Source organism: Leptolyngbya sp. GGD (assembly GCF_026735145.1).
GTDB classification, from domain to species: Bacteria; Cyanobacteriota; Cyanobacteriia; order Leptolyngbyales; family Leptolyngbyaceae; genus Leptolyngbya; species Leptolyngbya boryana.
The window spans coordinates 1-230686 of sequence record NZ_JAPQKE010000005.1; the positions used below are offsets into that span (position 1 = coordinate 1).

The 230686-nt window shown below is 46.8% G+C and carries 180 protein-coding genes and 2 tRNA genes (1 of these 182 cut by a window edge); 96 read left to right on the plus strand and 86 right to left on the minus strand.

Translation table 11 applies throughout. From position 1 onward, the window contains the following. Positions 1 to 139: 139 nt before the first annotated feature. Positions 140 to 703, plus strand: coding sequence for a Uma2 family endonuclease (locus tag OU814_RS21895; RefSeq protein WP_268242089.1), 564 nt, complete (start codon positions 140 to 142; stop codon positions 701 to 703). Here OU814_RS21895 and OU814_RS21900 read toward each other — a convergent pair. Together OU814_RS21900 and OU814_RS21905 are read right to left on the minus strand one after the other, a co-directional pair. Beyond that, positions 666 to 1802: a sensor histidine kinase gene (locus OU814_RS21900; protein WP_268242090.1), complete on the minus strand. Its 1137-nt coding sequence runs from the start codon at positions 1800 to 1802 to the stop codon at positions 666 to 668. The two genes, OU814_RS21895 and OU814_RS21900, sit on opposite strands and share 38 nt — an antisense overlap. Positions 1803 to 1811: 9 nt before the next feature. Next, positions 1812 to 2519 carry a response regulator transcription factor gene (locus OU814_RS21905; RefSeq protein ID WP_268242091.1) on the minus strand — a complete coding sequence of 236 codons (708 nt, stop codon included), beginning with the start codon at positions 2517 to 2519 and terminating at the stop codon, positions 1812 to 1814. Between the two features lie 280 nt (positions 2520 to 2799). On the opposite strand from OU814_RS21905, the gene OU814_RS21910 reads away from it, so the two are divergent. From OU814_RS21910 to OU814_RS21920, 3 genes are read left to right on the plus strand one after another with little or no spacing between them, the layout of a single operon-like run. After that, a complete protein-coding gene (locus OU814_RS21910) occupies positions 2800 to 3531 on the plus strand; it encodes a hypothetical protein (protein WP_268242092.1) in 732 nt (243 codons plus the stop codon). 59 nt (positions 3532 to 3590) lie between these two features. Continuing rightward, positions 3591 to 3965 (plus strand): hypothetical protein, encoded by a 375-nt coding sequence (locus OU814_RS21915; protein ID WP_268242093.1) that lies wholly within the window; start codon positions 3591 to 3593, stop codon positions 3963 to 3965. After that, positions 3962 to 5758, plus strand: a complete 1797-nt coding sequence (locus OU814_RS21920) for a hypothetical protein (RefSeq protein WP_268242094.1) — start codon at positions 3962 to 3964, stop codon at positions 5756 to 5758. The genes OU814_RS21915 and OU814_RS21920 overlap by 4 nt, the downstream gene beginning before the upstream one ends. Before the next feature lie 236 nt (positions 5759 to 5994). Here OU814_RS21920 and OU814_RS21925 read toward each other — a convergent pair whose 3' ends face one another. Beyond that, entirely contained in the window at positions 5995 to 6417 is a 423-nt protein-coding gene (locus tag OU814_RS21925) for a hypothetical protein (RefSeq protein ID WP_268242095.1), read from the minus strand. 135 nt (positions 6418 to 6552) lie between these two features. Here OU814_RS21925 and OU814_RS21930 point away from each other — a divergent pair, with 135 nt between their 5' ends. Beyond that, positions 6553 to 6804, plus strand: coding sequence for a DNA/RNA non-specific endonuclease (locus tag OU814_RS21930; protein ID WP_026149048.1), 252 nt, complete (start codon positions 6553 to 6555; stop codon positions 6802 to 6804). Positions 6805 to 6927: 123 nt separating this feature from the next. On the opposite strand, the gene OU814_RS21935 is transcribed toward OU814_RS21930, so the two are convergent. After that, the gene (locus OU814_RS21935) at positions 6928 to 7278 is read right to left on the minus strand and encodes a hypothetical protein (protein WP_268242096.1); all 351 of its coding nucleotides are present in this window, start codon (positions 7276 to 7278) and stop codon (positions 6928 to 6930) included. 577 nt (positions 7279 to 7855) lie between these two features. After that, a tRNA-Phe gene (locus OU814_RS21940) sits at positions 7856 to 7928 on the minus strand. A 207-nt stretch (positions 7929 to 8135) separates the two neighbouring features. Here OU814_RS21940 and OU814_RS21945 point away from each other — a divergent pair. Next, positions 8136 to 9131: a vitamin K epoxide reductase family protein gene (locus OU814_RS21945; protein WP_017291482.1), complete on the plus strand. Its 996-nt coding sequence runs from the start codon at positions 8136 to 8138 to the stop codon at positions 9129 to 9131. Here OU814_RS21945 and larE read toward each other — a convergent pair. Continuing rightward, a complete protein-coding gene (gene larE / locus OU814_RS21950; RefSeq protein WP_017291481.1) occupies positions 9109 to 9930 on the minus strand; it encodes an ATP-dependent sacrificial sulfur transferase LarE in 822 nt (273 codons plus the stop codon). The genes OU814_RS21945 and larE overlap by 23 nt on opposite strands. 97 nt (positions 9931 to 10027) lie before the next feature. Then, entirely contained in the window at positions 10028 to 10252 is a 225-nt protein-coding gene (locus tag OU814_RS21955) for a Calvin cycle protein CP12 (protein ID WP_017291480.1), read from the minus strand. Between the two features lie 325 nt (positions 10253 to 10577). Here OU814_RS21955 and OU814_RS21960 point away from each other — a divergent pair, with 325 nt between their 5' ends. Further along, complete coding sequence (locus OU814_RS21960) at positions 10578 to 11837, plus strand: FIST signal transduction protein (protein ID WP_017291478.1); 1260 nt, start codon at positions 10578 to 10580, stop codon at positions 11835 to 11837. Positions 11838 to 11840: 3 nt separating this feature from the next. After that, a complete protein-coding gene (trmB, locus tag OU814_RS21965) occupies positions 11841 to 12473 on the plus strand; it encodes a tRNA (guanosine(46)-N7)-methyltransferase TrmB (RefSeq protein WP_017291477.1) in 633 nt (210 codons plus the stop codon). Positions 12474 to 12630: 157 nt separating this feature from the next. Here the strand turns inward: trmB and psb34 are convergent, their stop codons facing one another. Both psb34 and OU814_RS21975 read right to left on the minus strand, forming a co-directional pair. Next, positions 12631 to 12801, minus strand: coding sequence for a photosystem II assembly protein Psb34 (psb34, locus tag OU814_RS21970; RefSeq protein WP_190652228.1), 171 nt, complete (start codon positions 12799 to 12801; stop codon positions 12631 to 12633). Positions 12802 to 12951: 150 nt separating this feature from the next. Next, positions 12952 to 14016, minus strand: coding sequence for a hypothetical protein (locus OU814_RS21975; protein WP_268242097.1), 1065 nt, complete (start codon positions 14014 to 14016; stop codon positions 12952 to 12954). 354 nt (positions 14017 to 14370) lie between these two features. On the opposite strand from OU814_RS21975, the gene OU814_RS21980 reads away from it, so the two are divergent. The 5 genes from OU814_RS21980 to OU814_RS22000 all read left to right on the plus strand — a co-directional run bounded on the left by OU814_RS21980 (position 14371) and on the right by OU814_RS22000 (position 22960). Next, entirely contained in the window at positions 14371 to 15795 is a 1425-nt protein-coding gene (locus OU814_RS21980) for a GAF domain-containing protein (protein ID WP_268242098.1), read from the plus strand. Continuing rightward, the gene (locus tag OU814_RS21985) at positions 15792 to 16235 is read left to right on the plus strand and encodes a response regulator (RefSeq protein WP_017291473.1); all 444 of its coding nucleotides are present in this window, start codon (positions 15792 to 15794) and stop codon (positions 16233 to 16235) included. The genes OU814_RS21980 and OU814_RS21985 overlap by 4 nt, the downstream gene beginning before the upstream one ends. Before the next feature lie 14 nt (positions 16236 to 16249). Next, the gene (locus OU814_RS21990; protein ID WP_017291472.1) at positions 16250 to 18175 is read left to right on the plus strand and encodes a hybrid sensor histidine kinase/response regulator; all 1926 of its coding nucleotides are present in this window, start codon (positions 16250 to 16252) and stop codon (positions 18173 to 18175) included. Between the two features lie 123 nt (positions 18176 to 18298). Further along, positions 18299 to 20539 carry a hybrid sensor histidine kinase/response regulator gene (locus OU814_RS21995; protein ID WP_268242099.1) on the plus strand — a complete coding sequence of 747 codons (2241 nt, stop codon included), beginning with the start codon at positions 18299 to 18301 and terminating at the stop codon, positions 20537 to 20539. Positions 20540 to 20596: 57 nt separating this feature from the next. Continuing rightward, positions 20597 to 22960 carry a glycoside hydrolase family 65 protein gene (locus OU814_RS22000; protein WP_268242100.1) on the plus strand — a complete coding sequence of 788 codons (2364 nt, stop codon included), beginning with the start codon at positions 20597 to 20599 and terminating at the stop codon, positions 22958 to 22960. A gap of 135 nt (positions 22961 to 23095) precedes the next feature. Here the strand turns inward: OU814_RS22000 and OU814_RS22005 are convergent, their stop codons facing one another. Next, positions 23096 to 24601: an adenylate/guanylate cyclase domain-containing protein gene (locus OU814_RS22005; protein WP_268242101.1), complete on the minus strand. Its 1506-nt coding sequence runs from the start codon at positions 24599 to 24601 to the stop codon at positions 23096 to 23098. Between the two features lie 177 nt (positions 24602 to 24778). Between OU814_RS22005 and OU814_RS22010 the strand changes: the two genes are divergently transcribed. From OU814_RS22010 to OU814_RS22025, 4 genes are all read left to right on the plus strand, one after another. Beyond that, a complete protein-coding gene (locus tag OU814_RS22010) occupies positions 24779 to 28300 on the plus strand; it encodes an NB-ARC domain-containing protein (protein ID WP_268242102.1) in 3522 nt (1173 codons plus the stop codon). Positions 28301 to 28553: 253 nt separating this feature from the next. After that, the gene (locus tag OU814_RS22015) at positions 28554 to 30170 is read left to right on the plus strand and encodes a B12-binding domain-containing radical SAM protein (RefSeq protein ID WP_268242103.1); all 1617 of its coding nucleotides are present in this window, start codon (positions 28554 to 28556) and stop codon (positions 30168 to 30170) included. A 37-nt stretch (positions 30171 to 30207) separates the two neighbouring features. Further along, positions 30208 to 30435, plus strand: a complete 228-nt coding sequence (locus OU814_RS22020) for an addiction module protein (protein WP_268242104.1) — start codon at positions 30208 to 30210, stop codon at positions 30433 to 30435. Beyond that, on the plus strand, positions 30432 to 30740 hold the full coding sequence (locus tag OU814_RS22025) for a type II toxin-antitoxin system RelE/ParE family toxin (RefSeq protein ID WP_268242105.1): 309 nt from the start codon (positions 30432 to 30434) through the stop codon (positions 30738 to 30740). The genes OU814_RS22020 and OU814_RS22025 overlap by 4 nt, the downstream gene beginning before the upstream one ends. A 93-nt stretch (positions 30741 to 30833) precedes the next feature. Here OU814_RS22025 and OU814_RS22030 read toward each other — a convergent pair whose 3' ends face one another. Then, positions 30834 to 31259, minus strand: a complete 426-nt coding sequence (locus tag OU814_RS22030; protein WP_268242106.1) for a type II toxin-antitoxin system VapC family toxin — start codon at positions 31257 to 31259, stop codon at positions 30834 to 30836. Continuing rightward, positions 31249 to 31488, minus strand: a complete 240-nt coding sequence (locus tag OU814_RS22035) for a hypothetical protein (protein ID WP_268242107.1) — start codon at positions 31486 to 31488, stop codon at positions 31249 to 31251. The genes OU814_RS22030 and OU814_RS22035 overlap by 11 nt, the downstream gene beginning before the upstream one ends. Here OU814_RS22035 and OU814_RS22040 point away from each other — a divergent pair. Beyond that, positions 31488 to 31613 carry a hypothetical protein gene (locus OU814_RS22040; RefSeq protein ID WP_268242108.1) on the plus strand — a complete coding sequence of 42 codons (126 nt, stop codon included), beginning with the start codon at positions 31488 to 31490 and terminating at the stop codon, positions 31611 to 31613. The two genes, OU814_RS22035 and OU814_RS22040, sit on opposite strands and share 1 nt — an antisense overlap. 4 nt (positions 31614 to 31617) lie before the next feature. Here OU814_RS22040 and OU814_RS22045 read toward each other — a convergent pair whose 3' ends face one another. The 6 genes from OU814_RS22045 to leuS all read right to left on the minus strand — a co-directional run bounded on the left by OU814_RS22045 (position 31618) and on the right by leuS (position 39951). Next, entirely contained in the window at positions 31618 to 34203 is a 2586-nt protein-coding gene (locus tag OU814_RS22045) for a tetratricopeptide repeat protein (protein ID WP_268242109.1), read from the minus strand. A 2-nt stretch (positions 34204 to 34205) separates the two neighbouring features. Beyond that, positions 34206 to 35807: an AAA-like domain-containing protein gene (locus tag OU814_RS22050; RefSeq protein WP_268242110.1), complete on the minus strand. Its 1602-nt coding sequence runs from the start codon at positions 35805 to 35807 to the stop codon at positions 34206 to 34208. A gap of 81 nt (positions 35808 to 35888) precedes the next feature. Further along, the gene (locus OU814_RS22055; RefSeq protein ID WP_268242111.1) at positions 35889 to 36914 is read right to left on the minus strand and encodes an agmatinase family protein; all 1026 of its coding nucleotides are present in this window, start codon (positions 36912 to 36914) and stop codon (positions 35889 to 35891) included. Positions 36915 to 36917: 3 nt separating this feature from the next. Then, positions 36918 to 37142 (minus strand): type II toxin-antitoxin system HicB family antitoxin, encoded by a 225-nt coding sequence (locus OU814_RS22060; RefSeq protein ID WP_268242112.1) that lies wholly within the window; start codon positions 37140 to 37142, stop codon positions 36918 to 36920. A 65-nt stretch (positions 37143 to 37207) separates the two neighbouring features. Beyond that, positions 37208 to 37363 (minus strand): type II toxin-antitoxin system HicA family toxin, encoded by a 156-nt coding sequence (locus tag OU814_RS22065; protein WP_268242113.1) that lies wholly within the window; start codon positions 37361 to 37363, stop codon positions 37208 to 37210. Positions 37364 to 37383: 20 nt separating this feature from the next. Then, on the minus strand, positions 37384 to 39951 hold the full coding sequence (leuS, locus tag OU814_RS22070; RefSeq protein WP_268242114.1) for a leucine--tRNA ligase: 2568 nt from the start codon (positions 39949 to 39951) through the stop codon (positions 37384 to 37386). 98 nt (positions 39952 to 40049) lie between these two features. On the opposite strand from leuS, the gene OU814_RS22075 reads away from it, so the two are divergent. After that, positions 40050 to 40604, plus strand: coding sequence for an RNA 2'-phosphotransferase (locus OU814_RS22075; protein WP_268242115.1), 555 nt, complete (start codon positions 40050 to 40052; stop codon positions 40602 to 40604). A 7-nt stretch (positions 40605 to 40611) separates the two neighbouring features. Here the strand turns inward: OU814_RS22075 and OU814_RS22080 are convergent, their stop codons facing one another. From OU814_RS22080 to OU814_RS22095, 4 genes are all read right to left on the minus strand, one after another. Then, positions 40612 to 40989 (minus strand): clan AA aspartic protease, encoded by a 378-nt coding sequence (locus OU814_RS22080; protein WP_268242116.1) that lies wholly within the window; start codon positions 40987 to 40989, stop codon positions 40612 to 40614. Continuing rightward, positions 40986 to 41261, minus strand: coding sequence for a hypothetical protein (locus tag OU814_RS22085; RefSeq protein WP_190652247.1), 276 nt, complete (start codon positions 41259 to 41261; stop codon positions 40986 to 40988). The genes OU814_RS22080 and OU814_RS22085 overlap by 4 nt, the downstream gene beginning before the upstream one ends. A 105-nt stretch (positions 41262 to 41366) precedes the next feature. After that, the gene (locus OU814_RS22090) at positions 41367 to 41630 is read right to left on the minus strand and encodes a hypothetical protein (RefSeq protein WP_268242117.1); all 264 of its coding nucleotides are present in this window, start codon (positions 41628 to 41630) and stop codon (positions 41367 to 41369) included. Positions 41631 to 41787: 157 nt separating this feature from the next. Next, entirely contained in the window at positions 41788 to 43416 is a 1629-nt protein-coding gene (locus OU814_RS22095; RefSeq protein WP_268242118.1) for a retron St85 family RNA-directed DNA polymerase, read from the minus strand. A gap of 22 nt (positions 43417 to 43438) precedes the next feature. Here OU814_RS22095 and OU814_RS22100 point away from each other — a divergent pair, with 22 nt between their 5' ends. After that, entirely contained in the window at positions 43439 to 43564 is a 126-nt protein-coding gene (locus OU814_RS22100) for a hypothetical protein (RefSeq protein WP_268242119.1), read from the plus strand. Positions 43565 to 43862: 298 nt separating this feature from the next. Here OU814_RS22100 and OU814_RS22105 read toward each other — a convergent pair whose 3' ends face one another. Next, positions 43863 to 44897, minus strand: a complete 1035-nt coding sequence (locus OU814_RS22105; protein ID WP_242044594.1) for a Rieske 2Fe-2S domain-containing protein — start codon at positions 44895 to 44897, stop codon at positions 43863 to 43865. Positions 44898 to 45013: 116 nt separating this feature from the next. Next, positions 45014 to 46126 (minus strand): threonine synthase, encoded by a 1113-nt coding sequence (gene thrC / locus OU814_RS22110; protein WP_017291455.1) that lies wholly within the window; start codon positions 46124 to 46126, stop codon positions 45014 to 45016. Positions 46127 to 46395: 269 nt separating this feature from the next. Between thrC and trxA the strand changes: the two genes are divergently transcribed. The 4 genes from trxA (at position 46396) to OU814_RS22130 (ending at position 50207) form a co-directional block, all read left to right on the plus strand. Further along, positions 46396 to 46719, plus strand: coding sequence for a thioredoxin (gene trxA / locus OU814_RS22115; protein ID WP_017291454.1), 324 nt, complete (start codon positions 46396 to 46398; stop codon positions 46717 to 46719). Positions 46720 to 46895: 176 nt separating this feature from the next. Then, complete coding sequence (locus OU814_RS22120; protein WP_017291453.1) at positions 46896 to 47990, plus strand: LOG family protein; 1095 nt, start codon at positions 46896 to 46898, stop codon at positions 47988 to 47990. A gap of 164 nt (positions 47991 to 48154) precedes the next feature. Next, positions 48155 to 49033: an SAM-dependent methyltransferase gene (locus tag OU814_RS22125; RefSeq protein WP_268242120.1), complete on the plus strand. Its 879-nt coding sequence runs from the start codon at positions 48155 to 48157 to the stop codon at positions 49031 to 49033. A 4-nt stretch (positions 49034 to 49037) separates the two neighbouring features. Continuing rightward, positions 49038 to 50207, plus strand: a complete 1170-nt coding sequence (locus tag OU814_RS22130) for an MFS transporter (RefSeq protein ID WP_268242121.1) — start codon at positions 49038 to 49040, stop codon at positions 50205 to 50207. 4 nt (positions 50208 to 50211) lie between these two features. On the opposite strand, the gene ggt is transcribed toward OU814_RS22130, so the two are convergent. From ggt to kdpA, 5 genes are all read right to left on the minus strand, one after another. Continuing rightward, complete coding sequence (gene ggt, locus OU814_RS22135; RefSeq protein WP_268242122.1) at positions 50212 to 51903, minus strand: gamma-glutamyltransferase; 1692 nt, start codon at positions 51901 to 51903, stop codon at positions 50212 to 50214. Positions 51904 to 51999: 96 nt separating this feature from the next. Beyond that, positions 52000 to 52650: a K(+)-transporting ATPase subunit C gene (gene kdpC / locus OU814_RS22140; protein ID WP_268242123.1), complete on the minus strand. Its 651-nt coding sequence runs from the start codon at positions 52648 to 52650 to the stop codon at positions 52000 to 52002. Position 52651: 1 nt separating this feature from the next. Then, positions 52652 to 52912 carry a potassium-transporting ATPase subunit F gene (locus tag OU814_RS22145; RefSeq protein ID WP_199329315.1) on the minus strand — a complete coding sequence of 87 codons (261 nt, stop codon included), beginning with the start codon at positions 52910 to 52912 and terminating at the stop codon, positions 52652 to 52654. Between the two features lie 9 nt (positions 52913 to 52921). After that, positions 52922 to 55048 carry a potassium-transporting ATPase subunit KdpB gene (kdpB, locus tag OU814_RS22150; RefSeq protein WP_268242124.1) on the minus strand — a complete coding sequence of 709 codons (2127 nt, stop codon included), beginning with the start codon at positions 55046 to 55048 and terminating at the stop codon, positions 52922 to 52924. Positions 55049 to 55106: 58 nt separating this feature from the next. Further along, entirely contained in the window at positions 55107 to 56843 is a 1737-nt protein-coding gene (gene kdpA, locus OU814_RS22155) for a potassium-transporting ATPase subunit KdpA (protein ID WP_268242125.1), read from the minus strand. Between the two features lie 293 nt (positions 56844 to 57136). Between kdpA and OU814_RS22160 the strand changes: the two genes are divergently transcribed. Next, a complete protein-coding gene (locus tag OU814_RS22160; protein ID WP_268242126.1) occupies positions 57137 to 58234 on the plus strand; it encodes a sensor histidine kinase in 1098 nt (365 codons plus the stop codon). A 1-nt stretch (position 58235) separates the two neighbouring features. Beyond that, positions 58236 to 58922: a response regulator gene (locus OU814_RS22165; protein ID WP_190648702.1), complete on the plus strand. Its 687-nt coding sequence runs from the start codon at positions 58236 to 58238 to the stop codon at positions 58920 to 58922. A 17-nt stretch (positions 58923 to 58939) separates the two neighbouring features. Here the strand turns inward: OU814_RS22165 and cbiB are convergent, their stop codons facing one another. The 6 genes from cbiB to rppA all read right to left on the minus strand — a co-directional run bounded on the left by cbiB (position 58940) and on the right by rppA (position 65564). After that, a complete protein-coding gene (cbiB, locus tag OU814_RS22170) occupies positions 58940 to 59911 on the minus strand; it encodes an adenosylcobinamide-phosphate synthase CbiB (protein ID WP_268242127.1) in 972 nt (323 codons plus the stop codon). Then, the gene (locus tag OU814_RS22175) at positions 59899 to 60456 is read right to left on the minus strand and encodes a molybdenum cofactor guanylyltransferase (protein ID WP_268242128.1); all 558 of its coding nucleotides are present in this window, start codon (positions 60454 to 60456) and stop codon (positions 59899 to 59901) included. The genes cbiB and OU814_RS22175 overlap by 13 nt, the downstream gene beginning before the upstream one ends. After that, on the minus strand, positions 60456 to 61253 hold the full coding sequence (locus OU814_RS22180; protein ID WP_268242129.1) for a hypothetical protein: 798 nt from the start codon (positions 61251 to 61253) through the stop codon (positions 60456 to 60458). The genes OU814_RS22175 and OU814_RS22180 overlap by 1 nt, the downstream gene beginning before the upstream one ends. Positions 61254 to 61375: 122 nt before the next feature. Further along, on the minus strand, positions 61376 to 63319 hold the full coding sequence (locus OU814_RS22185) for an amino acid transporter (protein ID WP_268242130.1): 1944 nt from the start codon (positions 63317 to 63319) through the stop codon (positions 61376 to 61378). Positions 63320 to 63529: 210 nt separating this feature from the next. Further along, positions 63530 to 64861, minus strand: a complete 1332-nt coding sequence (rppB, locus tag OU814_RS22190; protein ID WP_268242131.1) for a two-component system sensor histidine kinase RppB — start codon at positions 64859 to 64861, stop codon at positions 63530 to 63532. A 16-nt stretch (positions 64862 to 64877) separates the two neighbouring features. Further along, entirely contained in the window at positions 64878 to 65564 is a 687-nt protein-coding gene (gene rppA, locus OU814_RS22195) for a two-component system response regulator RppA (RefSeq protein ID WP_017291438.1), read from the minus strand. A gap of 440 nt (positions 65565 to 66004) precedes the next feature. Between rppA and OU814_RS22200 the strand changes: the two genes are divergently transcribed. After that, positions 66005 to 66955: an NAD-dependent epimerase/dehydratase family protein gene (locus OU814_RS22200; protein ID WP_268242132.1), complete on the plus strand. Its 951-nt coding sequence runs from the start codon at positions 66005 to 66007 to the stop codon at positions 66953 to 66955. Positions 66956 to 67079: 124 nt separating this feature from the next. On the opposite strand, the gene OU814_RS22205 is transcribed toward OU814_RS22200, so the two are convergent. Further along, positions 67080 to 67658 carry a Crp/Fnr family transcriptional regulator gene (locus OU814_RS22205; RefSeq protein WP_017291436.1) on the minus strand — a complete coding sequence of 193 codons (579 nt, stop codon included), beginning with the start codon at positions 67656 to 67658 and terminating at the stop codon, positions 67080 to 67082. A 392-nt stretch (positions 67659 to 68050) separates the two neighbouring features. Here OU814_RS22205 and OU814_RS22210 point away from each other — a divergent pair, with 392 nt between their 5' ends. Continuing rightward, entirely contained in the window at positions 68051 to 69160 is a 1110-nt protein-coding gene (locus tag OU814_RS22210; RefSeq protein WP_268242133.1) for a sulfate ABC transporter substrate-binding protein, read from the plus strand. Between the two features lie 265 nt (positions 69161 to 69425). Here the strand turns inward: OU814_RS22210 and OU814_RS22215 are convergent, their stop codons facing one another. Together OU814_RS22215 and OU814_RS22220 are read right to left on the minus strand one after the other, a co-directional pair. Beyond that, a complete protein-coding gene (locus tag OU814_RS22215) occupies positions 69426 to 70427 on the minus strand; it encodes a threo-3-hydroxy-L-aspartate ammonia-lyase (RefSeq protein ID WP_268242134.1) in 1002 nt (333 codons plus the stop codon). Continuing rightward, positions 70427 to 70711, minus strand: a complete 285-nt coding sequence (locus OU814_RS22220) for a small RNA NsiR4-regulated ssr1528 family protein (protein ID WP_017291433.1) — start codon at positions 70709 to 70711, stop codon at positions 70427 to 70429. The genes OU814_RS22215 and OU814_RS22220 overlap by 1 nt, the downstream gene beginning before the upstream one ends. Before the next feature lie 767 nt (positions 70712 to 71478). On the opposite strand from OU814_RS22220, the gene OU814_RS22225 reads away from it, so the two are divergent. Together OU814_RS22225 and OU814_RS22230 are read left to right on the plus strand one after the other, a co-directional pair. Continuing rightward, on the plus strand, positions 71479 to 71883 hold the full coding sequence (locus OU814_RS22225; RefSeq protein WP_017291431.1) for a hypothetical protein: 405 nt from the start codon (positions 71479 to 71481) through the stop codon (positions 71881 to 71883). 287 nt (positions 71884 to 72170) lie between these two features. Continuing rightward, entirely contained in the window at positions 72171 to 81731 is a 9561-nt protein-coding gene (locus tag OU814_RS22230; protein WP_268242135.1) for a Calx-beta domain-containing protein, read from the plus strand. Between the two features lie 509 nt (positions 81732 to 82240). Here the strand turns inward: OU814_RS22230 and psbA are convergent. The 4 genes from psbA to OU814_RS22250 form a co-directional block, all read right to left on the minus strand. Continuing rightward, a complete protein-coding gene (psbA, locus tag OU814_RS22235) occupies positions 82241 to 83323 on the minus strand; it encodes a photosystem II q(b) protein (RefSeq protein ID WP_017288020.1) in 1083 nt (360 codons plus the stop codon). Positions 83324 to 83522: 199 nt separating this feature from the next. Next, positions 83523 to 83825, minus strand: coding sequence for a helix-turn-helix domain-containing protein (locus tag OU814_RS22240; RefSeq protein ID WP_017291428.1), 303 nt, complete (start codon positions 83823 to 83825; stop codon positions 83523 to 83525). A 279-nt stretch (positions 83826 to 84104) separates the two neighbouring features. Next, positions 84105 to 84626, minus strand: a complete 522-nt coding sequence (locus OU814_RS22245; RefSeq protein WP_190652512.1) for a DOMON-like domain-containing protein — start codon at positions 84624 to 84626, stop codon at positions 84105 to 84107. Next, entirely contained in the window at positions 84623 to 85717 is a 1095-nt protein-coding gene (locus tag OU814_RS22250) for a phosphotransferase enzyme family protein (protein WP_268242136.1), read from the minus strand. Before OU814_RS22250 ends, OU814_RS22245 begins: the two co-directional genes overlap by 4 nt. A 37-nt stretch (positions 85718 to 85754) precedes the next feature. Here OU814_RS22250 and glsA point away from each other — a divergent pair, with 37 nt between their 5' ends. Further along, positions 85755 to 86717: a glutaminase A gene (gene glsA, locus OU814_RS22255; RefSeq protein ID WP_017291425.1), complete on the plus strand. Its 963-nt coding sequence runs from the start codon at positions 85755 to 85757 to the stop codon at positions 86715 to 86717. Positions 86718 to 86731: 14 nt separating this feature from the next. On the opposite strand, the gene OU814_RS22260 is transcribed toward glsA, so the two are convergent. Both OU814_RS22260 and OU814_RS22265 read right to left on the minus strand, forming a co-directional pair. Further along, the gene (locus OU814_RS22260; RefSeq protein WP_268242137.1) at positions 86732 to 88393 is read right to left on the minus strand and encodes a glycoside hydrolase family 3 protein; all 1662 of its coding nucleotides are present in this window, start codon (positions 88391 to 88393) and stop codon (positions 86732 to 86734) included. A 128-nt stretch (positions 88394 to 88521) separates the two neighbouring features. Continuing rightward, a complete protein-coding gene (locus tag OU814_RS22265) occupies positions 88522 to 89439 on the minus strand; it encodes a histone deacetylase family protein (protein ID WP_268242138.1) in 918 nt (305 codons plus the stop codon). Between the two features lie 139 nt (positions 89440 to 89578). Between OU814_RS22265 and OU814_RS22270 the strand changes: the two genes are divergently transcribed. Then, positions 89579 to 89905, plus strand: a complete 327-nt coding sequence (locus OU814_RS22270; protein ID WP_017291422.1) for a hypothetical protein — start codon at positions 89579 to 89581, stop codon at positions 89903 to 89905. A gap of 35 nt (positions 89906 to 89940) precedes the next feature. On the opposite strand, the gene OU814_RS22275 is transcribed toward OU814_RS22270, so the two are convergent. Both OU814_RS22275 and clpS read right to left on the minus strand, forming a co-directional pair. Next, positions 89941 to 90228, minus strand: coding sequence for a DUF2103 domain-containing protein (locus tag OU814_RS22275; protein ID WP_268242139.1), 288 nt, complete (start codon positions 90226 to 90228; stop codon positions 89941 to 89943). Then, complete coding sequence (gene clpS / locus OU814_RS22280; protein ID WP_144056301.1) at positions 90225 to 90545, minus strand: ATP-dependent Clp protease adapter ClpS; 321 nt, start codon at positions 90543 to 90545, stop codon at positions 90225 to 90227. The genes OU814_RS22275 and clpS overlap by 4 nt, the downstream gene beginning before the upstream one ends. 146 nt (positions 90546 to 90691) lie before the next feature. Here clpS and OU814_RS22285 point away from each other — a divergent pair, with 146 nt between their 5' ends. Together OU814_RS22285 and OU814_RS22290 are read left to right on the plus strand one after the other, a co-directional pair. Further along, entirely contained in the window at positions 90692 to 91396 is a 705-nt protein-coding gene (locus OU814_RS22285; protein ID WP_268242140.1) for a DUF4230 domain-containing protein, read from the plus strand. 390 nt (positions 91397 to 91786) lie between these two features. Beyond that, the gene (locus OU814_RS22290) at positions 91787 to 91966 is read left to right on the plus strand and encodes a hypothetical protein (RefSeq protein WP_017291418.1); all 180 of its coding nucleotides are present in this window, start codon (positions 91787 to 91789) and stop codon (positions 91964 to 91966) included. An 82-nt stretch (positions 91967 to 92048) separates the two neighbouring features. Here OU814_RS22290 and rlmN read toward each other — a convergent pair whose 3' ends face one another. Then, on the minus strand, positions 92049 to 93065 hold the full coding sequence (gene rlmN / locus OU814_RS22295) for a 23S rRNA (adenine(2503)-C(2))-methyltransferase RlmN (protein ID WP_190652519.1): 1017 nt from the start codon (positions 93063 to 93065) through the stop codon (positions 92049 to 92051). A gap of 617 nt (positions 93066 to 93682) precedes the next feature. Here rlmN and OU814_RS22300 point away from each other — a divergent pair. From OU814_RS22300 to OU814_RS22325, 6 genes are all read left to right on the plus strand, one after another. Beyond that, entirely contained in the window at positions 93683 to 95239 is a 1557-nt protein-coding gene (locus OU814_RS22300; protein ID WP_017291416.1) for a sensor histidine kinase, read from the plus strand. A 157-nt stretch (positions 95240 to 95396) separates the two neighbouring features. Continuing rightward, complete coding sequence (locus OU814_RS22305; RefSeq protein ID WP_017291415.1) at positions 95397 to 96419, plus strand: formamidase; 1023 nt, start codon at positions 95397 to 95399, stop codon at positions 96417 to 96419. 3 nt (positions 96420 to 96422) lie between these two features. Continuing rightward, a complete protein-coding gene (biuH, locus tag OU814_RS22310) occupies positions 96423 to 97103 on the plus strand; it encodes a biuret amidohydrolase (RefSeq protein ID WP_017291414.1) in 681 nt (226 codons plus the stop codon). A 100-nt stretch (positions 97104 to 97203) separates the two neighbouring features. Further along, positions 97204 to 98385: a BMP family ABC transporter substrate-binding protein gene (locus tag OU814_RS22315; RefSeq protein ID WP_017291413.1), complete on the plus strand. Its 1182-nt coding sequence runs from the start codon at positions 97204 to 97206 to the stop codon at positions 98383 to 98385. 171 nt (positions 98386 to 98556) lie between these two features. Next, on the plus strand, positions 98557 to 99381 hold the full coding sequence (locus OU814_RS22320) for a sensor histidine kinase (RefSeq protein ID WP_268242141.1): 825 nt from the start codon (positions 98557 to 98559) through the stop codon (positions 99379 to 99381). A gap of 2 nt (positions 99382 to 99383) precedes the next feature. Beyond that, complete coding sequence (locus tag OU814_RS22325) at positions 99384 to 101027, plus strand: serine/threonine protein kinase (protein ID WP_268242142.1); 1644 nt, start codon at positions 99384 to 99386, stop codon at positions 101025 to 101027. Here the strand turns inward: OU814_RS22325 and OU814_RS22330 are convergent. From OU814_RS22330 to OU814_RS22340, 3 genes are all read right to left on the minus strand, one after another. Further along, positions 101024 to 101707, minus strand: coding sequence for a M15 family metallopeptidase (locus tag OU814_RS22330; RefSeq protein WP_268242143.1), 684 nt, complete (start codon positions 101705 to 101707; stop codon positions 101024 to 101026). The two genes, OU814_RS22325 and OU814_RS22330, sit on opposite strands and share 4 nt — an antisense overlap. Before the next feature lie 135 nt (positions 101708 to 101842). Then, positions 101843 to 103489: a protein kinase domain-containing protein gene (locus tag OU814_RS22335; protein ID WP_268242144.1), complete on the minus strand. Its 1647-nt coding sequence runs from the start codon at positions 103487 to 103489 to the stop codon at positions 101843 to 101845. A 216-nt stretch (positions 103490 to 103705) separates the two neighbouring features. Continuing rightward, a complete protein-coding gene (locus OU814_RS22340; RefSeq protein WP_017291408.1) occupies positions 103706 to 103999 on the minus strand; it encodes a WGxxGxxG family protein in 294 nt (97 codons plus the stop codon). Between the two features lie 244 nt (positions 104000 to 104243). Here OU814_RS22340 and hemE point away from each other — a divergent pair, with 244 nt between their 5' ends. Both hemE and OU814_RS22350 read left to right on the plus strand, forming a co-directional pair. Beyond that, positions 104244 to 105305, plus strand: coding sequence for a uroporphyrinogen decarboxylase (hemE, locus tag OU814_RS22345; protein WP_017291407.1), 1062 nt, complete (start codon positions 104244 to 104246; stop codon positions 105303 to 105305). A 279-nt stretch (positions 105306 to 105584) separates the two neighbouring features. Next, the gene (locus OU814_RS22350; protein WP_017291406.1) at positions 105585 to 106532 is read left to right on the plus strand and encodes an NAD-dependent epimerase/dehydratase family protein; all 948 of its coding nucleotides are present in this window, start codon (positions 105585 to 105587) and stop codon (positions 106530 to 106532) included. A 104-nt stretch (positions 106533 to 106636) separates the two neighbouring features. Here OU814_RS22350 and petL read toward each other — a convergent pair whose 3' ends face one another. Together petL and OU814_RS22360 are read right to left on the minus strand one after the other, a co-directional pair. After that, positions 106637 to 106729, minus strand: coding sequence for a cytochrome b6-f complex subunit PetL (gene petL / locus OU814_RS22355; protein ID WP_017291405.1), 93 nt, complete (start codon positions 106727 to 106729; stop codon positions 106637 to 106639). Between the two features lie 203 nt (positions 106730 to 106932). After that, a complete protein-coding gene (locus OU814_RS22360; RefSeq protein WP_268242145.1) occupies positions 106933 to 109599 on the minus strand; it encodes a DEAD/DEAH box helicase in 2667 nt (888 codons plus the stop codon). 194 nt (positions 109600 to 109793) lie between these two features. On the opposite strand from OU814_RS22360, the gene dnaA reads away from it, so the two are divergent. Next, positions 109794 to 111185 carry a chromosomal replication initiator protein DnaA gene (gene dnaA, locus OU814_RS22365; RefSeq protein WP_026149035.1) on the plus strand — a complete coding sequence of 464 codons (1392 nt, stop codon included), beginning with the start codon at positions 109794 to 109796 and terminating at the stop codon, positions 111183 to 111185. Positions 111186 to 111264: 79 nt separating this feature from the next. Continuing rightward, positions 111265 to 111744, plus strand: a complete 480-nt coding sequence (locus OU814_RS22370; RefSeq protein WP_144056300.1) for a hypothetical protein — start codon at positions 111265 to 111267, stop codon at positions 111742 to 111744. Positions 111745 to 111794: 50 nt separating this feature from the next. On the opposite strand, the gene OU814_RS22375 is transcribed toward OU814_RS22370, so the two are convergent. From OU814_RS22375 to radA, 3 genes are all read right to left on the minus strand, one after another. Next, positions 111795 to 112133: a HepT-like ribonuclease domain-containing protein gene (locus tag OU814_RS22375; protein WP_026149034.1), complete on the minus strand. Its 339-nt coding sequence runs from the start codon at positions 112131 to 112133 to the stop codon at positions 111795 to 111797. Then, positions 112123 to 112413: a nucleotidyltransferase family protein gene (locus OU814_RS22380; RefSeq protein WP_017291400.1), complete on the minus strand. Its 291-nt coding sequence runs from the start codon at positions 112411 to 112413 to the stop codon at positions 112123 to 112125. The genes OU814_RS22375 and OU814_RS22380 overlap by 11 nt, the downstream gene beginning before the upstream one ends. 62 nt (positions 112414 to 112475) lie before the next feature. Continuing rightward, the gene (gene radA, locus OU814_RS22385) at positions 112476 to 113972 is read right to left on the minus strand and encodes a DNA repair protein RadA (RefSeq protein WP_017291399.1); all 1497 of its coding nucleotides are present in this window, start codon (positions 113970 to 113972) and stop codon (positions 112476 to 112478) included. Between the two features lie 173 nt (positions 113973 to 114145). Here radA and rpaB point away from each other — a divergent pair, with 173 nt between their 5' ends. Next, positions 114146 to 114877 carry a response regulator transcription factor RpaB gene (gene rpaB / locus OU814_RS22390; protein WP_017291398.1) on the plus strand — a complete coding sequence of 244 codons (732 nt, stop codon included), beginning with the start codon at positions 114146 to 114148 and terminating at the stop codon, positions 114875 to 114877. A 99-nt stretch (positions 114878 to 114976) separates the two neighbouring features. On the opposite strand, the gene OU814_RS22395 is transcribed toward rpaB, so the two are convergent. Next, positions 114977 to 116194 carry a glycoside hydrolase family 5 protein gene (locus tag OU814_RS22395; RefSeq protein ID WP_268242146.1) on the minus strand — a complete coding sequence of 406 codons (1218 nt, stop codon included), beginning with the start codon at positions 116192 to 116194 and terminating at the stop codon, positions 114977 to 114979. Positions 116195 to 116715: 521 nt separating this feature from the next. Between OU814_RS22395 and OU814_RS22400 the strand changes: the two genes are divergently transcribed. After that, entirely contained in the window at positions 116716 to 117465 is a 750-nt protein-coding gene (locus tag OU814_RS22400; RefSeq protein WP_268242147.1) for a hypothetical protein, read from the plus strand. A gap of 92 nt (positions 117466 to 117557) precedes the next feature. On the opposite strand, the gene OU814_RS22405 is transcribed toward OU814_RS22400, so the two are convergent. Next, positions 117558 to 118253 carry a hypothetical protein gene (locus tag OU814_RS22405; protein WP_268242148.1) on the minus strand — a complete coding sequence of 232 codons (696 nt, stop codon included), beginning with the start codon at positions 118251 to 118253 and terminating at the stop codon, positions 117558 to 117560. A 403-nt stretch (positions 118254 to 118656) separates the two neighbouring features. On the opposite strand from OU814_RS22405, the gene OU814_RS22410 reads away from it, so the two are divergent. Genes OU814_RS22410 through bcsA form a run of 5 tightly spaced genes read left to right on the plus strand, consistent with a single transcriptional unit; the run spans position 118657 to position 128947 of the window. Beyond that, positions 118657 to 120255, plus strand: a complete 1599-nt coding sequence (locus OU814_RS22410) for a hypothetical protein (RefSeq protein WP_268242149.1) — start codon at positions 118657 to 118659, stop codon at positions 120253 to 120255. Positions 120256 to 120267: 12 nt separating this feature from the next. After that, entirely contained in the window at positions 120268 to 122613 is a 2346-nt protein-coding gene (locus tag OU814_RS22415; protein ID WP_268242150.1) for a tetratricopeptide repeat protein, read from the plus strand. 20 nt (positions 122614 to 122633) lie between these two features. Continuing rightward, positions 122634 to 123860, plus strand: coding sequence for a glycosyl hydrolase family 8 (locus OU814_RS22420; RefSeq protein ID WP_268242151.1), 1227 nt, complete (start codon positions 122634 to 122636; stop codon positions 123858 to 123860). Further along, positions 123857 to 126385 carry a cellulose biosynthesis cyclic di-GMP-binding regulatory protein BcsB gene (locus tag OU814_RS22425; RefSeq protein ID WP_268242152.1) on the plus strand — a complete coding sequence of 843 codons (2529 nt, stop codon included), beginning with the start codon at positions 123857 to 123859 and terminating at the stop codon, positions 126383 to 126385. The genes OU814_RS22420 and OU814_RS22425 overlap by 4 nt, the downstream gene beginning before the upstream one ends. 6 nt (positions 126386 to 126391) lie before the next feature. Further along, complete coding sequence (bcsA, locus tag OU814_RS22430) at positions 126392 to 128947, plus strand: UDP-forming cellulose synthase catalytic subunit (RefSeq protein ID WP_268242153.1); 2556 nt, start codon at positions 126392 to 126394, stop codon at positions 128945 to 128947. A gap of 139 nt (positions 128948 to 129086) precedes the next feature. Here bcsA and OU814_RS22435 read toward each other — a convergent pair whose 3' ends face one another. Continuing rightward, positions 129087 to 130262 (minus strand): glycosyltransferase, encoded by a 1176-nt coding sequence (locus tag OU814_RS22435; RefSeq protein ID WP_268242154.1) that lies wholly within the window; start codon positions 130260 to 130262, stop codon positions 129087 to 129089. A gap of 293 nt (positions 130263 to 130555) precedes the next feature. Between OU814_RS22435 and OU814_RS22440 the strand changes: the two genes are divergently transcribed. Further along, positions 130556 to 131293, plus strand: a complete 738-nt coding sequence (locus OU814_RS22440) for a response regulator transcription factor (protein WP_268242155.1) — start codon at positions 130556 to 130558, stop codon at positions 131291 to 131293. Positions 131294 to 131297: 4 nt separating this feature from the next. Here OU814_RS22440 and OU814_RS22445 read toward each other — a convergent pair whose 3' ends face one another. After that, positions 131298 to 131555, minus strand: a complete 258-nt coding sequence (locus OU814_RS22445) for a chlororespiratory reduction protein 7 (protein WP_017291387.1) — start codon at positions 131553 to 131555, stop codon at positions 131298 to 131300. A 113-nt stretch (positions 131556 to 131668) separates the two neighbouring features. On the opposite strand from OU814_RS22445, the gene OU814_RS22450 reads away from it, so the two are divergent. From OU814_RS22450 to OU814_RS22470, 5 genes are all read left to right on the plus strand, one after another. Next, positions 131669 to 132634 carry a YegS/Rv2252/BmrU family lipid kinase gene (locus OU814_RS22450; protein ID WP_268242156.1) on the plus strand — a complete coding sequence of 322 codons (966 nt, stop codon included), beginning with the start codon at positions 131669 to 131671 and terminating at the stop codon, positions 132632 to 132634. Positions 132635 to 132739: 105 nt separating this feature from the next. Next, positions 132740 to 135964, plus strand: coding sequence for a PAS domain-containing hybrid sensor histidine kinase/response regulator (locus OU814_RS22455; RefSeq protein WP_190652536.1), 3225 nt, complete (start codon positions 132740 to 132742; stop codon positions 135962 to 135964). After that, the gene (locus tag OU814_RS22460; protein ID WP_225885669.1) at positions 135961 to 136902 is read left to right on the plus strand and encodes a GGDEF domain-containing response regulator; all 942 of its coding nucleotides are present in this window, start codon (positions 135961 to 135963) and stop codon (positions 136900 to 136902) included. The genes OU814_RS22455 and OU814_RS22460 overlap by 4 nt, the downstream gene beginning before the upstream one ends. Positions 136903 to 137658: 756 nt before the next feature. After that, the gene (locus OU814_RS22465; protein WP_017291383.1) at positions 137659 to 138186 is read left to right on the plus strand and encodes an outer membrane beta-barrel protein; all 528 of its coding nucleotides are present in this window, start codon (positions 137659 to 137661) and stop codon (positions 138184 to 138186) included. 160 nt (positions 138187 to 138346) lie between these two features. Then, on the plus strand, positions 138347 to 139192 hold the full coding sequence (locus OU814_RS22470; RefSeq protein ID WP_017291382.1) for a hypothetical protein: 846 nt from the start codon (positions 138347 to 138349) through the stop codon (positions 139190 to 139192). Between the two features lie 140 nt (positions 139193 to 139332). Here the strand turns inward: OU814_RS22470 and OU814_RS22475 are convergent, their stop codons facing one another. Next, a complete protein-coding gene (locus OU814_RS22475; RefSeq protein WP_026149033.1) occupies positions 139333 to 140406 on the minus strand; it encodes a tetratricopeptide repeat protein in 1074 nt (357 codons plus the stop codon). A gap of 604 nt (positions 140407 to 141010) precedes the next feature. On the opposite strand from OU814_RS22475, the gene OU814_RS22480 reads away from it, so the two are divergent. After that, positions 141011 to 141655, plus strand: coding sequence for a hypothetical protein (locus OU814_RS22480; RefSeq protein ID WP_017291380.1), 645 nt, complete (start codon positions 141011 to 141013; stop codon positions 141653 to 141655). 161 nt (positions 141656 to 141816) lie between these two features. Here OU814_RS22480 and OU814_RS22485 read toward each other — a convergent pair. Then, a tRNA-Arg gene (locus OU814_RS22485) sits at positions 141817 to 141890 on the minus strand. Between the two features lie 38 nt (positions 141891 to 141928). On the opposite strand from OU814_RS22485, the gene moaC reads away from it, so the two are divergent. Further along, positions 141929 to 142435 carry a cyclic pyranopterin monophosphate synthase MoaC gene (moaC, locus tag OU814_RS22490; RefSeq protein ID WP_268242157.1) on the plus strand — a complete coding sequence of 169 codons (507 nt, stop codon included), beginning with the start codon at positions 141929 to 141931 and terminating at the stop codon, positions 142433 to 142435. 132 nt (positions 142436 to 142567) lie between these two features. Further along, positions 142568 to 142732, plus strand: a complete 165-nt coding sequence (locus OU814_RS22495) for a hypothetical protein (RefSeq protein WP_154660841.1) — start codon at positions 142568 to 142570, stop codon at positions 142730 to 142732. 251 nt (positions 142733 to 142983) lie between these two features. On the opposite strand, the gene pirA is transcribed toward OU814_RS22495, so the two are convergent. After that, positions 142984 to 143136: an arginine synthesis PII-interacting regulator PirA gene (gene pirA, locus OU814_RS22500; protein WP_017291378.1), complete on the minus strand. Its 153-nt coding sequence runs from the start codon at positions 143134 to 143136 to the stop codon at positions 142984 to 142986. A gap of 123 nt (positions 143137 to 143259) precedes the next feature. Between pirA and OU814_RS22505 the strand changes: the two genes are divergently transcribed. After that, entirely contained in the window at positions 143260 to 144036 is a 777-nt protein-coding gene (locus tag OU814_RS22505; RefSeq protein WP_268242158.1) for an SAM hydrolase/SAM-dependent halogenase family protein, read from the plus strand. Between the two features lie 88 nt (positions 144037 to 144124). On the opposite strand, the gene OU814_RS22510 is transcribed toward OU814_RS22505, so the two are convergent. Together OU814_RS22510 and OU814_RS22515 are read right to left on the minus strand one after the other, a co-directional pair. Further along, positions 144125 to 144940, minus strand: coding sequence for an inositol monophosphatase family protein (locus OU814_RS22510; RefSeq protein ID WP_268242159.1), 816 nt, complete (start codon positions 144938 to 144940; stop codon positions 144125 to 144127). A gap of 117 nt (positions 144941 to 145057) precedes the next feature. Further along, a complete protein-coding gene (locus OU814_RS22515) occupies positions 145058 to 146920 on the minus strand; it encodes a hypothetical protein (protein ID WP_268242160.1) in 1863 nt (620 codons plus the stop codon). Between the two features lie 224 nt (positions 146921 to 147144). Here OU814_RS22515 and fabG point away from each other — a divergent pair, with 224 nt between their 5' ends. Continuing rightward, positions 147145 to 147885, plus strand: a complete 741-nt coding sequence (gene fabG / locus OU814_RS22520) for a 3-oxoacyl-[acyl-carrier-protein] reductase (protein ID WP_268242161.1) — start codon at positions 147145 to 147147, stop codon at positions 147883 to 147885. Between the two features lie 151 nt (positions 147886 to 148036). Here the strand turns inward: fabG and OU814_RS22525 are convergent, their stop codons facing one another. Together OU814_RS22525 and hisD are read right to left on the minus strand one after the other, a co-directional pair. Then, complete coding sequence (locus OU814_RS22525; protein ID WP_017291372.1) at positions 148037 to 148465, minus strand: universal stress protein; 429 nt, start codon at positions 148463 to 148465, stop codon at positions 148037 to 148039. A gap of 98 nt (positions 148466 to 148563) precedes the next feature. Further along, complete coding sequence (gene hisD, locus OU814_RS22530; protein ID WP_017291371.1) at positions 148564 to 149877, minus strand: histidinol dehydrogenase; 1314 nt, start codon at positions 149875 to 149877, stop codon at positions 148564 to 148566. A gap of 217 nt (positions 149878 to 150094) precedes the next feature. On the opposite strand from hisD, the gene rpsT reads away from it, so the two are divergent. From rpsT to OU814_RS22555, 5 genes are all read left to right on the plus strand, one after another. Then, a complete protein-coding gene (gene rpsT / locus OU814_RS22535; protein WP_017291370.1) occupies positions 150095 to 150394 on the plus strand; it encodes a 30S ribosomal protein S20 in 300 nt (99 codons plus the stop codon). 11 nt (positions 150395 to 150405) lie between these two features. Then, complete coding sequence (locus OU814_RS22540; RefSeq protein ID WP_268242162.1) at positions 150406 to 151212, plus strand: TatD family hydrolase; 807 nt, start codon at positions 150406 to 150408, stop codon at positions 151210 to 151212. 422 nt (positions 151213 to 151634) lie between these two features. Beyond that, the gene (rpoB, locus tag OU814_RS22545) at positions 151635 to 154955 is read left to right on the plus strand and encodes a DNA-directed RNA polymerase subunit beta (RefSeq protein WP_017291368.1); all 3321 of its coding nucleotides are present in this window, start codon (positions 151635 to 151637) and stop codon (positions 154953 to 154955) included. A gap of 123 nt (positions 154956 to 155078) precedes the next feature. Beyond that, the gene (locus tag OU814_RS22550) at positions 155079 to 156944 is read left to right on the plus strand and encodes a DNA-directed RNA polymerase subunit gamma (RefSeq protein ID WP_017291367.1); all 1866 of its coding nucleotides are present in this window, start codon (positions 155079 to 155081) and stop codon (positions 156942 to 156944) included. Positions 156945 to 157048: 104 nt separating this feature from the next. Further along, positions 157049 to 161014, plus strand: coding sequence for a DNA-directed RNA polymerase subunit beta' (locus OU814_RS22555; RefSeq protein ID WP_017291366.1), 3966 nt, complete (start codon positions 157049 to 157051; stop codon positions 161012 to 161014). A 168-nt stretch (positions 161015 to 161182) separates the two neighbouring features. Here OU814_RS22555 and OU814_RS22560 read toward each other — a convergent pair whose 3' ends face one another. Both OU814_RS22560 and OU814_RS22565 read right to left on the minus strand, forming a co-directional pair. Then, the gene (locus tag OU814_RS22560; protein ID WP_017291365.1) at positions 161183 to 161545 is read right to left on the minus strand and encodes a pentapeptide repeat-containing protein; all 363 of its coding nucleotides are present in this window, start codon (positions 161543 to 161545) and stop codon (positions 161183 to 161185) included. Positions 161546 to 161668: 123 nt separating this feature from the next. Next, entirely contained in the window at positions 161669 to 161974 is a 306-nt protein-coding gene (locus OU814_RS22565) for an RNA recognition motif domain-containing protein (RefSeq protein ID WP_017291364.1), read from the minus strand. 268 nt (positions 161975 to 162242) lie between these two features. Between OU814_RS22565 and OU814_RS22570 the strand changes: the two genes are divergently transcribed. After that, positions 162243 to 162542, plus strand: coding sequence for an RNA recognition motif domain-containing protein (locus tag OU814_RS22570; RefSeq protein ID WP_017291363.1), 300 nt, complete (start codon positions 162243 to 162245; stop codon positions 162540 to 162542). Positions 162543 to 162688: 146 nt separating this feature from the next. After that, complete coding sequence (rpsU, locus tag OU814_RS22575; protein ID WP_017291362.1) at positions 162689 to 162877, plus strand: 30S ribosomal protein S21; 189 nt, start codon at positions 162689 to 162691, stop codon at positions 162875 to 162877. A 133-nt stretch (positions 162878 to 163010) separates the two neighbouring features. Here the strand turns inward: rpsU and OU814_RS22580 are convergent, their stop codons facing one another. Further along, complete coding sequence (locus tag OU814_RS22580) at positions 163011 to 164276, minus strand: sensor histidine kinase (protein ID WP_017291361.1); 1266 nt, start codon at positions 164274 to 164276, stop codon at positions 163011 to 163013. Positions 164277 to 164438: 162 nt separating this feature from the next. Between OU814_RS22580 and gloA2 the strand changes: the two genes are divergently transcribed. Next, a complete protein-coding gene (gene gloA2, locus OU814_RS22585) occupies positions 164439 to 164828 on the plus strand; it encodes an SMU1112c/YaeR family gloxylase I-like metalloprotein (RefSeq protein ID WP_017291360.1) in 390 nt (129 codons plus the stop codon). A 94-nt stretch (positions 164829 to 164922) separates the two neighbouring features. Here the strand turns inward: gloA2 and hisIE are convergent, their stop codons facing one another. The 3 genes from hisIE to OU814_RS22600 all read right to left on the minus strand — a co-directional run bounded on the left by hisIE (position 164923) and on the right by OU814_RS22600 (position 166971). After that, entirely contained in the window at positions 164923 to 165567 is a 645-nt protein-coding gene (gene hisIE, locus OU814_RS22590) for a bifunctional phosphoribosyl-AMP cyclohydrolase/phosphoribosyl-ATP diphosphatase HisIE (RefSeq protein ID WP_268242163.1), read from the minus strand. Positions 165568 to 165579: 12 nt separating this feature from the next. After that, positions 165580 to 166491, minus strand: coding sequence for an ROK family protein (locus tag OU814_RS22595; RefSeq protein ID WP_268242164.1), 912 nt, complete (start codon positions 166489 to 166491; stop codon positions 165580 to 165582). Positions 166492 to 166731: 240 nt separating this feature from the next. Further along, entirely contained in the window at positions 166732 to 166971 is a 240-nt protein-coding gene (locus tag OU814_RS22600; protein ID WP_017291356.1) for a hypothetical protein, read from the minus strand. A gap of 132 nt (positions 166972 to 167103) precedes the next feature. On the opposite strand from OU814_RS22600, the gene OU814_RS22605 reads away from it, so the two are divergent. The 3 genes from OU814_RS22605 to OU814_RS22615 all read left to right on the plus strand — a co-directional run bounded on the left by OU814_RS22605 (position 167104) and on the right by OU814_RS22615 (position 170360). Further along, complete coding sequence (locus OU814_RS22605; protein ID WP_268242165.1) at positions 167104 to 169170, plus strand: NAD(P)/FAD-dependent oxidoreductase; 2067 nt, start codon at positions 167104 to 167106, stop codon at positions 169168 to 169170. A gap of 75 nt (positions 169171 to 169245) precedes the next feature. Further along, positions 169246 to 169794, plus strand: a complete 549-nt coding sequence (locus OU814_RS22610; protein ID WP_268242166.1) for a restriction endonuclease — start codon at positions 169246 to 169248, stop codon at positions 169792 to 169794. Then, on the plus strand, positions 169791 to 170360 hold the full coding sequence (locus OU814_RS22615; RefSeq protein WP_017291353.1) for a hypothetical protein: 570 nt from the start codon (positions 169791 to 169793) through the stop codon (positions 170358 to 170360). Before OU814_RS22610 ends, OU814_RS22615 begins: the two co-directional genes overlap by 4 nt. Before the next feature lie 63 nt (positions 170361 to 170423). Here the strand turns inward: OU814_RS22615 and OU814_RS22620 are convergent, their stop codons facing one another. Then, positions 170424 to 171278: a GNAT family N-acetyltransferase gene (locus OU814_RS22620; protein WP_268242167.1), complete on the minus strand. Its 855-nt coding sequence runs from the start codon at positions 171276 to 171278 to the stop codon at positions 170424 to 170426. Between the two features lie 143 nt (positions 171279 to 171421). Here OU814_RS22620 and OU814_RS22625 point away from each other — a divergent pair, with 143 nt between their 5' ends. Further along, a complete protein-coding gene (locus tag OU814_RS22625) occupies positions 171422 to 171775 on the plus strand; it encodes a hypothetical protein (RefSeq protein ID WP_017291351.1) in 354 nt (117 codons plus the stop codon). A 62-nt stretch (positions 171776 to 171837) separates the two neighbouring features. Beyond that, on the plus strand, positions 171838 to 173439 hold the full coding sequence (locus OU814_RS22630; protein ID WP_017291350.1) for an ABC transporter substrate-binding protein: 1602 nt from the start codon (positions 171838 to 171840) through the stop codon (positions 173437 to 173439). 165 nt (positions 173440 to 173604) lie between these two features. Here OU814_RS22630 and OU814_RS22635 read toward each other — a convergent pair whose 3' ends face one another. After that, a complete protein-coding gene (locus tag OU814_RS22635; protein ID WP_268242168.1) occupies positions 173605 to 174588 on the minus strand; it encodes an ABC transporter ATP-binding protein in 984 nt (327 codons plus the stop codon). A 138-nt stretch (positions 174589 to 174726) separates the two neighbouring features. Continuing rightward, entirely contained in the window at positions 174727 to 175146 is a 420-nt protein-coding gene (locus tag OU814_RS22640) for a hypothetical protein (protein ID WP_268242169.1), read from the minus strand. On the opposite strand from OU814_RS22640, the gene OU814_RS22645 reads away from it, so the two are divergent. After that, a complete protein-coding gene (locus OU814_RS22645; RefSeq protein ID WP_268242170.1) occupies positions 175145 to 175804 on the plus strand; it encodes a class I SAM-dependent methyltransferase in 660 nt (219 codons plus the stop codon). The genes OU814_RS22640 and OU814_RS22645 overlap by 2 nt on opposite strands. Before the next feature lie 9 nt (positions 175805 to 175813). Here OU814_RS22645 and OU814_RS22650 read toward each other — a convergent pair whose 3' ends face one another. After that, positions 175814 to 176518, minus strand: a complete 705-nt coding sequence (locus tag OU814_RS22650; RefSeq protein ID WP_268242171.1) for a hypothetical protein — start codon at positions 176516 to 176518, stop codon at positions 175814 to 175816. Between the two features lie 198 nt (positions 176519 to 176716). Here OU814_RS22650 and cbiD point away from each other — a divergent pair, with 198 nt between their 5' ends. The 4 genes from cbiD to OU814_RS22670 all read left to right on the plus strand — a co-directional run bounded on the left by cbiD (position 176717) and on the right by OU814_RS22670 (position 181126). Further along, positions 176717 to 177796 carry a cobalt-precorrin-5B (C(1))-methyltransferase CbiD gene (cbiD, locus tag OU814_RS22655; protein WP_017291345.1) on the plus strand — a complete coding sequence of 360 codons (1080 nt, stop codon included), beginning with the start codon at positions 176717 to 176719 and terminating at the stop codon, positions 177794 to 177796. Between the two features lie 102 nt (positions 177797 to 177898). Further along, positions 177899 to 179524 carry a glutamine-hydrolyzing GMP synthase gene (gene guaA, locus OU814_RS22660; protein ID WP_442786149.1) on the plus strand — a complete coding sequence of 542 codons (1626 nt, stop codon included), beginning with the start codon at positions 177899 to 177901 and terminating at the stop codon, positions 179522 to 179524. A 102-nt stretch (positions 179525 to 179626) separates the two neighbouring features. After that, the gene (locus tag OU814_RS22665) at positions 179627 to 180523 is read left to right on the plus strand and encodes an aspartoacylase (protein ID WP_268242172.1); all 897 of its coding nucleotides are present in this window, start codon (positions 179627 to 179629) and stop codon (positions 180521 to 180523) included. 108 nt (positions 180524 to 180631) lie between these two features. After that, positions 180632 to 181126: a DUF3122 domain-containing protein gene (locus OU814_RS22670; protein WP_268242173.1), complete on the plus strand. Its 495-nt coding sequence runs from the start codon at positions 180632 to 180634 to the stop codon at positions 181124 to 181126. Between the two features lie 87 nt (positions 181127 to 181213). On the opposite strand, the gene OU814_RS22675 is transcribed toward OU814_RS22670, so the two are convergent. After that, entirely contained in the window at positions 181214 to 181687 is a 474-nt protein-coding gene (locus OU814_RS22675; protein ID WP_071596195.1) for an NAD(P)H-quinone oxidoreductase subunit N, read from the minus strand. Between the two features lie 261 nt (positions 181688 to 181948). Here OU814_RS22675 and OU814_RS22680 point away from each other — a divergent pair, with 261 nt between their 5' ends. The 3 genes from OU814_RS22680 to OU814_RS22690 all read left to right on the plus strand — a co-directional run bounded on the left by OU814_RS22680 (position 181949) and on the right by OU814_RS22690 (position 184486). After that, positions 181949 to 183028 (plus strand): MFS transporter, encoded by a 1080-nt coding sequence (locus OU814_RS22680; RefSeq protein WP_144056297.1) that lies wholly within the window; start codon positions 181949 to 181951, stop codon positions 183026 to 183028. 204 nt (positions 183029 to 183232) lie between these two features. Further along, on the plus strand, positions 183233 to 184012 hold the full coding sequence (locus tag OU814_RS22685; RefSeq protein ID WP_017291340.1) for a YoaK family protein: 780 nt from the start codon (positions 183233 to 183235) through the stop codon (positions 184010 to 184012). Positions 184013 to 184030: 18 nt separating this feature from the next. Then, positions 184031 to 184486 carry a hypothetical protein gene (locus OU814_RS22690; protein ID WP_017291339.1) on the plus strand — a complete coding sequence of 152 codons (456 nt, stop codon included), beginning with the start codon at positions 184031 to 184033 and terminating at the stop codon, positions 184484 to 184486. A gap of 75 nt (positions 184487 to 184561) precedes the next feature. Here OU814_RS22690 and OU814_RS22695 read toward each other — a convergent pair whose 3' ends face one another. After that, positions 184562 to 185236 carry a hypothetical protein gene (locus tag OU814_RS22695; RefSeq protein ID WP_017291338.1) on the minus strand — a complete coding sequence of 225 codons (675 nt, stop codon included), beginning with the start codon at positions 185234 to 185236 and terminating at the stop codon, positions 184562 to 184564. Between the two features lie 315 nt (positions 185237 to 185551). Here OU814_RS22695 and hppD point away from each other — a divergent pair, with 315 nt between their 5' ends. The 7 genes from hppD to OU814_RS22730 all read left to right on the plus strand — a co-directional run bounded on the left by hppD (position 185552) and on the right by OU814_RS22730 (position 193215). Then, the gene (gene hppD / locus OU814_RS22700; protein WP_268242174.1) at positions 185552 to 186640 is read left to right on the plus strand and encodes a 4-hydroxyphenylpyruvate dioxygenase; all 1089 of its coding nucleotides are present in this window, start codon (positions 185552 to 185554) and stop codon (positions 186638 to 186640) included. A 61-nt stretch (positions 186641 to 186701) separates the two neighbouring features. Next, the gene (locus tag OU814_RS22705; protein WP_268242175.1) at positions 186702 to 187322 is read left to right on the plus strand and encodes a hypothetical protein; all 621 of its coding nucleotides are present in this window, start codon (positions 186702 to 186704) and stop codon (positions 187320 to 187322) included. Continuing rightward, on the plus strand, positions 187322 to 188983 hold the full coding sequence (locus tag OU814_RS22710) for an asparagine synthetase B family protein (RefSeq protein WP_268242176.1): 1662 nt from the start codon (positions 187322 to 187324) through the stop codon (positions 188981 to 188983). Before OU814_RS22705 ends, OU814_RS22710 begins: the two co-directional genes overlap by 1 nt. Before the next feature lie 281 nt (positions 188984 to 189264). Continuing rightward, positions 189265 to 190398 carry an SGNH/GDSL hydrolase family protein gene (locus OU814_RS22715; RefSeq protein WP_268242177.1) on the plus strand — a complete coding sequence of 378 codons (1134 nt, stop codon included), beginning with the start codon at positions 189265 to 189267 and terminating at the stop codon, positions 190396 to 190398. Positions 190399 to 190427: 29 nt separating this feature from the next. After that, positions 190428 to 191828, plus strand: coding sequence for an MBOAT family O-acyltransferase (locus OU814_RS22720; protein ID WP_268242178.1), 1401 nt, complete (start codon positions 190428 to 190430; stop codon positions 191826 to 191828). A gap of 75 nt (positions 191829 to 191903) precedes the next feature. Beyond that, positions 191904 to 192734 (plus strand): DUF6920 family protein, encoded by an 831-nt coding sequence (locus OU814_RS22725; RefSeq protein ID WP_268242179.1) that lies wholly within the window; start codon positions 191904 to 191906, stop codon positions 192732 to 192734. Between the two features lie 142 nt (positions 192735 to 192876). Next, a complete protein-coding gene (locus OU814_RS22730; protein WP_190652598.1) occupies positions 192877 to 193215 on the plus strand; it encodes a DUF4342 domain-containing protein in 339 nt (112 codons plus the stop codon). Between the two features lie 2 nt (positions 193216 to 193217). Here the strand turns inward: OU814_RS22730 and OU814_RS22735 are convergent, their stop codons facing one another. Continuing rightward, positions 193218 to 194279 carry an ATP-dependent 6-phosphofructokinase gene (locus tag OU814_RS22735; protein ID WP_268242180.1) on the minus strand — a complete coding sequence of 354 codons (1062 nt, stop codon included), beginning with the start codon at positions 194277 to 194279 and terminating at the stop codon, positions 193218 to 193220. 204 nt (positions 194280 to 194483) lie between these two features. Here OU814_RS22735 and glyS point away from each other — a divergent pair, with 204 nt between their 5' ends. Both glyS and OU814_RS22745 read left to right on the plus strand, forming a co-directional pair. Then, positions 194484 to 196622 carry a glycine--tRNA ligase subunit beta gene (gene glyS, locus OU814_RS22740; RefSeq protein WP_268242181.1) on the plus strand — a complete coding sequence of 713 codons (2139 nt, stop codon included), beginning with the start codon at positions 194484 to 194486 and terminating at the stop codon, positions 196620 to 196622. Positions 196623 to 196692: 70 nt separating this feature from the next. Continuing rightward, entirely contained in the window at positions 196693 to 197985 is a 1293-nt protein-coding gene (locus tag OU814_RS22745) for an FAD-dependent oxidoreductase (protein WP_268242182.1), read from the plus strand. Between the two features lie 67 nt (positions 197986 to 198052). Here the strand turns inward: OU814_RS22745 and OU814_RS22750 are convergent, their stop codons facing one another. After that, the gene (locus OU814_RS22750; protein WP_017291327.1) at positions 198053 to 200317 is read right to left on the minus strand and encodes an amylo-alpha-1,6-glucosidase; all 2265 of its coding nucleotides are present in this window, start codon (positions 200315 to 200317) and stop codon (positions 198053 to 198055) included. Positions 200318 to 200728: 411 nt separating this feature from the next. Here OU814_RS22750 and pyk point away from each other — a divergent pair, with 411 nt between their 5' ends. Together pyk and OU814_RS22760 are read left to right on the plus strand one after the other, a co-directional pair. Beyond that, entirely contained in the window at positions 200729 to 202510 is a 1782-nt protein-coding gene (gene pyk, locus OU814_RS22755) for a pyruvate kinase (protein WP_017291326.1), read from the plus strand. Positions 202511 to 202870: 360 nt separating this feature from the next. Then, positions 202871 to 204040 carry an ATP-binding response regulator gene (locus OU814_RS22760; protein WP_268242183.1) on the plus strand — a complete coding sequence of 390 codons (1170 nt, stop codon included), beginning with the start codon at positions 202871 to 202873 and terminating at the stop codon, positions 204038 to 204040. Here OU814_RS22760 and OU814_RS22765 read toward each other — a convergent pair. The 4 genes from OU814_RS22765 to OU814_RS22780 all read right to left on the minus strand — a co-directional run bounded on the left by OU814_RS22765 (position 204029) and on the right by OU814_RS22780 (position 227011). Continuing rightward, the gene (locus tag OU814_RS22765) at positions 204029 to 205195 is read right to left on the minus strand and encodes an Lpg1974 family pore-forming outer membrane protein (RefSeq protein WP_268242184.1); all 1167 of its coding nucleotides are present in this window, start codon (positions 205193 to 205195) and stop codon (positions 204029 to 204031) included. The genes OU814_RS22760 and OU814_RS22765 overlap by 12 nt on opposite strands. 79 nt (positions 205196 to 205274) lie before the next feature. Next, positions 205275 to 223652, minus strand: coding sequence for a DUF4347 domain-containing protein (locus OU814_RS22770; RefSeq protein ID WP_268242185.1), 18378 nt, complete (start codon positions 223650 to 223652; stop codon positions 205275 to 205277). A gap of 390 nt (positions 223653 to 224042) precedes the next feature. Next, positions 224043 to 224864: a peptidylprolyl isomerase gene (locus OU814_RS22775; RefSeq protein WP_268242186.1), complete on the minus strand. Its 822-nt coding sequence runs from the start codon at positions 224862 to 224864 to the stop codon at positions 224043 to 224045. A gap of 239 nt (positions 224865 to 225103) precedes the next feature. Further along, positions 225104 to 227011: an acetate--CoA ligase family protein gene (locus OU814_RS22780; RefSeq protein WP_268242187.1), complete on the minus strand. Its 1908-nt coding sequence runs from the start codon at positions 227009 to 227011 to the stop codon at positions 225104 to 225106. Between the two features lie 143 nt (positions 227012 to 227154). Here OU814_RS22780 and OU814_RS22785 point away from each other — a divergent pair, with 143 nt between their 5' ends. Both OU814_RS22785 and OU814_RS22790 read left to right on the plus strand, forming a co-directional pair. Further along, positions 227155 to 227424: a hypothetical protein gene (locus tag OU814_RS22785; RefSeq protein ID WP_268242188.1), complete on the plus strand. Its 270-nt coding sequence runs from the start codon at positions 227155 to 227157 to the stop codon at positions 227422 to 227424. Between the two features lie 88 nt (positions 227425 to 227512). Beyond that, positions 227513 to 228364 (plus strand): cyanophycinase, encoded by an 852-nt coding sequence (locus OU814_RS22790; RefSeq protein ID WP_017291319.1) that lies wholly within the window; start codon positions 227513 to 227515, stop codon positions 228362 to 228364. Between the two features lie 37 nt (positions 228365 to 228401). On the opposite strand, the gene OU814_RS22795 is transcribed toward OU814_RS22790, so the two are convergent. Next, positions 228402 to 228644, minus strand: a complete 243-nt coding sequence (locus tag OU814_RS22795; protein ID WP_268242189.1) for a hypothetical protein — start codon at positions 228642 to 228644, stop codon at positions 228402 to 228404. Positions 228645 to 228734: 90 nt separating this feature from the next. Next, positions 228735 to 230686: the 3' portion of an ATP-dependent chaperone ClpB gene (clpB, locus tag OU814_RS22800; RefSeq protein ID WP_268242190.1), read on the minus strand. It continues 673 nt past the right edge of the window; only the last 1952 of its 2625 coding nucleotides appear in the window; the start codon falls outside the window, past its right edge — the gene reads right to left on this strand; its stop codon occupies positions 228735 to 228737.

A 230686-nucleotide genomic window follows, 5' to 3' on the forward strand; every position in this document is an offset into this window, starting at 1 on the left:
AAAAAAAGATTGGCTTAAAAGTCACCGAATACCTTTTTCGCAGTGTGCAGTAAGGCTTTATTCAGTTCTCACCGCCTCTAAGTGGTGAGAAAAAGTAGAATGAGTAAACGCGAGGCAAATCTTCACCCGTTCAACTGTCATGGTTCAAACTCCAACTAAATCCCTCACCCTCGAAGAATTTCTGCAACTGCCGGAAACGAAACCCGCTAGCGAATTCATCGACGGTCAGATTATCCAAAAGCCTATGCCTCAAGGAAAACACAGCACTGTTCAAGGCGATTTGGTTTCAGCCATCAACACAGTTCTAAAACCGAACCATATTGCTCGTGCCTATCCTGAGTTGCGCTGCACTTTTGGCGGACGGTCAGTTGTTCCGGATATCGCTGTCTTTATCTGGGAACGCATTCCCCGTGATGAGAACGGCAAAGTCTCGAATACCTTTGCCATCTCACCTGATTGGACGATCGAAATCTTGTCTCCCGATCAAAGCCAAACCAAAGTTGTTCGCAATATTCTCCATTGCCTCGCGAATGGTACTCAAATGGGCTGGTTGATTGATCCGGAAGAAGAGTTGGTGTTTGTCTATTTTGCAGATCGCACCCTTGCCGTTTTTGAAAATGCCAGCGATCTCATTCCAGTGCCTACCTTTGCTGGAGACGTTCATCTTACTGTCGGTCAGCTATTCGAGTGGCTTCAGGAATAGAAGCATGAATTGGTAGGCAAAACTTGAATGCTGTCCCCTGACCTAATTCGCTCTCAACTTCAATTTGTCCTCCCATTGCTTTGACTAATCGTTCGGTGATTGCAAGTCCAATCCCACTTCCCTCTCGGCGTAAGTGTCGAGAATGATCAGACCGCCAGAAACGTTGAAATACATGCGGTAGATCCTTGGCAGCAATGCTGATTCCTGTATCTTTGACCATGATCCAGAGCTTTTCTCGCTCTGCCCAAATCTGAACCGTAACAACCCCTTGAGGGGTGTATGCCAAGGCATTACTGATCAAGTTCATCAGAATTTGCTTAAAGCGATCGCAGTCGGCAAGGATTTTAGGCAAATTGCTAGCACCTGCTAATTTCAGATCACACTCATTTCGCCAGCCTTGAGTGCGAAAGCTAGCAACCACACGTTTAATAATGGGATAAGGATGGAATGGTTCCAAACGTAGTGGTAGATCTCCTGTTTCCATGCTGGATAGAACCCTTAAATCTGCTAGCAGTCGCGTCATACGTTCTGCTTCTTCGTTCAACTGTTGCTTAATTTCCAGAGTTAGCTCGAATTGATCGGATGAATCCAAGAATTCGAGATAGCCTCGAATCACCGTGAGCGGATTTCCCATTTCATGAGCTAAGTCACCGATCAATTCTTGACGACGCTCCTCAACGTCTTGCAATTGATCAGCAATACTATTCAGAGTTAACTCAAGCTGTCGAATTTCTGGAATCTGGCTAGGTGGAATACGAACCGCCCAATCCCCTTCGCTAAACCGTTTTGCAATTCGTTCAATCCTCCGCAATGGTTTCAAAATAGACTGTGTTAGCGATAAGCTCAGCGCACTCACCGTTAGTAGACTGGATGAGAGCGCTAACACTGTTCTATGATCGTTAACTTGTCCAAAGAGTGTCAGGATATTTTGATAGACGGCTAGATTTGGTAGATTTTGAATTGCTTTGTACTGCTCCAGCTTGACCAACCGAGATGGAACTTGTCGTGCTTTATAGCCAAAGGAGATCGTTGTCGTGCAAAGCAATGCTGATACAAACACAAGTACATTGGTAAGGAATAATCTCAGGCGAAGGCTCATGCTAACCCCCTAATCATCTTCAAAACTGTACCCAATCCCAAAATGAGTGCGAATAAAGCGATCTCGGTGATCAGGTGGACTAATCTTGCCGCGCAGTCGTCCGATATAGGTGTCAATCGATCGTTCATCCCCAATGAAGTCAGCTCCTCGCACTGCATCGAGTAGCTCAGAACGGCTCCACACCCGTTTTGGGCGAGATGCCATCAGTGCTAGTAGATCAAATTCAACGGTGGTTAGCACAACTGCTTCAATTTCACCATCATCGAATTTCTGTACCATCACTTCGCGCTTCTCATAGTCAATGACAAAGTGCCGCGTTCCGATCGTACTTTGTTCACCCTGATGGCGCATGATACGTCGCAGCACGGCTCGTAAACGGACGATCAACTCCTGCGGACTGAACGGCTTTGCGATATAGTCATCCGCTCCAGTTGAATATCCTACGATTCGATCTACTTCAGCACTTTTAGCAGTCAGCATGATGATGTAGGGATCTTTTCGCACGAGCTTACTTTGACGAATGCGAGTGCAGACTTCTAGCCCATCTAGCTTAGGTAGGTGAAGGTCTAAAAGCACAACGTCAGGCTGGAGTTCCCGAAACTGACGTAATCCATCTTCTCCATCGTTGGCGATCGCGCAGGTAAATCCTTCGGCTTCTAGAGAAGAACGAACTAGGGAACTCACATTCCGCTCATCTTCGACAATTAAAACTTGCATACAACTTGAAGATTTCTTGTGGTTTGCAGTTGAGAAAATCAATTCACGGTTGTATGCACCCCGTAGTTCTTATTTTGACTGCTTATCAAATTATGGGTAGTGTAAATTGGCAGATTGTCTTTTCTTCAGTACTAAATTACAAACATCCGTAATTCAAGTCACAAATTTTCTCGCTTGCGCCACATGAGCGTCAAATCTGCTGTTTATCTTTCTTCAATCACAACAAGGTTCTTAGAGTGAAACATGGAGCCTTTTAATACTGAAGAAATGAAAGTGATACATGACACAAAGAATTAGAATTATTCATCTTGATGATGACAAAACGCATCTCTGCCAAAAGGTAGAATTTGCTACTCAATCCGATTTGAGACTGTTTCTATCATTACCATTGACACCCACTGACGCAGCACCGCTTATGCCAATAGAAGCCAAAATTCAGGCTCAGCGATCACGGGTTTTACCATTGAATGAAGTTCGCGATCGCATCCGTAGAAGATTGCCTTGGTTCATTGCGGGTAGCATTTTGACACTGAATCTGATGCTCCATGTCCCAACTTTTGTAATCGGATCGCTGATTACCGGAATGACAATCCGAATTCTGAAAGCCATCATTCACAGCAATCCGATTTGTAGAACAGTATGGCAATGGTTACTCAAGAAAGCGCATTTAAGCGAGAGCCAAATTCCTTGGATGGCGGCTGGGTTTGCTGGAGGAGCTTGGTTAAGTCTTGAAATGCCCGCTTCTGCTGCTTTCTTTGTTCAAGCAGAGGACTATCTGAAAAAGATTCTAGCGGTCGGACAGGCTTCCGGTGTAAATACCTTGGTTCCATTACTGTTCGGCACATTGCGCGTCATTTTCATCATCTACATCGGGATTGCTCTAGTGCGGGTGATCAATTCCTTCCGCAACGACGAAGACTGGGTGACAGCCGCTCGGATTCCCCTCATCGTTGTACTTTGCATTGTGATTGGAGATGCGTTGAGTACTTTGATTGTACAAGGTGCTGGCTGATTATCTTGAAATCGAAGGTGGTGCGATCGCATCACCTTTGTTCCTTCTTGGAGCTATTTATGACGACTGAACAAGACAAGAAATCTGACGAATTCATTCCAATTAACCAAATCCTGAATGCCAAACCTCAGCTAGGACCGATTCCAGGAGAACAAGTAATTCCTTGGCTGATTATTACGATCGGTTCCTACATCATTTGCCAAATAATTCTAAGCCTGGATTGGTGGGCAACGGGATTAGTTGGAATTTGGGGATCAGCAACGTGGTGGATTCTGACAGGTAACGAAAGCTGGCGGTTTTTGACCAAATTCTACAGAACTCCCAAATGGACGCGAGGGCATGTATCTCATACCAGTCTATTGATGCAAAGCCTTCTGAATTCTACTCCGCGCAAGCAACGCAGAAAACTTAGAAAACATCGAGTAGAACGATGAAACCAAAAGTTGGAAAGCAACGAGTCACACTCATCGAGAATAATCAAAAGCAGTCTGTGACGCTCAGTGCATTTGAAAACTTCAATGCTCTCGCAGGACTCGCTCAAATTGAACTCAAAGGCAGAAAGGTTGGCGTACAGATTTTGCAAAAAGGCGGAAGATACTGCTTTGTGTTCGGATTTACCTGTACTGGAGTTCACGACACGCTCCGACCCGATCAAATTCCTCCTACCCTCCGTAACTTTGAGGCTGCACTCAAAGAACTCCCGATTGGAGAGAGGATGACGGTTCATCTCTCTAGTTTTACGAGCGATCGCGATCGTCAGAAGAACCTTGATGACTTGTTCAACAAAACGTCCTCTTCCGAATTGCGCCTACTGCTGATGAGCGAGAAAGCTAGAGCGCAAGAATTAAAGCAATCTGGTACTCGTAAGCCAAAGTCTCTCCACATCTACGTCACTTATACAACCGACCCAAATCAGAAAGTAAGTAGTGATACAGATTGGATTGAGAAACTCCTTGCCAAAGGGATAGAAATCTGGGAGGTTTTCAAAGGCGAAGGGGATACTATTTTTCTTCAGCATCTTGAAGCTCTACTGAATCGAGCTTTCACTGAAGGCTATTTGCGCTGGGAGCAATTGCTGAACATCAAAATGGGACTTGATATCAAGCCTATGAGTGTCAAGCAACTTTGGAAGGAACTTTGGTATCGTTTCAACTGGATTGAAGCCCCTCCAGTTCCTCAATATCTGGCTCTAACTGAACAAGGATTGCGCGAAGAAGTGAATAGCGATGTCCATGCTGCTACAGTTCTCATTCAGGGTGAATATGGGCATGAATGCGTTCCTCAGGCTGATCGACAATGGATCAGGGTGAAAGGAAAATATGTCGGTGTATTGGGCTTCAGTGCTAAACCCGCTGGATTCCTGAATCAGCAAGCTCAGCTTGGTTACTTGTGGGAAGCAATTTGTCGTCCTCATATTGTTGATACTGAAATTTGCTGCCAGATTACAGCCCGTGATACAACCCTGCTCAAAACCAATATGCAGCGAATTCTAAAGCAGTCGAATGTTGCATCCCAAGTTGCAGAGCAGGCACGATCGATAGATGTCGCGGCTCAAATCAAAGTTAAACGATCGGTCGATGCTCAGGCAAAGCTCTATGAGGGTTACATTCCGGTCAATATTGCCACCGTCTTCTTGGTTTATCGTGATACAAAGTCTCAACTCGACGAAGCCTGCAAAGCTTTATCTGAGTGCTTTCAGCTTCCGGCTAAAGTCGTGCGCGAGACGGAAATTGCGTGGCGAATCTGGCTTCAGACTTTGCCGACTGCTTGGGAAAAGCTACTGGGTGCGCCCTTCAAACGACAACTCACCTACCTTACAAACGAAGCACCTGGGCTGATTCCGCTAACATTGACAAACCCTGGTAATCAGACTGGGTTTGAGTTGATTGCGGATGAAGGCGGAAGTCCCGTGTTAATCGACTTCATCAAGGAGCATCGCAACATTGCTACGTTTGGAACGATGCGCTCTGGAAAGTCTGCGATCGTTGCTGGAATGATGACCCAGTTTCTAGCAGAGAATCATCCGATCGTCTGTTTGGACTATCCCAAACCTGATGGAACATCCACTTTCACCGACTATGCTGAGTTTCTTAAACCTCGCGCAGCCTACTTTGACATCGGACGTGAAAGTAACAATCTGATGGAAATGCCTGATCTGCGGCATTTATCCGAAGAAGAACAGCAGGAGCTGTACAGTGACTTTTTATATGTCATAGTGACGAATTAGTGTCGTTGAGTTAGTGTCGTTGAGACTGTAAAGCTTGTCTCTTCTGACGTTTAGCGTCCAGTGCAAATTCAGAGAATATAACCTTACCTCCAGCTCAAGACTTGGAAGTTTGTTGGGGCAAGACTATCTCAATGACAAGATTTTGTCTCGATGTCATTTAATTTGGCACTGTACAGCAATTGTCACATTTGTCCCCATAGAAAGTCGATCGACCCCAGTTGCTTGTTGCTATTTAGTTACGAAGGTGGAATACCGAGCAAGTGGTGAATTTTGTTAGCCCTTTGTACATTTGCGGAAATTAGATCAGATGACGATTTAGATAACCCATTGGATAAGCCGATGAGGTTGCTTGCAACTTCTCTGACTTTATCTCCTGAAGGCAGTCGAAACACTTTAGAAGTAAAGGAATAACAAGGAATTAAATACATTTGAGCGTGAAGGCGTGAAGATAGTTTTCGCAAATTTACTGAAGCCAGCTTTTCAACTTCTTCACCAGCCACACCAGGATTCGCATAAATATTTGCGTATTCAATTAATGCAAGGGCAATATCAGCAACAGTCCTTCTAAATTCATGAACTGGCTCTATAAGCAGTTTGAGTACAATTTGCCCTAGTACAAAAGTTGCAACACCAGAAATAATAGTTACAAATACCGTCATCGTTCTTATGTAGAGCGTGTTCCTAGCTGTGCTGGGGTTTCTACCTGTCTAACAGTTATGGACAACGTTCCTGCACAGTTTCAATGCCTCTTTTGTAACCTATTTCTGAACCCCATCCTATAAGCACTGGCACTATTGACGAGATCAGCGACAGATGCGCTAGTTCTCGATCGTTCGGGCATCAAGCCAAAAGACGTGACCGAGAAGGTAAGCCGCACGATCGGTCTTGTTGTCCCTAATCAGCAAGGGGTGAACTTGAAGCCCTGGAAGAAGTATGTAACTTCGGTGGATGAGGTTGAGCGGCTGACTGGGCACGATTTTTTCGGGAACCTGCCTGATGCTGTTCAGGAAGTAATTGAAGGGAAAGTCAACGAAAAGCTAAGTTGAAGGTGAGCAATCATAACTCAAGTGCGAGAAGGGGTTGGAACCAATCGCACTTGAGCCGCCTTCATTTGGGAGTTACTAGATTGAGTTAATCGTCAAGCGCTGCCAACCATTTCGCTCTTAAGGCTATGCTGGAAATCCAGCAGTTGATTTGTGACGTTCGATATTCTCGCTGATTTCTAGAACTGCGTCTCTGTCTTCAGCTTCGACGAAAATTCGCAAGATGAAAAGACCATTTCGTATTGCTTCTGCACCAAATCTTTCTAAAGTGTGATCAGGAGGATGAATCTCCTTCTTTCTAGCGACAATCTTCGTTTTGAGGTGGTAAGTCTTACCCCATACCTCCCAATCGTTGACCCAGACTTCATCACCAACTTGCAAGTTTGGATCGAAATTGTATTTCCCCACACCGAGATAAAACGGTTCTCCATTGGGTTGTGGAAGGCTTGATAAGAGTTCAACTTGGCACAGGAACATTATCAGTGATTCCTCTGAAAAATTATTTTCCGAGTACACTGTAGCAAATCAATACTCGATTGCGGAAAAGTTTTCAAAATTGCTGAATCTCTTGTCCTGTAACGGTTACACTCGTACCCAAATATGGTCAAAAACCAGGGAGTTTAGTAGCTGTACAGTGCCAAATTAAATGACATCGAGACAAAATCTTGTCATTGAGATAGTCTTGCCCCAACAAACTTCCAAGTCTTGAGCTGGAGGTAAGGTTATATTCTCTAAATTTGCACTGGACGCTAAACGTCAGAAGAGACAAGCTTTACAGTCTCAACGACACTAATTCGTCACTATGACATATAAAAAGTCACTTACAACTATAAAAACTTCATTAAATTAAACCCATGTTCTCTCAAGTATGGCACCAACCCAAGATGCTGTCGGTTAAATAGAACATACAAAAAATATTACCTATCTCTATTAAATAACTATAGAAATAGGTAATATTTTCTCACCATGACGAGTGTGCGAGAAAAAGTTATTTGAATGAGTTGAGCTTTAGCTCAGATTCAGCTCATTGCTTTTATCTGAAGGCTAGAACTTATGCCAGGAACGAGACTTGAACTCGTGACACGAGGATTTTCAGTCCTCTGCTCTACCAACTGAGCTATCCCGGCGGGAGCGCGTTTCGGCGCTTAATTAAATTAGCAAAAGAATCGTAACTTTGCAAGCAAATTTCTCAGAAACTTAGAAATGCCGTTTCGCATCATGAAAATAATCGGCTCAAACCCATTCGATTCGGACACAATAAACTACACGTCCGAATCGCACGAGCAGCAGTTACCCTGATAAAGTATGTACCGACTCCCGTTGAAATCAAAATTATGACTCGCCGACGTTCTACCCCTTGGATACACCGTGCCGCTCGCCCGCTGATTGGCGCGATCGCAGGGCTTGGCATTCTCAACACGGGCTATATCACCTTTAACAAATTGTCTAGCGCCACGGTGGCATGTCCGACTAGTGGATGTGAACGGGTGCTGGAAAGCCCCTATGCCGTCTTATTCGGGCTGCCCCTTTCGCTGTATGGATTATTGGCATACATCGGAATGGCAGTACTTGCCTTGGCTCCCTTGCTGGTGAATCCTGAAGAGAAGAAATCGCTCCGCACCAATTTAGAGAATCAAACTTGGCTGCTGCTGTTTGCAGGCGCAACTGCAATGTTGCTGTTTAGCGGCTACCTGATGTACATCATGTTCTCCAAATTTGTGTCGCAGTTTGGAGTTAATGGAATTTGTTATTTCTGTCTGGCTTCAGCCACGTTTGCCACATTGATGTTCGTATTGACGCTGATTGGGCGAGATTGGAACGATCGTGGACAGTTATTTTTCCTGGGCACAATCGTCGCCATGATTACGCTCATTGGCTCGATCGCTTGGGGCGCTTCGATTGGCAGAGGTCCGATCGATGCCGCAACCATTACAGATGCGGCAGGCAATCCTTATTTTGTTGTCAATAACACGTCTGGACAAGCCGAAATTGGATTAGCGAAACACTTGAAGCAAACTGGAGCCACGATGTACGGGGCTTATTGGTGTCCGCATTGCTGTGAACAGAAACAATTCTTTGGCAAAGAAGCCCTCGCAGATTTTCCTTACGTCGAGTGTGCAGAAGGTGGCAAAGAGGCTCAAATTGAGACTTGCCAGAAAGTGTTAGGCGAAGCTGAAAGTCAATTGAATCAGAAACCTGGATACCCAACTTGGCAAATTAATGGCAAATTCTATAGCGGTCGGCAAACTCCTCAGCAGTTAGCCTCTGCGTCTGGATATACCGGACCGCAAGACTTCAAGAATGCATTTAAGGCGTGCGGTCAGCCGTAAATTGCAGAACTTGATTGAGTTTGCCGCTCCGGTAGCCTTCTAAATCGAGGGTGACATATAAAAAGCCCAGAGACTGAAATGCCTCGACCAGCGTTGAAAGATCCGTCTGAACAACGAATTCTTTAACTTGATCGGGCATGACTTCAATCCGAGCCGTGTCACCCTCCGATCGCACTCGAATATTCGACCAGCCCAGTTTTCTTAAATACACTTCAGCCCGTCCAACTCGTTGCAGTTTCGCGATCGTAATTTCCTCACCATAGGGAAACCGTGAACTCAAACAAGGTTGGGCGGGTTTGTCCCAATATGACAATCCGAGATGTTTCGCGATCGCTCGAACTTGAGCTTTTGTGATGCCAATTTCGGCTAAAGGAGATCGTGCGCCTCGCTCTTTTGCAGCTTGAATGCCAGGACGATAATCATGCAAATCATCTGCATTCACACCATCGACCACGTAAGGATAACCCCATTCATGTGCGAGAGGCTTTAATGTATCGTGCAATTCGCTTTTACAGAAATAACAGCGATTGACCGGATTAGAAGCATAATTGGGGTTTTCTAATTCGTGAGTTTGAACGATCTTGTGAGTAATGCCAATCTCAGCAGCTTGAATGCGAGCATCTTCAAGATCTTCGGGCAGGAGAGACGGGGATTCGGCAGTCACAGCAATGGCACGATCGCCCAAAACATCAAAGGCAACTTTTGCCACAAGCGTACTATCGATCCCGCCCGAATACGCGACTAGGGCTTGATCCATCTCGACGAAGAGCGCTTTTAGCAGGTCTAATTTCTCGTACATCTGGGGGCTGAGTTAGGGATACTCTCGTTATGCCACAAAAAAGCAGGCATTGATTGCCTGCTTTACTTTTGAGAATTTGTGAATTCAAGGAATTCGATTAGTCGTCGTACACGCGGCATTCTAGTGCATCAGGATTATCGTCGCAGTATTTTTCAAAGTTGTTCTTGGGCTTGCTGCTTTCGCGCTGGTGAGCCGCTTCAGCCTGTAGTTCTTCGACTACATCCCAAGCCGCCGCACACTCAGCCGAGTTCGCACCGTTGATGTCACACTCTTTGCGAGCATTATCACGCTCGACTTCAATCTGCTTTTCAATATTGCTCATTGTTAGGATCCGTCCTCTTTAATTCAAGTCAAAACAAGCGGGTTAGAGAGAGTAGACGTTAGACCTGGACTGTACTCAGGACAAGTGAGAACGGTTGACAGGACTATCCAGCATTCAAGCTTAGGACAATCAGCTCTTTTTAATCTGCTCACTAGACAACATTCCAGTGAGTGTCCGCTCATGCTTTATGTGCATATATTAACCCGTGTTGTTTCCCCTTGGCGACTCTACCTGAAGTGCGGTCTTCCGATCTGTGAGTCTGATAAGCTGTCAACCGTGTTCTACACTAGAGTCATTGCGACTTTTCTCAGGAGAGCGATCGCGTATGACCGAATCTCTCAAATCATCCATGCGATGGGCAAGCGCCTTGTCAACTCGCCCATTCCTAGAAGCTGCGGTCGAAGAAGTTGTGACTCAAGCACAGGCAACCTTGCAAGCTTCAATTGATTTGGGGATTATTTTTATCTCATCTGCGTTTGCCAGTGAGTACTCTCGATTGTTGCCTTTATTTCGAGAAAAATTGCCGGGTGTGCCGCTGATTGGATGTAGCGGGGGCGGCATTATCGGAATGACACAGCGGGGAAAAGTGCGGGAAGTCGAAGGGGAGCCTTCGCTGAGCTTGATGCTTGGGCATTTACCGAACGTGAAGGTGCAGCCGTTTTACATTTCGGCAGGGGATTTACCGGATTTGGATAGTCCGCCGGATACTTGGACAGATTTAATCGGGGTTCCGACATCAGATTCGCCAAATTTCATCGTGCTCGCAGATTTGCCGCGAGTCAACGATCTACTGCAAGGGTTAGATTTTGCTTATCCTAGTGCGCCGAAAGTCGGCGGGTTGGCAAGTGCGGGAACGTTAGGGGGATCGACCGGATTGTTTGGCGATCGCTTTTATCGAGAAGGCGCGGTTGGAGTTGCGCTGAGCGGCAATATTGTCATGGAAACGATCGTCGCTCAGGGTTGCCGTCCGATTGGTAAACCGTATTGGGTAACCGAAGGCGAGCGCAATGTCTTGCTGGCAATGCAAGAAGACGATGGATCAGGAGTGCCGTCTGATCGCTGTGGTGTGAAGCGATCTCCCTTGGAACAGTTGCAAGAGTTAGTGCAGGGATTGAGCGAAGAAGATCAGCAGCTCGCACAGCAGAATCACATTTTTGTGGGTGTGGCGCAGAACGGATTTAAGCAGACCTTGGAACCTGGGGATTTTTTGATTCGGAATTTATTAGGCGTTGATCCGAGAGTGGGCGCGATCGCAATTGGCGATTTGATTCGTCCCGGTCAACGGATTCAGTTTCACTTGAGAGATGCAGAAACTTCCGCAGAAGATTTGGATTTGTTCCTGCGGCGATATATGCAGACGAGCCAATCTGATCCGAGTCCGACGGGAGCCTTAATGTTTTCGTGTTTGGGACGGGGCGAAGGGCTGTATGGAGAACCGAATTTTGATTCGCAATTGGTGAATGAGTACTTGCAAGAACTGCCGATCGCGGGTTTTTTCTGTAGCGGTGAAATTGGGCCTGTGGGAGGGAGTACATTCTTACATGGCTATACGTCAGTTTTTGGAATTTGTCGGGAGAAGGAATAGACTGTGGCGATCGTTCGAGTTCGAGAGCATGTAAATCCGCTGAGCCGGAGATATCAAACCCCCACGCCTGCGCCAGACTGGAATCAGGTTTTTTCAGATCTGTCGCGCCCTTTGCATTTGGATATTGGCTGTGGGCGAGGGGTGTTTTTGCTGAAAATGGCAGAGCAACACCCGGATTGGAATTATTTGGGGTTAGAGATTCGAGAGCCGATTGTTCAACAAGCCTTAGAGTGGCGAGACGAAGCGGGCTTGAAAAATTTGCATTACATTTTTTGCAATGTGAGTAACTCGCTGCATCCGATGTTGGCATCTTTGCCGACAGGTGTGCTTGCGCGGGTGTCGATTCAGTTTCCTGATCCTTGGTTTAAGCGGAAACACCAAAAGCGTCGAGTTGTACAGCCGGAAATTGTTACAACTTTGGCGGAATTTATGAAGTCGGATACAACCGTGTTTCTGCAATCAGACATCCTGGAAGTTGCGCAGAAAATGGTCGATCGATTTGCAGAGTCACCCAATTTTGTGCGCACCAGTTCAGAGTGGCTCGCTGAGAATCCGTTACCGATTCCAACAGAGCGAGAACTGATGGTGATGTCCTTTGGAGATCCGATCTACCGAGCGATTTTTCGGAAAGTTTGAAGGTCGCAACAAAAAAGCCCTAGCAATTTACTAGGGCTGATTTCAACTTTCCAATGATTGATCCAGAGATTCAGAAGTTGAGGAGAGACAACTTCTGAAAAGTCTTATTGCTCAGTCAGGGATTCAGAAGTTGAGGAGAGACAACTTCTGAAAAGTCTTAGCTTGCAGCAAACGCAGTGAGAAACGTGAAGGCAACGAGTAGGAATGCGATCGCACCTTGAAAAGCGTAGTTCTGCTGTTGCTCAAGAGAAGGAGATTCAGCGAAATACATCACAGGTTCCGAAGCGTAGTTGTTCAAGATTCCGTCTTCATTCCGAGTCGTATACATCGCAGGTTCCTCTTAAGTCAGTGGTTTGTTGCGTTATGTAAATTAATGTAACGTTATGTTTACAAAATGTCAACAAATTTCTGATTTTCTGATACAGAAGCGCGGACTGCGTTTGAGCAGCACTTCCGAATTCAGAATGAGAGACTCTAGCTAGCGTTGCGCAGAAGCAGACAGTTGCGCCCACGCCTGCACCAGGTCTTGTAAAGCTCTTGGAAGATTTTTAATTTCCAGATCGATGTATTGAACAGTAATCCCCATGCCTTTCAGCGTTGTCGTCGGATAGTCTGCCATAGCGGCGCTACTCAAATAACGCAAGCGATGGAAATTGGGCAATCTCTGGGTTTGCATCATTTGCTGAAACTGCTCAACTTGCTGCTGAGAGAGACGCTTGACCACGATCGGACGAGAACGAATATTCGGTCCCATGATCCACTGGGTGATTGCACCATCCTGGGTCAACGTAAGTTGTGTCACTTTGCCAGCCAGATCCCCGCTGACGATCGATTGAAATACAACGTCTTTTTCACTCGGCGATAAGTTCTCTTCTGGAATAAATGAAGGCACTAAACCACCCTGGCTACCGCTTGCTGTGGGATTTTGAGCAATGCGATTGCCGGACTGATCTAAGTGATAGACCCAACTGCGATCGCCGTTTGTCACGATCGCTTGCCATCCAGGTATCGCAATCTTCGTACAGGCTTGTCCTGGTTTGAAAACGCCCATGCAGCCATCCCAAGTTGCGGATCTGACTTCTGCTACTTTTAAACGACGCATCGGTACTCGCACTTGTCTTGAAACCGTTCGGAGCAAGCGTTGGTTGACTGATGCGGGTAAAGTCACTCCTGTTTCAGAGTTGGGTGCTAAGCGAATTGTGTCAGCATTCTTATCCGTTCGATACAGCCAATTTTGCTGCCCGCTGGAGACTTCAATTTGCCAACCTTCAACCAGTGCTTGTAAACAACTTTCCGCCGCACCTCCTAGACCTAGACATCCATCTGTCCAAGTTTGCTGAGAAAAATGCACAACTTGAATCTCGCGCAGCGGAATGTTAAATTGCTGCGCGGCAGCTTGACGGACTTTAAGTTCAACGGATGACGGAAGTGCAGATCGCGGAGTAGTGAGCGCGATCGCAGATGCAGAAGTATGTGCAAATCCAGTTTGCTGAGAGAATCCTATTCCAGTGCTGAACATCAATCCAGACAATGCAAAAGTCATGAAGTGACGCGATAATCTGAACTGTTTTTGTGTCGTGAGTTTCATAAGGATTGAGAACTTGATTAGGGATAAATCTAAGTTAACGAGCCTGATGATGAGACACGATCGCTGTTTCTGAATCTGTTACATCAATCCATGACTTTATATTGATCGGGAACTCCTACGATTTGTATGGTGTCTTAGTGCGATCGCAATTTAAGGTGTAGTCTGTTTGTAGCTCATTGCAATGAGTAGCTCATATTGCTTGCAGTCAGACAGACATCGGGTGAAACGCTGTGTTCAAGCCAAATCCTTAGAGAATAGCCAGACCTCTTACAATACTCTTATCCATCCCGGACTGAGGACAATCGAATCATGGATTCAGAAGTCTTGACAAAACTGAAAAGCTTGTGCCGAGATGAAGCCGCATTTGAGCAACTCCGACAAACCCTCGCTGACAAAATTCAGCCTTTAGAACAGCAGATCAATCAGGCAAATTTTTTAGTTGAGCGGCAGAAGGCTCTGTTTCATGTCATCGCCCGCTTACGCGAACCCCTTGATCTCGAAACAATTTTTCAATCAACCGCAGCCGAAGTCCGGCAACTGCTCGGAGCCGATCGCGTTGGCGTATTTCGCTTCTATCCTGATTGCGGTTGGAATGATGGAGAATTTGTTTCAGAAGATGTTGATCCTGAGTTTTCTTCCGCGATCGCCCAAAAAATCCACGATCACTGCTTCGGCGACCAGTTCGCAGCACATTACCAACAAGGGCGCATCCAAAATGTAACCGACATCGACACAGCAGGATTAAGCGATTGTCATAGACAAATTTTGGCTCAATTTCAAGTGCGAGCCAACCTCGTCGTGCCGCTTCTGCAAGGTCGCAATCTATGGGGATTACTCTGTATTCATCAATGCCGCGCTCCGCGCCAGTGGCAATCGACAGAGATCGAGTTTGTGCAACAAATCGCCAATCACCTCGCAGTTGCCCTGCAACATGCAGAACTGCTGGCAGAATTGCGCGCAGAAGTCACGGAGCGCCAGCAAGCTGAACAACGCGCCCAAAAACTCAACCAAGGGTTACAACAAGCCATTCTTGAACTTAAAGCAGTCAATGCAGAATTAGAAGCCTTTAGCTATTCTGTTTCGCACGATTTGCGCGCCCCTTTACGCAGCATTGATGGCTTCAGTCAGGCATTACTAGAAGATTGCTTCGATCAGCTCGATCCGAGCGGGCAAGATTATTTGCGTCGTATCCGCTCTGCCACTCAGCGCATGGGACACTTGATTGATGATCTCCTGACGCTATCGCGAGTCACTCGCAGTGATATGCGAAAAGACACCCTTGATCTCAGCCAAGTTGCCAGCCGGATCTGCACTCAGTTACAGCAAGCCTCTCCGCAACGACAAATAGAAGTTCAGGTACATCCGGGATTGACCGCTTATGGAGATACCCGTCTGATCCAAGTTGTCTTAGACAATTTATTAAATAATGCTTGGAAATTTACTGAAAAGCAGGCACAAGCCAAAATTGAATTTGGCATGATTCTACAAGACAACGGTATCCCCCTCTACTTTGTCCGAGATAATGGAGTTGGCTTTGACCCAGCGTTTCTTGATAAATTATTTAAGCCGTTTCAGCGGTTACACAGCATGGTTGAATTTCCGGGTAATGGAGTCGGACTCGCGACTGTACAGCGCATCATTCATCGTCATGGCGGTCGCGTCTGGGCAGAAGGGGCCTTAGATCAAGGCGCAACTTTCTATTTCACATTAATAGAGGAGAAACCCAGCGCATGAGTGCGAATAGCAGAGTGATCCTGTTGGTCGAAGATAATCCGGATGACGAAGCTCTAGCAATGCGAGCACTCAAACGGCATCATATCGGTAATGAAATTATTGTCGCAAGAGATGGAGTAGAAGCTTTAGATTATCTGTTTGGAACCGGGCTGTATGCAGGACGGGATATTACATTCAAGCCCTCAGTCGTCCTCCTCGATCTCAAACTTCCTCGAATTGACGGACTGGAAGTTTTACGCCGTCTGCGAGAAAGTGAACCGACCAAATTATTGCCTGTGGTGATCTTAACGACATCGAGTGAAGAACAGGATTTACTCGATAGTTATAGCTTGGGTTGCAATAGCTACATTCGCAAACCAGTTGATTTTCTGCAATTCTCCGAAGCGATTCGGCAATTGGGCATGTACTGGTTACTGATGAATGAACCCCCCCCTGTTTAGAGAGGCGATCGCATATGCATTCTCATCTACAGCTTTTAATTGTTGAAGACTTAGAAGATGATATGCTCCTGATCCTGCGGGAGTTACGACAGGGTGGCTATAGCCTGGATTATGTGCGGGTGGAAACTCCGGAAGCCATGCAAGCCGCGCTCGATCGCGCAACTTGGGATCTGATCATTGCAGACTATACTTTGCCGAAGTTTAGTGCGCCAGAAGCGCTAAAGCTTGTTCAGCGCCAGCAACGAGATTTACCATTCATTATCGTTTCGGGCACGATCGGGGAAGAAATTGCGGTCGCTGCGATGAAAGCAGGCGCACATGACTATATTTTTAAGGGGAACCTAGCACGATTAGTTCCTGCAGTAGAACGGGAATTGCGGGAAGCAAAAGAACGACAAAAGCGGCATCAAGCAGAACTCGCATTGCAAGAAAGTGAGGAAAAAATCCGAGAGCAGGCTGCATTAATTAACATTGCTTCAGATGCAATTTTCGTCTGCGATTTCTCGAATCAAATTACGTTTTGGAATCAAGGAGCAGAACGACTCTATGGATGGAATGCGGTAGAAGTTATCGGCAAAGATGTTCGTACACTTCTCGGACAAGATCTAGAAGAGAGTGAAATGCTCCAAACTGTTTTGGAAAAAGGCGAGTGGCAAGGAGAGTGCCAAAAGCTGAATAAAACAGGTCAAATTGTGATTGTTGCGACTCGCTGTACGCTCGTGCGCGGTGAAGCCGGAGAAGCTCGATCAATTCTGATCGTCGATACCGATATTACGGAAAAAAAGCTGTTAGAAGCTCAATTTTTGCGGGCGCAACGACTCGAAAGTTTAGGCACTTTAGCGAGTGGAATTGCCCATGATTTTAACAATCTTCTGACTCCGATTTTAGCGATCTCACAGCTTCTCCCCCTTAAGCTACCCGATCTTGATGAGCAGAATCACCAACTCTTGCAACTGATTGAAGACAATGTGAAACGTGGTGCCGATTTAGTCAAACAGATTCTGACTTTTGCGCGAGGAGGAGATGGAAAGCGTGTGCCGCTACAAATCCGACATCTGCTTTCGGAAGTGACGCAAATTGTACGTCAGACTTTTCCAAAAGCGATCGAGATTCGGACAATGCTATCGACCGTCGATTTGTGGATCGTTTCTGCCGATTCGACTCAGCTGCATCAGGTCATCATGAATCTCTGTGTCAATGCAAGAGATGCCATGCCCACAGGTGGAACGCTGACCATTGGCGCGGACAATCTTGTGATTGATGAAAGCTACAGACGCATCAACCCAGAAGCTTCTTCGGGTTCCTTTGTCGTATTGACGATCGCAGATACAGGAACTGGAATTCCAGCGGAGTTACTCGAGCGAATTTTTGATCCCTTTTTTACGACAAAAGAAGTTGGGAAAGGAACCGGGTTAGGACTCTCAACCGTATCGGGAATTGTCAGAAATCATGGTGGATTTGTTGAGGTCTATAGTGAGATTGGGAAAGGAACGCAGTTTAAGGTCTTCTTACCTGCAATTCCACAAAAAGTGGATCTAGCAGTAGAAGCAACTGCACATGCCCACGGACAGAACAAGCTGGTTCTGATTGTGGAAGATGAAGCTTCGATTCGGCAAGTCACGCAAACAACTTTAGAACTCTGTCATTACAAAACGCTCGTTGCTAAAGACGGAGTTGAAGCAATTTCTCTCTATGCCCAACACCATCAAAAGATTAGCTTAGTGCTGATGGACATTATGATGCCATCAATGAGCGGATTAACAGCAGTTCGCGCCTTGCAGCAAATTAATCCTGAAGTGAAGGTTGTTGCGATGAGCGGGTTAGCAACAAATTATGAGATTTCTCAAGAGGGTGGGAGTAGCTGTATCAAAGCATTCTTATCTAAACCTTATACTACAAAAGATTTAGTCGATACCTTACAAACAGTTCTTTGCCCATAGCTAAATTTAGACCGATGATCAGATACTAAACTTTAGCAAACTATAATTAAGATCCGTCTCAAGAGATATCCGGTCATCGGCACTTCTCCGTAGAATAGAGCCTGCTCAAAATGTGCCCATTGAATGAACGCTCGACCCTCTAGGCAGTCCTGGCAGCCTCTTTTGCTTGGTGCAGGAATTCTTATTCTGTCCCATTACGCAGCGTTACTGTTTCGTGTACAGCCTGCGGTTTCACTCTGGTTTCCACCTTCAGGGGTTGCAGTGACGCTAGCAATTTGGTTCGGAATGCCTGCTGTGATCCTCACTGGAATTGTTTCAACTCTAGTCGCGCCACTTTGGGGAAATCACGGTTGGAGCCAATTTGCGGGTTTGATAGATGGCGTAGAACCTTTCCTAGCCTGGTGGCTTTATCGGCGGGTTTGGCAGCGATCTCTGTCACTTGATCGCGTAAAAGATGTCAGCGTCTTTGTCTTGAGTGCTCCTACTGTCGCCTGTGCTAGTTCTGCAATCTGTGGAACTTTGACCTTAGCCACGATTGGAAATTTACCTTGGGGGAGGGTTTTAAGCACAATCCCACACTGGTGGTTAGGCAATGCGATCGGAACGATGACCATCGCGCCGCTGGCGATATTGACCTTAAACCCAGTACTGCAACACTGGAGATGGCTTCCAGAGAGCGAACTTCCAGCCAAAAGTGCTTCTGATCCGTGCAACTCTTCTCGCTTTCGAGCCGAGAAAATTGCAATTTTTGGCATGAGTATCGCGATCGCAATGTTGAGTGTCTGGCAAACGAGCCATAACGGATTTGCGTTTCAGCAGTTTGCTTTTCTCAACTTTATTCCAATCCTCTGGACAGCTTTGCGCTTCGGAGCTATTGGCAGTATAGCAACGGCAAGCTTCTGTGTGATTGCTGCTCTACTGAGCTATATCCTGAAGTATCCTAATGCTTTAATCTTACAAAATTTCCCAATTGATCCCGATGTTCTCACCGTTCATAAGCTCAGTTTGCTCACTCAATGCGCGATCGCTTTATTGACTGGAACTGCAATTACTCAGCAAACTCAAACCCAAGTCAAACTCGCAATCTCTCAAGTACAACTTGCAGAATATGCAGCCCGATCGCGTTTAGCTGAGATTTTAGAGCAAACAAATGCCCAATTAAAACAGGCGAATCATGAAAAAGATGAGTTGCTCGTGCGAGAGAAAATGGCGCGATCGCAAGCCGAAGCTGCAAATCAGGTCAAAGATGAATTTTTAGCTATCGTCTCACACGAGCTACGCACTCCACTCAATCCAATTCTCGGTTGGTCGAAGCTATTACAAACCGGAAAGCTCGATCCAGCAACCACCGAGAAAGCATTGGAAACAATTTCCCGAAATGCCAAGCTACAATCCCAGTTAATCGAAGACTTACTTGATGTTTCTCGGATTTTGCGCGGCAAGTTAATTTTGCGAGAAATAGAGCTAGATTTGAGTTTAGTTATTCGATCTGCGATCGAGACAGTTCGCTTATCGGCAGAAGCAAAAGCACTTGCTCTAACTTTCACGCAGACGAATGCAGCGTCCAAAGTTTTAGTTTACGGGGATCCAAATCGATTGCAGCAAGTCATCGTCAATTTGCTGACAAATGCGATTAAGTTCACACCTGAACATGGACAAATCGAAGTTCTCTTAGACTGTACCGCAACCCATGTGCAAATTCGGGTCAGTGATACGGGAAAGGGCATTCACCCAGAGTTTCTCCCTTATGTCTTTGAGCGATTTCGTCAGGAAGACAATGGCACAACTCGCAATTTTGGTGGATTGGGATTAGGACTCGCAATTGTGCGCCATCTCGTCGAGTTGCATCATGGACAAGTCGAAGCGAAAAGTGAAGGACTCGATCAAGGTGCAACATTTGTGATCACACTACCGATCGCAAATGCAAATTCTGAAATGTTGCCCGAACCCATTCCATCCACACCAGAATTCACTCCCGTTTTAGAAGGCAGAAAGATTTTAGTCATTGATGATGAGGCAGATACCAGAGAGCTACTCCAGTTCTTTCTGGAATCCCAGCACGCGATCGTCATCTCTACTGCCTCGGCGCAAGCCGCGATCGCCCAACTGAAACCCTTTCAGCCGGATCTCATCATCAGTGACATCAGTATGCCAGAGATGGATGGCTATCAGTTTATGCGTCAAGTTCGCCAATCTCATCGTATTCCGGCGATTGCCTTAACCGCGAATGTGCGCGAAGAAGATCGGCTTAGCGCGATCGCGGCAGGGTTCGATGCTCATTTAGCAAAACCGATTGTGATCGAAGATCTGTTAACTGAGATTGAGAACCTTCTGGATTCCTTTCATTCTGCCTTTAGAGAGTGACATTCTCACAACACAATTCGTTACACATAGGGTTGTCCAATTTGAAACGATTAACCCATGCTCCAGCGCCAACCCTTTCATCCCCCGACACATATTTATCCCGCCGACGCTTGGAGATGGGTTGAAACAAAGTTCGCCCCTGATTTTTTAGAGCAGATGGAAACTTTGTTTTCGACCGCAAATGGTTACTTAGGAATGCGCGGAACGTGTGATGAAGGTGATCCCGTTTGGCAAAATAGTACCTTAATCAATGGTTTCTATGAAACCTCGCAGATTGAATATGCTGAGGAAGCCTATGGTTATGCAAAAACCGGGCAAACCATCGTCAATGTCGCAGATAGTAAAACCATTAGGCTCTACGTTGATGATGAGCCGTTCTATCTCCCGACTGCCCATTTATCGCAGTATGAACGCGCCTTAGATATGCGATCGGGAACGCTCGATCGCACAATCATTTGGGAAACGTCATCGGGAAAACAAGTGAAGATTCGCTCTCGTCGATTCGCCTCGTTTGAGCATCGCCATCTTGCGGCGATTTCTTACGAAGTGACGGTTCTCAATGCCAATGCCCCGATCGTACTGTCTTCAGAAGTTTGTTATGATCCCACGCCTTCTAGCAATACAAATGATCCTCGCCTCACCAAAGGTTTCAAAGAACGGGTTTTATTACCAGAGCATCACTTCTGCGAGAAGCAGCGCATCTTACTCAGCCATCGCACTCGCAATAGTCAAATGAGTGTCACCTGTGGGATTGATCATATTTTTGAAACGGGATGCTCTTATCTCTATGAAGCACAAGCTTCTGAAGATAAAGGTAAAGTTGTGTTCAGTGTGGATGCTCAAGCAGGTGTACCAATCCGATTGATCAAACTGATTACCTATCACACAGGTCAGCGTGCTTCTGCTCAAGAATTGTGCGATCGCTCAAATCGTGCCCTCGATCGTGCGCTCAGACAAGGCTTTGATCAACTCTTAGCCAGTCAGTATGATTACTTGAATGATTTTTGGCAGCGCAGTGATGTGCAAATCGAAGGACATCCAGATGCACCAGATTCAACCGAGAAAATGCAGCAAGTGCTGCGGTTTAATCTCTTTCACATTTTGCAGGCTTCGGCGCGATCGCAAGATGCTGGAGTTGCGGCGAAGGGGTTAACTAGCCAAGCTTACGAAGGGCATTATTTCTGGGATATGGAAATCTATGTTTTGCCGTTCTTGATCTACACCTCGCCACAGATTGCGAAGAACTTGCTGCGGTTTCGATACAACATGTTGCAGCAAGCGCGATCGCGGGCGAAACAAGTGAGTCAAGCGGGAGCCTTATTTCCTTGGAGAACAATCAATGGTGAAGAAGCATCTGGGAACTATGCAGCCGGAACTGCCCAGTATCACATCAATGCTGACATTATGTATGCGCTGAAGAAGTATATCGAAGCGACTGGAGATGAAGAGTTTCGTTTCCGAGAAGGCGCAGAGATGCTAGTTGAAACAGCACGAATGTGGTATAGCTTAGGGTTCTTTTCACCACGCAAAGGAGATCAATTCTGCATCAATGGTGTGACTGGACCTGATGAGTACAACACTGTGGTCAATAACAATGCCTATACGAATTTGATGGCGCGTGAGAATCTGTGGTATGCCGCTGAAACAATTGAAACGTTGCGAGACAAGAATGCAGAACAATTTCAGGCTTTAGTACATCTAACTCATCTCGATTTGGCTGAAGTAGAGTGTTGGCGAAAGGCTGCTGATCGTATGTATCTGCCTTATGATCAATCGCGAGGAATTCACTTACAGCATGATGGTTTTCTCGATGATGAAGTTTGGGATTTCGAGAATACACCTCCTGACAAATACCCTTTATTGCTGCATTTTCATCCCCTCGTGATCTATCGCCATCAGGTGATCAAACAAGCCGATGTTGTGCTTGCTATGTTTTTACTAGGACACGAATTTTCACAAGAGCAGAAACGCCGCAATTTTGACTATTATGATCCGCTCACAACAGGTGACTCTTCTTTATCAGTCTGTATTCAAAGCATCCTTGCTGCTGAAATTGGATACATGGATGAAGCGATCGAATATGCAGCCTATGCGAGCTTAATGGACTTAGGCAATGTCGCGGGCAATGTGAAAGATGGCTGTCATATTGCAGCAATGGGCGGAACTTGGATGATTCAAGTGTATGGTTTTGCAGGACTCCGCGATGATGACGGGCGACTATCCTTTCATCCTAGGCTGCCGAAGATCATTCAACGCCTGCGATTTCCCCTAACGGTGCGAGGTCAGCGATTATGGGTTGAGATGCATGACAAGACAGCAACTTATCTCCTGCAAAACGGACAGGGATTATCGATCGAGCATCAAGGCAAAGTGCTAGAGCTAAGTGAAGGTCATCCTGTCTCCGTCGAAATTGAAGTTTGAAAACGGTGATAGGGCGGCTCTGTTTGAGTTGTGAATGCTGAAAAGAGTAGGGGGTAGGGAGTAGGAAGTAGAGAGCTACCAAGAAACCAATTCCCTACTCCCCACTCCACAACCAATTCAGGACTACTAAAGTTCTCAAACTATCGGCTTATCTTTGGGAAGAAAGAGATTGTAGCGACCTCTAATCCCATAGACATCATAGATAGTAATCGGGTTCTCAAACCCTTTCGGATGAACCTGTTTCTCGCCCATAATTTGCACATTCTGACCTAAAGCCTGACGGGTCTGCTCAGAAATTAGAATTTGCCCACCTTGGGTATAAGACTCGATCCGATAGGTCAAATTCACAGAACTGCCGACGACTCCATACTTCGTCCGTTTTTCAGACCCAATGTTCCCAACAATGACTTCTCCGGTATTGATACCAATTCCCATTTCTAGCTGAGGTAAATTTAAGGCTTGTAGCTTCTCATTGACCAATCCCATTGTCAGTTGCATCGCGCAGGCACAGGCAACGGCTCGCAGCGCATCATCAGCTTGAGACAGAGGCGCACCAAACAGCACTAAGATGCCATCTCCCATAAATTCATCGATCGTGCCTTGATACTGGTTAATCACTTCTGCCATATCTTCAAGGTACAAATTCAGAATCTCAATCACTTTTTCGGGAGGTAAGCGCTCTGAGAGTGTACTAAAGCCTCGCAGATCAGAAGTCAAAATCGTAATCGTTCGCCGATCCCCACCTAACTTTAGTCCGGTCGGTTGATCGAGTAACGTGCCAACAACCGCATCGCTTAAGTAACGTCCAAAGACTTGACGAATCAGACTATTGCGTTTCTCTAAATCTGTATTTGCCTGAGCGAGATCAAAGGTTCGTTCTCGCACTCGCTGTTCTAGCTCTTTTGCTGTTTGTCGCAATCGTCCTACAACCAAAGTTAAACCCGATAGTCCGATGACCGACATGCTGCCTAGCATCGCAAAGGTTCCTTGCAGATTGCGATTGACTTTCTCGACAAATTGATCCAGCGGTTGGCGAATCTCCCAGACTCCAGCAACATCACCGACTGCCCAATCTTTTTTCGGGCTTTGCTGATGCGTATTGTGGCACTCAACGCAGGTTTGCTTCATGATGCTGGCTTCACCGTAAAACAGGGTGGTATGCCCATCTTTTCGCTCAAATCGCACAAAGGGCGATCGCGGAGTTTTCTGCAAAAATGCGATCGCATCTTTTTCCAATGCATCGGCTTGCCTCGCACCCCGCCACGGAAATGGATACTCGCTGAACAAGCGCACCACCATTTCTGGATTCTTTTCGCTGATTTGATTTCCCAGTTCGAGAGCGAACGTTGAGGGCAAAGGAATACCTCCAGACTGGTTCAGATAAGCATGAGTCACAGTAATGCCTTTCACAGGTTTAGCACGATCAGCAGCAGAATCGCTGTAGAGCGCGATCGCTTGTTGAAAAGACTGGGCATGTAGAGCGGCATTTTGGATTGCTTGGGACTCGATCAAGTTCGTGGACAAGCGAGACATATTTGCCAGCGCGATTCCGGCTCCGAGACAAAGCAGAAGTGCCAAAACCAGCACAATTCGTTTGAGAAGAAATCGAAAAAATCGATTCCAAAGCATTGCCAATATCATGACGGTTGAAGGCGAATGGGCATCTTATACTTAAATTGTTACTGGTTGTGATGTCAGGATTACGGATCACACCAGCAGTTTAAAGAATATCTTGCGAAATGCCGCAACTATTTTGTTTGATTTTTGATGAGAGAGGTCTTAAGTTCATGTCAGGGATAAATTCATCAGTTTGACAGCATGGATATTGACGCAACACTAGCCTTTACTGATCGACTTGTGTTTGAAAAAATTGGCATACATCTGAACGATCTGCAATTGGCAATGCTGCGATCGTCTTGGTCGTGGGAGCGTCAAAGTTATGACCAAATTGCTGATACTTATGGCTATTCAGGAACTTATCTAAAACACGATGTTGGTCCAAAACTTTGGAAATTGTTGTCAGAAGTTCTGGGTGAAAAAGTCAATAAAACCAGTTTTCGAGCCGCGATCGAGCGACGCTTTCAATCTCAAGAACAGAGACAACCAGTCATTAGCAAACAAATCATTCAAGCTCAAGATTGGGGCGATGCTGTCGATGTGAGTTTTTTTTGTGGGCGAGAGCATGAGCTATCTCAGTTACAGCAGTGGATTTGTGAGGATCAATGCCGCTTGATCTCGATTGTTGGGATCGGCGGGATGGGTAAAACTTTGCTCTCGGTGAAGCTTGCAAAACAGCTCCAAAACCAGTTCGACTGGATTATTTGGCGATCGCTCAGAAATGCTCCATCTGTGCAGGAATTGCTGCTAGACGTGATTCAGGTGTTATCTAGTGAAGCAATTTCTAATCAGCGAGATGTGACGATTTCTCGATTATTGCAAGAAATGCGATCGCGACGCTGTTTGCTCGTACTGGACAATGTTGAAACCGTTCTGCAAGGGAATCAGTATCGCAGTGGCTATGAGCAATATGGAGAATTGTTTCGGCAGCTTGGAGAAACGATTCATCAGAGTTGTAGTGTGCTGACGAGCCGCGAGAAACCTTATGAAATTGGTATGCTAGAAGGCAATGTGCTACCTGTGCGATCGCTGATGTTGCGCGGCTTAACGCTTGCAGCGGGACAGCAGCTTTTGCAAATTAAGGGAACCTTTCGCGGCACAGAGACGGACTGGAGCCGATTGATCGCCGGATATTCAGGCAATCCCTTAGCCTTGAAAATGATTTCCACGACGATTCAGAATTTATTTGATGGACAATTAGCGGATTTTCTCAGCCAGGATGCTTGGGCATTAGGTAATATTCGATCGCTGATCGAGCAACAATTTCAGCGGCTCTCAGAGTCCGAAAAAACGGTGATGGATTGGCTAGCAGTGTACCGTGAGCCAGTTTCATTTTCAGAACTCAAAGCTGACATATTTCCGCCGCTTTCAGTGCAGCGATTGATCGAGATTTTAGAACTCCTAGAGCAACGCTCTTTAATCGAAAAGGTGAATGCGAAATTTTCGCTCCAGCCTGTGATCATGGAATACGTGACTGATTGCTTGGTTGAAAAAATTTGCCAAGAAATTCAAACCGGAGAGCTGCTCCGCTTAAAAACTCACGCATTGCTCAAACCCCAAGCTAGTGATGATGTTCGAGAGGCTCAAATTCGATTGAGTTTGCAGCCTGTAATCTCGACTTTACAAGCAAATTCTCCAGGGAACATCGAGCATCTTTTGGTCGATAGAATTCACCAACTTCAAGATAATCCCGTATCAGATATCGGCTATGCAGGTGGAAATCTCTTAAATTTACTTTGTCAGCTCCAACCTCGGCTGAAGCATCATGACTTATCTGATTTAGCAATTTGGCAAGCAGATTTCCGCCAGGTGAATCTCGATCGAGTAAACTTAGCAAATTCTGATCTCAGTCGTTCTGCATTTGCAGACACATTGGGCGTGGTCTTTACGGTTGCTTTTAGTCCCGATGGTACTCAGTTAGCTACAGGCGATGCTGAAGGAGGATTGCGGCTTTGGCAAGTTTCTTCTGGAGAACCGTTATTGAATCTTTCAGGACATCGGGGCTGGGTTTGGGCAGTTGCTTTTAGTCCTGATGGAAGCTTGCTAGCAAGTTGTAGCAGCGATAAAACAATTCGAGTCTGGCAAGTCGAGACTGGTGAATGTTTACAAGTTCTTCGAGGTCATACTAGCGCGATTTGGTCTGTTGCTTTTAGCGCAGATGGAACTACGATCGCAAGTGGTGGCGATGAGCCGACTGTTCAACTGCGAAACGTTAAAACAGGAGAATGCTACCAAGTTTTAACGGGTCATACGGGTCGAATTCTTTCGGTTGCATTTAGCGCGGATGGTCAGTATTTAGCGAGTGGCAGCGATGACCGAACTGTGCGAATTTGGGCTATGCAGAGTGGCGAATGTCAGGCAATTTATCAGCAACATCGCGATCGCATTTGGTCAGTTTCGTTTAGTCCTGATGGTCAACTGCTGGCTAGCGGAAGCGCGGATCATACAATTCGATTATGGGCATTAGAAACGGGTGAATGTTTGAAGGTCTTGAGTGAACATCGCGATCGAGTGCGATCAATTACTTTTAGCTCAGATTCTCAACGGTTAGTCAGTAGTAGCGATGATCAAACCATTAAAGTTTGGGATATCCACACTGGGCAATGTGTGCAAACACTCAAGGGGCACACAAATTCTGTCTTCTCAGTGGCGTTCAATCAGTTAATTGCCAGCGGTAGTACTGACCATACTGTTAAGCTTTGGGACACTACCACAGGTCGCTGTTTAAAGACCCTCACAGGCTATACAAACTCTATCTTTTCGGTCGCATTTCATCCAGATGGGCAATTGCTCGCGAGCGGGAGTACAGATCGCACCCTTCGGCTCTGGTCAATCCAGTCAGGAACTTGCTCGAAAACGCTACGAGGACATCAAGATTGGGTCACTTCAGTCACCTTTCATCCGAACGGAGAATGGGCTGCGAGTAGTAGTCTCGATCGAACTGTTCGGATTTGGTCAGTTGCAACCGGGGAATGCCTCAAACAATTACAAGGACACTCAAATTGGGTACAGTCTGTAGCATTTAGTCCGAATGGTCAGATCTTAGCGAGCGGCAGCGATGATCAAACGATTCGGCTCTGGTCGGTCAAAACTGGACAATGCTTGGAGGTTTTAACCGGACATTCGAGTTGGATTTGGGCAGTTACTTTTAGTTCAGATGGCTCAGTGATTGCGAGTAGTAGTGATGATCAAACGATTCGGATTTGGTCAGTGGAAGCAGCAGAGTGCTTGCATGTGTTACAGGGACATACAGGACAAATTCAAGCGATCGCGTTTAGTCCAGACGGAACGTTACTTGCCAGCGGCAGTGGAGATGAAACCGTCAGAGTTTGGAATGTTCAAACCGGGGAATGTGTGCAGATCTTACAGGGACACGAAAACAATGTCTGGACAGTTGCTTTCAGTTTAGATGGTCGTTTTTTAGCAAGTGGAAGCTTAGATCAAACCGTGAAACTCTGGGAAACTGAGCATTTTGCTTGTGCGAAAACACTGCCGATTTTGATGCATTCGGTCAGATCCTCGATCGCGTTTCGTCCAGGCGAAACAATGACTATCGCAACTGGAAGCCATGATGGAACAGTTCGGATGTGGGATTTGCAAGATGCACAGTGTTTGCAGACCTTCATTCCTGATCGACCCTATGAAGGGACAAATATTCGGGGAGTAACCGGAATTACTTCTGCGCAGAGATTAGCGCTGAAAGCATTAGGCGCAACAGATTAATTCTGCTAACATCAAGCGTGCAGCTAGCTCTACCATTGGTTACTCCTAATCATTAGAGAGAATTTTGCCTCTACCCTTCGGAAGATATTAAGTCTATCAATGCACCTTTCGTTCCTGATTTCAGTAGGTCAGTTTGTAGCTAAGACAACTTGAAGCAAAATCGAGTGCTGTATTCGCCAATCAACATTCCAGCATTAACTTGATCCTGCTAATATTCAAACAACCTCAGAAATAAGTTCGGGAGAGATTTGTAATGACAGGTCTGCTTGGGTCACCCAATGCTGTTGCTCCTCAATCCCAAAATACCCGGTATCGTCCGACTACTCATCGCCGTATTCTCTGCGTTTTTCCAAAGTACAGTCGATCTTTTGGCACCTTTCATCATGCCTTTGGATTAAAAGGTGTAAAGGCTTTCATGCCTCCACAGGGACTTTTAATTGTTGCTGCCTATTTGCCTTCAGAATGGGATGTGCGTTTTATTGATGAAAACATTCGACCTGCTTCCCGCGCTGATTATCGTTGGGCAGATGTTGTGATTGTCAGCGGAATGCATATCCAACGCCCACAAATTCAGCACATTAATGCACTTGCTCATCAAGCTGGAAAAATTACTGTGCTAGGTGGTCCCTCAGTTTCAGGCTGTCCAGAATACTATTCTGACTTTGATATCTTGCATCTCGGCGAATTAGGAGATGCTAGCGATCGTATGATCGAATATCTCGATCTCCATCATCAGCGCCCGACTCAGCAAATCCGGTTTGAAACCGTCGATCGCTTACCGCTTGCTGAATTTCCCACACCTGCCTATGACAAGCTCAACTTAAATCAATATTTTCTTGCGAACATTCAATACTCCAGTGGTTGTCCCTATCAATGTGAATTCTGCGACATTCCAGCCCTCTATGGTCGCGATCCCCGCTTAAAATCGCCTCAACAAGTGCTCCGAGAACTAGATGCCATGCTAGAGGCTGGAAATCCTGGAGCCGTTTACTTTGTCGATGACAATTTTGTTGGCAATCGTCGAGCCGTTGCAGAACTCCTGCCCCATCTAATTGAATGGCAAAAAACAAACGGTTATCCAGTTCAATTTGCCTGTGAAGCAACGCTGAATCTAGCACAGAGTCCAAAGCTCCTTGAAATGATGCGCGAAGCTTATTTCTGCACCGTTTTCTGCGGCATTGAAACTCCAGAGCCAGAGGCATTACGCGCGATTTCTAAAACGCAAAATCTGAGTATGCCGATGCTCGAAGCAATCAAAACTTTGAATCAATATGGCATGGAAGTTGTTTCAGGGATCATTTTAGGATTCGATACAGATACACCAGAAACGGTCGATCGCATTTTGGAATTTATTGAGCGATCGCAGATTCCGATGCTGACGATCAATCTGCTCTACGCTTTACCAAAAACCCCGCTCTGGAACCGTCTCCAAGCTGAAGGACGCATTGTTTCAGAAGTTGGACGAGAATCGAATATTGACTTTCTCATGCCCTATGAAGAAGTCATTGCAATGTGGAATCGCTGTATTAGTGCAGCTTACGAACCCAACTTTCTGTACGAGCGATTTGCTTATCAATGCCAACACACTTATCCGAATCGGATCAAAGTTCCAAATAGGCCTGCACGCACCTCTCCAGATAAGATTCGTCGAGGGCTAACCATGCTTGCAAAAATCTTGCTCAGAGTGGGAGTTTTTAGTAACTATCGCAAGACATTTTGGCAAATGGCATCACCTGCGTTGAAAAAGACAAAAATCGAGCAAGTGATTCATATCGGTTTAGTCGCTCATCACTTGATTCATTTCACTCAAGAATGTACGAAAGGTGCCGAATCCGCTTCTTTTTATTCTCAAAAACTTCGAGGGAAGTAGTAAGCTAAAGATAAAATCTGGCAGTCGGCTGGTACTCATGAAATCGATCGAGCAAATTACCGAAGAATTGTTGTCACTTCCTAGTGCTTCTAGGGCGCTTTTAGCTGAGAAATTGGTAGAAAGTTTGGAATTTGATACCGATCCAGCGATTCAGAAGGCTTGGACATCAGAGGCAAAGCGGCGGCGGGATGAAGTGAGACGTGGCAAGGTTGAACCGATATCCGGGGAAGATGCTCTCGCTCAAGTCAGATTGCTCCTTGAATGAAATACGCCTTTCATCCTGAAGCACTGGCAGAATACGCTGAGGCAGTTCAGTATTACAATCGGCAACGCCATTACAATCGGCAACGCCCGGAAGTTGCACAGGCTTTTATCAATGCAGTTGAAAATGCAATTTATCGGATTCGGGAATCGCCTGAGAGTTGGAGCGAGATCGAAGAAGATGTGCGGCGTTGTCTGACGCGAAGGTTTCCTTATGGAATTTTATACACGATCGAGGAAGATTACCTTCTTATTCTTGCGGTCATGCACTGTAGTCGAGAACCTGGCTACTGGAAAGAGCGCAGATAACGATTACTCATTAGGCAACGGCACGATCGCTTTTAAATTCCTCCATCTAATGACAAGATATCTTCTGATAAGATTTCAGGCGATCTCACTTCCTCAACCGCTTACTTTTTCACTCGAAACTGAGGTAATTTGCAGTTCTTTGACACGATGCATTGGCTTCGTTGGTCTTTCTGTTGTTATAAATTCTTCTGCCTGAATAGAAATAGCAGCAGCAATATGAAGGGCATCCATTCCTGCTAGACCATAGGTGCAGGCAATTTGCTTTCCGGCTTGAATGATGGCATCAAAATCATTTGCCCAAATTGTGACGGCATTGAAGAAGGTTTCATAAAATTGTGCTTCTTCCGATCGCTGATGATAGATTGCTTTGGGCAGCGTTTCTAGGCGTACAAATTCACTGGATGCGAATTGGATTGCCGGGTTGTTCAGCATTTGAAGCGCGCGAATACCCACTTGATCCAGCCCTCGAAAACCATTGATCAAGACTCCGGAGTCGAGATAGACAAGCTTAAGGCTCACGATATCCGCCCCGTCGCTCTGCCAGTTCTTGTTCGAGTTCTTCTTCGGTGAGTAATTTCATGCCATTTGCGATCGCACGTTGCCGAATCTCCCACAGCTTCTCTGCAAGGGGCGTTTGAGGGATAAATTCGGATTGAGGTTTAAGGGATTGGGCAAGTTTCAGGACTTCTTCTTGAGATTCGGGAGGAAGTTCGCGCCAATATTGTAAAAGCAGTTCTTCTTTGCTCATTGCAGTTTCTCGATTCAAGCGATCGTACTTCTAATTTTACTCAGAATGTTGTGGTGCTGAATACGATCGCTTTCTGGGCAAATCATCTCCGGCATTTGTGCAGCGATCGCAGTTCTTCGGTTTGAGCCTTCACGGGGCTGATTTTTGAATTTTGTCGCGGAGTTCGATCGCCCACTTGAGATTGGGGTCTAGCTCGATCGATCGATTGAGTTGTTCTAAAGCTTCCCGGTTAAGTCCTTGAAGATGGTAAATTTTACCGAGATTAGCGATTGCTCTAGCATATTGCGGGTTGAGTTCGATTGCTTTTTGAAATGCTGCAATTGATTCATCGAACTTGTTTTGCTCACCCAACGTAATTCCTAGATTATTGTAAACCGTGGCATTTTTCGGATCGAATTCAATGGCTTTTCGATAAGCAGTGATGGCTTCATCTAGTTTCTTTTGAGCACGAAACACTTCACCTAAAGCGTTAACAGGGAGAGGATTTTTAGGGTCAAGTTCAGCCGCTTTTTGGAAAGCAGTAATCGCCTCATCAAATTTCTGCTGACTGATCAATACACCGCCTAGATTGTAATAGGCAGCAAAGAAGGAAGGGTCGAGTTCGATAGCTTCTCGATAAGCAGTGGCAGCTTCGTTCAGTTTCTTTTGATAATATAGTGAACTACCTAGACCGCTATAAGGAGCCGCATAAGTGGGGTCAAGTTCGATTGCTTTTCTATATGCATTCATAGCTTCATCAAATTTATTCTGGTCAAGTAGTACACTGCCCAGACCGTTATAAGCAGGCGCATAAGTGGGGTCTAGCGCAATGCCGCTTTGATAAGCAATAATGGCATCATCAAATCTCTTTTGACTATGCATATTACTACCTAAATTCAAAAGATTAATCACAAGGTCTTTTCGCAACCCATTGAACTGAGCTATAAGGCTATTCATTTTAGGAACAAACGCCTGAAAGTCACGCTCTGCATTTTGAGCTTCCTGAATTGCTTGATTTCTTTCCGTCTTGGCAGCTTTAAGCTGCTGACGAACTTTTACAAGTTGCTGCTCTGCTTTTTGCTCAATCTGGATAAGTTTTGACCTAGCTGAATCTACTTCTTTTTCTGTCCGCGCTAATGCCTGCCTTGCTAGTTTCTCATCACCTTTTGCAGTTCTAGCTTCTCGCTCTGCTTGCTGAAAGTTTTCTAATGCCTGACTTGCTTGTCGATTTGTGCTTCTTAATTGAGACTGTGCTGTCTCTACTTGCCGATTCGCAGCATTTGCCCTTTCATGTGCAGCTTTTTCGTTCGTCCTAGCTTCATAGGCAGCTTTCGCAGCCGTGTTTGCCCAGATTCCAGTTCCAGTTGCCACAGCTGCCGCTATCCCGAACAATACACCTGTCAAATTTAACCGTTGTCGTGCTTTCCGGTTTGCTGCCGCCAAAATCTGATTTGCTTCCTGCATGATGCGTTTCTCAGCCGCCTGACTCGCATTCAGAAAATCATAATCTTCATAGCTCAACCGCTTTCCGATCGCCCAAACCAATGTATCTCGCAGTACCTTGCCTGTTAAAAGTTGAGTTTCATCTTGCCTTTCAGAAGTTGTCCAAGCTGTAATTGACGCTGCGTAGGGTCGTAAATTCGCCAGCATCTGCTCAATCCAAGCTTGATCAAACACTTCTGCATAAATCGAGTTATGAACCTTTAGCTTGCCCTGCTGCTCTACCAGCAATCCCGTCAAGCGCAAATCAAGCTCTTCTAGACGTCCCGTTGCTGCCACTTGTCCTAATCTCAAAATTTGCTGATACAGCCCAAGTAATTCTCCTATTTGCTGCTCATCAAACTGTACTCTATTACGAATCGTTCGCAAATGCTCAGGTTCATCCTGCCCTTCCCAATTCTCAATCACACGAGACTGCACCAGAAATTTCACTCGTTCCGCTTCCTGTCCAGCGGGAATCCAATCCGCTTCTGATTGCACAAATTGACAGATTTTTTGAGTCAGAAACGGTTGTCCGCCTGTCCAATCGAGGATAGATTTTAGAACCGCGATCGCATCTTCCGCCTTTCCTTGCAACCCCTGCGCCAATGGTTCTACCTCATGCAGTTGCAACCCTCGCAAATCAATCGATCGACCAATATTAAACGGCGTTCGGCTCTTATCCTGAATCAAATCCGAAGGTGTTGCCACCCCCAACAGCGCAAACGTCAGCCGTCGATATTCTGGATTTTCCGCCCGTTGGTTATAGCAAGTCCGAATCAGCGCAAAGAAATCATCCTTAAAGTCCAGATTCAAGATGCTATCAATCTCATCAATAAAAATCGCGATCGACGACTGCACCTCAACCAGCAATACCTCTTCAATAAACTGACTCAAACGATCAACTGGAGAAGCTTCTGCTCGCTCCTGCCACCAAGTTTTTAGATCGATAGATGTTTTGAACGATCGCGCCAATCGCCGCACTACACCCCAATACCACTCTGATGCCGTGATCCCTCGACTCCCGATCGACGTAATATCAATCTGACTACAAGCGATCCCCTCTGCTTCTAACCTTGCCACTGTTCGCACCCGCAGACTTGACTTGCCCATTTGACGAGAATTCAGCACATAGCAAAACTCTCCAGCTTTGAGTGCCTGATAAAAATCCTCATCCGCCTGCCGCACCCCATAGCTCGGTGCATCCCGATCCAAACTGCCGCCAACTTTGTAGTAGTGATTGGATGTCGTGTTCATGGTTAAGTCTTCAGATGGTCTTGAAAATACGATCGATACAACTCACATCGCGGTCTTGCCTCATTTCCCTGCAACGTAATCAACCCCATACTCTCCAACTTAAAAGCAGGCTCCGCTTCCAACTCGACAGGCTTACTTTTGACAACGACTTGCCGCAATGATTCTACTAACTGCGGATACAGGCGCAAATTCAGCAAATGCCGCCGCAAATGATCACTATAAATTCCCGCTTCCGTTGCTGCCGTTTGCCTCAATTGCTCCAACGTCACATCCTGCCGCCGCAAATGATAAAACGCCTTACGAACTAGATAGGGATGTCCTCCAACCAATGTTGCAACCGCATCAACGACCTCTGCGTGCAATCGATACCGCTGTGCCAAATCCTGAATCTGCGATCGCGTAAACTCCTCCAATTCGACATTTTTGCCCACATTAAACGGTGATTGATTCATATCCAGCGGCACATACGCCTCAGTCGAATGCACAATCACGAGCCGCAATTTCTGCCAATATTCACTATCTGTATCGCCACATCGCGCTGCATCAAACCACGATCGCAACAATCCAAAAAAGTCATCCGCCACTTCCCGATGCGGAAACACCAAATCGACTTCATCCATTGCGATCGCTAACGGCTGATCCAATTCCTCTAGCAAACATTCCAAGAAATAGTAGTAACATTTGTCTTTACTCCCGCCAGTCTTCCAATACTCATCTAGCTGAGACAACCGCTTCAGCCTGCGTCCAACCTGCTCACAAAACCAGCGCAACAACAAATCTAAATCTGAAAAACACTGCCGATCTGCGCGCTGAAAACTAAAAGAAATCGTCTGATAACCTTGTTGCCTTGCGTGATTCAGCGTTCTCGCCATCAGCGAAGTTTTGCCCATCTGTCTCGGTGCTTTGATCCGAATTAACGCTCCAGGCTGCAAAATCTCTCGATAACAATCTGCTTCGATCGTTCCTCGATCGATATACAAATCTGAATCCAGCGCAACAGCTCCTCCAGGTTCTCGATATAGTTCAGGATCAAGCTCTGGTTCAGCGATCGGTAACGGTGGATCGTCTGGATGATTTTGCCGTAATACTGCTGGTTCGTCTTGTTGCTCAGCAATCCACTCAGCATTTGCTCCAATTAACTCCAACACTTCCTGCAAAATCTTCGGCGTATCCTGTTCCGATTTCCATTCCCGTTGCTGAATTCGTTGTAAATATCCTCGTAAGTCATAGTTCAAAGAAGAATCAAACGGAAAATTAACGCGAATTGGTAAGAGAATCGGGCGGTTTTCGCCTCGCGTATCTCTTAACTCTCTGGCGCGCCGTACTTCTTCTGTCACCATTTCACTGACTGCTGACTGAGGTGATAGCAGTAACAGCAAATAGTCACACTGCTGCAATTCGATATCGATTCGGTCTGACCAATTTTCACCCAAGCGAATGCTTTCACCTGCCATAAATGCGGTGTGACCTGAGTCGATGAGCGATCGCTGAAACTCCGCGGCCAAGGATTTATCTGGATCTTGGCTTCGGTAGCTAATGAAAATGCGACGTGACACCGTATCAGCTTGACGCTGAACCGATTTTGTTGACTTTCTGGGAGGCACAGGCAGGACAAAACAGTGGGCTATTTATTTTTTACCACTGTCTCTCCGCGTTTTTCCTTATCTATAGAATCTATCAATAGTCTAATTCTTCCACGACAGATCCATAAAATTACTTAGCTTGTAAACTATTCGAGCCGCGACATTTCCATCCCATTCAGCATTTCCAATTTCCACGACATCAAATCCAATCACTTTTCGCCCACTGTTCACGACTTCACGGAACAGACAAAATGCTTGTTCTAGCTCCAAACCTCCCGGTACAGGTGTACCCGTTTCTGGGCAAAGCTTCGGGTCGAATCCATCGACATCGACACTGATATAAACATCCTGCGGGAGTTCTGAGACAATCTGCTTGCACGTCTCCAGCCAAGGAATCCCCGCATATTCTTTTTGTTTCAGCATGGGATCGAAGTAAGTTGAAATACGATCGCTCTTTTGAATCAATTCCACTTCATCAATACACACATCCCGAATGCCAACTTGCACAAGCTTTATCATTTGTGGCAGTTTCAGTACGTTGTACATAATCGACGCATGGGAAAACTCAAAGCCTTCGTAAGCTTCTCGTAAGTCAGCATGAGCATCAATGTGGAGAATGCCAAAAGAGGAGTAATGTTGTGCGATCGCTCTCAAATATCCCAGCGGCACACTATGATCCCCACCGATCAATCCGACTCTTTTACCTTGACTCAAAGCTTTGCTTGTCTCTTCAAAGAGCCATTGATTAGTAGCTTCGCAGTCTTGGTTAATGGTCGCTAGTAGTTCAGTGAGTTCTGCATCTAGCTTTTCATCAGACTCTAAGCGATCGATAATTCTTGCTGCTTGGGGTCTTAATGCATCACTCTTCTCTAAGATATGCTGGGGAATTTCAGGCATGAAGATACCTTGCTTCCAACCATCGGGATTATCGAAGTCAAATAGATCGAGCTGAGTTGAAGCATTCAAAGTTGCTTCAACTCCTCTCGCTGTCCCTGCACTGTAAGAGACGGTTACTTCCCAAGGCACACCTAAGATAATCAGATTTGCTGAATCATAGTCAAAGGGCAATCCAAACAGCCGACCAGTAACACCAACACCGCTCGGATCGTAGTTTTCTAGAGTCGTCATTGTTTAAGCTGCTTGTAGAGTTTTACCGAAAGTTTGAGGTTCTGGAAGTGGTTCACCTTCTGCAAGTGCTGATTCTACTAGCAGTTCTAAAACCTCTTGAGCATTTTGAAGGGCTTCTGCATAAGTTTCACCATGAGTGTGAGAGAATTCACCCCACTCAGGCAGACTTACAACATAGCACTGATCTTCGTCAGACCATTGGATGAGGATCGTATATCGATATTGCATTTTTAACCTTCCTCCTGATCTCGCTTACTTTCTACTTTCTCAATGGCTTCGTAGACATCTTTTTCTTAGTAAGGTCTCGCATCGGAGCCATCTTTTCCAGACAGAGTTAATTTTCCAGGGAGAAGAGGATGCGACCATTTGGTATGGCTTCCTTTTCCAGATTCACTTGTGAAGCCTGCCTTTAACAGCAGGCTTTTTAGCTCTCGGATCTTTTTCGGCATTCTGTTACTCGATCAATCTCCTACGCGACAACGAAGTTTACTAACTTCCCAGGCACGACAATCACTTTCTTGATCTCCTTACCTTCGATATAGCGTTTTGCAATCTCAGAATCACGGGCGAATTGCTCTAAAGCAGCTTTGTCATCTGCGATCGCAGTTGCCGCTTCGATTGTTCCGCGCGTTTTACCTAAGATTTGAATCACGATCGTTTTCTCATCGGCAACTAAAGCACCCGGATCAACGATCGGGAAAGATTGAGTGTGAATCGAATCAGAATGACCAATCGATCTCCATAACTCTTCAGCCATATGAGGCGCGAAAGGAGCTAACAAGCGCAGTAACGTATCAATCCCTTCTGCATAGACCGGAGAATCTTTTTGAGCAAAATCGCTTAAGGCATTGCTCAATTTCATCAATTCAGAAACAGCCGTATTGAATTGATACTCACCTTGCAAATCTTCGGTGATTTCCTTGATTGCAGTGTGAATCGATCGACGTAAATCTTTCTCTGCTTTGGATAAATCTTTAGCAGGTTTTTGATTTAGCTTCGAGTCTGCTACCAATCTCCAGACACGATTGAGGAATCGATATTGTCCCTCAACGTCTGCATCTTCCCACTCCAAATCTTTCTCAGGGGGAGCTTTGAACAAGATAAACATCCGAGCTGTATCAGCTCCATACTTGTTCACGACATCGCCCGGAGCAACGCCGTTGTGCTTCGACTTCGACATTTTCTCGAAGACAATTTCTAATTTCTCTCCCGTATTCGGATCAACTGGATTCGCCGGATCTTTGATATCTGCCGGGATGACATACTTTCCAGTGGTCGGATTCTTGTAGGTTCTGCCTTGAACCATGCCTTGCGTCAGTAACCGCTCAAACGGCTCATCAAAGTTGAGCAATCCGCGATCGCGCAGCACTTTCGTAAAGAACCGCGAATACAACAAGTGTAAGATCGCATGTTCAATCCCGCCTACATATTGATCAACGGGCATCCAATCATTGGTAATCGCTTTGTCGAACACAGCTTGATCATTGTTCGCATCGGGATAGCGCAAGAAATACCACGATGAATCGATAAAGGTATCCATCGTGTCCGTTTCCCGCTTCGCAGGTGTTCCACAACTAGGACAAGGAACATTTAGCCAGGATTCGATCTGAGTCAGAGGCGAGCCACCTTTCCCGGAAAATTCCACATCTTCAGGCAATTTCACCGGCAAATCTGCATCAGGAACCGGAACGGCTCCACAGTTCGGACAGTGAATAATCGGAATCGGTGCGCCCCAGTATCTTTGACGCGAGATCAACCAATCTCTTAACCGATAGTTCGATGTGCCTTTACCTTTTTGGTGAGCTTCTAAAAACGCGATCGCTTTTTCGACACTCTGACCTTTACCTTTACCTGCGGGTACACCATTTAGCTCACCTGAATTCACCATTACACCTTCGCCTGGATAGGCTTCAGTCATGGTTGAACTATCCAAAGTTTGATCAGCAGGTTGTACGACCACATGAATCGGCAAATTGAACTTTTTCGCAAACTCAAAATCGCGCTGGTCATGGGCTGGAACTGCCATAATTGCCCCTGTTCCATAGTCCATCAGCACATAGTCTGCAATCCAAATCGGAATCTTCTGATCGTTGACTGGATTGATCGCATAGCTTCCTGTCCAAACGCCAGTCTTTTCTTGACCTTCAGCCGTTCGATCTAAATCACTTTTTGCAGCAGCAGCTTCCTGATATTGTTTGATTGCTGCTGATTGTTCCGGAGTTGTTAATTTCTCAACTAACGGATGCTCAGGAGACAAGACCATGAAAGAAGCACCCCACAAGGTATCTGGGCGAGTTGTAAAGACAACAATCTCGTCGCCTGCTTCTGTTGTGAAAGTAACTTGTGCGCCAGTAGACTTGCCGATCCAGTTTGCCTGCATCAACTTCACGCGATCGGGCCATCCTTTCAGCTTGTCCAAATCGACTAACAATTGTTCTGCATAGTCTGTGATTTTCAAGAACCACTGCCGCAACAATTTCCGCTCGACTTTCGCACCCGATCGCCAAGATCTTCCATCCGCATCGACTTGCTCATTCGCCAAAACGGTTTGATCGATCGGGTCCCAATTGACAGTTGCTTCTTTCTGATAAGCCAAGCCTGCTTTGAAGAATTCCAAGAAAATCCACTGTGTCCAGCGATAATAATCCGGCGAGCAGGTTGCTAATTCTTTTGACCAATCAAAGGAAATGCCCAACTGTTTTAATTGAGCACGCATCTGATCAATGTTCTGATACGTCCAATTTGCGGGTGCGACATTTCGCTCGATCGCTGCATTTTCCGCAGGCAATCCAAAGGCATCCCATCCCATCGGATTCAAGACGCGATAGCCCTGCATTCGCTTCAAACGGGCAATCACATCGACGATCGTATAGACGCGCACATGCCCCATGTGAAGATTGCCGGATGGGTAAGGAAACATCGACAGAGCGTAGAATTTCGGCTTGTCGCTCTGTTCTGGGGTCTGATCTAGATTCGTCTCTGACCAGACTTTTTGCCACTTTTCCTCAATTTCGGCGGGGGTGTAACGGGACTCCACGAATGCGTCTCCTAGCGATGTTAAAACCTTGTGCCTACTTATTCTAGTTGACGAGATCCCGTCTGTAGCTAGAATAGTTGTAGTATATTCTGTATTATATGGATACGACAAGACGAGTCAAAATCAGTAAATATTTGAGTAAACATTTGCGACATACGCCGGAGCGTCTTGGAATTACGCTGGCTCCGGGAGGTTGGGTCGAAGTTGAATTGTTACTCAACGCTTGTGCTGCGGCTCGGTTTTCGATCACTCGCACTGAACTGGATCAGGTTGTTGCACTGTGCGATAAACAGCGTTTCGCGTTTGATGAAACTCGAACTCGAATTCGGGCAAATCAGGGACATAGCACGATCGTAGATTTGCAATTAGAACCCCGAATCCCGCCGGATATCCTTTATCACGGCACAGCAGAATCTTCAGTCGAATCAATTCTGCAATCTGGCTTGCTCAAGATGAATCGTCATCATGTGCATTTGTCGGAATCGATCGAGACTGCGAAAAAAGTCGGAATGCGTCACGGTCATCCTGTCGTGTTGAGCGTTGATACGATCGCGATGCAGCAAGCTGGCTTTATGTTCTATCGTTCAGAAAATGGGGTTTGGTTAGTCGATCGAGTTCCGCCTGAATTTTTGTTGCTAGACCCTGCCTCATGAGTAGTTGCTAAATGGCGTTTGGCAAAGCATCGATTTTTACAGAGCCACCCTCAATGGTTTGAATCTGTAATTCGTAGCCTCGTAATAATCGCATTCCAATTAGAGGAACTGTCTCTGACTCGTTGATATAAATTTCGCGGTACTGCCCATTCCAGATGACAGACCCAAGGTAAACCTCGAACGTACAGGAAGATCCATCGCCCAATGTTGCGAAATCTCGACCTTCCCAACTCAATCTCAATGTGGAGATGATTTCAGAGGGCAAGGTTAGAAAGCCAGAAAATCCTGTATCAATTACGGCATCTACCAGCTGCGTTGTCGTATTGCTTCTGATGACGATCGATAATGTCGCCTCACAATATTGATTTACCCGTCCCTCCATCATGGCTTCGGTCTTAAACTCCGTGCGCCAAAATGATCAACGGCTGGATGCCCAATGCGCACAAACCAAGTCTGAGCATCTGGTAATCTTGCGGTGAGTTGCTTAGATGCGGTCAGTAAATCATCAGCGACCTCAAAGGCTCCAGTTTCGATGTCGATCGCCACAATCTTGCCGTGATTGCCTTCCTCAACTTGCGATCGCACCTGAGATTCATAAATCTCATCGCCACGTCGAGCAAATTCTTCTTTGGGATAGCGGGGTTGTCGAACTGTCATTGTCTTGACCTCATTTCAACGACTGCTTTCTAATTTTAACTTGAGCAGCCGTAACCTGAAACCTAGAGAAGTGTTGCCTCTTCTGCTCTAAAGAGCCTTACTAAATCAGTCTCCTGTTTTCTTTTTACTGTTCAGAGAATTGGGTTTGGTTAGTAGATCTTCCGCCTGAATTTTTGACCTCACGTTGTTGGCTACAATATCTTTTTCTGCCTGAGCAATGAGGTGATCTAATTTTCCTGATGCTACATCCGTTTCAATTTGCTGATCCCACATTTCATCGAGATAGTCTTGAAGCCACTTTGCCAGATCGCGAACTTCACTCTCTGGCAATTGTTTGATAGCTGATTCAACTTCTAGCCGAGTAGTCATACGACAGTTCACATTTCAAGAGCGTCTCTACATTATCGCCAATGATGGCTTTGAAGTCAGTGCTATTGGAACGCCATTAGACGTGCGTTTGATGAAACTCGACCTCGAATTCGGGCAGATCAGGAACATAGCACGATTGTAGATTTGCAACAGGCTCTTAATTACGACTTTTCTTTTTGATTTTGGGAATTAAATGCTCTGGAATATTTTCTAACTGAATAGCGTTACAACCAAATTCGAATGCTATCTCAATTGTTTTTCCAGCACCTAAAGCATCATAAAATCCCGTTGCAAATTTTATTGCGGCCTTGTCTCCAATTGATTGGCTCATGCCAATTACATAATTAATGTGCTGAGCAATCGTAGTTGCTTGAACTTCGGAATAACATGCATTAAGTAAAACACACTCGACATGTTCAGAACATAGTTCAAATAATCGGGCTAAAGCCTCATTGCTGATCAATTTCGACATACCGCTATCATCTTCTACAATTATTCCATCTTCTCCTGAGCCATGACCACTAAAATGAACTATTTTGGGTTCTATATCTAATAATGCTCGACGTAAACCATCAGTACCAATTGACCATCTTTGCTCTAGTTTAAATTGATCCCGCTTATTAGAACGGCGTAGCCCTTCATCAATCTCATGTGCTTCTTTATCTAAGCGTAATCGTGCTTCATCTAATGGACTTGAAGCTAGAAACAGTACTTTATTCATACTAAGAGAGTCTAATTGCTTAAACGACGGATTTGAAAATTCAACCAATTTATTAAATTCTATTCGCCGCGGCGCATTAGCAATATTTACTCTGTCAATCATTTTTAGCAAGCTCTCATATCCTACTAGTCGCTCTGTATCTTTTTTTGAAAGAGTTCCCTTTGCGAAATGATGCCGCATGGCGCGAATTCGCTTTCTCACCTCTTTAGGCAAATTAACTTTATCATTCACCACTAGACCTGTTGTAATTTGACGTTGATGAGGTCGCTGTATACGAATTTTCTTCTTCTCCTGAATCTCATAACCTTCAGAGGCAAGGATTTGATGAATCCGATCTAAAATACCTCTCTTATATGTATGAGAGTTTGAAAATGAAAATGTGAGGTCATCTGAATACCGGGTATATTGCCCCTTGTTCTTTTTTGCCAGACCTTCTAAACGAGCATCTAACAATTGATTACACAAGTTGCTGAGCGCAGGGCTTGTAGGTGAACCTTGAGGTAGACTACCTCTATAACAACAGATATTTTTCAAGATGATAGACGTTTCAACATCCCAACCTAGAAAACGCCAATATCGATAAACTTTATCTGAGCTAACACTTCCAAAAAAGTCTTTGAGATCAATGTTAATAACAATTTTTTGTCCAACATGAGGTAGTGCATTATCAAATATTGACTTTCCAGGAATATAAGCTGTTGCCGCTTGATGTAAGTGAAGTCTTTTGAGAAGCCTATGATAAACGCCTCGCTGCAAAGTTTTTAAGGTGTGATTAGGCGCATCTATTTTTCTGCTTCCACGACCATTTTTCTTTGGAATTTTAAAGCTTTCATATTTATACTCATCTGGTATTCCGCCCAACCAAGGCTTTAAAGCAGTAGTAGGTAATTCAAGCCATTCTGATAAATCGTTTATTTTATAGTTAGAAACTTTGCCTGAGAGCTTCTCTACTATGCCTCTCAATAAATAGCCAAGTCTGCCATCAACAGAAAGTATTTCTTTGACCCTTGCTTCAACGCCTTTAAAACAACCAATGTTCTTTTCTCTCATTACTTCAAGACGCAATGCAAAGATTGAGGTGGAGACTGTGAGCGGTTCTGCCTGCGATCTGTTGATTCAGAAATTTAACACGGCTCGTCCGCGCTCGGCTGACGGAACATCAGCCTACACCTTGGAGGTGTTCCAGAAACACATCTCACAGGCTCAGTGGTAATTCTAACACTCAAAAATTAAGTGAGACATTTTCAAGCAACACATTCTACCTACACAACGTTCCGTTCCAGTTGAGTTGCGACAGTTCGACTTGAACAATAGACCATTCTGAGGTTAAGCACGATCGATATCCCTTTCTCTTCAAGTCCGACGATACGCCAACACGCTCATCGATAATCTAAATCGTCGTTCAACTTAGTTTGATCGTCGTTCAACTTAGTTTGATCGTCGTTCAACTTAATTTGATCGTCATATTGGAAGGTTTGATCGTCGTTCAACTCAGCGAGATAGATCGGCAATCAAGCCGTATACGTTGCACCAAGACCGAGCGCACTTAATCCTTTGCGATATGCGATCGACGTTTGATCCGCCCGAATATGAGATTCAGCCCTCAGTTCAAGAGGCAAATCTTCAGGATATTGAGCTTCGACGACTTCTTGATCTTCTGCGAATACTTGATAGTTAAATTCGTACACAGGTTCAAGAGACATGTCTTTATCGAAGTTCCGACAAATCGGGCAAAAGATGCGAGTTTTTCGGGCTGAAACAGGAGACGCAGCATTCAAAATACAAAGCCGTCCTTCATTCGGAAATAGCACCGTCAACCGCGCCGTAAAAGGTAAAAAGACTTCAAAAATTCGCATCCACTGAAAATCTGCCGGGGCGCGATCTTGCATCGCTTTAGGAAAATTGCTGACATTGCTCAAATACTCAGCCCGTAATCCCGTTGGCGTTTTTGTCACTTCATAGTGCGGCACAATCGGATTACTGCGATCGCCAAACGATTTCTGATGTACCCAAGCAAAGTGAGCCACATCCAGAAATCCTTCCATCTGCCGCCCAGCCGCAGCATTGAGATCAACCGCTTCAGGTAAAATTTGCTGATAATCCGAATCGTCCCACTCGTGAAAATCAGGCAGGGGATGATCGCCCCCACCCAGCGAAGTCCAGACTAAACCATAAGCCTCGATCGCCGGATAAGTCTTCAAACAAAGTTTTGCAGGAATCGAAGCATCAGGATCGGCAGGAACCAAAACACAGCGTCCGTCGGTTGAATAATGAAACCCATGATATTTGCAGATTAAATGATCGCCTTCCACAAAGCCCATACTGAGCGGAATGCCGCGATGCAAGCAAATATCATTTGCAACTGAAACGCCTGCTGAGGTTCGCCATACCACCAACCTTTGATCTAAGAGCTTTGCAGCAATCGGCTGATCCGTGACCTCTCGACTAAATGCGATCGGATACCAAAATGGAGCCAACGCATCCCAATCCGAAGGTGCAAAGGTGCAATCTTTCGGATAAACAGTCGATCGAATCGTGCTGACCATTCGCCCCATCCTGAAGTTCAAACTATCTAAATGGAATCGTAGCAAGCACACCCAATCGCGTTGTGTCTTGTACTACGAAACTCCATTTAGATCACTTGAGCTAGCTTCTCAGGACATTAGAATCCCATTGCCTTCGCAACTTCCTCTAAACCAGGTTCAATTCCTTGCTTAAAGTTATTCTCGCTGAACTTAATCGCAGAATCTGGATCTTTCAAGCCGTTGCCTGTTAAAACACAAACCACAGTCGCACCTTCTGGCACTTGATCCTTCACTTTCAGCAATCCAGCAACCGAAGCCGCACTCGCAGGCTCACAGAAAATTCCTTCCTGCGATGCCAACATCCGATAGGCATGGAGAATTTCTTCATCCGTCACCGCATTAAAACTACTTTGGCTGGCATCTCGAACCGCGATCGCTTTATGCCAATTTGCCGGATTCCCAATCCGAATCGCCGTTGCCAAGGTTTCTGGATGTTTAAATGGCTCACCTGTCACTAATGGAGCCGATCCCGCCGCCTGGAATCCCATCATCTTCGGCAATTTCGACGATCGACCTTCTTGGTGATACTGGTTAAATCCCATCCAGTACGCACTAATGTTTCCTGCATTTCCTACAGGAATACATAACCAATCCGGCGCATCACCTAATACATCAACGACTTCAAACGCCGCCGTTTTCTGTCCTTCTAAGCGATAGGGATTCACCGAATTAACCAGCGTCACCGGATAATTCTGAGACATCTCGCGCACAATTTCTAACGCGCGATCAAAATTCCCTTTAATCGCCAGCACTTCTGCCCCATACAGCAACGCTTGCGCCAACTTACCCAACGCCACATAGCCATCCGGAATCAGCACAAACGCTCGCATACCGCCACGCCGCGCATAAGCCGCCGCCGCTGCTGAGGTATTACCTGTACTCGCACAAATGACCGCTTCCGCGCCTGCTTCCTTCGCTTTCGAGATCGCCATCGTCATGCCACGATCCTTAAAGCTGCCCGTCGGATTCAGACCGTCGTATTTCACAAACACCTGCACCTGCCGACCAATCTCCCGCGCGATCGCAGGAACCGGGATCAATGGCGTATTCCCTTCGTGCAGCGTGATCACGGGCGTTTGATCTGTCACGGGCAAATAGCGACGATAGCCATGAATCAAGCCGCGCCAAGGCTGTACTCTGGGCAATTCTTCGTTCTGAGCGGGGTTTGCGAGAGACAAGCGTAAAGTCACAGGAGTCAAAATGAATCACGATTAGATTTTCAGTTTACTGCGTTTGGTTCATCTCAAAGCAGCGATCGTCAAGGACATTTCGTTACGCTGCCCTCTCTGCCCTCCAAACTCCCGTCCACCTCACTTCATTCCGCTACAAAATTCAACCTTATCCAAAACTTTTGTATCTAATTTTATGTATCTATTTATGTCTGCAATGTGAATAACTCCTGACCGTTTTGCTATGGTAGAATTTCGTCAAATGAAACAAAGGCAAGGATTTTCAGGTAATGTCAGCAACCGCACAAGTTACAGATTCGTCGTTTGACCAGGAAGTGCTTCAGAGTGAAGTCCCAGTTCTCGTAGATTTTTGGGCTCCTTGGTGCGGTCCCTGCCGCATGGTTGCGCCTGTTGTCGATGAGATTGCAGCGCAATACGAAGGCAAGGTCAAAGTCGTTAAACTTAATACCGATGAGAACCCAGGTGTTGCCAGCAGATTTGGAATTCGTAGTATTCCGACGCTGATGATTTTCAAAGGCGGTCAGCGGGTTGATATGGTCGTTGGTGCTGTTCCCAAGACCACCTTATCGAACACTTTAGACAAACACCTCTAAGACCAGTTTCGACAAGTTTCTTGATTCGCCTGGATTCGTCTCATTTGTTAAATTCATTTGTCACAGTGCTGATAACGCCCTAGACTTGAGTGCTAGGGCGTTTTTCAGTGTCGATACGGGCATTCCCAGTGCGCCCTGTCTCGCTAAAATAGAATGCCCCTGTAAGGAAAATCTACATGACTGCTAACCCTTCGGATTTGCCTCAACCTTCTCGATCGATGCTGAATGTCCAGTCTTTACGATCGACGCTCAACGAGCTTCTGGATCATTTGCCCGAGATGCAACATGGCGCGCTGATTGCTCAAGCCCTGGGTCTGATTGCCCGAATTTCTCAGGACGAAATCGATCGCTTAGATTGGAAAATTCTGAATGCGTCGCTTCAGGACATGGAGCGGGCGTTTACCACCTTTTATCCCTATCGGCATATCCGAAAAGTTTCGATCTTTGGGTCAGCGCGGATTAAGCCTGGAACGGAAGAGTATGAGCAGGCGAAAGAGTTTGCGAAATGCGTGACTCAGCAAGGGTACATGGTGATCACGGGTGCTGGCGGCGGCATTATGGCAGCCGGAAACGAAGGGGCTGGCATGGACAAGTCATTTGGCTTGAATATTCAATTGCCGTTTGAGCAGGGCGCGAATCATTTTATTCAAGGCGATCCCAAATTAATTCCGTTCAAGTATTTCTTCACGCGCAAGGTCTTTTTCTTGAAAGAAAGTGATGCGTTAGCGTTGTTTCCAGGTGGGTTTGGCACGCAGGATGAAGCGTTTGAATGTTTGACTCTGACGCAGACGGGCAAATCGGCTCCGGTGCCATTGGTGCTGATTGACAAACCGGGTGGACATTATTGGCACGACTGGTCAGAGTACATTCACAAACAGTTGATGAAACGGGGGTTGATCAGTGCCGATGATCCGAGCCTGTATACCATTACTGATGATCTCGATGTAGCTTGTAACGCGATTTCGAGTTTCTATCAGGTGTATCACTCTAGCCGTTATGTCGGCAGCCAGCTAGTGCTGCGCTTGAAGACAGAATTGAGTGATGCAGCAGTTGATGAGTTGAACGATCGCTTTCGGGACATTTTAGTGACGGGCAGAATCGAGAAGACGAAGCCATTGCCACAAGAAGCCCAAGATGAGAGTTATGGCTTACCGCGATTAATTTTGAATTTTAATCAACGAGATTTAGGGCGACTCTATCAATTGATTGCAGCCGTGAATTTCCTAGGCAATCCACCGCCGGAGGTGTCGGCGCATCCAGAGCGTAAGTGATGGGGAGTGGGGAGTGGGGAGAGTGGGAGCAAAAATTATTTCTAGTCTTCCCCCCACTCCCCACCTCGACCAACTACGAGACCCACTCAACTCCTCCACACACAACTCCTCTCTCCGATAGATGATCCAGCACGTCTGAATCCGTTAGATCTCCAGAGGTTACTGTGAGGAAAGAATTCATGCGTCGATCGCTCAAGTTTCTCGGAGTCCTGATTGCACTGTCAGTCGTTACTATTCAACCGACTATTACACAGGCTCAACCTAGCTCAGAGCTGATCAATCCGGCTGTTCCTTATGTTCCAACGCCGGAAGAAGTTGTGATGGGAATGTTGGAATTAGCCAATGTTGGGCGAGAGGACATCGTTTATGACTTAGGTTCAGGCGATGGCAGATTAGTGATTACTGCGGCTCAGAAATTCGGCGCAAAACGAGGAGTCGGAGTTGAGATTAATCCAGGATTAGTCAATCGCAGTAATGCAAATGCAAGAGAAGCAGGCGTAAGCGATCGCGTTCAATTTATTCAGCAAGACCTCTTTCAAACTAATTTTAGTGAAGCCTCAGTCGTCACCTTGTATCTGTTGCCCAAGATCAATTTACAACTGCGCCCGAAGCTATTAAGTGACCTCAAACCAGGCAGCCGTGTTGTTTCTCATGCGTTTGCAATGGGAGATTGGACACCGGATAAACGAGTGCTAGTCAACAATCGATCGGCTTATCTTTGGATCATTCCCGCACCTGTGGAAGGAACTTGGACAGGCACACTCTCTAGTGCTTCCGGACAATCTATCCCTTATACATTGCAGATGAAACAAACCTTTCAAAATGCGAGTGCTACCGGGGAAATTGCGGGAACAACAATTAGCCTGCCTCAGATCAAACTTGTAGGAGATCGTTTCACACTCGAACATCGGCAAAAATTTAAGGGTCAAGACATTCAGGTTCGCATCAATGCTCAAGTCGTTCAGAACACGTTAACGGGAACTGCTGAAGTGTTAGATGGGACTTCAACTCAGACCTTCACACTGAACGGACAGCGAAGTTAATCGTATGGTCTTCTCAAAGCGCCGCACTGATGCTAGCTGGATTGGGATTGTTTTAGCATTCTACTCGTTTATCGCGATCGGAATTGCAGAAGGTGGATTGGGCGTTCTACTACCTTCGATTTTGAAAACATTTCAACTCAATCCGGCAAGTATCACTTTTTTGTTTCTCAGCCAAATTACAGGCTATGTGATCGCTGCATTGAATAGTGGCGCGTTGGTGAGCCATCTCGGTTTAGCTCGCATGATTCTACTGGCAGCCATTTCTCTGACCAGTGCGCTTTCCATTTATGCTTCAACGACTCATTGGAGCATGATGGTCGCATCGGGCACGCTCTTAGGACTCGGAATTGGGCTAATCGATGCTGGTATGAATACGTTCATCGCAAGCAATCAGCAAAATGCGAATCAGATGGGTTTTCTCCATGCGTTCTATGGAATTGGTGCTTTATTAGGACCCGCGATCGCGACAACGCTCCTGGAAGCACAAGTTAATTGGCGCTATGTCTATTTGGTGTTTGCGAGCTTTGCCGGGCTTGTCATTGTTGGAATGATTTGGGCGATTGTGCATCACTATCGCCCTTTAACTCAGAGAATTGAAGCGACTGCATCGACTCGATCGAATCTTCGCATGATTTTTCGGACTCCGACGATCGTACTTTCGGCACTGCTTCTCGCTGTTTATGTGGGAACAGAAGCCTCGATCGGGAATTGGTCATATACAGTGCAAACGGTCGATCGGGGTACTGTAACTTGGCTTGCAGGCTATAGCGTCAGCGGCTATTGGGCAGGTTTAACACTCGGTCGATTTTCGATGGGTCAGATGGTTCGCTGGTTTGGAGCAATCCGCACGATTATTTATTCACTCGGATTGTTATTGTTCAGTGCGGGGGTTTGGTGGCTTTTTCCAACGCAGCTTTGGAGTTTGTTTGTGATGGGATTTGCTTTGGCAGCAATTTTTCCGACTGTGATCTGGCTCGTTCCGCAACGAGTAGAAGCTGCACTAGTTCCCTCTGCGATCGGGTTGATGACAAGTACGGCAAGTTTAGGAGCAGCAACCATTCCAACTTTACTCGGCTGGCTTGCCAATCAAACCAGTTTAGGAATTATTCCGATGGTAATCGTTGGATTAGCAGTTTTCATGATTGTTCTGCATCACTGGATTAACCAGTTTTAGCTCTTTAGTATCCAGCAGCAGTGCCTTCGCCGCGTGGGTCAGCCGCACCTTCTAACCCGCCATCTGGGCGAACGACGATCGCATTCGCATTGCCCCAATTTCCACGCTGATAAATTTGATGTCCTCGACGCTGTAAGTCTGAAATCGTCAAGGGATCAAGTCCCCGTTGTTCTACATTTAATCGATCCGGTTGCCATTGATGATGAATTCGAGGTGCGGCGATCGCTTGGCGGACATCCATCTCGTAAACCAACACATTCAGAATACTTTGCAGCACTGTTGTAATAATCGTGCTTCCGCCTGGTGCGCCTACTGCCATTCGGAGCTTTCCATTTTCAGTAATGATTGTGGGAGTCATGCTCGAAAGTGGCGTTTTGCGAGGCGTGATCGCATTCGCTTGCCCCCCGACTAAACCAAACGCATTCGGAGTATTCGGCGCGATCGCAAAATCATCCATCTCATTGTTCAAAACAATTCCAGTTCCTTTCGCAACAATTCCCGCCCCAAAACCCAGATTGATTGTAAAAGTAAGACTGACTGCATTGCGATCGCGATCGACCACTGTGAGATGGCTCGTTTCCGTCGATTCTTTTGAAAGCTTTTGTAAAACTGCTGAATCGCCTGGTTTCACCGAAGGAGCAGCTTTTTTGGGATTAATTTCTGAACGCCGAAGTTTCGCGTAAGCAGGGCTGATCAAGGCAGATACCGGAACTTTCACAAAGTCAGGATCGCCAAGATAAGTTGCACGATCAGCGTAAGCGATTCGCATCGATTCAGTCAGAAGATGCAATGAATCTGGATTGCGCCAACCCATTGTTTTAAGATCCGTATCACTCACCAAATTGAGCATCTGAATTAAATGCACTCCACCCGATGAAGGCGGCGGCATGGAGCAGACCCGCGCTTGGCGAAAATCTCCACATACGGGAGTACGCCAGATCGGACGATATTGTTTGAGGTCTTCGAGAGTAATTAGCCCCTTGTTGACTCGCATATCATTGACGATCGCATTGGCAATTTTGCCTTGATAGAAACTATTCGGATCAACTGCGATCGCGCTTAAAGTGGCTGCTAAATCAGGTTGCTTGAAAATCTCACCCGGCTGATAAGGCTTGCCCTGATGCGTAAAAATCTTCTGAGCCTCGGCATTTTGAAACTTCCGTGATGTGGTTGCTTCCGTAAACCGATGACTCACCGGAAAACCAGATTGAGCCAAGTTCACAGACGGAGCAACAACCGTCTTCCAAGGTAATTTTCCATATTGCCGATGCGCTTCGTAGAGTCCTGCAATTGTTCCAGGTGTAGCGACTGCTAAGTAACCATTAATGCTACTGTTCGGGCGAACTTTGCCCTGAGCATCTAAATACATGTTTTGAGTTGCTTTCAGGGGCGCACGTTCTCGAAAATCCAGGGCTTTCGTTTCATTTTTCTGCGCTTGGTAAAACATCAGAAAGCCCCCACCACCGATGCCAGCAGAGAACGGCTCTGCAACCGAAATCGCTAAGGTCGTAGCAACCGCAGCATCGATCGCATTTCCTCCCTGTTTGAGAATGCTCAAGCCAATCTCGCTGGCGATAGGGTGCGCCGATGCCACCATGCCCTGTTGAGCGCGATCGAGATAAATAGTTTGCGCTTTGACCAGCGACGCATCAATGACAACAACAAGACTAACTGCAACGAGGCTACGAACTTTCATGAGCAATGCCACACTAGAAGCATTCATTATCATAATGCGATCAAGAGCATCTGCACTCTCAAATACAGTTCTAAGTTAGCCTCTTAGATTTTGCAGTTACGATGCCCGAGCAGGTTTGAGAGCATCTAACGCTAAGTTCAGCTTTAATACATTTACTCCGGGTTCACCAAAAATGCCTAAGAAGCGATTCTCAGTATTTTGGGTGATCAAAGCTTCAATCTGATTCGGTTGCAGTCCTCGTGCTTTTGCGACTCGATCAATTTGTGCTTTTGCTGCTTCGGGTGTGATATGTGGATCAAGACTTGAACCAGAAGTATAGACTAAATCAGCCGTTGGCTTCACGCCTGCTTTTTGCAATCTGGGAATATCACCGACGATCGTCGTTTTGCCATTCGGATCAGATTGACCTCGAATGCGATCGAGCAAAGCGGGATTACTCGGAGCCAGATTACTTGCACCTGAAACCCCTGTTTTTAATACCCCTAGCGAATCTGCTTTTGGATCGGCAGTACTATAGTTTGTAGTACTAGGGCGACTATTGAAATAGCGATCGCTGGTAAACGGTTGCCCAATTAAAGCTGAGCCAATCGGTTGCCCCTGAGCGTTGTTGATCAAACTGCCATTTGCTTGAAATGGAAAGGCAATTTGTCCGATCGCAATCATCACAAATGGATACATCAAAGCAGTCAGAACCCAAAGAACGAAAGTAGAACGAACGGCTCTACCTGCCTCACGTACAAAGCTCATTTTAGAATTTCTCCGGCGCAAACATCACAAAAAACAAGTAGACAGACAACGCAACGATTAATAAGCCAAGTAGTCCCAGTGACCAAGCTTGGGAGCGAGAAAGCTGAGAACTACTAGCAGCATAGACCACAGGTGCAAGAACAAGATTAAAACAAAGTGCCAAGAACAAATACAGAGGCAGTTTTCTTCTGCGCCATGCTAAAAGCATTTCGATCGTATCTTCAAACACTGGAGTGAGATTGTGAGGTAAATTGAATTTCATAGCGGTTTACTAGGATAACGGCAAAATCAGGTCGATCGCTTTAATCGCAATAAAAGGTGCAACAATGCCACCCAAGCCATAGACCAACATATTGCGCTTGAGCAATTGATCGGCAGTGAGCGGACGAAATTGCACACCTTTTAGGGCTAATGGAATCAGTACAGGAATGATCAGCGCGTTGTAGATTAAGGCAGATACGATCGCGGACTCTGCACTTTTTAACCCCATAATGTTCAATGCACCGATTCCGGCAGCAGCAAAGATAGTAGGAATGATTGCAAAATACTTCGCAATGTCATTCGCGATCGAGAATGTGGTCAATGCCCCACGTGTGATGAGAAGCTGTTTGCCAATCGTCACTAAGTCAATCAGTTTAGTCGGATCAGAATCTAGATCAACCATATTGGCAGCTTCTTTCGCAGCCTGTGTGCCAGAATTCATTGCTAAGCCGACATTGGCTTGAGCGAGAGCAGGCGCATCATTGGTTCCATCACCTGTCATGGCAACGAGCTTACCTTCAGATTGTTCGCGGCGAATCACGTCAATCTTGTCTTCAGGAGTCGCTTCTGCAATAAAATCATCCACCCCTGCTTCTTGAGCAATCACCGAAGCTGTAATTCGATTATCTCCAGTGAGCATAATCGTCTTGACTCCCATGCGACGGAGTTGATCAAATCGTTCGCGAAGTCCCGGTTTTACAATGTCTTTAAGGTAGATCACGCCGTACATATCACTGCCTTGGCAGACCGCAAGCGGCGTTCCTCCGAATCGAGAGACACGCTCATATGCTTCGTCGAGTTCAGCAGGAACCTGTCCACCTCGCGATCGTACAAAGCCTTTCACAGCATCCACGGCTCCCTTACGATACTCAATGCCCTCAATATCTGTCCCACTCAGGCGAGTTCGAGCTGAAAATTCAACCCCTTCAGCCGCTTTTCCATTTAAGGCAAAATTTGCACCTAAATTTTGAGCGAGCTGGACAATTGATCGTCCTTCTGGAGTTTCATCGAATAAGCTAGCAGCAAGACAGATATCGGCAACCTCTACGAGTGAATGACCATTCACTGGAATAAACTCGTCAGCGAGACGGTTCCCAAGCGTGATCGTTCCAGTTTTATCAAGCACGAGTGTATTGACATCTCCACAAGCTTCAACAGCTCGTCCAGAAGTCGCAATCACATTGAACTGCGCCACTCGATCCATTCCCGCAATCCCGATCGCACTCAACAAGCCCCCGATTGTCGTTGGAATTAATGCCACGAGCAGCGAAATTAAAATCGCGATGCTGGCTCCCGAGCGGAAGCTATTTGCGACCTCTCCTCCGAGCGTTGTTTCTAAAAAGTTTGCGACATAGTTTGCAATTGGGGGAACGGTCGCAACCACAATCAAAAACACCTGGGTCAGAACTGCAAGTAACACAGTTAAAGCAATCTCGTTCGGCGTTTTCGTGCGTGCTGCGCCTTCGACGAGGGCAATCATCCGATCGATAAAGCCTTGCCCCGGATCTTGAGTAATTTTGAGTAACAATTGGTCAGAAATAATGCGAGTCCCACCCGTAACCGAACTCATAATGTCTGTGCCGGGTTGCTTCAGCACCGGAGCCGATTCTCCAGTGATTGCAGATTCATCTACAGAAGCAATGCCTTCGATCACTTCCCCATCAGCTGGAATCATGTCTCCAGCTACGACTCGAACCAGATCACCCCGCCGTAGTGCAGTAGAACTTACTTTCTGAGTTGTACCATCGGGAAAAACTTTTAAAGCAGAAGTATCCGATCGCGTCGATCGCAGTGAATCTGCTTGAGCTTTTCCACGTCCTTCTGCAACTGCCTCTGCAAAATTCGCAAAAACAACTGTAAAAAATAGAATCAACGTAATGATGCCATTGAGCAGGCGTTGTTGATTCACATCAGCTTGCACGGTTCCAAATAAGTTTGGCTCCAGCGTGACGAGCAAAGTCACGATCGTACCGAGCCAAACCACAAACATCACCGGATTTTTAACGACAATCCGCGGGTCAAGTTTAACAAATGCCTCTTTGACGGCTTTTTGATACAGGTCATCCAGCTTGACTTTAGCGGTATGTTTGCGATTGTCACGAGATCCCTGAGGCAATTTTCCTGAATGAGACGGCATAGATTTCATAACAGTTGAAATGTTGTCCTGAAGTAAATAACTCTAGTCGTTGATCAAACTAACCGCCTCTAGCAATTTGAAAGGCTTCAGCGATCGGTCCAAGTGCCAAGACAGGGAAGAATGTGAGTGCGCCGAGAATTAAAATCACACCTGCTGTCACACCAATGAATAATCCGGTATCAGTTCTCAATGTTCCACTCGTTAAAGGCACAGGCTGTTTGCGGGACATGCTATCAGCAAGCAACAGCAGTGAAACCATTGGAATATAACGACCTGCTAGTAGACTAAAGCAGCAACTCAAGTTCCACCACAATGCAGAGGGTGCAGGTTGACTATCGAGTAATCCTTCAAATCCAGACCCATTGTTTGCAGCAGCAGACGCATACTCATACAGGAGTTGAGTCATGCCATGAAAGCCAGGATTAGTAATACCGTTAAAAAAGCCTTGAGCCGTCGCACCATCGGGCGCACTGGGTAAAGATAATGCGATCGCACTAGGCAGGAGAATCGCGATCGGATGCACCAGCAAAATCAGAAAACTCGCTAGCACGACTTCCCGCTTTTCGATCTTGCGTCCCAAAAATTCTGGCGTTCTACCAACCATCAATCCTGTTACGAACACTGCCAGAAGCAAGTAAGCAAAAAGGTAAGCTGTGCCCGTTCCTTGTCCACCCCAGACAATTTGCAGCAGCATGTTGGAGAGCGTGACAAAGCCACCATTGGGCATAAACGAGTCGTGCAAGCTATTGACGGCTCCAGTCATGGTTCCAGTCGTCATCGTGGCATAAAGTGCCGATTGTGCCCAACCAAAGCGGACTTCTTTTCCTTCTAGGTTCGGAGCCTGACCGCCAAGCAGCGCGTTAACTGCGGGATTGCCATTGTACTCCCCAATCCCATTGATAATGACGAAGCCAATAAATAGGAACATGACTAGCCCATAGACGAGCCAAGCTTGCTTACGATTGTTTGCAATCACACCATAGGCGTAGATGAAAGAAGCAGGTAAAGCAACCATGCTCATAATCTGGATGAGATTCGTGAGCGGATTGGGATTCTCAAATGGGTGTGCTGAGTTAATCGCAAAGAATCCACCCCCGTTTTCCCCAAGTTCCTTCATTGCCTCAAAGTGAGCGATCGGTCCGCGTGCGATCGCTTGACTGATTGCTGGATTTTCTAAAGTCGGAACGACAATAGGACTTCCGAGGGTTTCCGGAGTTCCAGCAGCAATAAGAACAATCGTGATCAAGATTGCGATCGGCAAATGAATCCGCGTAATCGTCCGAATCAGATCCACATAAAAATTACCAAGCGGTCTACCTGTCAGCCCTCGGATAAAAGCAGCACCCACTGCCATCCCTGTTGCTGCTGAGACAAAGAACATATAGCCTAAACCAGCAACCTGAGCAAAATAGCTATAGGTCGTTTCGCCAGAATAATGCTGCTGATTGGTATTCGTAATAAATGAAATGATTGTATGTAAATTCGTATCCCAAGTTGGCGAACTGAGATAAGTCGGATTCAACGGAAGCCAGCCTTGACCAAACAAAATAAGAGCCAGCAGCAATGACATCGCCACATTGCTAAACAATACGGCTCTAGCATACTGCCAGCCCGTCATGTTTTCCTGTGCTTGACAGCCACTCAAGCGATAAATTCTCGACTCGATCGCATTGAGCACGGGGTCAAGTAACGATCGCTGACCCAAGTAGATGCGCGCCATATACCCACCTAAAAAAGGGGTAATCACTACTACAATCAGCAGCGTTAACGCAATTTGAAACCATCCTTCCAGCATAATTTATCTCGAACTCCAACAGAAAAATTGAAGTAGTTGTTTTTGCTCAAACTTGAAGCGTAATGCAGCGAACACGCGAAGCATTTGAATCGTCTCTGAGAACTATCATGAACGATTTTGTCGATCTGACAAGGTATAACTTTGAAACGGGTCTCGTCTATATCTTCCACTGAGTCGTGTTTAGGAAAGCGCTATTAGCATAGATATAGATTGCATCTAAACGCGAATTGAAACATCCTTTTTCTCAAGCAGATCGCTTAAACTTTGAGAAAGGACTCCTCCGGATCAGCCCAATGTCACTCTTCAAGCTGTTTGTTAGTTCTAAAGATTGGCATCTTCACGCATTCTGGCTCATCGTATTTCTGTTCGCGATCGTATTTGTCCTAGAATATGCCACGCCTTCTGCCTATGTATTTGGCTATCTATACATTGGTCCTATTCTGATTGCGAGTCATCATTTGAGCCGACGCGCCGTTTTTACACTGACGGCGATCGCTTGCATTCTGACCATGCTCAACGTTTGGCTGCCCAATTTTGAGATCATCAATGCTGCAATGATCTCAAATCGAATCATCGCAACAATCGCGATCGTAGTAACAGGGATGTTGAGCGATCGCAATCGAGCATATCAGCAAACCGTTTTACACCAGAAGAGTCAATTAGAATCCCAAGAACAACTTGCACGTCTTCGAGAAGATTTTGCTTCTACTTTGACGCATGATCTAAAAACTCCGTTACTCGGAGCCATTGAAACATTAAAAGCATTTCAACAGGGTAGTTTTGGTGAGGTGCAGCCTGCTCAACAGACTGTTCTAGCCATGATGATGCGAAGTCATCGAACCACCTTACAGATCGTTGAAACATTATTAGATGTCTACCGCAACGATAATGAGGGCATTCAACTCAATGCAGTTCCTGTCGATCTCGTAAAACTGACAGAAGAAGTCACAACAACCCTGAGAGAACTTGCAGCCAGTCGTCGCATTCATATTTCACTGAATTATGGAGCTTCGGATTTTCGCAAATTTCTCTGGGTCAAAGGTGATCCGCTACAGCTTCAGCGGGTGATTGCAAATTTGCTGACCAATGCCATTCATCATTCTTCTCGCGGCGGCAAAGTTGAAATTGCGCTAGAACCTGGCTCAATTTATCAAACGGTAAAAGTAATCGATACCGGGGCAGGCGTGCAGTCTGAAGAAATTCTGCATCTATTTGAGCGATTTTATCAGGGACAGAGCGATCGCCAAACCAAAGGGTCTGGACTCGGACTCTATCTCTCTCGTCAAATTATCGAGGCACATGGCGGTACAATTTGGGCAGAAAATGGTCAGGCAGGAGGAGCAGTATTTGCATTTCGCCTGCCAACTCTCCCTCACTCCCCTGTCGTGTAAGATGGCATCTCCACCGCTAAAAATTCTTCTTGTTGAAGATGATGAACTATTCCGTCTCGGTTTGCGAGTTCGTCTCGATCGAGAACCAAACTTAGAGGTTGTCGCAGAAGCAGAAGATGGAGAAACGGCACTCGATCTAGTTAAGTCGCAAGCGCTCGACATTGTTGTCTTAGATATTGGGCTATCAGGGCTTGGAGGAATTGAAACTTGTCGGCAAATTCGGCAGTGTGTACCGACACTACCTGTGCTAGTTCTCACGTCTCATACTCAAAAAGCGATCGTCAATCGGATGATCGAAGCTGGGGCACAAGGATATTGTCTGAAAGGATGCCCTTCTCAACTTCTGATTCTGGCGATTCAGTCAGTAGCAGCAGGTGCATCATGGTGGGATGCGACCGCGACGACTGAAATTCGAGCTGCTTTTGAACATCAAGGAACTTCTGATCCGGATCATCCTAAAGTGGCTCTGACTCAACGAGAGCAAGAAATTTTGGCATGGATCGCACGCGGAAAAACGAATCAAGAAATCGCTGAAATACTATACATTACACCCGGAACAGTGCGAGTTCATGTCCATGCTATCTTGCAGAAGCTAGAAGTTCGCGATCGCACTCAAGCCGCAGTTCTCGCGATGAAGCAAAAACTCATTGCTCCTGATGAATTTCCCAACTCAGAAGAATTGTTATAAGCCCATAAAATTGAGGTTTAAGCTGCAAAAACTGCTAGCCGAACGTGCTGGAGCAACAGTAAACATGCGATCGCTAACCAACTCAAAAAACAAACCCGCGTCAAACTGAGCGCTTGATAAATCGTATCAACTGTGATCTCTTGTAAAGGCTCTCCGAGCAGAGATTTATGTTTTTCGACTCCTTGATAGTAATTCACACCACCGACTTGCACCTTCAAGATAGCCGCATAGATACATTCACTCCACCCAGAATTAGGACTTGGATCTTGAGGTGCATCTCGCTGGCAAAGCTTCCATACCTCAAACGGTCTGCCGGATATTAAACCCAATGTCAACACAGTCAATCGACAAGGAAACCAAGTCAAAACATCATCAGTTTTAGCACTAAACCAACCAAGATCCGTGAAAGGCGGTGCCTGATATCCAATCATTGAATCGAGCGTGCTAACGGCTTTATACGCGATCGCAAATGCAACACTTCCCACAGGCGTAAATGCCCCAATCAAGGCATAAAACAATGGAGCCATCACTCCATCGACTGAATTCTCGGTGACAGTTTCCAGAACTGCCCTAAGAATCTCAGGTTTTGACAAATGCTCTGTGTCACGCCCGACGTAAAGCCGAAGTTGCGATCGCGCTTCATCTAAATGATCCAATCTTGCAATCACATCTTCTCCTGCTCGTCTCAAACTCCGTCCAGCAAAACAGCTTGCAAGTAAAACGACCGCGATCGCACTTCCTAAAATCGGATGCAGGAATGTTCCAAGCTGAATCAACCCCCAACTGATACCAGCACTTCCAAATCCTAATCCAATCGTTAAAATCACGCCCGCAATCCGCAGCGCGATCGCATTTTTAGTAAGCCGAAAAGTAACTTGCTTAAATTGCTCGATCACCCAACCCATCACCTGCACTGGATGCAACCAATTCCACGGATCACCAATCCAGAAATCAAGCAGTGCTGAGCAAATTAAAATTAAGGCAGACATTGTTTCAAATCATCGGGAGTATTGCAATTAAACAAGATTTGACGATCGGATACTACTAACTCTTGGACAACTTCAGCATCTAACCAATGCTGAAACGACCTCTGACCTTGTGCAATGTAGCGTTGCAAACTTGGTAGACAATCGCGGCGGTAAAATCCACACAAAGGTTCCCATCTCTGCTCAGTTTTTGCAACTACGATCGATACTTCTGCAAGTTGAGTTGTCCACTGTTTCAACGTCTCACCCCGCAATCGAGGCAAATCGCAAGCAAGTAGTAAAACCCACTCAGTCGCAACCTGTTCAAGTGCTTCTGCAAAACCAACAATCGGCGATCGCGGACTGGATTCTTCAATCCATTGCACGTCAGACACCATTGACTCATAGCGATCGCGCCACGAAGTCACAATATAAATCAAATCAGTACAGTGTCTTGCTGCATCACAAGTTCGTTTGAGCAGAGGAACCCCATCAATCTCAAGTAGAGCTTTGTCTTGACCCATTCGAGAACTATTTCCACCCGCTAATACGATCGCACTCAGATTCATTAGAAATTACACTCTTTGGGTTCAGAATCCTCTGTCCAATTTTCCAAATTCATCGGTTTGAGCGTTGTTCTAAATTCTTGGTTATTCTTCACACCTCTGCCTGTCAGCAAATTCACATCACAAGTGCCACCCACTGCAAGATCAAGCGTGTCGTGATAAGAGTAGGTATACCCCGCCACAACAAACTCTCCGTTTTCATACATCGCTGTAATCTTTTTGCTCCAGCGATCGCGACCAATCGCATCATTTGCAGAATTGATGACGAGAGAACCTTGAGGGTTTACGGACAGCGAAGGCTGTGTGCCATACATTGCACCACGCCAAGCAACATTTCGCTTACTCAGAGCAAGTCTAGACTTTTGAGACGGATCTGAAAGATAGATCAGCAGATCCGTCTCCGTAGCATCGGCTTCTGAAACAGTTAAGATTGCGCGATCGGTGATACTATCTCCATTCCAATCTGCTTTAACCGCGCTGATCACTTTATCTTGAGGAATATCCGGCATCGCAATTTCAGACGAGGCAGAAGTTTTTGAGGATGGGACAGACTGAGATTTGGGCTTTACTTCTGCTGTTGGTTGGGTACTAGCTGGAGCCTCGGTTTTTTCGGGTTGAGCGCCTGAACTCTCCGATGAATTTGGGGTCTGCTTGGGTTGAGCTTCTGCGATCGGGGTTGATCCGCTCTGTCCTGGTGGCGCAGAAGATGGAGTAGAACTTGCACAGCCGACCATTGTCAAGTTCATGTGACCGATGAGAAGCGCGCTCATCACAACACGGAGATTGGATCGTTGAAGCATCTGCAACCACCTAAACGGTAAAAATAGGATGTAGTCTTGCCATCCCAAAAGCATCGAGCCGAGATTTGAATTCTAGCTCAAATTCCAATTTTTTCATTTCTCAAATCCATTCAAAATCGAGATTATCCGCCTACGTGAATTCTAGGACGCTGTTGAGGGTCGCGTTCTGCTTTCCGCAATACCTCACGGGTCAACACTGGAATATCACCCTCACCAAATAGAATAAATCGTGCCAAATACTTCACAGGATTACCTTCTGCCCATCCAAAATAGACATGGGGCAGCTTACCCGTTTCGTTGCGCAAGTAAAGCAAAATCGCAGCGATCGCGTTTGGGACTGCGGCACTCCGGGCACGCAAAATTCGATATTCTCCCACTTCAACGCCTTGAATTTGAATCGTTTCGGAAAATTCCGACGCATCCGAGATCTCAACTTCTAAAAATAGAATCGGCTCTGCATCTGGAATATGGTTATCTTCACGAACTTGTTGTTCTTTGAGAAAATATTCTTGCCAATCCCCTGCCTGTTTACGATTCGCAATCAGTCGAATCATATGAGCACGTTCATCGTTGATCAACTGACGGGCACTTGCATCTAGATCAATTCGCTCAACTCGCAATTCGGTCGATCTCCAAATCCGAGAAATCAGTGATGTAATCACGATCGTGGCAATAAACAAAGCCGCAATCCGAATGCCCTCAGGACGTTCAATAATGTTAACAACAGTGGTATAAACAAAAACTAACGTAATTAAGCCAAAGAGCAAAATACTGCGGGTAGCTCTACGGCGATAAGCAGAGAGTGTCACCGCAAATGCTGCCGAACTCATTAACACTAATACGCCAGTTGCATAAGCACCCCCTTGAGCTTCCACATCTGCTTGAAAAACTACCGTCACCGTAAACGCGATCGCAATATAAACCAACACCAGCGGTCGGGCAGCTCTTGCCCAATTGGGAGCCATGCCATAGCGCGGCAGATAACGCGGCACAATATTGAGCAGTCCTGCCATTGCAGACGCTCCAGCAAACCATAGAATCGAAATTGTGCTGAGGTCGTAAAGTGTTCCAAATCCACTTCCCAAGTAGCGATGAGCGAGATATGCTAAGGCTCGCCCATTTGCTGCACCCCCAGGTTGAAATTCTGCAACTGGAATCAACAGCGTCGTCACCAGACTACTCGCAATTAAGAAAACGCTCATCGTCACAGCCGCAGTCAGCAGCAATTTGTGAGTATTGCGAATTCTGCCACGCGGTTTTGGTTCTGTGTCGTTTCCACTTCCTTGCACGAGTGGCATCACTGCCACGCCCGTTTCAAACCCAGATAGCCCTAATGCAAGCTTGGGAAAGAGTAAAGCAGCCGATGCCAGTAAAAGAACGGGATTACTGCGATCGGCAAAGAGAGCCGCTTGCCAATCTGTAATCACGCTCGGTTGATTCAAAATGTGCAGGGCACTCACTGAGATCGTGATTAAATTCAAAGCAAGATAAGCAAATACCAGCACTACAGCAAGCCCGATCGCTTCTCGAAATCCTCGCAAAAACACAATTCCGAGTAATGTAATCAGCATCAGCGTAATACCCACTGTCTGACTGTGCAGAAATTCCGGAACCATCGGATTCTCTACAATATGTGCAGTGGCATCTGCGGCAGAGAGTGTAATCGTAATGATAAAATCGGTCGCGACAAAGCCGAGGAGACAGAGTACGAAAAACTTGCCCTGCCACCATGCTAGTAAATGTTCGAGCATCGCGATCGAGCCTTCTCCATGCGGACTATTCATTGCAATTCGCCGATAGATCGGTAAGGCTCCAAACAAAGTGAGTAAGACTAAGATAAATGTCGCGATCGGAGATAAAGCCCCTGCAGCTAAGGCAGCAATCCCAGGCTGATATCCCAGCGTTGAAAAATAATCCACCCCCGTCAAGCACATCACTTGCCACCAAGGGTACTTCCGCTCAGTCTGTGCTTTGTGATAGGGTCCTTCTCGCTCGTGATGTTCTTCTTCTAGCAGCCAATTGAGAAAAGAACTGCGGTGTTGACTAGGAGGATTCGGCTTGACCATTTTTTAAGCACATTCAAGAAAATGCGATCGCATTCAATACTTCTACCACAAGCCCATCAAGGAAATTAGAAAGCGCCCTGCTCACTTAGAGAACTATAGTCAGTGTTTCCTCTACCTGAGACTAACAGGAAATATTCAACCTATACAATCTGTCTATCAGTAGGTGCGGACGATTGAGAACGCTCAATGCAAGTCATGGCTCGATCATGGCTAAGTCTTAAGCGGCAGGCGAAGTGTAAAAATACTCCCTTTTCCGAATTGGCTTTGAACTTTAAGACTTCCCTTGTGAAGTTCCACAATCGCTTGAGCGATCGCCAGTCCCAATCCTGCCCCGCCCGTCTGCCGAGAGCGGTCTTGGTTCACACGATAAAATCGGTCAAAAATTCGAGTCTGCTCCGCTGTCTCGATTCCAACCCCTGTATCTTCAACTTGAATGATGGCAGTCGAGTCTTCTTTGAGCAATCGCAACATTACAGTCCCACCAGGATACGAATATTGGATGGCATTCGTAATCAGGTTCATGACTAAACGGTAGAGCTGTTCTTCATCTCCAACAACATAGAGATCTTGAGCCTGGATTGAGAGTTCTAAAGAAACTTTAGCGGAGATCGCGAAAGCAGCAAATTCTTCAACTAAATCGTGCAATAAATCATCTAAACAACAGTTCTGATGTTTAGTCGGTAAGACTTTCAGATCCATCCGAGACAGCATCAGCAGATCTTGAACGAGTTGAGCCAGCCTCTGATTCTGACGAGTAATCGTTTGCAGAGTCGTCTGAGCTTCAATCAAGTTCAGATTTTCTGTACCTAAGGTTGTCTCAACCGTCGCTTGAATTGCAGCAAGAGGCGTTCTCAGTTCATGGGCAGCATCTGCGGTGAATTGCTGGATTTGTCGATACGAATTATACACAGGCTGCATCGCTAATCCGGCTAGCCACCAGCTTGCTCCCCCAATTGACACCATTGCTATCGGTAAGCCAATCAGCAGAAACACTTTCAGCGAGGCAAGATATCGTTGATATCCAGAGAGCGATCGTCCAACTTGAATATAGCCCCAAGGCTGCCCTGCTGAAGTCGTCAACACCATTGAGAATTGATGATAGCGTCGTCCTTCCTCGTCTGTGAGGATTTGCCAATTTTTGCCTTGAGCAGCAGAATCTGGCGGGGGGGGAGTGTTGACTGTTGCTAATGTTTGGAAGGATAGGTTTGTGAATCTCACATAGTAGGGATCTTGGTAATCGGCTCCTAAAACATGAATATGTGATGTTTTAACCGGGCGGCAAAGCTGACCTCCAACACAAAGTCCGGGAAGAATCTGCCTGACACGCGGATGCAGTTCGCCCGGTTTTTCGAGCATCGGTTCAATGCTGTCATGTAAAGACCCTACTAAGGTTTGAATTTCGCCAGCGATCGCTTCAAAATGAGTTTCTGCTAGATGTAGATAAACCGCAACGCCACAAACACCCAAAATCGCTCCCATAACTCCTGCATACCAAGCTGCAAGCTGTAGTCGCGTTCGATTAAACAGTCGATTTTGGTGCATAAGCTCTACATAAGCCTTATGTGGGAAGATTCAATCGATATCCTAGTCCATAAACTGTTTCGATCGCGTGACCTAAGTCTTGTTCTGCCAACTTTCGACGCAGTAGGCGCACTTGTGCCGCAACAACATTACTCACCGAGTCTGAGTTGAGTGTCCAAAGCTGATTGCGGATTTGCTCAGTACTGACGATTTGATTCGTATGCTTCATCAAATACTCCAGAAGTTGAAATTCCTTCGCAGTCAGCAGGACTTTTGCCTCTGATGCTTGAAGCTTCACACAAGAGGAACCATAGTCTAAGATAAGCGAGCCAACCTGGAGAGTCTGAGCTTGAACTTGAGGGGATCGACGCTGCAGCGCTCGCAGTCGGGCAAGCAATTCTGCCATGCCAAACGGTTTAACCAGATAGTCATCCGCGCCTGCATCTAATCCAGTCACACGATCGCTGATACTATCTCGTGCAGTTAGGAGCAGCACAGGCAATGATTTTCTTTGTGCCCGAAGCCGATTGCAGATTTCAATCCCAGACAAACCAGGCAACATCCAATCAATCACAGCCAGCATATACTGCGCTTGGGATTGAGTGAGATACTCCCAAGCTTCATTACCATTTTTTGTCCAATCGACAATGTAACGTTCGCGCGTTAGCGCTTTCTCGATCGCACTCCCTAAGTCTGGCTCATCCTCAACAAGAAGAATTCGCATAGCGTTCGCACTTTCTACCTAAAATCGATCACTCTAGCTGCTATTTGCATTATTAGCAGATAAGGATGAAATCAAGATGAAATGTCGCAACTTAAAGCAATATTTCTAAATATTATTTTCTCTGATCCTCGGAAAAGTTCTGGAGAATTTCATCACAAAAAATTTCATCCTTATTTCACTCTTTGTTGTTAGAGTCAGGATAAGGGTGCACAAAGCAATTTCAGACAACAATACCGTCGTATCATCCAAAATGTAGAAATCTGCCCAAAATCCTTGCAAAGTTTTAGCTGTTTGTTCTAAAAGTCTAATTAGGCAAAACCTTCAAGATGAGCTTTCACTAATTAGAAACAATTAGTCCGAGCAGAAGATAAGCATTATGTAGTTCACATTGCTCAGTTATTTTCAGAAGTAAAAAGTCAGCTTACCTTACTATCAAAAATATGAATTTGCCCCAGTTGTTTAGCACACAAAAGGTATTAGTCACAGGCGCGTCTGGCTTCATTGGAGAACATCTTTGCCGACAGCTTCTTTGCTCTGGAGCAGAGGTTTATGGAATCTCTCGACTGAAGCGATCATCGCCTCATGCCGCGATGCAGTGGCTTCAGGGAGATGTGAAAAATTTTGATGAGCTGCGGCAAATTTGGAAGAGCATTAAGCCTGATATTGTCTTTCACTTAGCAAGCTATGTATCAGGTTCACGTAGCATGGATGCTGTGCGATCGACTCTAGAAAATAATTTGGTGAGCACGGTCAATCTGCTAACGCTGATGGCTGAATTTGGCGGACAGAGGATTGTCTTAGCCGGATCATTAGAAGAGCCAAATGCGGGCGATGTTCCCATTCCATCCTCGCCCTATGCTGCCGCAAAATGGGCAAGCAGTGCCTATGCCCAGATGTTCTATCAGCTCTATCAAGTCCCGATCGTCAATGCTCGTATCTTTATGGTGTATGGACCAGCCCAGAAAGATATCAAGAAGCTGATTCCTTACGTGACTCTTTCATTATTAGAAGGAAAAGCGCCACAGTTAAGCAGTGGTCAGCGTCAGGTCGATTGGGTTTACGTAGATGATGTTGTGGATGGCTTAATCGCAGCCGCTCACGTGCCCAATATAGAAGGGTGTACTTTCGAGCTAGGGTCAAGTCGCTTGACTCCTATTTCAGAGATTGTTCAAAACCTGAATCGCTTGATCGATCCGAGTATTCAGCCTCTATTTGGTGCATTACCTGATCGACCTATGGAGCAAGTTCGTGTAGCAAACTTGGACAATACTCGGTCAATACTCGGTTGGATGCCGAAAACTGCTCTAAAACAGGGACTGATGAATACTGTGCAGTGGTACTCTGCTCATCGAGATTTATATTTGCCTCATGCACTAAACTTAGCGCTCTGAGCAAGCAAGCTGCATTTTGAACAGAATCCTTTGAAATCAGAAGACTCAGAGCCATTAGAAGCTCGAATCCAGATCAAGACGAATCGTATGATTTAAGTCTTAGTTTCAAGCTTGAAATTAAGACTTAAATTTCATAGTGCCAAGCTTCCGATTCTCGCAAGACAATGCGACGCAGCGATCGCTCAATCACGCCTTGTTCCTCAAATTGTCCAAGAATCCGTGTCACTGTCACGCGTGTTGTTCCCAACACATCCGCAATATCTTGATGGGTGAGCTTCAGATCAATTAAATTTCCAGCTTCTACTTCTCGTCCGAATCGCTTTGCTAACCAATTCAGCAGCTTAATCATCATGGCATCGACTTTTCGATGACTGCGAATCACAGCTAATTGCTCCATCTGTTGGAGATGAGACAGCAGCAACGCTGCATCAGGTTGCCATTGTTCTGAGGATAGCGGCGTTGCGGTCACTTTTGTGAGGCATTCCACTTGATAAGGATCTACACAAGAAAGCGCCTGACCCACAATGTCCCCGGCACCCCAAATGCCAAGTGTGATGATCGTTCCGTCTTCTAGCCAAGTGAGCGATCGCGCGACTCCCGATTCAATCCGCCAAAGTTTGAACCTTGGATCGAGCAACGATCGCAGTCCAAAGTCGTGAGAGTGAACCGCAGACGAGAAAGGTGAAGAGAATAAACTGGTCATTACATAAATCCTATTTATCTATAGGATTACCGGAGTATTTCAATATCGTAGATCGCCAAGTGCAAATTGTCACGATCTTGAACATGATGAATTTGTTAAGGCTGCCGCAACCCGAGAGGGTTTGATCATCTACGGCATTTGAGTGTACTCACTGAATGATTAAATTCAGTCATCTAGATGTCACAGACGCAATAGACCAAAAAAGACTTCTGACGCAGATTCATAGAAACGCGCGCGCTGACTCCTCTACAAGCCTTAAAACAATCCTAATCTCAAGTAATCCGATCAAAAAATGGGAGTATTTTCTTGCGCTTTATCTCTTTCTCCGATACGATTGAAAGCTGAAAAGAACGGTAATCCTACAATATTACCGTAGATTAGGAGAACACTTCATGAAGTTGAAGCAAAACAGACCGCTATTTAATTTACGATCGCTGAAAAAATTCGTTTCACTCTTTGTGATCGGCACGACCTTGAGCCTCGCCATCGCCTCCTGCGGCGGCAACACCGCTTCAACTTCTTCTAGTCCCAATAGCGCTAGCCCCGTTGCCAACTCCGCTAAAGAGGTCGAACTCACCCTCGTCGGCTATGCCGTCCCCAAAGCCGCTCACGATGCCATCATTCCTAAGTTCGTCGAGAAGTGGCAAAAAGAAAAAGGTCAAACCGTTACCTTCAAACAAAGCTACGGTGGCTCGGGTTCTCAAACTCGCGCCATTATTGATGGTCTTGAAGCCGATGTCGCCAACTTAGCGATCGCTGCTGATACTGAAAAGCTCGTCAAAGCCGGATTTGTCAATTCTGACTGGACGACCAAAACCCCGAATAATGGCATTGTCGCCAAAACGGTCGCTGCGGTGATTGTCCATCCCGGTAATCCCAAAAATATCAAAACTTTTGATGATTTGACCCGTCCTGATGTCAAATGGGTCACGGCAGACCCGAAAACCTCGGGGGGCGCTCGCTGGAACTTCCTCGCCCTCTGGGATCATGCTTTGAGAGCCAACAATAAGGATGAAGCTAAAGCGACCGAATTTGTCACCAAAGCGTTTGCCAATGTGGCGGTGCTGGCAAAAGATGCCCGCGAATCGACTGACGCATTCTCCAAGCAGGGACAAGGTGATGCCTTGATCAACTATGAGAATGAAGTGATTCTGGCACAGCAAAAGGGGGAAAAGCTGGAATATGTCGTGCCGGATCCCAATGTGTCGATCGATATTCCGATTTCGGTGATTGATAAGAACGTGGATAAGCATGGCACGCGGGCAGTTGCAGAGGCATTTGTGCAGTATTTGTACACCCCGGAAGCACAAGCTGAATTCGTCAAGTTAGGCTTCCGACCGTTGGATGGTGCCACTGTGAAGACGAAAGAGAATACGGACAAGTACCCGGCGGTGAAGACTTTGGGCACGATTCAGGAGTATGGCGGGTGGAGCGAAGCACAGAAGAAGTTCTTTGACGATGGAGCGGTCTTCGACCAAGTCCAAGCTTCGATCAAACGTTAGGCATGACGCGTAGTTCGCTACTTTAATTTTGCGGAGTGGGGAGATGGGGAGCAGCAATTCTGATTGCAGATCTTCTCTCTATCCTCCTATCTCTCGATCTGATTGACTGATGGTGACCTACTAGACCCGTAGAAATCGAACTATCTCGCTGCGGCTTTAACCTGTCTGGAGTACTCCGAAGTGCTTTCCATCGTCCCTAAGACTTCGACAATACCCTTTGATTGTGAGCATCTAGGCAATGAGCAGAACAGCGATCGCATTGAATTTAGCTCATTTCTGGTGCTAAAGGACGGCGACGAGTTGCTTTCTCACGAGCATTTGCTTTTGTAAAGAGCTTTCCGGCTTCTTTGAGATCGATGTTACCCCCGCTAATGATTACGCCAATTTTGGCATCGGGGAAAGAGACGATTCCTTCGAGTAATGCAGCGGCAGCAAGCACACCTGTCGGTTCCACTACGATTTTCAGCCGTTCCCATAGAAAGAACATCGTGCGAAGAATTGCCGCTTCGGAAACTGTGACCATTTCATCTACTCGTTCCAAAATGATTGGAAAAGTCAGTTGTCCGAGAGAAGGCGTTCTTGCACCATCTGCGATCGTATTCGGATTGTCCACGGTTTGCAGCGTTCGACTATAGAACGATCGCTTCGCATCATCTGCTTGTCTCGGTTCCACTCCAATGATTTGACAGTTTGGTGCGAGATGTTTTGTGGCGATCGCACATCCTGAAAGCAATCCTCCGCCTCCACAGCAAACGAGCAAAACATCCAGTTCACCCACTTCTTCGATCAATTCTTTTGCTGCAGTGCCTTGTCCGGCGATCACAGGCTCATAATCAAATGGAGGAATTAAAATACGATCGCTCAAAATGGATTGAGCCACGTCTTCTCGTTTCTGCAACGCTCGGTTATAGGTAATTACTTCTGCACCATAGCTTTCAGTTGCAGCCTTTTTCACTACAGGCGCATCACTGGGCATCACGATCGTAACCGGAATGTCTAAAAGCTCACCTGCTAAAGCAAGAGCTTGCCCATGATTGCCCGATGAATAAGCAAGAACGCCTCGCTGCTTTTGTTCATCGGACAATTGAGCCATCGCATTGTATGCTCCCCGAAACTTAAACGATCCCGATCGCTGGAAATTCTCACACTTGAAAAACACCTGTGCTCCAGTTCGATGATTCACCAGTCTGGAGGTGATCACAGGGGTTTTGTGAGCGATTCCAGCCAGACGATCGGCAGCCGCTAAAATATCCGAGTAAGCAACCATTATTTGTTGTAAAAGAAAGCGATTTCTTTATCTTTCAATGGTGCAAATCCAGCCGCCTCTAGCATTTGGTTGAGATCAGCTTGAGGAATATGTTTTGCTCCAATCCGCACAATTCTCGATCGCATCGTATTCGATACTCCACTGCGTTGCCGTCCCGCTTCAAGTGCCATGACTTTGTTATAAAGGTCGAGCTTTTCAGTGGGGATCGGAGAACCATCAAAGTCAATTCCTTTTGCGATCGCAACATCGATCGCATCGGCGCCTGTCGTATTTTCGGTACTCATAAAACGAATCAAATCTATTCTTGTACAAGAGCGATTGTACCAGGAAGCCTAGATCTGATAACGAATTAACTTAGCTGCAATTAGTTTTACCGAATTATCGGGAGATTTGATCTGAACATTGGTCGCTTTTCATTCATGACTGTTGGGCATCTTGCCATGTTGATGAGCTTTAGCGTGACCACATAGAGGACATTCCATCGATTGGCTTGCAGTGAAGATCCATCTCTACTCAACCATTTCCACATGAACTTGATGCACTCTCAAAGATCTGACGTTGATGCAGTAGGATACTCAGGACTGACGAGCAATTCTAAATTCACCCTCTTGAATCATCACACTATCAAGCCGTCTTCGTTCACAAGTTGTTAATCATTGAACATTTTCATTCCTGACAATCACAAAACTGTCGTAACGAGTAAATAAGCTGTCACGAGAAATGCAACAACTGTCGTAACGAATAGACAAGCTGTCACGAGAAATGCAACAACTGTCGTAACGAATAGACAAGCTGTCACGAGAAATGCAACAACTGTCGTAACGAATAGACAAGCTGTCGTAACGACAGCTTCTATTTTTGTGATTTGATCAGTGACTTACACAGAGACATCATGTAAATTTGCGGAGACAAAATCGATCGCGGTAGAGAAATCACTTGCATTATCAAAGCAACTTTATAAAATCCTTACATTCTTTCTGCGTTTTCTGCTGAACCAGAAGTCAGGCTGAGTAAGCCAAGCTGGTCGCATAAATCTGTAAAGGAGAGAAAAATGTCTCGTAAAAAGCGTACCTCGCGAATTTTAGAAAAGGCTGAGATCCGCATCTCAGGGCTAAAAGCTGTTGATCCGGCGATGGATTTTGGTGAGTCTCGCAGTGTGGTGCATATGAGCGTGCAAATTGATCGATTACGCAGTCATATTGAAGACTATAATCGCGCGCTCACATTCCTCGACTCTTCTAAAAAACAAATTGAGGAACTTGAAAAAAGCTTAGGTGATCTCAGTGATCGCATGTTAACTGGAGTCGCATTCAAATACGGCAAAGATAGCCGAGAGTATGAGATGGCAGGTGGAACGCGGAAAAGCGATCGCATTCGTAAAAGCAGCATCGCCCGAATTAAAGCGACAAAAGGAGCAAAGATTACGCCTGAAACTGAGACTGAGCAAAGTGCTTAAGTTAATTTTGCTCTAATGAGCAAAGAAATCGATACAGAGGGCTATCAACCTGGGAATGCTGAAGCATAGCCCTCTTAAATTCGACAGAGTCAATAGGTTTTATCCACGATCGTCATAACCGAAAAATTGTTGCGTGCATCCGTACATCCCGCGATCATGCTTCACAATTTCTTCTCGAAAAATCTGCGAAATTACTGCTTTGTAATTCCAGGTGAATGTCCTAAGGCGCGGATTGGGAAATCTACCCATTGAGCAAACTAGAACCCTCGTCCTACCTGGAGAAGAATATGGACTTCGCGAGATTACCCCAATGGAATCGTCAATCTCCACTTGAAACCAGCACAATTCCATCGATCGCAGTTTCGCAAAATGATTTCAGTCCAACTTGGTCATCGCTTCAGGGCAAATCGTCCTTGATTGTGATCGATTCGAGCGTTCCAAACTACCAGGAATTAGTTGCAGGGATTCAAGGCGATGCTCATATTTTAATTCTCGATCCCGTCAAAGATGCGATCGCCCAAATTACTTCAGCACTCTTAGAAGAGAGTGGGATTTCGAGCTTGCACCTTATCTCGCACGGAGCGAGTGGTGCGCTCAAACTAGGTGAAACTTGGCTCGATCGAGCAACACTCGATCGCTATCAGTCAGAATTTAAGCTGTGGAGCCAGTCCCTCACCGCAGATGCAGACATTTTGATCTACGGTTGTGATGTCGCTCAAGGAGAGATTGGACAAAGCTTTATTCAGCACTTCAGCCTGTTAACTGGCGCAGATATTGCTGCGTCGAACAATTTAACTGGCAATGTTAACCTGAATGGAGATTGGACGCTGGAAGTGCAAACCGGAGCAATCGAATCCGCGATCGCATTCAATGCTGATGTTCAGGCTAACTACCAATCAATTCTGCCTGTCGATCTGATTTCAGTGAGCAATCCTACACTCGTAAAAGGCAGCGTGGGACTCGACAACATTGGGCAAAACGCAGTCAGTGGAGATGGACGCTATGTTGTCTTTGCGAGCAGCGCTTCGAGCTTGGGAGCCAATGATAGTAACGGCGCATCGGATGTATTTCTATACGATCGACAAACCGATTCCGTCACCCTGATTAGCCAGAACTTTAGCAAAAGTGGCAGTGCAACGGGCGCATCCCTCAATCCCGTCATTAGCTTCGATGGCAACTTTGTTGCATTCATTAGCAATGCCAACAATCTTGTTGGATCAATGGCAAGCAATACAGATTCCATTAACAATATTTTTGTGTGGGAGCGGACTACAGGCAACATTTCACTAGTCAGCCGAGATGACACAGGCAAGAGTGGAATCCGTGCCTCATCTGCTCCTAGTATCAGCGATGATGGCAGCCGAATTGCATTTCAAACTCAATCTCAACTTTTACCCACCGATAGTTCGGCTCGCCCAGACGTGTATGTTTGGACACGATCGACAGGCGCTTTAACACATCTAAGTCGAAATCGGATCGGCACAATCAGCCGAACCGTTGGAGCCGATGCGCCTGTGATCAGTGGCGATGGAAAATATGTAGCATTTGCCAGCCTCTATTCCAATCTGGCAGCATCTGATACAAATGGCGTACAAGATATCTTTTTATGGCAGCAAGAAACCGATACGGTTATTAACTTAACGACTTCTGGTAATGCAGCATCATCTAGCCCGGTTATCAGTCGCGATGGAAGCCGGGTAGCATTTGTCAGTGATGCGACCAATTTCGCAACCGATACGAACGGAGTGCGAGATGTCTTTGTCTGGACGCGATCGCCCGAAAACCCGTTAGCCGGAACCATTCAGCTTGCCAGTGTGAATGCGACAAATACAAACAGCGGGAATACAATACCTGGCGCGATCGGGTTAAATCTAGGCTCGCAAAATCCAGTTCTGAGTCGAGATGGACAAACCCTCGCTTTTACAAGTGCTTCAACCGATCTCGTCGCAGGCGACACCAATAATAAAGTAGATGTATTCGCTCGGGATTTAACCGCTAATACAAATCAGACTGTTTTAGTCAGTCAGAGCAGCACAGGAACTCTATCAGATGGGGACTCTGGCAATATTACGCTGAGCGCAGATGGCAAGCGGATCGCCTTTACAAGCCTGGGTACCAATTTAGTCAGTGGCGACACGAATGGAGTGCAAGATATTTTTGTCCGAGATATTTCGACCGGACAACCCGCTTCAGGTAAAACATTCTTAATCAGCCGCACGCCGACCGGAGGCGTTGGCAATAACAGTTCTGGAACCACTTCGACTGGGATTGAACCTTCGATCTCTGTCCCCATCATCACCAGTGATGGGACAAGTGTTGTGTTTGTCAGTCAGGCAAGCAATCTCAATCCAGAAGATGTCAACTCTAACTTTGATGGATACATCATTCCGGTAGCAACTGGAGCAGCCACTCTCATCAGTCGCCGTAATGCTGACCCCAATACAAGCTCACGGACAGGCAGTGGAGACTCGACGCTGGCAGAAAATTCACTGAGCGAAACGGGGCGTTACATTGTCTTTACCAGTAATGCCTCTGAGCTTACAGATGGCGATACAAATGGAGTTGCCGATGTTTTCTTGCGCGATCGTCAAACTGGAACGACAACGCTGATCAGCAAGGGTGCAACAATTGCCAATGGCGCTTCAGGAAATGCCAGCATTAGCGCGGATGGTCGCTATATCGTCTTTACCAGTGAAGCGAACAATTTGGTCAGCGGCGATAATAATAATGCGATCGACATTTTCTGGGTCGATGTGCAAACACAGCAATTGCGATTAGTCAGCCGAGCAATAGATGGAGCGAACAGTGCGAATGCAGCTTCACTCAATCCAGTACTGAGTGCAAATGGTCGCTATGTTGCCTTTACGAGTAGCGCAACCAATCTTGTCGCTGGCGACACGAATGGACTGCAAGATGTATTTGTTTGGGATAGTCAGGATAATTCGATTCTGAATATCACTCAAGGTGCAACAGGTGGCATCTCAGAGCAGCCTGTTATTAGCCCCGATGGACGATATGTTGCTTTTGTCAGTACTGCATCGAATCTTGCGGTTGGTGATACGAATGGACTCAGAGATGTCTTCGTCTGGGATCGCACAAACAGCAGCAGTATTACACTCGTGAGCCGAGCAACGGGAGCAAGTGGTGCAATTTCAGATGGCGATTCGTACCAAGTCAGTATGAGCCAGGATGGAAGAACAATCGCGTTTACAAGTACTGCCAAGAACCTTGCAGGCACACCCGATGGCGACAATGACGAAGATGTCTTTGTTCGCAACTTAGATACAAACACAACGGTACACGTCAGTGTGAATCAAGCAGGCGGATATAGCGTCAGCAGCGAATTCACGCCCCTAAGAGCATTCAGCCCGAGACTGAGTGGCGATGGTAAATTCGTCGCGTTTACTAGCACCTTTACTGATTTAGTTGCCACAGACACAAATGGAACCAGTGATGTCTTCTTACGCGATCTAACCACGAATGTCACGAAATTGATTAGCGTCAATCTGGCAGGTTCAGACAGTGGGAATAATGCAACGGGTGCAGATGGCGGCACTGGCAGCGGCACTGGCACTGGCTCTTTTGCGACTGGAATTAGCAACGACGGGCGCTATGTTGTCTTTAATAGCTTCTCAAGTAATCTTGTCGGTAACGATACGAATACTGCACTGGATGCGTTTGTCCGAGATGTCACTCAGAATCTCACACTTCTAGCGAGCCAAATTCCTGCTGAGACAAATAGTGGTCAAGGCGCTTCTTTCAATCCTGTCATTAGTAACAATGGCGGTTATGTTGCTTTCACCAGTCTTGCTACAGATTTAACGCCACGAGATTTGAACGGAAAATATGATGTCTTTGGCTTGAATCTATCCACGACCGTGAGTTTGTCACTGAGCAAAAACACGATTGCAGAAGCCACACCGACGAATTCAGTTCAATACACGATTCGGCGCAATCAAACCGCAGGTTCGTTAACGGTGAAGTTAGCGATCGACAACACAAGCACCGTCTCTGCCAGCGATTACACTTTCACTGCTGGCTCAGGCATTACCTTAACTGAAAATGGTTCAGAACTTACGATCGAGTTTGCAAACGGAGTGAATGAAGGCATTCTCACTTTAAGCGCGATCGATGACACTGCACTTGAAGACGAAGAAGTATTGAATCTCAGTGTTGTAGCAAGCCCAGATTATGCGATCGCAGATAGTTTTGGAACTACTTCGCTGAAGTTTATCGATAACGAGATCCCAATCTTTGTCTCCATTACCAATACCACTCAGGACATCAAAGAAGGGAATTCGGGCGAAAAAGCGTTTACCTTCCAAGTCAAACTGGCAACTCCTGCGACAACAGACCCTGTAACGGTTCGATATACAGTTCAGCCTGGAACGGCTGATGCTAATGACTTGACCGTAACAACAGGCATTCTCACCTTCAATGTTGGAGAGTCAGACACTCAAACTATTACCGTTCAAGTCAAAGGCGATACCCAGTTTGAGCCAGATGAAACCTTCACAGTTGAACTGAGCGATGCGAGTGCAAATGCAAGATTACAAACTGGCTCTGCAACTGCAACGATCGAGAATGACGACATTGCACCTACGATCTCGATCGTGGGTCTCGATTCAATCACGGAAGGGCAATCTGGCACACAGACTTATGCGCTAACCGTTCAGCTCAATCAAACTAGCAGCACCCCGATCACAGTAGATTATGCAGCCGTTGATTTAGGTGCAGCGAATGGCAAAGATTATGTGCTCGCACCGGGTCAATTAACGTTTGCAGCAGGTGAACAAACTAAAACGATTAATGTCACTGTCAATGGCGATAGTATTTTTGAAGCCGATGAACAGTTCAAAATTCAGCTTTCCAATGCTGTTGGTGCAATCTTACCTGAAGCTCAAGCCGCAAAAACAGTCACGATCACCAATGATGACACCGCACCCACTCTCAGCATTGAGACAGTTACTGAACAATCCGAGGGCACAACGCCTTATAACTTTGTCGTGAAACTCACAGGCGAGACAGAAGTGCCTGTGACTGTGAAATACGCAACAGTTCCTGGAACAGCGACAGTTGAAGACTTCACAAACGTATCTGATAGCTTAACTTTCGCAGCAGGAGAAACTCAGAAAACAATTGCGATCGCAATCACCGATGATACTCAACGCGAACGCAATGAATCGTTCTCAGTGCAACTTTCTGAGCCAACCAATGCAACCATTACCACTGCATCCGCAACTGGAACAATTACCGATAACGATCCCATTCCAACCGTATCGATCACCAACGTTACCAAGGCAGAAGGCAACGGTGGAAATACGCCATTCGAGTTTGAAGTCAGCTTATCCAATGCGAGCGATCAAGAAATTGTCCTCAACTACACAACCGAAGACGGAACGGCACTCGTCTCAGACAACGACTATCAAACAGCAAGCGGAACAATTCGATTTGCACCCGGAACAACCAAGCAAACGATTACAGTGAATGCTACAGGAGATACCCGACGGGAACAAGATGAAACGTTCTCTGTGAAGCTGAACACGACAACTCCAAGCTTAGTAACGATTCCAACAGATGCGATCAGTCTTGGAACCATTCAAAACGATGATTTAACCTTCCCATCGATTAGCGTCTCGCCTGCAACTGTGAATGAAGGTGGAGTTCTTTCCTTTGAAGTGTCGCTTTCAGATACCAGTAGTGATGAAATCCGCATTGATGTTGCGACTAGTGACGGAACCGCATTACTCAGCGATTTTGATTACACTCGTCTGACTCAGACCCTAATTTTTGCTCCAAATGAGCGTACAAAAACCGTCACAGTTCAAACAACAAACGACAACAAGCTGGAAGACGACGAAACGATCACGCTCACCTTATCGAATCCAGTCAATACGACGATCGCCGGAACTGGAAGCGCGATCGGAACCATCAAAAACGACGACCAGCGACCCACGATCGGGATTGCAAGCACACCTTTAAGCGAAGATGACCCAACGGCTGCCGCTTATCCTTTCACAATCCGTCTCTCGAATCCGACCACCCAAACCGTCACGGTGAAATACCGAACGATCGATGACACTGCAACCGTTGCCGACAATGATTATGTGGCAACAAATGGAACCATCACCTTTAATCCTGGTGAAACCGAGAAGACCATTACAGTTCAAGCTATTGCCGATCGTAAATTCGAGCCAACCGAACGGTTTATTGTCCGTTTAGAAGATGCAGTTAATGCAGATCTCTCTCCCACCGCAACGGACGGACTGGGTGTATTAAACAACGACGACGCAGCACCGCAGTTATCGATTTCCTCTCGCACTGGAGCACAAGCCGAAGGCGATTCTGGCACAACTCCGTTTGTCTTCGTGGTCACGCTGAACAATCCGAGTAGCGAAGAAATCCGCGTCAACTACACAACTGCTAACGGCACTGCGACTTCTCCCGCAGATTTTGCCGCTACAAATGGAACCTTAATTTTTGCACCTGGACAAACCGAGCAAACGATCACGGTTAATGTTGCAACGGATTCTGGAATCGACGGAATTGAACCAGATGAAACCTTCTTTGTTCGCTTAAGCGACCCAATTGGAGCAACGCTCTCTAGCAACAGCGAAGCACAAGGAACCATTCTCAATGATGACAACGCTCCAACTCCGACGATCCGAATTGATGATGTCATTGCTAGCGAAGGCAACGGCAACACAACCTACACCTTCAAAGTTAAGCTGCTACAACCTACAACCAATACGGTCACCGTCCAATATCGCACCCTAGACGGCACAGCAACCGTCGCAGATGGAGATTATACAGGACTCACAGCCCCTGGAACACTGACTTTTGCACCTCGCGAAACCGAAAAAGAAATCTCGATCGTGGTTCGAGGGGATACAAAATTTGAGCCGAATGAAGACTTCTTTGTAGAACTCTTTAACCCCACCAATGCAACCCTATCGTCGCTATCAACAGCAAAAGGCGTAATCAATAACGATGATGCTCGCCCGACAATTAGCATTGGCAATGTCGTTGTCTCAGAAGGCAATGTAGACGGAGCATTCACCGATGCAATCTTCACCGTTTCGCTCTCAAATCCAAGCAGTGAAGCAATTACCGTTGATTTCACAACGGTTGATAGCACAGCACTGGTCAGCGATAACGACTATCAAGCTGCATCAGGTAAGCTCACTTTTACTCCAGGTGTCACCAGCCAGCAAATCACCGTCAAAGTCCGAGGCGATCGCAAATTTGAACTCGATGAAGCTTTCTCAATTCGTCTTTCTGCTCCAACAAACGCCGATCTATTCACGGCTCCAAATCAAGGCATCGGAACAATTCTCAGCGATGATTTCCGCCCAACCATTACGATCGACGATGCCACCCCAGTTCTAGAAGGCAACTCTGGCACAACCCCGATTCAATTCAAAGTCCGTCTCTCGAATCCCAGTAGCGAGACTGTAACCGTGAAGTATGTTACGAAGAACGGCACAGCAGATGGGAATGATTTTGCAACGGTATCGACTCCCACAACTGTCACCTTTGCGCCTGGACAAACTGAGCAGACTATCACCGTTCAAGCGATCGGAGATACCCAGTTTGAACTCGATGAAACCTTTACCGTTGAATTGAGCGAACCTAGCAATGCTCAAATTGCAGATGGCAGTGCAACGGGAACAATCATCAACGATGAAGCATTGCCACGGTTATCGATCGCAGCAGTTCCACCTAGTCTTGCAGAAGGCAATAGCGGTATCACTCCCTTTACGTTTGAGGTGAGTCTCAGTGAAGCCAGCCCAGTTCCCATTACAGTCCGTTATAGCACTGTAGATGGAACCGCCACGATTACAGGCAACGATTATGTTGCTGCATCAGGAACACTAACATTTGCAGCCAATGAGACGAAAAAGACAATCACTGTGAACGCTTTAGGTGATACGCAGTTTGAAGGTAATGAAACTTTCCAAGTCACACTCACTAATGCATCTGGTGCAACCATTCAGACAGGATCAGCCACCGCGACAATCACCGAAGATGACACTCCTCCGGGCGGTGACACAACGGATTCGCCGTATGACATTCTCTGGCGCAATCAGCGCACTGGAGAAAACATGCTCTGGCTTCCATCTGGCAGTTTATTAGAGCGCGAGATTCCCTTCTTCACCGTACCAGACCCGCGTTGGCAAATCGCTGGCTCAGCCGATTTCGATGGCGATGGCGACACAGATCTCCTCTGGCGCAACCCTAGCACTGGAGAAACTGCAATTTGGCAAATGGCTCCTGATCTCTCATTCAGAGGAAGTCTGCTGCCGACCACCGATAGTAGTTGGGAAGTCAAGGGAATTGCAGATTTTAACCGCGATCGCAAACCAGACATCCTCTTCCGCAATGTCAGCACAGGTGAGAATGCGCTCTGGTTCATGCGTGATACAGCGTTGAGTTCATCATCTTTCATTACGAGAGTTGCAGACACAAGCTGGCAAATTGATGTTGTTGCTGACTTTGACAACGATGGCAACGCAGACATTTTCTGGTCAAATACGCGCACCGGAGAAACAGCCCTATGGTTCATGAACGGAACCAATATCAAATCGAGCCAGTTCTTGCAGAAAGTTCCAGATATTGCTTGGCGACCGATCACGTCGGGCGACTTTAATCGAGATGGATTTGTCGATTTGTTCTGGCGCAATCAGCGAACAGGTGAGAACGCAATCTGGTTCCTACGAAATGGCGAACTCCAAAGCAGTTCTTTTATTCAATCTGTTCCACCGACGAGTTGGCAGCTTGAGCAAGTTTACGATTTCAATGGAGATCAGAGTTTAGATCTGTTGTGGCGCAATACTGTGACACAAGAAATGGCAATTTGGTACATGGCGCGTGAGGTATTTGGAGCGTATGCGCTCTTGCCGAGCCTACCCGATCGCAATTGGGCAATCGAAGGGGTCGGTTTGATCGGCAACCAAAGAAAAGGTGAGATTATTCTGCGGAACTATCAAACGGGTGAAAACCGCATCTGGCGAGTGAATCAAGATGTGTTTAATCGCACGACCATGTTAGAAACCTTAAATCGCGATTGGGAGATTCAAGGAACGGGAGACTTCGATCGCAATGGCGATGCTGACATTGTTTGGCGGAATTTGCGAACCCGCGAATTGTCGATTTGGCTGACCCAGAATGGGCAGGTGCGTGAAAAAGTGACTGTTCCGTTAGGCTGGAACGTTCCGACCACTTGGAAGATTTTGGCAGTCGATGATTTTAGTGGTGATGGCACTCCCGATCTAGTGTGGCGAAACGACGAAACGGGTGAAACCGCATTCTGGACATTCAATGGGACTCAGTTTTCTTCGAGCAGTTCAATTCTGCCTGCGATGGATACTAACTGGCGGTTAGAAGGGGTTGCCGATATGAATAACGATCGCAGTCTTGATTTAATCTGGCGCAATCCGACGACAGGTGAAATTGCATATTGGTTGTTCGATCGCACTCGATTAACTCGTGGCGTAATCAATCCTGCAATCGATTTAAATTGGCAAATTAGAGGTTTTGCAGACTTTAATCGCGATGGTCAAACGGATATCGTTTGGCGCAATCTGGTGACGGGTGAAAATGGCATTTGGATTATGAATGGAATCCAATTGAGTCGAAGCATCAAGTTGGAAAATGCGTTGCCAACTTGGGATATTGTTGGCATTGGAGAATATAACCAAGATAACCAGCTTGATTTATTGTGGCGCGATCGCTTGACTGGCTCGAATGCAGTTTGGTATCTCAACAACGGCAATTTCGTACTCGGAGCTTACATTCCATCGCTTCCTGATCCTGCTTGGACTGTGGAGGGAATTGACGATTTCTAAGTTAGGAACTGCTCAGACTAGCACCAATTTAAGAAGAATTCTGGGCTGTTGCTCTCGCTTCTTAAACTATGGTGCAGAGCCTATAGCACTCCTGTTTGGTTTGTAAGATCTTGCAAGTTGGGGAATGGGGAAATTGCTCTCCATTCCCCTATTTCACAGCCGATTTAGACTGCTGTAGTCGCGGCTAGAGAAATTGCTTGTATCTCCTCTCGGCTCTGCTCAACGCTCTAAGATCTAAGTTTTTTGTGAGTTGAGTGCAGCCGAAGCTCAAAGCCAATCAAGAATTCAGCATACTTTTCTTGAAGCACAAATTCTTGCCAGATTTGGGAACTCGGAAAAGCAAAGAATTGAGATGATGGCAGAGCAAACGTCATATGTACCTGTCAGCGATCGCCAATCATCAAGCCCACAGAATAAGGGTTTCTCAAATCAGCAAAGCGTTGGAAATAATTCATACAAAAAAGCCCCCCGTTTCTGGGGGGATTCATTTAGCTCAAATCAGTTAAAGATTAACCGTTGATTGCAGGTGCGCTCATTGCAACAGGTGCAACTTCACCAGCAGCCAAGTCGAGCGGGAAGTTGTGAGCGTTACGCTCGTGCATTACTTCCATACCCAGGTTCGCACGGTTGATTACATCAGACCAGGTGCTCACCACACGACCTTGCGAGTCGATGATCGATTGGTTGAAGTTAAATCCGTTCAGGTTGAACGCCATCGTGGACACACCCAATGCGGTGAACCAGATGCCGACGACCGGCCATGCACCCAAGAAGAAGTGCAGTGCGCGAGAGTTGTTGAACGATGCGTATTGGAAGATCAACCGTCCGAAGTAGCCGTGCGCTGCAACGATGTTGTAGGTCTCTTCTTCTTGTCCAAACTTGTAACCGTAGTTTTGGCTCTCAACTTCAGTGGTCTCACGTACCAACGAAGAAGTTACCAACGAACCGTGCATTGCCGAGAACAAGCTACCACCGAATACACCAGCTACGCCCAACATGTGGAAGGGATGCATCAAGATGTTGTGCTCTGCTTGGAATACCAACATGAAATTGAAGGTTCCAGAGATTCCGAGGGGCATGCCATCGGAGAACGATCCTTGTCCAATCGGGTAGATCAAGAAGACTGCGGTTGCTGCTGCAACAGGTGCAGAGTATGCAACACAGATCCAAGGACGCATGCCGAGACGGTAGGAAAGTTCCCACTCACGTCCCATGTAGCAGAAGACGCCGATCAAGAAGTGGAATACGACGAGTTGGTAAGGACCACCGTTGTACAACCACTCATCTAAGGATGCTGCTTCCCAAATTGGGTAGAAGTGCAAGCCAATTGCGTTCGAGGAAGGAACAACTGCACCAGAGATGATGTTGTTGCCGTAGAGCAAGGAACCTGCAACAGGTTCACGGATGCCGTCGATGTCCACAGGAGGAGCAGCGATGAAGGCGATGATGTAGCAGATGGTTGCAGCCAGCAAGGTGGGGATCATCAATACGCCGAACCAGCCTACATACAGGCGGTTTTCGGTGGAGGTGACCCAGTTGCAGAACTGCGCCCACAGGTTTGCGCTTTCGCGTCTCTGTAAGGTCGTTGTCATGGTTTGATAATTACGTTTGAGAAGATGTATGAAGTGGTTGTGTTAACCATACTTTACATATTAAGGGGAAGATTGAGATTTGTAAAGAGTGTTAACAATTATTTCAGAATTTTCTTTCCGAAGGCGCGCCGATCGCATGAAAAAACCGCCTGTTTGGGGCTGGGAACCCTGATACAGGCGGAGAATTTGGGGAATGAAATCAGTTTGAAGCGCTCGCTGAAGTGTCGAAACGCTGGCGGTGCAGGTTTGCACGAGTCGATAAGCCCATCTGTTTTAATAGGCGATTAATATGTCGATCGCTAATCGCGACTCCGGTTTCTTGTAACAAATGTTTTCTGAGCCACTGGGCTGTCCAGCGATCGAACGGATAGCCGAACTGTTTTGGGCTATGACTGACTAATTCTTTTAAGCGATCTAAATATTGATCATTGATCGTCTTTGGACGACCGACAGGCTGATTAATCCAATCATCTTGCTCAATTCGCTGCAAACTTTTTGTCATGGAACACACTCCCTAACAGGTTGTTCCGCCTTCATCGACGGAGAGTCAAACTCGATCAACGATCGATATGCGTTAGGTAGATTGCCCTGATGATGATGCTATTTAACAGTGAGTAGATATCAGATGTGAAGTGGTGAAACTACTATTATTTCGTCTGCACTTGTGTCCAAAAAAGCACTTTCTAAATAGGAGGTAATTCTATTCCTGAATATGACGATCTGAAGATCAAACCAGCCTCTAGAAATTCGATCGATATCAGGAAGAATCTTAGCTGATGGATTAAAGTTTTAGCACGAAGCTTTCTCGAAGATGGAAGTCTGCTTCGGTTCCACAGTGCTGAAGTGCCCAATATGTAATATTTTGAGGCGATGTTTCAATGACTGTAGTAATTGAAACATCAAGAGGTTGATCGGGCTGGATGATCGAATTAAGATCAAGTTCAATTGTGAGTGAAACTTGCTTGGCTTTCACATTTATCTCAAAGGGAAGTGATGTAAATTTGAGTTCTTCCTGCATTCCTGTTCGATAATTTTCAAAGCGATAGATATTCCAATCGCCGCTTGGAGAAAGGTTAAATTCCCAATATTGTGGGGAGTTCTGGACACCGAGAAAAAATTCAAAGCAGGTGGTTTGCCATAGATTATTCTGACGGGTTGGCGATTTTGCAGCTGGAATTAACACTTGAGAGCGTTCGTCGAATAGATCGTAAGTCAGGCACAATCGATTGTTCGATCGAGAAATGCTCCCTGACAGTTTGAGATCCGAGTCTGCATCAAAAGGGTGGAGAGTAAAGTTCTTCATCTCAAGCCCTCCACGATCGCAGAAATGGCTGCTTCTTGAGATTCAATGCTCTCTACTAACTTGAACTGAACCAAGGCACGTACTAAGTTATGGTCTGGATAGTTCACCTTGAAGTAACGATCGCCCATGAGATAGTCGGTGAAGAATCTTAGCCCTAATTCAAATGTGATTAAGCGAATGGCATCAAATAAATAGGCATAGTCCTGTTCTGTGAGAAACGTTTTTGCAATCCTGACATAGCCTCGTAAAATTCCCTCGCATAGATCAGGTTCAAATCTTACCGTCTCCCAGGCTTGGGTTTCTTCGCCGATCGCATTACAGCCTGAGCGCAGACAATCGCCAATATCGTAGTGAATCAAGCCAGGTTTTACAGTGTCGAGGTCAATCACACTCACGGCTTGGTTTGTTTGGGTGTCGAACATGATGTTATTGATCTTAGGATCGCCATGCATCAGTCGTAGTTTTAATTTTCCTGAGTGTTTCGCATTTTCTAAAACCTGTGCCCAAGCTTGGCGATCGCTGACGAATTTCAAGCAGTAGTTAACTTCTGGCGTGCGAGAAACGGTGGAATTTGATAATGCTTGATCGTACTGGTGCAAATAAAGCGGCGTGATGTGAAATCCTTCTAGCGTATCCAAGAGCTTTTCAGGAGGTAAATCACTGACTAAACAATGAAACAGTCCTAAAGCATAACCAATCTCTTCGGCTTGATTGAGATTCTGAATGGTGTCATACGATCGAGAATTTTCAATAAAACTAATGGCTCTCCAAAACGAATCTCCTTCTAGATAATGATCTTGCTTCTCGTTGGTGAAAATCACTTGTGGCGTTTCCCAACGTCGATCTAGATTCAGCGTGGGAAGTCGATCGCAAATGTGTTGAGTGCAGACACACATATTCTGCATCACCCATTCAGGCTGGCGAAAGACTTGCGTATTCATTCGCTGCAAGACAAATTGCGACGTTTCCAGTGCAACTAAAAAGGTATCGTTAATATTGCCGTTTCCCAATGCTCGAACTTCGCGAATCGATTGCGATGTGAATTTCTGTGCAATCTTGAGCAGATGTTCGGGGGAGTAATGATTTACCATTCTGAGAGCATTGAGAAGATTTCCTCGACATTCTACTATGACGATCGAACCTATAACCGCCCCAGACGTTCACCCGATTCAGGAGGTCTTGAATCAGGTTCATGAGAAGTATCGATCGCTCAATTTAGGAACTCCAGCGACCTATATTCCTGAACTGGCAAAAACAGACCCAAAGTTGTTTGGAATTTGCATTGTCACTGTGGATGGAGAGCAGTTTTCGGTAGGCGATGCTGAGCAATTGTTTACCATTCAATCAATCTCTAAGGTATTTGTGCATGGGCTAGCACTCGAAGATCATGGGAGAGAACAGGTACTTTCTAAAGTTGGAGTAGAACCCACGGGCGATGCTTTTAATGCGATCGTGCTAGATGAACAGTCGAAACGCCCCTACAATCCGATGGTAAATGCAGGCGCGATCGCGACGACGAGTTTGATTAAAGGTCAGGGTGCATCAGAACGGCTGAATCGAATGTTGGCGATGTTTGAGCGCTATATCGGACATGAGAGCTACATTGATATGCCAACGTTTATGTCTGAGCGAACGACTGGATTTCGGAATCGAGCGATGGCTTATCTGATGCGGAATTTTGGCATGATTGACGATCGCATTGATGAGTCTTTGGATCTCTACTTTCAGCAATGCTCTTTGATGGTGAATTGCTGTGATTTAGCTACGATGGCAGCGACTCTAGCAAATCAGGGAAAAAATCCGCGCACTGGAGTTCAAGCTGTGCCGTCTCGCTATGTTCGGGATATGCTCAGCGTGATGTATATGTGTGGAATGTACAACTATTCCGGAGAGTGGGCATATCGAGTTGGATTGCCTGCCAAAAGTGGGGTAAGCGGTGGATTGATGGTGGTCGTTCCGGGGAGGTTAGGGCTTGGGATTTTTTCGCCCCCGTTAGATGAGCGGGGAAATAGTGTGCGGGGAGTTAAGGTGTGTGAGGATCTTTCTGAGCAGTTTGGATTACACTTGTTTGAGTGTGAAGAGAGATCGTAGAGTCTACAGAAAATCTATATGAATTGCCCAGTTGCTACTTTGGAAGGAGATCCAAACAAAGCCTCTAATGAGATCGCTTGTGCAGATTGCATTTGCCCATAGCTAAACACATAGGGAACATCAGATGGTAACTGTGGAATAAAACGATCGAGGACATAAGGACTGCCATAAACTACGATCGCATAAAGTTGATCAGTATTGAGCAAGTAAGTAAACCAATCTTGTGCTGCTTGTGTTAGTCCAGCAATCCCTCGAAATGGATTGCCTCGGATGAAGAGCTGCAAGACAGTTGGACTTGCATCGCGAGTACTTAAATCAATGTACGGCGTATGTCGATCGATAATCTGAGTCTGAGTGAATCCGAACTGAGACGGAACTGCGATCGCGGGAGCTGTTCGACCTAAGAACTCACAATCGAGAATGCTATCTACGACTACAATGTTTTGCCCCACACCTGACAAAGTTACTAATCGCGATGGATTCGGCTGATAGACTCGCATCGAATCTCGAAGTAAGTGAGCATTAGTTGCTAGCATCTCAGGCTGAGCAATCTTTTGAGTCAGATCATTCGTCTCTAAAGGCAATGAAGCAAGATTTTCCCAAGCATGACCTTCTTCAGAAGGAATCTCTGGAATACAAGCTTTCTGCTTCGCTCGCCAGATCCTTTCAACAGATGCACGAATGCGATCGCGATCAATCCGTCCTGCTTCGACTGCTTCACAAACAGCATCGATCGCTTTTTCTGGCTCTAATGGCATCAGCATAATATCGGCTCCAGCTTCGACGGCTAAAACGCAAGCTTCTGCTGTTCCATAACGATTCGCGATCGCACCCATGACTAAAGCATCTGTGACAATCACACCTTCAAATCCTAAATTCTGCCGCAATTCATCTGTGAGAACTTTGGGCGAAAGTGTAGCAGGATAGTTCGGATCGAGTGCGGGAACCTGTAAGTGAGCACTCATCACAACATCGACACCCGCAGAGATTGCATTCCTAAACGGCGGAAATTCAATTGCTTCTAATCTTGCTCGATCGTGCGGAATCAGTGGCAATTCGAGATGCGAATCAACGGCTGTATCGCCATGTCCGGGAAAATGTTTTGCAGTCGTCAGAATCGGATGTTGATGTGCGCCTCGAATAAATGCTTTTGCTAATTCACTGACAATTTCAGGCGTTTCACCGAATGCCCGCACATTAATCACCGGATTATTCGGATTGTTATTGACATCGACTGTAGGAGATAGCAGCCAATTTAAGCCGATCGCTAAACTTTCCTCTGCGGTGATTCTTCCCATCTGTTCGGCATAGTGACAGGCGAGTGGAAGATCGCGTTTGGCAATTTCAGCGATCGACATGGGGGGCGGAAACCAAGTTGCACCTGAGAATCGCTGTCCGACTCCTTCTTCTACATCGGCACAAATCAGTAATGGCGTTGATGCCCAGTTTTGAAGCTGCTGAGTTCTAAGAGCAATTTCTCCAGCACTCGCACCCAATAAGATCACACCTCCTACACCCAAATCTTTGACCCAGTGTTCTAGCGTAGCAGCGGGGGGTTCCCAGATTGGATATTGGATTTGGTGATCAAATAGAAATCCGGATGCTCTGACAACTACCATCTGAGCAACTTGCTGAGGCAGGGTAAGTGTGTCGAGATTGGGAAGAAAAGAAGCCATGATTTCGCTCTTTCTGAAAATTCAGCTAGTCACTAAGCTTACAAGAGTTTGCTTCCGTTCTGTCTCAAATGGTTGAGCGCGATCGCAGGGCATTCCTTGATAATCATCCCTGAAGAGTTTGGACTGAATCAAAGCCGAGCGTGTCGATACACATCACTCGCAGCACGATGCACGATCGAATGTCGGTAAACCAAAGCATCCATATCCTCAGCATATCCACCTCCAATCACACAAGCGACCGGATAGCCTCGCCCTACACAAGTCGTTAAGACCTGCATTTCCCGGCGATACAATCCAGAATCCGTCAGGGCTAGCTTGCCTAATCGATCTCCGAAATGCGGATCAACACCTGCATCATAAAAAACTAAATCCGGCTTTACTTCAGAAAGTAAATCAGGAAGATACTGATCCAAAACTTGCAAATATTCGTCATCTTCCATTCCTTCTGCTAGAGGAACATCTAAATCACTCTGCTGCTTCGTTCCAGGAAAATTAATTTCACAATGCATCGAGAACGTAAATACACTCGGATCAGATTGAAAAATAAACGCCGTTCCATCTCCTTGATGCACATCCAGATCAACAATCAGAATTTTTTCAACTAACCCTAATTTCTGCAAAACGCGAGACGCGATCGCTAAATCATTAAAGATACAAAATCCCGATCCATAGCTCGGAAATGCGTGATGAGTTCCCCCCGCCGTATTGCAAGCAAGACCACATTTCAAAGCAAGCTGCGCTGTCAAAATCGTTCCACCGACTGCCGTACAAGTTCGATTCACCAATTCCGAACTCCAAGGCAAGCCAATTCGTCTTTGGGCCTTCGCATCCAGCGTTCCAGAACAATACGCATTCACATAATCGGCTGTATGGACAAGCTCGATCCAATCTTGAGCAGGACAATCGGGGACATGAAATTGATCGAGATCCGCAACTCGATCGCTTAACAATAGCTCGTAAAGTTTCTTAAATTTCTCCATGGGGAAGCGATGACCCAGTGGAAGAGGTGCAACGTAATTAGGGTGGTAAATTAGCGGCAAATCCATCAATCTTTTAATCTGATTACTGTCTGTAGTTTTGTGAATAAAGGCGCTTGAATATTGCTATTTGTAAGACTTTCTAGAGGATTACACCCCTCATCCTTTAGACTGATTCGAGACTTAAGAAACCCGCTGACATCGCACTATGGCTCATTCCACTTGGCACGAATATCTCAATCTTGCTTCATTCTTCGCAAGTGTTGCTGGACTTTATCTTTTGTTGAATCAGAAAAAGGCGCAGACTCAGCAAGAAGAGAACGAAGTTGCCGATCAAGTTTTGTTTTCGATGGCATTTGCCTACTGGATTGTACATTGCATTGCAGTGGGAGCACAGAAGTGGGTTTGTCCGGATTGGACGACCTGTATGTTAAGCCTCAAATGGACAGCCGTGATTTCTTACCTCCTCACTTTCTCCTGCGCATTAAGCTTGCCCCTACACCGCATTGCTTCCACTCAGCAACCTGTTGAGTAATTCAGAAGGCGAGTCCGAGCTTCGATCAGCTCGCCTCATTTCAAAAGTTGAGCGATCGCGTTTTCAAGTTGCTCCTGTGCCAGTGTCGTCAGAATAAACACTTCTTGCACGGTTTTGCCTTGACGCGCGATCGCTTTAAATCCACCGCGAATCGGTACAGAAATCTTCAGCTTAAATTTGGGTGAATGAGCGCGCACAGAGCCAATGACTCCGGGCGTAATCGTCTGAATTCCCTCAACTTTAATCAGCTTCTCAAGCAGGGCAATCAGCCCTGGAATATGGGTGGAATGGTTGAGAACCAGTCTTCCCTGCTCATTTTTCATGCTTGCTCCAAGGGAGCCATCGTTAAGCCCTCCATGCCAAGCTGCATGTGATAAAGCTCCGCCTGCTCTAGCGGTCCCGTCCAAACGATCGCCTGTCCCTCAAAATGCACCTGATTCGTCAATTTCCAAGCCAGATCGGCCGTCATCTTCGGAATGTACTGCATCAGACACCGGGCAACATGCTCAAACGTATTGAAATCGTCATCAAGCACAATGACTTTGTAATTCGGGTAGGTTTGGCGGGTTGTCTGACTTGTTTTCTCAGGAGTGGTCACACTTCCAGCCATTGAAATAGCACTGATAGAAACGCGCTTCATGATGCTGGCAAAATCTACAAAATTTCCTAACAAATTCTAATTCACTCTTCGCCAAGTCGGGCAGTTCTCAGTATAGTAATCTTGTACGATAGCATGTAAACGAAGATCTCTGCTTAAATTACGGGTGCAGCACTGAAATTCAGACGATGCGAAGAAGAAACCGCCAAAAACGAGAAGGCAGCAGCGTGTTTAAAAACTTAAGTTTAATGTTGGCGGGGAGTGGATTGCTACTCGGGGTAGTTCTGCTGGTTGGGTTTGCACGATCAGGCAATCAGTTCTTTGAACACTTGCGATCGCTCATTGCCTCAAACTCACCGGAACCGAAGGTCGAAACGCGCTCGGTTGTCATTCAACAAGTTCGCCAAGCCAGCGAACTGACCACAGCGGTTTTTACAATGGAAGCGGTCGTTCCCACTCAGCAAGATGCTGCGATCGCAGGGGTCGTCATTGGGACAACCAAGCTTTTATATATTGCGCGGGGAGAAGTGCGAGCAGGCGTCGATCTCAGCACGCTGAAGCCTGACAATGTTCAAATTGTGGGAGATACAATCCGATTACAACTGCCCGCACCAAAAATTCTAGACAAGAAAATTGATGTGACGCGTTCTAGTGTCTACGACTACAATCGCGGCCCGCTTGGGTTAGGCCCTGATGTTGCCCCAAATTTACAGAAACTTGCTCAAGACGAAGCGTTAAAGAAAATTCAACTAGCTGCGTGTTCAGATGGCATTTTAGACAAGGCAAACGATCGAGCAAAACTAGTCGTTACGTCTTTAATTCGGGTGTCTGGTATCAAAGACGTAATTGTCGAACCGCAACCCGGAAACCCTCAACAGTGTCTTGCCTCTTAAGCATTTAAGTAATAGAAAGAACGCTGAAACTTGAGAGAAAAATCAAGCGTTCTATTACTAAAGTTGTAAACTCAGCTTCAAAAACTTCGTTTGCCGCCTTCAAATCACAATTTAATTTGAGATTAATTTATAAACAGCGTAAAGTCGTATGGAGAGGCGGGATCACCCTACGGATAGGTGATCCCCAAGTTGAAGAAATTTAAAATAAAAATGAATTCTGAACACACTCAGCATGTTTGCTGTCCATAATAGAATCAGATTCTTCTCAATGATTTGAGAAATTTAGTAACGGTAGATACAAAATTCCATCAGCGCAATATTTGTTCAGAACTACCTAATGTTCGCTCTTTAAATTGTTTGAATTTAGTGCCAAGATTGAGGATTTTTAAGATGCAAGTTGTTCAAACCGTTCATTGTCCCAATTGCGGTAGCCATGCAGAACGATATCGAATTGAACCAGGAGCCTTGACTCGGACGCAATGCCCGGAATGTGATTATTTAATGATCACCTGCTCAAAGTCTGGTCGTGTCATTGAAGCATATGCGCCTGGAATTTATGTTCGTCGATAATCTGTAGCCGTGTTTTGGCTGCGCTCAACTCAAGGATATCGGTTCTTCAAGTTGAGCGCAGCTTAAAACTCAAACTCCACAATCAACTTCCAGCAAACGATGCGCGCAACTGCCCGCAAGCCGCATCCGCTTCCAATCCGCGCGTCCGCCGCACACTCACCGCGATTCTCCGATCTTTTAACGCCTTCACAAACCCATCAATCCGACGCTGATCTGGTCGTTGATAATCCGCTTCGCTAATCGGATTGTACGGAATCAGATTCACATGGCTCTGGAATCCCCGTAAATGATCTGCAAGCTCGATCGCATGTTCAGCACAATCATTGACTCCAGCCAACAAAATATACTCAAACGTCACTCGCCGTCCCGTCAGACGCACATACTCGCGACATTCCTCTAAAAGTGCTTCTAACGGATATTGACGTGCACTCGGAATTAATTGCTCTCTCACCTGCTGATTCGACGCATGTAAACTTACCGCCAGCGTCGCCTGCAAGTGGTGATCCGCAAGTTTGCGGATTCTCCCAGGAATCCCGACCGTAGAAATAGTGATATAGCGCCGACCAATGCCAATATCTTCATTAATCGATCGCACTGCCTCTAAAACATTGTCCGCGTTCAGCAGGGGTTCGCCCATGCCCATAAACACGATATTGCTAACCCGTTGCTGAAACACTTCTTGCACCGTTAACACCTGATCCACGATTTCATGGCGTTCCAGATTGCGCTTAAATCCACCTTTTCCCGTCGCACAGAAATCGCAAGCCATCGGACAACCGACTTGCGAAGAGACGCAAACCGTTAACCGCTGCTCACTCGGAATTCCAACGGTTTCAACAATTTGACCGTCGCTTAATCGCAACAAGAATTTCACCGTGCCATCTAAAGCGGTCGCTTGGTGATGAATTTCCGATCGCCCAATCGACCAATCCGCTACTTGCGATCGCCATTGCTTCGGAAACACAGAAATTTCAGCTAAAGAGCGGATGCCCCGCTGATAGATCCACTGATGTAATTGTTGTCCCCGGTATGCGGGTTGCTCCTGCGTTTTGACCCATTCCGTTAACTCTGGTAAAGACGCTCCAATTAAGGCTTTCATAAAACACTCGATCGCGAGAAGAAGGAAAAATAATATGTTGCTGGCAAACAACTTCACTCAAACTTTACGGAAATTACAGAGAGCCGATGAATAGAGAGATTAGGTCTGTTGGTTCTGAGGCAACCCGCTCTCTCGTCTTAATTTGTGAAGTTAGAGAGTTCTATCTTAGACTGTTCAGCCAACCAACTGAGATAAAGCCGCATTAAATTACGTACTCTCATTTAGCCATTTGTAAAAATACTTACTTACTTTTAACAAAAAAGAAAATTAGTTGGGACAATGATCCGTAGAAACCCCGCTTTATGTTTTTTAATCCTGGTACAAACTTCTATGAGGATTTCAGAGATTGAACTTTTGTCCAACCTTCTATCGAATTCCACCGCTGGAAATGAAAGATCACTCATTTGGGTGAAACGCTTTTTCAGCGTTCATTTGATTAAATTGCTAAATATTTCCTTTTTGTTTAAATCTTTTTCTTTTCATCATGCGCGTTGTCAACTTAGCACGTCTCACCTCTACTTCATCCAATTTCTTCGCCTGCTAGGACGTCAACGATTCACTTCAAAAAGCTTCTATCCTCATCTGTCCATCCGCTTCGATCTGGTAACCTTGTGGAAATGTCGAATCATACACTTCCTGACAAACTCGTACGAATTGGCTCCGTGGAAATCAGCCTGAGTCAATCGGAAGAACTGTTCCGAGCTTATGTCGAAACTGCCAACGATATGGTTTACACCGTTGACTTGACAGGAACTCTGACCTACATGAATTCCTATGGTCAAAAACTGCTGGGATGTCCTAGAGACGAAATCTTAGGACGATCGTATTTAGATTTTGTCTCCCCGCTTTATCGCGAAAAAACAATGCAAGCGTTCGCGAATTTAATGCAGACCGGAGAGTTGAGAGATTTTGAGTTTGTGCTGACGACAGCAGTGGGCACAGAGATTTTTCTAGAAGTAAATGGAAAACTCCTCTGCCGCGATGGCGAACTCATCGGCGGTATAGGAATTGGGCGAGATGTGACGGAAAGAAAGCGGATTGAAAAACAGTTAAAAATCTTTTCTCGCGCAGTTGAATCCGCCTATGACAGTACCGTAATTACGGATTTGAACGGAGAAATTATCTACACAAATTCTGCGGCGAGCCGAATTTTTAACTGGCAAACCGACATGATGATCGGGGCACATGCTGCAATTTTTTACCCCGAGAAAAAGCAGACCGAAGAGTTAATTAAACAAGCAATCTCAGGCGGTTGGAGCGGTGAAGTCATTTGTAATCGTCGCAACGGCGAATCTTTTCCTGCTCTGGTTTCCGTCAGTCCGGTCTTGGATGAACGTAATCGCCCAACCGCAGTTTCAATGATTACCCGTGACATCACGGTGCAGAAACGAACAGAAGACGAACTTGCCACAAAGAACGATGAGTTAGAACGGGCAAGCCAGATGAAGTCGGACTTTTTGGCGAACATGTCACACGAGTTGCGCACTCCACTGACTTCGATTTTGGGCTTTTCGTCGATTTTGCAAAAACAAATCTTCGGCGGTCTGAATTCAAAACAACAGATTTACATTCATCAGATCTATCAAAGCGGTCAGCATTTGCTAGGCTTGATCAATGATGTCTTAGACTTGTCGAAAGTCGAGGCAGGACAGTTGCGCTTAGAACTCGCGCCGCTCGTCGTCGATGAAATTTGCGAGAAAACCTTGGGGTTTGTCAGCGAACAGGCTCGCATAAAAAATTTGACCGTGAACTATGAGATCCAGCCGGATCTAGAACCCTTGATGGCAGACGAATTGCGGCTGCGCCAGATGCTACTGAACTTGCTCTCGAATGCGATTAAGTTCTCGAACGAAGATCATGAAATCGGACTGAGCGTGAAACTCAATGGCGAGTTTCTAGATTTCACCGTTTGGGATCAAGGGATTGGAATTGCAGAAGACAAACAGCATCTCTTGTTCAAACCCTTTCAGCAGGTCGATGGCTCATTGTCTCGTAAGCACGAAGGCACAGGTTTAGGGTTAGCGTTGACCAAGAAACTCGCTGAACTTCACGCTGGAACGGTGCTCATGCACTCGAAGGAAGGAGAAGGAAGTCAGTTTACGATTCGCTTACCGATGAATCTTCAGCATCCGGCAACGGTTGGAACGATTGCGATCGAACCCAATCGTCGCTGATTCAAATATCCGTTCGGCATTCTGCGTCTTAGGGGTGGAGCGATCGCGCAAACTGTGCGAATCGATGGAACGGAGCAAAACGGTATTCCAAAGTACGAATCGCCCTCAACCAAATGTGATAAAGCTGACAATCAGTTGAGTCTTGAGGGCAAAGTGCATGAGTGGTTTAGGTGGATTGAATAAATCTCCAAAGGGTGTTGTATTGGGACTGGTGCAGCTACAGCTTCCAAATGTTGTCACGCCCGACGATCTTGCGGCTCAGACCGATCGCATTTGCCAAATGGTCAGCAAAGCCCGTCGTAATATGCCCAGTATGGATTTAGTCGTCTTTCCAGAGTATTCCCTACACGGACTCTCGATGGACACAAATCCAAAAATTATGTGCCGAATCGATGGTCCAGAAGTTCAAGCCTTCCAAGCCGCCTGCCGAGAAAATCGCATTTGGGGATGCTTCTCGATCATGGAGTACAACCCACACGGCAATCCCTACAATAGCGGCATCATTATCGACGACCAAGGCGAATTGAAACTCTACTACCGGAAACTGCATCCTTGGGTTCCGGTTGAGCCTTGGGAACCTGGAAATCTAGGAATTCCGGTCTGTGAAGGACCGAATGGCAGCACGCTCGCGTTAATTATCTGCCACGACGGCATGTTCCCAGAAATGGCGCGCGAATGTGCTTACAAGGGTGCGGAAATCATGATTCGTACCGCAGGATATACCGCTCCAATCCGCCACAGTTGGCAAATTACCAACCAGGCGAATGCGTTTTGTAATCTGATCTACACCGCATCTGTGTGTATGTGCGGCACAGATGGCACATTTGACTCGATGGGCGAAGGTATGTTTGTCAATTTCGACGGAATGCCATTAGTGATGGGCAGCCATCGACCGGATGAAATTATCACAGCCGAATTGCGTCCCGATCTGGTGCGAGAAGCTCGGAGACACTGGAGCGTCGAAAACAATATTTACCAATTTGGGCATCGCGGCTATGTCGCGGTGAAAGGCGGAGCACAGGATTGCCCCTACACCTACATGAAAGACTTGGTGAATGAATCGTATCGCCTGCCTTGGGAAGATGAAGTGATTCACACCGATGGCACAAGCTGCGGATTTGACGCGCCAACGCGATCGTATCAAGGCGAAGAATTACCAACTTCAGTCACCAGAGGTTAAATCATGGGACGGTATGTAGAGGCTGAGCCTTATCAATATCCATTCAATGGCGATTTACGCCCTGAGAATACGGCTCTGATTGTGATTGATATGCAGACAGATTTCTGCGGTAAGGGCGGTTATGTGGACAAGATGGGCTATGACCTGTCTCTGACGCGCGCCCCGATCGAACCGATTCGGAACCTCCTCAAAGTGATGCGAGACCTGAATTACACAATTCTGCACACTCGCGAAGGACATCGCCCGGATCTCTCAGATTTGCCAGAAAATAAACGCTGGCGATCGCAACAAATCGGAGCCGGAATTGGCGATCCAGGACCTTGTGGGCGAATTTTGGTTCGAGGAGAGTCAGGTTGGGAGATTATTCCTGAACTCGCTCCATTACCCGGAGAAGTGATCATTGATAAACCCGGAAAAGGATCATTTTATGCCACTGATCTCGATTTGGTTTTGCACCGTAAAGGCATACAAAACTTGATCCTGTCCGGCATTACCACTGATGTCTGTGTGCATACAACCATGAGAGATGCCAACGATCGAGGATATGAATGTTTGTTACTGTCCGATTGTACGGGTGCAACGGACTATGGCAACCATCTAGCCGCGCTGAACATGGTCAAAATGCAGGGCGGTGTGTTTGGGGCGGTTGCCGATTCGACAGCATTGATTTCTGCGATCGCGTGAGCCTCTGCTCAGGCATCGCAAGATACGTGTTGAACAATACAAAAGCGAGCAGAAAAATCGATTTCAATACGATGGCAATTAACTTCTGTGAGGAGGAACGATGAGCAGTCAGGATTCACCGCGATCGCGCATTTCCCGCCGCCAAGTCATACGCGGATTGTTAGCGACTGGGGCATTTGGTGCAACTTCAAAGCTCTGGGTTGGCTGTACCCCAGCGAACGATTCTTCAACATCCAGTAGCAGCCCCGCCGCAGGCAAAGAACTTGTAATGGGGTTTATCTACGTCGGTCCTAAAGACGATTTTGGCTATAATCAAGCCCACTTCCAGGGAAAAGAAGGTGTCCAAGGTGTGAAAGTCGTCGATCAAGCCAGCGTGCCTGAAACGACCGAAGTACAAGAAGCAATGCGGAACATGATCGAGCAGGACAAAGCAACCGTTCTGTTTCCCACCTCATTCGGCTATTTTGACCCGCATATTCTTAAACTCGCCACCGATTATCCAGAAGTACAATTTTTCCACTGTGGCGCAATGTATGATGCAGCCAAGCATCCCAAAAATGTCGGCAGCTATTTTGGTTACATTGATGAAGCGCAGTATGTTGCAGGCGTGGTTGCCGGGCATATGAGCAAAACCGGAAAGTTAGGTTTTGTGGCAGCAAAACCAATTCCACAAGTGCTTCGCAACATCAATAGTTTTACCCTGGGAGCGCGAAGCGTTAAGCCAACAATTACAACCCAGGTGATTTTTACCGGGGACTGGTCTTTGCCAGTAAAAGAAGCGGAAGCGACCAACAGTTTGATTGACCAAGGGGCAGATGTGATTACTTGCCATGTAGACAGTCCGAAAGTTGTGATAGAAACGGCAGAGAAACGCGGGGCGTTTACGTCTGGCTATCACGCCAATCAGGCAGCACTTGCGCCGAAAGGCTATCTGACGGGTGCAGAGTGGGATTGGACGAAGGTGTATTCCGATTACGTCAAGATGATTCAAGAAGGTAAAACCTTGATGAATGGAGGGATTCCGCATTTGCTGCGCGGCGGATATAAGGATGGATTTGTGAAGATTTCGGCATTTGGACCGGCGGTGTCTGAGACTGCGAAGAAGGACGCCGAAGCCGCGAGGGACAAAATGAAGGCGGGTTCGCTAGTCATTTACAAAGGCGGACTCAAAGATAATACGGGTAAAGAGGTTGTCCCTGCTGGAAAAGACTATGCGACAACTGCGATCGAGCTTGAATCGATGAACTGGCTCGTAGAAGGGGTCGTTGGTAAAACGGCTTAGCAGTCTCGCTCAAGCTAGAGATTTGTTAGATCTGCGACGTTTCTAGAAAAAATGAGATCCTGATACTAAATTGGTTTGATTTGGTTACAAATCAATTCGGTGTCAGGATTTCGAGTGCAATGGGTGAAGTCGTTTAGAGTGATAAAGACTTTCTTTTTGCAATCCAGAACGATGAGTTGGATGAATTTGGTTTGGCTAGCTGGCGGCTTGGGAATTGGATTTGTGGGGGGTTGGTGGGCGAAGCGATCGTCTAAAGTCGCATCCTCTACTCTCGATCGCACATTGGAATTGGCGTATCAATCCGCACTCGAACTTGCGCAATTCAAGGCAGGATTTTTAGCCCGCACTTCCCACGAGTTACGATCGCCCTTAAGTGGATTAATCGGTTCGCAGCAATTAGTTCTAGGCGATCTCTGCGAATCGCCTGAAGAGGAGCGCGAATTTATTGAACAGGCGAACCTATCCGCTTTAAAGCTCGTGAAATTATTGGATGAAGTCATCCATGTTTCTAAAGTCGAATATGGAACCAGCCCATTAGACTTTCAGTCTGTTTCCGTCAGTGATGTGTTTGACAATGTATTTTCTTTAACGCATCTATTAGCAGAAAACCGGAATTTGCGATTTCAAATCGTGTTACCAGAACCCGATCTGGATGTGTTTGTCGATCGCAAAACGCTAGAGCAGATTTTAGTCAGTTTGATCAGTAGCGCGATCGCAACAATGCAGGAAGGCACGCTCAAGCTCTCAGCTCACATAGAATCCGAATTTGCAGTGATTGAGCTAGAAGATCAGCGACCGATCGAGGTATGGCGAGAAGCGATCGATCTGCTCAAAACCGAAGCTCCAAAAGATTTAGACCCACCTTCTCTGGGATTTCGCCTGCTGATGAACCAAACTTTGGTCGAGGTGATGAACGGTCGGTTAGAGTTAGGAAAGTTGAACGAAACCGTCACACAACTGCGGTGCGTTCTTCCTCGAAATGCGGTTCAATCTTAGGCATGGATTCACTCATCGGTCAGACAATTTCAAACGGCAAGTACACCCTGCAAGAAGAAATCGGGCGGGGAGGATTTGGCATTACCTTCAAAGCCGTTCATCACTTTTTGGATCAAACCGTCGTGATCAAAACGCTGAATGAAGCTTTGAAGGCAGAGAAAAACTTTGCCGATTTTCAGCGCAAATTCCAAGATGAAGCCCGACGGCTTGCGACTTGTATTCATCCCAATATTGTCCGGGTCAGCGACTTTTTTGTTGAAAACGATCGCGCTTACATGGTGATGGATTACATTCCAGGGCAGACCTTGGAAGACTTAGTCTTTCCCGATCGACCGCTGCCCGAAGCGATCGCAATTCGCTACATCCATCAAATCGGCGCAGCCCTTGAAGTCGTTCACCGCAACGGTCTGCTGCATCGAGATATCAAGCCGCAAAACATCATTTTGCATGAGAAAACTCAAGAAGCAATTCTCATCGACTTTGGAATTGCACGAGAATTTACACCGAATCAAACCCAAACTCACACGCAAATGATGTCGGTCGGATATGCACCAATCGAACAGTATTTTGCTCAAGAAAAACGCAGTCCTGCTAGTGATGTTTACGGTTTAGCAGCAACCCTGTATGCATTAGTCACCGCCAGAATTCCGACGGCATCAATTTTACGCGATCACGAACAGATGCCCGAACCCAGAGAGTTAGAACCTTCGATCAGCCCAGGCGTGAATCAAGCCATCCTGCGCGGAATGGCGATGAATGCCAGCGATCGACCTGCGACGATCGCGCAATGGCTAGAGCTATTGCCCCTGTCTAGCCCAACGGTGACTCAGCTTAGCTCAACGGTGACTCAGCCCCCCAAACCGGGCACTTCTGCAACCGTTGTCGTGCTACCTGCGCGTGAACCGATGACGACGATCGCGAAACCGGGATTGCGAGTCGTTTGGCTCCTTGCTGCTTTATCAGGATTAACGCTCACTGGAGTCGCGATCGCGATTCTCTGGTGGCAATCCCGCCAACCCCCGGCACCACAACTTACGCGCAATTCCCCAAGCCCCTTGCCCTCGGTTTCTCCTACCCCTTCTGCAACACCGAAACCTACGCCTTCTGAAACACCAAAACCCAAACCGAGCGTTGCTGCATCGCCCACTCCGACACCCGCACCCCAGCCTGTGCGGATTGATCCATCCCTGCCAGCGCCGATTACAGAAGAATCTCCCACTGCCTCTCGAGCTAATCCGAGTCGCGTTCCAGGCTTTGCTGTTGGCACTTCAGAACGAGAGGTGCGAGCCACACTAGGAGAGCCTGCCCAAACGAAACCGGGCTATTGGCAAAATACTCGCAGCGTTTTGTATGAGGTTGTTCCCGATCGCATTACCTTGGCATATTTATACGATCGCAATAGTAACCAAGTCAGACAAACTGAAGCCTCCTTTGCTCAAGCTGTGGATAATTTGACCATGCAAGTCACGGTCAATGGCATGTTAGGCAGTGAAGCAAATCCAGAAGTGATTGAGGCGTTGAAGCGAGTGTATCGCAGACAGAGCAATCTCCATAATTTCCAACAGGGCAATCTGCAAGGAGTCATTGCCCGGAATGAACAAGATCGGATTTATGTGGGCGTTTGGGAGGCAGGCTTGCATGACTAATATCCGCTTTTGTGAGCAACAGAAAAAATTTGTTCTGCTCTTGCACTCCCGACATACCGCCAGTGCCAAGGTTCAAAGCTCACGCCCTGCTTGTTATTGCGTGGGAAGGATAGCTCAAATCCATATTGATCAGCCGTCGCAGCTAACCATTGATACGCCCGAGTGTTTGCAAAGCTGATTTGTAAATCCGTATCGGGGCGTTGCCGATCAGCAATATCGATCGCATAGCCTGTATGATGTTCGCTGTATCCGGGTGGAGCGCTCCATTTTGCCGCTGCTTGTTTGCTGCCTCGACGGGCAATCTGTTGCTTCCATAATCCAGTCTGCACCGAGACAGACCGAAATCCAGAAATTGGCATCAGCGACACACCTGATTTTCGAGCCGCGATCGCCATCTGCTGAAAAGCTTGAACGGCTTCAACATCCATCGATTCAGACCTCGAAGAGCGGCTACGGACAAACTGACCGACCGTTTTCAATCGCGATGGATCGTCTTCTCGATAAGGAAAGTGTCCGTAGGAAGGTCGCATCGTGCTAGCTGGTACAGTTTGTACCGGAATCTCTAGCGTTTCTGTCTGTGAAACAACGAATTGTGGAATCAGTCCAACAATAGTGCTGGTTGTGAGAGCCGCGATCGCCAAAAATCGCAACAGTTTTAGAGATATCCAAGAGAGTTTCATCCAACGTCCTCGCGCAACCTAAGATCAAGCCTATGGTCTTCTTCGGTAGCATCATTCATGGTTTCAGCATAATTTCCGCAAAAAGTAAGAAATGTTCAGCAATCTAGCGGAACGGGTACTTGAAAATACACCCGTCTAAAATTTCAGTTGTCCTTGATGAATGAAGCCTGGAGTTCCGCACACATCTGTTGTGTACCAATCTCCTTTCCGTTCATAAACGTTAATTTCTTGCTTTTCTCGCACGGCACAAAGAATCGCTCCATTCGGCGAAGCTCTGACATTCGAGGGTGGATCAATTACAGTGGCAACGTCTGCTTTGGAGACTGAATCTTGCGGTACTGTTTGACCACAAATGCGCGCTAGCATTTGCTCAGTTGCAGCAGATTGAGGACGATTCACCTGTTGTTCTGGCAAGCTTTTCCAAGTCCCGCTCGCACAGTCGGTTTCTGCTCGAACTTGTTCGGCATCGAGATAGTACACAAAGCGAATCACCGCAGGATTACTGGCATCGATCGAACAAGTATCTAAGGTCAACGCTTGCGATCTCAATGTTGTTCCTGTTTGCAATCTGCACGATGCGTCGATCGCGGGTACAGGTTTAGCAGGCGGCTCAGGAGGCTTTGCGGGTTGCTCAGGAATTGGAGAAGGCTTTGACTGCGGCGGTTCGCTGGGTAAAGGTGCAGGAGATGGATCGAGAGATGGCTTCGGAGACGGAGATGCGATCGCGTTCGCGACTGGCGAATTCGAGATGATCGGAGTCGGTCGGCTTGTGAGGTAGGCAATCAACCCAGCGATTCCCGCCAGAGAAGCTACGGCTACGCCAACAAATGCCCATTGCCAAGTCCAGGGAGATCGTGCCACAGAGGGCGGTTGGGTTAGAGGTGTTGGCGCAATCTGTATCGTATCGTTAGGGATTTGAGAGACAGACGGCAGGATCGTCGAGGGTGGAACTGCACCGGGCGTTAATGCGATCGCCATGTCTTCTGCGCCTGCAAATCGTTGATTGGCGTAGGGCTGAATTGCTCGATCGAGGACTGCTGCAAAGTCAGGACTCCCATTCGGAGCATACTGCTGCCACAATACTTTTCCGGTCATCGGATCATTATCTAGCTGTTGTGGCTGTCTGCCAGTCAGCAGATAGATTGCAGTTAATCCCAAGCTATACAAATCACTGGAAAATACGGGACGACCTGCCATCTGTTCCGAGGGTGTATATCCAGGGGTTCCAATCACGATCGAATGGGTTGGATTCCCGCTAGCACTCATTACCGTATTGATCGTTTCTTTGACGGCTCCAAAGTCAATCAAAACGGGTTTTCCGTCCGAATGCCGCAGAATGATGTTGTCGGGTTTGATATCGCGATGGACAATGCCTTGACGATGAATATCTGAAAGGGTGGGTAAGAGATCCAGTAAGAGCGATCGTGCTTGCCTCTCACTAAACACGCCTCGCGATTCGACGCACTGTGTCAAGGTTTCGCCTTCGATCCATTCTTCTACCAGGTAGAACTCTTCTCCTTCGGCAAAGTAAGCATAGAGCCGTGGAATTTGATGGTGATGTTCTCCTAATTGTTCGAGAATTGCGGCTTCTCGTTGAAATCGCTCTTGGACGAGTTGATGAATTTGGAGATTGTCATGAATGGGTTTGAGTTGCTTGAGAACACATTTTCGTCTCGAAGGCATTTGAGTATCTTCGACCAGGTAGGTTTTGCCAAATCCTCCCTCTCCCAAAACATTGAGAATGCGATATCGATTGCTCAGAAGATTGATCGGACTACTCATGCATCAAATTTCTCGAACTGAGGAATATCTCATTTTACAGTCTGAAATTTTGCTTCGTATAGTGCTTACTTTTCTTGCTATTGAACAGCACGAGATTGCATCAAAGCTGAGCTTTAAGTCGGTATCTGGATGTTGTGAATCAGCCCTATCAATTTAAAAAACTCCGAGCTTCTGCAAGCCCGGAGTTCTGGAATATCCCGAAGTTCTGGGATACGTTTAGTAGCGATCGCGGGTACTCGATACATCAGCAGGATCGCGATATGCTGTTGCCGACGATGACGACGAGTACTCATCGCGACTGCTCTTGCGTCCCATCAAACCAAACAGACCCAACAACCCTAACAAGCCCCAATAGCCATTCCGACCTTCTTGATGATAATCAGCATCAACCGCAGTCGTTCCAGTTCCAGTTCCCGGTTCGCCAGGAGTGGTTTGGCTCATCGCTGGCAGAGACAACGGAGCAAGAATCAAAGCAGATACAATTGCAAACTTTGCAGCAAAATTAGACATGATTTATAAACCTCGTTTCACCTTGAACGACTCCAGCGTAGAAATTTTGAACCCCCGTTAAATCTGACTAAAGCTTGAGATCCCCTCTGTTAATAGGGACATTTCGTGGTAAAGAACCCTCTTCACTTAGCAGCATGAATATTTCAAAACCGTTACATTGATTGGGTTTGCGGCGCAACGCGATCCCGTCCGGTGATAGGCTAAGAAACGTAGAAAACAAAAGGATTTATTAAGAGGCTTCTCCATGACGGGTTCTTCGCACCTTCCACTTTTGTTACGGGCAGCACGAGGCGAGGCGTTGGATCGTCCGCCAGTTTGGATGATGCGACAGGCTGGTCGCTATATGAAGGCATATCGGGATTTGCGCGATCGCTATCCGTCATTCCGGGAGCGGTCTGAAATTCCAGAAGTCGCGATCGAAGTCTCGCTGCAACCGTGGCGCGCATTTAAGCCCGATGGAGTGATTTTGTTTTCGGATATTGTGACTCCTTTACCGGGGCTAGGTATCGAAATGGATATCGCTGAAGGCAAGGGTCCAATTATTGCTGATCCGATTCGCTCTCAGGCTCAGGTGGATAAGCTCCATCCTTTGGTTCCTGAAGAGACGATGCCGTTTATTAAAACGATTTTGAATTCGTTGCGCGAAGAAGTGAAGAACGAGGCAACTGTTCTCGGTTTCGTCGGTGCGCCTTGGACGTTGGCAGCATATGCGGTGGAAGGAAAAGGGTCGAAAACCTATTCGGTGATTAAGAATATGGCGTTTTCTGATCCAGCCATTCTGCATCAGTTGTTGTCGAAATTGGCAGATGCGATCGCAACGTACGCTTGTTATCAAATCGATTGCGGCGCGCAAGTGATTCAGATGTTTGATTCTTGGGCAGGTCAGCTTAGCCCCCAAGATTACGATACGTTTGCATTACCGTATCAGCAACAAGTCTTCCGCAAGATTAAGCAGGTTCATCCGGAGACTCCGTTGATTCTGTTAGTGACCGGAAGCGCGGGTTTGTTAGAGCGGATGTCGAAAGCAGGCGCGGACATTTTGACGATCGATTGGACAGTCGATATGGCAGATGCGCGTGCCAGATTGGGCAAAGATGTGAAAGTGCAAGGAAACCTTGATCCAGGCGTATTGTTTGGCTCGAAGGAATTTATCCGCGATCGCATTCTCGACACGATTCGCAAAGCAGGCAACCGAGGACATATTTTGAACCTGGGTCATGGCATTTTGCCGAATACGCCTGAGGAAAATGCAGCTTACTTCTTTGAGACTGCAAAACAAGTTGATCAACTCCTGAGCGCTGTCTAATCGCTTTGATTCGAGAGTTTAGCCCCCTAAGTCCCCCAATCTGGGGACTTTGAGCAAGAGAAATTATTCTGACTTGAGAAATTTCTACCGTTCAAAGTCCTGCAAATTTGGGAGATTTAGGGGGCTGGATCTGTTTTAAACATCGCGAAAACACTGACCCTACTGATTCACTGAAAAGACAGGTGAAAGGATCAGAAATAGGCAGAAGCGTTTATTCTGTTTATTCATAGGGATTTCCTCACACGTAATCATGTCTTTCATCCATCATCACCTCCCCCAATGACCAAGCGAATTTTTGTGACAGGTGCAACAGGTTGCATTGGTCACTACCTTGTTGAAACCCTGATCCAAGAGACTGAGCATGAATTATTTTTGCTAGTTCGGGATGCCCGAAAGCTCAAGATTGATGTGACTTTCAGACCGAATGTGACTGTGATTCAATCTGATATGCAGGAGATTGAGCAGCATCGGGATTTGTTACAGACGATCGATTGTGCAATCTTAGCGGCAACCGCTTGGGGTGGAGATGCTGTTTATGACGTGAATGTGGAGCGGAATCTGCAATTGATTTCCATGCTTGATCCAAATCGGGTGGAGCAAATTCTCTATTTTTCGACTGCGAGTATTCTCGATCGTCAAAATCAACTCTTGCCTGAAGCGAAGGAAATGGGCAATGAGTATTTGAAGTCAAAATATCTTTGCTATGAGCAATTAGAGCAGTTAGAGATCTCTAAGAAAATCACCAAACTCTTTCCAACTTTAGTGATTGGCGGTGGAGATCGATATCCTTATTCAGCCATCACTGCCGGAATTCCCGGCGTCGCGAAATGGGCGAAATTAATTCGGCTGTTTAAAGCGGATGGAAGTTTTCACTTTACACATGGACATGATATTGCCCAGGTTGTGCGATACTTGGTCGATCATCCCGCACCGGGACAAAGTTTAGTTTTAGGCAATGCAAAAATTACGGTAAATCAAGCGATCGAGGAATTGTGTGATTACCTGAAATTACGCCCCTTGATGAATATTCCGCTCTTGTGGATGGCGGATATTATCATCTTTCTGTTTCGGATTCAGGTGGGCGAATGGGATCGGTTTTCGATGAAATATCGCCACTTTACACATCTGAATCCAGTGAGTCCGGCATCCTTTGGGATGGCGAATTATTGCTCGACGATGGAGGATGTGTTGAAGTTGAGTGGGGTGAAGAAAAGGTTAGGGAGATAGAGGAGTAGGAACTGGAAAAGTGGAAGATGGGGAGAATCGTGTGCGATGTTTCGCAACAGGCAACAGAAGAAATTGTTTTAACTCTCCCCATTCCCCCATCTTGCCTAGATGAGCTTGATCGAGCGGAAGGCGAGAAATAAGCCATAAGCAACCGCGATCATGCTGCCAACTAATGCAAAGTAAGTGACTACTGCCATAAATTTTGTCTCCTAAGACTCCTAACAAAACTATACAGAATATTGCGATCGCTTGGATCGGAGCTTGTATATCTGATGAGTGCAACGCAATAAAGTGAACTGCTGCCGGAATTAGGTCTGCGATCGTTCGAGTTTCACTCCCGCATAGCAAACCAAGACGATGTGGTTAGTGCTTCCCTCGAAACACTTCAGGAAAAGTAATGTCACTCCACACTTTCATTGACCGGGAAGCGATCGAGTAATTGAATTGCCCGTCCCGCGTTCGCCTTCAAAGCATCGGAAACGTGGGGCGTATGCGGAATCTGCGACAGAAAATCCAACGTCCGCCGCAACAATCTCACTACATCTCCCTCATCCAAGCTCGTATTCTTACACAACTCCAACCAATCGACTCCTAAAGCCCACTGCTCGACCAATCCCACCATTTCATCTTCTAGCCACACCGGAAGCACGACCTGATACCGCCGCTGCACCTGAAACAGTTGCCGTCGCACCCGTCTTAACTCGCTCAACGCTTCTAGCACAGGTTCCGACACGTCATAGCGAGTCCAACTATCCGGACGCGAAACCTCGGTTACTAAGGCAGCACAAGCGGTCGCCAAGTGATGCGGATCAAGATGATCCAAATCATGCGACATCAGCGCCAATCCTAACCACAGTTCGTTATCTCCGCGAATTGCAGCCGTCGCTTCTCCAAGAATTGTCGGAGTCAAATCATCCAGACATCCAAACTTCCTGAGTACCTCGATCAGCGCCACAAATTCTTCCCAGTGTCGTTGAGATTGACGATCGAGTTTTTCTTGTCGATCGTCAATCTCACTTTGCAGCATTTCTATCCGCTTCTGCCGCTTGATAATTTGGGGACGATCGCCCCACTGATGCACTGGATGCGCCTCAAGTTGAGCCTGAACAGCATTCAACCTTTGCTTCTGCGCGTAAACTTCCGGCGCATCATCTGGCAATCCGGCGGGGTCGGGAATCATTTGTGCGATCGCTGCACTTTCTTCTGTTCCTCGACGCGCCTGTCCTGGTTTAAATACCAACTCCGGAGGTGGGGTCAACTCATCGACTTCCTGCAATCGCGGAATCTCACCTCGAAGGGCAACCACATCTGCGACGCTTGCCACATACCAGCGATTGTTCTGCCCCAAACAGACAAAGTAAGGAAACTGCCCAGAACCAGGAGCCTTCATCACCAAAACGGCTGGAATTAGTGTGGAGCCATCTCCTTTCAGTGTTAAAGCAGTTCCGGCAACGGCAAAAGAAAGTGCGATCGCCCGTTCCCCTGCTTGCATATCATCTGCTTGACTCTGCAACGTTTTCAGCAAGCGCTTCTCTTCTTTGATTCGCCCTTGTAGCTTTTCGTATTGCGTCAAAAGCTTCCAATCAATGTCAGAAACGATCGTTTCAAGTTGTTTTAATTCGAGCTTACAGCGATCGAGTTCTTGCTGTTGCGGGCGTAAATAAAGCGTTGACAAATATTGTCCAAAACTGCGTTCGATCAATTCTTTTACTTCTTCGATCGAATGCGTTTGCAACAAATTCAACACCATCCCATAACTGGGTGTGAACTGGCTGACTAATGGATCGGCTCCAGACGTTGCTAAATACGCCGCTTCTTTTGCCCCTTCAAACGGCGTTTGTACCGTCACAACATAGCCTTGATCGTCCATGCCGCGTCGTCCTGCCCGCCCTGACATTTGCAGAAACTCGGAAGGATTCAGCAATCGATGCCCTGCATCTGTCCGCTTAGAAAGACTGGAAATCACCGTCGTTCTCGCAGGCATGTTAATCCCCGCTGCCAGTGTTTCTGTAGCAAATACGACTTTAATTAATCCTTCCTGGAACAGTTCTTCAACTAATCCTTTCCAAGCCGGGAGAATTCCAGCATGGTGAGCGGCAATGCCTCGATACAGCGGTTCAACTTGTCCTGCTCGTCCGGCTTCAGGATTACGATCGAGAAAATCATCAATCCGTTTTTTTAACCTTGCCGTTTCCACGTCATTCACCAAGGTTAAAGCACCCAGTTCATTGACCGCTTTATCACAACCCCGGCGACTAAAGATGAAATAAATCGCCGGGAGCATATTCTTCGCGCTCAGTTGGCTAATCGTAAATGCCAAACTGGGCGGTTCTGGGCGAGTTGCTCCGCGTTGATTTGCCCCTCTTGGACGGTACTGAGCGCGCTTCGGCTTCAGTTTTGGACTCATTTTCTTGCCCGTCTCATCCAACAGTGGAAACAGTCCCTTCGGAGTGCAGAATGAGAATTGCAGCGGAACCGGACGAAAATCTGAATAAATTAACTCCGTCTCACCATGAACTTGCGAGATCCAATCGGTTAATTGATCACTATTTGCTACGGTTGCCGAGAGTGCGACGAGTTGGATCTCAGGCGGACAGTAAATAATCGACTCTTCCCAAACTGTGCCGCGCTGGCGATCGTTCATGTAATGACATTCATCAAGCACAACCGCCTCTACGCCAATCATTGAAGTCCCGACTTCCCCGATCGGTGTGCCATACAGCATGTTGCGAAAGATCTCAGTTGTCATCACCACGATCGGTGCGTCTCGATTGATTGAAATATCTCCCGTCAGCAACCCGACATTTTCGGCTCCAAACGTTTCTCGAAAATCTCGTAACTTTTGGTTTGAGAGGGCTTTGAGCGGCGTGGTATAAAACACTCGTTTCCCACCTGCGAGTGCGCGATGAATCGCATATTCCCCCACTAACGTCTTTCCTGATCCGGTAGGGGCGCAGACGACAACGGATTTTCCGGCATCCAGTGCAGCGATCGCGCTCAATTGAAATTCGTCGAGTTCAAACGGGTAGAGCTTAGAAAGATCAACTCTGGAAGGGGAAGTGTTCACCACGGAAAGCCAAAAGGTAAGGACTAAAAATCAGATAAAAGTCTTAAATGATTTTACGCTCTCATGCTAACGTAAGCGATCGATATTACCGCAGAATGCGGTTTTGATCGAAAAAAAGTTCGCTTGATCGCTTCGAGGCAAAATGCAATAGAGTAGATTATTCTATGCTTTGGTCTGGGGTTCGGAGCGCAACTATGGCGGTAGACAGTTCGATCGATAGAATGTGGTCTGAAGTTCTGGACGTTTTGGCCCTCAAGTTCAGCCGCCCAACGTTTGAGGCGTGGGTGAAAACGGCGATCCCTGAAGAGCTGACAGAAACTTGTTTAACGTTGAGAACCTCGAATCCATTTGCCAAGAACTGGATTCAGAAGTACTACATGAAAACGATTCTCGAAGTCGTTCACCATGTTCTCGGTCGTCCGGTCGAGGTGCAATTTCGGTTTGTGCCTGATCCGGATGCGGTGGTCGAGGAGGATGCCGATTTGTTTTATCCGTTCATGACGGAACCTCCGCCGATTAATAACCAGTTACCTGCTCAGGGTCAAGCAAGCAAGTCTACTGACCTCAACTCGAAATACGTCTTTTCTCGTCTCGTTGTCGGGCCGAATAACCGCATGGCACATGCCGCGTCGCTGGCAGTTGCCGAATCTCCCGGACGAGAATTCAATCCTTTATTCCTCTGCGGTGGGGTCGGACTGGGCAAAACTCATTTGATGCAGGCGATTGGGCATTACCGTCTTGAGATTTCTGCGGATGCGAAAGTGTTCTACGTCTCAACTGAGAAATTTACCAACGATTTGATCACCGCCATTCGTAAAGACGATTTGCAGAGTTTTCGCGATCGCTATCGTGCTGCTGATGTGCTCCTCGTCGATGACATCCAATTTATCGAAGGCAAGGAATACACCCAAGAAGAGTTCTTTCACACGTTCAATACGTTGCACGAAGCAGGCAAACAAGTTGTACTCGCCTCGGATCGCCCCCCGAATCAGATTCCTCGCCTGCAAGAGCGGCTCTGTTCTCGCTTTTCCATGGGCTTAATCGCCGATATTCAACCGCCTGATCTCGAAACTCGCATGGCAATTTTGCAGAAAAAAGCTGAATACGAGAACATGCGACTGCCGCGGGAAGTGATCGAGTACATCGCCTCTAGCTACACCTCGAATATTCGGGAATTAGAAGGCGCACTGATTCGTGCGGTAGCATATATCTCAATCTCTGGGTTGCCCATGACTGTTGAGAATATTGCTCCGATGCTGAATCCCCCGATCGAGAAAGTTGAAGCCTCGCCTGAAGCGGTTTTGAACTCGGTTTCAGAGGCGTTTGGAGTATCGATCGAGGATCTCAAAGGCAACTCTCGCCGTCGAGAAATCAGCGTTGCTCGACAAGTTGGGATGTATTTAATGCGTCATCACACTGAATTGAGTCTGCCAAAAATCGGTGAAGTGTTTGGGGGCAAGGATCATACGACGGTCATGTACAGTTGCGAAAAAATCGGACAATTAAAAGAGAAAGACTCCAGCATGGCGCAAACCTTACGGCAACTCAGCGATCGCATTCAGCTTGCAAGCCAGGGGCGAAAATAAGGGTATCGAGAATGCCAATGATCCTGTCTTGAAACTGTCCATCACCCATGACAGATCAGAAAAAAGCCACTAGAGTGTAGTGGCACAAACTTTAAGTTCTTGTTTTTTACGTAAAGTGTCTGATGTTCTGACTCAGCTTAGCCACGGGCAATCGCTGATAGTGAATAGCCGTAGACGAAATGGATTAATTATTTATAAGCAGTTTCACGCGGAGTTTGCAGGTCCAGGTGCAGCGGTCGGAAATTTATTCGATCGAGATTGCAAAGGGGTGTTGGCAGTCGGAGATCTGTCATTAGTGTATCCAAAAGCTCACGATGAGCGGCAGAAGGCTTATTTAATTCGTCGGCAATGGATTCGTTTAACGCAGCAGATTACAGATAATGCGCTGCCGTTTCAGCGCGCGCAAATGATCCTGAATCAATTTGAAAATTATTTTGGAGCCGAATTAGTGTCCCGCTTACCGAGCGAAGCGTTTGCGCTAATGGTCGGCGTATTGCCTCAAACGATCGAAATCGTCCGCTACTGCCCTGATCACCCATCCATAAAAGGGCGCAACTAAAACTTCTCCCCTTGCATCCTTACAATGATGTGCAACCTTTAGCTTTGTCCTCAAGGGTCTAGTAATTGGCGAAGAGAAAATTCCAATGAAACAAGGTCTTCTTGAATCGTTTGCCAGATGATAGACAAATTCACTTGAAAGTACTCGTGAATCACGATATTCCGCATTCCGCGCATGTCGTTCCAGGGAATTTCAGGGTGTGAAGCTTCTAAGTCAGGTGGAATGATACGAACTGCTTCACCAATCATGGCAAGGTTATACAAAACGGCACTGATCGTCTTTCGATCGGCTTGGAACTGTTCAAACGTGATCCCGTTTGTAAACTCTCGGATCTCCACGATCGCAGTTAGCACGTCTCTGACTCTATTTTGCCAATCTCTAGAAGGCACGGATCGCCTCCCGAAAAACGGGTTCTCGCAAGTAAGGTTTGAGAGAGTCAGGCGTGCCCAGATCAACCGGGCACTCTAAAATCTCTTCCAGATATCGCTTCAAGCGTACAAACGTGAATAACCCGACCGGACGATCAAACTCTACTAGCAGATCCACATCGCTGTCTGTTCGCCCTTCATCCCGTGCCACTGAACCGAACAGCATGAGAGACTTCACGCCAAAACTCTTCAGCGTTGTTTGATGGTTTGCCAGTACTGCAAGGGCTTCTTGTTGACGCATAATCCAAGCTGTAACGAAAGGAAAACCTACCGAGAATTCTATCTCACCTCCCGATGACTTCTCTACTCGACGACATCCTCCCGCTCAATTTCATGTTCCTCTTGCTGTCGCGCCCGACTTCCCGCCAGCGCGACACTGATCGCATCCAAAACCCGCGACACTGGAATCACTTCCATCCCGACATCTCCATAACTCGCGCCCTTGGGAACGATCGCTTTTTTAAATCCCAATTTCGCCGCCTCCTTCAGTCTTAATTCCGTCTGCGAAACCGGGCGCACCTGCCCCCCCAAACCGACTTCACCGATCAAAACCGTGTAGGGATCAACAATACGATCGCGAAAACTCGCTGCCACCGCGACTGCTACGCCCAAATCCGCCGCAGGTTCCCCAACATTCAACCCACCCGACGACGCAACATAGGCATCCAACTTCGATAACGGAATGCCAACCCGTTTCTCTAGAACTGCCAGAATTTGCAGCAATCGATTGTATTCAATCCCTGTCGTCGATCGACGAGGTGAACTATAACTCGTCGCACTCACCAAAGCCTGCAATTCCACCACAATCGGACGAGTTCCTTCACACGCGACGATTGTAGCTGTTCCGGTTGCCGCTTCTTCTCGACTGCCTAAGAACAATTCCGACGGATTCAGAACTTCTTGCAGCCCTTGATCGACCATTTCAAATACGCCGATTTCATGAGTTGCTCCGAATCGATTCTTCACCGATCGCAATAATCGATGACTTGCAAAGCGATCGCCTTCAAAATACAAAACAGTATCAACCAAGTGTTCTAAGACTTTTGGACCCGCGATCGCGCCTTCTTTGGTCACATGCCCGACGATAAACAGCGTAATATTCTGCCGTTTTGCGACCTGCATCAGCACCGAAGTACACTCACGCACCTGTGAAACTGATCCGGGAGCCGAAGTCAACGCACTGTAGTACAACGCCTGAATACTATCGATGATCGCCACTCTTGGCTTCAGCGATTCCAACTCTGCCAGAATCGTATCTAAATCAATCTCTGGCAATAAATGCAGACTGCCTTGCTCCTCAGAAGGCTCTAGCAGTTCAGTTGCTTCTCCCTGCTTGCCAACGCCAAGCCGTTGCGCTCGCAGTTTCACTTGTCGCCCGGATTCTTCCGCACAGACATATAGCGTCCGATATTTCGTCGCTAATCGATTCGCTGTCTGCAGCAACAGCGTCGATTTCCCGATTCCTGGATCGCCCCCAATCAACACCAGCGATCCTGGTACGATTCCGCCTCCTAAAACGCGATCGAGTTCCACATATCCTGACCCTAATCGATCCTGCGCCGTATCCGAAATCTCATTCAATTTCAACGACGCGATCGCGCGGGCGGGAGAGTCGGATTGCATACGCCCTTTCGTTGCGCCTCGTAACCGGGTCATCTGAGCCGCCGCAGGGGGAGTCGTTGGGCGCGAGACCTGTTCCTCTAACGAATTCCATGTGGAACAGCTCGGACAGCGCCCAAAATGTTGAGAAAATTCAGCCCCACATTCATTGCAAACAAACGTCGATCGTACTTTAGGCATTCGTAAAAATTAATGATAAATTGCGTGTAGACATTAGCAAAGCTTAAGAAAGCTTGAAGCTCAGACATAATCAGGATTTGATGCCCTGAAAATTAAAAAGTGAGCTACTATCTCCATAATAAAAGTTGGAAAAATTAACGACTACGGATTTGACTTAAGGAGTATTACAAATCGTGGAAAGTCATAAAGAAAAAATTCTGGTTGTAGACGATGAAGCAAGCATTCGTCGTATTCTAGAAACTCGGCTCTCAATGATTGGTTACGATGTCGTGACGGCTGCTGATGGGGAAGAAGCCCTTGATACATTCCGCAACGCTGATCCCGATCTCGTCGTTCTCGATGTCATGATGCCAAAGCTGGATGGCTACGGTGTCTGCCAAGAACTCCGTAAAGAATCCGATGTCCCGATCATCATGCTCACTGCTCTGGGTGATGTTGCCGATCGTATTACCGGACTCGAATTGGGTGCAGATGATTATGTCGTCAAGCCATTCTCGCCTAAAGAACTCGAAGCTCGCATTCGTTCGGTTCTGCGTCGGGTAGACAAAACGGGCGTAACCGGAATTCCCAGTTCTGGCGTCATCCACATTAACAGCATTCGTATCGATACCAACAAACGCCAAGTTTACAAAGGGGACGAACGGATTCGCTTAACGGGCATGGAATTCAGCCTGCTCGAACTCTTAGTCAGCCGATCCGGCGAGCCATTTTCGCGATCGGAAATTCTCCAAGAAGTTTGGGGCTATACGCCTGAGCGCCATGTCGATACCCGCGTTGTAGACGTACATATCTCCCGCCTGCGCGCCAAACTGGAAGACGATCCGAGCAATCCAGAACTGATCTTGACGGCTCGTGGAACAGGCTATCTCTTTCAGCGCATTCTAGAACCCGGTGAAGAACTTTAAGTAAAGTGTTGGCGAGGAATGTCCCCGCCCCACTAACGTTAAATCCATGAGCGTGAGACCCATTGACGTGAAACCAACTGATATTCAAACAGTGTGCTGTTAACGAGCTTGGGTCTGCATCGGTTGAACGGGGAGCAATTGATTGAGTAACTGTTGTTTCGGTTGATCGATCGCGACCCAATCATCCTGCAAAATCCCACCTGTATCCTGGCTATTCGGATTCCAACTCCAATACGCGAATCCTAATTGGTTGCGCTTCAAATAATCCACAAATCGGCGCTGCCAAATCCCTTCTTTAGATTTTTCGTCAACTTGCCGACCGCCGAACTCTCCAACAAAGATCGGCGCAATCTTTTGTCGGACAATATAAAAAAATCCTTGCTCCCATCGGGTGGTCAGATTCCGCGGAAAATCGATCGCAGAAAACCAAGGCTGCTGAAAGACCCCTGCACCATATTCATGCGGCGAGTAAACCACGCGATTCTGCACAGCTAAACGAACCGGGAATCGCTTCACCCCTTCAAGATTGCCGCCCATCCAGTGCTTCAGTCTCTGCCCTGGCACATTGTTCTCAACCCCTTCGACCACAATCAGCCAATTGCGATTTACTTTCAAAATGGCATTTCCAGCCCGTTCTGCCGCCAATCGCCAATCTGTTGCTCGATCTCCAGTACCCCAACTTGCTTTGCCATGCGGTTCATTTTTCAAATCAGCCCCAATCACATGCGGCTGATTCCTATATCGCTCTGCCAGCATTGTCCAAGTGGAAATCCAATCCTCTTCTGTAAATCCATCGCCATACCAAAGCTCAGGAATGCGCTGATTATTTAAGCGATGGCTATCCAGTAACACCATCAATCCTTGCCGTCCTGCCTCTTGGATCACTGCATCCATTACCTCGATCGGCTTTTTCCCCTGTAATTCCTGATTGCTCCCGATCGCAAAATTGATCCCGCTTACCTCAGCCGCCCGCAATCCTTGCACCGAATACGGCAATCGAATCACGTTGTATCCCAACCCCTTGATCTGCCCCAACATTTCTTTATAATCACGCGCCCAAAGCCCATGCGGCGAATTCGTCTCTGTCTCCAGCCCGAACCAGTTCACCCCTCGCAGCAACACAGGTTGTCCTGCCGCATCTACAATCTCAGATCCCCGTGTCGAGAGCGGAAGTTGAATTCGCACGGTCATCTGAGCCACAGAAGGCAAAGATTCAGGTGCAATGAAATTGAAAAGAATTGCGGCGATCGCGGCGACAAACAGAATTGGATAGAACGGTTTACGGCTCAAGTGCCGATGCAAAATTGATCGAATCAAGAATTCACGGAGCCTATTTACAAAGCAATCAATTCGCTGATTGAGTCTCATGATTTCGGGAATGTTTGAAAGAGAAACCTGAATAAAGCAGAGGAATCTTGCGCTATTAAACCTGAAGCAGCGATCGCGAAAATGCTCATCTAAAATACTCTTCCATCCTTGACGTAACCCTCAGACAAAAGTCTCATCTTCATTGATGAAACTTTTGTGAATTCCTGAAATCGCGACAAACCTCTGCGATTTCGCCTCTACGGATCTAACCTCTGTTAGCCGTTGAATTTCGTGAATCTTGATAAAAACAACCGCATTTTTACAGAAACTTTTCTGTGATTTGGCGATTCTTCATCAGATTTACACCTGTTTTCCCTCTTAAACAGATTAAGGTTAGTAGCAATAAGTAATCCTTCCGAGTGCTGTCGGTTGTCTTGATTCCGTTTCCATCGTGAATCCTGGCCGCGATCACTCAAAGAAATTACTGCTCTAACCCGGTTTTCTAACCAAGATACTCAGAACAGTCACTTATGTCTTCACTTGCAAAACTCTTTGTGCCTGCTGCCCTCAGTGCTGGAGCGGTCTTCTCAGCCTCTGCTGTCCCTCTTACGCTATATGGTTCTCAGCCGCTCGCGGTTCAATTTAAGGAAGAGCGTATATTTGAGGGACAATTGAGAGAGGTTGCAACTCCTTATCTCGCGATCGCCGGCTTTCTCAGCTTGGGAACTAGCCTAACGATCTGTGCGGCTCTCGGTTGGAGACGTGCTGCCCAAAACGCAGAATTCGCTGAAGCGCAACTCCTAGAAGTAGAAAAGCAGCTGAAGCAGAAAGAAGCTCAGTTGCAGAACACGCTGATGTCTGAAGCTTATCTAGCAGATTCTAACTTGAAGTTTTTCCTCGATGAAGATGTGCCGCTCCCTACTGCTAGCGTTCCTAAGTTGGTCACACCTCAACCTACTGTCAGGTCAACTCAAGTAACTCAACCTCTTGCGGCTCAAATTCAAACTGCCGTACCTCTTCATGCAGCCCAAACCTATCTGGGATTTTCACGCTCGACTGCGGTAGCTCAGTCTACTACTGCTGCCAATGAAGCGAATGCGATCGCAAAAATGCAAAAGCTCCAAAGCCAACTTCAGCACATCATGACTGAGATTGAAACGATCCAAAGCACGCTGCGCGTCGAGCCTGCATCAACTTCAACTCCTGTCTCTGATGCTCCTCTGAATCATCTCGCTCAACGCTTTCAAGCACTTGATCCAGCTTGGGTAGTCCAGAAGTAATCAAAAAAGCACTCAAGCTCACCTGCTCAAGTGCCCCATCATTGCTTCAATTCAAAGTCCCGCATTTGGGAGCCTGCAGAACCTATCTTGTGTCAACGCATAAATGCGTTTACAGGAAGTGCAGCATCAATCTGCTCTTTCACATCGTTTACTTTATTGACAGGTTGAACTGAAACTTTCACCACAGTTGTACCGGATTTCTGACTCGCCACTTTCGCAGTTGGCGGCTCGATCGACATCCACTGTTCTGTCTGTAAGTAACTTTTCCCATCTGCAGTGAATTGAACACTGGTTGCTTGATTCTTTTGGGCTTGTGATTGCACTGAGATCGAACTTCGAGTTGGATCAGTCAGTGCTAGAAATCTCACCTGATTATCGGGCTGAAATTTCAAAGCCAATTCTTGATTGCTCTGCTGCCAAGTTTCTAAAGCCCCATTCTGACCAGGTTGCAACAGATTCAGCAAGGTTTGCCATTTGCCTTTCTCAACACTCACTTGAGTCTTTGCCAGGATCGAGTAAGACCGCTCAGCAGCGATTTGTACATCTCGTCCCGGAATTTGCAGCGCTCGGATTGCCTGAACGGTAATCTGAGTCTGTTCTGGCAGATTTGTTTGACCTGAGATTTTGTAAACGCCTGCTTCTCCAGTTGCCTCAACTTGCATGGATAAAGTCGTCGTCTGTTGAGAACTACTCAGAAATGGCATCTGGGTACAGCCTGTGCAAAGAATCAGAAGCGAAATCAGGGTACTACTCGCAAATTTACGGAGAAATTGCTGCAAACTTTTCATAACTCATCACGGGTAGAGGGTAGTCAATTTGTCTAGCGATCGCAAATGTCAGACAACACCCTTATTCATTCCCTGACAGCTGAACTGACTCACATTTCTAATTTTCAAGGACACTTTGCCCACCGTCCAAATAATTGTGTCATTTTTTACCAGGCAAGTTAAAAGAGTAATAACCAGAGAAAATTTGAGGTTTCATTCCGAGATTTCGCGGGAACTCTAGGCATGGGAAATGCTGGCGCAAGTTGTAGTACTGAAATTCAGCTTTCCAGAAGCCGTAGGGTCATCAAATTAAGTATTTAAAAGCACGAGTTAATTCGTGAGATTACTTAGAACAGGCTTCGCAGTTCGTCCAAGTCCAAACAGTAAAAACCTGTCTATCAAGTCAATATGGTGTGGGTGAAGCATGTCAGATGTATCCCGGTTTCCTAAATTTATCTCTCTCATTTCTTGGGTTGCCTTCTCGTCAGTCTTAACAGTCCTGACGACTCAGGCAAGTTTCGGTAATTCAGCCCAAGCAAACCCCTTAAATTCCAAATCTCCTGAAAAGATTGCTGCTGTTTCCCAACCCAGCAACCCAGCTTTGCTGATTGAGAAATCGCAACCCGTGAATCAGAGCGAAGCAGATTTAATTCAACAATTATCCGGTCAAGCGACCTCTGTGCAGCCTGTAACTGCTGCGATGCCCAGTTTCGCTCCGCCTGCTGCTACAGTTCCAATTGCTGCTCAAAGCGTTCAACGTCCTGAGCCAGATTCTCCATCACTAGTCGCTTCTACCCTCTCTGGCAGTGATGTCGGTACGAATCTAGTCCCCACGCCCCGTTTTAAGGCTTCGACTGCATCGATTCGCGGCATTAACCCAGACGCATTCAACCCTACGATCGCACTGCAATCTCCGACAACATCGACAGAAGCTCCATCGATTGCCGCCCAAAATAAAGCGAACTTCTTAGCCCAATCCGGACGCGATGCGGAGATGCTAGGACGACCCAATCGTCCGTTCATGCGAAGTACAGCCTTAACACCTCCAAGTTTGACCTTTCAAGGTGTTTTTCTTTATCAAGGTGATGAAACCTCGGCACGGGCAAGACTTTACGGCATATACCCTCTTAGCCCAAGTGCCTTAGTGGGAGCAACTTTAGATGTCACGACTGGAAAAGGTTTCACAGATACGCCCGACAACGGCTTTAATGTAAACGAGCTGTATTTTGCAACGTCTCCGCGTGACATTCCCAACCTGCGCTTTGTAGTTGGACAAATCGATTTTACGTCCTACTTCGATCGCAATAGTTTCGCAAAAGACGGTGCAACTCACTTCTTCAATCCGATTTTCCAAACGAACCCTGCTCTCAGCGCAACGGGTATTGCATCTCGTCCTGGCGCACTTGTTAATTTCAGCTTGACGGACAACATCGAAGCAAAAGCTGCGGTCTTCTCTTCTTCAAAGGGATTAAGCGACTTTGCCTTAGACGGTTTTGCTGGTGAGTTGGGGATGCGCTACGGAAACTTGATCGTGCGTGGAACCTACGCCACTGATCGAGATTCTGGCTCAAACAGCGGCTTCCAAGAAATTTTCCAGCTGAACCGGGGCGGAGGTCGTACTGGATTATTAAAAGGCGATCGAGAACAAGCTTATGGTGTCAATGCAGAAGTTTTCATTCCTAACTTGAAGATGGGAATCTTCGGGCGATATGGACGCTATAACAATCTTGATCTAGACGAAAGTGGCGACACCTTCAGTGGGGGCATCACCTTCCTCGATTTATTTAGCCCTGACGATCGTTTAGGACTCGCTTACGGTCGCGCGTTGTCAAATGACAAGCTCAGACGGAACAGTGGCGAAAATGTACCCGATGCTTTGGAGTTGTTCTACGACTTCAAGCTTCTGTCGAACTTGCGTGTGGGCTTCTCAGTCCAACAGCGCAATAATTTCTCGGAAACCATCGCGGGCGTTCGTCTTAGAAGCGAATTTGATGTCACACCCAGAGGAAGACTGGTTCAATAATTCACCTGCATCATGAGTACACGGAAACACCCTGCTAAGATGTCTCGCGTTAAGAAACAGTTCACGCTCTCTCTTTGCCTTGGATGGCTACTTGCCGGAACACCTCTGCTGACTCTTGCAGAGGCACAAATGGCAATCGCTCAAACGCAAAACATCCCTGCGGATGTCCGTCAAGCTTATACGCTACTCGGCAAAGGTTGGGTAGACGATGCAATCCAAGCATTCCAGCGATCGATTCAACGCTATCCAGACTCAGTTGAAGCGAAGCTAGGATTGGCGATCTCGTTGCGTCGAGCAGGTCGTGATGCTGAAGCATGGCAAGCCTATCAACGCGTATTGCAACAAGATCCGAACAATCAATTAGCCCTGAAAACAGTAGGACTCTTAGCAAGCTTTAAGCCAGAGTGGCAAAAGCAAGGGATCGATGCCTTGACGACGCTGCTTCAACTCAACGCAGGGGAAACTGAAGCACGTGCCCAACGTGCCTTGCTGTATGGCTATCAAGGTCGTTTTACCGAGGCACTTGCAGATTATGAGATGGTCTTAGCAACAAATCCAACGCCAGAAGTTTTGCTAGGAGCCGCTCAAATCTATACCTATGCTGGAGATGTCCAGAAAGGGCTGGAGTTATTTGAGCGATATCGTTCTCGCACCAATGCTCAAATTACGGGCAATGCAGCGATCGCCTATGCCCGTGCTTTGCGTGCAGCAGGAAACAATACTCAAGCTATTCAAATTTTAGAAGGGCAACTTCCAAAGCAAATGAATGCGTTTGGAATTCAAGTACGCTCTGAACTCTCTCAAGCTTATTTGGCAAATCGGCAGTCGGCGCAGGCACTTGCAATCCTTGATCCATTACGCGATCGCACTGATTCTCGGTTGCCGTTAGCACGTGCATTGAATGAACTGGGCAGACAGGAAAACCGCCCAGAACTTCTAGCACAGGCAGGAGCCTTGTACAGACAGGTCTTAGCATCAACATCGAACCCTTCTCCAACGCTGCTTCGAGAGATTGCAGATGTCTTGGGTGGAATTTCTCAAGAGCGCCAAACGGCTCTACAGATCTATCGTCAACTCGTTCAGCAACAACCGAACAATCAGACTTTAGTCATTCAGCAATTGGCATTAGAGAGCCAGCTTGGCACGCTGAATCAAAGCGAAATTCGGCAACGTTTAAGACCGATTTTACAAAGTTTGCCGAACGAGCCTGCTCAACAATTTGCGATCGCTCAAGCACTGGTTCGATTAGAACCCGATCCTGAGTTCTTCGACATCTATGAGACATTAATCCAGAAAGAAGTCAGTGAACCGTTTTTGAACTTCCGTTACGCGCAGCTTTTGATTGAGCGTAACGAATTTGAAGCGGCAAGAGCGGCTTTATCTCGCTATCAATCTACTCCAGTTGGCGCACGCGACCAAGCTCCAGAACTGCTATTTGCAGAACTCGATCGCCGACAAGGTAACTTAGAAGCTGCCGCAAAACGCTATGAAACTTTAATTGCGAGTGCCTCAGCAAATGATGAGTTGAAAGCAGGGGCAATTCGTTCTCTCGCAGGCTTGAGACTGTCTCAAAACCGTTTTGACGATGCCTTGAAATTGTACGATCGCTTAATTGCAGACAACCCTGACGATTTACAACTTCAACTCGGTCGCACTTCTGTTGCTTATCAGGCAAAGAAAATTTCAGAGCGTGAAGCAGAAGTTGTGCTGGCTCGATTCTTGCAGTCTCGCCCTTCTGAAACGCCTGCTGAACTGTATACCTTGGTAGGAATTTTACCGAGTGATGTCAGCCGCGAACCTCTATACAACGCTCTCATTGAAGCTGATCCCACAAATGTTCCGGTTCAGGTGCGGTTGATTCAACTGTTAGCCAGTCGCGATCCGCTGCAAGCGAGAGCACAGGCAAATCGGCTGATTGCGAAAGTACGGCGAACTGCATCAGACGATCGTACTAATCTTTCTCTGTTATTCCTCAAAGCTCAATTAGAGCAAACACTCGGAAATAGTAATCGTGCAGAAGATGCTTATCAAGCAATTTTGAAAGTTGAACCTGAGAATTTAGACGCACTTTCTGGTTTAGGGGGAGTGAAGTTCCAACAGAGACAATTTACATCAGCCGAAAATATCTACACTCAAATCCTGGAAATGAATCCAGACAATTTGATTGCTCAGCGATCGCTGGCTGAACTCTCTGCGGCTCAAGGTCAACCTTTGGCAGCACTAGATCAATTTGAACGGCTGAAAATTCAACAGACCGAGCAAGGAGCATCAGATTTAGAACTGGAGCAACGAATTCAGAAACTCCAGGAAGGAATGTTGCAACAACGCGGTTTCCAGCCGCCTTGGGAACGTTATTAACTTAACGGTGACTTAACTGTATGCTGCGATTGCTTGTCCCGCTCACGATTATCGGATGCATTAGCATCGGTGGCTTAGTGTCTTGCACCGTTCCACCTCCGCGATCGACATTGGCTTCTAGCGTGGAAGTTTCTGACCATCGTGCCTTACTTGCTGAGAGTTGGACAGCTTATCGAAAGCGATTTATTCAAGCCGATGGTCGCGTGATCGACTGGGAAGCGACGGGTCGCTCGACTTCAGAAGGTCAAGCCTACGCCATGCTTCGAGCCGTGATTGCAGACGATCCCGAAACATTTGAACGAACGCTACGCTGGGCAGAAACCAACCTGCGACGACAAGATCAATCTCAGACTCCGATCGATTCTCTCTGGGCTTGGAAATGGGGACAGGACGCTGGAGGCAAGTGGAGAATCCTCGATCCAAATGTTGCGAGCGATGCTGATATTGATGGAATTACCGCATTAATTTTGGCATCGCGACGATGGCAGCGATCGGACTATCTCACCCTCGCGCGCCGTAAATTAAAAGATCTTTGGGCAAAAGCAACCGTCACGCTTCCAGCCGATCAGAAACGATATCTCCTCCCTGGCGCTGTGAATCTATTCCAGCGCAACGAAAAGCTCAAAGCGAACCCCTCATACCTTGCCCCTTATGCCTTTCGTCTCTTTGCCCAAGTTGATTCAGAGCGAAATTGGCTGAGTCTAGTCGATAGTAGCTATCAGATGTTAGAGCAATCCTCGAAAGTCTCCCCTGTAGGCTTACCGAGCGATTGGATTGCCCTCGATCCGAAAAATGGACAGTACAGTGCATTAGATCCAGGCAGTCCACTGATTACCCAATATGGTTTTGATGCGAGTCGAGTTTGGTGGCGGGTTGCCTTGGATGCGACCTGGTTTAATGAGCCAAGAGCGAAGTCATACCTTCAATCAAATCTGGGACATCTCAAACAGATGTGGCAAGCTCAGCGCAAAATTCCTGCCAAACTCGATTTACAAGGACAGGCTGTTGTGGATTACGAAGCCACCTCGCAATACGGCATGTTATATGCTGCCTTCCGAGTGATTGATCCCGCGATCGCTGAGGAAATTCTCACCGAAAAGCTCCTGCCCGCGTATCGCAACGGATTCTGGGATAACGATTCCGCTTATTACTCTCAGAATCTCGCCTGGTTTGGACTGCTCCCTCCAAATGTCATGGCGGCTTATCTTACAGATCCTACTCAAGCTGCAACTATATCCCTCCCATGAACAAACGGTTTTCAGATCAGTCCTCTCATTCAGGACATCCACGTCGATTTTCTAAAACACTGCTGAAACGGGCATTAATTCTCTGCTGTGCAGGTTTAGTCACTGGGCTTGCGATCGTGCTGCTGCACACCCCGCAACCTATCTCAGCTCAAGGTGTTCAAAGACAGGAAGATCAGCTCATTCGGGACTTTAAGCTCCCATCCACGCCAGTTGAGGCACCTGTCTATCGCCCACAAGCCCCTGTCTATCAGCCTGAACCTGCTCCTATCGTTGAAACACCACCAGCAGCAGAGCCTTACTACGAGCCTACACCGTCACAACCTGCGCCTGTAGAATCGGCTATACCCGCACCGTCGCAATCTGCACCCAAAGCCGAGCCAAAGTCTGAGCCAACGAAAGCTGCCAGCGCTGAAGCATTGAGCCGATATGTTTTAGAATTCAACCGGAGTCCAGCGATCGGGAACCGTTTCCGTTTACAGGGAACCTACGCTGAAGCGCGGATTGGCTTCACACGACCCAAAAACTGGACGGTCAAAACTGCACAAGTTGTCGTTCGATTTCAGCATTCTCCCGCGATCGTGGCAGACAAATCGAATCTGATTGTCCGCGTTAACGATACCAGCATTGGCAGCGTTCCATTGAACTTGAAGAATGCTCAAATCGGTGAAGCAGTGGTGAATATCCCAGCGAATCTGATTCAGGATTACAACGAAGTCACTTTAGTCGCTCAACAATCCAATTCCCCAACTTGTGCAAATCCTGACGATAAAGCCCTCTGGTCAGAAGTTCTGCCTGACTCGAAAGTGGTGCTGGATTATCAGCCTCAGGCACTCGCATTAGATTTCAGCCGCTATCCTTTGCCGTTCTTTGACAATCTTGGCTTAGATACAACTCGGTTGAACTATCTTCTGCCTGGACAAGTGAATGAATCTTGGCTCACTGCTACGAGTCGTTTTCACGCGCATTTCGGACGGTTAGCTGATTTTCGATCGCTAGAAACCAGCCTGGTAAAAGACACCAAGAAGTTTCAGTGGAACGATCGCTTAATCATCATCGGCACACCCAAAGACCAACCAACTCTCAAATCGATGAAGTTGCCTTTGAACATCACGAACGATCAGATCGTGGATGGGAATAAAACGGCACTTCCTGACAATGTCGGTGTATTGATGCTAGCAACGCTCAACAACGGTGGTATTCCGGTTCTCATTGCTTCTGGAAACAGTCCAGAAGCAGTTGCGAAAGCAGTTCAATTCCTGGTGCAACCGAGCAATAGCCAGATTGGGGCAGGGCAAGTTGTCTTAGTTCAGAATGTTGCGGAAGTCGAAAGCCCGAAACCTCGCAGTTGGGAACGCTACTTGCCACTTGAAGATTCATTCCAATTGAGCGCTTTGAAAGGATTGGATAACAAGCCATTTAAGGATGTGACAGTCCGTGGAACTTCTGCGCCACCTGTTCAGTTTCAGTTCCGAGCGTTGCCCGACGATCGCATGTTACGGGGTAGCTCAATGAATTTGAAATATAGCTACAGCGCTCAAGTCAACACCCGCAAGTCTTCGCTCTCTGTACGAATTGATGGCGTTACAGTCGGAAGCAAGAAACTGACTTCTGATAATGGCGCAAGTAATGAAACGTTCAACGTTGATTTGCCGCCCAATTTGATCAAGTCGGATTCTGTAATTGATGTTGCTTTCGATCTCTATCCCAAAGAATCTTTGAAATGCGGCCAGGTCAGCGATCAGCAGCTGTCGGGAACCGTTCACAGTTCAACAGAGTTCAAGATCAACCGTGAAAACTCTGTCGAGTTACCAGACCTCAAACTGTTGACCACGGGTTATCCATTTGCCGCGCCGCAAGATCTTTCCCAAACGGCGATCGTGGTTCCTGACGCTCCGACTGAAGCAGATGTGATGACGCTGCTGAAATTTAGTGAGCGTTTAGGGCGGCTCAGCCAAGCTCAATCCGTCAAGCTCGATGTCTACAAGCCTGGAAGCCTGACTGAAGCAGTGAAAAAAGATCGGCATTTAGTCGGAATTGGGACACGCGATCGCTTCCCCATTCAGGAAATGCTGCAAGCCAATAGCGGTTTTCGTCTGATGGATTCTTTCACAAGAGAATCAGGCAAAGAGAAGATTAACGTCTTACCCGATCAAGGCGGTGTGATCAAGAGCATGATGTCGCCTTGGAATCGCGATCGCGTTCTACTAGCACTGACCGCTCAAACAGATTTCGGCTTGAAGCAAGTTCAAGATGTCTTCAGCAACGACCTTTGGTTCTACCAACTTAAAGAAGACACGGCTCTCATCAGCACGAATCAAACGAATCCTTCACCTTTCGATTCCAACGCTTATCAAATGCAGTTTGTGAGCCAATCGGAGCGCCGTCGAATTGAAGACACAAGCATTGTGAGCAAGGCAAGGCAATTCCTGCAAGAACAGTGGTATCTGCTTCCGGTCGGCATTGTCGGCAGCTCAGTCGTGCTCTATGGCATCAGTCAGCTTTTTTTGAAGCAAGTTGGAGGTTAATTGATCATGGCAAATTCATCTCCAAGACGCTACCAAAGTAAAGGACAAAGAGTTCTAGCTTGGTTTGTCGAACTCATTCCAAATTTCTTCGATCGACTTTTTCAGAGAAATAGCGCTCCTCAGCTTGTCTTCCTGATGGTGCTGCTGCTCGTACTCGCAATTCCTCTCATCATCACTCCGCTTGAAATTTGGCAGCAAGGAATTGTGGCGATCCTTTTAATCGGATTGGGCTGGGGCGTCACAGACATCGAGCACAAGCACGCAAAAGGACAGACGAGCGAGTATCTACACCTTTTCATGGTGTGGCTCAGTCTGATTACAACGTTTCGCTATCTTTACTACCGCACCAACTACACCCTCAATCTGACAAGTGGGTGGCTTGATGCGGTGTGCAGTGTGCTGCTCTTTTTAGCAGAACTATATGCCATCATGACGCTCGCTTTAGCGTTCTTCCAAACCCTAAAGCTCAAAGAGCGCAAGGCTGTTGATCTGGCAACGATTCCCGAGAATCAATGGTTTAAGGTCGATATCTACATTCCAACTTACAGTGAGGATGTGGAGATTGTTCGCAAAACCGCACTCGGAGCATTAGCGATCGACTATCCAGCTGACAAGAAACGAGTTTACATTCTCGATGATGGTCGTGCAGAGAAGTTCCGGGCAAGACGTGAGCAGTTACGGCAAATGTGTGCTGAGCTAGGATGCACGCTGCTCACGCGAGATAACAACGACCATGCGAAAGCTGGAAACATCAATACAGCGCTGCGTCGGACAGGCGGCGACCTTGTTCTCATTCTCGATTGTGATCACATTCCAGTCCGTCACTTTTTGAAAGACACCGTTGGATTCTTCTACAGTCCTAAAGTTTCTCTCGTTCAAACCCCTCACTGGTTCTACAACCCTGATCCCTTTGAACGAAACTTGCAGACAGGCGGAAAAATTCCAGTCGGGAATGAATTGTTCTACAAGGTGCTACAAAAAGGAAATGATTTTTGGAACGCAGCATTTTTCTGCGGTTCTGCGGCAGTTGTCCGAAAATCGCACTTACTAGAAGTGGGTGGAATTGCAGTAGAAACGGTGACGGAAGATTGTCATACCTCGTTGAGACTGCATTCTTTGGGCTATGAGTCGATTTACTATGACAAGATCATGGTAGCTGGACTTGCACCAGAGAAATTTTCAGCTTATGTCGGTCAACAAATTCGATGGGCGCGAGGAATGGCACAAATTCTTCGGATTGAAAACCCTTTGTTCAATCCGAAGTTGAAATTGTCGATCGGGCAAAGAATCTGTTATTTCAGTGCAACGTCTCACTTCTTCTATGGATTTCCTCGATTGATGTATGCGCTTGCGCCTGCACTGTTTCTCGTGTTCGGGATTAATCCAATCCGAGGTTTAGGGTTAGAGACGCTGGCTTACGCACTGCCCCACTTCTTTGTGTCAACTTACGCAAACTACATTACTTACAAAAATGTCCGCTTCTCGTTCTGGAATGAGATCTATGAGTTTGCCATGTCATTCCACGCTGGAATTGTGACATTCCTCGCATTGGTCAATCCGAAGTTGGGAAGCTTCAACGTCACAGATAAGGGGTTATCGGTGACAAAACGCAGTTTCGATTGGGGTTCAGCAAGAGCGCTAGCGGTCGTCACGTTGCTAGTTATCGCTGCGATCGCGGCAGTTCCGTTCTGGTTGATTTTGCGCCCTCAAGATGCGGAAGCTGTGTTAGTCAACATGGCTTGGAGTATTTTCAACCTGCTGCTGATTGTTTCGGCATTATTGGTTGCATTAGAACAACCCCAGTTGAGACGGGCGCATCGACTCGATCGCAAGTTGCCTGCAACCCTTTACAGCAATGGGGCAGCCGTCTCTGGTTATACTCAGAATGTCAGCGAAACGGGTTGCCAGTTGATTGTTGAGAGTTGGGCAGATTTTCTCGAAGATGCAGAAATCGAACTGGTGGGAGACTACGGTGCGCGCGCGTTTGTAAAAGGTCAGATTATTCGGATCGTCCCGGTCAGTGAAACGCAGTCGATGTTATCGATCGAGTTTATTGATCTCACCCGCGCTCAGCTGGATGCCCTCAGTATTGTGATTTACTCAGATGTGCGGGAATGGTACTCGCAGCAACGGGAAAACGTGGACGATCCGTTGCAGTCTTTCAAGTTCATTGCAGGCAGCTTCTTTCGATCGTTCCAGCAGCGCAATGCTGAGCCAAGCAATGTCACGAGAGTGCGGAAACAGATTCATGCACATGCTCAACTTTATTGGAGAGGGCAATTCTACTCAGGCATTGCGACTCAAATTAGCAATCGCAGTTTGAGATTAGAAATTCAATCTGACGCGATCGAAGATGTCAGGCTCTTAGAGTACTATCAGCCTTTGGTTGGAGTGCTCTTGAGTCAGACTGCGGATGAATCTTTGCCAAATCGACTGCTTGCAAAGGTAGAACAGGTAGACCTGATCATGGGCGATCGCACAATCGTTGAATTGCAGTTTCCCGAGCAAGTGATGCAACGACAAGAAAGCAAAATTAAGCAGCTTGTCGATACGCTGAACTAGCAATAATCTGGAATTGTGCAAAGAGGGCATGCTAATATGCCCTCTTTTTATTTTTCTAGATGCCTAGGAAAGCGAGTAGACATAGGATCGAAACTGAGATTGCCTTTCAGGTGTGCGGTTTACAAGTAACCTTTCGCTCTTAGAGTCTTTCTAACTGTCTGCCTCGCCAAGTCCAACCCCAACCTGTCTCGGTTTTAATGATCGAGGTCAAGACGATCGCACAGACCACTAATCCTCCGGCTCCCATCATCCACCAGTTTTGCAGTGGGATAGTAGTAAAGGGCGCGCTCTCGCGTCGAACTCGATATTGCAGAAAAATGCCGATCGCGCTGATGCTCAACGCGATTGCATTCCAAATCGTGAGCGAGGAGAGCGCCAGATCAATCAGTCCACTCACTATCCCAATCCAAGGCAGCGCAAAAATCATGAATGTGACAAATACACAGTACAAGGCGGCTTGATAGTTGCGATTTGACCCCATAAACCAATTTTTCGTCCAACCTTCCCACAAAGCCGAAAAAGATTGATACATCTGCGCTTCAGCCAGATTAGCTCCCAAACCGTACCACAGTTTGAAATGTTGTTGTTTAATGCGACGGCTCAATTCGACATCTTCCACCACTTGATCGTGCACGGCTGCATGTCCGCCGATCGCGTCATAAGCGCTACGACGAAATAGCATGAATGGTCCTGCCGCAAACGCGGTGTCCGAAGTCGGATCATTGACAGGAGCAAAATCAAATCCGACCCCTAGTAAAAGCACAACAATCGGCTGCACTAACCATTCCGACCAATGACGACACAGAATCACAACGGCAAGCGAAAGCAAATCGATTTTTTCCTGTTGAGCATACGCGATCGCCGTTTCAATACTCTTTGGCTTCAATCGCACATCTGCATCGATAAATAAGAGAAACTCGCTTTGAACCTGCTGAGCGGCTTGAGTACAGGCCCAATTTTTGCCGACCCAAATCTTCCCTCCTGGGCGGGATTTTCCCGATAAAAGTTTCAATCTGGGATCTAGACGGGAGCCTTGTAGAAGTTCAACGATCGCAGCCGTTTCATCCGTCGATTGATCATCCACAACCCAAACTTCAATCTCTAAATCTGTACTTTCTAAAACAGATATGACACAAGCCTCGATATTTGCAGCTTCGTTATATGCAGGAATGATGACGGATACCGAGAAAGAAGAATCAATTGAATCAGGATCAATTGAAATCTTTGGGGCGCTATTTAAGGCGCGGCTAAGCTTGCTAGAAAAAATAACGATCGCAATGATAGAAACAACTAAACCCAAGACAAGAATTATCACAATGAATGGCTGCCGAGAAGAGACAAATAATGTTCCTTACCTTATCGCATCAACGGCAGCACGCTTCTACTAGACAGAGTATCCTGAGACGGTTAGATACATTTATTTACAAATAAATCACAAAGAATTTAGATTTGAAAAAAAGTCCTTTTTGCTCTATTTTTTCTATGAGACTAACTTTATATATCGAAGGAATTAAGATCCTTGCGTATAATCTGAACAAGGTTCTTAACTATTTTTGAGCCTCGACTTCCACAATCATTCAACCTCCTTTAGTTAGAAGAGATTTAATCATGCCGCGTATCCTTGTAATCGACGATGATCCTGCGATCGCAGAACTCGTCGCTGTCAATCTAGAAATGGCAGGCTACGATGTGAACCAAGCGTCGGACGGCATTCGTGGACAAGCCCTTGCTCTCCAAATTCAGCCTGACTTAATCATGCTGGATCTCATGCTGCCTCAAGTCGATGGATTCACCATCTGCCAGCGCATTCGCCGAGATGAACGAACGGCTGACATTCCCGTCCTGATGCTGACTGCCTTGGGTCAGACCCAGAATAAAGTGGAAGGCTTTAACGCTGGCGCAGATGACTATTTAACAAAACCGTTTGAAGTTGAAGAAATGTTGGCGCGGGTGCGGGCGTTGCTGAGACGGACGGATCGCATTCCTCAAGCGGCGAAACACTCAGAAATTCTCAGCTATGGACCCCTGACCCTCGTACCTGAGCGGTTTGAGGCGATCTGGTTTGCCAAAACTGTAAAACTGACGCATCTAGAATTTGAGTTGCTCCATTGCTTACTTCAGCGGCATGGACAAACTGTTTCACCGAGCGAAATTCTCAAAGAAGTCTGGGGTTATGATCCTGATGACGATATTGAGACGATTCGCGTTCACGTTCGCCATTTGCGCACCAAGCTTGAACCAGATCCCCGTCATCCTCGCTATATCAAAACCGTCTATGGTGCAGGGTACTGCTTGGAATTGCCGAGTGAAAGTGTTGCGATCGAAGACGTACAAATGGCTGGATAACGGCTCATTTCTCCAACCGCACCGCATACCACTGTAAATACTCGCCCGGCGCCATATCCAACTCGCAGGTCGTATCTAATAGATATCGAATCTGGTTGTCGATTGTGCCTGCTTGTTGAAGGTCTGGGGACAACGTGTCTTGACGAGTTGCGAGAATTGATCGCAGTTTTTCGCTCAGTTCGGCTGCACTTAGAATTGCTTCAGGCTGGTTGGTTTCAAGAACAACGAAGTGTTCTTCTTCGTACATGGATGCCGCAGACATAAGGTTTTGGAGATTGAAGATCTCTCTCATCTTGCCATTTAAATCTCCCGCAGGTCAGAACCAGATGGCTTCGTAGCCGTGATATCCAGAAAGTATCTCTATACCCGAATTGTATGCAAACGGCACATTTGATCTTTAATCCCGTCGCGGGTCAGGGGAACGCTGAACAGGAACTTGCACTGATTCAAAAGCTTCTGAGTCAGAAGTTTGAGTTTGAAACCCATTTCACAACACCTGACATTGGAGCAGACGACTTGGCAAAGCAGGCGGTGCAACAAGGCGTAGATGCGCTTTTTGTATCTGGCGGAGATGGAACGGTTTCGACCGCAGCGACAGCCGTCATTCGGACAGGAATTCCTCTCGGTGTGATTGCCCGTGGGACTGCAAATGCGTTTGCAAATGCGTTAGGGATTCCAACTGGAATCGAGGCTGCCTGTGAAACGATCCTGAAACAGCAAACCAAGATTGTAGATGTTGCATTCTGTAATCGTTTACCGATGGTCTTGCTGGCAGGCATCGGATTTGAGGCAGAAACCGTTCAACTTGCGAGCCGAGAGGCGAAAAATCGATTCGGAATTTTAGCGTACATTTTAGCGGGTCTGCGGAAGTTACAAACGCTAGAACAGTTTGAAGCGGAAGTGGAGACAGACGATCGCGTAATTTCTTTTACGGCATCGGCGTTGACGATCGCCAACGCAGCGCCTGCCACTTCAGTCTTAGCTCAAGGACCTGCCGGATTAGTGATCGATGATGGATTATTGGATTTGACGATCGTGGCTCCCGCCAATCGAACCAGCGCGATCGCGGCAACTTATCATCTGCTTCAGTCCGCCCTCAGCGGCAATCCAGCCGATCGAGATGATGTTGGCTATGTCCGATCCAAACGTTTCAAAGTTACAACCCATCCCCCTCAGAAAGTAGTAGTTGATGGAGAAATGATCGGGACAACCCCGATCGAGGTGGAATGCGTTCCCGCCGGACTCACCGTGTTTTTACAAGATCCAGAAGCCGAAATTCCAACAGAAAAATTGGAAGGATTACCCGACCTAGTCATTGAACCTAAAGATTCCGAGAATTAACGATCGAGGAATTTTTCCATAGACTATAAAAAGAAAAACTGAGAACAGTGTTCTCAGTTGAGGCGTGACCAAAATGTTCGTGATTTTGGCTGTTTTGTCAGCTAAATGTACGAATTACGAATTGTGGAATTGGCAGGCAAAATGGCGGTGAGTCTCGAATGGGTCTTTGGAGGGGCGGCTTTCTTCGCCGCGATCGCAAATGGAGTTGGGTTTTGGTATTATTGGCGATCGTCTCGTGTCGAAAGTTCGGAACAAGAGTTGCAAGCCGCACTTTGGCGGCAATCGATCGCAGTTGAAGCTGCTTTAGATGGAATTGCGATTCTCAGCGATGCCGGAAAATTGCTGTATCTCAATGATGCTCATCTAGAAATGTTTGGCTACAGTCGGACAGAACTGATTGGGAAAAGTTGGAAAACGCTGTACTACCCCGAAGAAAGTCAGCGTATTGAGCGGGAAATTCGCCCGATTCTGCAACAGACAGGACAATGGCGCGGACAGGTGATCGCAAAGCGCAAAGACGGCAGTACTTTCTTTGAAGAAGTTTCCCTGACACAAACTGAAAAAGGGGTCGTTTCCGTCTGTCGAGATATTACTGAAACGAGACAGACTGAGATTCGCCTCAAAGTTCTAGAACGCGCGATTAGTGCGAGCAGTAACGGGATCATTATTACCGACCCAACTCAGTTGGATAATCCGATGATCTACGTCAATCCAGGATTTGAGCGAATGACAGGCTATGCTGCGGTCGATGTTCTTGGCAAAAATAGCCGCTTGCTGCAAGGCGCTGCAACAGAAAAGGATGCGCTCGAGCGGTTACGTCAAGCCTTTAAAGAAAACGAAGACTGTACGGTTACGCTTCGCAACTACCGGAAAGATGGAACCGTGTTTTGGAATGAGTTATCGATTTCACCGATTATGAATGAGCACGGACAGGTGACTCACTATATTGGAATTCAAACTGATGTAACCGAACGTATTCGCACAGAAGAAGCGCTGCAACTTCAGATCCAACGCGCTCACTTATTAAAGCAAATTACGCAAGAGATCCGCCAAAGCCTCGATACACAAGAGATTTTTCAAACCACTGTGACTCAGATTGGCAGAACGTTTGGGGTCGATCGCTGTTTGCTACATGCCTATATCGAGCGTGAAGAAGATGCGATCGCGTCCGGCTTTGCCATGTCTCAGCTCGATACAGTCTTTCCAAAAATTCCGGTGGTGGCGCAATATCTGGAGCGAGGCTGCGATTCCATGCAGGAGGTTGAAGTCCCAATTCAAGGCAATCCTCATACCCAGAAAGTTCTAAACTGCGATCGGGCAATTTCTTCCCCAGATGTGCAACGCGATCCATTGCTTCGCTCTACTCTACCGCTCTGTGAGCGCGCCCGCATCAAATCAATGCTTGCCGTTCGCACCTCTTATCAAGATGTCCCCAATGGGCTGATTTGCTTACATCAATGTGAAGGATTGCGCGCTTGGAAAGACGACGAAATTGAACTGCTCGAAGCCGTTGCCGACCAAGTTGGCATCGCGATCGAACAATCTCGACTCCTCAAACAAGAACGACTGCAACGGGAGCAACTCACGAAACAAAATTTAGCCCTAGAACAAGCGAAACAGATTGCCGAGACCGCAAACCGTGCAAAAAGTGAATTTCTAGCAACGGTGAGCCATGAGATTCGGACTCCGATGAATGCCGTCATTGGCTTGACGGGCTTACTGCTAGAGATGGAACTGACCGAGCAGCAGCGAGATTTTGTGGAAACGATTCGCAACAGTGGCGATTCTCTGCTGACGATTATCAATGACATTCTTGATTTCTCCAAGATCGAATCTGGCAAACTCGATTTTGAGCAACAGCCCTTTGATTTGAAAGCCTGCGTCACCGAATCGATCGACTTGCTGAGTCCTAAAGCGATCGAGAAAAACTTGACTTGCACTTATCAAATTGCACCCGATGTTCCCAAGATGGTCGTGGGAGATGTCACCCGCCTGCGCCAAATTCTCGTCAATCTGCTCAGTAACGCCGTTAAATTTACGCAGCAAGGTGAAATTACCGTTTCAGTCACACTTGCACCCCCTTGTAACATGGCATCTGTCTGCAAGACGACTAGAATCGTTCACTGTGCTCAACTTCCTAGTGAGCAATCGTTGGGATTGCAATTTGCCGTCAGGGATACAGGGATTGGCATTCCACCGGAGCGGATGACACGACTCTTTAAATCATTCAGCCAAGTCGATTCCTCAACCAGTCGTCAATATGGTGGAACGGGCTTAGGATTGGCAATTAGTCGGCGTTTGAGTGAAATGATGGGGGGATGTATCTGGGTCGAAAGCCAAGGTGCGATCGGAGGATGTCCTCCTCAAAACTTTGTTGCCACTCAACATTCATCTCAACCGGGTTCAACATTTTACTTCACGCTTTGCACACGTGCAGCTGACTCCAATGCAACTCAATTGATCGAGCCAATTGCCAATGTCGAATTCACGCAAGAATCTCCGCAGGTCACACCGCGATCTCAACCGCTGAGAATCCTGCTGGCAGAAGATAACGTCGTCAACCAGAAAGTGGCCTTACATTTACTATCCCGATTAGGATATCGCGCAGACGTTGCAGGCAATGGGCTAGAAGTCTTATCTGCTCTGGATCGTCAAGTCTATGATGTCATTCTCATGGATGTGCAAATGCCGGAAATGGACGGCTTAGAAGCGACCCGGAAGATTGTATCGGGTGCATTTCCAGTTCAGCCCTATATCATTGCCATGACTGCAAATGCGATGGAAGGCGATCGCCAACTCTGTCTAGATGCAGGAATGAATGATTATTTAAGCAAACCGATCCGGGTTGATGCGTTAAAATTTGTTCTCAGCAAGTGTATCCCTGTTGCACGATCAGTACTCAAGCGGAGCAATCTCGATTCCACAGAGTCTCCCCCTGCTTCTGTGCCATCCTCTCTCTCAATTGCTCCCTCAGATCCAAACCCTGATCCTGCTGTTCTGCTGTCTCGTGACTTGACCCACGATTCCGGATCGACTCTCTCTTCTGATTTGATCAATCAGTATCTTAGCGATACCCGACTTTGGGTTGCTCGGCTCCAGCAGGCCACTCAATCAACGGATGTGCGAACCCTACATCAGATGGTTCGCCGTTTGCGATCGAGCAGTCTGCGTGTTGGAGCAACAGCAATGGTTGAGCAGTGCGATACGTTGGAATCCTGCCTGAGTCTGGGAACGCTAGAACAGGTCGCTTTTCGAGTCCGCCAATTAGAAGCCGAGTACGATCGTGTCCAGGCTTCGCTACATTTGGAACTTCAGCAATGCCAGAAATGATGCCCTCTTTCCATAATCCCCCGCTAATCTTAGTCGCAGATGATGATAAAACCATGCGGCTCGGTGTGCGTCAAGCGATGGAGCAAGATGGCTATCAAGTAATTGAGGCACACGATGGCAATACCTGTCTGAGTGTGTTCGAGCGGGTTCGCCCGGATGTGGTCTTGCTCGATGCCATTATGCCTGCGATCGATGGCTTTACCTGCTGCCGTCGCATTCAAGAAATGAGTGGAATACGTCGTACTCCGGTTCTGATGATCACAGGACTGGAAGACCAAGATTCAGTGGATAAAGCCTTTTCAGTTGGAGCGGTTGATTACATCACGAAGCCGATTCACTGGGCAGTATTGCGGCAGCGCGTGAAACGATTGATTCAGCAAGTTCGCCTTTATCAACAGCTTGAGACGGCGAATCATGAACTGCAACGATTAGCCGCGATCGATAGCCTGACTCAGGTCGCAAATCGCCGCAGATTTGACGAGTATTTGCAGCAAGAATGGCAGCGAATGTTGCGCGAACAGTTGCCGTTGTCGTTGATTTTGTGCGATATCGATTGCTTTAAGCTCTATAACGATACGTATGGGCATCAAGCGGGCGATGATTGCTTACGCCAAGTCGCACAGGTCATTCAGAATGCGGCAAAAAGAGCGATCGATTTACCTGCCAGATACGGGGGTGAAGAATTTGCCGTCATTTTGCCTAATACGGATCAAGAAGGCGCAATTTTAGTTGCACAGGATATTCAGACCGGGGTGAAGAATTTGCAAATTTCTCACACGGCTTCCAAGGTCTGCGACACGGTGACAGTGAGCCTGGGAGTATCCAACACGATTCCGAGTGTGATTACGTCTCCAGAGTTGTTGATCAATGCAGCAGATAAAGCGTTGTATCAAGCAAAGGCGGAAGGACGCGATCGCTATTGCACGTGTCTGAGCTAGAGCGGAATCAATCGGAACAAATTCAGAGTTAGGACGGTCTGAAGCTGTATTAGGGTGAAATTTATCTCAATACAGCTGTGGAAGCATGTGCGCATTTTCTAAAAATCTGCGTCTTGTTCGGTTCGACTTCGCTCCATCGTTCAAATTAGGGAACTTGGTGCAGTTAGAGCTGAACTGATTGAAAGCAATACATCTGTGAAAGTCTCGCTCGAAAAGTATACCAATGCAATCAATCTGAGTGTTCTTCTTAGCAGCAGACAGAGCATTCATGAAAAAAGACTACTACAACTTTCCGAAATCACCCGAGTGATGAGCGTAGTTATCTTCAGCCTTTAAGGTTAGGAATCTTCTTCAAACGTACAACTTATGTATGAAGATAACCGAACTTCAACGCTAAATATTTACGCCTAAAACTTCTAATAGGAATGCTTTATTCAGTTAAAAACCTGACAGCATTCCTATTTTTTTGTTCCTTAAAAATTGTCATATTCTATTATGTGACAGTTGAAGAACAGACCATTATTCTAGATAATCTAAGCGCCCTAACGATACAAATTAGATATGAGAAATCGATACGGTTTGTACACGATAACTCACCGTTCCTCTAAAGACAAATCAGCAAATCAACCGCTTGTAAATAAAGACAAAAAGTTGCTGAGTTTCTAGGAACAAAAACACTCTTTCTTACGACTATTAAAGTAAGAAATCTGAGAAAAAAGCTCTCAATCAAATCTTCAGTTACTCTAGGATATAGTCATGAAACTCTCTCTTAAGTCGGTTGCAACTCTCTCTGCCCTTTCCGCACTCGTTCTCTCGCCTTTGTTTGTTGCTGGTGCTGCTTCTGCTCAGCCTGTTCGCTTCGATGGTAGCTACGTTGGTGCAGGGGTTGCAGCAGGTATTACCAATGGTGGACGTGATAATGATGCAGCCACATTCGGAGGTAATATTCAAGGACGATTTGCAGTTCCGAATGCTCCTGTTTCTGTTCGCGGCTCTGTCTTGTTTAATGGCAACAACAGTGTGATCATTCCTTCCTTAACTTACGACCTTCCTGTTGCTAAAAACACAAACGTTTATGCTGGCGCAGGCTACGGTTTCGTTCAGAAAGATGGTCAAGCTTCTCAAATGGGGAACAAAGATGCAGCCGTTCTTTCTGTAGGTGTTGAATCGGAAGTTACGAGAGGCGTAGTTGTCTACAGTGATGCAAAATATGGCATCAATGCTTATCAAGGAAGTGGCGCTGGTTCATTGAGCTTACAGGGTGGCGTTGGGATTAGATTCTAATTGCAATTCTGCAATCTCAATCTGTTTGTCTCTCTGATCTAAAAATTAGCTCCTAGCAATGCTAGGGGCTTTTTTATTAACCCTAAGAAAGAGGGTGTTTTAAAACTGCTTCGTCAATATAAAGACAGAGATTTGAAAAAGTTTTTAATTAGAGGATGGTATGACTAATTCTGCCAAAGAAAAAATTTCAACAGATTTGCAACAAGCCAAAGAAGTTGGACAACTGCGTGCTGATCGGATTCGGGAAATCATGCGCAACGCGATCGCTCAGGTCATGTCAGAACTGAAATCCGGTACAGGAGATATTCGATCGCTGGTGAAAGACGCCTTCTCCAGTGCTGCAAGCAGCCTGCAAGAAAGCGGAACTCAAGTCAAAGAAGACATTACTGCATCTGTTGAAGGCGTGATTGAAGGGATTAGTCGCACTCGGCAGCAGCAAATTGCAGAAACCGAAGCTCAAGTGAAGCAATTACAATCGCAATTATCCGAGCAAGAAGAGGAACTTGAGCAAGAAGTAGAAGCGGGAATGCATGGACTGAAAGACGCAGCGAAAGATATGTCAGCCGAAGTTCGAGAGCAGATTGAACAAACCATTGAATCGATTCGCAATAGCGAGGAAGCGACTTTGTTGAAGAGACGATATGCTCAGGTTCAAGCGCAATTGGCAATTCTCAGAGCAAACTTGGCAGCGCGGACAGAAGATTATCACGATCGGGCACAAGCTCATCTCGATGAAGCGAGAGAGTGGTACGACAAAGCACGCCCGCAAGCTGAAGCTGCAAAGACTCAAGCTGATCAGAAGATGGCTCAGCTAGACCAAAAAATGGGAGAGGCAGGAATAGCTTTGGCTCAGAAGGAACGGCAAGTCAAGCAGTTGCTGAAAGATCTTCTCAAACAGGCAACGGATATGGTGAAGGATGCGAGTGAATCTCGCAAAGCCCCCAAATCTTCAGAACCAAAATTGCCCCCGACTCAAATCGAAATCGAGGACAGTAAAATTCGTTAGAACCGTTGTGAGATTTAGTTTCGGCTTTACTCAATCCGCGACGCTCTTAGAGTTATAGGTTGAGCGGAGCCGAGACGCATTCTTCCGGTTGCTTGCTGTGATTGATCCAGCACGATCGAGCAGCCCAATCGTGCATTCATTTAAGATCGTCTTGTTTGCTCGATTGCATCTTCTGCACGTTTCGCATCTTCTGCTTTGCCCTGCTCCTCAAACAGTGTTTTAGCGCGTTCAAATGCCTCGATCGCGTCTCTTGGAAAATCACGCGCCTTCAACGCAGTGCCTAACTGGAAATAGGCACTGGCATTATTTGGATCTAGCTTGATGACTTCTCGAAATACCATAATCGACCGCATCGTTTCTTTCTGTTCTAAAGCTGTTTCTGCTAGAGCAAATTGTGCTTCAACAGAATTTGGATCCAAATTGACCGATCGCTGAAACGCGGCTAAAGCTGCTGCATTATTCCCGACTTCCCGAAGAATCTTGCCGATTTGAAGATGCAGCTTTGAATTATTTGGATCTAATCTGACTGCCCGATTGAATGCAGTCAAAGCAGCCGTCGAATCTCCCTTACTTAACAAAGCAATCCCTATACCAATTTGAGTACTGGTTCGTCTTGGGTCAAGCTGAGCTGCCCTTTGAAGTGTAGCGATTCCTTGATCAATCTGCCCTTGTTGAATCTGGATTAGCCCCATTGATTCTTGTGCATCTACATTTCGGCTATTGAGCCTTATAGCCTGCTGATAGGCTGCCAAAGCTTGCGACAAATTCCCCTGACGTGCGAGTACCGTTCCCAAACCCAAAAACGCGTTGACATTGCGAGCGTCTAATTCTGTCGCCCGACGATAAGCAGTTGCCGCCGCACTATCATTGCCCAAATTCGCCAGGCTAAATCCCAATGCATAAACAAAATCTGCATTTGCAGGTTCTAGCGTAATTGCCTGCTGATAAGCATCTGCGGCTTCCTGAAACTTTCCTTGCTGAGCGTAAATGTAACCCATGCCAGAAAAGATTCGAGCATTACGATTATCGATCGACGAAGCTCGCTGAAAGGCATCGATCGCCTCAGTCCACTTCTTTTGATCGACTAACTCTCGCCCTTGTTCGAGGAGCTTATCGAGTTCAGTATCTTGAGACTGGGCAAACGCCAACGAAGGCATCAATCCTGCCCAAAGCAAGACAGTCAGTGGCAATATTGATCGACGAATTCGAGTCATTGTGAGCATACGAGAATCTATAAAACAATTACGAGGAACGTCAAGTCGATCAGAAACTAGCGTGTTCAGATGTTCGATGAAACATTGCAATTATTTGCGAGCACTTCTATCAAAGGGCAGTCTTCACCTGGATAAATTCTATGATCTTACCTACACCAGATGTGCTTAAAAATCTAGTGATCGGATCATACCTTGCGATTGTCACAGCTGACATCGAGTACGCGATAAATGCGTGAAACACCCTCTTGATGGTATTCAAAGACTGATAGGAAAAGGACTACAAGCTACAAATGCAGATTTGCACAAGAACATCCACCCTAGACAGGTAGAACTTCAGCAGTAGGCAAAACTCTAGCTACACCTGCTGTAATAGGGTATCGAGATGAATACTGAGACGATTAATCTTGTTCAATCTGGCGTTTTTTTTCTGATCACTGCAGTGTGGACTACCGTAAAAATTTGCTGATCCCGCAGAATTTCTTTCTAATGATGGATCAAGGTCATCTCACTCTCGATAGAGTGATTTCCATTGAGCAGCCCATATAGTCTTAGGCAAGCGTAATTTCTTTGCAAATGACTATTTTGTTCGAGGAGCAAATTTACAATGGCATATACTAATCGTCCTGTAACTGAAGCGGCTGTCATTCCTGTAGCAGCTGATTATCATGATCGGGTTCGTTGGGGTCCGATTCTCGCTGGCTTATTTGTCGCGCTAGTTTCGCAGTTGATTTTGAGTGCACTGGGTGCAGCAATTGGGGCAACCTCGATCGCAAATTCGGGCGCACCCCGCTCTGACGCAGGTGGAGTTGGTACAGCAGTTGGCATCTGGGCAACGATTAGCTTACTGATTTCTCTGTTTATTGGAAGCTGGATTATGGCACGGGCTTGCGGTCCGATGACCCGAAGTACGGCTTTGCTGAATGGGGCAATTCTTTGGGCAACGACCCTAGCGTTGAGTGCTTTTCTTTTAGCGAGTGGTGTATCAGGCGCGTTTGGCTTAGCAGCTACAACAGCGGCAAATGTTGCAGGGGCGGCTTTGCCTCAAACTGGAGTGCCGAATGTCGATCCGAATGCAGCGCCCAATATCAGCGCTCAAGATGCCCGAAATATCGCAGGTACGACTGCAACCGCAGGTTGGTCATTTGTGATTGGTTCACTTTTGGGCTTAGCTGCATCTCTTGCAGGCGCAGCAACCGGCACTCGCAGACCGCGGGCTGCTTATGTTGAACCAGGTCGTGTCGCGCAGTAATTGTCGCAACAGCGATCGTTGAAAACCCCTCACAGCAGTTAGGGGTTTTTATTTTGGATTTTGGATAAAAAGTATAAGTCAGAAAATAAAATAGTGTGGAACAGGAAAATTGCCTTTAAAACATTAAAGGGGTGTCTCATCAACACCCCTAAAATATTAAACGGGCTAGGAGGGATTCGAACCCCCGACACCGTGGTCCGTAGCCACGTGCTCTAGTCCACTGAGCTACAAGCCCTTGTCAGCACTTATTCAATATACAACAATCTGCTCCAAATGACAAAAAATTCTGAAAATTCCTCAACACTTTCTCATCTTGATGCTCAAGGACAAGCGCAGATGGTTGATGTATCAGCTAAATCTGCAACGATAAGACAAGCAACAGCGATCGCGCGGGTGCGGATGAAGCCCGAAACTTTACTGGCGATCGAGTCGGGTAATAGTCCGAAAGGGGATGTTCTAGGCACAGCCCGAATCGCCGGAATCATGGCAGCGAAGCAAACATCCAATTTAATTCCATTGTGTCACCCACTCCCGATTCAAAAAGTCGAAGTCAATATTATTGCCGTGCCCGAACTTCCCGGATTTGAGATTCAAGCCACTGTGAAAATCAAAGCAGAGACGGGCGTTGAAATGGAGGCTTTGACAGCAGCCTCTATTGCGGCTTTGACGCTCTATGACATGGCGAAAGCGCTCGAGAAATCCATTACGATCGAACAAATTTGCTTGCTGAGCAAAACGGGAGGAAAATCGGGAGATTATCAGCAATCACCAAACCCGTAATTCCTCTTAAATTTTTTGTAAAGCGGGAACTATTTGAAGGCGTTCCCCGTGAAATTGCTTATACTCAGGAAATGCTCCCTTGACATCGCCCCCTCATTTTTCCATTGGCAAATCCAAGGTGGTATTCCCGCAATGAATGAACCGAACGAATTAGAACTGACTGAATCGCTCTTTAATGCGATCGCACAAGCTTTAGAGGCGTGTTGCCACTCCGGACATTTATCGGCAGATGAATACATCTCACTGCTTGACTCTGTATGGTTTACGCTCGACTTCGGCACGCGTCGTCCGAGATGAATCATCAGCCAGGTTGCGGCTCTGCTCAACGTGCAATTCTAAAATTTCTGCGAGTTCAGCGAAACCCAAGCCCAGATCTCACGATCAGTTGAATTGAGTTCTCTTATATTAAGGTGGATTTTGAATTGCAGAATTGATAGGGACAGGACGATTGCTGAAGCCGTCCTTCCTCAATCCAAAATTCACCATTAAAAAAGCGCGGCTTAGCCGCGCATATTTGAGATCCTACAATGAGAGATGAGGGAGACACTTTATCTCAGATAACTTGCTTCTGCTTCCAACATCCGCAGCAGAGCTTGATCGCCACGTGCTCTTGCTGCTTCCATGCGGCGTTGTAGATTTCGTTGTAAGTTTTCGCGGTGAACGCGGGTAACTTCGGCTGCGTGAAGACGATTTCTATTCATATGTAGGGTTCCTAGAGGTTAGTTTTTCTTATCACCATGATTTGATATTAGCATTGGCAAATTAAAACGGTAGCTTATGCTACTAAAAATTCATACTTAAGATGTAGTTTTTTGACAAAACAGATGATTGTTACCCTGATGACAGACTTTGGATTAAGTGATGCTTATGTCGGAGTGATGAAAGGTACGATCGCTCAAATTAATCCAAGGCTGCAAACTATCGACCTTACGCATAAAATTCCTCCGCAAGATATTACTTCTGCCCGTTTTCAACTTATGACTGCCTATCCGTATTTTCCGGACGGAACAGTTCATGTTGTCGTGGTTGATCCAAGCGTAGGCAGTTCGCGCAGAGCGATCGCAGTGCAGCTGAAAGCTGGATTTGTGGTTGCGCCAGATAATGGTTTGGTGAGCGGCATCTTAGAACATGCAGTGGCAGCGGTCGAGTTAACGAATCGAAAATATTGGCGATCGCAAACTCCCAGCGCAACATTCCACGGGCGCGATATCTTTGCCCCGGTTGGAGCACACCTTGCAAGTGGCGTTCCCTTGAAAGAGTTAGGGGATGAAATTGATTTGAATTCGATCATCAAATTGCCAATTCCTGATGCGATCGCAACCGAGAACGGCATTCAAGGAGTAATTCAGGCGATCGATCATTTCGGCAATTTGATCACCAATATTCCGGGGGAAAGGTTTTTCAATTGCTCTTGGTCAGTTCAGATTCATCAATCGATTTATGCAGGTCATACAACCTATGCCGATGCGAAAGTTGGCGAGATCATCGGACTGATTGGAAGTCACGGTTGGGTTGAAATTGCGATGAATCATGGCAATGCTCAGAGCTATTTGAAATTGGGGATTGGAACGTCGATCGTGACTGTTATTCAGTCAAATTAGTCCGAAAACTTCAAGACTTCTGAGTTCACCATCCAATCATTGAAAGAACCATGAAGCGTTGAAGGCTTGTAGATTGTTCAAATCACCGCTATTTAAATTTACCGATCGCCCGAACCAACGGCTCAAAAACCTCGATCAACTCTTTGCGACTCACGACTAACGTGGGATACGATCGTGCTCCATAATCTTCCCCAACCTCTAACGGAAAAATCGGGGTTAACTCTAGGGGATACCAAACGGCTCCTGATGCTTGCACGATCGCCCAAACTGCTGCAATATCCCAAATTTTTGGAGTCGCCTCAACTCCGCCCATTGTTGACCCCGCCGCAACGGTCAGCAAATTGTAAGTCGCTACTCCCAACATCCGAATTTTCGCAGGAAACGGCTGCTGCAAAACCGAAGTACTTCTTGCACAGAGATTAAAAAAGTGATTTTTCGTTAAAGCTTCTTGGCTCGATCGAATCGGTTTGCCATTGAGAAAAGCCCCCGACGGCATCTCTAGCCCTGATTCACCCTGCCAATATCCATAAAAAGACTGCCCCAATGGGGGCAAATGTACCAATCCAAAAACCGGAGTGCCCTGATAAAGCAATCCGATCGAGATTCCCCATAGCGGCAATCCTCGTGCAAAATTCGTTGTGCCATCGACTGGATCAATAATCCAGCACCATTCTCGATCGGGAAAAATATGCTCGACTTCTTCACTCAAAACCCCGTGATCAGGAAAAGCTTGAGCGATCGCGCTCCGAATCCGTTCATCCGCCCATTGATCCGATTGTGTCACCAAACTGCCATCGGCTTTTTCGGCTGCCTGAGCTTGTCCAAAATCCTTGAGCAATTGTTCACCAACTTCTGTGGTGATTTGCTGAGCAAAAGAGAGAACCGTATTCCAAAATTCAGACATATCGAAATCCCAAAGCAGTGCGGGAGATAGAGAGCAGGGAGTATTCTTCCATCATCCTGCAAAATGCTCCTTCATCTTTTCATCCTGCAAAGTCAGACTCTCACATCTTAGAACAGGCTATCTTCTTAAGCTGCGTTGCCATAAAGGAATCAACGACTGTGCCTGGTCGTAAGCATTCGTGCCGAGTGGAATTCTTTGAGCGATCGCGATCGCGCCCACCGGATCTACACTCGCTTGTGACATTGCCGTTTGCAGCAATTGCTGACTCAGATCATTCATCAACGTCTGAGCTTCTGGGCGGAGTGGGCTAGCTATGGGTACAGTATCTGCAATCTGAATTCCTTCTGTGACCGAATCAACCGTACCACCATTCGCCGCCGCTCTTGCTTTCTGCAACGTGAGTACAGCATCCCCACCCTGTAGCGGAGTTGCTGAATCAGGGACAGGACTAGACACAGGTTGAGCCAACTCCTGTTCGCGATCGCGAATGGCTTGAAGTTGCTGAGCATACTGACCGCGTTTATCGGCTGCTTCTGCACCGAGCGATCGCCGGGAAGAAATGCGACCCAGCAAATCGATCGCTTGTTGCAACGATCCTGCATCGCCTCGACTCGCAATCTGCTCTGCTTGCTGAATGAGGGGACGATCCTCTTGATCTTGCATCTCGCTGGTAATTCGCTGGATCAACTGGCGAGCTTCCCGAGACTTCGGATTAGAACTAGAAACCTGAGATGCAGCGTCAATCGCCGCTTGCAAATCTTCAGGTCGGTTGGATTGCGCAAGCTGCTGTGCTCGATTCAATTGCGCCATATCTCCTTTTTCTGCTTGCCAACGCGCAATTAACCGCTGCGCTTTTCCAAAAGTCGGACGATCTGCACCAATTTTCTGCGCTTGGGCGGTCGCGGCATCATAGTCTTCGGGCAACCCATTGCCGATTCGATTGATCGCACTTGCTAATGTTTCGTAGTCTTCGATCTCTTGCTTCAAATTTGCAGCTTCTGGAATCTGCCGAATAATGTCTAATGCAGCCGTTGTGTCTCTACGATCGAGTGCTGCATCAGCTAACGCCAACATCTTCTTCCCAGCATCGACTAGGGTTTCCTGCGCACCTTGGTAGACATAGCTCTTATTGTTGATGCTAGCCAGCAGTTTGATTGCTTCTTGAAAATTCTGTATCCCGCCGGACTCGATCAAACTTTTTGCTTTCGTAATCTTGCTGATGTCGTCGCGGGTTGCAGCAATGATGCCGCTAATCTCTTGGTATTTTGTAGTTTGCCAGAAGGTATTGTCGATCGACAATAACCGTCCTGCTTCTGTCATTGCTAACCGCCAATTTTGCTGCCGTAGCGCTTCTTCAGCTTTGCGGTAAAGCGTTTCAGCAGATGACCAAATACTCTGCCATTTTTTAATTCGCTCTTCGACTTGAGTATGGGCAGTCCCAACTCTTGGAACCCTTCTTGCTGTTTTAATGGCAGCATCGAGTTTTCCAGCTTGGAATGACTCTTCACTCAAGTCCAAAATCTCTTGTGCCCAAGCTTCAATCAACCGAGTCGCTTCTGCATAAAGCGGATGATCGGAGGGAAGATTTTTGACAAGCTCGATCGCTTCTAATAGATCATTTGGAGTCCGCTTATTTGCTGCGAGCTGAGCACAATGGAGTCTTAGAGAAGCTGAAGCGAGCGGCCAGAAAATCGAAGGACAATTGGGAACGGCAGGAAGCTTGAACAAAAATGCGAGCGAGAGCGCAGTTGTGCCCCCTGTGATTGCGAGTGACAATGCGATCATTGCCCGCCAATCACTAAATAGCCAGGTTCGCGCTTGATTGAGGCGATCGAGCACAGCAGCCAACTTAGTCGGAGACTCTTTCGGGGAAGGGAGTTCTTGAACCGCTTGGGTCGATCGCGAAGAAGCTGCCACGCTTCGGTGAGACGGCGATGACTTACGGTTCCGACGATTAGGAATGCCGCGTTCTCTGGTCATAGGTGAGTGTAAAACTGCAAGAGAGCGATCGATACAAATTGAGAGATCGCAATAGAAGCCATCCTACTCCTCAATGAGGGGAAAAGACCATCTAGCTTCTGCGAGTTAATCATCTTTTCACCAAATTTTCAAGCTATCCGGGATCAGTCCTGGCAGATTCACTGATCTGCGATTCCCGCTTCTCGATATGATCAGATTCGCATATTTACATCGGATTAGACCTCATGGAACTGCAAGGAAAAGTCGCGATCGTCACGGGCGCATCACGAGGAATCGGACGGGCGACCGCATTGGCATTGGCAGAAGAAGGCGCAACAGTCGTTGTGAATTACGCGAGTTCTAGTGGTGCAGCAGATGCAGTGGTAGCAGAAATTGTTGGAAACGGCGGAAGTGCGATCGCGCTGCAAGCCGACGTGTCGAAAGCAGATCAAGTCGATGCCTTAATCAATTCCACCATGGAAAAATACGGCAGAATTGATGTCTTAGTGAATAATGCAGGCATTACACGCGACACGCTGCTGCTAAGAATGAAGCCTGAAGAGTGGCAAGCCGTCATCGATTTGAATTTGACGGGCGTATTTCTCTGTACAAGAGCCGTGAGCAAAATTATGCTGAAACAGCGGAGCGGCAGAATTGTGAATATTACTTCTGTCGCTGGGCAAATGGGCAACCCAGGTCAAGCCAATTACAGTGCAGCCAAAGCGGGTGTCATTGGATTTACAAAAACCGTTGCGAAAGAGTTGGCAAGTCGCGGAATTACTGTCAATGCAGTTGCCCCTGGATTTATTGAGACCGATATGACGCATGATCTGAAAGCGGATGAAATTCTCAAATTCATCCCGCTCAATCGGTATGGCAAACCCGAAGAAGTGGCAGGACTGATTCGCTTTTTGGCAGCGTCTCCCGCGGCTGCCTATATCACCGGACAAGTCATGAATGTAGATGGTGGCATGGTGATGGCTTAGTTGAATGCAAAAACCTCGCTCACGAATCGCAACTTTGAGCGAGGTTTATTGTTGTACTGAATTGCAAATGTCTGGGTTAGCGCAATCGGTTGAAATCGCAAAATCGAATCGTAGAGTGATTGAACCAAAAATGGGCAAGTTCGCGATCCGCCTATTTTGGTTTCACCACTAAGACAGAACACGGTGCATCTTCTACAATCTGACTGCTAACAGAGCCAAGCAAAATTCGCTTCATCCCAGTCAAACCTCGACTTCCCAGCACAATCAGATCCGCGTGATGGATCTTTGCGAGCCTCAAAATTTCTTCGGCAGGATCACCCGTGACAATTTCAACTTCGCTCTTACAAGCCAGCGAGTGTTGATAGGTTTGTAACTGCTTTTCAATTTCAGCGTAGGGAAAGCTTTCTAAATCAGCGCTCGGTCGATCGACGACGATATCCACTTCAGATTGATTCGTTGGCACGACATGCGACAACACAACTTTTGAGCGCGGTTCGAGTTTCAACTCCTCAACTGTATTGAGCACCTGTCTCGCAGAAGACTCTGCGACATCGATCGCGACTAATACCGTATTTAGCATCAGGTCTGCCTCCCATAGAGCGCCACACTTTGACTGTAGCGCTCTATCTTTAGAGTTCTAAAAACTACCGGAATCCCTTAATCTTCAATCGAGTATTTCTACGGTTCAGGATTGAGCAGCGAATCTTTGCGAACTCGGATCGAGTTTGCATGAGAGTGTAAGCCCTCAGCCGTCGCTAAGATATCGACTGCACTCGCAACCTTTTGCAGCGCGATCGGCGAATACTGAATCACACTTGAGTGTTTCAAAAACGTTTCCACACCCAGCGGCGAAGCATATCGAGCCGATCCAGACGTTGGCAATGTGTGATTAGGTCCTGCCAAATAATCTCCGACTGCCTCAGGAGTCGAATCTCCTAAGAAAATCGCTCCAGCATGACGGATATTTTGCATCAACTCCCAAGGATCAGCGACTTCGAGTTCTAAATGTTCTGGCGCGAACTCGTTAGAAAGCTCGGCTGCCGCTTCTAAGGTTTCTACAACGATAATCAAGCCGTAATGCGCGATCGCTTTTTCGGTCAAGGTTCGACGCGGATGATCGACTAACTGCTGCTCAACTTCATCCACAACCTTGCGCGCCAAAATCGCATCGGTTGTAATCAGAATCGAGGCTGCCATTGCATCATGTTCCGCCTGCGCCAGCATATCCGCTGCCACATGAGTCGGATTTGCGGTGTGATCGGCAATGATCAACACTTCAGACGGCCCTGCTAGAGAATCGATGCCAACGGTTCCGTAAACTAATTTTTTTGCTAAGGTCACATAAATATTGCCTGGGCCTGTGATTACGTCTACTTTCGGAATCGTCTCCGTGCCATACGCTAACGCACCAACGGCTTGCGCTCCGCCCACCCGGTAGATATCTGTCACTCCTGCTTCTTGAGCCGCAACTAGAACAGCTGGATTGATAGCTTTATCTTTTCCAGGAGGAGTCACCATGACGATCTTGGGCACTTGCGCCACGATCGCGGGAACCGCATTCATCAAAACCGTACTCGGATACGACGCTTTTCCGCCTGGAACATACAGCCCAGCGCGATCGACCGGAGTGTAGCGTTTCCCCAGAACAACATCATCGTCGCCAAAATGCACCCAGCTTTTCGGCACACGCTGACGGTGAAAGGCTTCGATTTGTTTGCGGGCAAGGCGAATTGCATCAATCAGCTCACCAGAGACTTGGCTATAAGCAGCTTCAAGTTCTAGGGGGCTAACTTTTAATTCTTCAGGAGCCAATTCTTGTTGGTCAAACTCTAAGGTATATGCCAAAAGCGCACGATCACCTTGACGTTTGACAGCTTGCAGTACCTCCCGGACTGTCGCTTCTTTATGTACAACTTGATCGTCATGAGTGCGATCGCAAATGCGTCGCAGTTCAGATGTTGCCTCAGACCACTGAGTAATGATTCGCAGCATGGAGTTAGGAAGTGTCAGTCTCTAAAAGAACCCGTCCGAGATATGCAGGGCTTGAACGATTCTAACGGTCTTGACCCGAATTGGGGAGCGTTTGTCGTTTCTTTATCTAGCTTAACCTGGATTTCTGAAGGAATACACAGATCGAGCGATCCTGATGTTATAGTATTTTATCTGACTATTTTTCTGTCCATCTAGAACAAGCTTTCTAAGACTCACCGTGGCAAACATTAAATCTGCTAAGAAGCGCGTCCAAGTTGCAGAGCGTAATCGCCTGCGTAATAAATCCTATAAATCAGCGGTAAAAACCCTGATGAAGAAGTATTTTGCGGCTGTCGATCAGCTTGCCGCAAATCCGTCAGATTCGGAAGCTAAGAAAGCAGTCGATGAGGCAATGTCGGCAGCTTACAGCAAGATTGATAAGGCTGTAAAACGCGGAGTTCTCCATCGCAACACTGGCGCACGTCGTAAAGCTCGGCTGAGCCGCGTGCTGAAGCAAAAGACCGCAGTCGCTTCGTAATTCATCTCTGAATGCAACTGATCGATACTCACGTTCATATTAATTTCGACGCATTCGAGCCTGACTTGGATGCGATCGCTGAGCGTTGGCGTGAAGCAGGCGTGGTTCGATTAGTCCATTCCTGCGTGGAACCGTCGGAATTTCCGCAAATTCAGAATCTAGCAAATCGTTTCCCCGAACTCTCGTTTGCGGTCGGTCTTCATCCGCTCGATGTCGAGGAGTTATGGTCGGCGAATTCAGAACAGGAAATTCTCACCCTGGCGCAATCGGATTCGCGGGTTGTGGCGATCGGGGAAACCGGGCTAGATTTTTTCAAAGCAGAAAATCGATCTGAGCAGATTGCAGCATTTCGGACACAGTTAGCGATCGCGAAGCAGTTAGATCTGCCCGTGATTATTCACTGTCGAGACGCGGCTGAAACGATGGCAGAAGTGGTGCAAGACTTTTGGCACGAGCAAGGACAAGTCAAAGGCGTGATGCACTGCTGGGGCGGGACTCCAGCAGAAACTCAGTGGTTTCTGGATTTAGGCTTTTATGTCAGCTTCAGCGGTACGGTTACGTTTAAGAACGCGAAGCAAATCCATGAATCCGCCAAACTTGTTCCGAGCGATCGCATCTTAGTCGAAACCGACTGTCCGTTTTTGGCTCCGGTTCCAAAACGGGGGGAGCGGCGGAATGAACCATCCTATGTTCAGTACGTGGCTCAACACGTCGCAGCGCTCCGTGACGTTTCGATCGAGCAGCTTGCAAAACAGACGACAGAAAATGCTTGCCGACTGTTCGGGCTGACGATTTCTGAATCGCTTGCTCCGAATTGAGCAGCGATCTCTAATCGACGTGGGAGGTATGCAGTTTCAGCCGCATCCGCTAAGCCTGCATCTCACAAGTTCCTCGAATCGTCAAGGCACAAAATGAAAAACTTGCGCCATAATGAGAAGAGTGCGAAAATTACTAGGCTAATTTTCATTGACTTGTTGAATTCAGCTTTTCGGGGTTGAATTCTATGAGCTTTTCGCACCGCCAACGAATCAAGGCTACGCGGCTCACCTTTTTCGTTCCACCTTCATTGGCAACCTTGGAGGCTTAACTGGCTAACTCACCCGTTTCTCAACGTCCAACAATCTAATATTCCGTTGTTTTGGGGTTCTTTAGAAGCCCAAACTTTTTGCATTGACATATTTTTGCAATTACCGTAAAATCTGGGATTCGCGATCGCAGCGCGACCCTGCAGAGGAGACGCATGACTGAGCAGCAGACCTATACCACTCCCGCCTTCGTACTACCGGATTTAGTTGAAATCCAGCGGGCAAGCTTCCGTTGGTTTCTCGAAGAAGGGCTTATCGAAGAACTCGACAGCTTTTCACCGATTACTGATTACACCGGGAAGCTAGAACTTCATTTTATCGGCAAAAACTTCAAACTGAAACGTCCGAAGTATGATGTCGATGAAGCTAAGCGTCGAGACAGCACTTACGCCGTTCAGATGTATGTCCCCACTCGCCTCATCAACAAAGAGACTGGGGAAATCAAAGAACAGGAAGTGTTTATTGGTGACTTGCCGCTGATGACCGATCGCGGAACGTTCATCATCAACGGTGCGGAACGTGTGATCGTCAATCAGATCGTTCGTAGTCCTGGCGTATATTACAAGTCGGAAACCGATAAGAATGGTCGTCGGACTTACAATGCGAGTCTGATTCCCAACCGAGGCGCATGGTTGAAGTTTGAAACCGATAAGAACGACTTGGTTTGGGTACGGATCGATAAAACTCGGAAATTGTCGGCGCAAGTGCTCCTCAAAGCGTTGGGTCTGACCGATAACGAGATTTTTGATTCGCTGAGACATCCGGAGTATTTCCAGAAAACGATCGAGAAAGAAGGTCAGTACGGCGAAGAAGAAGCGTTGATGGAGCTTTACCGGAAATTGCGTCCGGGTGAGCCTCCGACCGTTTCAGGTGGAGCACAACTTTTAGAGTCGAGATTCTTTGACCCCAAACGCTACGACTTGGGCAAAGTGGGTCGCTATAAGTTGAACAAAAAATTGCGCCTGAACGTACCGGAAGCGACCAGAGTTCTGACTCCGCAGGATATTTTGTCGGCGATCGACTATCTGATCAACCTGGAATTCGATATCGGCATGATCGACGATATTGACCACTTGGGAAATCGTCGCGTTCGTTCGGTTGGTGAATTGCTGCAAAACCAGGTGCGAGTTGGGCTGAACCGTTTAGAAAGAATCATTCGGGAACGGATGACTGTTTCTGATTCGGATTCATTAACTCCTGCATCTTTGGTCAACCCGAAACCGTTGGTCGCTGCAATCAAAGAGTTCTTTGGTTCGTCGCAGCTATCGCAGTTCATGGATCAAACCAATCCTCTCGCCGAGCTGACCCACAAACGCCGGATCAGCGCACTCGGTCCAGGTGGCCTGACTCGTGAGCGTGCAGGTTTCGCGGTGCGTGATATTCACCCATCGCACTATGGACGGATCTGCCCGATCGAGACTCCTGAAGGCCCGAACGCGGGTCTGATTGGTTCACTTGCAACTCACGCACGCGTTAATCCGTACGGATTTATCGAAACGCCTTATTACAAGGTGGAAAACGGTCGGGTTCGCAAAGACTTGCCTGCCGTCTATATGACTGCGGACGAAGAAGACGATCTGCGGGTGGCAGCAGGTGACATCAACACCGACGAAGACAACAACATCATCGGAGAATCGATCGCAGTTCGATATCGCCAAGACTTTACGACTGCTGCACCTGAAGAAGTGGACTATGTTGCCGTTTCTCCGGTACAGATCATCTCGGTTGCAACTTCGCTGATTCCATTCCTGGAACACGATGACGCGAACCGGGCATTGATGGGATCGAACATGCAACGTCAGGCAGTTCCTCTGCTGCGTCCAGAACGTCCTTTAGTGGGAACTGGATTAGAAGCACAGGCAGCGCGTGACTCTGGGATGGTCGTCGTCAGCCGAACTGATGGTGAAGTGACTTATGTCGATGCGACAACGCTGCGCGTGAAAGATGCTGCAACTGGTAAAGAAATTGAATACCAGATGCAGAAGTATCAGCGATCGAACCAAGATACCTGCTTAAACCAACGCCCGATCGTCTTTGTCGGCGATAAGGTGAGAGCTGGGGAAATTTTGGCAGACGGTTCTGCGACTGAGCGAGGCGAATTAGCGCTAGGTCAAAACATCCTAGTCGCCTACATGCCTTGGGAAGGCTACAACTATGAGGATGCGATTCTAATTAGTGAACGCCTCGTTTACGACGACGTTTATACCTCAATTCACATTGAGAAATATGAAATTGAAGCGCGTCAAACCAAGTTAGGGCCGGAAGAAATCACGCGTGAAATTCCCAACGTTGGGGAAGATTCTCTGCGTCAACTGGATGAAAACGGCATTATCCGAATTGGAGCCTATGTCGAAGCGGGCGATATCCTCGTCGGTAAAGTGACTCCGAAAGGGGAATCTGATCAGCCTCCTGAAGAAAAACTCCTGAGAGCGATCTTCGGTGAAAAGGCGCGCGATGTAAGAGACAACTCTTTGCGTGTACCAAACGGTGAGAAAGGTCGGATCGTTGACGTGCGGGTGTTTACTCGTGAGCAAGGAGACGAATTGCCGCCGGGTGCAAACATGGTTGTTCGGGTTTATGTCGCTCAGAAACGGAAGATCCAAGTCGGCGACAAAATGGCGGGGCGACATGGAAATAAAGGGATTATTTCGCGGATTTTACCGATCGAAGATATGCCCTATCTTCCCGATGGCACACCCGTTGACATCGTTCTGAATCCACTCGGTGTACCGAGCCGGATGAACGTGGGTCAGGTCTATGAATGCCTCTTAGGCTGGGCAGCTCAATGTCTGGAAGCTCGATTCAAAATCGTGCCATTTGATGAAATGCACGGCGAAGAAAAATCGCGTGAATCGGTGCATGGCAAATTGCAGGAAGCTCAGGACACGCGGATCAAAGCAACCGCAGATGGTTACTGGCTCTACAATCCAGACGATCCAGGTAAGATTCAGGTCTATGACGGACGAACGGGTGAAGCCTTCGATCGACCGATCACAATCGGTAAAGCTTACATGCTGAAACTGGTTCACTTGGTTGACGACAAGATCCACGCGCGCTCGACTGGTCCGTACTCGCTCGTTACTCAGCAACCGTTGGGTGGAAAAGCGCAGCAAGGTGGACAGCGATTTGGAGAAATGGAAGTGTGGGCGCTCGAAGCATTTGGAGCCGCGTACACCCTGCAAGAATTGCTGACGGTGAAATCCGACGACATGCAAGGGCGAAACGAAGCGCTCAATGCGATCGTTAAAGGTAAAGCCATTCCGCGACCTGGAACACCGGAATCCTTTAAGGTCTTGATGCGCGAGTTGCAATCTCTCTGTCTTGATGTGGCAGTCCACAAGGTTGAGACCAAAGACGATGGAAGCAGCCGAGATATGGAAGTTGATTTAATGGCGGATGTCAATAGCCGTCGCGCGCCGTCGCGTCCAACTTATGAGTCGATTTCGCGTGAATCGCTGGAAGAGGACGACGATTAAGCCTAGAAGTTAGAACGCTGTAAATTAGCATCTATCCTTATCCAGGCAAGATGTCGCCTTCACAGCGTTCTGCTTCGTACCCCTCACACATTTTTGTCGCTACACCAACTCAAGGACAACACGATGCCAAAGATAGAACAGCGGTTTGACTATGTGAAAATCGGTCTGGCATCTCCGGAACGCATTCGCCAATGGGGAGAACGGACTTTACCGAATGGGCAAGTCGTTGGAGAAGTCACGAAGCCAGAAACCATCAACTACCGTACACTCAAGCCTGAAATGGACGGCTTGTTTTGTGAGCGGATTTTTGGACCTGCAAAAGATTGGGAATGCCATTGTGGCAAATACAAGCGGGTTCGCCATCGCGGAATTGTCTGTGAGCGTTGCGGAGTCGAAGTAACCGAGTCGCGCGTTCGTCGTCACCGGATGGGGTATATCAAACTAGCAGCTCCTGTTGCGCACGTCTGGTATCTCAAAGGAATTCCAAGCTACATGGCGATCTTGCTCGATATGCCACTGCGCGACGTTGAGCAAATTGTTTACTTCAACGCTTACGTTGTTCTCAATCCCGGTAATGCTGACAATCTGACCTACAAGCAATTGCTGACCGAAGATCAGTGGATTGAGATCGAAGATGAACTCTACAGCGAAGATTCTCAGCTGAGCGGAATCGAAGTTGGCATCGGGGCGGAAGCACTGAAGCAACTGCTGCAAGACATCAACTTGGACGAAGAAGCTGAAAGACTGCGCGAAGAAATTGCAGTTTCCAAAGGTCAGAAACGCGCCAAATTGATCAAACGTCTGCGCGTCTTAGATAACTTCATCGCGACAGGCTCATTGCCTGAGTGGATGGTGTTAGATGTCATTCCAGTGATTCCACCTGACTTGCGCCCGATGGTGCAACTTGATGGTGGACGGTTTGCGACTTCTGACTTGAACGATCTGTATCGTCGCGTGATCAACCGCAACAATCGTCTGGCTCGTCTGCAAGAAATCCTCGCCCCTGAGATTATCGTGCGGAATGAAAAGCGGATGTTGCAAGAAGCCGTAGACGCATTGATCGATAACGGTCGTCGCGGTCGAACAGTCGTCGGGGCAAACAACCGTCCGTTGAAATCGCTCTCTGACATTATCGAAGGGAAACAAGGTCGATTCCGTCAGAACTTGCTGGGTAAACGGGTTGACTACTCCGGTCGTTCTGTAATTGTGGTCGGGCCAAAGCTGAAAATTCATCAGTGTGGACTGCCGCGAGAAATGGCGATCGAGCTTTTCCAACCGTTCGTGATTCATCGCCTGATTCGTCAAGGCTTAGTCAACAACATCAAAGCCGCGAAGAAACTGATTCAGCGTAACGATCCGACCGTTTGGGACGTTCTAGAAGAGGTGATCGAAGGACACCCTGTATTCCTGAACCGAGCTCCGACGCTGCACCGTCTGGGGATTCAAGCCTTTGAACCCATCCTCGTCGATGGTCGTGCCATTCAACTGCACCCGCTTGTCTGTCCAGCCTTCAACGCTGACTTTGACGGTGACCAAATGGCGGTTCACGTACCGCTCTCGCTCGAAGCTCAGGCAGAAGCGCGCCTCTTAATGCTGGCATCGAATAACATTCTTTCGCCTGCAACCGGTCGCCCGATCATTACGCCTAGCCAAGATATGGTCTTGGGCTGCTACTACTTGACCGCAGAAAATCCAGAAGCGACAAAGGGCGAAGGACGCTACTTTGCGAATCTCGACGATGCGATCACCGCTTACGAACAGAACCAAATTGATCTGCACTCCTACGTTTGGGTGCGATTTGATGGCGAAGTCGAGGGTGGCAATGGTGACTTGATCGAGCAACAAGAAGCCGAGGGCATTGTGACCAAAATCTATGAGTCTTGCCGTCGTCGTGAAGATGCAGACGGGAATTTGATTTCGCAGTACATCAAAACAACAGCAGGGCGAATTATCTACAACAAGACAGTGTTCGACGCATTGGTTAGCTAGTCGGGAGCTAGGAGCTAGGGAGATTGGGGGAAGCTTTGAGAACACTTCCCCACTCCCCACTCCCCACTCCCCCACAAAAACTCACGGCAAACATGGGGCACAGCATGGCAGAGCAGAACTCAGAAAAGCAAGTTTTTCGTAATCAGGTTGTCAACAAAAAAGAATTGACTAACTTGATCGCGTGGTCATTCACCCACTATGGAACTGCCCGCACCGCACAAATGGCAGACTTGATCAAAGATCTTGGCTTCCGATATGCAACGCGCGCAGGCGTTTCCATCAGTGTCGATGACTTACAAATTCCTCCGACAAAGCGAGCGCTACTCGATGCCGCGACTGAAACGATTCGCGACACCGAAGAAAAATATACTCGTGGGGAAATCACAGAAGTCGAACGGTTCCAAAAAGTAATTGACACTTGGAACGGAACTAGTGAAGAACTTAAAGACGAGGTGGTTCGACATTTTCGATCGAATAACCCGCTCAACTCGGTCTACATGATGGCATTCTCCGGAGCACGGGGAAATATCTCACAGGTTCGTCAGTTGGTCGGGATGCGGGGCTTGATGGCAAACCCACAAGGGGAAATTATTGACTTGCCGATTAAGACCAACTTCCGAGAAGGCTTAACGGTAACGGAGTACATTATTTCCTCCTACGGTGCGCGCAAAGGTCTTGTCGATACCGCGCTTCGGACAGCCGACTCTGGATACCTCACCCGTCGATTGGTGGATGTTTCTCAGGATGTCATCATTCGTGAACTCGACTGCGGCACAACCCGAGGCATTCCAGCGCGTCCCATGATGGATGGCGATCGCGTTCTTATTCCGTTGAAAAATCGTCTGCTCGGTCGCGTTGCCGCTCAAGATGTCCTGCATCCTGAAACCGGGGAAATCATTGTTGCTCGCAATGAAGCCATTTCAGATGACATTGCTCAACTGATTGGGAAAGCAAAAGTTCAAGAAGTCGTCGTGCGATCGCCGTTGACCTGTGAATCTGCGCGATCGGTTTGTCAGCATTGCTATGGCTGGAGCTTAGCCCATGCTCACATGGTCGATATTGGAGAAGCAGTCGGGATTATCGCGGCTCAATCGATCGGGGAACCCGGTACACAGCTTACGATGCGGACATTCCACACGGGTGGGGTGTTTACTGGAGAAATGGCGCGTCAAGAACGGGCAAACTTTGATGGAACGATCAAGGTGCCCAAACGCTTGAGAACTCGTCCTTATCGGACTCGTCATGGGGAAGATGCGCTGATTGTTGAAAGTGCAGGATCGGAACTGAAAATTACGCTGGAAGGCTCAGGCGGACAGCAACAAGCCTTCACCGTTTCACAAGGGGCGACGCTCTTAGTGAAAGATGGGATGAAGGTGAAAGCTGGACAGACTCTTGCAGAAGTTCCTTTAACCGGACGCGGACGCAAGACGACTGAGAAAGCCTCGAAGGACGTTGCCTCTGACTTAGCTGGAGAAGTTCGGTTCGCAGATGTCGTTCCCGAAGAGAAAAAAGACCGTCAAGGTAACACCACTCGAACTGCACAAAGAGGCGGTTTGATGTGGGTACTCTCGGGCGAAGTGTATAACTTGCCGCCGGGTGCTGAACCTGTGGTGAAAAACGGCGATCGCATTGAAGCCAATAGCACGATCGCTGAAACGAAGCTCGTCACTGAAAATGGTGGGGTCGTTCGTCTACCTGAGAACGGAGTCGAAAATAGCAAAGGCGGGCGCGAGATCCAAATCATCACGGCATCCGTCATGTTGGATCAAGCGCGAGTTCGGGCTGAGACCTCTCAAGGACGGGATCAGTACTTGCTGGAAACCGCTGGAAATCAGACTTTCTTACTGAAAGCGACTCCAGGAACTCAGGTTACAAACGGTCAAGTCGTCGCTGAACTGAGAGACGATCGCTACCATACTCAAACTGGAGGAATCATCAAGTACTCCGGCGTTGAGATTGGCAAGAAAGGCAAGGCAAAACAAGGCTACGAAGTCATCAAAGGTGGAACCATTCTCTGGATTCCCGAAGAAGCGCATGAGGTGAATAAAGACATCTCGCTTCTGATGGTCGAAGACGGTCAGTATGTCGAAGCCGGAACCGAAGTTGTGAAAGACATTTTCTGTCAAAGCAACGGAGTTATCGAAGTCACGCAGAAAAATGACATTCTGCGCGAAGTGGTGATCAAGCCCGGCGATCTGCACATGATCGATAGCTTGGATGAGGTGATCACTCGTGAAGCAACGCTCGTCAATCCGGGGCAGCAAGTCATGCCTGGATTAACCGCGAGTGAACTGCTGTATGCCGAGTACGTTGAAACACCGGAAGGTCCGGCAATTCTACTGCGTCCGGTGACTGAATTTAACGTACCAGATGATCCAGCAGTTCCAAGCCAAGAATCTGCTAAGGAAGAATCGGGTCGAGCAATTCGTCTCAGAGCTGTTCAACGCCTGCCTTACAAAGATGGTGAGCGGGTCAAATCCGTTGAAGGTTTGGAATTGCTCAGAACTCAACTCGTTCTCGAAGTCGATCAAGACGCGCAACTCGCTGCTGATATCGAATTGATTCCTGATGAGACTGATCCTGAAGTCATGCGGCTTCAGTTGGTGATTCTCGAATCGCTGGTGATTCGGCGTGACATTGCCGCTGACGTGACTCAAGGCAGCACTCAGACTCGCATCATGGTCAAAGATGGCGACCAGATTACCGCAGGAGCGGTTGTTGCTCGGACTGAAATTCTCTGTAAAGAAGCAGGGGAAGTTCAAGGGATTCGCCAAGGGGCTGAATCGATTCGTCGGATTCTCGTCGTTCGTGAAGTCGATACAGTCACCCTGACCGCTAGTAACCCGAGTGTCAAAGCAGGCGATCTGTTGATTGCTGGCAGTGATATCGGTGGAACTGTTCTTGAAGAATCTGGACAGATCTTGAGTGTCCAAGGCGATCAAGTTGTTGTGCGGATTGCTCGTCCGTATCGAGTCTCTCCGGGTGCAGTACTGCACGTCGATGATGGCGACTTGGTACAACGGGGCGATAATCTCGTGCTGCTGATTTTTGAGCGCACCAAGACGGGAGACATCATTCAAGGTTTGCCGAGAATTGAAGAACTTCTAGAAGCTCGTAAGCCAAAAGAAGCTTGTATTCTGGCACGTCGCGCGGGAACGGCTCAGGTCGTTTATGGAGAAGACGATTCGGTTGAAGTGAAGATTGTCGATCGAGAAGGTCTGATCACCGAATACCCAATTGGTCCCGGACAAAACGTGATCATCGGGGACAGTCAAGAAGTTGCGGCTGGAGAACGGCTCACCGATGGGCCTGCCAACCCGCACGAATTACTCGAAGTGATGTTCCGAGCCAGAAATGAAGAAGTCAGTTTGCATGATGCGGCTTTGTTTAGCTTGCGGGAAGTTCAGACCTTCTTGGTAAACGAAGTGCAATCGGTGTATCAATCTCAAGGGATTGATATTTCTGACAAACACATCGAAGTCGTCGTGCGTCAGATGACCTCAAAAGCACGAGTCGAAGACGGCGGTGATACGACGATGCTGCCCGGTGAGTTGGTGGAAATCTACCAAATTGAGCAAGTCAATGATGCGATGTCAATCACTGGGGGCGCACCTGCTCAGTATGAGCCTGTGTTGCTCGGGATCACGAAAGCTTCACTCAACACAGATAGTTTCATCTCTGCGGCAAGTTTCCAAGAAACGACGCGGGTACTGACTGAAGCTGCGATCGAAGGAAAATCTGACTGGTTGCGCGGTCTGAAAGAGAACGTGATCATTGGTCGTCTCATTCCTGCGGGAACGGGCTTCAATGCTTACGAAGAAATGGGTAGCCCAGCCGACATTGATCCAGTTTATGATCCGATGTTCCTAGATGAGGATACTGATTTCTCGGATGTCGTTCTTGACGATCGTACGGCGCGCTCTTATGGCTTAGAAGCAATGGACGATCGTCCTAGCTTTAGCTTTGAGAGTTTTGGCAACTCGGATGAAGCAGATTCAGATTCGATCTATTCGCCGATTATTGATGATGATGATGATCTGATCGCAGATGATATGGATGACGATCTGTAATGGTTAGGGAGAGCCGGATGTTGAGGAATTGACCCGCATCCGGCGATTCATGCAAACCGTCGAATGACTCGATCCATAGTTCATATAAAAGCCTCCGGCTAGACACCGGAGGCTTTCTTACTTGAAGAAATAAAATTCTAAGAAAATAGCACTTACTACAGATAGTACCTATACAGGTGGAGAGGTGAGAGGAGTTTTAGGAGAAGTACGATTCACTAGGTCGGGTAGGATTGTTCCTTTCAGATAGGTCTGCCTGAAATTCGCCTGATTCGGATTGGTATCGCTTAGATTGGCATTAGTAAGGTTGGCTTGAGTAAAATTCGTGCCTGTTAACGTTGCTCCAGTCAGAATCGCATCTGTGAGGTTGGCATGACTGAGGTTAACTTGAGTCAGATTTGCCTTCGTTAAGTTAGCACCACTCAGATTGATGCCCGCTAGATTCAGATTTCTAAAGTTAACAGCAATCAGATTCAGATTGCTAAAGTCTCGTTGTCCTGCCGCATATCGACTGATAATTTCTTTGATATTCATTGGGATGAGGATAGAGAAGAACATGCCTTGCAACAGCGCATCATAAGAAATGAGGCAGACTGTTAGCCTGCCTGCAAGACTTTATAAGATGCGACTGAATTAAGAATTCAGAAATTCAACACTCTAATAGCGCCGAGAGGAGCCACCTTTACGATCGAAACTGCCGCCACGAGAAGAGCCTCTGTCTTCACGGGGTCTTGCTTTATTCACTGTTAAATCGCGTCCCATCCATTCCGCACCATTTAAGGCTTCGATCGCGGCATCCTCTTCCGCATCGCTCGCCATTTCAACAAATCCGAATCCGCGTAAGCGTCCTGTTTCGCGATCGGTCGGAAGCTGAACACGCTTGACTGTTCCAAATTCAGCGAAAATCTCAGCAAGATTTTCTTGTACAACCTCATAAGAGAGGTTACCAACATAAATTGACATACAATTGTTGCCCCAGAATTACAGTGTAGAGAGAGTTAGATTCGGAGCAACATTTGATAGAGGAGATCACATTGCCGAAGATAGTCTCTTCTATAAGAAGTTTAGCATAATCTTGACCCTTAGGTGCGATCGCACAAATCAATTTCCCCGCATATTGCTCTCTCTATGCTAAACTTCCTGATAAGGTTTATCTTCGGGCGTGTAAATCGTTCCAGCCTAGCGTTTCTCCGAACATACCTCTCTTCATTGATGATTCTGGAGAATCTTTATGTCAGTTTACGTTGGTAATTTGTCCTATCAGGCAACACAGGATGGTTTAACCCAGGCTTTCTCAGAGTATGGAACCGTGAAGCGGGTGCAACTGCCGACCGATCGCGAAACGGGTCGGATGCGGGGATTTGCTTTTGTCGAGATGGGAACCGATGCAGAAGAAGACGCTGCGATTGAAGCACTCGATGGAGCCGAGTGGATGGGGCGCGATCTCAAGGTGAATAAAGCGAAACCCCGTGAAGACCGCGGGTCGTCTCAGGGGGGGTGGGACAATCGAGGCGGTTCTAGACGTTACTAAACTTAAAGACTGGAGCAGATGCGCAAATTTCGCCGCGCGTTAATGGCAGCTTGAATGCTTACAGTCAAAGTTGGTCAGAGGCTACTCAGTCATGGGTAGCCTTCTTCATCAGCTTTCATCACATTTCATGTTCGGGAGGAGAATGAATGCCCCAAGTTATTCCAGGTGAGAATGAAGGAATCGAATCTACATTACGTCGATTTAAGCGAGAAGTTTCTAAGGCAGAAATTTTTCCAGATATGAGAAAGCATCGCTATTTTGAGACACCAATCGAAAAACGCAAGCGTAAAGCATTGGCGAAGCATAAACAGCGGAAGAGAAAATTCCGGCATTAGCCTGGTAAAAGATGAAAAGCCGAGCTGTTTCGTTCCTGTGCCGCTTAGAACTCAAGTTCAGGATGGGTAAACCCAACATTTTTCAATCACCCTACTGAGCGAACTGAAAGCCTTAGGCGCAAACGTTTTAAACCTACGTTGGGGATTGGCTATCGGATTGGGGGAGCGTTACAGTAACAGTTGTTCCCTGGTTTACCTGACTGTCAACTTGAATGTGTCCATGATGGTTTTCAACAATGGCGAGCGCGATCGCGAGTCCCAATCCTGATCCTCCCGTTGCTTTTGTTCGAGCTGGATCAACTCGATAGAACCGATCGAACAATTTCGCGATCGCGCCTTCTGGAATTCCAATGCCCGTATCAATGACTTTGGTTTGTAATCCAGCTTTCGTTGCGACTAGCTCAACTGTGATTTCTCCCTGCTCGGGAGTGTATTTGATCGCATTACTAATCAAATTTGTAAACAGTCGAGAAAGCTGATCCCGGTCACCCTGTAACCAATATTCTGACGTGCGATCGACCTTAAATGACAATTCCTTGTCTGCGGTGGTAATGCCTTGTTCTTCTAAAACCTCATCAAGTAAATCATCGAGCGCGAGCGCAGTTCTCTGAGGTTGAACAATCCCACTATCCTGTCTCGCTAAAAATAGTAAATCATCGACTAGTTTGCCTAGTCGCTGAGTGAGCCGTTCAATCACTTGCAAATATTGCTGCTGAATCTGAGGGTCAGGATCGGACAGTGCCACTTGTACATTCGTTTGAATGACAGCGATCGGGTTTCTCAACTCATGCGATGCATCAGCGGTAAACTGCTTCAACCGTTGATAGGATTCGCGAATCGGTTGCATGGCAATTCCCGACAGAAACCACCCGATCGCAGCAACAATTCCCACCATGATCGCCGTGCCAACACTCAAGTCCAATACTAATTGACGAGTTGGCTTTGTGACTTCAAACCAAGGATGGCTCACGCGCAAGTATCCTAATACCCGATTGCCAATCTGAACTTTCTCAGTCACCTGCCGCAAGAGTTGTGTGTCGGAGACATGAACCGTCTCGCCATCGTGATTGACATGCATGGGAATAGAAAGGGGTTCTGCAAAGGTTGACCACAGTTGTTGCCCCTTCGCATCAAACCACTCCAAATCGATGTGATCGTCTTCCAAAGAAATGGAATTATCCCGAAAGCTCGCTTCAACATTGACGCTCACCTGATCCCCGATCGCTTGGATCACCAGCGATCGCTGAACAACTTCTGCCACATGATTTAGAGTGTCATCGATGCGCTCGATTAATGTCGATCGCACATAAAAATAAAACCCACTTGCAAACACTAACAACAACACAGCGGTGACCGTGGTGTACCAAAGTGCTAATCGTCGTCGTGTCGCTTGGAACATAGTTTTAATGACTTCGAGGAGGTGTGAATCGACCCCTTCCATTTGATAGAAGTTGCAGAGCCTTCTACTCGTTAATTTAGCAGAAACTTCTGGCTGCACTCCTTTAGTTTCAGGTTCCGATTACGATCGATGTGATTGATCTTGTATTCATTTGACCAGACGATGCAAAATATTCAAGCCGTTCATCACATTGCAATTATTTGCTCCGACTACGATCGCTCAAAGCATTTCTATGTCCATTTACTAGGCTTTTCAATCATTCGTGAGGTCTTTCGAGAAGCACGCCAATCGTACAAGCTCGATTTGCAAGTTGATTCTCAGACTCAAATTGAATTGTTCTCTTTTCCGAATCCGCCTGAGCGACCCTGCTATCCCGAAGCTTGTGGTTTGAGACACCTCGCTTTTTCGGTGGCAGATTTGGATCTCGCGATCGCTGACCTCTCTGCAAAAGGAATCGAAACTGAACCTGTTCGAGTCGATGAATGGACGGGTAAGCGATTTACTTTCTTCAAAGATCCAGATGGTTTGCCATTAGAACTCTACGAACGCTAGTGAACCTGAATTTGATTCAGAATTGCCTGATCAAAAAATTCAAACTGCTCATCCATGATTTTTGGGTGAATTTCTTCGATCAAGCCGTGCATCTCTATCGGCGAGACTGAAGCTTGCGATAAACATCTTTCAAATCCACACCATGATGCGCGATCGCGACTAATGAATGAAAGAACAAATCCGCCACTTCACCCGCGATCGCATCTTTGTCATCATCCTTACAAGCCATCACCACTTCTGCCGCTTCTTCCCCAATCTTTTTGAGAATCTTGTTATCTCCGCCTTCAAATAATGTCCGAGTGTAAGACTTCTCAATGGGGTTATCTCTGCGATCGCAAACCACAGCAAACACTTGCGACAAGGTATCAGCAGGCGGAGGCGTAATGCTGCTATTCACTTGATGAAAGCAGCTTCTTTCGCCTGTATGACAGGCAATATCACCAATCTGCTCAACTGAAATTAACAGCGCATCACTATCGCAATCGTATCGAATCGCCTTCACCTTCTGCGTATGTCCAGACGTTGCCCCTTTATGCCAAAACTCTTGCCGCGATCGACTCCAAAACCAAGTCTCACCAGTTGCTAGCGTCTTTTGCAGAGACTCTTGGTTCATCCACGCCATCATCAAAACCGCGCCATCCAAATAATCCTGCACGATCGCAGGTACTAAACCGCGATCGTCATATTTAATCTTGTCAGTAGGGATGGAATCAGCAGAAACAAGTTCGATGGAAGCCATAACAATCGGTGTTTATTCAGGGCAGTTCTCAATGTAACGTGAATTGAGAGCTAATTTTGCAGCCCCAATCATTCCGGCGCAATTCCCTAACTGAGCAGGAATGATCTGTAATCCTTCTCGCGAAGTTGGCATGACCCGTTGTTCGATTTCTGCGATCGCGCTTGGTAAGAAAAATTCTGCACTCGCACTGATTCCCCCACCAATTAAGATCGCTTCTGGAGTCAGGACATAAATCAAACTCGTCAAACCCAGTCCCAAATCGCGTCCATAGGATCGCCAAAATTCTAAGGCTGCTGGATCGTGCGATCGCGCTAATCTGCACAATTCATCCGGTTCTTTTCCCGTCCGTCGTCGAATTGCTTGAATCGACGTATGCTGCTCCAAAGAACCGCGATTTCCACTCTTACAGGGCGCGCCATTCGCATCTAAGCTAATCAGCCCTAATTCACCTGCTGCGCCCGTATGTCCGATAAACAGTTCCCCGTTCAAAATAATTGCCCCTCCGACCCCGGTTCCCAGCGTCAGAAGAATGAAATTTTGAAAGGCTTTGCCAGCACCGAGCCACGCTTCTCCTAAACCTGCACAATTGGCATCATTCGACAAAATCGTCGGTCGTCCTGTTTTTTCTTCGATCCAATCGGCTAAGGGAATCTCAATCCAATCCGGCAAATTGATTGCGATTCGGGCGATGCGTCCTTTAGCATCGGTTGGTCCTGGCATACCAATTCCGATCGCACAAGCTTCGCGCTTCGGATCAAGGTCAGCGATCGCATCAACGATCGTCATCAGCACCGCTCTAGGCAAAGCGGGTTGAGGCGTTGGAACCGTGAGTGCTTGAAGGCACGTTCCATCTGGAGTAAACCGTCCCAATTTAATTGCTGTCCCACCTAAATCGATGCCCAGAACTTGAATTGCAGCCTTCATCACGTTGCCTGAAAAATAGGATCAATCAAGAGCCTACCGGATAAACTGCAAAACTGGCTCAACCTCGGTAAGCCGCATCCGACTTTTCAAAGAAAGTTTCGGATTTCGCACATACCATGTCCGCTTTAATCACTCCTACACAGACTTCGGCAACCCCCAAATGAAGGTGATTCCGGGATGGACTTCTCATATAAATTGATCGCTTAGAAGTGTAATTGATAGCTTCTCAACTTAGACATTTCAGCATGAGTGCGGAAAATCCTGCCAAGCTTGCGTCACAATATCGCTGAGCCATTGCCGCTGTTGGGCATCTAGAATTGCGTCGTCGGCTAGGACTTCAGCTTTGATTTCTTCTAAAGACTGTCCCTGAGAGCGAGCGGTTTCGATCACAACAGCGATCGCGTTGAGAATAAGTTCTTCAGCCCCAGGAGACCGTACTGAGATAGATTCAGAAGCGCGCGGTGAAATAGGATAATTCATAGTGCTGATCTGATCCGAGTCCTCGATAATAATGAAAATGATGTAAAGAATTTAATTTGGTATCAGGAGTAGCTTGTTTTTTATTGGTTTGTCAACCGTCTTGCTGAATTGATCGGAGTTTAGATCTTACTCATGGAAGAAATCCTTTACCTAGAAGTCCCCACCCCCGATACGGCTGCGGTCATTTCATGGCTGCATGCTGACTATGCTCCTGAACAAGGCGAGAAAGTCCTCATGCCTGCGGGGATTCGGCTAGGTGAACTTTCGATATTTGTCTGGTCAGTTCAGCGATCGACCTATCTGAAAGTATTTCGCTGGGCAGATCGCGCTGGAGCAGGTGAAGCAAAAATTCTCCGAAAATTAGTGGCGAATTTGAGAGAAGAATTTCCGCCAGTCTATCCTGCTCCTCCAAACATTGATTTATCGCAGCAGTCGATTTTTGAAGCATTAGCGGCAGATTATCCGAAAACGGTTGAGTTTTTCAAGAAAATACCGAATGGCGAGTATGACTTAAATCGCGTGTACTGGTGGGAACAACGCTGGCGTGAAAGTGTCCAGACTCCTCAAACTCCGAAGCAAGTTGTTTTCCGCACGGATGATGGCAATATCACGCCAGCGAAGCCAGCTTATGACCTCATCTACATTGGAGGGGCGTTAGGCATTGTTCATGCGGCTGTGATGGCAAAATTGGGCTACCGGGTGCTACTGCTGGAGCGGATGCCGTTTGGACGGATGAATCGGGAATGGAATATTTCACGCAGTGAGTTTCAGAGTTTGATCGATTTGGGATTGTTTACAGTCGCCGAATTCGATCGAGTGATTGCGGCTGAGTATGTCGATGGCTTCCACAAGTTCTTTGATGCAAACAATCCACCGCAAGCTAAGGCGAAGATTCTGCATACGCCGACGGTTTTGAATATTGCGATCGATGCAGAAAGATTTCTCAAACTCTGCGGGGATAAGTTCCGCGAAGCAGGCGGCGAAATTTGGGATGAGACTGAGTTTGAACGAGCCGATATTAACCCAGATAAAGCGACGATTTACGCGAAACATTTGCCCACTGGAAGCGATCGTCAAGTCACAGGGCGGTTGCTCGTAGATGCAATGGGAACGGCTTCACCGATCGCGTGGCAACTCAATTCAGGTCGAGCCTTTGATAGTGTTTGCCCAACAGTTGGAGCGGTGATTTCTGAAGGATTTGAGCCGGAAGTCTGGGATGTGCAATATGGCGATGTGCTGAACAGTCACGGAGACATTTCTCGCGGACGGCAGTTAATCTGGGAGCTTTTTCCGGCTGAGGGCAAAGAACTTACTTTCTATCTGTTCCACTATCATCAAGTGCATCCTGAAAATCCAGGTTCTTTACTTGAGATGTACGAGGATTTCTTTACGATCCTGCCCGAGTATCGGCGTTGTGACATGGATAAGCTGGTCTGGAAGAAGGCAACGTTTGGCTACATTCCAGGACATTTCAGTATGAGCAGTCGCGATCGCACCATTGCATTCGATCGCTTAATTGCGATTGGCGATGCTGCTTCGTTGCAATCTCCGTTAGTGTTTACAGGCTTTGGGTCATTAGTACGGAATCTATCTCGTCTGACTCATTTACTAGATACAGCACTGAAGCATGATCTACTCGATCAGCGATCGCTGAATGCAATTCGGGCTTATCAAAGCAATGTCTCTGTGACCTGGATGTTCTCAAAAGGCATGATGGTGCCAACCGGTAAGATTTTGCCGCCGCAGCAAGTCAATTCGATGCTGAATACCTTCTTTGATGTCCTTGCTGATCAGCCGCCAGCGATCGCAGATGCATTTATCAAAGATCGGGTGACTTGGACAAGATTTAATCGCATGGCACTCGTTGCTGCTAAGAAAAATCCGCGTCTTTTACTCTGGATCTGGCAAATGGCAGGCGCAAAGGATCTGACCCGTTGGCTAGGGAATTACTTGAACTTTGCCGTCAGTGCGTTGATGAGTTGGATCTTTAGCGGTTGGTTTCCAAAGCTGCTTTATCAGATGCAACCTTGGTTAGAGCCTCGATTGCCTTCAGTATGGCTGTGGGGATTATCTCAGAGCTATGCACTGACTTATGGGCTAGGAAAACCACATTTGATGCCGAAGTTTCAGCTTACAAAGCCAAGAGCGAAGGTGGAAGTGCGATCGCGATTAGGTAGTCAGGAACCAGAAATCGGATAAGTCCGCGCGGGATCAGAACTCGAAGTTGTCAGAAAACTTCGAGTTCTGGTCAATCAGGGTTACAAAGAGAAAAAGATGCCAACAGCATTAGAATACGAACGCAGAATCACCTGCTACGACTGGGACGAACTCTTAATGCTATGGAACCAAATTCAGTTGGGTGATACTCCTGATTGGGAACGTGGGAAAGCAATGGAATACCTAGTACTCAGGGCATTTCATTTAGAAGGTGCAGAAGTTATCTATCCTTACAGTGTGGTCATTGAGGAAGAAGAATTAGAGCAAATTGATGGTGCAATTTATTCCAATGGGCTTGCTTGCTTAATCGAATGCAAAGACGTAGCAGAGCGTGTCAATATCGAGCCGCTGGCTAAAATGCGAAACCAGCTATTGCGCCGACCTGCATCAACGATCGGGATTTTGTTTAGCCGGAATGGATTTACGTATGCTGCAATTTCTCTTGCTCGGTACATTGCTCCTCAAACAATTTTGCTGTGGACTGGAGACGAGATTGAATATGCGCTACAGTCAAGACAAATGCAACAATCGTTGCTGAAAAAGTATCGATTTTGTGTGCAGCAAGGAATTCCAAACTATCGAATTCAAGCGGAGGAAGGGGGATGAATCGAGTTTATTTGATTACAGAACGTCCTTCTGATGCAGAGATTCTTAGAAAAGTGCTGCCAAAATCGGCACAAGAAGGAGTTCAGTTTGTTGAAAGCAAAAGCGATTATGATGCAGAATCTCGGGCAATGTCTCTGCTTGCCGAAAAGCGTCTACCTGTAGTCTTGGTTCTGAATTCGAGAACAAATGATGAGTCAGCAATTCAGCAAAGAAAAGCAGATTTAGGGTACTTGCTTCGGACTTATGCTGGCTCTGTGCCATTCAAATTAGCGATCGCTGTTCCAGAACTAGAAGTTATCTTTTTCCAAGATCGATCGCTTATCGAAACTCTCATTGGCAAAGCCTTGACTGATCTAGAGTGGAAATTTGCTCAGCGGCATCCTCAAGAGCTATTAGACACTCTAGCAGAAGACAAGACAGCCTTGTTAGCAGAAATCTTGAGACTCCTCTCTCCAGAGACACGTCAACTTTTACAACAGTATCCCTTGATTCATGAAATCACAACATTTTTGCTAGAAATTAGCATTCATCAGAAATCGATTGAAGAAAGCGCAGTTCCAGGTTGACACCAATGCATTAGAGCGTGTCATCAATTAGGCAAATCGTAGATGGGCGTTCAATCTGAGTGCTTATCCCAATTCCAGAGTCGTCGCACCAAAAATACGATCGACAGGCAAGGTTGGAACTTGTCCCCAATACATTCGCACACAAGTGAACATTGGTTCTAATGCATATCGTTGCTTTAAGATCGGCAAAGCAGGATGAACATCTGGAATATCGATAAACACAGGCTCTGTTCCCGCTTTAACGATCAAGGCTTGCAAAATAGCTTCTGCAATTTCTAGCGAATCTGCAAATAGCGGACAGACTTTAAATCCCTGCACACAACGGCGAATTACACCATAGCCAACTAATCGATTCTGTTCCACAACTCCATACGCTGCACTTTCTGGCATCTGAAGCCATGATTCTAGAAATTGCGAACGGGATGCCGGAAATAGTTCAGCGTCATATCGAAGAATCTCTGCTAATGGAAGTTGATTGAGAGGAATTACCCAGTCAGGATGCTGAGCTGAACCATCGGGTTGATGAAGATGTCGAACATGACGGTAAGCCGGAACGAATCCAGCCTGGCGATAAGTGGCTTCTCGAGCGAGCACTCCATCTAACCCAATACTGGCATCAGCATCGAGTCTTGATACAAATTGCTGCCATGCCGTCTGCCATAATTTCAAACCGTAGCCTTTCCCTCTCCATTCGGGTTGAACGATGTACAGCCCAATGAAACCAAACTTCTGGCTGTAGCGAACGACAGAGATACAGCCAATCGGTTGTTCATCGAGTTCTGCAAGTAAAAATCCATCGGGGTCAGCTTTGTAGAAAGGTTCTGCATCATAAAGTCCTGGATTCCAGCCTTCTTGGGCTGCCCAGTTTAAGGCAATTTGAACCTCTGCCAGGGTCATCGATCGAATCTTCAAAGTCATCGCCAACCTCTCAAAATTGATCCATCTATACCAATTAACAGTAAAGGTAGAGTTCTCCAAGCGGATCAGAACAATCGATAAATCCTACTTTACACAAAGATTCTTATGTTAAGATTTTCGCGTCTAATTGCGAGAATGAATGCATGTACGCGGATACCGAATTTGGTGGAACCACAGGTTTAATGGATGTCGAAGCTGTTCAGAAAACTCTGAATCGATCGCGAGCTTCGGTCTATCGCTATGCCAATACTGACCTTGAACAACTCAATCCTCCGTTCAATCCCAAGCGTCTTAATCCTGAACTGCGGCAATCTCCGAACGATCCATTGATGTTTCACTCAAATGAAGTCGCTCGATTTGCCAAAGAAGTTTTGAAAATCAAACAAGTGACGATCGAGATTCAAGAGCCTCAACCGAATCACACGCAAGAAGTTCTCGAAGCCATTCTCGTTGAACTCAAGAGTATTCATGAACTGCTCAAATCTCGATCGTCTTAGGCACTCAACTGTCAGACCACCTTTCCTGCTACACTCAAAAAACTCATTTTTGGCACTCGACAATGCTGAGAAAAATTGGGCGATCGCTCTTCTTAATCTGTCTTTGTTTCTCACTGGTGGTTGGTTGTACTCGATCGACATACGAACCTCCTGCAAATGCAGATGGACAAATTACGATTGGCTCAACTGCTAGTATTAACACGATCGATCCGGCTGATGCTTATACGAATTTTGCAGGCAGCTTGTTGTACAACTTAGGCGATCGACTTTACGGATATAAGCCTGGCACGAGCGAATTACAGCCTCAATTAGCAACAGCTTTGCCGAAAGTCAGTGCAGATCGATTGACCTATACGATTCCGATTCGTCAAGGCGTTGTGTTTCATGATGGCGAACCGTTTAATGCCAAAGCCATGGAATTTTCGCTGAAACGGTTTATCGAAAATGGCGGCAGTCCTTCGTTTTTACTAGCAGATGTGATTGATTCGATCGCGGCTAAAAGTGAAGGTGAGCTTGTGATTAAGCTGAAAAAACCCTTTGCAGCATTTCCTTCGCTACTCGCATTTTCAGGTGCTTGTGCTGTTTCTCCTAAAGCTTACGAGATTGGTCAAAATAAGTTCAATTCTGAAGTGTTTGTAGGAACAGGTGCTTACAAGCTCGTGAAGTATGGAACAGATTCGCTGAAGCTCGAAGCATTCGATCGCTATTGGGGAACTAAACCTGCGAATCCAGGGATTAATATTCAATTTTTCTCAAGCTCTGCGAATTTGTTTAATGCCTTTCGCACAGGCGCGATCGATGTTGCTTATCAAGGTCTAGCCCTCGATCAAATTCGGATGCTCAAAGATGGAGCGAAAAATGCGGCTTGGAAAATGCTGGAACAGTCTGGTAGTGGCATTGATTATTTAACGATTAATTTGAAATCTCCGCCCTTAGATCGCTTAGAAGTTCGTCAAGCGATCGCGGCAATGATGGATCGTCCGTTGCTAGAAAGTCGAGTTTTTCAGGGACAGATTGAACCGCTGTATAGTCTGCTTCCGAAAACCATGAAAGAGCAGAAGCCTGTGTTTCAGGAATTGGGCGATCGCAATGTCGAGAAAGCTAAATCATTACTTGCCAAAGCAGGCTACAGCGAATCGAATCCGCTGAAAGTACAACTCTGGTATCGATCGAATGTCTCAACTGATGGCATGGCAGCGATTACTCTCAAAGAGTCTGTACGTAAGAGCTTGGGCAATTTGATGCAGATTCAGCTAGACAGTGTGGAGTCTACTACGGCTTATCGAAACATTGATAAAGCTGCTTATCCGATGTTTCTGTTTGACTGGAATCCTGATTTTCTTGATGCTGATAACTACATTCAGCCGTTTATGGAGTGTACTAAGGCAACAGCAGATCAGCGATGTGAGAGTGGTTCAACCGTGTCTCAAGGGTCGTTTTACTTTAGCGATCGCGTCAATCAATTAATTGATCAAAGTCGCCAAGAGCTAGATCCAGTCAAGCGAAAAGGATTGTTTGAGCAGTTGCAGGCTGAATTGGTCAAGGATGTGCCGTTTATTCCATTGTGGCAAAACAAGGACGTTCTGTTTGTGCAGAACAACATTCAGAATGCTAGCTTGGAAGTAACGCAGAAGGTTCCGTTTGGACGAATGAAGAAAGCTTAGAACAATCAAGCGGTGGCTTTCTGCAAGAAAACGCCTGCTATGGAGAGCTATTTTTTGGCAAGCGCTTCTGTCTTTGCCTCTTCCCGATCGAGTTCTATGTCCTAAGCATCTCTAAGTCAATACAAGTTTCTAAGATTCAACTTGAGACAAACTGTAATCTGAGCCTCAAATCACTGCGCCTGCTTGGAATACTCGCCCAATGACTTCTTCGATCGGAGGATCACTCACTGCTAAATCAACCACTTGCAACTCGGCTAGGATTCTCGCGATCGCTTGTGTCAAGTCCTCTTGCTGCACTAAAAAGCGCACGGATTGTTTCTCAACCTCTTGCACATACCCATAAGCTGAAAGTTCCGACTCAGTGTACGTGCGATTAAATTCTACTTTGACCTCGCGACAGGGAGAGAAGCGATCGACTAAGCCATCCAAACTTCCGTCATAAATTAGCTGTCCCTGATGAATCATCAACACGCGCTCACACAAAGCAGTAATATCTGCCATGTAATGACTGGTTAGTAAAACGGTTGCTTTGTATTGAGCATTGTATTCTTTCAAAAACTCTCGAACAGAGACTTGTGCATTTACATCTAGTCCTAAAGTCGGCTCATCTAAAAATAAGACTTGGGGTTCGTGAAGTAAAGCTGCTAGCAACTCGCATTTCATGCGTTCACCTAGCGAGAGCTTTCGCACAGGTTGAGTCAGTTTGCCCTCCAGAGACAGCATTTCTGAAAGTTCGCCGATCCGAGCTTGTAAAGTACGATCGCTAATTCCATATACCGCAGCATTGATGCGCAAAGAATCAGCAGCAGGCAAATCCCAAATCAACTGCTGCTTTTGTCCCATGACTAGCGTAATTTTTTGCAAAAAGCTCGATCGACGCTCAAATGGCACATGTCCTGCAACGGTCACTTTGCCAGAAGACGGATGAATCAATCCGGTGAGCATTTTCAACGTCGTCGTTTTTCCTGCTCCGTTTGCCCCTAAAAATCCGACCACTTCGCCAGGTTCGATATGAAATGAAACATCCTGAACCGCTTTCACCTGGCGATAAGTGCGTTTGAAAAAATGGGTCACCGTTCCTTTGAACCCTGCCTCTTTCACAGCGACAGGATAGACTTTTGTTAAGCGATCGACGGTGATGCTAGACATAACAGCAGAGAAAAACACTAATTCTGTTTATTCTAAGACGGCTTGCCATGAATCGAATCTACTTTAGGGATTGTGACAAACAGGATTGCTCAATTCGCAAGAAGATCGATCGGTCAGCCCGATAAATTCGGCAAGAAACTATCCCTTACGTGCCCCAATCGGCTGTAAGTTCCAATCATCCTCGGTACGTTGTGCCAGTTGCCAGGTTTGCGTTTTGCCTTCGGTTTTCCGTTGGAGATAGAGGTCGAACGGATTGTCACTTTGGCTTTCTTGACGTTTCGGGAGTTTGAGCGTGAAATCATACACGCCTTTGACGTGGAAGCCGTCCGATCCTTGAATCTTTAGGGGCGATTGTTCGGTAATTTTGACCCGATCGATACTCACCTTCGGAGCGGCTGATAATTTCAATTCCTGGCTAATCTGTTGTTCGGTTTGATTCACCGAAATGGCGATCGCATTTTTCAACACATTGTCTGGAACCGAATATCGCCCACCGCACGCAACTAAGCCGATTGCTAGGACAATAGATAAGATAATTTGTAGTGATTTTCTCAACATGTTTAAGCAGGCATTTGGTGTAGACGAGTCTCTATACGCCTATATTCTCTCAAACTCGCTGCACGAATCGGACATTCTCGCCCAACTTCGTCACGAAACCAGCGAAATGCCGCAAGCCCGAATGCAGATTTCGCCGGATCAGGGTCAATTCATGGCGCTGTTGGTGCGATTGATGCAGGCAAAAAAAGCGATCGAAGTTGGAGTCTTTACCGGATACAGCTCGCTGTCTGTAGCAATGGCAATGCCAGAAGATGGAAAATTAATTGCCTGTGATGTGAGCGAGGAATATACCGCGATCGCTCGGAAATATTGGAACCTTGCAGGCGTAACAGACAAAATCGATCTGCGAATTTCTCCTGCGATCGACACACTCGATCAATTACTTCAAGACCAAGCTGGAACCTTCGATTTTGCGTTTATTGACGCGGATAAAGGAAACTATGCAAATTACTACGATCGTGTGATTCAATTGGTTCGCTCAGGTGGATTAATTTTGATTGATAACGTGTTGTGGTCAGGTCGAGTGGCAGATGCCAGCGATTCCGATAAGATTGTCAATACGATTCGCGCTTTCAATACAAAACTTGCTCAAGATGAGCAAGTTTTGATCACAATTTTACCGATCGCAGATGGATTAACGTTGGCGTTGAAAAAATGAGTTGTCTTTTTAGTTCGAGCGACTACTAGAAACTACAACTTTATCCGTTCTGACTGGGGAAAGACTGGGTTGTTTGAGCAGTGAGATACCATACCAACACAACAGGCTCATAACAATCATTTCACCCCCATCCTCTGCCAATTCAAATGCAAACCCCAGGGGAATTCCAGGTCGATTAATGACCTCAATCATGATATGCAGCGCATCAACTACGACACCAAAAAAAGCAAGACAGCCAAGTAATACGAAGAGACGTTTGCAGATCCAACGAAACTGTTGTGTGCCCAACCAATAGGAAACACCAATGAGCAACAGAAAAACTAGACCCGTACTAGCGGCAACAACTAACTCGCCCAAATCAATTGCTCTTAATCCCAAGACTGGCTGAAAATTTTGAGTCGTTGCAATCCACTCCCCAACTCTCTCATGGACAAGAAATGCATCATCGATCAGCAGATAACCGAATAGCAAGGAAAAAGACAGATATGACCATTCCGCCCGACTGCTCGCCAAAATTGCAAAGCTACAGAACAGCCAAAACTCCTTGACGTATTGAAACGTTTCCCCAAATCCGCGATCGGTAGTGATTGTCCAATAAGTAGAATTAATCTGAGGCGAAAGACGGAGAGCGAAATGCGCCAAGATGGATAAAAAATCAGTTAGCAGCAGTAGCAGGAGAATTTCAGCAGCGGGTTGAAATTTTAGTTTCTTCATGAAGTTTTCAGGCTTTAGGACTTGGGATTGAAGAATGGAGTGTCATAAATTACACTGATTGCTTTCCTAGAGATCAGAAGTAACACATAAAATTTAACCTCTTTTTATTCCAAAATTAATACTCGCTTAACCTAAAGAACGCATGTAACTTAAGACATACATCTGAACAGTTAGGAGTTAATTCTTAAGAGAATTTTTATGAAATCTGGTTATACACTTCCTGTTTTCGCTTGTGCTTCCGCGATCGCTGCTGTGCAACACTTAAAACATCAATCTGCAATTTCTGAAGTGGAAGTGGATCTAATTAATCCAGTTGCACAGGTGAAAATCCCGATCGAACAAGTCGCCAAATTAACACCCCATTCAGCACTAGCAATTACTCGCAGCGATCCCGGCGATAATCTCGACTTGACTCGCAACACCCCAATTTGGGCAATGGTCGAACTGACTCAAGGACAAGGGATTGAAATCATCGGCGGAGAAGGCATCGGACAAAAAGCCGACCAGCAAGCCGCAATTTACGCTTACGCTCAGCAATTAATCCAAACGAATCTCGAACGCCTTTTAGAACCGCATGAAGCGTTACGTATCACCTTGATTTTGCCCGAAGGTCGTCAACTTGCAAAACGCACATCCAACGAAGCATTTGGTGTTGTCGAAGGCTTATCGCTGCTCGGTACATCTGGCATTGCTCACCCTCTCAGCGCACCGGATCAGTTAGAACTGTTTCGAGCCGAGCTACAAGAAAAAGCGCGGCGATTCGACACCCTCGTTTTCTGCATTGGTGAAAATGGATTAGATTTGGCAGCCAAGATGGGAATTGAGCGAGATCGCACGCTCAAAACTGCCAATTGGATCGGCTCTCTCCTCGTCGAAGCGGGAATGCAGCGAGTCAAATCGATTCTGCTGTTTGGCTATCACGGGAAACTGATCAAACTTGCAGGTGGCATTTTCCACACGCATCATCATGTGGCAGATGCTCGGCAAGAAATCCTAACAGCACATGCGGCAAAAGTCGGTGTCTCAACTTCTGATCTACAATCAATCTTTACCAGTTCTACGGCTGAGGACGGATTGACATACTTGAGAACCTTGGGCAAAGAGATTGCGGTTTACGATTCGATCGCGGCTGCAATCGAAACTCGCGCTGAAGAATATATTTATACCCACAGCGAAGCAAGCGTTGAAATCGGCGTAATTTTGTTTGATCGATCGCGTCAAGTTTTAAGACAAAGTAGAAAAGCAGAGAAACTGCTTGAGTCGGTTCGAGAATTGTGATTAAAATAGCCAGAATATTCAAAACCCTTGCTTTTTTATTCCGCTTCAAAAGTTCGTTTAACCTCGTTTGACCTTCGTTCTCTCTCATCAGGACACACTCTCGTGACTCCACCTATTGAACCGTCTGTTTTGGATGCACCCGCATCTACTTCGCAAGGATTTGATGCACTCGAACGCCAGATGATTGTAATTCTCGATTTCGGATCGCAATACTCAGAACTAATTGCCCGTCGCATCCGCGAAACGCAAGTTTATTCTGAAGTGTTGTCTTATCGCACAACGGTTGAACAACTCCGCCAACTCAATCCGAAAGGCATTATTTTGTCGGGTGGCCCTAACTCGGTTTACGACCAAGGCGCACCTCAGTGCGATCCAGGGATTTGGGAGCTTGGCATTCCTGTTTTAGGGGTTTGTTACGGGATGCAGTTGATGGTGCAACAGCTTGGCGGTAGCGTTGAGCGCACCGATCGCGGTGAATATGGAAAGGCAAAGATTGAGATCGACGACCCCACCGATTTGCTGACGAATGTCGAAGATAACTCGATCATGTGGATGAGTCACGGAGATTCTGTGACCAAGTTGCCAGAAGGATTTGGCTTACTCGCACATACGACGAATACACCTTGCGCGGCGATCGCAGAACACGATCGCAATCTGTACGGCGTGCAGTTCCATCCCGAAGTCGTGCATTCGCAATTTGGACAAGCGCTGATTCGCAACTTCGTCTATCACATCTGTAAGTGTGAGCCGACTTGGACAACGGAAGCATTTGTTGAAGAATCGATTCGAGAAATTCGCGCCAAAATTGGCGATAAGCGGGTGCTGCTGGCTTTATCGGGTGGCGTTGATTCTTCGACGCTGGCATTTTTGCTGCATCGCGCGATCGGGGATCAACTGACTTGTATGTTCATCGATCAGGGCTTTATGCGGAAGTTAGAGCCAGAGCGTCTGGTGAAACTTTTCCATGAGCAGTTCCACATTGATGTTGCGTATGTGAATGCGCGGGAGCGATTTGTGAACGCGATCTCAGGCATCACCGATCCAGAGGAAAAACGCAAACGCATTGGACATGAATTCATCCGAGTGTTTGAAGAAGAATCGAAGCGATTGGGGCCGTTTGACTATCTGGCTCAAGGCACGTTGTACCCTGATGTGATCGAATCTGCGGACACTAATGTTGATCCTCAAACCGGAGAACGAGTCGCCGTTAAGATCAAGAGCCATCACAATGTAGGCGGACTGCCGAAAGATCTGCAATTCAAGCTGGTGGAACCGTTACGGAAGCTGTTTAAGGATGAAGTGCGGAAAGTTGGGCGCTCGATTGGTCTGCCTGAAGAAATCGTCAATCGTCAACCCTTCCCTGGTCCAGGTCTAGCGATCCGGATTTTGGGAGAAGTGACGAATGAGAAGTTAAATATCTTGCGCGATGCAGATTTGATTGTGCGGCAAGAGATCAATCGGGCTGGCATCTATCACGATGTTTGGCAAGCCTTTGCTGTGCTGCTTCCTGTCCGCAGTGTCGGTGTAATGGGAGATCAGCGCACTTATGCTTATCCGATCGTGCTGCGCTGTGTGAAGAGTGAAGATGGCATGACAGCAGATTGGGCACGCATTCCTTACGATTTGTTAGAAACGATTTCTAACCGAATTGTGAATGAAGTGAAGGGTGTGAATCGAGTTGTGTATGACATCACCTCGAAGCCGCCTGGAACCATCGAGTGGGAATAGTTTAGATTGCCCTGAGTCGCTCCGAAAGCCCCCGGTTTTACTGGGGGTTTTCCCATTGGTTCAGACCCCCAATTATTGCAGTCACACAGAGGGGGAATTGTTATGTCTAAGTTGATTCGACGAGTCGCAATTGTCGGCGGAACGCATGGAAATGAATGGACAGGCGTTTATCTCGTCAAAAAGTTTCAGCAATTTCCAGCATTGACGACTCGATCGAGCTTTGAAACCATCACACTCTTGGCAAATCCAAAAGCGATCGAACTAAATCGCCGCTATATCGATCAAGACTTGAATCGAAGCTTTGCCAGCGAGGATTTATTGAATCCCAAATTGATCAACTATGAGAATCAACGTGCGCGGGATATTGTCGCTCAACTTGGTTCTAGAGATCAGCCTCAAGTAGATGTGATTATCGATCTGCATAGCACCACGTCGAATATGGGGCTGACGATTCTTCCTTCGACTCCTGATCCCTTTAATCTGCGACTCTCTGCTTATTTGAGCCAGATTTATCCGGATGTGCGAGTGGCTTTAGGAATGAATTGTACGCAAGATGCGCCGTTATTGCGATCGCTCTCGCCCTTGGGCTTCACGATTGAAGTTGGAGCAGTAGCTCAGAGTGTTCTCAACGCTGATCTATTCCTCAAAACCGAGCAACTCATTTATGCCGTTTTGGATTACATCGAAGCTTTGAATCAAGGAAAACCACTGGATGTGCCGCCTCGTTTGACGTTGTATCAAGCGATCGAAACCATCGATTATCCCAGAGACGCGATCGGGAATCTGCAAGCTTTCATTCATCCTGATCGCCAGTTCAAAGACTATGAACCGTTACAGCCTGATGAGCCGATCTTTCTGACTTTTGCGGGAGAATCGATTTGTTATCAAGGCAATTCTACAGTTTTTCCAATCTTTATTAACGAAGCTGCTTACTACGAAAAACAGATTGCGATGATTTTGACTGAAAAGCGCGAGATTGAGCTAGATAAAGAATATTAAAAAACGCTTAATTGATGTGTTTCTCAGTGTTTTTTCGAGCGTAATTTTAATGACAGACTAAAGTCTTAAATTATAAAATTCAAATTGTGGAAAACCGGTGAATAAGCTGTGGAAAATCTGTTTCGCTTGTGGAAAACTTGCGTTTTAGTCGGAGTAATTTGGCTTTTTGTCTCGACTTCTGCATTTGCTTCGGTTCATACTTATTCGGATCAAAATAGCGTATTGTATCGATCGCTATCAAGATTACAAGATGACTCAAATCGAGCCTGGCAAGTGGTTTTTTATAAACGATTTCCGCTTGGACAGCCCAATTCAGTTCATTTAAGATTAGTGGGATTTCCTGGAGCGGTGACGATCGATCATCCGCGATCGTTAGAACTTGAAGCCAATCGATCGCTCTTGAGCATTGAGGATGTGACCTCAAAAGATTTCCCGATCGCTCATGTGGGCGAATATGATTTCAAACCTATCTTGAACCAGTTAGATACTGACACAAAACTCACTTTGATTCTGCCCTTGAAATCTGGAGAAGCGCGGTTAAAGGTTCCCCAAGACACGGCATTGGAATGGTGGCGAGTGGCAAGTTGGCAGCCGGAGCAGTAGAGGAGATTAACGACTCCTATAGATCAGTAAAGGAGCGATCGAATTTTTGTCGATCGCTCCTTCAAACTCAAAGAAAAATTCTCAGACTTACGCCGCAATCACTTGAGTCAGCGGTGACCAGCGGAAATATCGCTCTCCACCGACTTCAATCACAACCTTCACTCGCGGCTCAATCTTCGGCAAGTTCGCTAAATACTCAAGCTCTTGATTCGACAGAATATGTCCCTCAATAATCCAAAGCAATAATCCCTTCGACTTCGGCGGCAAGTGAGCAATTTGACTCGTCACGATCGGCGGAACGAAATAGGTATATCCAACCGCTGCACCCGATCCGGTGCTCTTTTTGCCCAAATGCGGAGGACGAACGCCATGAACTCCTGTCAGATAAGCCGCCACATCCCCTAAACCTCTTGCCGTAATGCTGAGCGACTTGTAACCTGCTGACCGAATTCGACGGCGATAGCGTCCTTCAAATCCGCCTTCGAGGGGAACATAGGCAGCGATCGCGCCGTGGGTTTCAAGATCTTTAATTAGCTGTCCGCCTGTGGTGAGAAGTGCCATGCCGCTCGAACCTTCCTAAATTTAACGGTAAACATTTCAGAGATGCTCAGCATCCCTACTTATTCTAAAGGGTTATCTTCTTCTAAACCTTCAAGAATCTCTATTCCATTCATAATTTTCTCCATCGATTGAACTCAATGGGTCTTTCTCAAGATGGGTGAAAACTAATATGAAAAAGATTATTTGTATACAGTATGCGATTTTACAAACTGAGTGCCTTAGTATACTTCATACTTCAGTGGTGCAATTTATCCTAACCTTATGAAACACTCTGCCCTATGGTTAATGACGATCGCCTGTACGATCTCGATTGGCAGTCTTTACTATAACCAGCCAATGCTGGGATTAATTAGCACGCATTTCCAGGTGTCAATTACGGATGTGAGTGCTGTCCCAACCCTGACCCAGATTGGATATGCGATCGGGATGCTCTTCTTTGTCCCCTTAGGGGATCGGCTGGATCGGCGGAAATTGATTGTTTGGCTGAGTGGATGCAATGCGATCGCGCTGCTGTGTGCCGCGCTGTCTCCTGGATTTTATTGGTTAATTGCTGCAAGCTTCATGATTGGACTCACAGCGGTCGTGCCTCAATTATTGATTCCTTTTGCGGCTCAGTTGGCAGATTCGGAGCAGAGAGGACGAATTGTGGGAACTGTGATGAGCGGCTTGCTCGTTGGGATTGTATTAGGGCGAGTTGCAGGTGGGTTTTTCGGAGGAGAATTCGGCTGGCAGTCCACATTTTTGATTGCGGCAGGATTGATGGTGGGATTAGGCATCGTCTTGGTCAAGCAATTGCCGAGCACGTTGCCTGCTAAAACTGAGATTTCTTATTTGGAATTATTGCGATCGCTGCCTGTTTTATTCGCAGAGCATTCAACCTTGAGAAAGCGATCGATTGCGGGAGCAATGTTCTTTGCAGCCTATAGTGGCTTTTGGGCAATCCTGCCCTTCTTATTGGAACGTCCGCCGTTTGAATTTCAAAGTGAGATGATTGGGCTGTTTGGATTAGTTGGGATCATGAGCGCAGGAGCTTCTCCCCTGTTAGGAAAGATGACCGATCGCACCAATCCAAGAGTGATGCTGAGAATTGCGATCGGGCTATTCCTCGGCGCACTTCTCGTTTTATTTCAGTTTCACAGTACGCTTTGGGGATTGATTGTCGGCGCAATCCTACTGGATCTCGGAACACAAACAGGTCAGATTTCTAACAAGGCAAAAATTTATAGCTTACCGATTGAAGTTCATAACCGTCTCACGACAGTTTATATGGTGATCTTCTTTACAGGTGGTGCGATCGGCTCGTGGTTGTGTGCCTATGGATGGAAGTTTTCGGATTATTAATTTAATTGGGGTTTAGAGCAATTTTGTAGTTCAACATACAATTTTGATCCGGCTAGATTGATAAACCTAGAATCTGCCCTAGCTTTGATATACGGTATACGCGATTCATCCGTTTGGACAGTACAAGGATTCAATACGGAGCAAATTACTGTATGTGCAGATGGGTGAACCGTAAGCTCAACGCCCTGAAAAACCCGAAAAACCATGACAATTACTGCACCTGAGAAAGAGCGATTTAGCCTAAGTGCGTTTCTAATTCGTGATGCTCCTGCTCGATTTTTGCTCAGTTGGGTTGCAGGATTTGTCGATACGGCGGCTTTTATTGTGCTGTTCGGTATTTTCACAGCTCATGTGACAGGAAATATTGCACTCGCCGGTTCAGCCTTTGCCAGTTCTGATCCTCAGACGACCTTACTCCGGCTCTCCATGCTTCCCGTTTTTATGCTATCGGTGGCTTTTACGTCACTGTTAGCAAATTTTGCTCGAAAGATCGGATGGGCAGTGTTGCCTGTGTTGTTGAGTGCAGAAGCGATCGCACTGGGGATCTTTATGGTCGTCGGATTGCAGTTCTCAGCGACCTTGCTTGTCGATGTGCAGGATGAGTTGATTTTCCCGATCGCAGTTACGGGCGTTATGGCAATGGGAATTCAGAATGCGCTGATGAAGGAAGCGGCTGCTTCATTTACGGGCTATTTTCCGACCACGGTGATGACCGGAAACTTTACACAGTTCACGATCGATTTAGTTCACTACATCAGTGCGAAGTTTGTCAAACAGACCGAGGAAACAAAGTCAGAAGCAGCAGAAGCAATGAGAAAGTTAAAACTGACTTTGCCCTTGCTGACTGGCTTCTTTTTGGGTGGGACAGGAGCCGCTTACTTTGTGCCTTCGGCTGAATTTTGGTGTTTATCAATGCCATTGTTTGCAGTCAGCCTGCTAGCAGTTGCTGCTTACATTCAGGCAGGAGTAACAAAGACTGTTTAAGAGATTAGGAAATCAACCATGCAACGGACATTGATTACAATTTTTGCTTGTGTGATGTGCTTATTGGCAGGTCTGAGTTTTGCGAATTTAGTGCAGGCGGCTCCGATGCTTGTTGCTGATGTGACTTCGGCAAGCGATCCATTTACTGCGTTGAAGGCAAAGATTGTTCCAGAGCTTGAGAAGATTTTGACTCCGGATCAGAAGACTCAGTTTGAAGATGCGATCGCGAATGGCGTGACTTTGAAGAAAGCGTTTAAGTCGATTACGCTGACTCCTGCACAGAAAAGCAAAGTTGGAGCGATGCTGAAATCGGTTCCTAAAGATTATTTTGCATCGCTGTCTCCGGCTCAGAAACGGGAGCTTTTTATGCAAAAAAAAGACTTCTATATGGAAAAAGGCAAGGAGAAGGCAGCAGAAGCAATAGAAATCGCCAAGGACGTGATAGAGAAGGTTAAGGATGCTGTAGCAAACTAGCAAGATTCTAAACGTCGGACAAGCCGAACTCAACTAAATCGCAAAATGCTTCATGCTTTAGAGCAAGTGGTGGTTTCAAACATGATTGAAAATCATCACCATCAAGCCAAGAGTCAGAAGCACGATCGCGCTTCCAAGCCAATCTGTCTTGGGATTGCTCAATCGAAATGCAGGCTGTAACCAAAATCGTAATGCGTTACTAATTTGAGGCATCACAATCCAGGTGAGTAAGGATGACACTACGAAATTACTGATTAGAGTCACGAAAGCGGGCGACCAAGACTGCAAAAAACCAAGTGTCGGAAGAATTTTGGTTTGGATCATGACCAGTGGATAGAGTCCCAAAACTACTGACATGACTTGTTTCCAGGGAGGAGTCCCTAAACTGGAGCGCTCTTGTCCTGCCGCAGATGAAAACCATCCTTCTAACCCTGTCGTGAAAGATTTGAACTTGTAGTTATCAAAGATATTGTGTCCAGACTCAACGAGTGTGGCGCGATCGCGAGAATTCAGCCAATCATTCAAATGATCAGGCGTATCAAAATGCACGATCGAGTACCACTTCATCACACCGTCTACGCACTGCAATGGTAGACAAGAATCTGTTCTGATATAGCCTGGAAATCGCTTTGCAGAGCACATCAGAGTATTATGCCACTTGCGAAACATGGCGCGATTTTGATTTGGAACAATATACTCTAGAACAACGGTGGAGTAGAAGACGCGATCGTTAATTTCAGGATTCAACATTACTAAAAGTTTTAACTAGAACTTCATCGATAACACATTTCTGTGATTCATTAAATCAACATCAAGAGACATATCACTCCTGTCACTTAGGTTACAGAATGTGGAATTGAGCAGGAATTCAAGCAATCTTTTTGCACGAAACTTCTGCCTGGGACACAATCCCCCTCAAGGTATATTTATTGCCAAGATTTTACGCATAGCCTAGTAAAGCGCTAATTTAAGAACAAATCTATATTTCTTCCTAGAAAAACCAGAGTGAATCATTTCACAGTGATATGAATTTTCTGAGTTCAATTTCTATACTTTAGGCTTTGCATGAGCGACGCTTTTTCGATTCTGACCTTCGATCATTTAGAACTTTATGTCGGGAACGCAAAGCAAGCAGCGATGTTCTACGATCGCGGTTTTGGCTTCTCGACGATCGCATATCGAGGACTTGATACCGGGGAACGCCATGTTGCGTCTTATGTCATGCAGCAGGGCGAAATTCGCTTAGTCTTAACTTCTGCACTCAACCCAGATCACCCAATCGCTTCAAGAGCGGCGAAGCATGGAGATCATGTAGCAGTGATTGCTTTGGGTGTTAGAGATGTCGATCGTGCATTTCAAGTCAGTACCTCCCGAGGCGCATTAGAAGCGGTTGCACCGAATGAGGAGCAAGACGAAGCGGGAAAGTATCGTTACGCAATGATTTATGGCTATGGCAATACTTTAATCAAGTTTGTGCAACGCGATCGCTATCAAGGTGTTTTCGCGCCAGGATTTGTCCCCCGCTCGATTCCGTCTCGCGCCAATGCCGGATTGATTCAAATCGATCACGTCGTTGGCAATGTTGAAAAAGGACAAATGAACCACTGGGTGGAGTTTTTTCAGAAGACGTTGGGATTAGAATTACTCGTTAAATTTGACGATCGAGCAATCTCGACCGAATATTCTGCGCTTACGTCATCGGTGATGCAAAGTTCAACAGGAAGGGTCAAACTTCCGATTAATGAACCCGCGATCGGCAAAGGCAAATCTCAGATTCAAGAATTCCTGGAATACAACTACGGTGCGGGTGTACAGCATGTTGCTTGTCTGACTCATAACATTGTTGAAACCGTCACCAAATTGAAACATTCAGGAATCGAATTTCTCAGTGTGCCGAGTTCTTACTATGCAGATTTAGAAGCGCGAGTTGGCAAAATTGATCAATCAATCGAGCAACTTGCTCAACTGGGGATTTTAGTCGATCGCGATCGCGAAGGATATTTGCTGCAAATCTTTACTCAACCTGTACAAGATCGCCCAACTTTATTTTTTGAAATTATTGAACGACACGGATCGCAGGGATTTGGAGAAGGAAACTTTAAATCTTTGTTTGAAGCAATAGAGCGAGAGCAGCTAATCAGAGGAAATCTTTAAGGCTGAGCGTATGACAGGATCGCGTATGCTATGACAGATTCATTGCGAGACTGTTTTGAATATGGATACCCGCCTTACGCAAGCTCAACTTTCTCAAGTCATAGCTGAAATCGATCGCTTATCTCAACTTCGCGACAACGAACTCGATCGTGAGCAAGTCAAACAGATTTTACAAGAGTTAAATTTGCCCGATGATTTACTCGATGACGCGATCGTGCAATTGCGCCGACGAGAAGCCCTAGCTCAGCAAAACCAGCGCCATAAAATTGTCATTTCAACCGTTGCAATTATGATTGTTGGCTTGATTGCGACCTTTGCTGTCGTTCAGCAGAAACAGCACAATAAGATTGCTCGCATTGCTGCGATTCAAGACATTGTGACCTTAAAAGATTCAACCAATTCAGTCACCCAGTTCGATCGCAAAACAGACGCACAAGTTTTCTACCGAGTCACGTTGAAAAATTCTCCGATCAACGATCGCTTAGCTGTCAGTTGTGATTGGTTAGATTCAACAGGTGAGAGAATTCATCAGAGTCGTTTCCAGACTCAAGAAATTACGAAATCGCCCTGGACAACGTTTTGCTTTGCTCCTTTATCGCCGCAATCAAAGCCTGGAAATTGGACAGTGAAAATGTCGATCGCAGAACGTCCTATTAGTGAACGAACATTTGTGGTGAAGTAATGTTGGGATACTGGGGCTATGGTGATCAGCCCAAATTGATACAGAAACTTTCTGAACTTAGCCGCGCCAAGATAAAAACTCAATCCTGCAATCAAGAATGGGGATTTGCAACGACTCAAACTCGTCTTAGTGCTTGTGGAAGAAGCAATGTTAATGATGTTTGGCTGAATGCAACTGAAACGTCCTTAGAACTGGGTCGAGACGCATTTGGGCGAGTTCCGCTTTACTGGATCAAAATTGAATCGGTCATCTGGTTCTCAACTCAGTTAGCCCCCCTGCTCAAACTTAATCAACCGACAGTCAGCCATGCTGCACTGTATGCTTATACTTGCTTTTCTTATGTTCCAACGCCGCTAAGCCCGATCGCAGAAATCACTTCTATCTCTGCTGGCACGACGCTGACTTGGACAAAAGATTTTACTTACACCATTTCTGAGACTGAAGATTGGCGCGAATCCAGCGCAATGATTTACGATGAAACCGAAGCCGTAAGACAGCTTCAAGAACTCTTGAAAACAGCGATCGCACATCAAATTGAAGATTTACCTGATGAGCCTGTCGGTGTATTTCTATCCGGTGGGATTGATTCCTCGATCGTGGCTGCTTTACTAGTTCAATCTGGGGTTAAAGTTCGAGCTTATGCTCTTGATTTTGGCGTAGAAGATTCAGAACTACCTTACGCGCAGCAAGTTGCAGACTATCTCAACATTCCATTGACTCTAGTTCCAGCCCAAGCGAAACAGATTATTCAAGCTATTCCTGAAACGGCTAGAGCTTTAGATGCACCGTATGGAGATGGTGTTACAGCTCCACTATTGTTGCTCAATCAAGCTGCATCTCAAGATGTTCGCGTTGTATTCAACGGGGAACACGGCGATCAGTTATTTGCAGGCTGGACGAATAAGCCTTTAATTGCGAATCAAGTATACGACTCAGAAAATTTCACGTTATCAAAACAGTATCTCAATACATTTGGCAGATTGCACGGTTGCGAATCTCAAATCTTTTCTAATTCTGTTTACCAAAGTATTCGCGAACTTGATCTCCAAACTTATCTCGGTGATGCTTTGAATCCTGAAAAATGTGGTTCTCTTCTGGCTCAATTAAGGCGTGCATCGCTGATGTTAAAAGGCGCACAGAATATTCAACCGCGTGCGACTGCCTTGGCACTTTCACAAGGATTGCAAGTACGATCGCTATTTTGTGATCCCGACCTAACTCGCTGGACATTCAAAATTCCTGGCGAACTGATGTTACAAGGAGCTTGCGAAAAGTACATTCTCAAACGTGCGGTTGAATCTTGGTTGCCCTCAGAGGTCGTTTGGCGAGAGAAACGAGGTATGCGAGTGCCGTTGCGTCCTTGGTACTATGGCGAGTTTTGGCGTGAGATTGGTAAATGGTTGAATCCGGGCGTGCTGCGTGCTGAAGGGCGATGGCAGCCCCAGATTGCAGAACAGATGATGTCAGGACAGATGGGAGCGAATTTACGCGATCGCTATTTAGGCAACAATCTTTGGCTTCTGATCATGTGGCAAGCTTGGCGAATTGAAGTCTTGGGAGAATCAGTTGGGGCATCTTCTTGGGATCATCCATTTTGGCTGCCACCGCAAGTCTGGCAGAGAGTCAGAAAAGTTCGGCAAGTTTTTGAGAGGTCGTTCTAGCGTTGCGGAGACTTAGCAGTAGCTCCGCTAGAAATCGCTCATTCTTTTGTGAACATCACTTCAAAACTGGCGACTCGTCTTTAAAGAGACGATAAAGTTAGTTAGATACAGTAATTACACTGAAATTAGTAATGTAAGCTCTCTGTATTCTTAAGTGAAATTAGGGATATAACAAGCGCTGTTAGATGCCGATCTCGCTCCTAAGTCGCAATTAACACGATTCCTGGCTGTGTCTCATCCGGGCGCAGTGGTTGTTTTAAAACTTGGTTTAATCATGCATCATGAGAAATTTTACGTCAGGACGGTCGAGCGCCCCACGACCGCTTCTAGAGACAACTAACCCCATACAAGAAGATCGTTACTCCTCTCAGAGAGCGATTCTTTACGTCCTGTTAAAGTCCACGATCGCGATCGTGTTATCACTTTTTGCTTGGGAAATCATTGTCCGAAATACAATCGAGCAGTCCCCAGGAACCACAAAACATTCAATCCTAGGAAGAATTTATAACCCTGGTGACAGAATCGAATCGGGTGAAGGCTTCAGCCGCACCAGAATGAACAGCTTAGGAATGCGCAACGACGAGATTCTGCCCAAAGCTCAAGGCGAATTTAGAGTTTTGTCGATCGGGGATTCGTTTACGAGTGCAGAACAAGTCGAAGATGCCAAAACCTACAGTGCGCGAATTGGATCGACTTTCAAGCAGCAGAATTCGCCTGTCACGGTTATCAATGGAGGTAGAACCGGGGCGACACCTGCCTACTATTTGCACTTAGCAGATTTCTACAAGACTCAATTGCAGCCTGACGCTGTGATAGTTCAAATTAACGATTCTGATTTTACTGAAGAAGGCTTAGATTCTACAAAAGAGTTCTACATTCGTGCTCAAGGCAACACATTTCAAGCTATCCACAATCAGGATTTTGCCAGTGATGATCGCTTATCTCAACTCTTTCAGCAAAAGTTTCCGCAGCTGAGCTTTATGTTGCAAATTTCGACACTACGAGTCGGCGGAAAGAACCTTCAAGCGATGCTGAAAAAACAGGCGAAACCGACTGAAGCAGCACCGACAAAATCGCAGGGCAATTACGATCGTCTGATTGAATGGACAGTTGTGAATTTGAAAGCGAAGTACCCGAACTTGGTAATTCTGCATATTCCCTATGTCACTTTCAACAATCCAAATGAGCCACCTAATCCGGCTGAAGCAGCTTTGATCGAAATCGCAGAAAAGCACAAGGTTCCGATCGTGGCAATGCGGCGCGATTTTGTGAACTATCATCAAACGTTCCATCAACCGACCAGCGGGTTTAACAATTCTGTTCCTGGCACAGGTCATATCAATGAAATTGGGCATGAACTGATTGCACAACGGCTCGTTCCCCTGCTCGAAGCAATGCGCAAAAAGACAAATTAGTCACTCATGATGTCTGAGGCTGCTGAACCATGATTTTCTCAAGCTTAGAATTTTTTGTCTTTTTTAGCGTTCTGATTGGAATTTTATTGCTTGCGAGATCGCAGGGATTCAAAAACATCATTTTACTCGGTGCTAGCTACTTCTTCTACGGCTATTGGGACGAACGCTTTGTTTTTCTGCTTGCTGCACTGACGATCGTGAATTACGCGATTGGTTTCCAGATTGAATCGACCCAGAATCCAGAGAAGAAGCGATGGCTGATTGCAGGGATTACTTTCAATCTGATCGTGCTAGGGTTCTTCAAATATTTCAACTTTTTCATCGATTCGCTCAATCTAGGTCTGAATGTTCTGAACCTGAATTTGTCCAACCTCCGGATCATTTTGCCGATCGGCATTTCGTTCATCACTTTTGAAGTCATTAGCTACCTAGCAGATATCTATCGTGGAACGAGCAGACCCGCAAAAACGTTTTGGGATTTTGCGCTTTTGGTTGCGTTTTTTCCACATTTGATTTCGGGACCAATCCTGAGATCGAGTCAGTTCCTTGGCGAAATTCAGAAAGGCATTCACTTAAACCGGGAGAATTTCAGTCAGGGTGCTCAACTTTTCTTACTGGGCTTAGTCAGAAAAGTGATTGTTGCCGATCGCTTAGCTTTGTTTGTGAATGAAGTGTTTAAGCAGCCTGCTGATTACAGTGCAATGACGCTTTGGCTTGCGGTGATTGGATACGCGATTCAGCTTTATTGTGATTTTTGCGGCTACAGTGATATGGCGATCGGGACTGCAAAAATTCTCGGCTTTGATATTCCCAAAAACTTTGCGACACCTTATCTCTCACGCAGTATTACCGAGTTTTGGCGACGCTGGCATATTTCGCTCTCGAATTGGCTACGCGATTATCTCTATATTCCTCTGGGCGGCGATCGACGTGGGAAAGTTCAGCAATATGGCAATCTGATGATTGTGATGCTGTTAGGTGGATTATGGCATGGAGCAAGCTGGAACTTTGTGGTTTGGGGTGGGCTACATGGTGGAGCGCTTGTGGTGCATAAACTGTATGCAGACAGAATCCCAAAAAGCAGCGTTACACAAGCATGGGACTATCAGCTTTGTGCAAATTTTGTCACTCTACTCTTTGTGTGTCTAACTTGGATCTTTTTTCGATCGTCAGATTTCTCGACCTCTTTGTTCATTTTGCAGAAGCTATGGGGTGTGATTGATCCAACGGGCATCAATTGGTTTGCAACTGCACTGGCGATCGCAGTTCCAATGTTCATTCTGACGGACTATGCAGGTCACCAGCTAGCTCAAGGAATGTGCTTGAGATTAAGTTCACTTCCGGGTCTATGTGCCTTCTTTTTTGTCATGTTTGGTGTACTTTTTCTCGCTCCAGCTCAGCCTGCACCATTTATCTATTTTCAGTTCTAGGATGATCCGAGTTCTCTACATCCGAAGCACGACTATAGTAGAGAATGAGTACACCAAAAATTTCAAGGTGAGGCTATGCTGGCAAAGATTTTATTCCTTGTCGGATCGTTAGTTGCGATCGCATTGATCGCGCTACTCATCATACAAGCAAAAAATAATGCAGAGATTGCACAAATTTGGCAAACCTTAGAACCTAGAACCCCGTCAATTGAAGCATTTAGCCCAGACTTGGTTGCAGATCAACCGGAACCTGTACAGCGATATTTTTTACATGCAATCGCGCCTGGAACACTCCTGGCAAACGCTGTTTATCTAACGATGAAAGGTTCGATTCGACTTGCCCCCAATCAAGACTGGATGCCGCTCCAAGCAGAAGAACTACTGTCTACTGTGGGATTTGTCTGGCAAGCGAAAGCAGGACAAGGAATGCTCCAGATGCAAGGAGCAGACTACTATACTGCGGGTACGGGGCGAATGCGGTTTTCGCTCTGGGGATTGCTTCCGGTCGTCAATGCTCAAAGTCCTGATCTAATCCGCTCGGCGATCGGTCGATCGGTCGGAGAGTTGTTTTGGTTGCCTTCTGTTTTACTGCCGCAGCGAGGCGTGAGTTGGCAAGCGATTGATGACAATACAATTCAAGCAAGCCTAGCGCTCGACAATGAGCCGATTACTGTAACTTTTGTGATTGACAACCAAGGTAGATTACTCAAGAGTTCTTTCCTGCGCTGGGGGGATCAAACCGAAGATCAACACTATGCCAATATTCCTTTTGGTGGGAAATATCAAGCGGAACAAACTTTTGGCGGTTACACCATTCCCACACAAATGGGCGCAGGTTGGTGGATTGACAGCGATCGCTATTTTGAATTCTTTCGCGTCACGATTGAGCAAGCCGCGTTCCTATGAAGCAATGTTTCGCAGCGAGTAACTATAGCAGGGCTTCGAGATGAAGTTTCAGAGCTTTCGAGCGTTCAAATATCATTCCTCACAACTTCCTCAACTTTGATCTCTACCATATCGATCTAAATCATGATGGAGATCTATATCTATGAATACTCCTCTCGACGAACCTAAAGAAGTCATCGAAACAGTTCCAACTGAAGTGGTTCCTCCAGAAACTGAAACTCACTTTGAAGAGAAAGGAACGATCGAGGAATTTACAATTAGCGGCGATGCTTTAGTCGCGAAAGTCAGAGAACTGATTCATCAAGGCAATATTCGCCGGATTATTCTCAAAAACGAAGAGCGAACACTCATCGAAATTCCACTCACCGTTGGGGTTGTCGGTGGTGTTGTCAGTGCAGCTTTGTTTCCGGTGATTGCGGCTGTCGGTGTGATTGGAGCAATGGTGGCACATCTGACGATCGTGATTGAGAAAAAAGAATAGCTTTACTTACCTGTATAGATGCCTAAAGCCCTTGCAGTCTGTACCAGATCACTTGCCGGATCAACAGAACACGGACTCTTTGCTAAAACTGCATCAAGCGGAACGGTTTCAGCATGACCATTCTGCCAGGCAACCATTTTTCGAGTCTCTCCGTTCGCAATTAAATCGACGGCAGTTTTGCCCAAGCTAGCTGCGATCAGGCGATCGAGTGCTGAAGGAATGCCACCTCGCTGAATGTGCCCTAGCACCGAGACTCGGCAATCGACAGGGTAAGGGCTACATTTTGCGATTTCATTCGCAACATATTGTCCCATCCCACATTTTATGGCTTCGCAAGATTGATTTGCGCTTTCTAAACTCCGATGTGCGCCTTCCGCAACGACCACGATCGCAAATCTTCGTCCCCAGCGATCGCGCAATTCGGCAAGATGTTGGCAGACTTGCTCGATCGAGTAAGAAATTTCAGGGATCAAAATCACATCGGCTCCGCCCGCAATTCCAGAATGCAAAGCGAGATGCCCCGCTTCTCGTCCCATCACTTCGACGATCATGACGCGATCGTGACTCGCAGCAGTAAAGGTTAATCGAGTCAGGGCTTCTGTAATCGTATTGACTGCGGTATCGAATCCAATGGCTCGTTCAGTGCAAGCAACATCATTATCGATCGTTTTTGGAATGCCAATAAACTGCCAATTTCCCTGAGTTGCGAGTTGATTGAGAATCGCTAAACTCCCATCTCCACCAATTCCAATCAACGCATCAAGCTCTAAGGCAGCATATCCATCTAAAACTTCCTGGATTCTACTCAGGGTATCTCCTTTGTTAATGCTGCCAAGAATCGTTCCGCCCATTGTCAGCAATGGATCAATTCCCTTTAAATCTAAGCCGTGTAAGCTCAGTGGCATCATTGCTCGATCGAGCAAGCCTCGGGTTGCATAAGGAATCCCCACAACATGCCAACCGTAAGTGAGCACGGCATGGCTGACGACCGCCCGGATGACTGCATTCAACCCTGGGCAATCTCCTCCACTGGTTAAAATTCCGAGTCGTTCCAATGTCTTCATATCTGGCAGTAATTCACGATGCTCGAAGATTAAATCAAGAATCTGAGGATCTCGTGAAGATTAACTTCTCTCCTAACAAAATCGCTGTGTTCCTATCATGATGTGCTTCGGATGCGGGTTACAGACTGAAAATTGCGTGAAGATTGCAGTGGCACGGTAAACTGATGAGATTGATTAATTCGCTCATTTCGATCGTCCCCAGTCATGCCGTCATTTTTACTAGAAGTTGGAACTGAAGAACTACCCGCAAGTTTTGTCGATGAAGCGTTGTCACAATGGCGATCGCGGATTCCGAAACAATTAGCGGAGTTAAATTTGACGACTGACGCGATTCAGTTTTATGGAACGCCGCGACGATTAGCGATCGTCATTCAAGGGTTGCCTGCTCAACAGCCGGATCAAGAAGAAGAAGTCAAAGGACCGCCTGCACAAGCAGCTTTCAAGGATGGACAGCCCACCAAGGCAGCCGAAGGATTTGCCCAAAAACAAGGCGTCTCGATCGCGGATTTTGAAATTCGTCCAACCGAGAAAGGCGAATTCATTTTTGTCAAAAAAACAATCAAAGGCAGAGCGATCGCGCAAATCCTAACGGAATTGATTCCGCAATGGATCACACAATTGGAAGGAAAACGCTTTATGCGTTGGGGAGATGGCGATCTGCGCTTTTCTCGACCAATTCGCTGGTTGGTCACGTTGCTTGATGGCGATGTTTTACCGATCGAGATTACGAGTAATTCGATTGCATACAAGAGCGATCGCATTTCTTGGGGTCATCGCGTTTTACATCCTGATCCGGTTTCAATTCCGAATCCAGAATCTTATGTTTCAACCTTGAAATCTGCATTCGTTGAAGTTGATCCCGAACAGCGTCAGATTGTAATCAAACAGCAAGTCGAAGCAGCAGCAAAACAGTTGAATGGAGTTGCCATTATCGATGCTGATTTGCTGCGCGAGGTGACGAACTTAGTCGAGTATCCTTCAGCGGTTGTGGGTAAGTTTGATGCAGAATTTTTAGAACTTCCGGCGGAAGTAATCACAACCGAAATGGAAAGCCATCAGCGGTATTTCCCGGTGCAGAAAGCAGGCAGTTCTGAACTATTGCCGAACTTTATTACGGCATCCAATGGCGATCCTCAAAAAGCAGCAATCATTGCATCCGGAAATGAGCGAGTGATTCGGGCGCGGTTGTCCGATGGGAAGTTCTTCTTTGATGCCGATCGTAAAATTCCTCTAGAAGCCTATTTACCCAAACTCGAAACGGTGACTTTTCAGGCTGATTTGGGATCAGTCCGTGCAAAAGTTGATCGCATTGTGGCGATCGCAGGTCAGATTTGCACTCAGTTACAAGTTGGGGATCGCACTGAAATTGAACAAGCAGCACTCTTATGCAAAGCTGATCTCGTGACTCAAATGGTAGGCGAGTTCCCAGAGCTTCAAGGGGTGATGGGACAGAAATACGCGATCGCAGGAGGTCAGTCCGAAACGGTTGCGAATGCGATTTATGAACATTATTTGCCCAGAGGTGCAGGCGATGATTTGCCGCAATCTTTAGCAGGTCAGATTGTCGGAATTAGCGATCGCTTAGATACCTTAGTCAGCATTTTTGGATTGGGACTGATTCCGTCTGGGTCGTCTGATCCCTTTGCGCTGAGACGAGCAGCAACCGCGATCGTCAACATTACTTGGGCAGCAAACTTAAAGCTGGATCTCAATTTACTTTTAGAACAGTTAGTCAAGAGTTTTAGTGAAAACTACGCGCAAGTCCAGAAATTAGCGACGGCTGATTTGCTCAAGCAGTTGAAAGACTTTTTCTTACAGCGCGTTGAAACATTGCTGAAAGACGAAAAAATTGACTATGACTTAGTCAATGCTGTGTTGGGTGAGAATGACCCAGACTACGCAGCGCGGGCATTGCAGAACTTATTAGATGTCCGCGATCGCGCGAATTTCTTACAGACGATTCGCAATGATCAGCGTCTAGCAACCATTTACGAAACTGTGAATCGTGCGTCTCGACTCGCCGTTCAAGGCACATTAGATCGGCAACAGCTTGATCCCGTTCCCGTCATTCGTTCTGAACTGTTTGAAAAGAATTCTGAGAAAGCTTTCTTTACTGCCCTGCAACAGTTGAATCAAACCCTGCAAGGCAAGACTGATTACACGAAGCTCGTTGAGGCTTTAAGTCAGATTGCTCCAACCGTGAGTGCCTTTTTTGATGGAGAAGATAGCGTGTTGGTGATGGATTCTAATCCAGACATCAAGCAAAATCGTTTGAATTTGTTGGGGATTTTGCGAAATCATGCGCGATCGCTGGCGGATTTTGGCGCGATCGTCAAATCCTAGCGATCCGGTTAACCTTGCAATTCAATCCTCGAATCGTTATCTTCGGGGTTGAATTGCTCCCATCAAATCTATGCCTATCCAACAGAATCAACATGCGATCGTCATTGGTGGCAGTATTGCTGGATTGCTTGCAGCGCGTGTGCTATCCGAATACTTTCAGCAAGTGACGATCGTCGATCGCGATCAGCTTCCCATGACGGCTGAACCGCGACGAGGCGTACCTCAATCTGTTCAACCGCATGTTCTATTTACCAAAGGCTACCGAATCTTAGAAGCACTCTTTCCTGGCATTGGCGCAGCACTTGCAACGGCTGGAGCCATTCCGTTTGATTGGGGAAAAGACTTCCTGTACTTTCAAGCCGGTCGCTGGTCACCAACAACCGAAACACCCGTTGGGCTAGAATCTTACACTTGTACCCGCCCATTGCTCGAAAGCATAATTCGACAACAAGTGAGTAAAATTGCCAATATTGATTTTTTACCAGGGCAACGAGTGATTGGATTGTTGCTCAATCAGACTGTAATTCAAGGTGTCAAACTTCCAAACGGCGAGCTTACTGCCCAACTTGTTGTGGATGCTAGTGGTCGAAGTACCCACGTTCCTCAATGGTTAGAAACTCTTGGAATCACTCCACCTCCCGCAACGGTGATTGATCCAGGATTAGGCTATACAACTCGTCGATACCGCATTCCATCTCAGTTTCAACCGGATGGTAGAGTTTTGCTGATTAGCCAAGTCCCCCCTGATCAAACTCGTTTGGGATATTTAGCTCAAGTGGAAAATGATCAATGGATTGCTACCTTGGGAGGATATGCACATGATTATCCGCCGATCGAGGAACAAGGCTTTTTACAATTTGCTCAAAGTTTAGATCATCCTGCTTTCTATGAAGCGATCGCGCAAGCAGAACCCGTGTCTGATATTCAAGCCCATCGCGCCACAATGAATCGACTGTATCACTACGAAAAAATTGCGATGCCAGAAGGGTTAATTGCGATCGGAGATGCGGTCTGCGCGCTTTGTCCCATCTATGGACAAGGGATGACCGTAAGTGCATTAGCCGCGCTGGTTTTACAACAATGGTTAGCAAAATTGCAGAAACCCAATTTTCAAAAGCAACTGGCTCGCAGTAATGCTTTTGCTTGGTCACTAGCAACCGGATCTGATTCTAAATTTCCAACTACGAAAGGAGCGATCGCGCCGAAACAAGGAGCAAAATTATTCCAGGTTTATCTCGATCGATTGATGGCTGCTGCACAGAAGGATGTTGAGGTACATTTGGCGTTTTTACAAATGGCACATATGCTAAAGCCTCCTAGTATTGTGTTTCATCCCAAATTGGTATTGAAAGCATTGTTCTAAATTCTGAAGACTTGGAGATTGAGGGAGCATGAGTCTCTTGAACCAGTGCCCCCTCATCGAATTGACGTTAAGCCTCAATTACCACGCGCAAATTCCCTCGTTTCTTCGACACCCGACAAGACGTAGAAGACCCCGATCGCTCAAATTCGAGATCCAACAATGTTGGACCCACCCGTAAGTTCTGCAAGGACAGCGAATTAATCGACTCAGGCAACGCCGGATCAATCACCCGCAAACAGTTCCCAGGTGCATCTGGAACCAAGTTCACAATCATATGCACCAATTGGAAAATGCTTCCTGTCGCCCACGCTTGCGGTGTACAAGCCACTGGATATTGAACTGGCTCATTATCATCTGTGCGATCGTAGCCGCAGAACAATTCCGGTGGACGTTGATACGGCTGATAGCGCGTCATATCGAGCAAGCCTTTACACAGTTCTAACGCTTGGTCAATTAACCCAAGCGAACGTAGCCCGATCGCAATTAAAGCATTGTCATGAGGCCACACTGAGCCAACGTGATAGCCCATCGGATTATAAGCAGGCGACAAACTACTCAATGTCCGAATGCCCCAACCATTGAACATATCCGGCGCACGTAACCGTTCCGCCACACTGTAAGCTTTCTCCGGCGTGAAAATGCCCAAGCTCAAACAGTGACCCGGATTCGAGGTAATACTATCGACTGGATTGCCATCGCCATCTAATGCCAAAGCACAGAAATCTTGATCTTCCATCCAGAAATCGCGATTGAAGCGAACTTTCAGATCTCTTGCTTCCTCATCCCAGCGATCGGCAAGATCAATCCGCTTCTTCATGCGGGCAATGTGGCTCAGCCGAACTTTCGCAGAATACACATAGCCTTGAACCTCGCAAAGCGTAATCGCACCTTGAGCGAGTCTACCTTTACGATCGACAATACAATTCCCCGAATCTTTCCAGCCTTGATTGTCCAGACCTCGCTTTGAGGTGCGGTGATAAGCAAGATAGCCCGTTTCTCGCATATTGCGATCGATCCAATCCATCGCAGCTAGTGCAGAATTCCATAAGCGATCGAGCGTCTCATAGTCTGCTGTCCAGGAGAAATACTCTGCATACAGCATTAACCACAACGGGGTTGCATCCACCGTTCCATAGTAAGGAGTGTGCGGAATCTCCTGACAGCGCGCCATCTCACCAAATCGAATCTCATGCAGAATTTTTCCGGGTTGCTCTTCGCGCCATTCATCATCTGCTTTGCCTTGATAGTGCGCCAGAATTGCTAGCGTTTCTTTCGCAATTTGGGGATCAAGGAGTAACGTCTGAGAAGCGGCAATGATGGAATCGCGTCCAAACAAAGTCGAGAACCACGGAACGCCAGCCGATAACGCTTTATTTCTGCCAAAGGTTTGTCTGAGCAGGTACACATCTTGCTCGGCTCGCTCAATCACGCGGTTGAAGGTGTTTTTGTCCGATCGAATCTGCGTCACCTGCTGCCGCCAATGTTGCTCCTCGGAAAGTTCTGCCGCTTTGGCTTGGGAAAGCGTCATCGGCGTGCTGACTCGCGAAACCGGACGACCGTTACTCAACGGCTGCAAGCGGTAGCCAAATTTCTGAGTCTCATGCGGCTGCAATTTGAGTTGCCATAGGGCGGTATAGCCTTTGAGGAAGTGCGGCTGATGATGCACGAAGTCGATTCGGGATTCTAAAACCGAGCCATCTAACCCTTGATATGCCAGAGTCAGTTCAACCTGAGCCGTTTCTGGCGCTTCAAACGAATCCGGATCTGACTCAACTTCTTCAACAGGTTTGGTCATCTCGACGGGTAAATGTCGAAGCAGAGTGCCGCGTTGAGATCGATCAAAGCCCCGTACCTCAAACAAATCAATAAAGTCTGCATCAAAGCTAAGACTTAATTCAAACTCAATCGGTTCGGTACTATAGTTCGCGATCTCGATCTCCTCAAAGAGTCCTCCATTTAGCACCAATTCGCGTTTGATCCCGATCGTTTCAGCAGGAATGCGATCGTCAATGCGAGGATTCGTACACAGCACAGATAGTACAAATCCTTTTTCTGCCGTGCTGCTCAGCAAAATGGGAGGGCGACCATCGATTTGAAACTCTAACCGATTCAGAAAGCGCGTATCATGACAAAACAATCCTAAACCGCTACTGCGTCCCTCATCTGAGGAGCCGCCAATGTTGCCAAACGTATCCGTGAGTAGAAACAGATCATCATCTTTGAGCGTCAAAATGGGTTGGGGGCGCTCATTCAACACAGAAGCCCACTCTGGAATGGGCAACTCTTCAGCCGGAACAAACTTTTTACCGTCGATTTCAATGATTTCTGACATTGGTCAAGAAAAATGGGCAAGGGGACAGAATAAAACTTTTCGAAGTTCGTTTAAGGATTAAGACGAGTTATAAATCGTAACCATTTTAACGATGAAGTGATCCGTAGATTTGAGGTTTCGATCTTTTGCTTCTCTTTTTCTTTGATTGCAATTGTTTTAGTTTATTCATGAGTTGTCAGGCTGAACGCGACCAACAATATGTTTTGTAAGCAATTGTCTGTGCCTTGTGTAACATTTTGCTTAAAGTCTTCGTCAATCTCTGTCTGGATGCCATTTTGAGATCGACCTAAACGTGGTAGTATCCCAAGTGCCCTAGATCAGCATTTTGAACGTCCTGGGTCTTACTGCTTTTCGACGAACGGAGAAAGCAGGTTTGGTTTATTTGATCGTCTATAGAGTTGTTCACCGTACATGCCGCTGCCATCTTCCCACCGTCGAACTAAAATTGTCGCTACGATCGGTCCTGCAACCAGTAGTCCCGAAGTCTTGCGCGACCTCATTGAAGCGGGTGCAACAACACTCCGCCTCAACTTTTCCCACGGAACGCACGATGACCATCTCCGAAGCATTCGCTTAATTCGGCAGATTTCCTTTGAATTGAATCAGCCCGTCGGGATTTTACAGGACTTACAAGGACCAAAGATTCGACTTGGGCGCTTCGAGAATGGTCCAATTACGCTGAAAAAAGGCGATCCCTTCATCCTCACCAGTCGCACCGTTCCCGGAACTCAAGAGATTAGCTCAGTCACTTATGATCAGCTCTCCGAAGAAGTTCCTGAAGGTGCAACGATTCTGCTTGATGATGGCAGAGTCGAAATGAAGGTAGAAAAAGTCGATCAAGCTGATCGATCGCTGCATTGTCGAGTCGTTGTCGGTGGTCCGCTTTCTAACAACAAAGGGGTGAATTTCCCTGGCGTTTACCTCTCGATCAAAGCTCTAACCGATAAAGACCGCAAAGATTTGGTCTTTGGCTTGGATCAAGGTGTGGATTGGGTGGCATTGAGCTTTGTGCGCAATCCTCAAGATGTTTTAGAGATCAAAGAACTGATCGCCAGTGCAGGTAAGTCTGTTCCAGTAATTGTGAAGATCGAAAAGCACGAAGCGATCGAGCAAATGGAAGCGATTCTCTCGATCTCGGATGGAGTCATGGTCGCACGGGGCGATTTAGGCGTTGAACTTCCGGCTGAAGATGTGCCGATTTTGCAGAAGCGGTTGATCAAAACGGCGAATCGTTTAGGGATTCCGGTGATTACTGCGACTCAAATGCTCGACAGTATGGTGAGCAGTCCTCGCCCGACTCGTGCAGAAATTTCGGACGTGGCGAATGCGATCTTAGATGGCACCGATGCGGTGATGCTGTCGAATGAAACGGCAGTTGGGAAATACCCGATCGAAGCAGTTTCGCAAATGGCAACGATCGCAATTCGGATCGAGCAAGAGCATTCTCAAAAACTGTTGGAAAATACAGGCCGATCGATTCCGAATGCGATCAGTCAAGCAGTCGGTAATATTGCGATGCAGCTAGATGCAGCCGCAATTATGTCCCTGACGAAGACCGGAGCGACAGCGCGGAACGTGTCAAAATTTCGTCCGAGAACTCCGATTTTGGCAATTACGCCGCACGTAGATGTAGCACGGCAGATGCAACTCGTTTGGGGCGTAAAACCTTTACTCGTTCTAGATTTGCCTTCTACAGGTCAGACCTTCCAAGCGGCATTGAACGTGGCACAAGAAAAAGGCATGGTGTCTGAAGGAGATCTAGTCGTTCTCACGGCTGGAACACTTCAGGGGGTCGCGGGTTCGACTGATTTAATCAAAGTTGAAGTCGTCACAGCAGTCCGTGGCAAAGGTGTAGGAATCGGACAGGGATCAGTCAGTGGTCGCGCCCGGTTAGCTTCCACCATTCGGGAAATCCACCAATTTCATTCGGGTGAGATTTTAGTTGCACCGAGTACAACGGCAGAGCATATTGATGCGATTCGCAAAGCCGCAGGGATTGTCACAGAAGATAGTAGCCTCACGAGCCATGCAGCGGTGATTGGCTTGCGGTTAGGCATTCCTGTGTTAGTGGGTGTGAAAAATGCAACCGGGGTCATCCGCGATGGTGAAATTGTGACGTTGGATATGCAACGAGGATTGGTTTATTCCGGTTCGAGTGGTGCAACGCAGACAGATGCGGCTCTGTCAGTCTAGAGTTTAGTCTCGACTTGCGTTGAAACGAGAAGCATAAGGCACAGAGAGATAGGAAATTCTCGTGTCTTATGCTTCGATTGCTATGTAGCAATGATAGCAACTGGTACGGATTGACATTGATTCCCAAACGTCAGAATCTAGTAAGGCAAAGGTTCGCATACTTAGGAATAAGAATTGATTCTCTGCAATGTCTCGAACTTGCTCTCATTTTCGATCCGTCTTCCGGTTTGGGAGCAAAGGTCGTTTAAGATGGAGGCAAAGCCGTTCAGAGTTGTAGATCATTAAATTCATGACTCTTGGCACTGTTGAAGTCTGGCTCTTTCTGCATCCTCCTCATAGGTGTTCCCCTGGCAGAATGATATGAAGCAGTTCTGCACCCTTCTTTTGATTCGCCGATCGCAGTTTGACAATGCTCTCTTTCAGCGATCGCTCAGTCAGTCCCCTGACGTTGACTGGAATATCGTTGTAGCACGTTCAGGCAATGCGGCGCTGAATATTTGTTGCCATGCTGCTCCAGATGCGATCTTGATGCACTCCGATCTGCATGATATGGAAGGCGAACAATTTATTAGCAAACTCAAGCAATTTGAAGACACAGTTCCGATCGTTGTGATCGCGCACACATTAGAAATTGCATCGCAACTTCTAAAAGCAGGTGCAAAAGATTACATCCTCTCGCACAAAGTAACGCCAGAAGTATTACAACATACACTGCAGAGCGTAGTACTGCGGCAAATGATCGAGGGAAACCAAAAGGATCGATTAAATCAACAGCTTAAACAAAGTCAAATTGCGCTGAGAAGAGCGATCGCGCAACGCGAAGAAGCAGAAACCGCAAATCAAAATAAAGACGAATTTCTCGCTGTCGTTACGCACGAACTGCGCACGCCACTCAATGCCATTTTAGGCTGGGCGAAATTACTGCGATCGCGCAATCTCGATTCTGAAAGTATCGATCGAGCCTTAGAAACGATCGAGCGCAATGCCCAATCTCAATCTCAATTAATTGAAGACCTCTTAGACATTTCACGCATTATTCGAGGTCAATTGCCGATCAAAGTCATGATGGTCAATTTATACGCAGTCATTTCTGCTGCGATCGAGGGCGTTCGACCAACAGCAGCAGAAAAGAACATTCAGCTTGAATTTAGCTCGATGGATTTAGACCTGGTCATTTCAGGCGATCCGAAACGATTGCAGCAGATTTTATTAAACTTGCTCACCAATGCAATTAAGTTCACTCCAGCAGGCGGAAAAGTTACAGTTCAACTCACTGAACTAGATGGAATGGCATACGTCAAAGTGATCGATACCGGGATTGGGATTCAGCCTGAATTTTTACCGCATATTTTCGATCGGTTTCGTCAAGATGAAACCAATGCTGCTTCCGCAGACGGGTTAGGGTTAGGTCTGACGATCGTGCATCAATTGGTCGAACTGCATCGGGGTTCAATCACCGTTGAAAGTGAAGGCAGCGATCGCGGTGCGACATTCACCGTCCAGTTTCCACTTGCTTCGCTAAAACTCTGAACTGATCCCAAGTTTCATAAAGAAGCCTTGAAAACTGAAATCATTCTGGCTTTCAGAAAAGACACCGGGACTTGCTCCATCGACAAATCGAATCGAATTCGACACATTAAAGAGATGTTGATATTCATAACCCGCACTCACATTCAAAGTTGCTTGCTGACTGATTTTGGGTTGCCAACTCACTCCTAAAGCAAACTCCAAACCTGGCACAAACGTTTGATATTTATCCTGCGAAATCCGAGCAACCAGATCAGCACGATTGTTATCGGTTTCTTCGTAGCTCGTTGTCCGATTGCCCACTAGAATCATTCCTGCACCGCGACCAAACAGACTAAAATCTTTGCCCAACCTGAGATCTGCTTGAGCACCCATGCGAGGTCCAAACCCACTTAATCGATTCTCAATCCGAGCCGTTGCCTGGTTAAAATCTCGCCCATCATAGGCAACATTCATCACTTGATTCACAGTCGCAAATCGCAATCCTCCAAACACTCGCACGCCCAAGCTTTGTCCAATTTTGAACCGATAAGCAAGTTCGGCATCAGTCGCAGCATAATTCATCCGCGCACTGGCGTCCGCCGTATTGGCAGAATCATTCTGAACCGGATGCGTCAACGTAGAGTACAAGAACCCTTGAGTCGGTCGAACGGCACTTTGCTGCCCGCCAGTATTGAAAAACATATGAGTTGCAGCCACTTCCCAAGCTGTCTTTTCAGGACGATAGGTTAAACCCACGCGCAGCGCCGTTGGATCTTCATATCGAACTCTTGCTAGATCCCCACTAACTGCTAGTGCTTGTCCTGAGTCTACGATCGCGAAATCCATCGCGTTACTCGTTCGAGCCTTTAAGAATAATGCTTCTGCCGAGACTTCAAACTGTTGAGGACGTTTTTCAGGAGCAGTCACCCCGACTTGATCAGAAGTAGGCTTTTTAGCAGCTCCGGATTGTGGCGAAATCTGCTGCCGTAAGCTTTCAATTTCTTGTTCTAGCTCTTGCTGCTTTTGCTCTAGTAATTGGAGCTTTCTAATTAGCTCTGCATTAGGAGAAGCTTGAGCGATCGTCGAAGGAGCAGGAGAAACTTCAGTCGCAAAAGCACTGAAAGGAGCGAGAAAAATTGCGGAAGCTGCAATCCAAGGGGCATGAATCTTTTTCACGGGAAAGTCCTAACAGGTAAGTGAGCTGGCAAAGGAAGCGTATTACTTATAACTCAATACGCTCGGCTTACTGAAAAAATTAATCCGGGAAGGAAAGCTGGAACCGTCCTTCGAGAGTGAGTTTGTTTTTCTCTTGATCTAGCTCTGAGATATAGCGCTGGAGAGCAGGACTGAGGAAGTTCACAAGATAGGCGTTGATGCGAGGATTGATGATTGTGCTGTCCCCTGCACTGGGATTTGTTGCTCGGATCACATTTGTTCCTAATGTGTCATTCAGCACATCCGTCTCTGCACCTCCAAACAAGTAATCATCTCCAGCATCTCCTTGCATCGTATCAACGCCTCGAAGTCCAAACAGGATGTCATTTCCATCGCCGCCTGTCATCGTATCTTCAGCAAATCGCGTTGCTCCTAGATTTGAATTGCGGTAGATCAAATCGTACTGATGAGGGAGACCTTGACTGAAGTTGTAAGATTCGTCGCTGGAATCGAGATAGCCTCTGACGATTTCAAAGCTGAGATTGATTTGTCGATCGACGATCGGGAGCAGCAGCGTTGCATTATCTCCTAACATCACGTCGTCGCCTGCTTCACCATTCATCACATCATTTTGAGCAATCAGGGTATGAGACTGATTGTTGTTGACATACTCAATGCCGTGATTGGTATTGTGCAGGTCGCGGATGAAGGTTCTGACATCTTCAGCAAACAGTTCGAGATCGCGTTGGAATTGTAGGCGATCGCTTTGAGTGACAGGCGCTTGATTTGCGAGCGGCAGAATCACATTACTATAACCAGCAATCATTAAGTCATTTCCAGAACCACCATTCACCAAATCGTTTCCGAGCTTCAGGTTAAACTCGCGCAGCGTAGAACGAGCAGGCTGATCACCGCCGATAAGTGCATAGTTCCAGAAGCTGCCTTTCACATAGTTGGGATTGCTGAAGTTAGGAGCAAGAACAAAAGTGTCATCAGCGAGAAGCTTGTCATCGCCACTATTTCCAGTGATTTGATCATTGCCGATCGCTAAAGTAAACGGCTGATTCATGGGTCGAGTGGTGAGCGGATCTAATACCGTATCAACGGTGCGATTGAAGTTCGCAATTAATTGCTGAAGATTTCCGACCATTGTGCTAATCGCCGCAGCATTACTCGGTGATTTAATCGTTAAGCCCCCGATCAAGAAGGCATTGTCACCCATGACTAAATCGCGATCTCCCCCTGCATCAATCACATCTCCACCGAGTGTAATTTCTCGTGCAGTCGCGCCACTCGTTCCAGTCAGCGCAAGTTCTAAGCCGTGAAGGTCATAGTTCAACTGATACAGCGATCGCATCATTAGATCCAACGATTGATCAATTCCAGCAACTCCTGTTCTCAGCGGAATGGTATTCGTATAGTTATCTCCCACAACCGTGTCTAAACCAGCACCCGCCGAAATTTGGTCATTCCCTGCTAGTAAATCAAGATGATTGATCACATCAGGAACGACAGCAGCTAGCATTTGGAACGTTACACCCGAGGTTGTACGAAGCGCACCCGTGATCGGAGTCGGAGAATGATCGCGCGTTAAAGTTGGTGAGAGCGTCAAGGCTGGCAGCAAGCCCGAAATTGGGTCAGGCGTTAAGGTCAAGTTTGGCGTAACGATCGTCCCGAAGAAATCGAGAGCTAGGTTTGCATTCTGCTCGATCAGGTGAATCGCACGAGTGACGATCGGGAGTTCCGTGTTAAACGGTGGCAGATTCGAGGTGTCATCTCCAACAATGAAGTCATCGCCTGCAAGATCATCAATGAAATCATTGCCTGCATTACCTTCAATGTAATCATTGCCTGTTCCACCTTGAATCGTGTCGTTACCGCGCTGACCGAAGAGCGCATCATCTCCAGATCCCCCATTAATTGCATCATTCCCATCTGCTAGGAGTTCGACCTCATATCCAGTTGATTCAGTCAGTAACAAGAGATCTGGATTCTGGAATTGTGCCGCAGTCGGTGTGTTGCTGACGGTTCCAGTCACGCGACCAACATCAGTTAGAATCACATCTCGATGCCACGAGCCATTGAGATTTCGACGAGCCGAACCATCTGGATTGACATCGCGAGTAATGATACCGACATCTCCTAAAATCGTGTCTTGTCCGTCTCCACCTTGAATGATGTCATTGCCCAGTTGTCCATAGAGTTCATCATCTCCAGCACCACCATCAATGAAATCGTCGCCGCGCTGACCTTGAATGATGTCATCACCCGTTCCTCCGACCATCGTGTCATTGCCAGCAATGCGATCGACATCATCAAAGCGCACAATATCTCGAATAACCGTCGCAAACGGTGCCACAAATCGCTGCCACGCATTGTTCACCCAACGCCGAGTAATCGTGCCGTTATCACCGAGCATCACATCTGAGTCTGCTTCTCCATCCATCGAATCACTGCCATCGGCACCACCTAGCACATTGTGACCGCCAGTCATGTCATCTTCACCTGCACCACCGTACATGATGTCGTTGCCTTGCTGACCGAGCAGAATATCATCGCCTTGATTGCCATACAGCACGTCGTCTCCACCGCCATCGGCTGCTTGTGTGTCGATCGAGACGAAATTGCGATCGCGCTGCAATGCCTGATAGACGATGGCATGATCACCCATGACCAAATCATCTGATGCACCAGTGGACACAGGTTTTGAATCTCCTTGACGGTAGAGCGCTGTATCATCAATCTGCACGCCATTGATCATCCACACCGCAGCATCTCCGGTCGCAGCATCTCGCCAGACAAACTCAGCCTTACCATCGTTGTTCAAGTCACTAATCGCTTTGACTTCCCAGTTAAAGGGCACACCCGAAATGATCACAGCGGCTCCTGCCAGTTGAGTGCCATTGATCAACCAAACCGCAGCATCGCCATTACCGCGATCGCGCCAGGCGATATCGCTCTTGCCATCATTGTTAAAGTCACCAATTCCTTCGATCGTCCAATTGCTCGGAATTCCAGCTAGAACAATTCCAGATCCAGCAATTTGCAACCCATTCATCAACCAAACAGCAATCTCACCGTTCGTTTGCCCTCGCCAGAGCAGATCGGCTTTGCCATCGTTGTTAAAATCGCCAATTCCCTGAGTGTTCCAGTTCAACGGCACGCCGCGGAGAACAATTGCAGATCCAGCAATTTGCAGACCATTCATTAACCAAACCGCAACATCACCATTACTGCGATCGCGCCAAATCAAATCAGCATTACCATCGCCATTGAGATCATCAACGCCTTCAATGGTCCAGGTCAACGGTACGCCTGGAACGACGACTGCGGCTCCCGCAATTTGCGAACCATTCATTAGCCAAACAGCAACATCGCCATTACTGCGATCGCGCCAAATCAGATCCGCTTGATTGTCGTTATTCAGGTCAGAGATCCCTTCAATTTCCCAACTCAGTGGCACACCCGGAAGCACAATCGCAGCAGTGTCAATCTTTCTACCGTTCATTAACCAAAGGGCAACATCGCCATTAGCACGATTGCGCCAGATAAAATCATCCTTGCCGTCTTTGTTGAAGTCGTCAATTCCTTCGATCGTCCAACTCAAAGGCACACCGGGTAAGACCACTGCGAAATCGAGTATTTCTTTGCCATTCATCAACCAAACGGCAACATCCCCCCGAACTTGATTGCGCCAAACGAGATCGGTTCGACCATCTCCGTTAAAGTCACCTTCATCAACAACTGTCCATTCCCGGGTCAAGACAACGTTTGGATCAGCTCCGTTATCGCCTGCAACAAAGTCAGAACCTGAGCCACCGATTACTTGATCTTCGCCTGCACCGCCAAAGATACTATCGTCACCGCCCAAAGTTGGATCAGTAGTTGTGATGATATCCAAGGTTGATAGGTCAGAATCGGCTCCAACGACCGCATCCCCTGCAAAAGCAAAATCGAATCGACCGTTATCACCTAAGATTCTGTCATTGCCAGCATCGCCGTAGAGAATATCATCGGCAAATCCGCCCAGAATCAGATCAGTCCCATCGCCCCCGGAAACAACATCATCTCCCCCAATGCCTGGGTCGATGCTCTCAACGAGTTTTACCCTGCCACCCGTTAACGTAATTTCAGCCTGATCTCCAATTAGAATGTCGTCTCCTGCATCTCCGGTGACAGTATCGTTTGCGGCTCCAGCGATCGCAATATCATTGCCGTCATTCCCTGCGATTTGATCGTTGCCACCCAAGGTTGGATCAGTGGTCGTAATCAGATCAAGAGTTGTAAAGTCGCTATCGACTCCATAGTTAAGGAGTCCATTGTCACCGAGAATGATGTCTTGTCCTGCATTACCTTGAATGGCATCCGCACCATTTCCACCAAGAATGCGATCGTCACCCTCATTGCCTTGAATATTATCGTTTCCACCAATTGCTGGCGAGGTTGTGGTGATCAAATCTAAGGTTGTGAGGTTACTATCTAGCGTGTAATCTAGGCTGCCGTTATCACCGAAGATCACATCGTTGCCTTCATTCCCTGTGATCGTGTCGTTTGCGGCTCCACCAAATAAGAGATCGTCGCCTGTATTTCCAGCGATCGCGTCATCTCCACCTTGGTCTGCAAAAGTTGATTCAATCTTCTCAATGACATCGGCATTATTGCGAGTGATGTAAGCATGATCACCAAAGATGACATCGTTGCCTTCATTGCCTGTGATGCGATCGTTGTCTGCCCCTCCCAGGATGATATCGTTGCCCAATCCACCCGTGATGATGTCTTTTCCACCATTTGCTGGATCAGTTGAGTAGATATCATTTGCTTGAGGTGTTCCATCGGCTCGAACAATGACCCCGTGATCTCCCAGAATCACATCATCTGCAAGATCAGCGCCTCCAGTAATTGTGTCATCGCCAGCGCCACCGAGAATAAAGTCTCCTTGGTCATTTCCATCGATCGCATCATTGCCACCGAAGGTTGGATTAGTGGTTTCAATGCGAGCTACAACTCCATTCGGCATCGTCACTTTCGCATTGTCTCCAGCGATGAAGTCAATTCCAGTACCACCCATGATGGTATCGTTCGCGGCTCCACCGATGAGAATGTCATCGCCTGCATTGCCTTCAATCACATCATCTCCGCCTTGAACTGCGAAGCGTGCTGTGATTTCTTCTACAACATCCGATGCATTGCGAGTGATGTAAGCATGATCGCCATACACGATGTCATTCCCTTCATTACCTGTGATGCGATCGCTCTCAAATCCGCCGAGAATCAAATCATCTCCCAGACCACCAGAGATACTATCTTTTCCGCCACTCAATTCATCGGTTGAGAAGACATCATTTGCTTGGGCTGAGCCATCAGCTCGAACCACTACGCCATTGTCTCCAAGGATAGTGTCATTGTCTGCTCCGCCAGCGATCGTATCGTCTCCAGAACCCCCCAGAATAATGTCTGCACCGTCATTCCCTTGAATCGTGTCATTGCCACCGTTGAGTGCTTCCGTTGTCTCAATCCGGGCTACAACTCCGTTCAGCAGCGTCATCTTGCCGTTATCTCCGAGAATGATGTCGCTACCCACATTGCCCTGAATAGTGTCATTCGCGAACCCACCCAAAATCAAGTCATTGCCATCATTTCCGGTAATATTGTCGTCGCCGCCATTTGATGAGAAAGAGGTTACGACTTGCTCAACTTGATCGTTACTATCGCGAGTGATATAAGCATTGTCGCCAATGATCCAGTCATCGCCTTCGTTTCCTGCCAGGATGTCACCGCCGAGACCTAATGCATCATTGCCACCAGAACCACCGATGATCAAGTCATTGTCTAACCCTCCAGTGATCGTGTCTTTGCCGCCGAAGGTTGGCTCAGTCGAGTAAATATCATTGGCTTCAATCGTGCCATCGGCTCGAACTACAACGCCATTGTCACCGAGTAAGACATCTCGACCGATCTCTCCAGAAACCGTATCGTCCCCAAATCCGCCGATCGCAATGTCATTACCGTCATTTCCAGCGATCGCATCATTTCCTCCGAGTCCTGGATCAATCGATTCAATTCTCGTTAAGATGCCTGCCGCAAATTGCGCGCGTCCGTTGTCTCCAATTAAGAAATCATCTCCAGCATTTCCAGAAATCGTGTCATTTCCAAATCCCCCGATCGCAATGTCGTTGCCTTCATCGCCATTTAGCGTGTCGGTTCCGCCAACATTTGCTTCTGTCGTTTCAATCTTGGTGACTGCACTATTCACAAAGTCAATCACACCTTGATCACCGATTAAGCGATCGTCTCCCAAGTTTCCAGAAATCACATCATTTCCGGCTCCACCAAAGAGAGCATCATTACCAATTCCACCGGAGATCGTATCGTTGCCATCTCCTGCAACCGAAGCATTCGCGGCGCGAGTCACTTCTCCTGTCGGAGCAAATGTGAGCGTTCCAGTATCCCCAAAGATGTAATCCGCCGCGCCGTTATTGTCATTGAAAACCGCGATCGAGCGATTGACATCAATCGTGGCATTATCGCCAGCAATCACATCATTTCCGGCTCCACCAAACAGATAGTCCGTTCCATCTGCGACATTCGCAGTAAAACTACCTCCAACGATGTTGTCATCGCCACCTTCCCCATAAACGGTATCGCTTCCAATTCCACCGGAAATTGTGTCATTCCCTTGAGAAGTTTGCTGTATAGCACTTGGACGCGATCCAGCAGGAGCCGTCATCACATTCGCATCAAAGGTAAAGCTGTTATAAGCCGCATCTGTTGCTTGAACCGGAAAAGTCGAATCGCCATAGATTTCATCATTTCCGGCATTGCCATCAATACGATCGTTCCCTGATCCGCCGCCGATCAAATCGTTGCCTGATCCGCCTTGTAGCGTATCGTCGCCATCTCCACCATTGAGAACAATACCGCGTGTGGATGCAGTTGCATTCACCACATCATTGCCTGCTTCACCATTTACAACTAATGTTCCACCTGGAGTGATCACCGAAACCGTTACGTTATCATCGTTTGCGCCTGCATTAACGGTCGTTGCGCCTGCATTGGATTGAACTGCGATCGTATCAGCACCCGCAGCACTATTTAGAGTCGTAGAACCTGTGTGTGTACTCTGAACCGTAAAGGTATCACCACCTGACCCAAGAGTAATGTCTAAGGCTTCAACAGTGTTGTAATCGATCGCGCCTGCCATTCCTAAACCTGAGACGCGAGTGCTGGTTAAATTGCCTGTGTTTGCAGTGGTATCACCCGAATCAATCACGTTGAGAGTATCAGTACCTGCATCACCTTGAACAGTTAGAACTGCACCAATATTGTTAACAGTATTGCTCGCGTTTCCGACATTAATTGTGTCGTTGTCTGCACCTGCATTGACTGTAGTCGCGCCTGAGATTGATTGAACATTGACAGTATCCGCGCCTGCATTTGCATTGACTGTGGTTGTTCCTGCGATCGTGCTCGCAACGGTAAATGTATCTGCTCCAGAACCGAGTGCGACTTCGAGCGTTTCAACGCCAGCATAGTTGATGACACCTGTCATTCCTAATCCGCTGAGTTGAGTACTGGTTAGGGTTCCGGTATTCGCTGTCGTGTCGCCTGAGTCGTCTGCTTTGAGTTGATCGGCTCCGGTTCCAGCCTCGATCGTCAAATTCGCATTGATTTGGTTTAACGTACCATTTGTATTCGTCGTCGGAGTTGAATTGCTGCCGATATTGATCGTGTCATCATCGTCTAAAGTTCTGATCGTGACCGGTGAGTTTGCCGCAACGTTTGTGAGATTGACTCGATCGTTGTTAATGTCACCTGTGATTTCAACGGTTGGGGCTTGGAGCGTTCCGCGAATATCGATCGTGCTTCCAACCGCGTCTACATTCCCGTAATCTCCTCGGATAGAGATCGTATTATTTGCTGAAATTCCACTACCTTGATCAATTTGAATATCGTCGCCTGCAAGCACGCTAACTGAACTACCAGAACTCCTGATCGTTGAATTACCTGTGATAGTAATGTCTTGCCCTGGCGTTTGCAGATCAGGCACATTCAGCGTAATCTCACCGACAGAAGATACATTTTCTTGAACCCGCAGCGAACCCCGATTGTTAAGCAGCAATGCGAGATCACCACTGAGTCCGATCATAGAACTAATTCCACCAATGACCAGGTTTCCAGTGTTATCAATCCAAACACCACCTGTACCGCCATTTGCCTCAAGATTACTGATGGTCGTCTCGATCGCATTTGTTGCCTGTCCAATGCCTGAACCTGCTTGGAGGACTGCTGATCGAGCCGTAATATCAGTGGCTGCAGCATCATTGTTATCGAGGATTGAGCCAGAAGCTTTTAGAGTCGTGATTCCATTGTTAGAGAGGATTGTGCCAATCTTCGGATCAGAGTACGTGCCGCTATAGGTTTGACTATCACCTAAGATTAAATCGCCTGCTCTTACATCGATCGTGACATTGCCGTTCGTCGATACTGCATTCAGAACATCATAAACGCCCTTGCCATTGTTTAGCTGCCCTCTGTTATCGAGCAGTTGGCTTGCAGAAGTAATCACGTCAATATCAAGTCCTGCATCAAACCTCAAGGTAATACCATCTACGACTTGATTGGTATAAGGTGCAGAAATTACGTTGATTCCAGTAATGTCTAAGTAAATGCTACCCCCTGCTGAAGCAATCACTTCCGCAGGCAAACTTGAAACACTGCCATCTGGATTCAATCGTGCACGCAAGAGCCGTGCACCGAGACGTTGATTTGCAGCCCCAATGCTTCCCCCATTTTTCGCTTCTAAAAGCAGATGTCCAGAGTTGCCAACTTCAAAGTAAACGCTTGGATTACCTGCTTTAATTGAGCCACCATTGTTGACGATATTGAAGAACGCAGTAACATTGCTGATTGACCGATTGAAGGTCACATCAGAAGTCCCATTGTTAGTCACAATGAATTGACTTTGACGAATGGTTGAATCGATTCTGTAATCTCTACCTGGAAGAGTGGGTGCTCTTCTGTAATCCACATCAGGCTCATTCGTCTGAGCACTCAACATGTCCACTCGGTTAAAGACCAAATTCCGATTCGAGTTATTCAGAACGCGAACTTCATCAATTAACTTATTCAGATACAACACAGCATTGCCAATGACCTGCCCCTTTGGAGCTAGGAATGCCATTTTCGCCTTACTATCATTGATAATGTCTCCCACAATGATGTCATTACCCACAATCTGAGTACTGACATTACTGCTTGGATCAATACTGCCATCCGCATTCACAATCAGCAGCTTGTTTTGCGCGCCAATGTTGTAGATGTCACCATTAAGATTGATCGTATCGCTGAATTTGAGTCCGCTTCCACCGACAGAAGAGTTGTTGGTACTAAATTCAAAGACTGTAACCAAATCAATCACAGTTTCAACAATCGTTTCGACGATATCGTCAAAAGGCCAAGGTAGCCACTTCGTAATTGTCCGTGTTACTTCTCGCGCAACTTCGATCACCTTGGTCACAATGGTAGAGGCATCACTGACCGGAAGACGATCGAGGACATAATTCGACTCAGATCGAACGAGCAACTCAGCCGCAGACATCTCTGAGCCTGACGCTGATTCTACGATCGAGCGAACGTCAACACTTCCATCTGCAACAGTACTGGCTGTTCCAGTGAGCGTTCCATACACCTTCGCTTCGGATCGCGAGAGGAGATTGCCGCCCTCTTGATTATTCAAGGCTTCGATCGTTAATTTATCGGTTCCGGTTACTTTTGTTCCTGTTTCAAAAATAATCTTCGCTTCACTTGGGTCAATCGATGAACCTACATTCACCTGTGTTCCAGCACTTCCAAATGCTGATGCAAGATCTGCAGTTGCTTCTCCTCTCGCTAGCGCATTCACTCCGATTCGATCTTGTGCGCGTAGTGTAGTTATCTTTCCATTTGCCGTTGAGCTAGCCTGCATCCGAATCAACGCATCCGAATCGACAACAACACTCACGGCTGTGATTGAATCCGCAACAACTGTACTTGCAGCAGACATTTTAGAGTCAGCATCTACGATTACTTTCGCATCGGCTGTAATATTCAATAAGTTTCCAGCCGTTAAATCAGCCCCTACTCCAAGATCAGTGTTAGCAGTATTCTCGATCGAGACGGTCGTCAACGATCCACCTGCTGCCAAAACAGAAGGCAGCCCACCTGAAAATAAGCCGCTTAAGTTTCCAGTGAACAAAGATTCTAAAAATCCTGAAAGATTTTGACCTGCTCCTCCTTGAGCATCTGCTTTGACATTCGAGATAGCATTTGAAGCGATGCTCAGATCATTGCCAGCTTGAAGAAGACTATCTTGAGCGATGACTGCATTTGCAGCGACGTTAATTGTCACGTTCGTCTCGGTTGAACCTGCTGCTAAAAATCCACCTGCTTGACCAACCGCAATTGCGTTTACATCGTTATTTGCAGTTGCCGCCAATGTTATATTACGTTTAGCATCCAGCAATGAACGAATACCCGTCTGAACTAAGATATTCGCAGTCGAATTAAGTTTAGTCACTGCACCATTCGCACCAAGCAAGAGTCCTTTTGCTGATGCATTAGAATCTGCTTTAATCGCATCATCGATGCCGTTACCATTGCCATCAAGGTTATAGCGCGCTTGCAGCAGGATATCGCGACCTGCTTCGAGTTTGGCATCGGGCTGTGTTGCTGCAGTGATTGTTGCATTTCCGTTTGCTTCTGCGATCGACACGCCTGCACTTCCCACCGCAAGTGCTACTCCTTCTGCTTTAGCACTCGATTTGATCAACCCATTTGCTGTGATAGAAATGTCGTTTGTTGTTTTCACTGCCCCACTGACAGATGCAGAAATTGTAGGTGAGACGGATGAGAAACTGGCAGCACCACTTCCTGCCAGCACACCTGCCGTCGCCGCGATCGCTCTTGCAGTCGAATCAAGATTCGCATCTGCTCGCACAATCACATCATTTACAGTTTTGCCTGTTTCCTGTCCAATCTGAGCATTCGCACCGATTGAGGCAAGTGTTGAACCGCTCACCGTGCTTCTTGCAATTGAAGCTCCAACCGCAACTCCTCCAATTGCACCACCAATGCTTTGAGCAGAAAGATTTCGAGTCGTCAGTGCTTCAATACTGACCGTCTTGGCTTGAGTAATTTTGGCACCGCTGCCTACGATCGCTGACTGTGTACTACTGTCGTTTAGAACCACAACCTGAGCACCGAGAGCGGCAAGCCCTGCTTGTCCTGCAAAGGCTTTACCATTGAGAGTTTCAATAAACTCGGATTTCAGCGTGATATTGTCGATCGCAGAAAGAGTTGCATTATTGTTAACTTTAGCATTCGTATTGCTGCTTAGATTCGCGATCGCAACTGATCCGCCAATTCCAACTGCACCGCCCGCAAATCCACCCACAAATTGATCCAGGGTTAACCTTTCTTTGGCTTGAACTGCAATATTTTGACCCGCATTGACGACTACATTGCCTATCAGAGCAGTTGTTCCTGCTGAGACAGCCGCAGATTCCATTACCCCTGTAACAGGATTTGATTTGACACGAGTACTAGCAGATCGCATGGAACTGCCTAAGAGGCTGCTGCTTCCATCAGCATTTGTATTGCCATAACCTCCCAGCAGCGAGCTAAATGCACCTGCTCGTCCATCACTGTAGGCCGTAATTTTGTTATACTCACCTGCGTTAATCGAGGTATCTGAGCTACTTCCATCTGAGTAAGATGAATTGTACCCTGCACCGATCGACCATACTGAGACAGAACCTGCTAGTGCACCAACCCCAAGGGCACCACTCACTGCATAGCTGTCAACATCTTTAATCGAGAGAGCATTGACATCAACATTGCCTTTGGCATTCACGATTGTTCCATTGTCAATGACGGCAGAAGTATCATTTCTAATACTGCCAACATCAACTCCACCCGCAACGCCCACACCTCCGATCGCGACTCCACCAGCAAAGGTAAAGGCACGAGTTCGATTTGCGGCGGCGACACTTACAGATGCGTTCGTGTTGGCATCTGGAGCATTTAGATTAATGTTAGCTCCTGTTCCAACAAAAGCGCGGGTGTCAGAATCAATGATATTTACCGTCACCCCACCTGCTAGACCCGCATAGAATCCTCCAGCTCCGCTGCCCCCGACTCCAAACAGCGTTTCTGAAGAATTTGCCTGAACTGCTAGACCTTGGAACGTTGTTTTGGTTGAGAAAGCTGTGTTAGTAACTTCTCCGCTGAAAATATCGGTCAGTCCACTGCTATTCGCTTTCGCTGTAATAGTGCTTGATGCACCGACAAATGCTTGTGTGTCTTTTGTAATCGTGGCGACTCCTACTGCTCCCCCAAATCCAGCCGAACCCAATCCAACTCCAAGGCTGCCTGCAATCATGAAGGTTTCAGTCGTATCATTCGCGTTGACGAGAATATTTCCGCCTGCATTGGCGACCGCACCAACTCCATCTGCAAGACGATCGCCGATATACGCATAGGTTTGATTCTTGATCGACAAGACTGAAGCTGCCCCGGCTACCCCCACTGATCCTGTTGCTGCTGCACTAGCTCCTACGGTGAGAATATCTTCCTTAGCATTTGCGACGACTGCAATATCCCGCTTTGCATTGACGATCGCAGTGTCATCGACAAAGGCTTGAGTTGTATTTTCGACCGTTGTGACAACTGCGCCCGCAGTGATTCCAGTACCACCCGTGACTGCACCTGCACCTGAAATGCCCATATGATAGTAATCATTTCCAGCGGCAATCAGAACCGTTTGATCCACGCCATCATTGGTATTGTTCGCGTTGATCACTGCTCCTTCTGCGACATAGGCAGAAGCCGTATTACCTGTGACATTTACCGAGCCGCTCACATTTGCTGCTACCGCACCGCCGCCGCCGCCGCTTACTGCGATCGCTTCAATATCGTCTTGGTTAATTGCTGTGATCGATAGTCCTTTCATCAATCGAGTATTCGCGGTTGCAACTCGTTGTTGAGTGAGCTTTGGATCACTGACATCGTTTGACCCATCTCGCGTCAAGTCTCGATTATAGCCACCTGGAGCAAAGACTTCTGTTGTATTGGTTCCAGTTTGAGCAGTGTAGCCGATCGTAAATTCGCCTGTATTGACGGTTATGCCATCTCGTAGTGCTTTGGCACGAACTTGAGCATTTTGACCGACATAAGATTCGGTCGTTTTATTGACGATCGTAACTGCCGCAGATGCGCCAATGCTAGCAACTCCTGAAACTGTAATGTTGCCTGAAATTGCATCAATTTCAGTTTGATCGTTGGCATTGACTCGAATATTCCCTTCTGCAGTAACATTTGCCCCGTTGCCGATCCATGCCTGAGTTGTATTCGTAACGGTCAATGCTGAAGCTGTTCCTGCAATCCCTGCTTTACCGCCGCCGACAGCACCTGCGCTGATGGAAAGAATTGTTTCCTTAGACAGAGCATCGATCGTGATGTTGTTTTGGGCATTCACTGTTGCTGAATTACCAATGTAAGCCCGAACTGCTTTATTCAAAAGCAAAACGTCTGCCGCCGCGCCAATTCCTGCTTTCCCTCCGCCTGAGATTGAGCCTGCCACACTCAGTAAATCTGAATCATGATTGGCACGAATCTGAACAGATTGAGCAAGAGACGCTGCGGCATTATTCAGGGTGTTCACTTGCGCGCCTTGACCAATGTAGGCTTCGACTGTGCTGTCGATCGTATTGACAACGGCAGAAGCTGAGATCGCGAGGTTTGAACCTCCGGCTCCACCTGCGCCAACGAGTCGGAGCACATCTTTTGCATTCGCATTGATCAGAATACCATTGCCAGTTAAAGCATTATCTGGTGTTGTAACTGCTGCACCATTCCCTTTTGCATTGACGATCGCTGAATTGCCAATATAAGCTTGCACTGTTCGATCAAGGTTAATATTCGCCAGTGAAGCCCCAACTCCAGTTTGTTTACCGAGTCCAGCCGCCCCTCCAACTACAACTGCGAAAACATCGCTGTCTGCATTGATCACGAGGTTGTCATTCGTATTGACAGTCGCGCCTGCGCCAATGTACGCAAGCACAGTTGTATTGAGATTCTGGCTTGCACCTGATCCACTTAGACCCAATCCTTTAGAAGCCGCTAAACTTGCACCAACTGAAACGATATCTTCTTCAGAGCTTGCAGTAATTTTGATATCTCCAGCAGCGCTAATTGCTGCACCTGTGTCAACAAATGCATTTGCTGCGAGATTCATGACGCTTGCATCAACTGCGGCTCCAATGCCTGCTTGACCGCCGATTGCGATTCCTCCTGCAACTGAAACCAGTAAGAGATCGTTCTGAGCATTCACGGTCACGGAACCTGTCGCATTTAAGGTTGTTCCCTGACCTAGGAATGCCTCTGTTGTACTATCTATCAAGTTGAGATCGACAGAACCTGCGATCGAAGCCGCTGTGGATTTTCCGCCTCCTGCACCCGCAGCAACCGAGACGATTGTATCTTCGGTTTTCGCATTGACTAGAACATCTTTTGTAGTGATGTTAGCGTTTTGGGTAAAGGCTCGAACGTTACGATCGAGATCGTTGAAAGAGACTCCGCCGGCAATTGCGGCTCCACCTTGTGCCCCTAGATTTAAAGTTGCTGCTCCTGCGACCGAGAGCAAGAAGACATCATCTTCCGCTTTAACCGAGACATTCCCGATCGCATTCACGGTGACATTATCGCTGATGTAAGCTGTGACTGTGCTATCGATATCATTAACTGAAACGCTTCCTGACAGCCCAAATCCGCCCTTTTGCTTTGAGTTTTGTTCCGGCGCAGACCCGAGTGAATCTCCAACAGATTGCCCATCAAGCCCGTCTGTTGGGGCGGCAATACTATTTCCTCCACCAGCTTTGGTTCCCGCGATCGTCAAGCTCATTAGCTTACTTTGCGACGTTGCCTCGACTTGGACATTACCCCCTGCGGTAAAGATTCCTGCTGTGCCTACGCTAGTTTGTTCATTCCCAATGAATGCTTTAACAGTGTTTTCCCCTTCATTCACCGCGACTGAAGCGCCGATGCCGATTTCGCTTGCTGATGTCGCACCCGAAATCGTTAGCGCAAATGCCTCATGAGTTGCAGTCACAATCAGATCAGCGCCCGCTTCAACCTTGGCTAAATTATCAATATAAGCTTGGGTATTGTTCGTGATGCTATTGAGTGCAACAGAGCCAGAAACTCCGAAGTTTCCGCCTGCTGCCCCCGACTTCAAAATATTAATTGTGAAATTTTCAGAATTCGCTTTGACTTCAACATCCTTTTTCGCTTTGACCTCGGCTTTATCGGCAATGTAAGCTTTGGTTGTGTTGTTGTAGACGACTCCACCAAAGACTCCACCCACTGCGCCCCCTTTACTTTGAGTTGCAGGCTTAATGAGGTTCAGAACAGAAGGGAAGCCACTAATATTGATCGTTTCAATTCGTGTTTCAGCATTGACTCGAACTGCCTGGTCTGCCTTGCCTGTATCAGTTTGATTAATTTTTGCACCCGATGCAATCCAAGCATTTGCAGTATTGGTGATTGTGAGTATAAGCACACTGCCGGAAATGGCAAAACCGCCTTTGGTATCCCCTGCGTCAGCACTTGCAGAAGTATAAGTCGTTGCGACTTTATCAGGGAACCCTAAATCATCATTGATATAAGCCAGAGGTTGCTTGATTTTCTCTAATGATTTGACAAATTTAGTAATATAAGTGTCAGCATTTTCAAAGATAGTCAGTGGCCCATCTGTTGCCAATAGAACTGGATCAATCTGGAAGCCTGAGATCGCACCTAAGAATGTATTAAAATCTTCTGCAACTTTTACTTGATCCGGAACGATCGATTGTGCATTAACACTCAGAATCCCTTCAACATCGACGATCGCATTTCCGATCGAAGCATTTGCCTCATTGGTATGAGTTGAAATCGCAACCGCTCCACCCAGGCTCAGTTTTGCGCCTGCTTTCGCTCCACCATTCGTGATGACTCTGAAGTTATCTTCTGCTTTTGCAAAAACTGTGAGATTACCACCGATTTTGAGGGTTGCTCCATCGGCAATCCGGGCTGTCACAATATTCACACTACTCGCGATCGCAGTTGCCGCCCCGACATCAAACTTTCTTCCTTGCGAACCAGAGGTATCAGATTGCGGCTTCGCTAGATTCTCACCCTGCAATTTTTGAGACAGAACGTTTAATTGCCCTCGTAGCCCTGCTTCAAGTTCCCTAAACGCTTGAAGTTTTTCAAGTTTTGAGATGACCTTATCTTGGAAGGGAAACGCATTCGCTTTAATTACGCCCCTTGCCTCGAGTCGGTTCGTTGCATTCGTTCCTGTTGCCTGGATCGTTGCATTACCTGTTGTTGTGACATTGCCTTCTATGATTGCATTACTCTTCGATTCGTGATCAGCCAGCGCAACGCCGACTGCTAATCCAACTGAGGCAGCGCTGCCACCGCTTACGATTTGGCTAATGGCAGTTGTCTTGAAGTTATTCAGTGTATTAGAAGTAATATCAACTGTGCCTGCGGTGATACTTGCTCCAGCACTCAAGAGAGACTCTGCTTCTGAATAGCCTTTGCCGTAAGCAAACGTGATCTGAGCACCAGGAAGCTTGAGGAGGTTCGCTCCCACAGCCATCAACACGCCCGCTGTCATGTTGACTTCAACTTCGAGATTGTTTGTCACATCTGATCGCACCCGAACCGCGCCGCCAGCATTAATCCTGACTCCTGAATTAATCTGAGTTTTCGCGATCGCGGCTGATTCGCCATAAGCGGCTCCAAGCATCAGAGCCAGCGTTTTCAAACCAACATCAGACTGTGCAGCAGATTCGATTGTGACATTTCCATTAGCCGCGAGTTGCGCGCCAGATTGAATTGTGATTAAACTCTCAGACCGGGACTTTAAGTACTCAACTGGAAGACTGAAGTTCAGCAGTTTAGATTGAGAAATTTGCCGTCTTAAAACGTTAGAAGCATCCTCAACCGTAAAGTTACTTGTGTTAATTTTGATGCCGTTTTTATCAATTGCACCTAGTAAAATATCTTGAGGCAGAATCGAAGTAATCGCTTGCTTGACAGTCACACCAGTGTTCGTTCCTGCTCTTAACACATCGGAAGCGATTAAAGTAATTTCAGTTGCCGTAACCGATGCAATCTCAAACGTATTACTATCATTTTCGCTCGATCCAATGACTTTAATTGTTTGCCCCGCTTCAAATCCATCTGCAATCCAGCTTCCTCCATTTGTCCGACGAATCCTAGCCGCATCATTCCCGCTGCGTTCGATGAATTCAAGATCTCCAGTCATCGAAGGTGGAGATTGCCCAGCCAAGAGAGCGAGTAAATCATTTTCAAACACATTAAAACCAGCAAACTTACTAGTTGAAGTGTTTGTAACCAGCGAAATATTCTGAGCATTAATGCTCGCATTAGCTCCAACGTTAATCGTTGCACTCACGCCTTGATCAACAAAAGCAATATTTTGGGCAAGTTCTGCCCAAGATGGAACCGATAAGCCTGCATCCACGCTCAAGTCGAGATTGCCAGCGAGTCCGATCGTAATTCCACCGATCGTAATTCCTTTTCCTGCCTTGATCGTCAGATTGTTGAGTCCAAGCCCACCAATGTTGCCATTGAGCGTGACAGTTCCATCTACGGTAATCGACAAATTATCGATCGTTGCTGCATTGTTATCTCCAACGATCGAGCCTAAATTGCTCAGATCCAAGTCACCTGTGACTCTTAGTGAAGTCGTTCCTTGAATCGAAATGGCTTCGTTATAGGTTAAACTTCCAGCATTAAAATTAGTTCCCGTCAAAGTTTGGGCAAGCAACCATTGACCGTTACTGAATTCAGCTTGATTCAGTAACGTCTCAGCTTCAATCGCTCCAGTCTTGACTTCTAATATCCAGTTTCCACCTAGGCTCGCGCTTCCTGTACGATCGCTCGATGCTGCAATATCTGCTTGCGTTAATTGGCTTAGCAGTTTGACGAACGCCTTTCCTGTTTCATCTTCTGCGACATCGCATCCATAGAGCAAGATATCTGCATCTTGAGTGAGTGCCTTTGACCAACTTCGGAACTGATCCGCATACTGCTCCAAAGCGTTGCTATCGAGCCAGTTCTGTCCTAATGTCAGTCCGCCGCTGCTTCCATGCGAAAGAATGTGAACTGCCGAGATGCTCGTGCGCTCTAGTAGAATGTCGGTGATTTGCGAAACTGCATCTTTGATAGGATCTAGAATATAGATTTCTGTTCCTGAAGCAGCGTTTGCGAGGAGCTTTTCATATCCTTGAATTCCACGATCGACAAATGCAATCGAACTCGATCGAGAGATATCATTCAGTGCTGGACTTAAGTTAATCTCAAGCGGCGCGGGGGCGATTGCCGTTGTAGAACCTAGTAGAGCATTGCGAAGGAGAGCATCAGATTGCATAGGTCGTTACCGGGATCAAGTTTAGAGGAAAAGCAAAACTGCGCGATATCGAGAAGCGATCGCGCTTAGCGGGTGTTTGAAACGTATCAACAGGTTCCTCGCTCCGTTCTATCTCGCCCCGGAATGAATTCCAGGGCTAACGGTGCGAAGTCCTTTGAAAAGGACTAAAGACCTAATTCTGATTGGCTATGAGTCCCTTCAGTGGACTTTGTTCAATTAGCCCCGACTTCTAGTCTGGGTGCGGGTGAATGCGATGAACGATATTCCTCAAACAGTATGTCGATGTGATTAAGGTATTCTGTGCTTTTCAAAGGATCTCAGAACAGGATATCTAGGGGGCAAAAAGTCTGATCAATGGACACATCCCTTCACCCCTCTGCATTTGATCAACTACATTGTTGCGACCAGTTCCCGTTCTTCTGTCTCAACTGTAGAAACCTCAGTCCGTTGAGATCCGCCCAATCGAACAGACAACTGCTGAATCTGATCAGCAACCCATTGCTCAAACAGCCGATTTTGTAGCGCAATTTTTAATTCACCGTCCAAGACAGCAGGGACGACTGCTTCAATGCGGAATACACACCAGCGCTGCTCAACTTCAATTGCGCCTACTGTATCGCCCGCTTGCTTTTGTGCGATCGCGGTTCTGAGGTCTTCAGGCAACTGAGCCAGCGAAAAAGCCCGTCTAACCAAGCTCACTTGCGGCTCTTCTGCTAAAGCATACTCTCTCGCAACTTTCTCAAAACCACCTTCTTGTTCGATTTTGCGCTGAATTTCTTCAGCAATCTCTTGGCTCGAAGCGATCATGTAATAAAGTTCGACCTGATCCAATGCGAGCTTCTGCTGATCAAACAATGCCTGCAAATTTGGCTCTGCGATCAATGCTTTCAGCTTGTCCACTTTCAGCCCAATCACAAACCGACTTCTCAATACTGCGAAGTCGATGCCTTGATTGATCAACCATTGCTCAAAGACATCTGCATCAGACAATTGATTGTTGATTCGGAAATTAATGACTGCTTGATCTACCTCAGATTCAAGAATATTCAAGTCGTTGCGAGATTGAATCGTTTGAAAAACAATATGCTGTTCCAGAATGTCTCTAATCCAAGGCATCAGTTTTCCAGAGAGTTGAAAGTACTGAAGTACCGTGCCAAGAGAAAGGGATTGGTTGTCGATCGTCAACAGGGAGATTTGCTCAAAGTCTGACATTGGGTAATTCCTGAGAAGTAATATAACCAGTTGTGACCCTCTAAAAGTAGGGACACACTAGTTAAACGGGGCAACGTCGCTCATGCAAACCAGTAAATTTAGTAAGCACACTAACTTACCAGCTTGCTTCTTTTACGTGCCAATTAACACATAAATTCCACAAGAATCACCCAGTAAAATTACTTAATTCAGAAGAATTCTCTAGAGAATCGATATATGTCTCTTCAAAGGCATCAGTTTTACAAGATCATTGCCGCGATTGCTTCTAGGTAAACCTGATCGAACGATTCACTTAAAGCATATTGTTCAATCAATCCTTGATATTGAGTTGAAACTTTACTGCCTTGCTTAATCACAACTTTTGCATCTTCAAAAATATTTTTTGCCAACATCATTTCGATCTCTGTTGGATCATTCAGCACAACAAGATTGCTCTTTTCATAAAACATGCCAGAGCGATCGAGAATGGATTCAGGATATTCAGCAATCAGTAAATCTAACTTAGGATTTCTCAGTAGATTCTGAATGTTGGTGTTGTAGTCTGGATGCAGTGGTTTTTCAGAGTGATTAATCAAAATACCATCTTGGCAAGCGGCTCCAATTGTCCAATGCGGATAATGTCGAAGAATGTAAGCGATCGCAGTTTGCAAGTCTGAAAGAGTAACGCGATTGAAGGTGATGATCGGAATTCGAGCTTCTGCACTTGAGTGAAAGAAGGTTTTCAAAATATGAGAAGTCACATCGACTCGATTGCCGATCGCAGGTTTTAAGTGCATAAAAATTCCAGGAGCCGCATTGATTTCAATGATGGCAAAGTTTCCTTCTTTCCAAGAGCAGCTGAGATCGCGGGTCATGATATCAATGCCGAGGCAAGTCAAGCGAAAATGTTGAGCGACATCCTGAGCTAGCACAATGTTATCGGGATGAATGTTCGGTGTTGCATCAATGCTCAGTCCACCAGCGGAGAGATTCGCGACTTTGCGCAAGAAGATTGTGCGATCGCGCTCTAGTACTGTCTCAATTGATAAATTCTGCTCAGCTAGATAGCGGTGCATCGCGTCATCGACATGAATCTTACCCATCGGCGAAGTTGGGGTATCGCTGCGTTCAGGAGAGCGATTCGCTCGGTTGATCAATTCCTCGATCGTGGACATTCCATCTCCGACTACCGAAGCAGGTTCGCGCTTCGTCGCAGCAATGAACTTTCCATCCACACACAACAATCGAAAATCATCGCCTTCAATACTCTGTTCAATAATGATTCGAATTGATTGTTCGGGTTCAACAGCTTCTACTGCTCGATCGAATGCGGCTTCTAGATCTTCATCGGATTGGATATTTGCTGTCACGCCGATGCCTTTATGTCCGACCACAGGCTTTACCGCGACTGGATAACCGATGCGATCAACTGCGTTGAGTGCTTCATTGAAGCTCGAAACAATCCGACCTTTTGGCACAGGAAATCCTAAAGTTTGCAAGAACGCTTTGCAGTCATCTTTGCGTGTCGTGAAGTCTGAATCGAGATGACTATCCCGCTCGAAAGTTGTGGCAATGCCTCTGACTTGCTTTCGCCCGTAGCCATACTGCATCAAGCCTTCATCCCACAGATAGAAAGTGGGAATGCCTAGCTCTCTAGCCGATTTGAGTAAAGCATAAACCGTAGGGCCACCATACACCGATCGCCGAAACTGCGCCTGTAGCACTTCGATGTGATTTGCGATCGCAAAATCTTGTCCCTGAGTCATCGCTTCAAACCAGTCCCAAACTGAAAAGATCAGTTCTCGACTGGTTCGAGCATGTAGCGTTTCGACTGCAATACGATCGAACTGTGGATAAGCCGTGACACTCCAGTGCTGCAAATGCAGATCCATCTCCAGTGCACTCACTTTCGCGACGGTCTGAGCAAACAGATCAGCATGAGAAGTAAACGTTTTTTCTCGGAAATCAGGATAGCGATCGCTCACAATCTTGGCATACTGCTGGACGGGCAGCGCATTCTGATTTTTCGTCAGCGTAAAATCGAACACGATGGCAGCCATCGACAAATAGGGATTTGCACCAACGTAAGCACGAATATTAAAAATATCAAACGCATCAGTTTTTCTCGCATTGACGCGGTTGAGTTCGGAGATGCGATCGACAACCATAATTTCACAAGATATTTGTACCTTGAGACTCTACAGAAATCGAAGCGTAAACTGCGTCTATCCCAAAGAGTAAAACTCAAGCTAGGTGTCAAAAGATTCTGACCTGTATTACAACTCAGACTAAATCAAGAAAGACTAACATTATGGATACTAATTTACGTGAAGAAGTTCATACCTTAGCGGAAGAAGCGTTTCATCTGCACTTAATTTCAGGCTATGGCGATGGTGAATATGACAATGAGTACCAAATCGTTTATAAAGGCAAACCTCGCCATCTTCCTTTAGAAAGAGCAAAGGCGTTTTTGACTGATTTAATTCAACCTGAGGTCAAGAGCTTTAATCAGTTTCGTTTGGGTTGGATGTTGCTACTTGAAAGCTATCGACGACGATCGAGAGATTCGCGGGCGCTCTAATTTTTGTATCGAAATCTACCGTTCGGTTGTGATGGAGTGATAACCAAATATGGTTCAGTAACATCAAACTCTTATATTGGAGATGGTTATGGTAAGTCAGATTGAAACGCCTGCTCAGGATGACCCTCAAGAGAATGTCGCTTTACCTGAGACGCATGGTGAACTTGTCATTATTGGTGGAGCCGAGGATAAAGAGGGAGAGTGTAAGATTCTGCGGGAATTTGTGCGGCGATCAGGTGGACTTGATGCGCATATTGTTGTGATGACGGTTGCGACGGGCTTACCAGGTGAAGTTGGCGCGCAGTACATTGACATTTTTGAGCGATTAGGCGCAAAAGACGTTCAGGTTGTCGATACGGGCAAGCGTGAGGATGCGAGTGATCCAAGAGCGATCGAAGCTATCTCTCAATCGACCGGGGTGTTCTTCACGGGGGGAAACCAAGCTCGAATTACAGAATGCTTGAAAGATACAGAGCTAGAAGCTGTTTTGCACAGGCGCTTTTCTGAAGGCATTGTAATTGCTGGAACGAGTGCAGGTGCAGCGATGATGCCCGATATGATGATTGTCGAGGGTGAAGGCGAAACGAATCCTCGACGCGAGGTAGCTCGCATGGATCGGGGCATGGGCTTTTTGCCGAATGTGATTATTGATCAGCATTTCGCACAACGCGGACGACTGGGACGATTACTTTCTGCTTTAGCACAGCAGCCTGCTAGCTTAGGCTTTGGGATTGATGAGAATACTGCGATCTCAATCAATGGCAAAATCTTAGAAGTCATTGGTGAAGGTGCAGTAACGATCGTGGATGAATCGACGGTCACGCACAACAATATGGCTGAACTGTTGCATGACGAAGCTTTAGCGCTCTGTGGTGCAAAGCTGCATATTTTGCCACACGGGTATAAGTTCGATTTGGAACAGCGATCGCCGATTCTCTAGTTGATTCTTCAGGGTTTGATTTGGGCAGACGGGCATTCTAGAAGCATTGGTTTTCACCAAAACACTTAGAATAAAAGCCACAAATCTCGTGAGTTCGTCTCTCACGTCTGAAGATCAAAAAGAGGTGATAGCTACGATCGCGCTGATCAAATCCAATTGGAATCGTTTCAGGAAAGACAACCATGACTTCACCCTCTGCTCCAACAGAACTGTCAGGAACTTCAATCTCAATTCTGTTTCCAGGTAGCACTTTGGCTCTGATCCGGACGGCTGCTTGCATGATGGCTTTTTTCGGTCAATGATGCCTCAATTGGAATTTCATTTGCTTCTAAGCAATGAAGGGGTGAGAGAAGTCTCACCCCTTCATTGCCTATTGCGTGGTCAACACTTCAGAAGGCAAGCGTTTGAATTCTAAGCGCTCCGTTTCACCGACATCGACGAAGATCGTATCGCCTTCAGTGAAGTTGCTGCGTAGAATTTCTTTGGCGATCGTTGTTTCCAACTCCCGCTGAATTGCCCGCTTCAGTGGACGTGCTCCGTAAACTGGATCAAAGCCGACTTCTGCTAAGAAATCGAGTGCTGCATCGGAGAGCTTCAGGGACATCTTCCGCTCTGCTAAGCGACTTTCTAAGCGATGCGTTTGAATCTTGACGATCTCGCGGAGTTGAGCCTTTTGCAGACTGTGGAAGATGATGATCTCATCAATCCGGTTCAAGAACTCAGGACGGAAGTTCGATCGCATTGCTTCCATGACTCTCGATCGCATTTCCTCATAGCGATCGTCATCACCACCGTATTCAAAGATGTACTGCGAGCCGATGTTTGAGGTCATGATGATAATCGTGTTCTTGAAGTCCACGGTGCGACCTTGGGAATCGGTCACGCGACCATCATCGAGAATTTGCAGCATCACATTGAAGACATCGGGATGGGCTTTCTCGATTTCATCAAACAGAATCACCGAGTAAGGACGACGACGAACCGCTTCCGTGAGTTGTCCGCCTTCTTCATAGCCGACATATCCAGGAGGCGCACCAATTAAGCGAGAAACAGAATGCTTCTCCATGTATTCGGACATGTCGATCCGAACCATTGCTTCTTCGGTGTCGAATAAGAAAGCAGCGAGTGCTTTCGCAAGCTCAGTTTTACCAACCCCTGTTGGTCCTAAGAAAATGAAGCTAGCCGTTGGACGATTTGGATCAGAAAGTCCGGCTCTCGATCGCTGAATTGCATCCGAAACTGCCGTCACTGCTTCGTCTTGTCCAATCACGCGCTGATGTAAAACATCGTCAAGCTGCAAGAGCTTTTGCATTTCAGATTCAACGAGTTTACTAACGGGGATACCCGTCCATTTAGAAATGATTTCAGCAATGTCTGATTCAAGAACTTCTTCACGGAGCAGCGTCGCTCCCGATTTCTGAGTTTGAGACAGTTGGGATTCCGTTTCTTCAACTTTACGATTGAGTTCGTTGAGCTTGCCGTACTTCAGTTCAGCCGCGCGGTTGAGATCGTAATCGCGTTCGGCTTGCTGGATTTCAAGGTTGACTCGATCGATTTCTTCTTTGAGCTTCTGAAGATCTGTGATCACGCTTTTCTCAGCCTGCCACTGAGCATTCAACTTGGATTGATCTTCTTTGAAATCAGCAAGTTCACGCTCTAATCGTTCTAAGCGATCGCGAGATGCTGCATCGTTCTCTTTCTGCAACGACAGTCGCTCCATCTCAAGCTGAAGGATTTTACGATCGACTTCATCGAGTTCTTCGGGCTTCGATGTAATCTCCATTTTGAGTTTGGCAGCCGCTTCGTCTACAAGGTCGATCGCCTTGTCGGGAAGGAAGCGATCGCTAATGTATCGAGTCGAAAGGGTTGCAGCGGCAACTAACGCAGAGTCGGAGATTTTCACCCCGTGGTGAACTTCATAGCGCTCTTTCAGTCCGCGCAGAATCGAGATTGTGTCTTCAACACTGGGCTGATCGACGAAGACTTGCTGGAAGCGCCGCTCTAAGGCTGCATCTTTCTCGATGTATTTGCGATATTCGTCTAGGGTCGTTGCACCGATACAGCGCAACTCACCTCTTGCCAGCATCGGCTTCAGTAAGTTTCCGGCATCCATTGCGCCTTGAGTTGCACCTGCACCGACAACGGTATGAATTTCGTCGATAAATAGAATGATGTTGCCACGAGAATCGGTGACTTCTTTGAGAACGGCTTTCAAACGTTCTTCAAATTCGCCTCGGTATTTTGCACCTGCGATCAGTGCGCCCATATCTAGGGCGATCAGTTTGCGGTCTTTTAGGGATTGCGGCACATCTCCGCTGAGAA

Coding starts and splice junctions, on each gene's coding strand:
- OU814_RS21980 (WP_268242098.1), top strand. CDS start 14,371: ATGGATTCAGAAGTCTTGACAAAACTGAAAAGCTTGTGCCGAGATGAA.
- OU814_RS22315 (WP_017291413.1), top strand. CDS start 97,204: ATGAGCAGTCAGGATTCACCGCGATCGCGCATTTCCCGCCGCCAAGTC.
- OU814_RS22425 (WP_268242152.1), top strand. CDS start 123,857: ATGAACAAACGGTTTTCAGATCAGTCCTCTCATTCAGGACATCCACGT.
- OU814_RS22665 (WP_268242172.1), top strand. CDS start 179,627: ATGTCTAAGTTGATTCGACGAGTCGCAATTGTCGGCGGAACGCATGGA.
- OU814_RS22640 (WP_268242169.1), bottom strand. CDS start 175,146: ATGTTGAGAAAATCACTACAAATTATCTTATCTATTGTCCTAGCAATC.
- hppD (WP_268242174.1), top strand. CDS start 185,552: ATGAGCGACGCTTTTTCGATTCTGACCTTCGATCATTTAGAACTTTAT.
- moaC (WP_268242157.1), top strand. CDS start 141,929: ATGACAAAAAATTCTGAAAATTCCTCAACACTTTCTCATCTTGATGCT.
- OU814_RS21985 (WP_017291473.1), top strand. CDS start 15,792: ATGAGTGCGAATAGCAGAGTGATCCTGTTGGTCGAAGATAATCCGGAT.
- OU814_RS22460 (WP_225885669.1), top strand. CDS start 135,961: ATGATGCCCTCTTTCCATAATCCCCCGCTAATCTTAGTCGCAGATGAT.
- OU814_RS22380 (WP_017291400.1), bottom strand. CDS start 112,413: ATGCGTCAACAAGAAGCCCTTGCAGTACTGGCAAACCATCAAACAACG.
- OU814_RS22085 (WP_190652247.1), bottom strand. CDS start 41,261: ATGACAGTTCGACAACCCCGCTATCCCAAAGAAGAATTTGCTCGACGT.
- OU814_RS22180 (WP_268242129.1), bottom strand. CDS start 61,253: ATGCTTCAACGATCCAATCTCCGTGTTGTGATGAGCGCGCTTCTCATC.
- OU814_RS22405 (WP_268242148.1), bottom strand. CDS start 118,253: ATGAAAAGTTTGCAGCAATTTCTCCGTAAATTTGCGAGTAGTACCCTG.
- fabG (WP_268242161.1), top strand. CDS start 147,145: ATGGAACTGCAAGGAAAAGTCGCGATCGTCACGGGCGCATCACGAGGA.
- OU814_RS22635 (WP_268242168.1), bottom strand. CDS start 174,588: ATGTCTAGCATCACCGTCGATCGCTTAACAAAAGTCTATCCTGTCGCT.
- rppA (WP_017291438.1), bottom strand. CDS start 65,564: ATGCGAATTCTTCTTGTTGAGGATGAGCCAGACTTAGGGAGTGCGATC.
- OU814_RS22010 (WP_268242102.1), top strand. CDS start 24,779: ATGGATATTGACGCAACACTAGCCTTTACTGATCGACTTGTGTTTGAA.
- petL (WP_017291405.1), bottom strand. CDS start 106,729: ATGGCAGTAGTCACTTACTTTGCATTAGTTGGCAGCATGATCGCGGTT.
- OU814_RS22600 (WP_017291356.1), bottom strand. CDS start 166,971: ATGAATTATCCTATTTCACCGCGCGCTTCTGAATCTATCTCAGTACGG.
- cbiB (WP_268242127.1), bottom strand. CDS start 59,911: ATGTCTGCCTTAATTTTAATTTGCTCAGCACTGCTTGATTTCTGGATT.
- OU814_RS22035 (WP_268242107.1), bottom strand. CDS start 31,488: ATGAGCAAAGAAGAACTGCTTTTACAATATTGGCGCGAACTTCCTCCC.
- OU814_RS22470 (WP_017291382.1), top strand. CDS start 138,347: ATGACTAATTCTGCCAAAGAAAAAATTTCAACAGATTTGCAACAAGCC.
- rppB (WP_268242131.1), bottom strand. CDS start 64,861: ATGCACCAAAATCGACTGTTTAATCGAACGCGACTACAGCTTGCAGCT.
- OU814_RS22120 (WP_017291453.1), top strand. CDS start 46,896: ATGACTGCTAACCCTTCGGATTTGCCTCAACCTTCTCGATCGATGCTG.
- OU814_RS22605 (WP_268242165.1), top strand. CDS start 167,104: ATGGAAGAAATCCTTTACCTAGAAGTCCCCACCCCCGATACGGCTGCG.
- cbiD (WP_017291345.1), top strand. CDS start 176,717: ATGAAATCTGGTTATACACTTCCTGTTTTCGCTTGTGCTTCCGCGATC.
- OU814_RS22465 (WP_017291383.1), top strand. CDS start 137,659: ATGAAACTCTCTCTTAAGTCGGTTGCAACTCTCTCTGCCCTTTCCGCA.
- OU814_RS22230 (WP_268242135.1), top strand. CDS start 72,171: ATGGACTTCGCGAGATTACCCCAATGGAATCGTCAATCTCCACTTGAA.
- OU814_RS22720 (WP_268242178.1), top strand. CDS start 190,428: ATGATTTTCTCAAGCTTAGAATTTTTTGTCTTTTTTAGCGTTCTGATT.
- OU814_RS22690 (WP_017291339.1), top strand. CDS start 184,031: ATGCAACGGACATTGATTACAATTTTTGCTTGTGTGATGTGCTTATTG.
- pirA (WP_017291378.1), bottom strand. CDS start 143,136: ATGAATAGAAATCGTCTTCACGCAGCCGAAGTTACCCGCGTTCACCGC.
- OU814_RS22475 (WP_026149033.1), bottom strand. CDS start 140,406: ATGACTCGAATTCGTCGATCAATATTGCCACTGACTGTCTTGCTTTGG.
- OU814_RS22065 (WP_268242113.1), bottom strand. CDS start 37,363: ATGCCGAAAAAGATCCGAGAGCTAAAAAGCCTGCTGTTAAAGGCAGGC.
- OU814_RS22240 (WP_017291428.1), bottom strand. CDS start 83,825: ATGACAAAAAGTTTGCAGCGAATTGAGCAAGATGATTGGATTAATCAG.
- OU814_RS22510 (WP_268242159.1), bottom strand. CDS start 144,940: ATGTCTGAATTTTGGAATACGGTTCTCTCTTTTGCTCAGCAAATCACC.
- OU814_RS21895 (WP_268242089.1), top strand. CDS start 140: ATGGTTCAAACTCCAACTAAATCCCTCACCCTCGAAGAATTTCTGCAA.
- OU814_RS22620 (WP_268242167.1), bottom strand. CDS start 171,278: ATGACTTTGAAGATTCGATCGATGACCCTGGCAGAGGTTCAAATTGCC.
- OU814_RS22770 (WP_268242185.1), bottom strand. CDS start 223,652: ATGCAATCTGATGCTCTCCTTCGCAATGCTCTACTAGGTTCTACAACG.
- OU814_RS22020 (WP_268242104.1), top strand. CDS start 30,208: ATGAAATCGATCGAGCAAATTACCGAAGAATTGTTGTCACTTCCTAGT.
- OU814_RS22440 (WP_268242155.1), top strand. CDS start 130,556: ATGCCGCGTATCCTTGTAATCGACGATGATCCTGCGATCGCAGAACTC.
- OU814_RS21945 (WP_017291482.1), top strand. CDS start 8,136: ATGACTCGCCGACGTTCTACCCCTTGGATACACCGTGCCGCTCGCCCG.
- OU814_RS21900 (WP_268242090.1), bottom strand. CDS start 1,802: ATGAGCCTTCGCCTGAGATTATTCCTTACCAATGTACTTGTGTTTGTA.
- OU814_RS22415 (WP_268242150.1), top strand. CDS start 120,268: ATGAGTACACGGAAACACCCTGCTAAGATGTCTCGCGTTAAGAAACAG.
- pyk (WP_017291326.1), top strand. CDS start 200,729: ATGCCGCTGCCATCTTCCCACCGTCGAACTAAAATTGTCGCTACGATC.
- OU814_RS22145 (WP_199329315.1), bottom strand. CDS start 52,912: ATGAAATTCAATTTACCTCACAATCTCACTCCAGTGTTTGAAGATACG.
- kdpB (WP_268242124.1), bottom strand. CDS start 55,048: ATGCCGTCTCATTCAGGAAAATTGCCTCAGGGATCTCGTGACAATCGC.
- OU814_RS22595 (WP_268242164.1), bottom strand. CDS start 166,491: ATGAAGGCTGCAATTCAAGTTCTGGGCATCGATTTAGGTGGGACAGCA.
- OU814_RS22300 (WP_017291416.1), top strand. CDS start 93,683: ATGTCGAATCATACACTTCCTGACAAACTCGTACGAATTGGCTCCGTG.
- OU814_RS22775 (WP_268242186.1), bottom strand. CDS start 224,864: ATGTCAGACTTTGAGCAAATCTCCCTGTTGACGATCGACAACCAATCC.
- ggt (WP_268242122.1), bottom strand. CDS start 51,903: ATGAAAGTTCGTAGCCTCGTTGCAGTTAGTCTTGTTGTTGTCATTGAT.
- OU814_RS22580 (WP_017291361.1), bottom strand. CDS start 164,276: ATGTTCCAAGCGACACGACGACGATTAGCACTTTGGTACACCACGGTC.
- OU814_RS21905 (WP_268242091.1), bottom strand. CDS start 2,519: ATGCAAGTTTTAATTGTCGAAGATGAGCGGAATGTGAGTTCCCTAGTT.
- OU814_RS22650 (WP_268242171.1), bottom strand. CDS start 176,518: ATGAAGAAACTAAAATTTCAACCCGCTGCTGAAATTCTCCTGCTACTG.
- glsA (WP_017291425.1), top strand. CDS start 85,755: ATGACGATCGAACCTATAACCGCCCCAGACGTTCACCCGATTCAGGAG.
- OU814_RS22560 (WP_017291365.1), bottom strand. CDS start 161,545: ATGAATATCAAAGAAATTATCAGTCGATATGCGGCAGGACAACGAGAC.
- OU814_RS22790 (WP_017291319.1), top strand. CDS start 227,513: ATGGTAAGTCAGATTGAAACGCCTGCTCAGGATGACCCTCAAGAGAAT.
- OU814_RS22645 (WP_268242170.1), top strand. CDS start 175,145: ATGTTTAAGCAGGCATTTGGTGTAGACGAGTCTCTATACGCCTATATT.
- OU814_RS22015 (WP_268242103.1), top strand. CDS start 28,554: ATGACAGGTCTGCTTGGGTCACCCAATGCTGTTGCTCCTCAATCCCAA.
- OU814_RS22420 (WP_268242151.1), top strand. CDS start 122,634: ATGCTGCGATTGCTTGTCCCGCTCACGATTATCGGATGCATTAGCATC.
- OU814_RS22710 (WP_268242176.1), top strand. CDS start 187,322: ATGTTGGGATACTGGGGCTATGGTGATCAGCCCAAATTGATACAGAAA.
- OU814_RS22005 (WP_268242101.1), bottom strand. CDS start 24,601: ATGATATTGGCAATGCTTTGGAATCGATTTTTTCGATTTCTTCTCAAA.
- OU814_RS21920 (WP_268242094.1), top strand. CDS start 3,962: ATGAAACCAAAAGTTGGAAAGCAACGAGTCACACTCATCGAGAATAAT.
- OU814_RS22450 (WP_268242156.1), top strand. CDS start 131,669: ATGCAAACGGCACATTTGATCTTTAATCCCGTCGCGGGTCAGGGGAAC.
- OU814_RS22025 (WP_268242105.1), top strand. CDS start 30,432: ATGAAATACGCCTTTCATCCTGAAGCACTGGCAGAATACGCTGAGGCA.
- OU814_RS22400 (WP_268242147.1), top strand. CDS start 116,716: ATGTCTTCACTTGCAAAACTCTTTGTGCCTGCTGCCCTCAGTGCTGGA.
- OU814_RS22215 (WP_268242134.1), bottom strand. CDS start 70,427: ATGGTTGCTTACTCGGATATTTTAGCGGCTGCCGATCGTCTGGCTGGA.
- OU814_RS22045 (WP_268242109.1), bottom strand. CDS start 34,203: ATGAACACGACATCCAATCACTACTACAAAGTTGGCGGCAGTTTGGAT.
- OU814_RS22290 (WP_017291418.1), top strand. CDS start 91,787: ATGCAAGTTGTTCAAACCGTTCATTGTCCCAATTGCGGTAGCCATGCA.
- OU814_RS22725 (WP_268242179.1), top strand. CDS start 191,904: ATGCTGGCAAAGATTTTATTCCTTGTCGGATCGTTAGTTGCGATCGCA.
- OU814_RS22245 (WP_190652512.1), bottom strand. CDS start 84,626: ATGAAGAACTTTACTCTCCACCCTTTTGATGCAGACTCGGATCTCAAA.
- OU814_RS22090 (WP_268242117.1), bottom strand. CDS start 41,630: ATGACTACTCGGCTAGAAGTTGAATCAGCTATCAAACAATTGCCAGAG.
- OU814_RS22705 (WP_268242175.1), top strand. CDS start 186,702: ATGGATACCCGCCTTACGCAAGCTCAACTTTCTCAAGTCATAGCTGAA.
- larE (WP_017291481.1), bottom strand. CDS start 9,930: ATGTACGAGAAATTAGACCTGCTAAAAGCGCTCTTCGTCGAGATGGAT.
- hemE (WP_017291407.1), top strand. CDS start 104,244: ATGACGGGTTCTTCGCACCTTCCACTTTTGTTACGGGCAGCACGAGGC.
- OU814_RS22340 (WP_017291408.1), bottom strand. CDS start 103,999: ATGTCTAATTTTGCTGCAAAGTTTGCAATTGTATCTGCTTTGATTCTT.
- OU814_RS22680 (WP_144056297.1), top strand. CDS start 181,949: ATGAAACACTCTGCCCTATGGTTAATGACGATCGCCTGTACGATCTCG.
- psbA (WP_017288020.1), bottom strand. CDS start 83,323: ATGACAACGACCTTACAGAGACGCGAAAGCGCAAACCTGTGGGCGCAG.
- OU814_RS22480 (WP_017291380.1), top strand. CDS start 141,011: ATGGCATATACTAATCGTCCTGTAACTGAAGCGGCTGTCATTCCTGTA.
- OU814_RS21955 (WP_017291480.1), bottom strand. CDS start 10,252: ATGAGCAATATTGAAAAGCAGATTGAAGTCGAGCGTGATAATGCTCGC.
- OU814_RS22185 (WP_268242130.1), bottom strand. CDS start 63,319: ATGGTCAAGCCGAATCCTCCTAGTCAACACCGCAGTTCTTTTCTCAAT.
- OU814_RS22750 (WP_017291327.1), bottom strand. CDS start 200,317: ATGTCAGAAATCATTGAAATCGACGGTAAAAAGTTTGTTCCGGCTGAA.
- OU814_RS22495 (WP_154660841.1), top strand. CDS start 142,568: ATGAATGAACCGAACGAATTAGAACTGACTGAATCGCTCTTTAATGCG.
- OU814_RS22570 (WP_017291363.1), top strand. CDS start 162,243: ATGTCAGTTTACGTTGGTAATTTGTCCTATCAGGCAACACAGGATGGT.
- OU814_RS22615 (WP_017291353.1), top strand. CDS start 169,791: ATGAATCGAGTTTATTTGATTACAGAACGTCCTTCTGATGCAGAGATT.
- OU814_RS22265 (WP_268242138.1), bottom strand. CDS start 89,439: ATGGATTTGCCGCTAATTTACCACCCTAATTACGTTGCACCTCTTCCA.
- OU814_RS22780 (WP_268242187.1), bottom strand. CDS start 227,011: ATGGTTGTCGATCGCATCTCCGAACTCAACCGCGTCAATGCGAGAAAA.
- OU814_RS22555 (WP_017291366.1), top strand. CDS start 157,049: ATGGCAGAGCAGAACTCAGAAAAGCAAGTTTTTCGTAATCAGGTTGTC.
- OU814_RS22675 (WP_071596195.1), bottom strand. CDS start 181,687: ATGGCACTTCTCACCACAGGCGGACAGCTAATTAAAGATCTTGAAACC.
- OU814_RS22515 (WP_268242160.1), bottom strand. CDS start 146,920: ATGACCAGAGAACGCGGCATTCCTAATCGTCGGAACCGTAAGTCATCG.
- kdpC (WP_268242123.1), bottom strand. CDS start 52,650: ATGAGCTTTGTACGTGAGGCAGGTAGAGCCGTTCGTTCTACTTTCGTT.
- OU814_RS21935 (WP_268242096.1), bottom strand. CDS start 7,278: ATGTTCCTGTGCCAAGTTGAACTCTTATCAAGCCTTCCACAACCCAAT.
- OU814_RS22075 (WP_268242115.1), top strand. CDS start 40,050: ATGGATACGACAAGACGAGTCAAAATCAGTAAATATTTGAGTAAACAT.
- OU814_RS22080 (WP_268242116.1), bottom strand. CDS start 40,989: ATGATGGAGGGACGGGTAAATCAATATTGTGAGGCGACATTATCGATC.
- OU814_RS22550 (WP_017291367.1), top strand. CDS start 155,079: ATGCCAAAGATAGAACAGCGGTTTGACTATGTGAAAATCGGTCTGGCA.
- hisD (WP_017291371.1), bottom strand. CDS start 149,877: ATGCTGCGAATCATTACTCAGTGGTCTGAGGCAACATCTGAACTGCGA.
- OU814_RS22735 (WP_268242180.1), bottom strand. CDS start 194,279: ATGAAGACATTGGAACGACTCGGAATTTTAACCAGTGGAGGAGATTGC.
- OU814_RS21995 (WP_268242099.1), top strand. CDS start 18,299: ATGAACGCTCGACCCTCTAGGCAGTCCTGGCAGCCTCTTTTGCTTGGT.
- OU814_RS22325 (WP_268242142.1), top strand. CDS start 99,384: ATGGATTCACTCATCGGTCAGACAATTTCAAACGGCAAGTACACCCTG.
- OU814_RS22160 (WP_268242126.1), top strand. CDS start 57,137: ATGTCACTCTTCAAGCTGTTTGTTAGTTCTAAAGATTGGCATCTTCAC.
- OU814_RS22335 (WP_268242144.1), bottom strand. CDS start 103,489: ATGAGTAGTCCGATCAATCTTCTGAGCAATCGATATCGCATTCTCAAT.
- OU814_RS22525 (WP_017291372.1), bottom strand. CDS start 148,465: ATGCTAAATACGGTATTAGTCGCGATCGATGTCGCAGAGTCTTCTGCG.
- OU814_RS21975 (WP_268242097.1), bottom strand. CDS start 14,016: ATGACTTTTGCATTGTCTGGATTGATGTTCAGCACTGGAATAGGATTC.
- OU814_RS22455 (WP_190652536.1), top strand. CDS start 132,740: ATGTACGAATTACGAATTGTGGAATTGGCAGGCAAAATGGCGGTGAGT.
- OU814_RS22270 (WP_017291422.1), top strand. CDS start 89,579: ATGGCTCATTCCACTTGGCACGAATATCTCAATCTTGCTTCATTCTTC.
- OU814_RS22210 (WP_268242133.1), top strand. CDS start 68,051: ATGAAGTTGAAGCAAAACAGACCGCTATTTAATTTACGATCGCTGAAA.
- OU814_RS22610 (WP_268242166.1), top strand. CDS start 169,246: ATGCCAACAGCATTAGAATACGAACGCAGAATCACCTGCTACGACTGG.
- OU814_RS22625 (WP_017291351.1), top strand. CDS start 171,422: ATGTACGCGGATACCGAATTTGGTGGAACCACAGGTTTAATGGATGTC.
- OU814_RS22060 (WP_268242112.1), bottom strand. CDS start 37,142: ATGCAATATCGATATACGATCCTCATCCAATGGTCTGACGAAGATCAG.
- OU814_RS22785 (WP_268242188.1), top strand. CDS start 227,155: ATGGATACTAATTTACGTGAAGAAGTTCATACCTTAGCGGAAGAAGCG.
- OU814_RS22630 (WP_017291350.1), top strand. CDS start 171,838: ATGCTGAGAAAAATTGGGCGATCGCTCTTCTTAATCTGTCTTTGTTTC.
- OU814_RS22275 (WP_268242139.1), bottom strand. CDS start 90,228: ATGAAAAATGAGCAGGGAAGACTGGTTCTCAACCATTCCACCCATATT.
- OU814_RS22285 (WP_268242140.1), top strand. CDS start 90,692: ATGCGAAGAAGAAACCGCCAAAAACGAGAAGGCAGCAGCGTGTTTAAA.
- glyS (WP_268242181.1), top strand. CDS start 194,484: ATGCCGTCATTTTTACTAGAAGTTGGAACTGAAGAACTACCCGCAAGT.
- OU814_RS22540 (WP_268242162.1), top strand. CDS start 150,406: ATGCAACTGATCGATACTCACGTTCATATTAATTTCGACGCATTCGAG.
- OU814_RS22715 (WP_268242177.1), top strand. CDS start 189,265: ATGAGAAATTTTACGTCAGGACGGTCGAGCGCCCCACGACCGCTTCTA.
- OU814_RS22760 (WP_268242183.1), top strand. CDS start 202,871: ATGAAGCAGTTCTGCACCCTTCTTTTGATTCGCCGATCGCAGTTTGAC.
- OU814_RS22205 (WP_017291436.1), bottom strand. CDS start 67,658: ATGACCAGTTTATTCTCTTCACCTTTCTCGTCTGCGGTTCACTCTCAC.
- OU814_RS22055 (WP_268242111.1), bottom strand. CDS start 36,914: ATGACGACTCTAGAAAACTACGATCCGAGCGGTGTTGGTGTTACTGGT.
- OU814_RS22350 (WP_017291406.1), top strand. CDS start 105,585: ATGACCAAGCGAATTTTTGTGACAGGTGCAACAGGTTGCATTGGTCAC.
- biuH (WP_017291414.1), top strand. CDS start 96,423: ATGGGACGGTATGTAGAGGCTGAGCCTTATCAATATCCATTCAATGGC.
- OU814_RS22745 (WP_268242182.1), top strand. CDS start 196,693: ATGCCTATCCAACAGAATCAACATGCGATCGTCATTGGTGGCAGTATT.
- OU814_RS22445 (WP_017291387.1), bottom strand. CDS start 131,555: ATGTCTGCGGCATCCATGTACGAAGAAGAACACTTCGTTGTTCTTGAA.
- dnaA (WP_026149035.1), top strand. CDS start 109,794: ATGGCGGTAGACAGTTCGATCGATAGAATGTGGTCTGAAGTTCTGGAC.
- OU814_RS22505 (WP_268242158.1), top strand. CDS start 143,260: ATGATTGTTACCCTGATGACAGACTTTGGATTAAGTGATGCTTATGTC.
- OU814_RS22305 (WP_017291415.1), top strand. CDS start 95,397: ATGAGTGGTTTAGGTGGATTGAATAAATCTCCAAAGGGTGTTGTATTG.
- OU814_RS22320 (WP_268242141.1), top strand. CDS start 98,557: ATGAGTTGGATGAATTTGGTTTGGCTAGCTGGCGGCTTGGGAATTGGA.
- OU814_RS22565 (WP_017291364.1), bottom strand. CDS start 161,974: ATGTCAATTTATGTTGGTAACCTCTCTTATGAGGTTGTACAAGAAAAT.
- hisIE (WP_268242163.1), bottom strand. CDS start 165,567: ATGGCTTCCATCGAACTTGTTTCTGCTGATTCCATCCCTACTGACAAG.
- rpsU (WP_017291362.1), top strand. CDS start 162,689: ATGCCCCAAGTTATTCCAGGTGAGAATGAAGGAATCGAATCTACATTA.
- OU814_RS22000 (WP_268242100.1), top strand. CDS start 20,597: ATGCTCCAGCGCCAACCCTTTCATCCCCCGACACATATTTATCCCGCC.
- clpS (WP_144056301.1), bottom strand. CDS start 90,545: ATGAAGCGCGTTTCTATCAGTGCTATTTCAATGGCTGGAAGTGTGACC.
- OU814_RS22220 (WP_017291433.1), bottom strand. CDS start 70,711: ATGAGTACCGAAAATACGACAGGCGCCGATGCGATCGATGTTGCGATC.
- OU814_RS22200 (WP_268242132.1), top strand. CDS start 66,005: ATGAATTTGCCCCAGTTGTTTAGCACACAAAAGGTATTAGTCACAGGC.
- OU814_RS22260 (WP_268242137.1), bottom strand. CDS start 88,393: ATGGCTTCTTTTCTTCCCAATCTCGACACACTTACCCTGCCTCAGCAA.
- OU814_RS22225 (WP_017291431.1), top strand. CDS start 71,479: ATGTCTCGTAAAAAGCGTACCTCGCGAATTTTAGAAAAGGCTGAGATC.
- rpoB (WP_017291368.1), top strand. CDS start 151,635: ATGACTGAGCAGCAGACCTATACCACTCCCGCCTTCGTACTACCGGAT.
- OU814_RS22165 (WP_190648702.1), top strand. CDS start 58,236: ATGGCATCTCCACCGCTAAAAATTCTTCTTGTTGAAGATGATGAACTA.
- OU814_RS21915 (WP_268242093.1), top strand. CDS start 3,591: ATGACGACTGAACAAGACAAGAAATCTGACGAATTCATTCCAATTAAC.
- OU814_RS22730 (WP_190652598.1), top strand. CDS start 192,877: ATGAATACTCCTCTCGACGAACCTAAAGAAGTCATCGAAACAGTTCCA.
- OU814_RS22795 (WP_268242189.1), bottom strand. CDS start 228,644: ATGCAAGCAGCCGTCCGGATCAGAGCCAAAGTGCTACCTGGAAACAGA.
- OU814_RS21990 (WP_017291472.1), top strand. CDS start 16,250: ATGCATTCTCATCTACAGCTTTTAATTGTTGAAGACTTAGAAGATGAT.
- OU814_RS21960 (WP_017291478.1), top strand. CDS start 10,578: ATGACCGAATCTCTCAAATCATCCATGCGATGGGCAAGCGCCTTGTCA.
- OU814_RS21925 (WP_268242095.1), bottom strand. CDS start 6,417: ATGACGGTATTTGTAACTATTATTTCTGGTGTTGCAACTTTTGTACTA.
- radA (WP_017291399.1), bottom strand. CDS start 113,972: ATGCCTAAAGTACGATCGACGTTTGTTTGCAATGAATGTGGGGCTGAA.
- OU814_RS22695 (WP_017291338.1), bottom strand. CDS start 185,236: ATGTTGAATCCTGAAATTAACGATCGCGTCTTCTACTCCACCGTTGTT.
- psb34 (WP_190652228.1), bottom strand. CDS start 12,801: ATGTATACGACTCGGAATGAAGACGGAATCTTGAACAACTACGCTTCG.
- kdpA (WP_268242125.1), bottom strand. CDS start 56,843: ATGCTGGAAGGATGGTTTCAAATTGCGTTAACGCTGCTGATTGTAGTA.
- OU814_RS22250 (WP_268242136.1), bottom strand. CDS start 85,717: ATGGTAAATCATTACTCCCCCGAACATCTGCTCAAGATTGCACAGAAA.
- rlmN (WP_190652519.1), bottom strand. CDS start 93,065: ATGAAAGCCTTAATTGGAGCGTCTTTACCAGAGTTAACGGAATGGGTC.
- OU814_RS22105 (WP_242044594.1), bottom strand. CDS start 44,897: ATGGTCAGCACGATTCGATCGACTGTTTATCCGAAAGATTGCACCTTT.
- OU814_RS22330 (WP_268242143.1), bottom strand. CDS start 101,707: ATGAAACTCTCTTGGATATCTCTAAAACTGTTGCGATTTTTGGCGATC.
- trxA (WP_017291454.1), top strand. CDS start 46,396: ATGTCAGCAACCGCACAAGTTACAGATTCGTCGTTTGACCAGGAAGTG.
- OU814_RS21910 (WP_268242092.1), top strand. CDS start 2,800: ATGACACAAAGAATTAGAATTATTCATCTTGATGATGACAAAACGCAT.
- OU814_RS22175 (WP_268242128.1), bottom strand. CDS start 60,456: ATGAATCTGAGTGCGATCGTATTAGCGGGTGGAAATAGTTCTCGAATG.
- bcsA (WP_268242153.1), top strand. CDS start 126,392: ATGGCAAATTCATCTCCAAGACGCTACCAAAGTAAAGGACAAAGAGTT.
- OU814_RS22410 (WP_268242149.1), top strand. CDS start 118,657: ATGTCAGATGTATCCCGGTTTCCTAAATTTATCTCTCTCATTTCTTGG.
- OU814_RS22685 (WP_017291340.1), top strand. CDS start 183,233: ATGACAATTACTGCACCTGAGAAAGAGCGATTTAGCCTAAGTGCGTTT.
- OU814_RS22130 (WP_268242121.1), top strand. CDS start 49,038: ATGGTCTTCTCAAAGCGCCGCACTGATGCTAGCTGGATTGGGATTGTT.
- gloA2 (WP_017291360.1), top strand. CDS start 164,439: ATGCAAAATATTCAAGCCGTTCATCACATTGCAATTATTTGCTCCGAC.